Below are 230,686 nucleotides of genomic sequence, written 5' to 3' on the forward strand. Positions count from 1 at the left end.
AACCACTGTAGCGGCTGAAAGGACCTTGTTGGAAGCCAACATCAGCCGTAAACGCCGTCGCCAGGTGGTAGACGCTTTGGCAGCCACCCTTTTGCTGCAACAATATCTAGATTTTCGGTCAAGAAACGTTTAGTACGTTTTGTAGAAGGTTTTGCAACCTTCCAGAACTGACCTCTGGTAAGGAGAGTATGTAGTGAAAAAGAATCTGTCGTCCCGACTGCAACTGCCGGATATGAAGAAAAACCGACGACGTGCGGGGATGATTTTCTTGTTGCTTTTCGTCTTATTGCTGGCAGGCTATATTTGGATGCGTGAACAATTAGCCCCCGTCACGGTGACAAGCTCGCAGAAAAGAGTGCTTTTTCAGGTGAAACAGGGTGAGAGCCTGTCTCAAGTTGCCTTGCAACTTGAAAAATTGCATTTGATTCGCAATGCTTCCGCCTTGCTTTGGTATGTACGGCTATTTCAGCGAGATATGAATATTCAAGCAGGACAATATGCACTGGCTCCTTCTATGGGGAGTTTGCGCATTTTGACCCTATTGGAACAAGGCCAAATTACGTTGCAGGTAGTCAAAGTTACTTTTCCAGAAGGGTTTACGGCTCGCCAGATGGCTGAACGACTCCAGGAAGATGGGATATGTTCGGCAAAAGCATTCATGCAGGCAGCCAATTCAAGTCAATATTCCGAATGGTTTGTGCGCTATATACCGAATAACCCGGAAGTTCATACACACTTAGAAGGATATCTGTATCCGAATACTTATGATTTTTATAAAGGTGAGCCCGCGCATCAAATTGTCAATGAATTGCTGCAGGAGTTTGGACGCGTGGTTACACCTGCCATGTATCAAGAAATCATTAAAGAAGGACAGACGTTGCCAGCGATTATTACAGAAGCATCATTAATTGAGAAAGAAGCCTATTTGGAATCGGATAAGCCTTTAATAGCCAGCGTGATCGACAACCGACTCAAACGAGGCATGCCACTGCAAATTGACGCTACACTGGAATATGTTCTTGGTTATCGACAGCAGCTTACGGTAACTGATGAAAATGCACCTAGTCCTTACAATACTTATCTTCATAAAGGGTTACCACCTGGTCCCATTGCCAATCCAGGTATTGAATCCATTGAGGCTGCCATACATCCGGCGCATACCAATTATTATTATTATGTCGCAAAATTTAATGGTACAGGTGGTTCTTATTTTGCTAGCACATATGCTCAGCAATTAGCTAACGAGAAAAAAAGTCAAGAAAATTATCAGAAGTATATGGAGCATCATCAGTAGTCTACAAGGATTCATTGCATGAAAAGCTTGACGCTAGTTAGGACAATGCCAGCAGGCAGGTTTATTGTCCATTTCGCATAAGCTTGCACTGTGAGCGAATGCGGAGGTGACCATATGCCGGGAGTCATTGCTTTGCTGGCATTTCTTTTAAAAGATGTCTCACTGTTTGTTTCTCATGTCAAGAATCATACATTTCCCCAGCCCCTTTCTGCAGAGCAAGAGGCAGAGTTCATTAGGCGTATGGAAAATGGTGACGGAGAAGCAAGGAATCTGTTAATTGAACACAATTTGCGTTTGGTTGCCCATGTCGCAAAAAAATTTACAACGCGCCAAGAAGACGCGGATGATTTTATTTCCATAGGCACAATTGGTTTGATTAAAGCAGTGGAAAGTTACCATTCGGGTAAAGGAACCAAACTAGCCACGTATGCTGCTCGATGTATTGAAAATGAGATACTTATGCATTTACGTTCTGTCAAACGGCACAGAAAGGATGCTTATCTCTCGGATCCAATCGGAACAGACAAAGATGGTAATGAATTGACCATTGCAGATTTGCTTGGCTCAGATCCAGATGCAGTGGTCGACCACGTTGATCTCACTTGGGAGAAACAAAAAATGTTCGAATTAATGCCAACCTTGCCCGAGCGTGAACGTGAAGTGCTTTGCAAGCGCTATGGTTTGCCGTATGGAGAAGAGAGGACTCAGAGAGAGATTGCACAAGAATTAGGAATCTCCCGTTCGTACGTGTCTCGAATTGAACATCGAGCTTTGACCAAATTGCATGAACGGATGCGGGGGAGCAAGACGAGGATCGAATAAACTCTGTTCTCATAAAGGAGGTTTTTCTCCTGTTAGAAAGTTTCAAGCCGGACGAATGGATTTCGTCCGTCTATGAATTAAATTTGGACAAACTACGAAAAAATGGGCGTCGACTTTTATTGTTTGATCTCGATAACACGCTTGTGCCTTGGAATCATCCTGATCTTCCAGAACCATTGATGCAGTGGCTTGAGTTAGCACGGAAACATGGTTTTGAGATTTGTATTCTCTCAAATAATAGCGGACCCAGGGTGAGGGAATTTGCAAAACGGGCTGGTGTGGCTTACATTGCAGATGCGGGAAAGCCGCAGACTGCTGCCTACTATGAAGCTATGAACAAGTTTTCCGCTTCGCCTGAGGAGACTGTGATGGTTGGCGATCAGTTGCTGACGGATATTCATGGTGGTAGAAAAGCTGGCGTCTATACCGTTCTCGTGTTGCCTATAGCTAAAAGTGAGTGGTGGGGAACACGGATCAATCGTCAAGTGGAAAAACTGATTCTCTACATGCTACACCGAAAATTTCGATTTTCATCACCTGTACAAAAAAAGGAGTTTCATGAATGAAAATATGCAGTGGCTGTGGGGCAGAATTGCAAATTCAGGATGAAAATGCGCCCGGTTACGTTACTTCATCTGCCTTTACGCGTGAGAATCCACTTTGTCGACGCTGTTTTCGCCTTCGGCATTACGGTGAATTTATTCGTGTTCAGTTGGGGGCAGACGATTATCGACAAGAAGTTTCGCGTATTCGGGAAGTTCCTGGACGAGTTTTGTATGTGTTGGATGTATTCGATCTGTCGGGTTCTATGATACCTGGTGCTGCAGATATTTTACGTTCATGCGAGGTTGATCTCGTTGTGAATAAAATCGATCTTTTGCCTCGTGAAGTAGTACCTGCACGTTTAGAGCACTGGATTCGCAGAGAAGTTGAAAAAACGGGAGTACAAGTGAACGGCGTCTTTTTTGTTTCAGCAGAAACTGGCAAAGGAATGAAAGAGATAAAAGAACATTTGGCACGAGTCCCAGAATCTATTATTTATGCTTTAGGGACAGCCAATGTAGGCAAATCAACTTTGCTCAATCGACTGATTCGAAATTCAAGAGAAGAATCCGTATTTACTACATCACGTGTACCAGGAACTACTTTGCGAATGGTAGGCCAAAAAGTTGAGATCGAAGGAAATACAAAACAAATTATGGATACGCCAGGACTTTTGCAAGGAACAAGAATCAGCGAATGGCTGTGTCCGAAATGTTTGAAGATTGCTGTGCCGCGTGCGCAACTGCGGCCCAGAATTTATCAATTAAGGCCAGCTCAGACGATTTTTCTTGGTGGGTTAGTACGGTTTGATTTTGTATCGGGTGCGCCGCAGTCCGTGGTGTTTTATGTCAGTAATGAGTTGCCCGTTCATCGTACCAAGTTGGAAAGAGCCCCAGAGATTCAAGAACATCGGCATCAGGAAATTTTGAAAATTCCTTGTCGGGATTGTCAGGAGAATTATCCTTCGCTTCTCCCCCACAAGTTGGCTACACGTCGTATAGTTTCTGCGCTTTCATCCAATGTTCAAGTTTTGGATGTGCATGGAGTTGATTTGGTGTTGCCTGGGCTGGGATGGATTACTCTTTTTGGATCCCGCTTTGAAGGTACTCTCTGGTTGCCGGAAGGTGTGCCGCTCACGATTCGTCGCCGTTTCATTGGTGATATTAGCCGATTGCCCATTGAGAGGCGGAGCCAGCTTTCTCTACATCGTCAAAAAACCTTTACGTCGGCAACAGAAACTACTTTTCGCTCAGAAAGGATTCAAACACAAAGAAGAGATACGAGGAACAAGGCAGAGATTCGAAACAGATCGTTGAAACGAGGGAGAGACCACTGAACAAAAATCAAGAATATGCTTCAGCAGCTCGACTATTTGGCCTCATCGGTTATCCAGTAGCACACTCTGTTTCTCCACAAATGATGTCAGCTGCTTTTACCGCTATGAGTATAAAGGCGTATTATGTTCCGTATCCAGTTCATCCGGAGCGACTTGAAGATGCACTAAAAGGTTTGGCGGCTGCAGGATGCTTGGGACTCAATGTTACCATTCCGCATAAAGAAAGTGTTTTTGCCAGGGTTTCTGAAAGAACTGAAATTGCTCAAAAAGCTGGAGCAGTCAATACACTTCTTTGGGATGGTATGCAATGGATAGGTCATAACACGGATGTCGACGGTTGGTGGTCTTCGGTAAAGTCTGATTTTTCTATACAGGAAACGAAACGTGTGCTTTTACTTGGAGCAGGCGGTGCTGCGCGTGCGATTGTAACAGCTTTAGCGAAATATGCACCTGGAACGCGTGTGCAAATTACTTCTCCTTCTGGAAAAGCTGTAAACTGGATACACCCATTTTCTCGTCATTTAGAAGTAAACTTCGTTTCGTGGGCCAATCGCCATCAAGATTTAGACAGTTACGAATGGATTATTAATGCTACGCCTGTTGGGATGTGGCCCAATATAGATGAAAGCCCACTCGAACAGATAGATGGACTTCATGCTGGACAAATCGTGCAAGATATTGTCTATCGTCCGTTGCAAACGAAGTTTTTGCTGGACGCCAAGAAGCAAGGAGCCAAAGTTCTTGATGGCGTAACTATGTTGGCTGGTCAAGGGGCGGAGTCTTTGCAGTTTTGGCTGAGTGCTCCTGCACCATTATTGGAAATGGAAACAGCAGCGCGGCAAGCACTTTTATCAGACAATAGTCGTTCATCTAAATGATGATTTTTTGCGTATGTTATACTGAAGCGGAAAGAGGAGAGTCTTGTCAATGCTTGAAAAAAATCAGATAAAGTTTTTAAGAACGCTTGCGCAATCCTACAAACCAGTGGTTCAAGTAGGGAAAGGTGGAGTTACCACAGGTGTGCTAGAACAAGTGGAAATGGCTTTGGAGGCACACGAATTGGTCAAAGTCACGTTGTTAGAAACAAGTCCTATTGAGCGGAACGAGGCGGCAGATGCTATAGCGGAAGCGACCGGATCGGAAAAAGTGCAAGTCATTGGCAGAACGTTTGTCTTGTATCGGAAATCTGACAAAGAACGTATTCTGTTGCCAAAGAACTAATGTCAAAGCGGATTGTTTTATTTGGTGGTACATTTGATCCGCCCCACATTGGACATCTGCTGATGGCTACGCTTGCTGCCGAGCAGACAGAGGCAGACGTTTGGTTTATGCCCGCTCCAGTTCCTCCGCATAAACAGGGGCAGGTTATGGCGTCTTTGGCGGATCGAAAAGATATGATTCGTCAATTGATTTCTCGATCGACAGGCTTATCTATCTGTGATATAGAGGAGTCATTGCGCGCTCCTTCTTATACAGTGGATACTTTACGCGTTCTGAGAGACAAGTATCCTGCGTATTCGTTCAGCTTTTTGATGGGAGCCGATAGTCTGGAGAATATACAGACTTGGAAAGAATGGGAAACCGTTTTGGCGATGACAGACTTTCTGGTGGCTGCTCGGGAAGGACATGATTTAACGCCTGTTTTTTCTGAATTAAGACGAGCTAGCTCTCATTTTCAATATTCGTTGCTGCGAATGCCTTTGGTGGATGTTTCTTCCACGTGGATTAGACAGCGTGTGATTGAAAAACTGCCGCTTTGTGGTTTGGTACCCTTCGCACTTGAAGAAAAGCTAAGAGAAATATATGTAAAATGATAAATTGGGATTTTATCTTTTGATGTGTTTACGCAAAGAGGCAAGAAGAAATGAGGGACGAAATATGACAGAGTTGGCGTTGCAACTCCAGCGCGCAGCACGGAAAGCGTTGAGCGATAGGCGCTTTCGTCATGTGCAAGGTGTGGTGGAGACGGCTGTCACTCTGGCAAGGCACTATCATTTGCCTGAAGAGAAGGCAGAATTAGCGGGTTGGCTGCATGATTTGGCAAGAGAATGGCCAGCTGAGAGACTTGCCCAAGAAGCAGAACAAATTGAAGTACCAAGTGGATTTGCAACAATTCCCATGTTGTTGCACGGACCTGTGGCTGCACATATGGGAAGGGTAGAATATGGAATTTTGGATGAAGATGTTTTGAATGCTGTCATCTATCATACGAGTGGTCGCATGGCGATGAGTGAATTGGAGAAAATTTTATTCATTGCCGATGCTGTCGAACCTGGTCGTTCTTATCCGGGAGTAGATTCTATTCGACAGTTAGCTTTTTCCGATCTCGATAGCGCTGTTCTGCGCTGCTTGGAGAGTTCCATTTTATATCTCTTGGAGCGTGGGGAACCTATTTTTCCTCTAACTGTCATGGCACGCAATGAGTATCTCATGTACACAAATAGTAAACCAAAAACTACAGCCGCAATGCCAAAACAGGGTGCTGTGGAGTGAAAATGAATGAAGGGAGATCATCCATGACCCATATGATGTTGTCCGAATTGGCTATGCAAGCTGCTCAAGCTGCGTCTGATAAAAAAGCGAAAGATGTTCTAATTCTTGATATTCACGAATTAACTCCTATGGCAGATTATTTTGTTATCTGTTCGGCCAATTCGGGAACGCAAATTCAAGCGGTCTCTAAAGCAATCAAAGATAAAATGGGTGAAAACGGTGTTTATTGTAAGGGTATGGAAGGGCTCGAAGATGCACGCTGGGTTTTAATGGATTTTGGGGATATTGTAGTTCATATCTTTCGTCCAGAAGATCGCGAGTTTTACCACTTGGAAAGATTGTGGGGCGATGCACCTGTTCTGAGCCTGGAAACAGAAGCGGAGTGATCGTCTTGGACGACAAAAGATTTTCTGTAGATTCCAGTCCATACACAGGGCTAGCTAATGTGTATGATGAGTTAACCGAAGATGATTTACCTGACAAATGGATAGGCTTTTTGGCACAGCAGCAACTTCTGCCAAATCCACCTGTCAGTTTGGGTGACTTAGGATGTGGTACGGGTGTTCTGGCTGTGCGGTTAGCTCAGCGAGGTTACCATGTAGTGGGTGTCGATAACTCATCTTCGATGCTTACATTCGCTCACCAACGAGCTATGGAAGAAAAAGTAAAAGTGCGGTGGTTGAATCAGGATATGCGTTATTTGCGTTGGCCACAAGGCCTTCCTGCCCCTGCTGGATTTCTGTGCACGCGCGATGCGTTGAATTATATGCCTAGTTGTGAAGATTTGCTTAAGCTATGTCATTGTGTGTATGGTTTGCTGGATAAGAATGGATGGTTTGCCTTTGATGTCCTTGGACCGATGCGTATCCAACAGCTGCAATCAGGAGCATGGCATGTGGTTGATGATGAAATGGCCATTATTCATGCTACAGAAGTGGATGTAACTGGGAAAATATATCATGATGTTACAGGATTTCAAAGACTTCAAGGCAATAACTATCAGCGTTTTGATGAGCATCATATACAAATGTTTTATCCACAAAACGATATTGAAGGACTTCTTAAAGAAGCTGGATTCGCCAAAATTCTTGCTTTTGGAGATTTTGGTGAGTCTGAAATATCATTATCCGATCGTATGACGTTTGTTGCGATTAAAAAATAAGCGGATTATTTACAAAATTAATACCAATTCATACAAAACGAAACAGGAGCCACTGTTAACTCCTCGAATTCTAAACATGTAGTTTGTTCGGTATTTTTACGAAACCAGCGAACTACTAAAGAGATGGATAGTGGGGATAGCATGACAGCATCCTCACAGCGAGGAGGACAAACAGTGAGCAATCCATATGATTCATGGAATCAGGAAGATTCTCAATTCGATTGGCAAGTGTTGAAAAATCAATTATATCCAAATGAAGATTTATCTTTTACGCAAACAGAAACAGAATCCTCCGCAGTTCCTCTGCAGACTTCTTTGATTAAAAATTCTTATCCATCCCAAAAACATATTTGGTTGAAAAGAATATTTTGGATAGGTTTTCCGGTTGTTCTACTTTTTTTGGGATTCTGTATTTTACTGTCCAAACATTTAAATCAATATGGGGCTTTAGATGAATCATCAGCAATGAGTACAGCCGAGTCGTCTCCTACGAGTGCCATGATGGCTCGTCCAGACGAAGTAAATCCGCTGATGAAAATTGATGTCACAGGAGATGTCCGTCATCCAGGTGTTTATTCATTGCCATCCAGTGCCAGAGTAGAGGATGCTGTGAAGGCTGCGGGTGGATTTCTCCATCCGCAGGATTCGTCAATGCTCAATCTTGCAGAACAGTTAAGTGATGGTGAAGAAGTATTCGTACCTGCACCAAATGGACAGGGATTCGCTGGACAGCCATCCACTGCCTTTGTTGGAAACGCCCAAGTCCGTGTGCAGTCGATGGATAACTCAACGGTTGCTAGTCATACTTCTCACAAAAAAGTAGCTTTACCTGAGAATCCAGTTGATTTAAATACTGCAAGTGCAGCCTCACTGGAAACTGTTCCGGGTATTGGACCTACTCGAGCGCAAAGAATCATTGCATATAGACAGTTACATGGTGGTTTTAAAAATGTTTCCGATTTAAAAAATATAAAAGGAATTGGTGAAAAAACTTATGAAAAAATTGCTGAGTTCTTTAGTGTTCAATAATCATGTCTTTACGAATGATTCTCATGGATTGGCGATTAAGATCAGGTTGGTTCGCTTTGATAAGTTCAGTTCTAGGAAGCGTCCTTGGGATACTTCATATCGTTCCTCTCCTTTATAGGTCTCTATTTGTCATCATGGCGTGCTTGTTGTTGATTATGATTCTGGCGTGGAAGTCAGGCTGGATGAATTCATTACCATGGTTGGCCTTAGCTTTCCTTTCTCTGTTCTTTTTTTCTGCAGGCGATTGGAGAGCGGAGCAAGTTTACTTACGATTTCCTACTACTTTATATGGAGAAAAAATAAGTTTCTTGGCTACTGTTCATCAACTCGAGGTTAAACGAAATTGGGAAATCATACATTTAATAGTTACGAATATTTCTAATTCAAATCGTGTTCAACGCGCATATTTTCAAGCAGTTTGGATTCCGAATCGAGAGGATAGACAACCTTATCAGATAGGTGAACAATTGCAGTTAGAGGGTACATGCTTTCCTGATAGAATAAGTTCAAAAGTAAAGTCAACCTTTCCTTCCAACGTGCTTGTCCAATTTTTGTATCCGCAATATGAACTACAGGCCACATTGGTACAATCACTAAGTATGAACCCTAAGCGTAACTTAGGTGTATCAATATTACAAAAATTGCAAAGTCTTTTCTATAACAATAGTCCACCCGCTATGCGTCCACAAGCTCGTATTTTGTTGGCGATGTTGGTCGGTTCACAAAATCTGTCCAAAAGTGAAAAAAATATATTTTTAACAGCAGGAATACCACATGTTGTATCAGCAAACGGCATGAACGTGAAATTTTTAGTTCAAGTTTTATCGTTATTGGAGAAATGGCTACTTCGCTTCATTCTTGTTCCTGTTTCTATCCGAATTATCGCGTTACTCTGCAGCGTTTGGATTTATACGATTATTTGCGGCAGCACAGCTTCTATGGTTCGATATTCCTTGATGGAAACTTATCGATTAAGTGGTGTTTGGGTTCATCGACAACCTTCTTCTACAGTGTCTTTTGTGCTTTCCTCCTGTTTTTTGATATGGATTTGCCCCAGTGTGGCATTTTCAAGCTCCTCGCTATTGTCATTTGCAGCATCTTATGGGATTCAAAAAGCTGTTCTGTTTTTCCCGAAACGTTATTCTAAAAAGAGAATTGGGCGTTTTAGAATCATGCATTATATTTATTGCAGCTTTTTGCTCGATCTTTTTGCTGAATTATATATTGACCCGCTCTGCTTAGAATTGTTTGGACAGTGGACACCTTACGCATTATTGAGTAATTTGCTGCTCGTTCCCGTACTCCTCTGGTTTTTGCCCGTTTTGTATGCATGGATAGGAGTTTGTCTTTTAGCCTCCATCATGCCATTCTTTCATTCGGTTGCCTATGGTATGGGCTGTATACTCACTAAAGGTACACAGCAAATCTTACAAGTCATCAGCGTTTTTGGAAATGCACCTCATGCCATGATGCAGTTGCCAAGTTGGCCATTTTATGATTTATGTGCCTATTACCTGGCTCTTGAATGGTTGTTTATCATTTTGAGAAAAATTTTTCTGTCACCTCGTTAAGTTCATATCATTCTTGCCGGTTTTTATGTAGACGGTTGCGTCATGCATCTTCTGAGAAGCTCATGCCCTTAGGTATGGGGAGTGGTCACAAAATTGTAATGGTTTACAAACAACAGAGCATACTGCAAATGAAAGATGTATGCATTGTCGTATCGTCATCATTGCTCTTCACAGAATGAATTGTGATATAGTAGCTAATGGAGCATAACATAACTTTCTTTAATAAAGGGTAAGTTGGATATCCAGAATGGAGTTGTCTGAAGAATTATTGCTTCAAGGGTGAGTCTGACTTTGAGGAATTTGCTTTTTAGGCAGTGTCCTTTGGAGAAAAAATCATTTTTCAGATGACTCAACTCGGCAATCGAGATATCCTAGTTTTTGGTGTGCCAAAGAAGCGCACGCAGTCGGATGGAGGAGACAGAATGGCCAAAATTGTAATTTTGGGCGGCGGTTACGCAGGAATGATGGCAGCAACACATTTGGAACAATTAGGTGAGAGTTTCACTCTAGTGAATGCTCATGAATACCACTATCTCACCACGCTTTTACATGAAGCAGCGGGTGGGCGTAGCGACGTCCATAACTATTGCATCCCAATTCGTGATATTCTTACGAAACGTACTTCTGAACTTGTAGTTGACAAAGTGAAAACTATCAATCGAGAAAATCGCACTGTTACACTGGAAAACGGCGAATTATCCTATGATTACCTTGTGTATGCGATAGGTTGGGTGCCTGAGTTTTTTGGAATTCCTGGGTTAGCAGAATATAGTTTGGGTATTCGTGACTTGGAAAGTGCTAAAGAAATTCGTCAACACATCGAAGAACGTTTCAAGAAATACAAAGAAACTCAAGATAGTCGAGATCTGCGAATTGTTGTTGGCGGAGCTGGATTGACAGGAATAGAATTACTTGGAGAATTGATGGAATTTCTGCCACAACTATGCCAACAGCTAGATATTGACTTCAGCTTAGTGGATGTTCAATGTATTGAGGCCATGCCTTCCATTTTGCCGCAAGTTGCACCGCCGTTACGTGATGTCGCAGCCAAAACGCTGACGGATAAAGGAGCTAAATTGCGCATTGGTATCAAAATTTTAAAAGTAGAGCCGAATAAAGTCATACTTGAAGGGGCCGATCCAGTAGAAGCTTCGACGATTATCTGGACAGGTGGAGTTCGTGCTAACCCGCTTCTTCAGGAACTTGGTTTTACCTGTGATCGCAGAGGCCGCGCTAAAGTGACGCCGTATTTACAATCAGTGGATGACGAGCGTATTTTTATCGGCGGTGACAGTGCTTGGTGTGACGATGAGCAAGGTCGCCCGCTGCCTCCGACAGCTCAAGTAGCGACACAAATGGGAACGACGATTGCCAAGAATTTACACGCTCTTGTTCATGGGCACAAAGAGGAAATGAAATCATTCCGTCCATCCCTCAAAGGGACACTGGCGTCTTTAGGTCGAGAAGTTGGCGTAGGTGACATGGGTGGTATTCCTGTTCGCGGAATGGTTGCTAGTTTGGCGAAAGAAGCTACAAAGGTGAAATATTTGTGGGAACTGGGTGGTATGCGACTTACTGCTGAGAAAACGCAGCAGGTTGTACAATTGTAAGTTATCAAGTCTTCGTTAATTATGAAGGAGTGACTGGTCTTGGCCGAGTAGCTGACCAGTCACTTTTCTATTCGTGGAGGGTGACCGGGTATGCGCTTCGGACAGGCTTATCTAGCTTTGGAAAAAGGAGAACTCTCTCCAGTTTATACGCTTTTGGGTCAGGATGGAGCGCTGGTTGATGCTTGGATCGAAAGAGTATATCAAAAATTAACAGAAAAGAATCAAGTTATGCGTTTGGATATCCAATTTGACGAGCAGGGAATCGATGAGATTTTAATGGCTGTTGATTCACCATCGCTTTTTGGAGATAGGACGTTGGCTGTGATTCGCCATTTCACCGGAATGCAGAGCGGGGGGAAAAGCAAGTGGGATTTTACAGAGCTAGAAACCTATCTCGAATCTCCCTCACATCATGCTCATTTAATTTTGTGTGTAGATGCTGATAAATTGGATGAACGTCGCAAATTAAGCAAATTGCTCAAGCGCTATCCCATGATTCAATGTTATACGGAGAAAAGTTCGGAAAGGATAGAACTAGCGCGTATACTTGATGAACGGGCCAGACAGCTTGATCATCAAGTTGCACAAGATTTAGCTGAACGCGTGGAATCAGTAGGACAATTTATTCGAGAATTAGATAAGATCTTTACTTTTTCTCATCATCATCCCATCACAATGGAAATATTGGCTGAATTAGCTGTTCCTCGCCTAGAAGACAACCTATTTGCTTTTGTTTCTGCAGTATGGAGCGGGCATTTATCCAAAGCTTGGGCTATTCGTCAAGAACTCGCACAACGCGGAATCGACGAATTTTCTCTGTTGGGTATACTGGCTCGACAGATACGATTAATGTGGTATGCCAAAGTCGTGGGAACAAGCAAGAAGGCTGCAACAGAATTGGGTGTTCACCCTTTTGCACTGAGCAAAGCGGGGGAAGAGGCCGTCTATTGGGATCGTAAAAAATTAGAATCTTGCCTTGTCTCTATTGCTGATGCGGAATATTTTGTTAAGTCAGGTCGATGGGAGGCGGAGGGGGCTCTTCTTTGGGTTGTTTCCAGTCTTACTGTAAGTGTTGGGCAGATTAAACAGCCATACAATCGGGCACAGTAAGCATGGAAGGGGGTCTCAAGCATGGCTCGCCGACGTCGTAAACTATTGGTTCCCGGTGCTCGTGAAGGATTGGAACGTTGGTTGCAGCAAATGCAAGAACAACAACCCAATGATTTGCCATCTCACGATCACCATTTATCGGGGGCATCGACCAGACCGTCCAAGATTGGACATTCCACAAGAAGAACCACCATTTCAAGTGATAGTATGTTAGAACGGCTCGTTCAAGCGGCCAAAGAAGAGACCAGATTGACCGCAAGTGAAAATTTTGGACGGATGGATTAAAAATGAAAACGACCCTCTGCAGGGTCGCCTTTGCGTTGTTTGCTCTTATTACGCCATGTTCTTTTCATAAGTGTTGAAGCGGCGGGTCAATCGCGACTTTTTGCGGCTCGCCGTATTGCGGTGAATAATCCCCTTGGTCGCCGCTTTATCCAGAGCTCGTGTGGCAATGCGCAAAGCTTGACGAGCTTGTTCCACATCGTTTTGCGAGAGTGTCACATCGAACTTTTTCAAAGTCGTGCGAAGGGCGGAACGCAGCGAGGCATTGCGCAAAGTGCGCCGCTTGGTGACGTGCACGCGTTTTTCAGCGGACTTGATGTTCGGCACAATCTCACCTCCTTCGCAACATGCATGCTTACAGACAGTCGTCAGCATACCATAGCCTTTACACTCGCGCAACTGAAGGAGAGAGATTTATGACAAAATCTATCCATAAACGCTTAGGAAGGCCGATATCCATATTGCCCACCAAACAGCGTTTAGCCTATAGTCCAAGGACCGATTTGGCTATTGAGGCACGCGAGATGATGGTTGGTAAACCCGCACCTATTGAAGGACTGGACGAATCAGAAGAACATTTAGAAGGAATAACGATTACGCGTGTACATGTGAAAACCAAAGTTGCTGAACGAAAAATCGGCAAAAAAAAGGGTCGATATATTACACTCGAAGCTCCAGGGCTTCGTCGTCGAGATCCAGACTTACAGGAACGGGTAACAGAAGCTTTTGCAAATGAGTTAAAATCTCTCATTCAACTTCCCGAACGAGCTTCCATTCTTGTCATAGGTCTCGGTAACCGCGATGTAACGCCTGATGCACTAGGGCCACAGGTGGTGCAAAAGCTTTTTGTAACTCGGCATTTATTTCACTATATGCCACAAATACTCGGGGATGGCAAAGGATATCGTTCGGTCTCTGCGGTTGCGCCTGGCGTTCTTGGCATTACAGGAATTGAGACGAGCGAAATTGTTCAGGGGCTTGTAGAAAATATGCGCCCGGACGCAGTCATAGTCATTGACGCTCTTGCTGCCCGCTCCTTGTCTCGTGTTAATTCAACCATTCAGATTGCCGATTCTGGTATCCAACCTGGAGCTGGTGTGGGTAATCATCGCAAACCGATTAATCAAGAGACACTGGGAATTCCAGTATTGGCTATTGGCATTCCTACAGTTGTGGAAGCGGCAACGATTGCTGGAGATACGATAGAATTGGTTTTGGAAGAGTTGCGTAGAAAAGTTCCAGGTAATGCGGCTAACGCCATTTTTGATAGATTTAACACTCGAGAGAAAGTAGATTTAGTTCGAGAAGTTTTAACCCCCGTTGGACACAATTTAGTAGTCACGCCCAAAGAAATTGATGAATTTCTCACAGATATGGCTAAAGTTGTAGCCCAAGGTTTGAACGTTGCCTTGCATCCAGCCATGACGCTTGAGGATGCTGCCCTCTTCATGCATTAATCCTAACTTAAGAAAGTTTTTCAAACCATCTTCATTAAAAACGGCTCTGAGTGACAGCTGTCGACGCAGCCTTTCAGAGCCGTAGGGATAGAAGGTTGGATGATTACAGTTTTTGAAGAATATTAGCAACATAATTTTGTGTCTCTGGAAAGGGTGGGATTCCCCCATAAGAATCAACCGCACCTGGACCTGCATTATAAGCTGCTAGTGCGAGTGCCGTATTCCCATGATATTGTTGCAATAATTGGGACAAGTATTTTGTTCCACCGAATATGTTTTGTTGAGGATTCAGTGGATTTTCTACACCCATTGCAGCAGCAGTGGAGGGCATTAACTGCATCAATCCCAAGGCACCCGCACTGGAAACAGCTGTTGGGTTCATTCCCGACTCCTGTTCAATGACTGCCTGAATCAAATTTGCAGGTACATTGTACATATCTGCAGCAGCTTGAATCGCCTTTTGAATGGATGCAACCGACACTGATGAATCCAGCGAATCGTTGGCTGGGATAGGGTTGGATGAATTGAGTAAATTGGATATCGCTGCTCCATTGGAAGGAATCGCGGTAGACGCTGTATGACCTGTAGATTCATTCGCCAGCAAAGATTCTTCTATGTCTGCCCATAGATTTTCATTGCTTATTTCAGATAACGGATTAGATGCCATCTCTAGGTTATCTATTGAATTGCTCAGTGGATCCAGATTTGTCGACATGACTGAAGTGTCAAGTCCGTACAGGCTGCTGTCTTCTGTGGCAGCATTCAGGGAGTCTTCAGCATTGAGTAGTCCGGGCAACGCATTGAGGTAGGCTTGAATGCTGTCCGTCAAATTGGTGAAAGAGTTTCCGCCGCCATTTTCGTTCATAGGTTGACTCGCATCCAACAACAAGGCTGCCGTATTAAGGCCACTCGAAAGATTGTCTGTAGAATAGCCGTTTTCCTCCATGCTGAGCAGTTCAGAGAGCAGGAGACTGGCAAAATCATTCTTAGCATTGGCAGCAGAATCAGAATTTGTTGGATAGGTATGGAATGAAGACGAATTGATTTTTGGCCTTGGCCGATCTACTGACAAAGGCAAACTGATATTTGACATTCTTTTCCTTCTTTCATTACCTCATAAATGCTTTTCCTACAATGAGTCAAATTTCGCTATTGGGTTCAGGTTTCCTTCTTACTTTTCCATGACATCAGAAAATCTATGAATCTCGCAAACAGCTTGTCATAACTTTATAGATGTCCGCATACCTTTTTGACAAATGCAAGAGTATCAGGAGGAATCGTAAATGGTATCGGATCCGTCGTGGATAGCTATAAAACGCAAGTTAAAAACGTTAGTGGCAGGCGTTATTTTTACCACAATGTTTGTTGGTGCGGCAACTGCCGCTTTTGCTGGGCTTGCGGCTAGCGTATCTGCGCTCGGCGGCGCTGTATCCCAACCGAGCACCTCTGTGACAGCTATGGCTAACCCTGTGCCAGAAACCAGTCCATCGTATGGCGCAAATTCAGGAAGCGATTCATGGGTAACACCTGATTTTTCTTCTTCTGCTCCTGCTTCGGTCAATATCACGCCCAGCAATGGTTCGACGAACTATGGACAAGGCGGTATAGGGTCTGTTGATGGACCTATCAGTCAGGCACTTGACCGCATGCAAAGCCCGCTTGGCAATGCGGTGGACAGTGGCGGAGCCTTTCTTGGCAATCGCGTACAGAACGGATTTGGTCAGATGCTGGCGAGTATTATCAAAACCCTCTTTTTAGAACAACCAGATCCAAGCAGTACACAAATGGGAGGCTGAAATATGGGCAATCATCTACTCCACGAACGCGGTCGCTGGCTGTTGCATGCAGTGCAAATTGAACTACTATCGGTTGGCTGGATAGCCGCAGAAGCAGCTTTATCTGCTGTGGCTGCTCATCAGAGCGGCAGTTTGTCTCTGTCAGCCATCAGTATGGACAGCGCCATTGAACTCATATCCGGTATGATTTTGGTTGTGCGTTTGTGGATAGAACTGCAGACTGGTCAAGTGCGCATCTCCAAGCGTGCGGAGCAAGTGGCCAGCGCTTTAGTCAGTGGTCTACTTTTTTTATTAGCCGCTTATATTGCGATTCGCGCTGGAGAAGATTTACGCACACACGCTAGCATTGAATTTACACCGCTTGGCCTTGCGATTACTGCAGCCTCTTCTGTCATCACACCTTGGTTTGCTGTTCAAAAACGTCGAATGGGCAGAGTGTTATGCAGTACATCACTGATGGGCGATGCAGCTTGTAACGTCGTCTGTACGTATATGAGCTGGATCGTTCTGGCCGATCTCGGTTTGCACTATCTTTTCGGGTGGTGGTTTGTCGATCCGATAGCTGCACTATTTCTTCTCTACTTTATTGTACGCGAGGGATTGCATGCCGCTGAAGGTATCAAAACGGGTCAGCACGTTCATCATCATTAAATTGCAATCGGATCGGCCAAAACTGCAGGGTGATTGATTGCCATTTGTGCTATACTGTGCCGAGAGACGATGTGCCGCGCGTTGTACGCGGCCTATTTCATGCGGCGCCAAGGGAGGCAATGAATTTCCCATGCACGAACGCCAGTCGCGCATCAGGAATTTTTCGATAATAGCTCATATCGATCACGGTAAATCGACACTTGCCGATCGGATTTTGGAATATACCGGAACTGTTGCTGAACGAGAAATGCAAGATCAATTGCTCGACCAAATGGATCTGGAACGTGAACGCGGTATTACGATTAAGCTTCAGGCGGTTCGCATTGAATATCAGGCGGAAGATGGCAACACTTACGAATTGAACCTGATTGATACGCCAGGTCACGTAGATTTCACTTATGAAGTCTCGCGTTCGCTTGCAGCTTGCGAAGGTGCTCTGTTAGTAGTGGATGCGGCGCAGGGAATTGAGGCGCAGACTTTAGCCAATGTCTATTTGGCGCTCGAAAATAATCTGGAAATCCTCCCTGTGATTAATAAAATTGACTTGCCCAGTGCGGAACCTGAACGAGTTAAGCAGGAAATTGAAGATATTATTGGTTTGGATGCTTCTGAGGCCGTTTTGGCGTCAGCAAAAGCAGGGATTGGTATCCGTGAAATTTTGGAGCAGGTTGTCCAGAAGGTTCCTGCCCCAGCAGGAGATGACAGCCAACCTCTGCAAGCGCTCATATTTGACTCGCATTACGACTCCTACCGCGGTGTGATCGTCTATTTGCGGGTAGTTAACGGTGCGTTGCGAAAAGGGATGCGGGTACGAATGATGGCGACTGGAGCCACTTTTGAAGTCGATGAAGTAGGTGTTTTTCGACCTCGCATGACTCCTGTGGACGAGCTTTTAGCTGGAGAAGTTGGATATTTTGCGGCCAGCATTAAAAATGTTCGCGATACACGTGTAGGCGATACGGTGACGGAGGCTGACCGTCCGGCTAAAGAGCCGTTGCCTGGTTATCGCAAGTCCAATCCCATGGTCTTCTGTGGACTTTATCCTGTCGATTCTGCAGAGTACCAAGATTTGCGTGAAGCGCTAGAGAAATTGGAACTGAATGACGCGGCGCTGACTTATGAACCAGAAACTTCAAGTGCTCTTGGATTTGGTTTTCGTTGCGGGTTTTTAGGGATGTTGCATATGGAGATTGTGCAAGAACGTCTGGAGCGAGAGTACGGACTCACGCTGATTACGACCGCGCCTTCGGTGGTTTATCACGTCTATACTACGGATGGAAATCGCTTGGAAATTGACAATCCGAGTGAAATGCCAACTCCAGATCGGATCGAACGGATTGAAGAACCGTATGTGAAAGCTTCTATAATTGTCCCTAAAGATCATGTCGGGTCGGTTATGGAGTTGTGCCAGGAGAAACGTGGACATTTCAAAGACATGCAATATCTGGATGCTACACGTACTACGTTAATTTATGAACTGCCATTATCTGAAATTGTTTATGATTTTTTTGATCGCCTTAAATCGTCCACCCGGGGCTATGCGTCTTTTGACTATGAACTGAGTGGGTATCAAGCGTCCAATTTGGTGAAAATGGACGTGCTTTTAAATGGTGAAGCCATTGACGCGCTTTCCTTCATTGTTCATCGCGATAAAGCTTATCAGCGGGGGCGTGTGCTCTGCGAGAAATTAAAAGAACTGATTCCGCGTCAAATGTTTGAAGTGCCCATTCAAGCGGCGATCGGTCAGCGTGTGATTGCTAGGGAAACCATTCGCGCCATGAGAAAAAATGTATTGGCGAAATGCTATGGCGGCGATATTACGCGTAAACGCAAATTGCTTGAAAAGCAAAAAGAAGGTAAAAAACGCATGAAACAGGTAGGGAATGTGGAGGTGCCACAAGAGGCATTTATGGCCGTGCTGAAAATGGAGTGATGAACGTGTTTGCCAAGCAGGGACAAAAACGGCGGGATGCGATGTGGAGTGTCTGTCCCACATCTTTATATGTGCACATTCCTTTTTGTCAAAGCCGCTGTTTTTACTGCGACTTCAACACCTATGTAGCGCCACTCTCACTTATGGAAAGTTATACGGAAGCGCTCGTTCAGGAATTGGCATGGCTGGGTAAAGAAGCTCAGCAACCGTTGCAAACGGTCTTTTTTGGAGGTGGAACGCCTACACGTCTGCCGATACCTTTGCTTAAGAAAGTGCTAGCGGCAGTCCGAGCCTATTTCCCGCTTGCGCCAGACGTTGAGTGGACCGTGGAAGCGAATCCCGGTTCGGCGGATGTGGGAAAATTAGAAACATTATTGGAAGCTGGAGTCAATCGCATTTCGTTTGGTGCACAGACTTTCTCCGAACGGTTATTGATGTCGATTGGTCGCATTCATAATGTGGATGATATTGCTTCTAGTGTAGAACGAGCTCAATCTCTGGGCTTCCAACGCATCAATTTGGATTTAATGTTTGGGTTGCCAGAGCAAAGTAAAGCGGACGTTGAAGAATCGGTCAAATGCGCCTTATCACTTCATGTACGACATATTTCTGCATATTGGCTGAAAGTTGAAGAAGGCACGCCTTTTTTTCAATGGCAAGCTGCCGATCAACTTCCCTTGCCGGGAGAAGATGCTGAAGCTGATATGTATGGACAGGTACGCGAACTATTAGAGTCAGCGTATCTGCGCCAATACGAAATTAGCAATTTTGCTGAACGAGGAGCAGAGGCGCGGCACAACCTGGTCTATTGGCGTAATGAACCTTTTTTTGCTGCAGGCGCGGGCGCGCATGGCAACGTGAATGGTACTCGCTATGAGAATGTTTCATCTCTGCTGGAATATTGCCAAATGGTTGCAAATGGACGTCTCCCGCATGCAAGCGCCATTTCAGAAACTTATGCCGAAGCTGCTGAGACGACGATGATTCTTGGTTTGCGATTGCGTGATGGAATTTCTTTGCGGCGGTTTGAAGAACGGTTTTCTGCAGTTCCACAACAGTTGTTTGGAGAAGTATGGGAATCTCTGTTCCAGCAAGGTTATCTGCAGCAAAAAGGCGATTTTGTTTCTCTACCTCTTCAGTATTGGGCGGTATCTAATGAAATTTTTGAGAAGTTTGTGGCGACGGTCACGGAAGATTGACAGAAGGCATTTACGTTGCTATTGTCAAAGAGTAACTTAGCACTCGAATAAATGGAGTGCTAACAAAGGAGGGTTGGCCATGTTATCACATCGACAGCGTTTAATTTTGCATGCCATTGTCGATGACTACGTGCGGTCGGCTGAACCTGTAGGTTCGCGGACACTCTCCAAACATCATGACATTCAATTTAGTGCTGCCACAATTCGCAACGAAATGGCGGATTTGGAAGAGTTGGGATATTTGGATCAACCGCATACATCGGCAGGCCGCGTGCCATCACAAAAAGGCTATCGTTTTTATGTGGACAATTTGATGGATGAACCGTCTGTTGACAGAAAAACTGTAGCCACATTGCGTTCATTGTTCGAGCAAAAGTTAAGTGAAATGGAACGTTTGATACAGCAGACAGCGCAGGTTGTTTCCCACATTACACAACAGACATCTGTCGTGCTTGGGCCACGTACTCATCAGGAACGTGTGCGAAAAATTGAAATGATACCGATTGCGCCAAGCCGAGCCGTGGTCATACTGGTAACGGACACGGGCCACGTTCAAGACCGACAAGTGCAACTGTCAGATGATGTAGCAGGTGAAGATATCGCTTCGCTTGTCAAGTTACTGAATGACAAGTTGGTTGGCGTACCCATTTCCCGTTTGCGATCTCGATTGCATCGTGTAGCTTCTGCGGAACTGTCCACACTTTTGGCGAGTTATGAGGACGCCTTGGCTTTTCTTGATGAATTGTCTGAAGCTAGCCAACGTTCGCATCAAGTATACATTGGTGGGGCTGCAAACATTCTGGCACAGCCGGAATTTCGCGATGTTGATAAAGTTCGCCCACTGTTTGAACTGTTTGAGCGAACAGAGGAATTGGGGAACTTGTTACCCAACGCGGAGCGTGGCAGTATTGGTGTGCGGATTGGCTCGGAAAACGTTGCGCTGCCTTTACAGGATTGTGCAGTGATTGGCGCTGAGTATAGAATTGGCAACGAGGTAGTCGGCCGTCTGGGTGTGATTGGACCAACGCGAATGGACTATGCAAGAATTGTCAAAGTACTCGATTACGCCGCCAGAGCATTGTCCAAACTGCTTACCGAACGAAATGATTTTGGAGGATAATCTGCGCCAATCGTTCACTTGGCTAGCGTATTAAAATAGCAAGGTTGTGGAGGGAAGAGCGTGTCAGAAGAACAACAGCAAAATGACTTCGACGCTAGCGAGGAAAACTCGAATGATGAAAGAGTCGAAACCGCTGATGCTGTCCAATCTTCTTTGGAAGAACCGATAGAGGCGGGAAACGCATCCGGATTGGAAGAGGATTTACGGATAGCAGAAGAACCGGATATGTTGGGGAAATTGCAGTCAGAATTGGAGGAAACTCGCCAGCAGTTACTTCGCACCATGGCGGACTTTGATAATTTTCGTCGACGAGTTCGTCAAGAGCGGGAAGAATTAGTCAAATCAGCAGCCCGCACTTTACTGGCTGAACTCTTGCCAGTGCTTGATAATTTTGACCGCGCGCTTCCTGCTCTTGAGCAGGAAGGAGTTTCAGAGCAGGTTTCCACTGGCATTGGCATGGTTCATCGCCAATTGCAGACACTTTTGCAAAAGCAGGGTGTTGAACGAATGGAACCGTTGCACCAACCATTCAATCCAGAATTTCACGACGCCGTGTTGCAAGAAGCTGCTTCAGAGGAGTATCCGTCCGGAACGGTCGTCGAAGTTCTTCAGGCAGGTTATTTACTAAACGGCAAAGTATTGCGGCCGGCAATGGTTAAAGTAACCATGTAGTTAGACTCTCGACCGCCGCTTTTCTGCCGTTACATACATCAAATATAGTTGTTTATCTACCTTAGAAGAAGTTTAGGGTCATCAGGAGGGGTTTACGAATGGCAAAAGTAATAGGAATAGACTTAGGCACCACCAACTCGTGTGTCGCTGTTATGGAAGGCGGAGAAGCAGTGGTCATTCCGAATGCCGAAGGCAATCGGACAACGCCTTCAGTAGTCAGCTTCACGAAAGAAGGAGAACGCCTGGTTGGAGATGTGGCGAAACGTCAAGCCATCACCAATCCAGATCGAACGATTATCTCTATTAAGCGCCATATGGGTACAGATCACCGTACTGAAATTGACGGCAAATCCTATACACCACAAGAAATTTCAGCCATGATTCTGCAAAAACTGAAAGCAGATGCAGAAGCCTTTTTAGGCGAGAAAGTGAGCCAGGCCGTCATTACGGTGCCTGCCTATTTCAGTGACGCGCAACGTCAGGCAACGCGCGATGCAGGTAAGATTGCTGGTTTGGAAGTTTTGCGTATCGTCAACGAACCGACCGCCGCTGCTCTTGCTTATGGTCTTGATAAAGAAGGCGAACAAACCATTTTGGTTTACGATCTCGGTGGTGGAACGTTTGACGTTTCCATCCTCGAATTGGGGGATGGAGTATTTGAAGTCAAAGCAACCAGTGGTAACAATCGTTTGGGTGGCGATGACTTTGATGAACGGATCATCCAATATCTAGCGGATAGTTTCAAAAAAGAGTACGGCATCGATCTGCGTCAAGACAAGATGGCTTTGCAGCGACTGAAAGATGCAGCTGAAAAAGCCAAAAAAGAGTTGTCTTCGACGCTTACAACAACGATTTCTTTGCCGTTTATCTCAGCGGACGCTACAGGTCCCAAACATTTGGAAGTCAATTTGACACGTGCCAAATTTGAAGAAATAACGGCAGATTTAGTGGAGTCCACGCTCGGCCCAACACGCCAAGCTCTTTCGGATGCGGGTCTTTCGGCAAATGATGTTGATCGTGTGATTTTAGTAGGTGGCTCAACACGTATACCTGCAGTGCAGGAAGCCATCAAAAAATTGATTGGTAAAGAGCCGTCAAAAGGCGTTAATCCTGACGAGGTAGTAGCCGTGGGTGCTGCCATTCAAGCGGGTGTATTAACGGGTGAAGTAAAAGATGTCGTCTTGCTTGATGTAACCCCGCTATCTCTTGGCATTGAAACGCTGGGTGGCGTGTTCACGAGATTGATTGATAGAAACACCACCATCCCGACTTCGAAGAGTCAAATTTTCTCCACTGCGGCTGACAATCAGACATCTGTGGAGATTCATGTGCTCCAGGGTGAGCGGGAAATGGCGCGCGACAACAAGACATTGGGTCGCTTTACATTAACGGATATTCCCCCGGCACCGCGTGGTATTCCGCAAATTGAGGTCACTTTCGATATTGATGCTAATGGCATTGTCCATGTGTCAGCTAAAGACTTGGGAACAGGCAAGAGTCAGCGTATCACCATTACAGCTTCCAGCGGCTTGTCGAAAGACGAGATCGATCGCATGGTGCGTGAAGCGGAAGCCAATGCTGAAGCAGACCGTAAACGCCGTGAGGGAATTGAGAAACGAAACCAAGCGGATAGTTTGCTTTATCAAACCGAAAAGACCCTGAAAGACTTGGGTGACAAAGTTGACAGCGAGTTGAAGTCAGAAGCGGAAAGCAAACTGCAAGCTTTGCGGGATGCGTTACAGGGAGAAGACGATGCTGCAGTGGATAAAGCTTCTCAGGAACTGACAGATGTTTTGCATAAACTGTCCACCAAACTCTATGAGCAAGCTGCTCAGTCGCAACAACAGAGTGGACAGGAAGCTGGAGACACTGACAAGAAAGATGACAATGTGGTTGATGCTGAGTACAATGAGGTAGATAACAACAAATAAACTTGTTCACAAATTCGCGTCTTCGCGCGGCCGTGCCTGCCACGCCGCGCGTTTACTTGTGGTTAGGAGAGGGGTAGGTAGCCAGTGGATAAGCGCGATTATTACGAAGTCTTGGGCGTCTCAAAAACCGCGACAGTTGACGAGATCAAGCGCGCCTACCGCAAATTGGCCCGCCAGAACCACCCTGATGTCAATAAAAATGATCCAAACGCTGCCGAAAAGTTTAAAGAGTTGACGGAGGCTTATCAGGTTTTGTCCGATCCCGATAAAAGGGCGCGTTACGACCAGTTTGGTCATCAGGCTACTTCGGGAAATGGCGGTATGGGAGGATTTTCAGGTGCTGAAAATCCGTTTGGCGATTTTTCGGGTTTTGGCGATATTTTTGACATGTTTTTTGGTGGGCGGACTGCTCGCGGTCCACAGCGCGGAGAAGACTTGGAATATGAATTGGTGATTGATTTCGAGGATGCTGCCTTTGGCGTGGAAGAGGAAATCCAGGTGCCGCGCACAGAGACTTGCGATAACTGCGGAGGTACGGGTGCAAAGCCCGGAACAGAGACGCGGCGCTGCACAGCTTGTAACGGATCGGGCGAACAGCAAAACGTCGTCAATACGCCTTTTGGTCGCATGGTGAATCGTCGACCTTGTCCAGTATGCCACGGACGTGGCGTAATCATTGAACAACTCTGTCGTGAATGTGCGGGGCAGGGACGGAAAAGAGTTCGTCGAGCCATCCATATCAAGGTACCGCCTGGTGTCGACAACGGCACGCGGTTGCGTATGCCGGGTGCTGGTGAAACGAGTCCGAGTGGCGGACAGCCAGGTGATTTGCATATTGTGATTCGAGTTCGACCTCACGAAGTGTTTGAACGCGATGGAACCAATGTCTATGTAGATGTGCCATTGACTTTTGTTCAAGCGGCGTTGGGCGATGAAATTGAAGTACCGACGCTGGATGGCAAAGTTAAATTGCGTATTCCAGAAGGCACGCAGAATGGTACGTCGTTCAGGCTTCGTGGCAAGGGAATTCCCAAACTGGGTTCACAGACCCAACGCGGTGATGAGCATGTGCGAGTTCATGTGATTACGCCTACAGGACTGAGTGAACGAGGCAAAGAGTTGCTCCGCGAACTGGGGCGAGAATTGGGAGAGTCGCCATCAGAGCAAACTCGCACGTTTGTCGATCGGATGAAAAGTTTTTTGGGTAATTCCTGATTCAATTTTGATGGATGCTCGCTGGGTCAAAGACTGCTAAAGACAGCCCTTGGCTGTTGGCGGGCAGTCTTTTTCTTCACTGATGATAGAGTGGGTGCAGACCTGGGGAAACGAGGGATAAAAATTGAAATGGTGGGAAATCAAGCAAACTGTCTCGCGCAACCAGGCGGATGTCATCAGTGCTCTCTGGTTAGAGATGCAGGATGTTCAAGGTGTGGCGGTAGAAGGTCGAACGGAAGACGAACCGCCCCATCCGGAGTTTGGTGAATGGTTTGATGAATCACTGTTGGAAACCGATCAACAGGTGGTTCGTGTTTATTTTCCGGAAACTTATAAAGAAGCCGATATTGCTGCGCTTGTTGCAGATGTTGAGCGTTCAGTTTTTCAGATTCTTTCTGAAGAAAGAAATGTGTTGAGTGAATGGTCGTTGGTAGATGAAGAAGAGTGGGCCGACGGGTGGAAGCATGAATATGTTCCTGTACCGGTCGGGCGTCGTCTGCTCGTTATTCCGAATTGGGATCAACATGTAGATACACAACGTGTCTCTGTTCGCCTTGAACCGGGAATGGCGTTTGGAACAGGCACACATGAAACCACTCAGCTTGCTATGGAAGCTCTGGAGCGAATTACACTTGCGGACAAGCGAGTGCTTGATGTAGGGTGCGGTACAGCGATATTGGCGATTACAGCTGCGAAGCTTGGCGCGAAAGAAGTTCAAGCTCTGGATGTCGATCCGGTGGCAGTCTCTGTAGCCAAGGAAAACGTGCGATTGAACGAAGTTCATGTAGAGGTTTCGCAAGGCGATTTACTAAAGGGTTTTTCAAAAGAAGTCCGCTATGATGTCATTGTGGCCAACATTTTGCGTGATATTGTCATTGAACTGATACCTGAAGCGCGTTCAAGATTGATGCCAGGCGGTTTGCTGCTTGTCTCGGGATTCGTCGAACAGCATGCTCCACAAGTCGAAGAAGCGCTTCTTCAAAGTGGTTTTCAAACTATCCATCGCTATCAAAAAAATGATTGGATACTGCTGGAGGCTTCTTACACGTGATGCCGCGTATTTTTATGCCTGAACAAGAATTGAAAATGGGACAAGTTTGGATGGTAGATGAGGCTCAAGCTCATCATTTTGTGCGTGTTCTTCGTGTGCGAAATGGCGAGCGTTTAGTTGCGGTTGTCCAAGGGGAGCCGTGGTTGTGCGAAATTGACGAGGCGCAACAGTCGCCGTTGCGATTGACGCTGCGCCCAATCTCCCGTTATCCTGGCCATGAGCCGCACATACGTTTGACTTTAGTACAAGGTGCGGCCAAAGGCGAAAAAATGGATGATATTTTTCAGCACATGACAGAACTGGGTGTCAGTCACTTCATAGCTTATCAAACAGAGCGTTCTGTGATACAACTGACGAAGAAAAGGCAAGAAAAAAGGGACAGATGGCAAAAAATAGTCAATGAAGCGGCTGCTCAGTCGCAAAGAGACATCCAGCCACTAGTAACAGTTGCCTGCTCGCGCAATGAACTGGAGCAACAGTTGCCGGATCGGGCAGAGGCGACATGCTTAGTGTGTGACGAGTTGCCACAGGGAAACAGCTTGGGAAAGGCAGTGGAGCATGAACTGAAATCTGGCAAACGTCATTTTGTCTTGTTTATTGGCCCGGAAGGTGGATTTTCTGACGCTGAACGGCAATGGTTTTACCATCAACTCGGTGCCATTGGTGTGCAGTTAGGACCGAGACAACTTCGCACGGAAACTGCTGGACTGGTAGCTGCGAGCATAGTCCTGCAACTTTCCGGTGACTTGGAGGGAAATTTGTGACAACGGTTGCGTTCCATACCCTCGGGTGCAAAGTGAACTTTTATGATACAGAAGGAATTTGGCATCGTTTTCAACAAGCAGGTTATCAACAAGTTCCGTTTACGGAACCAGCAGATGTGTATGTGATCAACACTTGCACAGTGACTCATCTGGGGGATCGCAAGTCTCGTCAAGCCATTCGCCGAGCGGTGCGCACCAATCCAGATGCTCTTGTGGTTGTGACAGGCTGTTATGCACAGATGGCGGCGAAGGAAATTGCGCAAATTCACGGTGTGGATTTAGTTGTAGGTAATGACCGCAAAATGTCTATTGTTGATCTCGTTGAACAAGTTCGCGCAGGAGATCAGCCGCTGATTGATGTTGGCAATATTTTGAAATCTAAAGAGTTTGAAGAAATGGATGTACCTTTTTTCCACGATCGAACTCGCGCCAATTTAAAGATCCAGGATGGCTGTAATCACTTCTGCACATTTTGTATCATTCCGCATGCTCGTGGGCTCATTCGCAGCCGTCAGCCAGAATCGGTTCTGGCTCAAGCGCGTAAACTGGCTCGTGCGGGGTATCGAGAAATTGTGTTGACGGGCATTCATACAGGCGGCTATGGAGAAGATTTGGACAACTATCGTTTAGCGGACTTATTGCGGGATTTGGAATGTGAAGAGGATCTTTATCGCCTGCGTATTTCTTCCATTGAGGCCAGCGAGATTGATGATGCTTTGATTGAAGTTTTACAATCGTCGAAAAAAATCTGCAACCATTTGCATATCCCTCTACAGTCAGCAAGTGACACAGTATTGAAGCGTATGAATCGCCACTACCGTATGGCGGAGTATTTGGAGAAACTTGGTCATTTACGCACAGCACTTCCCGACTTGGCTGTTACGACGGACATTATTGTTGGTTTTCCGGGTGAAACCGATGAAGAATTTCAAGAAACCGTCGACTTTTTAACGCACCAGTCGTTCGCCCAGATACATGTTTTTCCTTATTCGCAGCGCAAAGGCACACCTGCAGCAAAATTTGCGCAGCAGGTTAATGAAGATGTGAAAGAAGAGAGAGTGCAGCGTTTAATTCAGCTTTCACGGGAGCTTACACAGAAATACGCGCAGGGTTTGTTAGGTGACTCCTTCGAAGTCATTCCCGAAGAACCGTGGTTGGAAAGCGGTTTGAATGAGAAGGAATTAACGCGCAAGGAAGACGGTCCTATGCTGGTGGGTCATGCAGCGAATTATTTGCGTATGGCCTTTACTGTTCCAGAGGGTATTCGAGCGGAATCGCTCATCGGTGAGGTTTGTCGCGTGCGGCTTAGTGAAGCGAGATCGGACATCCAAATGGGACAATTTGAGGCGCAGGTGACTTTTGCGGCCTTGGATAGCGATGAAGAAGGGAGCTGTTCCGCGTGAAGCGTCTTCAACTAATTGAGCGGGCTGCTGGTGGGCTGGTGATTCGCAGAAAGAACGGTGAACGCGAGGTATTGCTGATTGACGACGCCTATGGGCACGTTGCTTTACCTAAGGGGCATTTGGAACCAGGGGAATCCTGGGAGGCGGCTGCGGTTAGAGAGATTGAGGAAGAGACGGGGATTCGCTCCAGACTAGTAGCTAGCCTTGGCCGTGTAGAATATCCAGTGATGCGTCATGGAACGACTATCCATAAAGAAGTGCGAATGTTTCTTTTGGAAGCGGATGATGCGCTTCAGGAACCGAGGCATCAGGCAGAGGAGATTCAATCCGCCTATTATTTGCCATGGGAAGACGCGAAGCAACTTCACGCAGAAAAAGGTTACATGAATTGGCATTGGATCTTTGACAAGGCTAAAGTGTTTCTGGATGGAGGGCAAATGCTTCGTCAGACATGGGACGACATCGAGCCAGACACGCAGTTGCGCGTCCATAAAGTGCGGCCGCTTGTAATTTCGTTGCTTGATTCTGTTGTAGAAGAAATTTCTGCGACTCATCCTGCCATCATGTCTGCTTATCTTCAGCGTGTCGGTCAATCGGTGAGCACTGAGACACCTCAGGATGCGCTGGCCAAAGTTCACCATGTTCTACAATCGTTACCTTATCCTACCGTTTCACGCGATGCGTTAAACACGATGATAGATCACACGTTGCTTCGTCCAGACGCTGGGTTGCTTGATGTACTCACCCTTTGTGAAGAGGCCAAAGAGCATCAGTTTGCTGCTGTTTGTGTTCAGCCCCGCTACGTTCGCGATGCAGTCGAAGCTCTAGCCGGATCGACCGTATCTGTTTGCACAGTGCTTGGATTCCCTCATGGTGCTGTGACTCCCGAGCAACTGGTATTTGAAACGTCACTTGCTTTAGCTTCTGGAGCGGAGGAATTGGATGTAGTTATTCCGTTTGGGGCTATGGTAGAAGATGATGTGCAAGCAGTGATGACTTCTGTCTCTGCCGTTGTCGAGACGGTGAATCGTTTAGCACCGCAGGCGATGGTCAAGGCCATTTTGGAGACGAGCGCTCTGACGGTCGATCGCGTTATGAAAGCTTCTATTGCGGCACTTGCGGCTGGGGTTGATTATATTAAAACATCTACCGGATTTCATACAGCAGGCGCTCATGGTCTTGATGTCTATATCATGCAAGCGTTAGCGTCGCCGGCAGGAGCGCACGTAAAAGCGTCGGGAGGCGTGCGTACCATGGAGGTAGCCAGTATGATGCTCAGTTTAGGTGTCGAACGGATTGGCACTTCTTCAGGAGTTCATTTGGTTCGGCAATAATCGTTCAATGAAACGGGCGTAAGTACGTGTGAATGGCCAAACCAACAGGGTGCTGAAGACATTAAACAGGGTATGGGCATTTGCTACCACTTGTTCCGGATGATGATCTAAACGCACAAGCCAACGGCTGAAGGGATGAATCCAAGGCCAAATTGCCAATACGCCAAATATGTTGAGCAAAACGTGAAACAGCGCAACCTGCACAGCAGCTCGTGACTGCCCAATCGAGGCTATGACCGATGTGAGACAAGTACCAATATTGGCGCCTAGAACAATAGCGATGGCTGATGTAAGTGATATGCTGGAATCGTGGACCAACGCCATGGTGACTAGGGTTGTAGCTGTACTGGATTGAAGTAATGTGCTGGCCAGTATGCCGCAAAGAATAGCACCTTCAAGATGGAAAGTGCTATTACGTAAAAGTTCGGCAAAATATGGGCTTTTACTGAGGGGTGCTAGTGCGTTTTCCAACGTTTCCAGACCAAGATAGACGGCTGAAAAACCAACGGCGGCTAGAGCCGAGAATCGCCATTTGCGCTCACGCGAGAGTAAACCAAGCAGTCCAACCACGAGAGTAGGGTAGACCAACCAGCGCAGGTTTAACTGCATCATTTGTGGTGTTACTGTCGAGCCGACGTTGGCGCCAAGCACGATACCAAGAGCTGAGCGAAAGGTTAAGCTTCCACTGGAAACTAATCCCACGGCTATGGCTGTGACAGCCGCGCTGCTTTGCATGAGAGCAGTGACTATAGTTCCTGTAAAAATACCACGTGTAGGGGTGCGGACGAGCTTTTCTAATAGATCTTCAACACGTTTACTTGCTAATTGGCGCAATCCATATCGCAAAGCCCAAAGGCCGGAGAGAAAGGCGCTAAGAGAAAAAAAGGCCAGCAAGAGATGAGAGATCATTTCTGATGGAGCCACCTCGCTTTTTAGGTCGATGGGCTTGTACCGCACGAGTTGCAGTTGCCGAAGAGACCTATTTTTGGTATCGGTATCAGGGTGGACAAAACGTTCTCTAAGAGAATTATGCTGGCAGATAAACTGTCATGTATTGAATTCGTGTTTGACACTCAAAAAAGCGCTATACTATAATACGCCTGATACGTCATTGCTTCGTGCCGGAGGGAGGGAGAAAGATGTCCGAAGTAAAGGTTCGTAAAAACGAATCGTTGGACAGCGCGCTTCGTCGCTTTAAAAAGGCGACGGCCCGGGACGGTGTCTTGGCGGAAATCCGCAAGCGGAAGCACTATGAAAAGCCGAGTGTGGCCCGCAAAAAGAAGTCTGAAGCCGCTCGTAAGAATCGTCGCAAATCTTATTGAGGAAGTGAAGACGTTCCATGGACTTGTCGGCTCGTCTAGCAGAAGATATGAAACAGGCGATGAAAGACAAGGACAAGGTGCGCCTGTCCGTCATCCGAATGATTCGCTCTGCTGTCAAAAATCGTGAAATTGAGCTGGGCAAAACGCTTGAGGAAAGTGAAGTCCAGGCAGTTATTTCACGTGAATTAAAGCAGCGTAAGGACTCCCTCCAAGCTTTTGAATCAGCTGGTCGAAGCGATTTAGTCGCTGAAGCCGAAGCTGAAATTGCTATTCTGACTGAGTATTTACCTAAACAGCTTTCAGAAGCTGAGATTCGTGAGATAGCAACCCAAGTGATGAACGAAGTTGGTGCCACTGGGAAAGCGGACACGGGTAAAGTGATGGGGCCATTGATGTCCAGGTTGCGTGGTCAGGCGGATGGGAAACTGGTGCAGAGCGTTGTCGCAGAATTGCTTAGTGGCAAAGAAGCCTAAGCTTCTCAAGACGCAGATATTCATCAGCGCCTGAAATTTGAAGAAATACCATAAAAGAAATCTCTCTATTTTAAACCCGGATGTGTCTATCCGGGTTTTTGTTTTGTCTGTACCACAATAAACACAAGGGCAAGAACTTCTATTTTCTCTCGTCTCTCTGATATTCAAAAGGTGATAGTTAAGTGGACTCGGACATACTTTAAAGAATAGCGTTGCCGAGAAAGGGTGGTACGGTTGTCGCGTTGGACGCAAAAAATGAAGGGTGCTGCAACGGAATGGCTGTCTTTACCACAAGACGTTCTACTCGACGCAAGTAGAGTGACGTGCATCAACGCCTCTGAGATTGTCATTGAACGCCTAGAGTCGCTCCTTCATGTGTCAGCCAACGAGGTATGGTGTGATGTGGGAGATTACCAACTTAAGATTATAGGCAACGATTTCGAAGTGATTTTGCTTACAGCCAGCGAGATTCATATTCGAGGCGATGTTCAGGAAATGAAGTATATCAAAGGTGGCAAAGCAAGATGAAGAAGCCATGGCTAAAATGGTTCCCAGCAGGAAGTGTCATCCTGGAGTTGCGAGGCGAACGTCGTCAAGAAGTCTTGACGCTTCTCCATCGTGCAGGTGTGAAAGTTCGTTCTATTCAATTTTCTACCCATACGTTACGTCTACATCTGGACGTTCGGGAGATTGGTCTTTTATATACATTTTGCAGACGAACACAAGTGAAATTTCGAGTCCTTGAACGTCGTGGGGGAATTTTTATACTGCGCCGTCTTTGGCAAAGACGCGTATTTGCTGGTGGAGCAATTCTCTTTGTCTGCTTGCTCTATGGATTGTCACAAATGGTTTGGCGTGTAGACATTCAGGCTCCGAATGAAGCTATCTATGAATCGGTCCAAGAGGCTGCCCAAGATTCTGGGCTGTATGTAGGCGCATTTCAGCATCATTTGCCGCCACTTCTGCAATTACAGGAAGAGATTCGCCAACAGTCTAAAGATGTAGTGTGGGTTGGAGTGCGAATGGAAGGTTCTGTGGCTAAAATACAGGTCATTCCTAAAATTGAAGCCCCAAAGGCACTGAATCAGACACCTGTGAATATTGTGATTAGTAAACCAGCCGTCATTCTTCATGTATACGCCACACGCGGGCTAACGATGGTGAGGGATGGACAGACTGTTATGCCAGGCCAAGTGGCCATCAGCGGAACCCTGGCCGATGGAGCTGCGCAAGTATCCGCATCTGGAGATGTTCTGGGTGAAGTTTGGTACACCTCAATTGTTCAAGTACCTCTTAAAGTGTCTCAGGGCCGTCTGACAGGAGAATATGTTACTCGCTACTATTTACGGTCCGGTCAGTTTTTGCTGCGTGTATGGGGATTTAGAGAGCCAGACTATCATCATGTGCTCGATGTGCCGAGTCAGACAGATTGGCGCTTGGGTCAATATGTTTTGCCGATTCAATGGGAAACGGTACGTCGTTATGAAGTCTCTCCTAGCCTTCTCCTTAAATCACAGCAGAAAGCAGAAGCTGAAGCATTACAGTTAGCGCGATCGGACGTCGCCACACAAATTGGAGAAGAAGGGCATATTCTTGGTCAGACCGTTTTACACCGAAGAGTCGAGCGTGGTACTCTATATGAGACCATTCTTACAAGAACTGAGGAAAACGTCGGCGTTCCGGCTCCTATACCGCCAGTAACGTCAGGAGAGAATGGTTCTTCACCGTCAACTTCGAGTCATACATAAAGCAAATTGAGGGAGTGGCTCATCGATTGACCTCAGAGACGTCCATACGCAAATGGACATTTGCGAACAATGAAGAAGCTGTTATTGTGCTCGGACCTAATGATTTATTATTGGAACTTATGGCGCAAGCGTTCAAGGCACGAGTGACTACGCGTGGTACGGATATAACCTTTAGCGGCACATCAGAGGAAACAGAACGCATGATTGCCCTGATGCGTACGTTAACTCAACTTTCACATTTAGGAGTTCACTTGACGGACGCTGATTATCGGTATGCTATTGAACTCGCGTTACAGGATGAATTGGAAGAATTGATTCCCATTTACACGACTGAAGTAGCGGTCACTCATAAAGGGAAACCGGTACGTGTGAAGACGCTCGGACAACGGCGTTATGTTGAATATATGAAGCAGCAAGAAATTGTCTTCGGCATAGGACCGGCTGGTACGGGAAAAACCTATCTCGCGGTAGCTATGGCTGTCATGGCATTAAAAAAAGGTGAGGTCAAACGGATTATTCTCACCCGTCCAGCGGTTGAGGCGGGCGAAAAACTCGGATTTTTACCTGGAGATTTGCAGGAAAAGGTCGATCCGTATCTTCGCCCTCTGTACGATGCATTAAATGATGTCTACGGACTTGAACAAGTGCAAAGGGCTATGGAACGAGGTTTAATAGAGGTAGCTCCTCTGGCGTATATGCGAGGTCGGACGCTTGACGACTCGTTTGTCATATTGGATGAAGCACAGAATACGACTGTAGAGCAAATGAAGATGTTTTTGACCCGACTAGGTTTTGGCAGTCGAATGGTGATTACAGGGGATATTACCCAGATTGACTTAGCTGCAGGACGAGAGTCAGGTTTGGTTCAAGCCATTCGTGTTCTATCAGAGGTCAAGGGCATTGCATTTCACTTTTTTAGTCCGTCAGACGTTGTGCGTCACCATTTGGTTCAAAAGATTATTGAAGCCTATGATGCACATGCCAATCTATTGACGAAGACGCAAGGTGTGTAGAATATCTTGCCGATAATGACTGACTGTTTCAAGATGTACTATAGTAGTCTTTGCGTAACAAGGAGATTGAGTGCATGACCACGTCCAAGTGGTATATGGTTTTGCGACGTATATTGGACAATCCAGATTTTCGAGCGTCCAAACGGATTCGCCTGGCCATTTATATGCTGATGGTCATTTTGGTGTACGCCATTCTTCTCTCTTCAGTGCTGCCTCCTAAATATCATCTCGCTGTGGGACAGGTGAGCCCGGTCACCATTCGTTCTCCCATTACCACAGTCAATACTCAGGCAACAGAAGAGGCGCGCCAAGAAGCTATGGCACACGTGCCCAAACAATATGTACAATCGCCTGCAGTATTAGAACAGGCTTTACAACAGATAGACGAGCTATATAATGCAGCGATTTCTGAATCCACAGATAAATCGCTCAGCCAGGCTCAACGTATCGAGTCGCTTCAATCTATTGCCCCTAAAGGGGTGTCGATGGCTACTTTACAGGCGCTTTCAACATTGTCCTCTCAAGATGTAGGCATCTTGCAGAGTGTTTCGGAACGCATTGTCAAAGAACTACTCGGGGTGCCTTTTTATTCTGACTCGCTTCAGCAGGCCAGTTTGTTGGTTGATCGGCAGATGCTCAATTACGACCTGAATCGTGTATCCCGTTTGATCGTGCAAAATGTAGTGAGCAGTGTGCTTAAACCTAACATGATTTATCAAAAGCAGGCTACCGAAGCTGCGCGTGAGGCAGCTGCCAAAAGTGTGGCCAATATAATGATTCATCAAGGCGATGTCATTGTAGCGAAAAATGGTATAGTCACCAACAGTGTCCAAAGTGAACTGATGGATGTAGGTCTTTACAGTGGTCATCCTAATTACGGCATTGTATTTGGTTTTGCTCTCTACGTTATCCTTTCTGTGGGTTTGCTTGCTGCTTACGTGGAAAGGCGAGATCCGCGTCGCAGGCTGGATAATTTAATGCTTTTGGTTTTACTGATTGTTTTTGTTCTCGTGTCCATTCTGATAGCTTTAACCAAGTCTGTCGTGGACAGCGGTCCTTCAGCAGCTCCTTTTTTGATGCCGATCTCGCTCGGTGCGATGCTGGTATCGGTTATGATGGACGGTTCATTAGCGGGGGTCACGTCATTTTATTTTTCTTTTTTGGTAGCGGCTGCTTTTGGATTTCAATTTGAATATGTGCTGTACAGCTTTATCGGTTCATTGGTAGGAGCCTATAGTGTGGGCCGTGTGACGAGCCGCAGTACGTTTATGCGTGCAGGATTTTTAGTTTCTGGTGTGAATGTGATAAGTGTATTGGCGACTCATTTTATGCAAATGGACAATGGTGCTTCTTTCCATGATTTATCTGTTCATTTGGGGTTGGCGCTTTTAAATGGCGTCTTAAGCGCAGTACTGGTTATGGGGATTTTACCGTTTTTTGAAACGACGTTCGGTTTGTTGACAGCGATTCGTTTGTTGGAACTATCAAATCCTAATCATCCCCTTTTGCGAAAAGTGTTATTGGAAGCGCCAGGCACATATCATCACAGTCTCATTGTCGGCAATTTGGCTGAAGCAGCAGCTGAATTGGTAGGAGCCGATCCACTTATTTGCCGCGTTGGTGCGTATTATCACGATGTCGGCAAGACGAGACGGCCTATGTTTTTTGTAGAAAATCAGATGACCAAAGAAAATCCACACGAAAAGATTGCGCCAAGCCTTTCCCATCTCATCATCACTTCCCATGTGACGGATGGATTGGTCATGTTGCAGCGGGCAGGATTGCCGAAGCCAATTCAAGATATCTGTGCAACTCACCACGGAACGACGATTCTTTGGTATTTTTATAATAAGGCTAAAGAGATGGATAAAAACGGAACAGTACGGGTAGACGATTTTCGCTATCCCGGACCTAAACCTAAAACGCGTGAATGTGCAATTGTCATGATTTGTGATGCGATTGAAGCGGCTGTGCGCAGTATGGCGCGTCCTACGCCCAATCGCGTAGAAGGCGTTATTCGGAAAATAATCAAAGATCGTTTACAGGATGGTCAATTGGATGAATGCGACTTAACCCTGCAGGATTTGGATGTTATGGTCTCGGCGTTTATGAAAACACTGAAAGGGATCTATCATTCGCGAATTGAGTATCCGGATATCGATAAATTGCGTAAGGAAGTGGGAAAATGAGTGAGACTTCACTATCGGTCATTCTAGATGCAGAAGTTACCGTTCCAGATGAGTTAATGCCGATTGAAGAGTATGTGGAGACTGTACTCATGGCTGCGGCCAAGCATTTGCATTGTTCGGGCGAGGTTTCGGTACTGTTGGTCGACAACAAGACCATTCATCAGTTAAATTTACAGTATCGTAATGTGGACAGGCCAACAGATGTCCTATCTTTTCCTCAGTTAGAGGGGGAGGATATCGGTGGTTTGCCTAACGAACCGATTTTACTGGGTGATATCGTCGTTTCTTTACCCATGGCTATTCAACAAGCAAAGGATTATAATCATTCGTTACGCCGTGAGTTTGGTTTTTTGCTTGTACACGGATTTTTGCATTTGTTAGGTTTTGATCACGGTTCAGAAGAAGAAGAAAAAGAGATGTTTGGCCTGCAGGAAGAGATTTTGCAAAGTCTCCAGCTGACCAGATGATACGAATGCCCATGTCATTGCATACACAGTTCAAAAACCGATCTTTCTTACATTCGTTAGAGATGGCCTATCAGGGCATCCTTAGCAATTTACGAAGAGAACGCAATATGCGCATTCATTTTTTTATTTTTCAGTTACTTTTGGTGTTTGATTTACTTATCCAGCCGACTTGGTGGCAAATCATTTTAGGGCTAATGGCGGCTGGTGGAGTTTTTGCTTTAGAATTGATCAACTGTTCTTTGGAGGCTGTGGTTGACTTACTGGTACAGCATCAATGGAATACTCTGGCCAAAGCTGCGAAAGATGCAGCGGCTGGTGCTGTGTTGGTCTTTGCTTTTATGGCGGCAATGCTGGCTATTGCCTTAGCTTTTGTGAATTGGCCATGGCGTTTAAATCTTATTTTTCATCCGCGCTTTTTATCTACCGGGCTTGTGCTGTTGACTGCTGTACTGAGTTGGATAACTTGGTTTGCCGCCGACAAGCAAAACCTAAAAAACGATGAAGTATGGACAGGAGAGTAATGTAAATGGCTCAAGAGCACCCTGCTTTTCGTTCCGGATTTGTGGCGATTGTTGGTCGTCCGAATGTCGGAAAGTCGACTTTACTCAATCAACTGGTCGGCAGAAAAGTAGCAATTATGTCCAATCGTCCCCAGACAACGCGCCATCAAATTCGCGGTGTAGTGACAACGGATAGTGGACAAATGATTTTTATAGATACTCCAGGTATCCATAAACCCAAACATCGACTTGGAGAAGCGATGGTAGAGACTGCCTTGGCAGCTCTTAGGGAAGTCGATGTTGTGCTCTTTGTAGCCGATATCACCAGTTCGCAAATCGACCAGGATAGACAGATTTTACAGCGTATGAAAGATTTGACAACACCTGTAATTTTAGTATTAAATAAAATCGATGCCGAAGAAAAAGGCAAAATTTTAAGCAAAATTGAGCAATATCAGTCGCTCTATCCTTTTGCCGAGCATATCCCTGTGTCGGCTAAACGTGGCACTCAATTAAATGTACTGACCGAGCAAATCATGTTCGTTTTGCCGGAAGGTCCAAAGTACTATCCTGATCATATGGTCACCGACCATCCAGAAAGTTTCCTCATTGAGGAGATGATTCGTGAAAAAGTAATCCATTTGACTCGTGAAGAAATCCCTCATTCAGTCGCAGTCGTTTTAGAACAAATGGAACAGCGTCCGAGAGGGACTTTATATGTTCAGGCAGTCATTTACACTGAGCGGGACAGCCAAAAAGGTATTTTGATTGGTAAACAGGGGGCTATGTTAAAAAAAGTAGGGGAGTTAGCCCGGGCTGAATTGGAAAGATTGCTTGGCAACAAGATGTATTTGGAATTGTGGGTCAAGGTCAAAAAAGATTGGCGTAATGATGATTCTGTCTTGCGCAGATTTGGTTTTGAGAATCTTTCTTGAATGTCCATCGGGATCGACAAATGGGCATTTATATAGAATCTGTGGTAATTGAGGACAGTTTTGTTTATCAGCCTTCACCAGTTTACCAATGGATTCATAGTATATCCACACCCGTCCTCCACACCCTAACAACAGAAGCGTGTCACGTTTCCGACACCATCCCAATTTCATCAGAGGAGTTGAGTTCGGTTGCGGGATTTTACGTGGCAAATCTTCACGTTGACAGGTGATATTGACGCCTATTTGCTGTACAGGGATTTTACGCAAATACGGGATGTCAAAGATCAGGTTGAAGAAATAGGCTCAGAGTCCGAAGAGTAAAACTCTTGATTTCAAAACACATTGGAAAGCAGAGGGTGGTTCATTGTGCAACTACAATTGCCGGCAAGAGTGTTGCGCAGCCAACCTTATGGGGAGTCTCATGCTATTTTACAATTGCTTTCCGAAAGTGGCACGCTTTCTGCAATAGCTCGTGGCGCTAAAAAACCTCACAGCAAGCTTCGCGCTACTACGCATCTAGGGTCAAAATCCATCTATCAAATGCGTTTGGGTTCGGGGATGGCCACCATTTTGCAGGCAGAATTATTGGAGTCTCCCAAGGGACCACAAGTAAGTGTCGAAAAGGCAGCGTATGCTGCCTACTTTTCTGATCTCGTTCGTCTCTCTGTTCCTGAATACCCTAATGGCAACAAAGAACCTTTTCAGGTGCTCGATCGCATTTATGACCTGATGGAAAATTTAGACGAATCGGATATAAGCATGCTTGCCATGCTTTTGGAAGCTCGGGTCTTGCGCTGGTCAGGCGTCGCTCCTGATGTGGAATATTGCGGGATTTGTGGGAATTATTTAAATGAAGATAAGGTTGATGCTACTCACGGGTATGCAGAACGATTGGGGCAATTTCTCTGTCAGCGATGTTGGAATTCCAGGAATCCACTTTCTGGTGAGCGGGCTATACCTTTGTCTGAAAAAGAGTTAAAAATTTTGCGCGCTCTAATGTGGGTCCCTATTCAAAGACTGGGCCATTTGTATCTATCCGCGCCTATTGTGCAAAATTTGCGGCGCATTCTCCGTTATCACCTTTCAGAATTTGCAGGAATTCGACCGAGATCGGCCAAAATACTTGAAGAAATTCTACTGCCTCTAGCTGAGGGTGATTTAGATAGATTAACTTCTAGCTTTAATTCTTCTCCATTGAGGAAAGAGGACAAGCCTTCTGGTGACTGAATTTTTTGCTGACAGTTTGCTGATTCGTCTGTAAACTTGTGAATAATTCGTTATACTTGCATTGATCAAGTAGTGTGTCAATCAAAACGGCGAGAAAAGAACGGGTTGTGATGGACTTGGAATTGACAAAGAGACAGTCTGCCATTGTTCGTTTGGTGAAGGAACGTGGACCTATTACTGGTGACCAGATTGCCGAAGCACTCTCTGTGGCCAAGGCCACTTTACGGCCTGATTTGTCTGTCTTGACCATGGCAGGCTATCTACAGGCGCGGCCCAGAGTTGGATACACATACACTGGGATGCCTGAACACAGCGAATTGGTCACGGTGCTTCACTCATTGCAGGTCAAGGATTATAAGTCGATTCCGGTTGTCCTTAGTGATAAGAATACGGTCTACGATGCAATTGTTACCATGTTTATGGAGGACGTTGGAACCTTAATAGTTGTTCGCGATGGTCTTTTGCAAGGCGTGGTCTCTCGCAAGGATTTACTGAAGGTCGCCATTAATGGTGGAGAAATGCAGAAAATTCCAATCCATTTGGTGATGACTCGAGTACCTCATGTTGTTACCATTTCACAAGAAGCGACCCTTTATGAAGCAGCCCATTTGATGGTTCATCACGAGATTGACTCGCTTCCTGTTGTCAGGACTGTGGAAGCTAACCAGTTAGAGGTTGTGGGTAGAGTTTCAAAAACCACAATTACCAAAGCGTTTGTAGAACTTGGAGAACCGTCCTCCCGTCAGAACCGTCATTCTGGCGCTCTCGCGGTAAGTCGCGTAGATGAGGAGGAGGAGTCTTAATGTCTGACAAGAATCCGGTTGTCTATCTGGTCTCAGATTCGGTTGGAGAGACGGCAGAGACAGTTGTCCGTGCGGCTGCTAGCCAATTTGACGGTGCTCATATTCAATTGAGGCGATTTGCGCATATTGATAGTGTGGGCTCTGTAGAAGAAATTGTCCGACGAGCTGAATTAGAAGGAGCGATTATTGCTTTTACGCTCATTTTGCCCGAATTGCGTACAGCGTTGAGAGAACAGGCAGCCCAGTACCGTGTTGAAGTTGTAGACATTATGGGGCCTATGGTTGAGGCGCTGGAAAAAGTATATGGATTTGCACCACATCTAAAAGCGGGTTTGGTCCATCAATTGGATGCAGATTATTTTCGTCGTGTGGATGCTATTGAGTTTGCAGTTAAGTATGACGATGGGCGAGATCCGCGCGGTCTGGAAAAAGCTGACATCATTATTGTGGGTGTTTCAAGGACTTCTAAAACGCCGTTGAGCATGTATTTAGCACATAAACGAATGCGTGTTGCCAATGTGCCGCTCGTTCCGGAAATTGCACCACCGGAAGAATTGTTTCGATTGGAAAATCCACACCGTATTGTAGGCTTGACGATACGTCCAGAGGAATTGAATCGCATACGTCAAGCACGATTACAGGCACTTGGCCTGACACCGGATGCAAGTTATGCCAGTCCAGAGAGAATTGAGTTGGAATTGAAATATGCGGACGAAGTGATGAAGAGACTGGGTTGTCCCATTATAGATGTCAGTGATCGAGCTGTAGAAGAAACGGCGCTTTTGGTTTTGGATTTGGTTCATCGTCAGGGACAATTATGATGGATTGTCCTTGCTCTTTGTTGTAATTTTGCTGATTCCGAAGGAGAAGGAATCTGAGCGGATTGACCCCCTTATGTTGGACATGGCTCCCGTTTCGACTTACCTAAAGCTGCACCTGAAATTAAGTTGTTTTGGCTCCGAATTCATCGGAATTTACAAGTATATTGGATACTTGATGAAGAACAAAGTTAAAAGGAATCCATGAGATGAGCAAAGAAAGTATACTCGCGCAGGATGAATCGGACTTATCCAAGAAGCAAACCAAACTCTTTGGGCAGAATGCTAAAAAGCGATTGCTACGAATCTCAAGATAGAATTTAGATATAAATTCACAGGACTTTCAATACACTTGTATAAGGTTTTGTCAAGAGAATTTTGAAAAAAATTTTTAAGGTTGGGCATAGTTGTTAAATATCCTGCCCATGCTAAACGATGAGTACTAAAATTGCATGTTCAGCGGAAGTTTTCGAGCGGTCGAACTCGCCAAAAACTGACAAAGTTGATTTTTATGTCGAAGGAGGAAAATTATCGTCCTTTGTAGAATAGTCTTAAATGAGTACATCGTGGTATATTGCCGCGCAAAACTCGCGCAGCGTTCGGTAAAATGGCACGCCGCGGAGTGGGTGATGGTTGATGCAAAAGTTGCCGAACGAGTTTCTTGAAGAACTGCGGCAGCGAATAGACATAGTCGACATCATCTCAGAGCATGTAGAGCTGCGTAAGACAGGACATTCTTTTACTGGTCTGTGTCCATTTCATAATGAACGCACACCTTCTTTCTCTGTTTCACCCGATAGACAAATGTTTCATTGCTTCGGATGCGGTGCCGGGGGGACTGTTATTCGTTTTGTCATGGAACATGATGGTCTGTCGTTTATGGAAGCAGTTGAAGTGTTGGCAACTCGCGCTGGCATGAGTCTGCCTGCTGGTTTTGTTGTTGAACCAACTATTAACCAACAAAAAACCCAAATTAGAGAACGCCTTCTTCAGGCTAACGAATTAGCAGCTAAATACTATACCCATATTTTAATGAATTCAGATGCCGGAGTGCAAGCCCTTAAGTATTTGAATGAGCGAATGATTCAGAGAACAACGGCTGTAGAATTCCAGCTTGGGTATTCGCCAAATCAAGCCAATATGCTGATGCGCTTTCTCAGCAGGCGCGGATATTCCCCGGAAGAATTGGAGTTAGCAGGTTTGATTGTGCGGGTTGGAGGCGAATGGATCGATCGCTTTCGACATCGTCTCATGATTCCAATTTTTGATATTCGCGGTCAAGTTGTTGGTTTTGGCGGTCGTGCGCTTGAGCCTGGTGTAAAGCCCAAGTATCTCAATACACCGGAAACGCTGATTTTTCACAAAGGTCATTTGTTATTTCAACATGGGAAAGTTCGAAAACAAATCCGCAGCAAGCGTCATGCCTATTTATTTGAAGGCTATATGGATGTCATGGCGGCTTGGCAAGCGGGAATTGATACGGGAGTCGCCAGTCTGGGAACTTCTTTGACACCAGAGCAAGCTAGATTGCTCAAGCGAGATTGTCATTTGGTAACGGTTGTCTATGACGGTGATGCTGCTGGTATCAGTGCTGCCAAAAGAGCTGTTGAAGTTTTTGAGACGGAAGGTTTGGAAGTAAGGATTGTGCAATTGCCGGATGGACGCGACCCTGATGAATTCATTCGTGAATTTGGCACAAAGGCATTTCATCACCAATTGCAGGTTAATGCTTTAACGCCATTGCAGTTTCTTACCCATTCATTGCGTACAACTGCTGATTTGCTCTCTTCCGCTGGCAGGCAGCAATATATGCGCCATGTAATGCAACTTTTGGCAGCGCGTGCTTCTCCCATCGAAAAAGAAGCAGAGTTGCGAAATTTGTCACAGGAATTCAATTTTTCTTTGGATTCTCTAAAGGAAGAAATGCGCATTATCGAGAAAAAAACGCATAGACAACATCGTAGGATTGAGAATAAGGAGACACTGCAGGTTAAACCTCTGGAAAAAGGGTTTATAGAGGCGGGACAACGAATTTTACAGTGGATGATGTTGGATAACGATGCGTTTGCGGAAATAGAATCGCATGCTGTAGATGAGCTTGCCACCCCGGAACAGACAGCTTTGTTAGCTCTTCTCTATCATTGGCGATTGACTTCTGAGACATCGATTGAGACGTTTGTCGATGAATTGGAAGAAGAAGATTTGCGCAAGTTGGCCTCTGCACTATTGATAGACAATTCGGTGCCGTTCGATAAACGTATCTTGGAGGATTATTTGCGTACCATACGAAGCCATATACTGGAACGTTCTTATAAAGAAGCAATCGCTGAAGTTGTGCAGGCGCAACTTGCTGGAAATTCGGCGTTGGCTTTAGAGATAAAGAGTCGGGTCGATGCGCTCATGCGTGAGATGGAGGCTCTAAAGTCCACCCGCTTTTCGGTTGCTGTGAAAGGCGGGGACGAGGAGGCCAGGATGAGATGAAAGGAACGGAAGGAAAACTTCGTGATGAAGAATCTACCCAACTGTTGCAGTCCACAAAAGCAACATTGGTTGATGTCGGGAAAAAACGCGGTTGGTTGACATATGACGAAATTGGCAATCGTCTGGCGGAATTTGCTCTCTCTGCAGACGACATGGATGAGTTTTTTGATCAACTGGCTGAACATGGAATTGAAGTGGTGAATGAGCGTCAGACTGATGATGCTCGTGAATTGGGAGACGAATCAGACGACGATGAAGGTCCCAATCGTTCGGAATTAGAAGAAGAAGCGGACGAATCTTTTGATTTGAATGATTTGTCCATGCCACCGGGGATTAAAATTAGCGATCCGGTTCGTATGTACTTGAAAGAAATTGGGCGTGTTCCTTTGCTCTCTGCTGCTGAAGAAATTGAATTAGCTAAACGGATCGAGCAAGGAGACGAAGAAGCCAAGAGACGTCTTGCAGAAGCTAATTTGCGTTTGGTAGTTTCTATCGCCAAACGTTACGTAGGACGTGGCATGTTATTTTTGGATTTGATACAAGAAGGTAATTTGGGCTTGATTAAGGCTGTGGAGAAATTTGACTACAGCAAGGGCTATAAATTTAGTACGTACGCCACTTGGTGGATTCGCCAAGCCATCACGCGCGCTATTGCTGATCAAGCGAGAACGATTCGCATACCTGTGCATATGGTGGAAACAATTAACAAGTTGATTCGCATTTCTCGCCAACTGCTTCAAGAACTTGGTCGGGAGCCAACTGCTGAAGAAATAGCTGCAGAGATGGATATGACACCTGAAAAGGTGCGAGAAATCCAAAAAATTGCCCAAGAACCTGTTTCGCTTGAGACACCGATAGGTGAAGAGGACGATTCCCATCTGGGAGACTTTATTCCTGATGATGAAGCGCCTGCTCCTGCGGATGCAGCAGCATATGAGTTATTAAAAGAGCAATTGGAAGATGTGCTGGATACCTTAACAGAGCGAGAGGAGAATGTATTGCGCTTGCGTTTTGGTCTCGATGATGGGCGTACTCGCACTTTGGAAGAAGTTGGTAAGGTGTTTGGTGTCACGCGCGAGCGTATTCGGCAAATTGAAGCTAAAGCGTTGCGTAAATTGCGCCATCCTAGCCGCAGCAAACGTTTGAAAGATTTTCTTGAATAAACCATGAGCATGTCAGTGACTGTAAGAAAATGTCTCCTCAGATACTCAAGATGTCTGAGGGACTTTTTTGTTTATCATTGTGATTGTCATAAAAAGCGGATTGCCTATAGTCAGCAGGCAGTTTTAGGGTGAACTTGTCACGCAGTTATCAACCTATCATCCTACAAAATGCAATCTTCAGTATTCTCCGACTTTATACCAACCTATTGCAAGCGCTTTCGTTTGATCGCTATAATTTCTAAGACAGAGTTTGGGAGGGATAGGAGTGGATTTTGACTTTACGCCAGAACAGAAAATGATTCGGGAAACCGTTCGTGATTTTGCGCAGAGAGAAATCAAACCGATTGCAGCGGAATTAGATCGTACCGAACGTTTTCCGATAGAAATTTTCGAAAAGATGGGTAAACTAGGCTTACTTGGCTTGCCCATTCCTGAAGAGTATGGAGGATCGGGAGCTGATTTTATCAGTTACTGCTTGGCGCTTGAAGAACTTGGTCAAGCTTGTGCGGGAACAGCATTGAGTTATGAGGCACATATCTCTCTTGCATCGATGCCGATTTTACATTTTGGAACTGAAGAACAAAAGAAAAAATATCTTGTTCCTTTAGCGAAAGGCGAAGCACTGGGTTCCTTTGGTCTGACAGAGAATGGTGCAGGTTCCGATGCGGGTGGTACTAAAACGACAGCTCGCTTGGAAGGCGACGAATGGGTCATCAACGGTACAAAAATATATAATACCAATGGTGGATATGCCAAATATGTAGTGCTTACAGCATTGACAGACAAAGAAAATCGGGGAATTAGTGCCTTTATCGTTCCTACAGATGCTCCAGGTTTTTCTGTAAGCAAAGCTTATGAAAAAATGGGAATGCGAGCTTCTAATACGGTTGAGTTGATCTTGGAAGATGTACGAATTCCTAAAGAAAATTTATTGGGGCCCTTGCATCGTGGTTTTCGCCAATTTTTATCCACATTGGACAACGGACGAGTTGCAATTGCCGCATTGGCCATTGGTATAGCCCAAGCCGCTTTTGATACGGCTTTGGAGTATAGTAAAAGTCGCGAACAGTTTGGTAAACCTATATCGAAATTTCAATCGGTTTCCAATAAATTGGCGGATATGGCCATGCATCTTGATTTGGCTCGCAATGCAGTATACAAAGCAGCTTGGTTGCATGATCAAAATCGTCCATACACCAAAGAAGCCGCATTTGCCAAACTTTTTGCTTCTGAAACCTGTACCCAAACTTGTCTTGATGCCATTCAAGTTCTTGGTGGTAATGGATATATGCGCGAATACCCCGTCGAGCGGCATTTGCGTGACGCCAAACTCATTGAAATTGGTGAGGGAACGTCTGAAGTACAGCGTCTTGTCATTGCACGCCAACTTGGGTGCTAATCTGTTGTCTTAAAAAGTAAGATAAAGAGTGGACATTCTTTTGGACCGATTCTTTTTATTGAATCGGTCTATTTCTCGATTGTAGAGAATAACGTCTTAGCGTGTACAAAGAGATCGAAAAAAGGGGCTAAAAAGAAGGTGTAAGAATGTGGAAAACCATTCTATTCTTGTTGCTTCTATTCCTATGTGCTCCTTTACTGATTTATCGACTCCTAGCGATTATGGCAGAACAGTTATCGGCACAGGGGCGTAATATTCGGCCTGTTCCAGCAGATGTGGCTATTGTTTTAGGGGCTTTTACAGATGGTTATCGGCCATCTCCACCCTTGATTCGTCGATTGCATGCGGCTATAGACTTATATCGAATGGGGTATATGCAAGCTATTATAGTGAGCGGTGGGCGTGGTCAGGATGAAAAAGTCACAGAGTCACATTCCATGAAACGATTTCTTGTAATGAACGGCGTAGCGCCGCATGTTATTTTCGAAGAACACAAATCTTCCGATACCTGGGAAAATCTTCGCAATTCTTTGTTACTGATGAACAGCTTGGGATTTGCAGACGCCATTATTGTAACAAGTGATTATCATCTGCCACGGGCCCTTGCGGTTGCTAAAAAACTTTCTATTCCTGCCAGCGGGTATGCAGCGAAATCAGGCAAACAGGAGAGACGTTACGCTGTGCGGGAAATTTTTGCTCGTATTCAGTACACTCTCCTTCGAAAATCCTCCTGGACTTAATGTGCATTGCGGTTTTGATTGTCTTTCTTTCCTGAGTTACAATGCGCGTATGATGAATGAAGAACATAAACCTACGATTTCAATTTCTTATCGTCTTTCATGGCTATTGTCACGTATCCCATCTGAAGCAAGCTTGGTGGATGTAGGTACCGATCACGCTTTATTGCCGATTGCAGCTGTACAAATGGGTAGAATTCATACAGCTATTGCCTCTGATGTTGCGGTAGGGCCGGTCGAACGCGCTAGTAAGCAGATTTCACAGGCAGGCCTTACAGATCTCATTGACGTCCGTTTAGGAGATGGTCTCTCGACTGTACAACCTGGAGAAGTGGACACAGTGGTGATTGCCGGTATGGGAGGCTCGACAATAACAGAAATTCTCATGCAATCGCCCTCAGTTGTTGAACACACTCGAATGTTGCTGTTGCAGCCAATGAATGCATATTCTAAGCTCAGACAGTGGCTCTATCAGCATCATTTTTTTCTACAAGATGAGTCAATACTTAAAGAAGATGGCAGGTTTTATCAATGTATACAGGCTATACGCAATGAGTATGCATTTGATGTTGCTTATCAGTTATTTCCAGATGAGTGGGATAAACGGATGGCCTATCAATACGGACCTTTGAATTTACAGCGGCCAACCATAGACGTAGAACAATATTTGCAGGTTGAAATACAGAAATACCAGAACATTCTCCAACAAATGCCACACCCTAACTATAACATTTCGTATCTTCCTCGTTTCGAAACGGACAAGCGTCGTCAAGAATTGCTGGGTGATATTGAGTGGATCAAAAATTGGCAGGCAAAATTATCGAGTGAAAGAGGGGGATGATGCTTGGAAGTTCAAGATGTAATCCATGCTATGGAAGAAATCGCGCATCCAAACTGGGCATTGCCTAAAGATGTTATTGGTTTACAAATCGGCTCTCCTAAAGCAAAAGTGCAAAAAATTTGGATTGCTTTAGAAGCCCAACCATCCATCATTGTTGCTGCGGTTGAGGCTAAAGTGGATATGTTAATTACACACCACGCTCTTTTTTATCATCCGTTGCGAAAAATTTTGACTCATACGACTACTGGTCAAGCACTGGCAATTGCACTGTCAGCAAATTTGTCTATTTATGCAGCCCATACCAATTGGGATGTAGCTCCTGGTGGAGTTAATGACATTTTGGCAGAACATCTTGAACTACAGGATGTAGAGATTCTTGTTCCAACTGGCGTTACGGCTGAGGACAGAACTATCGGTCTTGGACGGATTGGTCAACTTTTGCAACCCATGACACTTCAACAGTTCGCTCAACGAGTGAAAGACAGAATGGGGCAAAGCGGCATTCGATTTAGTGGTTTGCCCGATCGAAAAATCGCTCGTGTAGCAGTACTGGGTGGTAGTGGTCGAGATTTTATGGATGTAGCTCTGGAAAAATCGGCTGACGTATTAGTGACGGCTGATATCAATCATCATGCAGCTGTAGATGCTACAGATGCTGGACTGGCGGTTGTCGATTGTACGCACGCAGCTATGGAACAGCTATCGCTTCCTGTGCTTGCCCAACGTTTGCAGGAATTAGTAAACCATATTGGCGAAGTAAAAATTGAAGTTCCTGTAATTTCGGCCGATCCGTTTTATTGGATCTAAGTGTTTCCTCTGGAGGAATATTCGATGTATTGCGATGATCTGTTTTAATCTTTATACTTAATCATCTAGGCTGTAGAAGTAAGCTGGGCAATCGCCGATGCAGTGCCGAAAGGCCGCATGGGAGGAAAGTCCGAGCTCCATAGGGCAGGGTGCCGGATAACGTCCGGCGGGAGCGATCCTAGGGATAGTGCCACAGAAATGTAGACCGCCGATGGCTCTCTTAAGGGTACAGGCAAGGTTGCAACGGTGCGGTAAGAGCGCACCAGCAGCTTGGAGACAAGCTGGCTAGGTAAACCCCACCTGGAGCAAGACCGCATAGGAGTGCAAATGTGGCTGCCCGTCACGCACTCGGGTAGGTTGCTTGAGCTGGCTGGCAACAGTCGGCCTAGATAGATGATTGCTGCTCCACACGTGCGAGGCATTTCTTTGATTGTTTTGCACTTGACGAGAGTGCCGTTTGTAGCACCGGAGTACAGAACTCGGCTTACAGGCTTGCTTCTTGCAGTCTTCCAAACCCACAGGGCGAATGTCTTGTGGGTTTTTGGTATCTCTAAATAGAGTTTCAAATGGTTGTATGTTAATTTTTGTTTGTATGATGGGATGGGAGGATTATTGAATGAATGATCATTTGAAAATAAAGATTTTTTCACCAAACGAAGAAGAGGATCTGCGCTGGCTCAATCAACTGTGGCAGGTAGAATGGGGAGGTGAAGCCATGGTGAGTAGAGGTCATGTATTTTATCTTCATGACCTCCACTCGGTGATGGCTAAAGATGAAAACGGATATGTTGGTGCTGCTACATACCGTTTTGATATGGAGAATAATTGTGAACTTATGAGCATTAATGCTCTTTCTCCAGCAAGCGGTGTTGGCACTCGATTACTTGCTGCTGTAGAACAAGAGGCTTCGCGCAGAGGGTGTCGGAGAGTATGGCTTATTACAAGCAATGATAACCTGGATGCACTGCGTTTTTATCAAAAGCGGGGGTATAGAATAACCGCTGTGTATCCTGGAGCCATTGACGAAGCAAGGAGCATCAAACCAACCATACCTTTAAAAGGCGATCACGATATTGAGATACACGATGAGATTGAATTGGAAAAGAGATTACTTTAAGGTCTGAGAGTTACATTTTCATTTTCGACTACCTCACTAACGTAATGGCTGGAATTTTACGTTTAATTTAATAAATTAACCCAAAATCTTTCAATCCTATATGGATTTCTTTCCTGAAAATAAAGCAAGTAGTTCTGTTACCTTTTTGCGTTTTTTTCCATCACAACTAATAAATCTTTGTACGTCAAAACTTGAAATTTCAGCTAAGGAATAGGCCTTTAGTGTAAAATCACTAAAATGGTTAGAGATGAGTACAGGAATTCCTTTTTTAGAAAGTTCTTCTGCAACTTTCGCTAAACGCAATTGCTCTTCTGGACCGAATCCATTAGCATGGTAACTGGTAAAGTTGGCTGTTTGGGAAATTGGTACATACGGTGGATCACAATAAATGACATCTCCCAATTCTGCTTGGTTCATTACTGATTCAAAGTCTTCTGAAATAAAATGAGCTGTCTGTGCTTTTTGATAAAATATGACCATTTCTTTGTATGGAAAATATGGTTTTTTATATCTTCCAAACGGGACATTATAATGACCGAATGAGTTATATCTGCACAAACCGTTATAACCGTGTCGATTTAAATAAAGAAACAATGCTGCTTTACGGATGAGGTCAGTTGTTTGATTAAATTCTTCCCTTAATTGATAATAAGCTTGGGGTGTATTATTTTCGTCGATAAATAACTGTTTGCATTCGTCGATAAAAGACAATCCATATTCTTTAAGTGTCATAAACAAGTGGATAAGGTCGGAATTCATATCATTAAGTATATTTTCTTTATAATCTGTATTAAGAAATACGGCAGCTGAACCCGCAAAAGGTTCAATTAAGCGTCGACCAGGCGGTAGAAGTTCTCGAATTTTATCCATGATGCGATGTTTATTTCCAGCCCACTTCAAAAAAGGTTTCATATACTCACTCCGCTCAGCCAAGCTGAATTACTATTTTCGAAAAAACCAGTGATTCATGGCTTGTTCAACAAGTTAACCCTAAGATGAAATTTTACCATTTTAGCAATAGCGATGATCATGTAAACAATTTAAACTAAATTTTAGACGATGAAAAAGCGTGTCACAATTTTCTTAGAGAACGTCAAAACCATTTTGTGTAATACTTAAAATGAGCTTAAAAAATCTTTTGGCAACGAATTATTGAGGTTGGAGAGAAGGGGTATGGGTGAATTGGAATTGGATTTACCGTGATTTTATGGATAGTATTTCTCGTTTATCTCATAATTCTCGGACTCTAAACAAAGAGGCTATCTTTTTTCAAGATTATCTTCAAAAGAACTGGGATATACTCAATAAAATTCATTTTCAGCCAAAAAATTTTATGTCTTTATCTCAAATAAAACAACAGGTTCAACAAATTGATTGGGAAAAATATCTATCCTTATATCATTCAATGACAGATATGATGTCTTTTGAGAAAAGCATTGTGGAAATTACGGAACGTTTGTGTCAGTTACTTGAATATCCCCTAAATGAACAGGATATTTATGTGATAGTCGGGCTAGATTGTACCACTATTTATTCCACTATATACAAAAATCGCTCTATTACTGTTCTTTGTTTAGAGTCTACAGGTGGAGATTTAAGAGAGATTGAGTTGCTGCTTGCTCATGAAGCCCATCATTGGAAACGACAAACAATGCTTCAACGTGATATTTTTAACACTAACGTTTGGGATCGCTGTATGATAGAGGGGCTATCCATATGTTTTTCAGAGAGCATTCAGCCTGATCGTCCGGTCTATGAATATTGTTTTGTGCCGCCAGAAACTTTCCTTTGGACTCAGGCGAATGATGAAAAATTGCATGATATGATGCAGAGTGAGGATCAGTTGGATGATTTAAAGATGCAAATACTTTTTACCCGCCATCCCTCATTCCTCCCATTTTCGGGAATGCCTCCACGCTCTGGCTATGTATTCGCTTATCTAACTGTGAAGTCATATCTTACAAATATAAATATGGATGCAATTCATGCAGCAGCATTGGAAGCAGAATTCTATAGGAGTTTTTGTTCTTTGCTGAAGAAAATCAATTAAATGAATACGCAAGACATATTCATTCGTATCTTTTACCGATTCCAAGCTATTCTATATATGAAAAATATTCTAATAATTTAGTTGATTTTTTTCTGTGGCTGTTATACAATATTTTCGAAAGCGCTTTCGAAAATGTCATCAGACATAAGTTCCACATTATAAGATTGGAGGATGTTGTTGTGCCTAAGTTAAGACAAATGTTTTTAAGTGTAGGTGCAGCTATGACTTTATGTGTAGCTATCGCACCTTCAGTCATGGCTGATAAGAATAGTGATCATTCAAGTAACAGCTCGCCTAATACAGCTGCCAACTCGAGTAATTCTGTTCTGGTTACCGTAAATACAAAAGATCCTTTAGCGACAATATCACCCTCAGCTATTGGTGTGAATACAGCTGCTTGGGATCAAAATTTACTGGATAAATCCATCCCCAAAATGCTTAAAACGATAGGTGTCGAAGCTTTACGCTTTCCGGGTGGTTCTACGGCAGATAACTATAATTGGGAAACTGGCACAACCATTGATGCAAATGCTGGAGGAGCTGATCCAAACGTTAATTTTAACGCTTTCATGAATGTTGCCAAAAAAACAGGCGCTTCTCCTATTATTACTGTTAACTATGGTTCCAATTTTTCTGGTACTGGTGGTGGTGAACCACAGGAAGCAGCAGCTTGGGTAAAGTATGCCAATATCCTACATCACGACCATGTTGAATATTGGGAAATAGGTAATGAAGTTTATGGAAATGGATTTTACGGAGCCCAATGGGAAATTGATTTACACCATTCAAAAAGTCCTCAAACTTATGCCCAGAATGTTATTCAATTTTCTAAAGCTATGAAAGCAGTAGATCCTAAAATTCAAATTGGAGTTGTTTTAACCTGTCCATTTAATTGGCCATGGGGAGTAAAAACACCAGCAGATTGGAACAAGACAGTTTTAAATACTTTAAAGCAGGATCCGGACGCAGTAAACTTTGTGATTGTTCATTGGTATGCTCAGAATCCTGGAAATGAATCAGATAGTGGACTGCTGTCTTCTACAAGCCAGATTCCTCTCATGATGTCCGAATTGCGTCAAGAGATTTCGAATGACCTGAGTCCAGCGGCAGCAAAGCGATTAAAAGTATTCGTAACTGAAACAAATTCTGTCTCATATAATCCAGGCAAACAGACAACAAGTTTAGTTAACGCACTCTTTCTGGATGATGATATGTTAAGTTGGCTACAGTCTGGAGCAGCTAATGTAGATTGGTGGGATTTGCATAACGGGGCGTTTGCAGGAAATACCTCTTCTTCGCTCTATGGAAATACTACGTACGGCGACTATGGGCTCTTGTCTAATGGTAGCTCAGTTACAACCAGTTCTGGAAATACTGTTACTGAGCCACCCGTAAATACGCCATTTCCAACTTATTATGGTTTTGAGTTAGCTGGAGACCTTGTAAAGCCGGGGGCCACTATTGTTGGCTCTACTGCTTCTGTATCCGATATTGCTGTACATGCAACGCAATTAAGAGACGGTAAATTGGCTGTCATGATTATCAACAAGAATCCAAATAAAGTTTACCAGGTCTCGTTGGATTTAAAAGGTTTTCGGCCCAATGGAACGGGTATAGAATATACGTATGGAGAAAAAAGTAGTGGTATTACCTATCAACATTTTCATCAATTGGGTAAAACTATTTCTGTTCAACCATATTCAGTGACAGATTTCATATTCAATGGTTCTTCTCTCGGGAAAAACCAGACAAACTAGTTGCTGACTGAATTTTGAATGGTTTATCTTTAACAAATATCTGAAAGTTAACTTTTGTCTATTAAGATCGAAACCGGTTACAGAAATCAAGATTATAAATAGTCAAGTAAAAAATCATAGAGTACTACTGCATGATTGATTAACTCATTCTTGGCTCCGTAAACGAGTGTTACGGGGCTTTCTGTCACCCATTTTTTAATTTTATTTAGGGCTTCTTGGTGACTTAGACTAGTTGTTAATTCTTGATTATAGAGAATACGAAATTCAGAAAACCGTTGTGCAGGATTTTCATGAAACCATTTCCGTAATCTATCTGTTGGTGCAATTTCCTTTAGCCAAATGTCAACGTAAGCCTCCTCTTTTCGAATTCCTCGCGGCCATAATCGATCGATTAATATACGTGTACCGTCAGAAGGATCAGTTGGTATATAAATACGTTTTAAGTACAAGTTTTTATGTTTCATACCAGGCATAATCCTTTCAATTCATAGTTCATTACTGAAAAGATGATTCATAAAAAGGTAACACAACATATACAAAATTTCTGTTGTGAAGTAACCTATGGTCTCAAAGGAGCTTGCGTCAACATGTTACAATTTTTTGTGAGCGGATCGTCCAAATCGGTGACGAGCGAGGGAGTGAGTGGGAGTGTATATCCCAAAATCGTTTCAATGGCAAGATGAAGATGAAATTTCAGAGTTTATAACTCGTCATTCCTTTGCCTTACTTATAACTTCAGAGGACAATCATCCTCTTTGCACACATCTACCCATGTACTATGACAAAGATAAACAAATGCTGCTTGCGCATATGGCCAAAGCCAACTCTCAATGGAGAGCAATGGATGGTAGCCCTTGTTTATGTATCTTTTCTGGCCCGCATGCATTCATTTCACCGGAATGGTATGATCTTCCTCAATCGGTACCAACTTGGAACTATGTGGCTGTACATATTCAAGGAACCTGTCGGTTGGTTAAAGACGAAATTGAGTTAGAAGAAATTCTTGAAAAACTGATATATGCATATGAACCACATTCAAAACTTCCTATGGATTCTAAGCAGCATTATTATCAACAAATGATGAAAGCTATTGTAGGTTTTAAAGTTGAGATTGATTTAGTTGAAGGTTGTAAAAAATTGAGTCAGAATAAACCTTTAGCTGTTCAACAACGTGTAATTGAACAATTACAGGCGAAAAATGATTGGAATGACGTCCAAGTTGCTCGCTGGATGCAGAAAAATATTGTTCACAAATAAAATCAATCTTCTTCAAATGACAGTGGGCAGGAATATCCTTATTATACGCGAAAGCCTATCCGTGTGTATGGATAGGCTCGCTAAGAATTATTTTCTAAACCAAAGGTTTTCCTTGCTTACTTCATTTGGCCGGATAATTGACTTTCTGCATATGCGACCAAACGCTTGGTGATTTCCCCACCTACGGAGCCGTTTTGACGTGAAGTCGTTTCTGCTCCGAGATTAACACCAAACTCATTTGCAATCTCCCATTTCATCTGATCCAGGGCACGGCTTGGTACGAGTTTTTCGTTGTTGTTTGCCATTTTCAGTTCCCCTTTCAAAAATGATTTTGGACTGCAAAGTTATTATGTGAGAAGTTTAGTTTTCTATACACAGATTAAAAAATCGAAGGGTGACAGATTTGATTCAATTGCGCGGACATCATCTTTTATGTATGCTTGGCTTTCGAGGAATGGGTTATTCAAAAGAATTCGTGGAGCATATGAAGAATGTTTATAACCAATTGAGAATAGAGCCACAAACAGAAGTACTTATTGTCACGGGACCAGATGAATTGTGTCATTATTTTCCTGATAATCAATGTTATCATTGTGAAGATAAAAATGTTGCAGATCGCGATCAACAGATTCTAGTTAAATTAGGATTACACTCTGGTCAAAAACTGGCTTGGCAGTCAGTTGAAAGTAGAATTCGTCAGCATATGCATCCTTCGGATATAGCCGTACTTTGTAGTACATGCAGTTGGCGCTCCTATGGAGTTTGTGAAGAAGGAGTTCAAAGAATTAAGGAAGGTTATTCATTATTACCACTCCCGAAAAAGTCAGTTTGAAATCTGATTTTTTCATTTTTTAAGCATTCCAATCTTCAACGATTAATCATATGTTGAGCCGTTAATCGAAGTCGTTCTAACATAAATTCCTGAACAGAATGGTCTATCCCAATTTGATTGAGTGACTCTTCCATACAACGTATCCATTCGCTCGCATGAGCTTGAGTAATAGGATGTGCAAGATGTTTGGCTCTTAACATTGGATGACCATACATATTTGTATAAAGCGAAGGCCCTCCAAAAAATTGAGTCAAAAACATCAATTGCTTATCACGCACAGGTTTTATGTCTTCTGGAAATAGAGGACGTAGGAGTTCATTTTTTTGGACTTTTGTATAAAATATGTCAACCAGATTGGCTATTGTATTTTGACCGCCAATCGCTTCATAAATAGATTTAACTTCCATACTCCAATAAGCCTCCTGCTTTTTCATTCAACCGTATATAATTTTGCTGCAGTATGCAAATTATTGGTGAAACAAGACATAAAGCAATCCATTGATGTGCGAATTTTGATCCAGTCAGTATTCCTACAAAAATGAAAAGAGAGATTGAGAAAATACTGGTCAAGTTTAGGGGTTTTTTCGTATAATGGGTCTACATGATGAGAAAGATTGGTTAAAACTGGGGGAGACGGGAGGCAATCCATGCAATTGTGTGATTTAAGCTTGAGATATGTGGCTGGATTACTTACCGAACTTGAAAATAAACGTTTTGAGCGCCATTTACAGAATTGTGAAAAATGTCGGCAAGAAGTTGAAGAATATGTATCTTACCGTAATCTCATGATTCAAGAAAACAAGAATCAGCAAATTACAGAAACAGACACGCTACTTACTCATGCTAAAGTGTATGTATTTCCTCAACGGCACTTACAAAATCAATCTCGAATGGGTAAAATATTTGGTTTAAAAGCTCGTTCCTTTTTTATAAAAGTACCCCAATCTATTGCGGCTTTAATGGTAATTGCTGTTGCTTTCTTTTCATTTTGGGCACATCTGCCAGCCCATCAAGTGGTCGTCAAAGCTGAGGGAATTGTAACTCGAGAAGTACCTCATTCCGTATCGGTGAAATTTGATTCAGTTTTGAGTAAAGCTCATGAATTAGAAAATCGTTTGGAAAACTATAGACTTCTTTCTAACTATTTTGCAATGAAATTATGACAAAGTGTTTGTTAGCATAAAGTCCGAACCAAAAAACAGCCGAATCCCATTTAGGGTACGGGGGATACAATTTGGGGTGAATGCGCCAACGCGCATGGGCGACCTCCGTCCTAACCCGTCAACTAACCTCGGAGGCAAGGGGAGGACTTTATGAAAATAAAAGCAGCCTTATTGGCTTTAACATCCATTGCAGTATTTTTGCCTGCTACCAGTCAAATTGCAATGGCAAAAACTTATCATCGTACACCCATTTATTCGTTTTCCAGCAATAGCTACGTCAAATCTCAATTGGCGTATAACGGTCAACTACCTCCAGGAGTCACTTATCAGCCATCTGTTCAACCGTTAGCTGGAATCCACGCGACACCAGAAGAGAAGTTTCAAGCTATATTGACAGTAGCAGAAAGTAAGTTAGGCACTCCCTATCGATGGGGGCATAACGAAGATAGAGGTCAGTATGGTTTTGACTGCTCTAATTTTACAGCCTATGTTTATCATCATGCGCTCGGCTATGTTATGAGTGGAGCTTCGCAAGTACAATATCACGATGTAGGTTGGCAGGTACCTATTTCGGATATGCAACCTGGGGATTTGGTTATTTTTAACCATGGTGGTCATGTTGCGATTTATATTGGAAATGGTCAGATGATTGAAGAAGGCGGCGGTTTGGGTAAAGTAGGTATTGCACCTTTACATCCTGGAACGTATTGGTACAATCACATCACTACTGTCAAACGTATGTTTTAAAAGTGAAACTTTCTATAGGGCTTGTCCCTCTCGTCATCTTTAGATGACGAGAGGGACAAGCCCTTTTTTTTATTCATGACTCCACAAGTTCTTCATAACCATCGGACAAATACTTCAACACCTAGAAGGCCACTTTTATTAATCTATGACGGAGAATAGGAATCGGGTGAAAGTGGTGTTTATCGATTGCTCAAAACTACTCAATCCAAATGGTTAACATTATCTACAGCCGCTGTAGGAGCTATCTATGCTGCAGGTTTTTTCTATACGGAACCGACAGTTCAGGCATTAAATCCACAGATCTTAGATCAAAAAAATGCAAGTGAGTCCAACAAGGTATTCCATCAAATGGGAAAAGAACATCACGAGACTAGGTCATTCCACAAAGCATTATCATCAACAACAACTCCTGCAAATCATCAAACATCAAATTCAGACAAGTCTCAACATAAGAGCGATAGCAGTTCTCTTTATAAGGACGGTATTTACCAAGGAGTGGGCACGAACGCTTATGGTAGCGTCGGTGTTTCTGTAACGATACAGAATGGAAAAATCACTCAAGTGCAGATCACTCAATGTACCACTCATTATCCACAATCCGTTATTGATCCGGTTTTACCAAACGAAGTTGAAGCTAAGCAGACGTGGCAAATTGATATTGTCTCTGGAGCCACAGCAAGTACTCAAGATTTTGCTATGGCTGTCTATCAGGCTTTGCAAGCTGCAAAGGCTTAAATGGAGGAATTTATCCTGAGCAAAGAACTTCAACTCTATCATCATCAAGTGCTTGCTTTAGGTACAAAAGTTGATTTTTGGGTTTCCATAGAGGGTAATTCATCTGAAGATGTTAGAAAAAATTTGCAACAAGCAATTTCAGTTTTCAACCTCGTAGAGGAAACCTGCAGTCGTTTTCTTGAACACAGTGCGTTACGACGTCTTTCACAACAAATTGGTGAGGATGTTCAAGTACCTGTTCTATTATTCGAGGTTATCCAATTCAGTTTAGAATTGGCCAAGATGACTCATGGACGATTTGACCCGACCATAGGTGGATGGCTAGAGAAAGGTGGTTTTGTCACAAATTATTTGACTGGAAACAAATTGGATTTATGCGAAAAAATAGATTTTAATGCTTCCTATCGTGATGTAAAGCTTGATGTGGAGAAAAAAACCGTTCGCTTAATGAAACCGCTCCTCTTGGATGTGGGAGCTACCGCAAAAGGGCTAGCACTTGATTTGGTAGTTCATTGTTTTTCTGAATATCCAGGATTTTGTATCAATGCTGGTGGAGATGTGATCGCCAGAGGTATACAACCTAATGGTGAGCCGTGGAAGATTTCTATTCGCAATCCGTTTTCTCCAGAAAAGAAAATAGGATATTTACTTTTTTCCGATGCTATGTCTGTATGCACTTCTGGAGGCTATGAACGTCTTAGTCCCGTTATTAAGGGAGAACATCACATCATCTCTGGAGTAGATAAACAATCTCCTCACCATGTAGCAAGCGCTACAGTTATGGCTCCATATGCTATGTTGGCAGATGGTTTTTCCACGGTGATGATGCTCCTGTCCCCTCAAGAAGGATTCCTTCGTCTGGAAGAGGCAGGTATTGAGGGATTACTTGTTTTATCTGACGGAAGTGTGCAAATGTCTAAAAAAATGGAGGACTATTGGCATTGCGAAAAAACAAACGTGTTCCAAAACGAAAACAACAAGTAAATTTGCATTCATTAAAAAAATATATGTCTACTCCTAAAGGGACTTTAATGGTCATTCTACTCCTGTTATCTGTTAGTAACTTTTTAGCGAGTGGCTCATTGACGGGAATTTTTCATATACTGATTGCTATCGTTTTTGCAGTTTTTATCGATGCCATTGTAGCCATATGGCGTGCCTATCCGCGAAAATTTTCCGATGGAGCATGTATCAGTGGGTGGATTATTGGGTTGATTTTAGGAGTTCAAGAATCAATTTGGATTATTTTTGCAACTGTGATACTGGCTATGGTGTCAAAACATCTTTTAAGCCATGGTCGAAAACCTGTTTTCAATCCAGCAGCTTTTGCTCTATTATTGGCGGTTTGGTTTTGGGGGGCTCAGGAAAGTTGGTGGGGGGCGTTTTCAGTTCAATCATCCTGGTGGATGATCATTCTTATAATTACAGGTTTTTGGATGACCAATCGTGTTCGGAAATTTCCACAGGTCCTATCTTTTCTTGCTACTTTTTTTTCAGGAATGCTCATTCTTGCTATATTTCATTGGGGTTCTGTATCATTTACGCCTGCAGATGCTTTGCGACCGCCGTTTATTAACATGACGCTCTTTTTTACTTTTTTCATGCTGACAGATCCACCGACAACTCCGGGACGTAAAAAGTTACAAATTGTTTTTGGTTGCCTTTCCGCTACGTTAAGTATTTTAAGTATGTCCTTGTGGGGCGGGCAAATTTATTTACTGCTAGCTTTGTGTTCAGCGAATACCATTAAATTTCTCTTTGATCGAATACAAAAAAGAAGAAAAAACCATGTATTGCCTACTAAGAGTTTAGGTCTTTCTGAATAAGATTATCCTACTTTCTTTGTAAAGGTGGAGGGAATCATGGATGGATAACCTTCCTTTTTGGGTTTGGAGATTGTAAACATCAAGGCACCTCCTAGCAGAAAAATAAAACTTAGGATATAGAACCAAAATGCAAGCAATTCTATAAAACTCAGTGCTCCATAAATCAATTCATATTGACCCATATGAGCTGCATAGAGTAGAAACAAATCTCTAGCTATATAGATAATCACGGTGCTGAATAAGGCTCCTGCGCTCGCAGAGAGCCAAGGAGGGGGAATCGAAGGTAAAAGTCTGTAACATAGCAATGACGTTACAAATAAGAGTATCGGGAACAGGAAGAATGAGAACCAACGTAACCAAGAAAATGGAGCGGGAAGTGTGTGACCCACGACTTGAAATATTTGTACAGCGATACCAGATAATAAGGTAAGAAATAAAAGAACAAACATCATAACAAAGCCTATCAAATATTGCTTGATAAAAGAACGACGTCTACGAATGCCAGCCATCATGTCAAACGTTTGTTGCAAGGAAAGAAAACCACCTACGGATGTCCAAAACAATCCAATTATACTAAACCAACGTACCTCTTTATTAAGACGGTAGAGACGTTCAGAATTTAAATTAATGAGTTGTCTTAAATCAGGAATATTGGGGATATAGTTGGATAAAGTAGAGCCAATATTAGAAGCCACGTGTGGATCGGGAACTAACCAGATAGCTAACATGACAAGTAGCAAGAGAATAGGAATGAGTGAAGAAAATGCAAAAAATGCAAGTACAGCTGCAAAGGCAGGTACATTACCACGATTCATTATGGATAAGAGCTGTTTTAACCATTGCCAAATAGAATGCCACATAACTTCATCTCCCCATCATAGTATGAGTGGGAAGAGTAATTTTATTCAAAAAAATGAAAGGGGCTGTCCCAAAAGTCATCGTAGATGACTGAGGGACAGCCCCTTTCATTTTTTTATGAAGAAAAAGAATAACGCATTGAGAACTGACTTGGATTTAGGATTGAACTGTACTGGAGTTCACACTGGTAATTGTTACTCCATCAGAGGAATTTCCATAAGTCGTACTAGATGTACTTTCTGATTGCATTTCAATAATCAGTTTTGTATAACTGATTTCTGTTTTTTGCAAATGAAGAATGGTAGCTTGCAGTTGTGGGATAGCATCGTTCAAGGGCTGCTTAAAATTCCCAAGATCATCATGCTTGAGTTCAGCAATCTTTTCGTCAATTTTCCATAGTTGTTTCTGTGTCTGGTTATGCTCTTGGATAGCCAATTTCAACAGATTATAAGCGCTCATATTGCCCCATCCAGTCGAAAATGTATCCGTAAATTGATTTCGAGCTTGAATGAATTGTTGGAGCGGTGCAGCAATGGGGCCATGAGGACCTTTGGGACCGCGGGGCGGCATAGGTGGATGGAAGTTTATAAAATTTCTTCCTACCACATGCATGGCCTGCCAATACGCTACAACAAGTTTCCAGGCGCTATCAGATTTGATTAGAATTTTCATGCGTTGTTCATTTAATTGTTTTAATTCTTGTTGTTGCTGAGGCAAAGAAAAATGAAAACTATCTAAAGTGGATTTGTCATTTTCTAAGTTTTGCTCGGTATTATATAAAGTATTGATTTGTGTATTTAAATCAGAAACCGTCGAAATAAGTTGGTTTACAGAAGTATTCGAGGAATTGCTTTGTACTTGACTCCATAGGGAAGCTTCTGTTTTACTGTTTGCTTCATATTGGGATTGAAAATGATTACTTCCATCAGCATAAGCGGTAATTCCAGAAAATGCAAGCGTTGCAACTGCTGCAGCCAAACCAATTGTTTTCTTTTTCATCATCTGCTAATCCTCCTAAATCATGTAATTCGATGATAAACTACTCTATCAATTCAACAGTATCTGTGTTCAATTAAAGGTTGCGTTGGTAGTCTTCTCTTTTTGAGGGTCGAGCAAAAAAAATGTCAAAAAAATCCCCGCTGTCTCCAACGAGGATTTTTTTGACATCTTAAGAAGTAAATCACTTATCTTATGTTAAACCTTCTATGAGAACAACTCTAGCGGGAGCAGCCTCAATTCCTTCAATATAAAGTGGAGCAGCAACCATAAAATATTCACCTGGTACAATGTGTGCTAGGCGCAAGCCTTCAATAATGACGATGTTGGCATCAAATAAAATTTTATGTGTTGGATGACCAGGCTGGCTTCGTTCAATCCCTAATCCATCTATTCCTACTCCAGCAATCTGTTTTTCGACCAAATATTGAGCACCCTGTTCGCTTAAGTATACAAATTCAGGATTAAATATCTCATCATTGGAATTAGCCGTATGAAACAGTAAAAAATCATCTTTTTCTGGTGAAATCGCTTGTAAATCGGAAACCTCAATCACTTTGTCCACATGTGTAAAATCTATCACACGAACTTTTCGTATTACTTGTTCTAAAGGCAAAGTGTCTATGCTATTCTGTCCAGCTAACATGTGAAGTTTAGCATCTACATGTGTACCTGTATGAGCATCCATATGTAATCTGGTTTCACGAACACCTTCACCATTGATAAAATTAGATGTAATTTCAAATTGAGGCCTTTTCTCATCTTTATTTTTGTATACAGCCATATCAGGGTAAATTCTCATAGAAATATCATGGATTTTCATGATTTTTTCCCTCCCGTAGTGTAGCCGTTTCTTTTTCTAAGCGAGCTTCCACAGATGCTGTTTCCTGTCCATAAACAGGCCACCAACGATGTCCCTCTTTTGCTAGCAAGTTATCTGCAGCTTCAGGGCCATGACTTCCCGCTGTATAATGATGAAGCGGCAAACGCTTTTCTGTGAAGGCTTCGGCAATCGGATCGACAAATTTCCAAGCAAGTGATACTTCATCCCAACGTGTAAAGAAAGTAGAATCTCCGCGCATGGCGTCATAAAAAAGACGCTCGTAAGCTTCTTGGGATGCATCAAGTGGCTGACTGAATTCCATGGCTACTGGCACGACCATTTCATCTGTACCAGGTCTTTTGGCGTTGAGTTGTATATACATACCTTCTACAGGATTGACACGAATGACAAGCAAGTTGGGGCCAAGATTGCCATCTTGATTAAAATATAAATGTTTTGGCATATCTCGAAACTGAATCACAATCTCAGTTGATTTGACAGAAAGACGCTTGCCTGTCCGAATATAAAAAGGTACGCCAGCCCAGCGAAAGTTATCTACATACAATTTGGCTGCTACGTAGGTTTCTGTCTCTGAAGAAGGATTTACATTTTTTTCTTGAACATAAGCAGGTACTTGTTGCCCATTCATGGTTCCAACGCCATATTGTCCACGTATCACATGATCTTTTACTTCTTCAGGTGAGAAACGACGTAGCGAGCGTAAAACTTTTACTTTTTCATCTCGAATGGCCTCATTTTTCAAACGGCTTGGTGGTTCCATGGCAATCATCATAACCATTTGCAACATATGGTTTTGAACCATGTCGCGTAACGCACCAGCATGTTCATAATAGGAAGCCCGGTCTTCTACGCCCACAGTCTCACTGGAAGTAATTTGGATATTGGAAATGGAACGGTTATTCCATACCGGTTCAAAAATGGAATTCGCAAAGCGAATGACTTCAATGTTTTGTACCATTTCTTTGCCTAGATAGTGGTCGATGCGGTAAATTTCGTCTTCTTCAAAAACGCTGCGCAATTCATTGTTTAGCGCTTCAGCAGAGGCGAAGTCGTGACCGAAAGGTTTTTCAATAATAAGTCTTCTCCAACCTTCAGTATGGGACAATCCACTTTCTTGTAAATTTTGTGTTACGGTTGCGAAGAAATCAGGTGCCATAGCCAGATAAAACAGACGATTTTTTGTATTCGAATGCGCTTCAATCTCCTCAACCATATTAACAAGCTTCTTATAATGGTCAAGATTGGAAGCATCTAGTTGGCAATAAAACATTTTTTTTGCAAAATCGTTCCAGGTGTCTTCCTTGGTTATGGATTTTGGAGCAAACTCACGCATAGCCTCTCTTGCTAGGGTGCGATATCCATGATCGTCGTAAGCTGAACGAGCCACATTTACAATTCTGGTGTCTGCAGGGATTTGTCCACGAAGATACATGTTGTAAAGGGCTGGAATTAATTTTCTCCTGGCTAAATCTCCTGTTGCTCCGAATAAAATAAACGTATGCGGTTCAATTTTGGATTCCTCAATCATCATTTGCAGCTTCACCTCTAGTCTTTCCATTCCTGATATACCATGCTATTGTACAGCAAGCATGGTTTTAATCCTATTCTGTAAGGTTGTAAAGGAGTTATTGTTTATTCAACGCAAGCTATAGGCAAGGTTATGGCCAGCGAACTTATATTTTCCATCCATGAACCGTGTGTAGATGTAACCATACGAACAGAATACCAACTACCAATAGCCCTCCTAAGATGGTTGCGTATAGCCATTTTAACGCAGTTTTCATCGGCAGCTCATCTCCTAAGAAAGTATTTCTATAGATAGAGGGGGATATACGCAAGTGCAAATTGAATCAGAAGCCACACAAACCATGATCGATGTAGAGCCACAAAAAAGCCAGACTTGGATAGGAACCAGTGCCGTATTGACAGCAGCTATTTTTTGGGGGCTGTCGGGAACAGCTGCGCAAGTGTTATTTCAAACTTATCATGAGTCTCCTTTTACACTTGCAGTCATTCGAATGCTCGGCTCCGGCATTGTATTGCTTATCATGACCGCTTTTCAAAAAGGGATGCGCTTTGTATTTCTGCCATTCTTTCAACGCAATACTACAGTTTCTTTATTGATATTTGCTATTGTTGGAATGTTGGGTGTGCAGTTTTCCTATCTTTCGTCCATTCGCTACGGAAATGCGCCTACAGCTACGTTTCTGCAATATTTATGTCCAGCTATGGTCAGTGCCTATCTTTGGATCAGAGGTTCTAATAAGATGAACAAGATTCAATGGGCAGCTGTTGGATTGGCTCTGCTAGGTACGTATTTTTTGGTAAGAAACGGTCATCCTTACGCGTTTGCAGTTCCTTTAGATTGTATCGTGTGGGGCGTTATCTCAGCACTGACTTTGGCTTTTTATACAATCTATCCAGTTCAGTTGCTTCATCGATTTGGTTCATTGCTTGTAACTGGTTGGTCCATGTTACTTGGTGGCTTCTGTTTGCTTATCATTCTGCCTTTTTTGTCTCTTTCTATACGCGTGGTGTGGCGACCCTTACCGCTCATGTTGCTTGGATTTGTAGTCTTTGCCGGCACTTTACTAGCTTTTTGGCTCTATATATTCAGCCTCACCCATCTGCAGCCACAAGTAGCCAGTGTTCTGGCATCTGCCGAACCGCTTTCTTCCGCATTAGCAGGTGTTTTCTTTTTGCAGTTACATTTTGCATTCACAGGTTGGTTGGGAGCATTCTGTATTTTAACTGCTGTATTCATTCTGCAAGTCTATCCATTTAGGAAAAATATGAAGAGAAAGGTAAATTTTTAAGGTTTTACTCATTTTACGCCCAAATTGTATGTCATATGGGCTTTCACCATTTCATTTAGCGGTTGTTTGTTCATAGTGTGTAATAGCTCTGTCATGAAGGGAGGCCGCATGATGTACGGCGTATTTGGTGGATATACAAGTTGGGCGGTCGTATTTCTCATCATCTTTGTGCTGTTCTTCCTGCTCATCCCTGCTTACGGCGCTGCGGCGACGTATTAAAATTGTGGTGAAACAAAGATTAGTCTATCAACAGTGCATCCCCAATTCATCAAGATGATTTCATTTGTCCCCCGGAAGGAGTTTGATACTCTATTAAATCCTGACGGGGGTTTTATAGATTCCAATCTTTTTTAACCAATCTTAGGACAAGGTCCTAAATTGATAACCATCTTTCTTCCATTCATGTATTAATTTAGGTAGTATTTCCGCCGTATAGCGGCTTCCGGATACTCCATCGTGAAACAGGATAATTGAACCAGGATAGACATGACCATGTAAGGCGTGCCAAATATCCTCTTGGCTTGTAGCTTTCCAATCTTGAGAATCCACGTTCCATAACCTTACGGGATGACCCATTTTTTGTAGAAAATGAATTTCATTTTGTTCGATGTGTCCTCCTGGTGGTCGATAAAGAATTGGACGGATTCCCGATGCTTGATAAATAATTTGATCGGTTTTATGGACATCTGATTTTAATTCATCCAACGCCAATTGTACGATATCCTGGTGTCGATAACTATGATTGCCAATGGTATGTCCATCCCTGGCCATTTGCTTGACTAATTCGGGGTAGCGTTCGCATCGATAACCGACAACAAAGAAAGTGGCGTGAATATGTTCGGCTTTTAACTCACGAAGGATGATGGGAGTATAACGTTCACTAGGACCATCATCAAAGGTTAAGTAAATGACAGGAGAAACTTTTTTTATTGAAGTTGCAGCCATTTCGGTAGGTATAGGGAACCAGCATATGGTTAGCACTGCTGCTAAACTAAAGCCGATAAGAGTATATGGCTTCTTCTTGGGAAGAAATTTTAAAATTTTTTGGATAAACGCACCCATAACCTTCATATTGCAATTTTCCTCACTTTAATTATCCATACAGATTATTTTAAAAAAGACTGTTCCTTACCATTTGTAAAAATTCAGTGATTCATGCAAAGGTCGTTATCCGTTTTGTGTTTGATTTAGTTTTTTTCTTTCTCGTGCTTTGTATGAGAAATCTTTGAATGATTCAATCTAATAAGTGTAACAAAATTCTTGTTTAGGCTCAGTTTAGTCAAGAAAAGGAGTGCATTTTAATGGAAAATCATCGAGATCGTTCATATCCTGAGATGGTTCCCAGACCCTCTTCATGGTTTCCTAATTTGTGGGATGATAATTGGTTTAGCGGCTGGTCTTTTCACCATCCACGTCTGGATGTAACGGAGACAAGCAGAGAAGTAAAAGTTACAGCAGAAATTCCCGGGCTTGCTTCTAAAGATGATATTTCAATTGTGGTCCATCCTCGTGAATTGCAGCTTTCAGGAAAAGTACAGAGAGAGAGCAGCACTGAGTCAGATCGGACTCATCGTATAGAACGTTTTTACGGGACTTTTCAGCGTACCATTCCGCTACCTGCAGAAGTAGATGAATCCAGTGCAAAAGCAACTTATAAAAATGGTCTGTTGATGGTCACCATGACGAAACGTACTCCATCTTCAGGTCAACATAAAATTGATATCGAGTTTCACTAGTTCAAAAATTTTTGTGAATCATCCCGTTTGTTGTACCCTGTGAGAAAGTACAGCTTGTCTTATGAGGCTAAAATAAGTGAGGGAAGCACAAACGGGATGAAGGAATTGGGTAAATTATTGATGATGGCAGGAAACTTTAAAAGAGAAGATTGTCTGGTGATTGGTGGCGGACATGTCGCAACACGCAGGATTGGTAAAATTTTGGATGTTGTCCGCCATATTACTGTAATTGCCCCAAACGTTACAGATACCATTGCAAAATGGGCTCAAAATGGCAGGTTAGTCTGGTTGGAAAGAGATTATTCTCCTGGTGATGAGGAGGGTTATTCTTTTATTATAGTAGCAACGAATGAATCTTCCGTGAATCTTGAGGTCGTTCATCGATTGCGTCATCACCATGTTTTTTTAAATGTGGCCGATCATCCAGAGGAGAGCAATCTTTGGTTTGTCAGCGAAGTGGACGTTTCGCCTGTTCGTATTGGCATTTCTTCCTCTGGATGCAATCCAAGTCTCTCTAAAAAATTACGAATAGCTCTAGAAGCTGATTTAGAAGATGGTGGAAATCGTTTTGTTCAATATTTACAATCAATTTACAACAAATCGAAGGATTAGACGCCGCGTGCTTCAGGATCCCATATCCATTTGTGAAGTTGCAGACTGACGCGCACTTGCTTTAAGTTAGTTTTCAGAAGTTTTTCTACGAGTCGTTTGGCAGACATAGAAGAAAACACAGGCGAGAAGAGCACTTTTCCATCGCCGATCTCGTTTTCAACGATATCTACGGCTCTTTCAAAATCGCGATCGTCAGCAATGACAAATTTTATTTCATCTCGTTCAGTTAGATATTGAAAATTACTCGTAAGCATTCGATGTTCCTCACCAGATCCTGGCAACTTATAATCCATAATGAAACGGATTTTTTGACCCAAAGGTTGAATTTCCTGACGAAGTTGAGCAAAAGGTGAGAGATCGATAGCTCCATTGGTTTCAATGTGCACATCTGTTACATGAGGTATTTTAGCTAAAGCTTCGACCAAGGCGATAGATTTACGCCCATGCATCAATGGTTCACCACCGGTCAGGCAGAGCCAGCGGTTTTCAAAGGATGCTGCTTTATGGCAGATTTCTTTAATGGATGCAAAAAACACAGGTTTTTCAGGAGCGTAGCTATATTTGGTGTCACACCATTGGCAGCGTAAATTACAGTTATAAACACGCACAAAAGTTGTTCGTTCACCTGCTGCTGTACCTTCACCTTGAATCGTCTCGAAAATTTCTACCATCGGCAGTTGTAAATCGTTTAAGTCGCTATTTCTCAACTGTTCATCCGATTGATGATCGATTGTCAATTGATTATTCATTTATCATCCACTCTCTCCGCAGCTTTGCGCAACTTGTGGGAGTTTCATAGAGAACCAGCGATTCAAGTCTTAATCCTCTATCCCCAAACTGAACGTTCAAAGCATCTTCTAATTCTTCCCAGATCCACACAATCATATTTTCAGCTGTAGTGTTCATGGGTGGTAGTACTTCGTTAAGATATTGGTGATCAAGACGATTTTTGATGCGATTTTCAAAAAGCTCCTTTAATTCAGCAAAATCCATGACAATTCCACGCGGGTCTGGGATGCCGCTCATTTCGATTTGAAGAAGATAGGTATGTCCGTGCAGATTGTGGCATTTACCCATATACTCATGCAAATGATGAGCCGCATCAAAAGTAAAATGTTTTTCAATCGATACGCGTCGCTGATGATATCGTAATTGCTCTGGAAATATATCTTCATGCAAGGTTTGAATTTTTGGAGGTAAATGATAGTGAGTCATAAAAATTCTCTCCGTTTCGATCCGATTCAAATAGGATTCATAAAAAAGCAATGATAAAACTTATAGATCATTGAGCAGGAAACAGTCACACCATACAAGAATACAACAGATAGATGTTTTGAGCCATGCGAAGCGGGGGTTATCATCCTTGCCAATTTATCATAAATTTTTAAGAAAACTGGTTCAAAATTATTTAGCCGGCTCTTTAATTGCAGTCTTGGGCGTGGGCGGTATTTTGATTTTTAGTACGCTGCGGATCTCTCTGTATGATGCCAAATGGATTGCGCTTACTCTATTTGTCAGTTTGCCGTTTATGTTTGGTGCGGAGTTCTTTGTTTTTCGCAAACATATGCGTCCGATTCGTAACATTTATAATTCAAAAGAAACCAACACCAAAGAACAATTTGAGCTGGCATTTATGCAACTGCATAAATTGCCAGCTTTGGCGGTTCGAAGAATAGCGGGTCCTCATTGGATGGGCATGGCTATACCTTCTGTCATTCTCACATTACTAGAAATCCGTTACTTTCACCTTACCTTGCCAGTTTCCTATGTCTTGCTCGCATTTATTGGCTCTATGTTGGTAGCGAGCATGCACGCTATTATTGAATTTTTTCTGACCGCAGAAGCAATAACACCGATGCTGTCCGATTTACAAACTCGTGCTCAACATCAATTTGGGTTGAGTCTGTCTCTCGAGGGAAAAGTTCTGATAAGTGTGAAAACAAAGTATCGAAGTAGTGCTGTCTTAATTGGTGTATTTCCACTTTTTCTTTTCTCTTTAGCTACCCAGGTGCGCCTTGTCAATTCTACTTCTAATGGATCGCATGCTTACTGGCAGTGGGCTGTGGTGATTTTGGCAGTGGGAGTCGCTTTCTCCGTCTATAGTGCTTCCTTGCTTTCAAGAGTCGTACAAAATCCAATTGATGAATTACAGCAGAAAATGTCTGAAGTTCAATTGGGAAATTTAAAGATTCGCGCTATGGAGGCATACTCTGATGAATTTTCTCGTTTAGTAAAAGGTTTCAATCAGATGGTAGAAGATCTAGAGGCTAGAGAAATTCAAAATACTCTTCTGACGCAAAGTCTATTAACAACTTTAGCTGCTGCATTAGATGCGAGGGATCCTTACACTGCTGGTCATTCTCTGAGGGTTGCGGAATATTCGGTTGAAATTGGTAAGCGGATTGGTTTGTCGGAAACAGCATTGAAAGATCTACGGGAGTCCGGACTTCTTCATGATATTGGTAAAATAGGAATTCCTGATAGAATTCTCTTGAAAGATGGAAAATTAACTGATGAAGAATATGAAATCATGAAATCCCATCCAGTACTCGGCGAGACCATTTTAGCACAGGTTCAACCTCCGAATGCTATGGCCAAACTGTTGCCAGGTGTTCGCTCACATCACGAACGATTTGACGGAAAAGGGTATCCAGATGGCTTAGCGGGACATGATATTCCCCAATTTGGCCGAATTATGGCTATTGCGGACGCATTTGATGCCATGACCTCTAATCGCCCTTATCGTAAAGGCATGCCCATACAAAAAGCTTTGCAGATTTTACAACAAGGATCTGGCACACAATGGGATCCTGAATATGTGTCAGTTTTTTTAGAGTGGGCAGTAGCCCAAGAAATAGAGAAAGTAAGAGAAACAGTTGCAAGCTCTGTTCAATAATCTTGGTGGGCAGGAATATTTACCCATGTTTCCCCCCAAGTTTGCACGGCTTTCATGACAGGTTCAAGCGCACGTCCTTTTTCGGTTAATTCATATTCTATTCGGACGGGAGTTTCAGGATATACATGGCGCACCAATATGCCTTCTGCTTCTAGTTCCTTGAATCTCTCCGCCAGCATACGATCACTCATGTTAGGAATCATGACGGAAATATCTTTGAAACGTTTTGGGCCGTCTAAAAGTACATTTATAATTAAACCTGTCCAACGTTTTCCGAGCAAAGAGAACGCATGTTCGAATTTTGGACACAAATTATGAGTCGTTTGCATAAATCATCATCTCCCAAGTTCTATTTTAACATATGCATTGTCTGAAATAGCAGTTCCTATGAACATAGACTCATTTGATTTTGGTTTATCGTAAAATTGAACTGTTATTCGTTTTGACTCAAAAAGATAACGTTTAGAATGGTGTTAAGCTATTTTCGAAAGTGAGGGACTCTAGCATGCGCATTTATACACGTGGTGGAGATTTAGGGAAAACAGCTTTAATAGGTGGAGAACGACGTTTTAAAGATGATGTGCGAATCGAAGCGTACGGTTCTGTCGATGAATTAGGGGCAAATTTAGCTTTTGCTGAATCTCTTTTGGATAGTCATTTGTTTAGTGATATCAAATCATTGATAGCTGAAATTCAGCAACGTCTGTGGGATGTAGGTGCTGACTTGGCAGCTCCGGAGAGTGCAAAAGATTATCAATTTCGTACACCTGATGGTGCTGCAGCAGAATTGGAACCTTCCATTGACAAGTATCAACAGGAAGCTGATAAATTGAGCAAATTTGTCATTCGCGGCGGAACGGCAGAAGCTTCGGCTATGCATGTGGCATGCACCGTAGCAAGGAGAGCAGAAAGAAGAATTGTGGCACTGATGCATGTTGAAGAGATTCATCCTCCTACACTCAGATACGTCAATCGACTCTCTGATTTATTATTTGTGTTGGCGCGAGCTATTAACGTAAGGTTAGGAGAAAATGACGTTCAATATAAGAATTCAAAGATTGTTTTCCGAGAACCGAATTCTCGTGGAAAGATATCCAATAACGAAAAAGAGAGTCAAAATCAAGGATTACAGGAAGACGAACGGTCTTAAATTTGTCAACATTCTGGGCAAGCAGTTAAGATAGACAAGCGTCAATGTAGTCTATTCAGTTGCATAGGGAAAGGTGATCAATTTGCATAGTAAAAAAGTGGTTATGGTTACAGGTGGAACACGGGGAGTAGGGAAAGCGATTGCGAAGAGATTTGCACAAGAAGGCTGCGATTTGGTGCTAAATTTTCTGCGTAGTCGTAGTCAAGCAGAAGTCACTAAAAAAGAAATTGAGTCTCAGTATGGAGTAAACGTTCACTTGGTGAAATGTAATATTGGTGATATAGAGAATGTAAGAAATTTATTTTTAGAAATTGATGAAACGTATGGTAGGTTGGATGTTTTTATTAATAACGCTGCTTCTGGAGTTTTACGTCCTCTTATGGAAATTGAAGAATCTCACTGGGATTGGACTCTTGATATTAATTCCAAAGCGTACTTGTTTGCTGCTCAAGAGGCTGCTAAACGTATGTCAGTCAACAATGGTGGACATATCGTTGCTATATCGAGTCTGGGTTCCACGCGAGTTTTGCCTAATTATGTGGCAGTAGGTGTTTCAAAAGCAGCGCTTGAAGCAATCACGAGATATTTGGCTGTTGAATTAGCTCCTATGGGCATTTCAGTAAATGCCGTCTCTGGTGGCGTGATTGATACCGATGCGCTTAAACATTTCCCCAATCGTGAGGAAATGCTTGCTTCAGGCGCACAAAATCCAGCTGGTGTTATGGTTGAAACGACAGATATTGCAGAAGTTGTGTATTTTTTATGTACTCCTGCGGCTAAAATGATACGTGGGCAAACCATTGTGGTGGATGGCGGCATGTCATTGCTTGTTTAGGATTGGGGTTTGGCTGCCAATCGCATAGGGTAAGAATGCCTTCCATAAAAGGAAGGCATTCTCTGTTGAGGAATGAGTGGGTTTCTTAAATACTTCTTAGTTCATGACTATTCTTTACTGTGCGCGATTTCATCTTTAATTTCTTCTCTCATGCCATGAATGGCACGCTGACGACGGTCATTTTTAGCCTGTATGTCTTTGATGTCCTCAGTATGCATTTCCTCCTCATGAGCTTTTAAGAAGTCTTCTGCTTCCCGCATATTTTCTTGCGTGTTACGGATAGCTTTTTGAAGGTGGAGGACATTGTCTGAGCGATTGTCAGGATGGGGATGTGTCAAATTCATTACGCTCCTTTCTTCATAAGCAGTAAAAGATTTTAAAAAGATTGCTGTCTGGTGCAATCGACTGTAGGATGGATTAAAAAAGCGGATTTATACTTCTTCTGTAAAACAGACATTCATAAAGAGGAGCGAATGATCATTGAAGCGTGATGCTGTTGAATCGGAAAGAAACAATAACGAAGAAGTTTCCTCGGTAGGTAATCGTTGGGTATTTGTGGTGATGTTTGGTGTACCGGGTTTGCTCTTTATTTTTATTGCTGTTCCAGTCATTATGGACGTATATAACATACATTCTTCACTTGCTAAGAACATCGTCGTATTTACCTTATTTGTCATTTTAATGTCTGTTTTGGTTACGGTTATCGTTAGAGGATATCGCAAAAGACGCAGTATGTAACTCAAGCATGTTCTGCATTTAATGCGGGATCCAATGAGGTTGGTGAATAAAACCAACAACTCGCCAGCCTAAAAAAAGAATAATAAATAAGCCAATAATGTAATAAAGAACACGTAAATTTCTTTGATGTTCTTTCTCTTTGTTTTTAGAAGGTTGCATGGAATTTCCTCCATTTCGCTAGCCCAATCGGTAACTATTCTCTGTAAATAAGAGTTTGTAACAAGACAAAGTGAATTATGTATGAAATTGAGATTGATAAAGAAAAACAGAGTACAATTCATCCAAATACATTTGGAAAAGTGTACTCTGTATTTTTATATTTTATCTTTCATTTTTATTATTTGGTTCAAAAAGATTGACGTCCATACTTTTGAGAGAGATTTCTTGTATCCGTCTTTCTTATAAGTGAAGATTTGCTACCAACATTCCAGCGAACATAAGAACACCAAATCGAAATAATAGGTTTGCCGTACCTTTTACGGCGGCATGAAGTTTGGCGGGTTCGGTAAACTTAAAATATAACCTTGTTACAGCGTAAGCTGAAGGTACAGTCAGCAGAACTACAAGTGTCCAAGGTGTAAGTTGGTTTAATATGACTAACAGCAAGACCAACAAATAGGTTACCAAGAAAACACTCCCAAACAATAACCGACCGCGTTCTCGACCAAGCAAAATGGCAATGGTTTTCCGTCCGCCTACTTTGTCTTGATCCATGTCACGAATATTATTGGCCAATAAAATGGCGCCAATTAATAAACCAATGGGAATAGAAGCTACACTGGCTCTCCATGAAATACTGCTGGTTTGGATATAATAAGCAATGAGTACGATTGTGGGGCCCATGGCGATTGCAGCTGCAATTTCTCCAAACGGAGTATAGGAAAGTGGTTTAGGACCGCCTGAATAAAAATATCCTACTGCTATACACAGAATACCTACAATTGCCAGCCACCATGAGGTGCTAGCGCAAATATAGACGCCAAGCAGGAGTGCCAAAAGAATGGAACCCCATCCACAAGCCAAGACAATACGTGCGTCAATACCATCTCTTACAATCGTTCCTGCAATACCAACCATATGTTCGTCATCCAGTCCGCGCTTGTAGTCAAAATATTCATTGAACATATTGGTTGCCGACTGAATGAGCATAGAAGCAATAAGCATGGCAAAGAATAAACCCAAATGGGCAGAATGATGAGTCCAGGCTAAACCGCTGCCAACAATAACTGGAACAATAGAAGCAGTCAGTGTGAAAGGGCGAAATAATCTCCACCACACACCTAGACGCTCTCGAGTAAGCACGCTTACCCCCTCACTTTCATGTATCTTTACAACTTTTAAGTGTCTAGAAATCTTCGCGTGAAAAGATTACAGGCACTTTGTATGCGTTTCTATCCTAACAAATTCTATACCATTTCGACAGCCCTCTATATTCTTCAAGATAGATGCAACTTATTTTTTTGATTCTCCTATAGACAAGTTCTATAATAATCAATGAATATGAATAGCAGTTCGATTGATTATGAAAAAAATGGAATTCAAATGGAGGGTATAATCCAATGGTTTTGTCGAATTGGCAAACTGTACATAAATACCAGGACATTTTGTTTGAAAAAGCAGAAGGAATTGCCAAAATCACCATCAATCGTCCAGAAGTACACAATTCTTTTCGTCCTGAAACAGTATCTGAATTAATCGATGCTTTTACACGCGCTCGTGATGATGCGGAAATTGGAGTTATTTTATTTACTGGAAAAGGCGAAAAAGCGTTTTGCGCAGGTGGTGACCAAAGAGTTCGTGGGCATGGTGGTTATGTGGGCGACGATAATGTACCACGTCTAAATGTGCTTGAATTGCAGAGGCTTATTCGTTCTATTCCTAAAGCGGTAATTGCGGTTGTGGCAGGTTACGCCATTGGTGGGGGCATGTTCTTCACTTGGTTTGCGATTTAACGATTGCTGCCGATAATGCCCGTTTTGGTCAAACCGGGCCAAAAGTAGGTTCATTTGATGCTGGTTATGGCGCCACTTTGCTTGCTAGAACGATTGGTACAAAAAAAGCTAAAGAAATCTGGTATCTATGCCGTCAATATTCCGCCCAGGAAGCTCTCGACATGGGTTTGGTCAACACGGTCGTGCCGCTCGATCAACTGGAAGAGACGGCGATACAATGGGCGAAAGAAATTTTGGAGAAGAGTCCCATAGCTATTCGCTTTTTGAAGATGGCGTTTAATGCAGATACAGATGGTTTAGCAGGATTGCAAATGTTAGCGGGTGACGCCACGATGCTGTACTATATGACTGAAGAAGCAAGAGAAGGGAAAAATGCGTTTTTAGAAAAACGCAAGCCGGATTTCTCTAAATTTCCTCGTCTACCATAAAGTTTCAAAAGTTGATTTTCTTTTGCTTTTTTCTTTGACAATGTTTAAAAAGACGTCCTGGTGAGGGCGTTTTTTTATCTAAGGAAGTGATGAGGATGTATTCTTCTATGCCAGATTGGCTGTCTAGACAAGCGCAGACGCAGCCTCACAAACAGGCGCTTATTGCCGATGATGTATCCTGGACTTATCATCAATTATTACATCATTCTTTGTCGGTTAAAACGATGCTGGTTAAAGCGGGTGTCGTTCCTCAAGATAGAGTCGCAGTGTATTGTCGCAAGGCTTCGAGCTTTGTACTCGCTGTTCATGCACTGATGCAGTCATCTGCAATTTTGGTGCCACTGAATCGCAAATTGCCATTGTCTGAACTCGCATTTCAAATTCAAGATGCCCAACCCTCGGCAATATTGGTTGATGCAGAGCAAAAGGAACAAGCAGAGCAACTGATGGAAGCAGCAGGACTCCAACTACCAGTTCTCTTAATTGAAAACAGATTGAACGAAGAAGCGCATGTAGCTCGCCAATCCTTTCTTTTGACTGATAAACAAGCTATCATTTACACCTCAGGTACGACAGGTTTACCAAAAGGGGCAGTGCTGACATACCGTTCACAGTGGTTTAGCGCTGTTTCATCTGCACTTCATTTTGGCTTGCAAAAAAATGATATTTGGTTGATGCCTATGCCACTATTTCATGTGGGAGGCCTTGCTTCCATCTTGCGAGCTGTTATTTATGGTAGTACGCTTTGGGCGCAAGATCGTTTTGTAGCTGCCGATGTGCTGGTTGCAATGGAGAATGAAAATGTGACCTTGCTTTCTCTTGTCCCCACTATGTTACAGGCTGTTCTTCAGGAAGCAGCAGGTCGTCCCATTGTCCATCATCTTCGCGCATTGTTGGTAGGCGGCAGTGGAGCACCGCCAGCCTTGCTTCAAAAAGCGTTGGAAGCGGGATTGCCCGTATGTCAAAGTTTTGGCATGTCAGAAGCTAATTCTACCGTAACGGTGACGCGTGACGAGCAGTCTCTGCTTTTACCTGGTTGTGCGGGACAGCCGCTCTCTTGTGTACAAGTTGCTATCTTTGATGAACAGGGAGAACAACTCCCACCCAATGCTTCAGGAGAAATCAGGCTTGCCGGTCCCACAATGTCAGAAGGTTATTGGAATCGACCGGAAGCGACTGATCAGGCGTTTCAAGACGGATTTTTTTGTACAGGCGATCTCGGTTGGATAGACGAAGAGGGACGACTTTTTGTTCTTGATCGGCGTAGCGATCTGATATTAGTGGGTGGCGAAAATGTCTATCCTGCAGAAATTGAACGCGTGCTTCGCGGGTGTGAGAAAATTGTAGACGTTGGCGTCATTGGAATCTCGGATGAAAAATATGGACAAGTACCCGCGGCTTTTATTGTTGTCAATGGACCGTGGACAGAAGCAGAATTTTATGAGTATGCAAAGCCACGATTGGCAACCTATCAATGTCCCAAAGTTGTTCGCTTTGTGGATGAGTTGCCAAGAAACGCTTCTGGGAAATTATTACGAAGGAAGTTGCGCGAACAATGGCAGATGTCAGAAGTACGTTAAATCTTTTACGGATTCTGGAACAGTTGAGCCATTTAGTTCTTCAATTACAGACGTCGTTGCCTGATGAGGCGCGTAGCAAGCGATGGTTGGCTGTATCACTTGATAGCAGCGAACCGGATTGGCGTGAGTGGATACTTCAGTTAGAACAATCCGCAATAGAGTATCGTTATTTTTACGATCCAGTATTGAAACGTCATTTTTTGTCTGTTGGTTCGTTGAAAGAGTTTGCAATATGTGGAGAGAATCGTTTTCATGCTGTAGAACAAGAGTGGCAACGTTGGTTGCGGGATATTTGGCGTCCCAGTAACTGTCCGCTTTTTGTATTACCAGGCTTCTCGTTTGCGCCTCGTCATGAAAGCAAGGGATGGGTGGGGTGGCCTGATGCGCAATTGGTGCTACCCCAATTGTTGCTCATGGGAAACGAAACATCTTTTACTGCAGTTGGCCTCTTTGAACAACAGCAACCTAATTTTGTGCTAAGCGGTTACTGGCATAAGAAACCTGTAGAAGAACAACGTCTTACTGTAGATGCTTTGTTAGAAGAATTTCGCAACTCCGTAGAAAGTAAGAATGCCTGGGAGCGTCGAGTGCTCCATGCAACAGAAATTTTAAAGTCTCATGGTGACTTGGAAAAGGTGGTATTGGCTCGACTTTCTTTGCATGCCACTGAAACATTACCATCTACAGCATGGAAACTATTGCAAAAAGAATATCCAGACAACTTTCATTTTATCTTTCAACATCAAGGTATGACTTGGCTGGGAGCTTCGCCAGAGCGATTGTTGACAGTGATGGGGAATCGTTTTTATGCGGATGCTTTAGCTGGTACGGAACGCAGGGGCAGGACTGACAAGGAAGATAAAGCCATGGGTCAAGCTTTGTTGAAAAGCCGTAAAAATCGCCAAGAACATGTAGCGGTTGTTCACTATCTGCAGGAGAAAATCCAGCATATATGCCATCATATTCAAATTCCAGATCTTCCTATATTAAAAAAACTGGCTAATGTACAGCATTTATACACTCCTGTAACAGCGGAGTTGTTAGATGGTGTTTCTCTAGCAGACGCTCTCAAAACCCTTCATCCTACTCCCGCAGTGGCGGGATTGCCCGTTTCAGATGCGCTTGCTTACATTCGTCAAGAAGAGCCATGGGCTCGAGGTTGGTATGCAGGTACTTTGGGATGGATGGATAGTGAAGGAAACGGTTCCTTCGCTGTAGCGCTACGTTCAGGGTTGTACCTTCATCGTTTTATTGCCGTGTTTGCTGGTGCCGGTATCATGTCGGATTCACTTCCTGAAGAGGAATGGAAAGAGACAGAGATGAAAATGTTGCCTATTCGTCGTGCGTTTGGCATATTTTGATGAGGTTAATGGAATGAGGAATGCTTCATGTCGACACAATATCTTGCTCTTGCCGCGTTCATTGATACATTGGCAGGACAAGGTGTAGAGCAAATAGTTATCTCTCCAGGATCACGTTCAGCTCCGTTGGCCATCCTTTTTGCAAGGAGCGGTCAATTTCGAATATGGACACATCTCGATGAACGTTCGGCAGGATTTTTTGCGCTTGGGCTAGCTCGTGCTTCTGGGAAACCGGTAGCTTTGCTCTGTACGTCAGGTACTGCTGTAGCCAATTATCATCCTGCCGTAGTCGAAGCGAAATATGGACAAGTTCCACTGCTTGTGCTTACAGCGGATCGACCTTCTGAATTGTGGCAGTCAGGAGCAAATCAAACGATTGATCAAGTAAAAATCTTTTCCTCAGATGCTAAATGGTTTGCCCAAGCTCCGCTTCCCGAAGATAGTGAATCGATGCAACTTGCTTTCCGCCATTTAGCCATGCGAGCTGTACAACATGCGAAAAGACTGCCTGAAGGGCCGGTGCATCTGAATTTTCCTTTTCGCGAACCGCTTCTGCCTCTAAAAGACGCTTTCTCTCATATCGAACCGTTTGATGCGCGTAAAGTATCCACAGGCTTTATCGTGCCTGCCGATGAGGAGATAGAATATTTTTCTCAGCTTCTTAAGCAATCTGAGCGTCCGCTGATCATCACAGGACCTATGTACAACGGGGAAGATGCCCGTGCTTTGGCAATTTTTGCCGACCAAGCTGGAATACCTGTTTTGGCCGATGTTCTTTCCCAAGTAAGAAACTATGCTCATCAGGCTCCAATTCTTACCTATGGAGATTGGTTGGCTCGTTTTTGGAATTCCTCTCATTTACCGGCACCTGATTTAATCATTCGCGTTGGAGCGCCGCCTACCAGCAAAGCGATTGGACAGACGTTTTTGGCCAATCATCGAGTGACTCAGGTGATACTTGATCCAACTGAGACCTATGCTGATCCGTTTTGGACAAGCTCGGTCTGGTTACCTGTTCGAATGTCGCAATGGATTGGCCATAGTGCTCTACAAGACGTGCAAAAGAGTGTTGTCCGTCAACATTGGCTTCATCAGTGGCTTGCTGCAGAAGAGCGGCTGGGCCGTATCTTGACAGATGTGATGTTGAATATGGCTGACGAAGCCAATAGTTTGTATGAGCCATTGATTGCTCGAACGGCGGCTGAAGTATGGAAGTCTGCCATTTTTCTGGGCAATAGCACAGTTGTACGAGATTGGAACACATTCTCTGGAATTCTTCAATCTTCTTGTGTTTATGGAAATCGAGGGGCAAGTGGAATCGATGGCTTGGTCTCGAGCGCCCTGGGGATAGCTGCTATAAAAGGGCGAACATTATTAGCCCTCGGGGATATTTCGCTTTATCACGATCTGAATGGTTTACTGATGGCAAAATTGGAAGCTTTGCCGTTAACTATACTTCTCACTCATAATAATGGCGGTGGTATATTCCATGGTTTGCCACAGGCTGCTGAAGAGGATGTTTTTCCGCTTTTTGAAACACCGCATGGTCTTGATTATCAATCCATTCTTCAAACTTATGGCGGGAGCCATCAAGTTGTCTCTAATTTGCGAGAGCTAAGACAAGTCCTGATGTCGGACCATCAGAATCATTATCTCAATCTCATCGTGACGCATTCGGATGCTTCTGCCAGTCAGAAATGGCGTAATGAGCTATTTGCGCAGGCGCAGCAATTACTAGAAGAGGTGAGAGAGAAATGGTAAATTGTCATAAGGAAAGAAAACGACTGAAAGTGCGCGGATGTACCTACAGGGTAGATGTGTTTAAAGTAGCAGAGGATTCTGATCGAGTTCCGCTTGTTTTATTACATGGTTTCTCACTTTCTGGAAGAATATTTTCCTTTTTGGCTGAAAAGTTAAGCAAGAAAGGTCAAGTAATCACCATTGATTTGTTGGGGCACGGAGATACGGAAGCGCCATTACAAATTGAACGGTATCAAATGTCGGAGCAGGTAAAAGATTTGACGGAAATTTTTTACCAATTGCAGCTTACTCATCCAGTTTTGCATGGTTACTCGATGGGAGCTCGAGTCGCACTTTGCACAGCTGTTATGTCAGAACGTCATTTAAGTGGACTGGTGTTAGAAAGCGGATCACCCGGATTGTTCAATGCGGAAGAACGGGCAACGCGAAGAGAGAGTGATGAACAATTGGCTGTGCGGATTGAGCGTGAAGGTGTGGATTCTTTTTCTGGACAGTGGATTACGTTGCCGCTTTTCGCGACACAATCAAGAGCTGACCGTCAGCAGTTGGCTATTCAGGATAGCATTCGGCGTAACCAGAATGCTCTTGGCCTGGCGCATTCGTTGCGAGGCATAGGTACAGGCGCCCAGCCATCCATGTGGGATGAAATTTCTCGAATTTCCTGTCAAACATTGCTGCTAACAGGAAATGAAGATCAGAAATTTACGCATATAGCTGGTGAAATGCTCAAAAAAATACCGCAGGCAACACACCATGTTATTGAACAGTGTGGCCATGCAGTATATCTTGAGCAGCCTGAACAATGGCTGAAACAAATTGAAAACTTTTGGGCGGCCTGTTCCCAAGAGGGTAGAAATCTATGAATTTAAATCAAGCGTCAGGCTTGCTGATTTTTTTTATGTCGATCACGCTTATTTTATTTGCGGTTGCTAAGTTATCCAGATGGACTAAAATTCCTGATATAGTTTTTTTTCTAGTAGCGGGCATATTGATGGGCCCTGTATGGCATTGGCTTCAACCCACTCAAAATTCACTTTTCGTTTCAACCCTTTTTCAATTAGGGGCGGCTATCATTCTTTTTATAGGGGGTACAGAAATTCGTCTGAAAGTACTCCAAGGCATTTGGCCAAGTATAGTTTCTTCGGCTACACTCGGTGTAGTTGTGACAATGCTGGTCCTGGGGTTTGTCATACACTGCCTATTTCACATGCCGTGGATTCTGGCTATGTTAATTTCTTCCCTGCTTGCACCAACAGATCCGGCTACCATCATCCCAGTTTTTGAACAGATACCTATTCGGGAACGTCTTCGTTCAATGTTAGAGTCTGAGTCAGCATTCAATGATGCAACTGGAGCAGTGCTCTTTAGCATCTTGTTGACTTCTGCTTTATCAAAGAGTCATTTCTCTATAGGGCTTGCGGTATTTCAATTTATATGGCAGGCTTTCCTAGGAATTGCCATAGGTTTTTTCACATCAGGATTAGGGCGGTTTTTTCAGTTTCGCTTTCTGAGAAAGTCAAATGATGGTCGATCCGGTATAGATCACACTTGGCTCTCACTTTCCGTTTTTTTAGTGTCCTATTTGCTTGGTCAATGGATCAGTGGGACTGGGTTTATGGCTGTTTTTGTATCTGGAATTATTTGGTCAGACAAAGAAGTGTTGCCTTGGCGAGCTTCTGAAGATCGCGTTCAAACCACACACTCACATCTGCGTTTTCTGAGTCAAATTTTGCGGGCTTTTATCTTTGTTTTATTGGGAAGTGAGATATCATGGAGTGCTTTTTCCAGATATTTAAACGTCTCGATTATAATTGCTGTCACCTTAATCGTACTCGCTCGACCGCTTACGGTATGGTTCACAATCAGTTGGGATCCGTTAAGTCGTTGGCAGATGAAAGAACAGTTGTTTATGATGTGGGTAAGAGAAACGGGTGTGGTTCCTGTTGTTTTGAGTGGGATTCTGACGGAACATTCCCTTTATCCTAAAGACTGGGTATCGGCTGTGGTCTCTGTGGTTGTTCTTTTGACAGTCTTGTTACAAGCAACAACTACCTCCTTGGCTGCTCGAAAATTAAACGTATTAGATGATCGCCGTTCGATGGCATGATGTCAGGTGATTTGGGAAAGTTGTATATGAAGTGACTGGAGAATTACAATACAAAGAGAAAGGTTTTTGATTGGGTGGAGGCGTCCTGCATGAAGGTTTTGCTCTTTACGGCCTCGTTTGGCGATGGACATAACCAAGCTGCTCGTGCAGTCCAGGAAGGACTTGAGCAAGAGGGTATCGCTGTTCATTGGGTGGATTATGTAGATTGGTTGCATCCTGCAGTACGCTCTTTTGCGAAATTTAGTTTGGTTCAAAGTGTACAAAAGATGCCAAGTCTTTACGGCTTATTTTATCATTCCATGTCCAGAATACCGCCATCGTCTACATTCCAACGCCGACTACATCATTTGGGTATTCGCAAGATGAGGCAGTGTTTGCGTCATGTAAAACCGGACGTAGTGGTCAGTACATTTCCGACCCCTATGGGTGTTCTTTCTGAATTGAAAGCAGCTAGAGTCGCTCAAGTCCCTTCGGTTGGCATTTTGACAGATTACACAGCGCATGGACAATGGGTCCAGGAGTATACGGACGTTTATTTTGTGCCAACAGAGGAAGTAGCGAATGAGTTGGAGCAACTCGGAGTGGATAGGGATAAAATCAAAGTATCTGGCATTCCGTTGCGCCGAAGGTTCTCCTCCGCTAATGTACAGAATTTATTAAAGCGCCGTATGGAATTAAGAGAGAAATTTGGTTTTTCACCCAATTTACCGCTGATTCTTTTATCCGGTGGTGGTGAAGGACTATTAGGTGATAGCGCGGAGTGGGAAGAAGCGATTCGCCAATCAGGATTGCAGTTTGCCATATTGTGTGCACATAATGAGCGTTTATTGCGCCGATATGGTGGTTGGCAAGATCAACGTGTTCAAGCGCTGGAATTTCGCAGTGATATAGAGGATTGGATGGCTGCTTCTGATTTGTTAATCACGAAAGCGGGTGGGCTAACCATTTCTGAAGCATTGGCCATGGAGTTACCTATGCTTATAGTTAAGCCAATTCCCGGTCAGGAGATTAAAAATACAGCATATGCTGAACAAATAGGCGCAGCAGTTCGTGTGGACTCAGTGGCTGAGGCAGTACGCTTTATTCAACATGTCGAGTTGCATCCTGAAAAATTATCTAACATGCGGCTTGCAGCACGCTCAAGGCCTCAGTATGGGGGAGTAGAACAGATTGTCTCAGTGATTCGAGATTTAGGAGAAAGTCAGGGGAAATGGGATAAGCAAGCTTATCCTGGGATTTCTTAATTTACTCCAGTTAAGGAGAATCTGTTTCTGAACATGATAGGTTGGCTCATTTTAGGTCTTATTTTGCTCTTTCTATTTCTATATTCTGTCATGCCCAATCTAATGACACGGGTTTGGAAGATAGGGTGTATATACAGAGGATTTGCCGAACCAGTGGTCTATTTAACGTTTGACGATGGCCCACATCCTGAATATACACCGCAATTGTTAGATATTTTGCGCGAAAAGCATGTCCGGGCAACTTTTTTTGTCATAGCAGAGGCGGCCGACAGGTATCCAGATATTATTCGTCGAATGGTGTCGGAAGGGCATGATGTTGAAGTCCACGGGGACAGACATTGGTTTGTGCCTCTCTTACCGCCATCGTTGGCCAATCGGCAATGGCGTGGTGCTAGTCAAAAATTACAGCGCAAATTTTCCTTACAGACATCTTTTTATCGCCCAACATGGGGTTTGTGCAATCTTGCATCTTTCGTATCAATTCGCAAGAGTCATCATAAACTTGTCACATGGTCCATTATGGTAGGAGATTGGCGAAAGACTCCAGCTCAAACATTGGTTGAGCGAGTGGTAAGCCGCCTGCACAAGGGTGCCATTATCGTTTTGCATGACAACGATATAACGTTTGGTGCCGAGTTAGGAGCTCCTGTATCTGTCCTCGAAGCTATACCCAAAATTATTGAACAAACGGAGGACAAAGGATATCAGTTCAGGCCCATGCGGAGTTTATTGAAAGAAGAGGGCAAGCCATTGAGTTTGCTATAAATGTTATCCCATCATTCATAGATGGATTCTTGATTACGTATTGCAGAGTATGAGGTTTGGGCAAGGAGGGGTAATCATGAAGAACCGCATATACCGTTCCATTTGGTGCGGCTGGGAAAAATTATTTCATATCGCTTTTCGGCTTAAAGAAATATCTCCAGATCAAGAATATTTATTTTACTACGCGAAACGGAGATATCTGGGGCGACGCTTTGAAGTGGACGGTATTACGGTTAAACCGTTTGATAAAGTAATCGAGCTTCACATCAATAATGATCGAATCAGTGAGATTCTATCTTCTGATAAAGATATGATGCCTATTGTACTGAGGCTTTTAAAGGAAGCGCATCGGTCTTTCCCTGCTCTTGCAGAACTGGTAAGTAGACCTGAATTTGATGACGCTGTTGCTCTTTATGGAATAACCTTTATCCATCGTGGTATTTCTCGGTTGGGCTTTAGTAATTATCCTATGCGTCCAGGATTGCCAAAGTGGATCACCAAATGGCATTTACGCAATGTATTTCGTATGGTAAATCCGCATGCGGATGAAATTCTAAGCAATCATGCCCAGGTTTTTGAACCCAAAATCGTCGCAGTTTCTAGGCAACATTTCGTTGCTTTGCATGGTATACAATCTAAATCCAACTCTGCTTCTGCGCCTGTAGCAGATCAGTGTTTAACTTGAAGCATTGGCAAAAATTCTCTTGTTGTACGCATCATTTGGAGACGGTCATAGACAAGTGGCTGAATCTCTCCAGGAAGCATTTTTAGAATCTGGGCATGAAGTAGCCATGATGGATGGCTGGCGTTCAAGTAATCAGCTTTTGGCAAGCTGGAATGAACGCTTATATGAGTTTCTTACCAGCCATCTGCCATTCGTATATGGATGGTCATACGACTGGACTGAGAAATTATCCAAAGACAGTACGCTTTGGCGCTGGCTTTCCTATTTTTCTAAAGGTGCTGTTGTGGAGCTGATGCAAGAATGGCATCCGGATGCTGTAATTCAGCTGTTTTCGGATCAATCTCTCCGATATGTAAAACAATTAAATCCGCAGGTATTGGCATCCGTTTTGTTGACCGATTTTGCTTTGCATAGTCGCTGGTTTGTAAATGAAGCGGATTTCTTTTTAGTCGCTACACAAGAATTGGCGAATCGTGCTAAAAAAATTTATCGTCTACATCATGAGGTTATTCCGACGGGTATTCCAATTCGTCAGGCTTTTCAGCAGCATGCCAGCGGGTTTCCGTTTCCTGAACTTCTGGATAAACCTTATCTAGCGGTATTGACAGGTGGTCGTGGTGTCTTTCCACAGATTCTTCAGGTGGTACAAACTTTACATCGACAGTTTCCGCAGCATCGAGTGGTTGTGTGTTGTGGACGTAACGAGATCATGAGAAAAAAAATAGAAAATCACTTTTCTAACAATCCGCTTATCTTGAGCTACGGTTATTTACAAGAAATAAATAAACTCATGGAAAAAGCGGATTTTATTGTTACCAAAGCAGGTGGTGTGACGATTGCCGAATGTCTGGCTTGTGGCACTCCGATGTTATTTTATAAACCGTTACCTGGTCAAGAACGGAAAAATGCTATTTATATTGAAAAGGCTGGGGGAGGCTGGATAGCAGAAAATCTTCAGACTTTAGCTGAGTCTTGCACGCTTTTGACGGAAAAAAAATTACAAGCTGCTCGATCCGTTTTAAAGGAGCTTCAAGTATCCGATTCGGCTAAGCGGGTCGTTTACGAAGTGGAAGAACGTCTTCAAGGTAGACAAGCAGATGGAGGCTATGCTGCTAAAAATATCAAACGTGTTTAAATTGAAGTATACATCCTGTTTTCATCTCTATATCTTACTACATCTATTCAAAGTTCTGGGAACTTGGAATGAATTTTAGACAATCTTGTACTGTGAGATCAATGATGCTTAAGGGTTGGGTGACACTTTGGCGGTACCATTTGACCAAGTAATATCCTAAAGAGTACCCAGCCCAAAGTGGTAAATGAGTATTTCCTCCGCCAAATAGAAGTGAGTCTGTATGCTCTCCAATTTCTGTGGTATGTAGTGAGTACAACGTGTGCCATAGATTTTTCGCGTTATCTTCTGCAAGAGTATTTACCCACGGTCCATGGAATTCTTTACCCAGGACTTCCTCAACAAAGTGTTCTGCTAAACCTTCACGAATTATTTTTTCTAGCAGTGTTATATGGGCATGCCCGTTTTGCATGGCAGTTATTCGATAAAGATGATTGTATTCATGAACCAGCGTTGATTTTAGAGCACGTAGAGTTTCTTTTGCTGGAAACACGACTAAATGAATGGTGTCTCCTTCCCAATTGGTCCAAGCCGAAACGCCCCCGAGTCGTTCCCGTCCAAACGTGTCATGTTCATTCATAGGAAACAATTGCACAAATATAGGTTTCCCCAAAGGATACTTATGGATGACTTCGATGAGCGTTTTTTGAATGAATGATTCGACACTATGAATCTTCATTTGGTGTAAAGCGTGACGAAAAGTTTCAAGAGAGGATTCCAACGGAATAAGGCCAAAATAGAGTAACTCGTCTACTTCTTCTTCAGTGAATTCGAAAATGGACATAAATGTGCTTTTTCGCTTTGAGATGGGTGCGATTTCACACGCATCAATCCATTGATGGATTTGCTGTAGACGAGGAACAAACTCTATGAGATCCATATTCCGTGTTCCTTCTTTCTTAACATGCAGGAATGATCATAATTTTCCGATTCACCCCTCTTGAGGGGTATGAGGTTAGACTTTCGGTGTAAATGTACCGTATTGTCCAGAGTAATATAGTAATGGTCGTTTTTCTTCTTCAACGGTGGAAGACTCGATTTGTCCAAGAAAGATAACGTGATCGCCCCCGGCATATTCATGAACAACCTTACATTCCATCCGAACCAGAGCATCATTTAATAGTGGTACGCCTAGTTGCCCAGTATAATGAGAAACGTTGTTCAATTTATCAGTATGTTTGCTGGCAAAATGCGCAGATAAATAAGCTTGATCTTCAGCCAAAATATTGACACCAAATACACCGCTTGTGCGAATAAGCTGGATGTTGTGCGATGTATGGTCTAGGCAGATGAGAATATAAGGTGGATTCAATGAAACAGAACAAAAAGCTGAAACGGTCATGCCGTTTCTCTCTTGGTCAGTAGCCATGGTTACAACAGTAACACCGCTTGCAAAACGACTTAATGATTGACGAAATAGAGCCGCATCAATCGGCACTATGCATCTTCCTTCCTCTCTATAAGCCAAATGTATCTCCTAGAGAGTGTAACAGATAAAGCGGCAGGATGACCAGCAAGCATACACTCCTGGTCAACTTACCGCAAATTTGCTTTGCAGATTAAATTACGATGGTTTGGCATCCTTCGCTAGGCAGGTGTAATTTAGCACCCGTTAGTTTTTGAACTTCCTCAACTGTATGGCCAGGAGCTAATTCCCGTAAAATCAATCCTTCTGTGCCCACATCGATGACTGCGTAATCCGTAATGATACGTTCAACCACTTGTTTTCCAGTAAGTGGAAGGGTACAATTTTCAACAATTTTAAAATCACCGTTTTTGTTGACATGTTCCATAGTGACAATAACACGTTTAGCACCATGCACTAAATCCATGGCACCACCCATGCCTTTCACCATCTTGCCTGGTATCATCCAATTTGCCAGATCTCCGCGTTCAGATACTTCCATAGCACCTAAAATGGCTACGTCAATATGACCGCCGCGAATCATGGCAAAAGATTCAGCACTATCAAAAAAACATGCTCCAGGTACAGTGGTAACTGTTTCTTTGCCTGCATTAATTAATTCCGGGTCGATCTCGTTCTCCAGTGGATAGGCGCCTGTACCCAGTAAGCCGTTTTCTGAATGCAGTAGAATCTGAATGCCGGAAGGGATATAATTGGCCACCAAGGTAGGCATTCCAATGCCCAGATTCACATAATCCCCATCATGGATTTCTTTTGCTGCCCGTTGGACAATTTGATCACGAGTTAAAGCCATGTGTGAATCCTCCTATTTACAGGAACAATTTAATTTTAGATTAAAAAGAGAGTCAGTAGGATCCGTCAGTTAAGCTTGTCGAACCGTTCTCTTTTCAATTCGTTTTTGATAAGATTTTCCAAGAACAATTCGTTGTACATAAATGGAGGGAGTATGAATTTCATCCGGATCGAGCATGCCTGGTTCAACAATTTCTTCTACTTCCACAATAGTGACTTTACCGGCTGCAGCCATCATGGGATTGAAATTTCGAGCTGTTTTTCTATAGACGACATTTCCATATAAATCAGCTTTCCAGCCTTTAATGAGAGCAAAGTCTCCACGTATCGGCATTTCTAGAACATATTCTCGGCCATCGAAGACGCGAATCTCTTTACCTTCTGCTACTGTGGTACCCACGCCTGTTGGAGTATAGAAACCGCCAATTCCTGCGCCGCCTGCACGAATCCTTTCAGCGAGCGTACCTTGAGGAACCAATTCGACTTCCAATTCACCACTTAAAAATTGCTTTTCAAATGTCTTGTTTTCACCAACATAGGAAGAAATCATTTTGCGGATTTGTCGTTGCTGCAATAACAAACCAAGTCCCCAATCATCTACTCCGCAGTTATTGCTTACACAAGTCAAATGGCGTACTTGTTTCTTCCTTAAGGCTTCAATGAGGTTTTCTGGTATGCCTACGAGTCCAAATCCACCAACCAAGAGCGTTGCCCCATCGGAAATATCTGCAACCGCTTCTTCAGGGCTGGAAAAAATTTTATTCATGCAGAATGCTCCTTTCTGGAAAACAAAGCTTGTAAATCTGTCAAGCTATGTAAATTGAAAACAACGCCAATGAGAGCGCTTTCTAGATTGTAGCATAGAAATTTGTGCTTCTGGTATAGTGTTCTAGGTAGTACCAAGTTGAGGAGAAATAGAAGTACAGGAATAAAAAAGAAGATATGAATTAGGAAACGACAGCGGTATTTTGCGCTGTCGTTTCCTATTATAAATACATCTGAAACATTGCAAGGAGACACAAGTGCCACTTTTGGCGTCTATTTCGCATCTTTAGGATTCAGGATAAACTTGAAAGGTGAATCAACAAGTACTAGAGATTCATATGCAAATGGAAGGATAACCATCCTATGGTTCCAAGTACCAACATTGCACTTCCTGTCACTGCGACGCGTTCACATAATGTAAAAAATTTTTCTAAAGATGCCAATGGGTTTTTGGAAATCGGTTGATTTGAGCGTAACTTCATACGTTCCACTCCTTCTCTTACCTTGTTCCTAGTGTAACAGGTTTCTAAGTAATTTCCATTATCTATTGAATAGAAAATGTGACGGCTGTATGACGAGTTGCTTGAAAATACATTGAAATTTTCTGCTTGGAAGGTAATGGATGGGTAAGAACTTTTGAATTGTTGCTTTAGTTTAGGTCAGATCGTTCACCGTAAACAATATAGATAACCCCTTCAGCAATATTTGTAGCGTGATCGCCCACTCTCTCTAAATAACGACCACAAAATGCAAGTGTCATAGCCTGTGAAGTCAATTCCGGAGTAAGGGAGCTAACATGAAACAAGCGCTCTACAACTTGTCGATATAAGTGATCTACCCGATCATCTTCAACGGCTAAACTTTTGGCACGTTCAGGATCATTATCGACATAAGCTTGTAAGGCTTCAGAAATCATAAAGTCAACAATTTGTCCCATCTCAGCGATTTCAGATGGGGGAGACGAGAGCTGTTGACCACTGAGACGAATGGTTGATTTGGATATATCCACAGCGAGATCGCCCATACGTTCTAAGTCAGATGCGATTCGCATGCCGGCCACAATGCGACGCAAATCGGTTGCAACTGGTTGTTGAGTAGCAATCAGTCGAATGCAGAGATCTTCAATTTCATGTTCCTGTCGATTGACTCGTTTATCTTCTTGAATAATTTCTTCGGCTAATTGTAAATTTCCATTTCTTAAGCTGCGCAAGCTACGTCTCAAGGCTTCCTGTACGTCTCCGCCCATGCGCAGCAATTTAAGTTTTAATTCTTTGAGTGCAATGTCGAATGCTTGACGCTGTTGCATAAATCGTCCTCCAGTAAAAATTCGCATGCCTGGCTAATAAGATTATTCACTTCTAGAGTGTATCACATGAAGAAATGTATCTAGCCACGCCTGTAAATATTTAGAATATATAAGGCTGATAAAATTCAAATTTTCATAACGCGAATTTCGACAGCTTCCGACTTTAAATCATGATATTCTCGAAAATGTGATTTTTAAAAGAGGAGTCGAATAACGTTTGCTCGATTTTCGTCACAGTCCCCAAACCAGTCCAATATTTTGGTGCCCTCATTGTCAGGCGCTTGTACCTGCAGAGTTTTCGGTTAAAATTATGAAAACTGTATATCGAGTGGAGAGAGAAGGAATTTTTCCTTTTGGAGTTTGTTACCATCATACCAATGCAGATCAAATTCCCCTAAAACCTGCGCCAGAGGAGCGTGAAGAACGCGTGGTGGCACATGTCTGACAAAATAATGGAAGAAGATAAAGCACTTACAGCTATTCCTGCATATCGTCCGACTGGTCGATTTCGAAAAGCTGGAACATTGCTGGTTTTGCGCAATTCCTCGAGTGGACTACAAGTGTTAATGGAGAAACGTTCGCAAACCATGCGTTTTCTTCCAGGTTATCTAGCTTTTCCAGGTGGAACGGAAGATGAGCAGGATAAAATCATTGCTGAACAATATGCTATAGGCAGTCCCAGTGGTTATGAGGGTGGACGACTTTGGGCAATTACTGCCGTTCGTGAAACTTTTGAGGAAATTGGCTTGCTGACGGCTTTATCTATGAAAGGATCAACAGGTCGAATAGATTCTTGTCCAGAGCAATATGCGTCAGTCGAGAAGAATTCTTATTCATTGCTAGAATGGCTAAGATTCAATGAATATCAGTTGAATCTTACTCAATTGCGCTGTGTGGGACGTTGGATTGGACCACACGGCCAGCCGGCACAGTTTGATACCTGGTTTTTTGCCATACACCACCAAGTTGATGAAGAATCATTTTCATATAATGAAGAAGTTGCAGAAGTTGGCTGGCAGACTGTAGAGCCATTAGTGAAAGAAATACACCCTGGTTTGGTGAAGGTAGTTCCTCCCACTCGTGTTATGCTAGAGAATTTATCTCAGTTTGAAACGGCTGAATCAGCCATGTCACAATTGACAGCGCACGATCCGACTTTATCAATGCTTGATTGGCTTGAGGATATGAAATAGTAAGGCTGGAGCAATCCAGTCTTGCTTTATGGATAATCTAGATTTACTCAGGATTTTTTTATATTGGGAATTTGAATAGGATAGTGAGTACCTGGCAAACCTAAAATATATTTTGGAGGTTGAAGTCCTGAATAGCCTTTTAATTTGACAATCTGTTTTGTGTGAGTCATCAAATGACCATTCATCAAATTAATAGCCATGTATGCACCAGCTGAAGGTGACCCCAAAAGAATACTATCCCCAACAAAATGGAGTATATCAAATACTGGAGAAGGTCCCCAACCAAAATATACCGGTTGATGATTGTAACTGACTCCTACCGCTATGCCGTTCGGGATACTGTTGTAAAAATCCAAGATAAAAGTTTTGTGATGAAGTGTTCCAGTAAATGATTCAATTTTTTGGAATTTATTTCTATAGTAAGTAAGTTGAGTATGTTGATCTGTGTACCCATTCGGTATAGCGTTGGGCATGCCTGAGTTAGTTATGAATTGAACATTTTTTCCTAAAAAAATATTTGTTTTTGTTGAGTTTATTGTAGATGATGAATTTTGATTGGCGGAATGACTGCTCTTGACTTGAGAAGAAACTGTTGTAGATTTTTGAGGATTTTTCACTTCATCTGTTTGGTTTTGCTGTTGAGGATTTGTCGATTTTGTTTGTGATGTTCCTATAGAATTAGCAGAAAGTGAAGAATCGCTGTGAATTGTCCCACACCCAGTCACAGCCAAACATGTCAGCGCAAGCGTGATTGCGCTGATTCCCCTTATTGCTCTACGCAAAACAACCACTCCCTGTTTTGATTTTCACTTTTTAGACGATCCTGATCCCGATTTTGTTACAGATGTATTCCAAATATTAACTATACACCTCCTTGGCAAGAGGGTTAAACGTATCGTGATCGGGCTGTTTGTTAAGATGACTATATTGCACACTTGACGCAGTTGTTCAGGCTAAAAAACATCTAATTTACATAGCTTAGCAACAACAAATATCGGAAGTTGAAGATTTCACTTACCTCCAAGTGATCTGCAATCTGCTGTGCATCCTCCGTTGCTCTCTCCAAATCAATTGGTAACACGAATAAAACACCATCAAATTTGTTTTTGACATAGAAACAAGACAATGAACATGAATAATCTGTAATTTTTATCTAAAAAAGCTAGAATTGAGGTGGTTTCAACCTGCTTCAGGAACTATGCAGTTACTGCATGAGATTGGATTGTGAATATGATGTGGAATATTCGTAAAACCACTGATTTTTTAAAAACACCCTAACTATCTCCGATGAGGCACCTAACTGCATATCTCTCAGCGATACGGGTGTGAAGCCTGGCTCGTCTTCAGCAAGACTCGGATACGGCCCTGGCAGGCGGAGATATTCTTGCGCTTGACGATACGCACGCGCCACATCCATATGCCAAGGGAATCCCAATTCTTTATTGGCTCTACGACAGTTCAAGCAAAGTTTAGACATGGGCGCGATAAACATTGTGGCGTTGCACGTCGTGCGCAGCAACGGGATGGAATACCTATGGCCGTACGCCATCTGGACGAAGCCCAACCGGAACACGCAGCTATTCCGCAACTTGATTGAGCCTAGCCCCCGATGTGAACGCTTTGTCCCGATAACCTGATTCGGGAAGTCTATCCGCTACTTATGGCGCACTCATAAGTAATCGTCAAGCTGCTCGAACAAAAGATCCAAACTTGAGCGTGATTGTTTTTGAACAGAGGCAAGGCATTACGCATTCTCATCGACGAGTTTTGGCCAACACGATTGGAACTGGGGTGGTTTGATTCTGACAAAACTCAGTTATTGAGAGTAACTGCAAAACGTCTAAGGCTTAAATTACTATTCAAAGCGTTGAGATTGGAAGATAATGTTTCTTTTTGGGATTTAGGACTAGGCGTAGAAAATAATTTTGTTGAGATGAACAGGCAACATGAATCGTTCCACATTCCATCTTGGTCATACATATCCAAACAAGCGTAATGGTTATTCGTATTTACACGACATTACCTGTGTTTTTGAATTTATTTTCCACTTGTTTAGACAATCTCGATAGGAATTTTTTACAAATACATTCTCCATCCATGATTAGCCCTGCCGACTTGGTCATGACATGCATACGATATTCTGTGAAAAAGGAAAGGTAGGCTGATAGAATGGCAAGTTATATTGAAATCGCTGTACTTCCAGGATCTATTCAAAATGATGCGTTTTATTTTACTTTAAATGTTAACGGTATGGATGTTCCTCATATGATTATGGATACAGGAGCGTTTGAGTTAACTTTCAATCAACAAATAGCAAATCAGTTAGGACTCCCCAATTTAGGATCCCTTCAAATTGGAGGTATAGGAGGCAATGCCAGTGCATATCAGTCAGAATGTAATCTAAACATAGGAGGCCAGAGTTTTTCTAATGTTCCTTGTATTGTTGATCCTACTTTCACAGACTCTGGTCTTTTTGGTTTAAGGTTTTTTGTGGATAATCAACTCGCACTTGCTTTAGATACGGTTAATCAATTACTACTCATCTTGTCACCTGCGGCATCTTATTAGTAGTACAAGGCTTAAACTGACTGATAAATCTTTCAAGCGCAATTCAATCTTTATGCGTTATAACCATCTTGTGACTCGAAAGAGCCTCATCCTAACCCCCTAAACATGGCTTAGCCCCGCGCTTGCGGGGCGTTTTTTTGCGAGTGTAGAGTATTGAATAATTTAACATATCATATTAATTATACTAGGAGTGATATAGTGATTTGTTTTAGAAGAGATCATAATTGACCCATCGTCATGATCTCCAAAATTTACCCAAAGATAAAAAGGCTGGTGTTAAACATAAAACAAATAAACCATAACGAGCCGTAATAAGTGAAAGCAATATACTTGCTATCGGAATCCCAACAGCAAGTATTCTTCTCCAGCTCATTTTCATGCTCAATCTTCCCTTTTATTTATTCATTACAGAAATGATGACAAGCGCTATAGCAAATAGTACAACAAAGATAATAGCACCTATGACTACAGGTTTATATGCATCGCCATCTTCAATTTTTCTGGGGGTTTATTTTCATTTTCATATGAATTTTTATCTTTCGGCATTTGATGTCCTCCTGTGTAAAACGTATACAAAGTTATCATTGTTATCTAAATATATCTTTCTAATTCAATATGGCTCTATCCTGCAGCATTTTTTTCTTCAATATTTTTTATATAGAAATTCATGAAGAAAAGGCTCCCGGATATTTACTACCGGCAGCCTATTCTTTAATTGGCGTCTCAGGAGGGATTCGAACCCCCGACCCACAGCTTAGAAGGCTGTTGCTCTATCCAACTGAGCTACTGAGACAAACATACGCTAAGCATTATACACTCAAAAGATGAAAAATAGCAAGGTTGCGCGATCACTCAGCTAAAATCTTACCGAAAGGGTATCGGCTCACTCAAACAGAAATCTTACCGAAGGGATCGATGTGCGGATGTCCATGCAGAGTCGGCAAGAGTACCTGAGTACGATGCGCGTGCGTTACCTTAAGGCACGCAATAGGCAAGAGAAATCGCAGATTTTGGATGAGTTGGAGCGGACCCTGGGATACGCGCGGAAGTACGCGATTGCCACTATGAAACCCAAACCGGAGCACGATAAACCGCCCGCTAAGCGTACTCGCTCTCTTCGGTATAGGGATGTGATGCCCATCGTTCAAATCGTTTGGGAAGCACTCGACTATCCTTGTGCAGAGCGCTTGCATCCCGTGCTGATGCGTACTGCCGCACAGTTAGCCAATCACGGTGAGGTCAAGCTGACTCAAGAGGCAATCCGTGACTTGCAGCAAATGAGCCGTGCGACGCTGGCCCGTCGTATCGCCCAATGGAAGCGTCCCGGTCCCAAGCACATCCCTGCCGACAGACGCCCGTCCGCACATCTGCGCTCGGAAATTCCAGTGGAACGCTATGACTGGGACGAGGACAGACCTGGTGCGTTGGAAATCGACCTCGTCGAGCACAACGGCGGATCGTCCTTGGGACACTTCGCTTACACCCTCTCCGTCGTCGACGTCGTGACGGGATACAGTAGACGCGTTGCGGTACTTGGCAGGGGCCAGCTTGGTGTCATGGCAGCGCTGGAACGCATACTAACGGAATGGCCATATCCGGTGTGGGGAATCCACAGCGACAACGGCAGCGAGTTCATCAATGCTCACCTGGTTCGTTTCACGAAGGCGAATGGGCTGTCGCTCACCAGAAGCCGACCTTACAAGAAGAACGACAACGCTCACGTGGAGCAAAAGAATCGATTCTTGGTCCGCGAAATCGTAGGTTACGAGCGTTTCGACACTCCAGAGCATGTTCAATGGCTCAACACGGTTTATGCGTGGCTTGACGTATATGCCAATGCCTGTCTGCCCATGCGCAAGGTCATTGAGAAAAAACGTAACGGCAGTCACATGCAAAAGAAATACGACTCAGCAAAAACTCCTTTGCAACGGGCGTTCGATGCTAGTGCCATCCCAACGAACAGCCAAAAGTACTGGAGTGAGTGGGCACAGTCCCTCAATCCACTACAGCTACACCGACAACTGGTGACACTGCTGGCACAGGGACTAGGCGGGGCGAACCTTGCTCCTGCTCCGCTGCCCGCACCGGTTTCCAGGGGGATCGACAACGACAAACGAAACGGCACTCGGGACTCCTATTGAGGCCAAAACATTCGGTCTGTGGATTTGATGGACAACTCTTCAAGTTGCCCACAAGCTCCACAGACACAAAAAAAGGGGAAGCCGCTTCGCTCCTCCCCTCTGGCCTACGGCCATTCACCCCTCCCACTTCAACGGAATCGGGAATGGGTTAGATTTTTAAATGAGTTAGCCATCTCTCTTCGGTAAGATTTTTACGTGAGTTGACACGGGTTGCGCGTTCTTTCAACCAAGTTGCATGAGTGGGAAGTGTATCATGTATCTCAAAACGTGATCGAGATTATGATTTTTATATTTTAATTTTTAGATTTATTTTGCCTTGATTCATAAGATGTTTGCGGGATATTCAGTCCATATGAAGTTGTGTGATAAAAAACTCTATTTAATTTAATTTTAATACTTATATTGGTCAAATTTAGTTTTAGTGTAGTTATTATTTTGTGTAATGGATTTATTTACAAAAAAGCAATATACGTGCGTGATTGGGAGTGATAATTTTGAGTTGATCAAATGAATTCAGAAAAGAGGAATCATCTTGAAACATGATTGTCATCAAACTGAAAGTCCAAAGAATGAATCTTGGAAAACAGAATTAAGACAATCATTTCGAACCAAATTAAGCCCTGAAATTGCTAAACTTGCTAAACAATCCGAAGCTATCGCAAGACAGATGTTACCTAGTATTCATGAATTGGATTTTAGTGGACTGCGTGAACCTTTTGAAGCAGGTAAAAATAATCAAGGAATTTATGGAATGGAAAGAATTTATGAAGATAGGGTGGTTTTAACACCTTATTTTGAATGTGCCGCGTATTGTCGCTATTGTTTTAAGAAAACTCGCACATTAGGTGGAGAAGCGAAAAGAATGACAGAGGCGGATATTGATCAAGCCATTCGTTATATATCCACAGATACTCGCATAAATACGGTACTTATCACGGGTGGTGACCCGTTTTTGGATTTTGATATGCTTGAAGAACTATTGAATCGTATAGAAGTTATTCCTCATATTCGAAATATTAGAATAGGTACCAGAAATATTCTTTTCACTCCCGAAAGTATTACTGATAACAGAATTGAGAGAATTGCTCGTTTTCAACGATTTCATTTAATGAATCCCAAAATGTCGAGATGTGTATCTGTTGGATTTTCATTAAATCATCCAGATGAACTAACTCCATCTGTTATAGAAGCTTTAAGCATTTTTCACAGACACTCAGTCAGTATTAAAGGCCAGGTGGTGTTACTAAAGGGTGTCAACGCAGAAACCAGAATTATTCAAGAATTATCTAATCTCATGATTGCCAATCAGATTTCTCCATACTATGTATTCCATTGTATGCCAGTCATTGGAGCAAACCATTTTCGCACCTCAGTTCAAAAAGGGATTGATATTCTTCGTGATTTAGCGCGATTTTCGGGAACAACTGCTTTTCAATACGTATATGTAACACCTGTTGGCAAGCATCGTCTAAATATTGATTCAAAACTAAACTATGTTTTTCGAGAAAATCAACGTTTGATTCGTAACCATACAGTCTATAAAGCAGCTGATTTTTTACAATTTTCCGGACAAAATTCTCTTCCTGTTGATCACGAAGTAGACAGTCAAGGATATATCATTTCTCATTATTTAGATGGAGATGATATGGAGGATGCTTGGTCATGAATAAAGCTATCGTTTTTATTGAAGTCGGTTCAATACTTAATCTCTTAAGCCGGGCAGATGCTGCACATAGGATGGGTTACCATACTATATGCGTGGTAGAGGTATATGAATACGAAAAATTTTGTCGCGAATATCATGTTGATAAGCATTCATATTTTGATGTTATCATACCAATAAATAATTTTTCCTATGAGAATTTGCTAAATATACTCTACAAATTGCAAAAAAATTGGGAGATAATCGCTGTTCACAATGTGGCTTCCTTATGCCATTCACAAGGGTATATAGCAGCAACTGTAGCATTATTGGCAAATGATTTAGGATTGCCCAATAAAAATCATTCGTCTATTATAGAATGTTCTAATAAATATTTAATGCGTGAAAAATTATATCAAATAGGTTTACAGGACAAGGACTATGCGTTGGTTACAAGTTTATCGGATTGTCTCATAGCTGCGGACTTCATTGGCTATCCGTTGATTTTAAAACCAGTTAATGGCTCAGCATCACATCTCATATTAAAAGCAGATAATAAAAGTGAATTGGTAGAAAATTACCAATATATGTGTCGTCGGATTGAAGAAGGAGGAAATCCTGGCCAATATAATTTTGCTCATAATTTCCAGTTGCCACGTAATCGCTCAATTTTTATGGATCCTAGAAATATGTTTTTAGTGGAGAAATATTTGGAGGGTCCTGAAGTGAGTATCGAAATGATAGTCTTTCAAAATCAAGTGGTTCCACTTCTTATCCATGACAAAGTTATTTTAACAGAAGAGAGAAGCAAAGTATTAGAACATTTTTTAGTCACACCGCCTGATAGATTAAATCATGAGCAAATCGACGAGCTCTTAAATTATGCAGAGACGGCGATTGATAAAATTAAATTAAATCAATCATTTGTACATCTTGAAATGAGATATGATAAAAACAGTGGTCCTAGAATAATTGAAATAAATCCCCGTATAGGTGGGATGTTAGTACCTCAAAGTCTAAAAACTTATTATGGAATGGACGTTTCTGAATGGGAAATTCTTCTATGTACAGGTTCCTTAATCTCTATACCCGCCAAGATCGAACAGAAAAATAAATACGCTATGTTTACAATTTATCCAAATCAAGAAGGTGTACTGTTATCCATAGAAGGATTGGAGGAGTGCAGAACCAAGCAGGGGGTGGTGTACATTCATCAAGTTTACCCAAATGGAACACATGTTTATTGTCAAGATGAAGAAATGTTTCTTGTGGTAGGTTGGTTGCAAGGAAATTCAGTAGAGTTTTTAAAAGATTTATATCATGAGATCAATCAGAGGGTAAATATACGTATCGAAACAAATAGCTTGCATGAAATGATCTAGTAGACAAATTTAGGAGAAAGAAAAATTCAACATTCTCTTACTTGAGTGTTTTGCAGAATTATAAAGATTTATAAGACAAGGAATTTGAAGGCATGAAAAAGCACTTCACCCCAATCTTCGAGAAGATTTCAAGTGACGAAATCAGAAATTTCCGAGGAGGGAAGTCCCATATGTATCTTCTTCAACCATCGCCTGCTTCTGTTTTTGGGGGGCTTGGAACTCCAACCGTATGTTCGAAGTTAAGAAAGCCGTCAACCCAAATGCACGAGATCTATCCATCGTGAAGTGATTCTACTTGCACTTCTGGTGGCTTCGCTTGAAGGAATAACATCGGGATGGGACGTCGCGTTGCTCGATGGGCTATGACATGGATTATTGGGTGTGTGTTGGCATGAGCGAACCGCTGTAGAACGTTGTAACGCAAGGTTTCAGACGAATTTGACGGCGAATGATGTCCATGTCCGAGACATCCGCAAAGTAAAGACACACATGCTTATCAACGCGATCGCGATACTCGCATCAGCACTAGCCGTAAACCAGATGGAACAACACAAGAAGTCTGCGTAAGCTAAAACAAGTTCATCTGATGAGAACAACATCGATTACCGGTATATGGAATATGCTTGCTGCCCTGGTCTCGTTCTTTTTTTCGCCTCTACCTAAACGACCATTCAGCAAAACGATCATATTGTCCACTATTTCAGCCTAACACTATCGATCTTTGACGTAAGAATCGTGATATAGTAATCGCAATGCTAGGTCGTTAGAGACTGATTGTTAAGTCTACAGAAGATAGCAGGGACATCCGGCTTATCCTAGTAGAAAGGGGAAAACCATGCCGTACGAAAAGGCTGAGGCTTATATAAAAAAACACCAGAACAGGATGCTTCAGGACTTGTTTAATTTTTTATCAATACCTAGCCTTAGTAAGGATAGTAAAGAGCGGAATGGTTTGTATGAAGCAGCTGAATTTTTATCGACTTATTTAAACTCAATAGGGATACCGATGGTGCGGTGGATTACGTTTGAGGATGCTGCCCCGATTATCTACGCAGAAAGACATCAAGGTTCACACTTGCCAACGATACTGATCTATGGACATTACGATGTTCAGCCGCCGGGAAAACTGGAGGAGTGGTGCAGTCCGCCTTTTGCACCGGAGATTCGTGGCAACTGTTTGTACGCACGAGGAGCTAGCGATGACAAAGGGCAACTGCTGACACATCTTCAAGCTCTGGAAGCCGTCATACAAACGGGTAGGGAATTACCCTTTAATATCAAGTTTTTGTTCGAAGGCGAAGAGGAAATAGGAAGTCCTGGTCTTCTTGCTTTGCTATCCCGCGTTCGTGAAGCACGATTTGTGGAAATTATCGATGAGCAGGGACGAGAACATACGTTAGATTTGCAGGCGGACGTAGTCGCCATTTCGGATACTCCATTTTTGTTTGAAAACCAACCTGCTCTGTGCATTGGTACGCGCGGGCTATGCGGAATTGAAATAACTGTACATGGTCCTGCACAGGATTTGCATTCAGGTGGATACGGTGGACTGGTGGAAAATCCTCTACATGCCTTATCAGCGATGATTCACAGCTTGCACAATGTCGATGGAAGCATAGCGGTTAATGGTTTTTACAACGATATTGCATCAATCCCAAATGAGATCAGAAGTATCATACAACAAACGTCTCCGTCAGAAGAACTTTTGCTACAACAACTGGGAGTTCCAGCATTATACGGAGAAGCTGGGTATACTCCGCTGGAGAGAATATGGATACGACCTTCACTGGAGGTTAATCGCATGTATGGTGGAGATATTGGCTCCTCTCCCCGTACCATAATTCCAAGTGTCGCCCATGCTACAGTCACGGTACGTCTAGCGTTAGGACAAAATCCGGCTCACATTGCTGATATCATTCAAAAGCACTTAATGAGTAAAGCTCCTTCGACGGTTCGAGTAAACACAAAGCTACTCGATCAATGCTGGGCATGGATGGCAGATGTTTCCCATACGGCCTACGCACACGCCTTACAAGCCTTAGCATATGGATTCGGCAAAGAAGCAACATTCATTCAAATGGGTGGCTCTATTCCAGTTTTAGCTCATTTTTCTGAGCACCTTCAGGCGCAGGTGGTTTTGCTGGGTTTTGGCTTACCCTCAGATAATATTCACTCTGCAAACGAGAACTTTTCTCTATCCCAGAGAGAACAGGGGCTGCGGACGCTTGTTGCTTATTATCAAACGCCTTGGCCGCCTGTAGAGAAAGGATCATGCCTGTGACCAGCTCATCTTCGGAAGGAATCCGCCAATTGGGGTTACGCGAGGGAAGTATCAGTTTTTGGGGAGCTTTAGCGATTTCCTTTGGTAATATGGCTCCCGCCGCTAGTGTACTGTTTTTACCTCAAGCCATGGCGCAGTTTACAGGAAGTGCGGTTCCTCTCGCGTTTGTCTTTGCTATGGTGGCTTCATTTTTGACCGCCGCATCGATTTTGCACTTTGCCAGACGCTTTGCCTCGGCTGGCGCAGCGTATGCATTCAATAGCTTGGCTTTCGGCAAGGTGTTAGGTTTTCTATCGGGATGGATGCTTGCATTGGCCTATGGGCTTGCTTTGCCGTCCAATTTACTCGTATTTGGCTATTTTGCTCAGGGTTTTACCCAACAAGTCTTCGGGGAACAGATTAGTTGGCTGATATTCTCTCTATGTGGCATCGTGGCTGTTACGTATCTGGTGATACGTGGGATACGCACCTCGGCGAGAGTAGACCTGTTCCTCATTATTGTCGAAACCGCTATTGTTCTAGGACTGGCTATAGCCATCATTGTTCAAGGCGGAGCAAATGGGAACACATGGGCAGTTTTCTCTCCATATCAGTCGCCTTCATCTTGGACAGGCATTATCTTCGGAATGTTGTATGGAGTCGGGGCATTTGCAGGATTCGAGGCATCCGCGACTGTGGCTGAGGAAACGAAAAATCGTTTTAAAGCAATTCCTGCGGCGATATTTGCGGCTCTCATTTTAGGCGGATTGCTATATATCGTTGTTTCCTATGCGATCGCGATAGGATATGGGGTCCACGGTGGAGGTCGGTTAGCGCATGCGACACTCCCCCTCAGTTCGTTAGCAATTCATTTTGTAGGGCAATGGATGGCACTCGTAGTTGACTTCGCAGGTATGATCTCTGCCCTTGGCATCTCGCTGGCGAGTGCAAACGCCAGTGCGCGTGTGTTATTTACCATGGGCCGTGACGGTGTGATACCCCGGTGGTTTTCTCATTTGCATCAGCGTTTCGGAACGCCGCACCATGCCGCCCTTATGTTAACCGGTGTATCTACCCTTTTACTGTTTGTCGTAAGCTTCGCTAAAAGTCCTTATCCGGCTGGATTCAGCTATTTGGTGGAAGCGTCCGACATTCTCGGACTTTCGCTGTATGTCCTGATTAATATTGCCTGGATTCGATTATGGAAAAAAGACCAGCATCATTTTCACATGGGTTGGTTGGTAGGGACTCTCCCATCTGCACTGGGGGCCATTGTTATGTTTATTCCACTTGTATCCACCATCTATCCCATTCCGGCTTGGCCACTCAATCTTGTACTTTATTTGACAGCGCTCTTTGTCTTGACTGGAGTCATCGTAGCCCTTTGGTTGAAGAAGAACAGGCCAGAAACGTTGACCCAAGCGGGGCAAGCTTCCGTATCCAGTGAATATTTATAAGACTAGCATTGGACAGTCGTATTTCTAAAGGCCATCGTTCAGGTAAGAGATGAATTTTGTAGTTTAGAGGCGATGTCCCCCAAAGTAATTTTGGCATCGGCTCTTAGGAATTGATCGAGGGATTATGGAGTTATACGGTATACCAATCACTGGTTTTTTAGCATGGATATTAAGAATTCTGTTCTTGTACTTTATGCCTTTGAAACGAAATGCTGTGCGTGTTGTTCTAGAGTTTTTTAGCACATTCATAACAGGTAGATTTCTCGTACCAGTATGGTCGAGTCGATTTCCAGAAAATCATACCATCTCAACGGTTTTGGACACCATATCATCCTAAAAAAGGATAAAGAATGAGGTTTCAACAGCCTGGGAGGGTGGAATACCTTCCTTTTGGTAGACTTCTGTGTAGAGTTGCTACATCAGTAATTCAAGGTTCACAGCCTGCATACGGTCAGAGTCGGTCGGAGAGGAATGGGAGTTCCCTGGCACGAGCAAAAGCAGCGTCAGCCACCGGTTCATGTCTGCCACGAAAAAGAAGTTGAAGTTTCTGCTGCCAACGGCGCTACGCTAAATGGGATGCTCTCGGTGCAAAACGCATGCCTGCAGACAAGAGACCATCGTCACGCCTTCGCTTGGAGATTCCGATGGAAGAGCTATCGCTAGAACGTGGCTAAATCTGACGCACTTTAAAACGGGGGTGGTAAAGCACAATGGAGGCTTTTCATCATGCGATTGATGAAGCGCAGAAATTGAAATCGACATTTCCTGAAAAGGGGTACTGAGACATACCCATCCACAATAAGCTTGAACTTGAAAAGTTGTTTTGAGCACTGGTTATTTTGCGATCCGTTTTTAAACCATGGACTACCTAGCCTGTTTTCTATTCAAGCTAGGTAGTCCATGGTCGTTATGCTGACCGAGAGAATCTTCTATGTTTGCGCAATTTTCGCTGTTTACAGATTCTTTATCAAACGTTCACCTTGCCTTCATGGTTTCTTCACGGCGGTTTAACGAAATGGCAGTATTGTGTGCGTGAATTAGGAGCATGTCTTTGGCTTCCATATTCAGAGATTTAGTTTTGTGAAGATTGGGAGGGGATTATTCGGATGGATGGCACGGGACTCTTTGAAAGGTTGGATCGGGCCAAGTTCAACAAGTTTCATCTCAAGTCCATTTTCACGACAGGTATGGGTGTGTTCACGGACGGTTATGACTTATCCTCTATCGGAATTGTGCTACCCTTGGTACTATTATCTTTTAACGTCAAAAGTCTGACTGGACTTGAAAGCTCTCTGCTGGCGGGTAGCGCTCTTATCGGTGCTGCATTAGGTGCGATTGTCTTTGGACTGCTCGCGAACAAGGGTCGAAAGACATTTTATGGACTTGACGTGTTAGTGCTTGCCTTAGCATCCTTGGCACAAGCGTTTGTCAGCAACGTACCCGAATTGATTGCCGTGCGGTTCATTTTAGGGATAGGGATTGGTGCGGATTATGTACTATCTCCTTTAATTATGGGTGAAAATGCGAATTCTCGAGATCGTGGAAAAAGTATCGCCATTGGATTTGGACTGACGTGGGGAATTGGCGCTACATTTGCCGCCATTCTATACATGGTTTTACAGGTGTTTCATGTGCCGAATGCGCTCATTTGGCGCATTGTTTTAGGCTTTGGCGCGGTGCCTGCAGCTTCGGTCATTTACTTACGCCGAAAATTGCCAGAGACTCCTCGGTTCTTGGCGAGGATGAAAGGGGATTTTGCGGGGCTACAAGAGGTAATCTTGCAAGTTACTGGCGTAGTGGCGAACAATGTTGTCAGTCGAGACAAGTTAGAAGATCGACAAGCAGCAAGATTCTATTGGGCTAAAAACCGTAAAAATATCTTTGCAGCGTGCGTGCTATGGTTTCTCTTCGACATTGTCGCGTATTCTGGAATTCTCTTTGGTCCTTCGCTTATCGCGAAGGGGATTGGCCTGACCGCCGGGAGTTTTCAACTGGTTATGGAGCTTGCATTTACCGTTCCAGGGGCCATTGTTGCCATTTTACTGATTGACCGTTGGGGGCGGAAACCACTCCAAGTTTTTGGGTTTATCGGTATGGCTGCCGCTTTAGGCTTGTTTAGTATGTTGAAGGGTGAGGCAACTGCCGTACCTTTAATCGGTTTGTTGCTGTATGGCGGACAAAACTTGATGTCTCAAGCTGGACCGGGTTCTGTCTCCGCTTCCGGTATGCTCGGGGTTGAGTTGGCGCCAACAAAGATTCGAAGCGTTGTTCAAGCAATTACGGTTGCTTCTGGTCGACTAGGGGCATCCTTAACAGCCTTTGTCTTCCCTGCTCTATTTCGAATCTGGGGTGAAGCAGTGGCAATTGGATTTTTAGCAACCTTGGCTGTTATTGCTGCAATCCTCACATTGATACTGCTGCCCGAAACCAAGCGGCGGACGCTCGAAGAAACTTCGAGAGAGGTGGATGACAATACAACATCGTTAACAGTTTCCATATCGACGGGCACCTAATTTGTGCACTGAGAAACTAATTCTGTTGATAGCAGACTGTGCCGTCTTTTCTCCCTGAGAGAAAATAGTTGTCTAACGGACGGCGCCGTGCTTTGAGGCGAAAAAAAGGACTGATTAGACCGATGTGAATTAGAAGAGGTGAAGCCAAATGAGCCGTACAATACGCCTTGCTGTCATGGGAGATGCGCATTATTGCAATGAAATTCCGAATGAGCATGCTTTCATACGCGATGCCTACTATCGACAGCTGTTTCGCGAATTTTTCACGCTGGATGCGGATGTACACATTCTTCTCGGAGATATCACCCATTGGGGCCACCCACTAGAATGGGATTTTGTCCTGAGAACGACCTCTGAATTATCCAAACAATACGACCGCCAATTCCGTTTCATTCTGGGGAACCATGACACACTTCGCCAATCGAAAGAGGACGTTTTAAGGCAGACGGACAGCCCTCGCTATGCAGTGGATGAATTCCCGAATCTGCGCATTGTATATCTGGATACAACAAAAGAATCATCCTACGATAACTGGGGCGGCTTGGTAGACGAAGAACAACTCGATTGGTTAGATGAGATGAGCCGCTCCAAAAATCAATACACCATCGTCTGCGGGCATCATCCCATTGTACAGACTACGGCGGGATCTGACCACGAGATGATGTCCATTGACAACAGTCGAGAAGTGCTTCAAAAATTAGCCAAACTGTCCCCAGAGGGGCTTTATCTGAATGGACACAATCATATCCACAGTGCTGTAAATGGAACGGACACCTTGCCCGGATGGACATTTGTGCAACATTCCGCAGTTTTGTCTGCTCCCGTATTTCGACGATACTCAGTATCTGACGAGGCGGTTCATGTAAGCAGTTATCATGCGGATCACGACTTATTGCGGCAGAGTGAGTTGTTTCGAGGATTGATACTTGGCTATGGCCACACGGACAAAGCGTATGGGACTTCGGAGATGATTTTAACAACTTTACCAAGAGCCAAGGATTAAACACGAAGCAAAGTTGATGATGTGACGGATAAGTGAACTGGCATTGACGAGTTTGCCAGTAGTTTGACTATCCAGTCTACCATGCTGCTAGGAAATAGCTCACGTTCCATTGAAATTTGTAAATCTACCAATGGGACAAAAATACCGATTAAAATCCAGACAAATTATGCATGTATTTTCACAATCGAACGAAACCGTATTGTATTTCAATTACGGTGGACAATGGCTTATTTTTGCTTCTCAAATGAACAAGAAACAAATAATAGAATTCGCAAACAGTATCAAGATATATCGTTACTTTGAACTGAAAATTGAAGCAAAAATTTTAGACTGTCGAAAAAGACCACTCATAGCGCTCATTTTTCGACAGCCTTGGCGAAGGTTCATCACCTTCGCTTTTTCATATTCGCTGTTGGACAGTTCGGTATTAAGTCAATATAGCAGAAACTCCAGATTGTAAATATCTTCTTTCGTATTCAACTGGCGTTAGATAGACGATGGATGAGTGTACCCGCTCCAGGTCTCGTAAAATCTTCGCTTCCGTCTTAAGGTTCCCGCTCCTGACGAACGGGGTAGAAGGATCCTTCTTGTATTTCGACATCCATCCATACAACTTCTTTTGCGATATGTCCAGATCCCGAGTTACCTGGCTCGCCGGCTTCCTACTCTCGAAAGCCAATTGAACTGCATGACGTTTGAATTCCTTGTCGTACTTCTGTGTCATGTGGCTAACCTCGAACCTCCTTATTCTTACATTCTTGATTCGTTGTGTCCACACTTTCAACCTAGCACCATTATCTCTTCAAAAAGTCCTGATGCTAGAGGCGTAATCATTCAATGGGATTTCAATCAATGTGGCCCATACTGTGTTGGTGGAAGCGGGGTGGTAGATAAGACGTCTCGTTTCGCGTCAATCAATCGCAGTCGTCTAGGACGCATCATTTGAATGGAGGATACGTAAAAGATGAGGATTAGAATGTCTAAGAAAACTCTTATAGGTTCTGCCGCTGTAGTGGCTACGATGGGTCTGGGAACTTCGATGGTGTTGGCTGCTACGAATGCTGGACATACCGCATCTTCCTCGGCAAAAGTGTCCATGGTGGCGGGTAGCATGCAGTCCTCCACGGGCACTCAGAGCCAGGCATCTCTTTCTTTTGCACCGCATTGGCGCATGGGCCCCATAGGGACGGGGATGCAGGGGATAGCTAAGGATTTAAATCTCAGTCCATCTACTCTGCAGACGGATTTGAAGTCTGGGAAAACGTTGGCGCAAATCGCGGAGAGTCAAGGTGTCACTTCTGCCCAACTGATTTCTGAATTGGAGAGTGCTGCGAAAGCGAAATTGGATGACCAGGTCTCGAGTGGAAAGATGACCAGTGCCAGAGAAAGTGACATCTTGTCCCGAATGGACAAGAGGATTAGCAACTTCGTGAATAGCAAAATGCCCACTTGGGGCGATCCGGCGCATGGACGAGGCATGGGCCCCATAGGGACGGGGATGCAGGGGATAGCTAAGGATTTAAATCTCAGTCCATCTACTCTGCAGACGGATTTGAAGTCTGGGAAAACGTTGGCGCAAATCGCGGAGAGTCAAGGTGTCACTTCTGCCCAACTGATTTCTGAATTGGAGAGTGCTGCGAAAGCGAAATTGGATGGCCAGGTCTCGAGTGGAAAGATGACCAGTGCCAGAGAAAGTGACATCTTGTCCCGGATGGACAAGAGGATTAGCAACTTCGTGAATGGCAAAATGCCCACTTGGGGCGATCCGGCGCATGAACGAGGCATGGGCCCCATAGGGACGGGGATGCTGGGTATAGCTAAAGATTTAAATCTCAGTCCATCTACTTTGCAGACGGACTTGAAGTCTGGGAAAACGTTGGCGCAAATCGCGGAGAGTCAAGGTGTCACTTCTGCCCAACTGATTTCTGAATTGGAGAGTGCTGCGAAAGCGAAATTGGATGGCCAGGTCTCGAGTGGAAAGATGACCAGTGCCAGAGAAAGTGACATCTTGTCCCGGATGGACAAGAGGATTAGCAACCTCGTGAATGGCAAAATGCCCACTTGGGGCTCACATGCCACACATGCTTGGGGCGCTCGGTCCTAAAGCTGGACCGGATCGGCCCAGTCATACATGAAACAATAGTGCATGGCGCGAGACCATCGCGACTCTTTGACCGTCATCGTCTGTCGATGCGATTTAATGGATAGAAGAATGGAACAAGGCTCCAGCCGTTGTGGGCTGGGGCATTGTTACGAAGCGCGTAAAAGGGGAGCCATTCAGGAATGTTTTGTATATCGAACGCCCTTAGCCTGCTTGGCAGGGATTTTGATTGGAGCGATTGGACAAAAAATAGACGATGGACACCAATATAAACGCAAACTTCGATAGCAATGGCGATGTCCCGAGAACATGTGTGAGCAACAAGTGTAAATTTCCCTTTATCATGATATACCCCCCAATCTGGATTTCTTCTTCCTTTTTTATCATTCTTTCCAGAATTACGAGTTTATTGAATCATCTAGAATGATACTGCTCCATTAACCTGGCTTACGGCCAACTGGAAGTGTCGCTGCCGCTTCTGGTTCACCATGATTGGCGCTGGATTGCCTATGGACTCCCTCGTCGCTGGTTGCATATTGCAGCTTATGAAGCCGTCTGCGTAGATTGGCGTTAGAGGCGAAGGAATTCTGTTCATGGCGATGGTCATTATGGCGGTTCTACCATTTTGCACGATACGGTAGACTGAACGTTGGGTAGGTCGGTGGCCCATCCCATGTCTCAGCTTCACACGTTTACAAAGGGAGTGTCTGCTCATGTAAGGACGAGGAGGGACAACCGGTTTGGTGTACAGACGCTCGGGGTAGGTATAGGACCGACGGTGTATGGATTGGGCAGGCGTACGAGCGTACGCCTCTTCCAGAGGTGACGGCCATGAGTGGTTATCACATCCGAGAAGGAAGTTCAAGGAAGAGAGGGGACGGACAATGAGCAAGTGGATCTGCGTGACCTGCGGAACACAATATCCAGAACGTGATACTCCGCCCGAACACTGTTCCATCTGCGAGGATGAGCGGCAGTATATTGGACTCGGAGGGCAAAGATGGACGACATTGGAAGAGATGAAGGCAACCGGATACCGGAATGCTTTTTACGAGCACGAACCGCACTTGTGGGGTCTTGAAACGGTCTCCGAGTTCGCGATTGGCCAGCATGCCAAACTGATCCGTACACCGCACGGGAACATCTTGTGGGACTGCATCTCATACATCGATGACGTGACGGTTGATCTCATTCGGGGTATTGGCGGCATTCAAGCCATCGCCATTTCACACCCCCACTTCTACTCTTCCATGGTGGAGTGGGCAGAGCGATTCGATGCACGGATCTATCTCCATACTCGTGACAGACGGTGGGTGATGCATCCGAGCGACCGAATCGAATTTTGGGATGGTACGCAAGTTGAGTTGAACCCGGAGGTAACATTGGTTCACGTGGGTGGACATTTTGCCGGATCGACGGTGCTGCTCTGGAAGTCTGGTGCGAATGGCAAAGGCGTTCTCTTAACAGGCGACACGGTTTCTGTGTCGGCAGATCGCCGCTGGGTGTCGTTTATGTATAGCTTCCCGAATCGGATCCCGTTGTCTGCGGTGATCATGAAGGGTGTCCGGAGCAGGCTGGAACCACTGTCGTTTGACAGGCTGTATGGGACGCAGGCTGATTCGGTGGTTGAATATGACGCCAAGGGTGTCGTGATACGGTCAGTAGAGCGGTATCTTGATGCGTTGAGAAGAACAGAGGAGCGCTGAAACATTGGATTTGAACGTTGAGTTCCGTGGCCTAGACGGTAGTAGGACCAACAACGGATCAGAGAATACACCACTTTGCCGATGGTTCAATCTCGGTGTGGTCGTACGCTGGTTACTGAAGAAGGCGAGCAACATGATGACCGTGTACGCCGCTTATTTGTTGGTACAGTGGCGAATTCAGCAGACGTAGGTCCGATGCACGTTCGCTTAGGAATACCGCAAAAAGAGAGAGTGATAGAACATGAAAATTACGCCACAGGAAGGTGACGAAGCGTGATCGAGATCAAGAAAGCACGGCAAGAGCATGTGGAAGGCATTTGTCGTGTCTGTACGCTCGCATACTGGGATACGTACGGAGAGATGCACCCCGCGTCATACACCCAAAGAATCGTGGAATATTTTTACAATCTCGAGCGGGTAGCACAGGAAATGCGGAACGGTGAGTATTGGTTTGCTGTTGACGGAGGTATGGTCGTTGGTGCAGGTGGAGTGGGTGTCCGTCGCAAAGGGAAATAAGAAGGGTATTCCGTTCTACGAATCTCGAGGTTTCAAGCTGCAAGGCGAGCGAAAGGCTTACGCCTCATTGGAAGAAGAGAATTATGTCTTGTTGCGATATTGCCGACGGATCTAATTATAAAGATTGTTTCGAAGGAGGCGTGAATGTGATAAAGGGATTGTACGAAGCGCACTTGCCGGTGATCGACATGGAGAAGTCTATAGAGTTTTACCATGGGCTTGATTTGGAACTAGCATATCAAGGTCCACGAGTCACATTCTTTTGGATTGAGAAGGGCAAGAGTTGGCTCGGGCTCTGGCTATCGGAACATGCTAAAACACCATACCATCCATCCATTCGACATGTGGCTTTCTACGTGGAGTTAGAAGACCTGAAACGTGTGCAGAAATGGTTGAGAACTCGGGGAATTCAAGCCCGTGAGGCCTTCGGTGTATCCGGGGAAGATCAACCCCTAATCCTCTGCAATGATACTCATTACCATGCTGCCATTTACTTTGATGATCCGGACGGGAACTCATTGGAGTTCATCACGCCGCTCAAACTGGACGCCGAGGATGTGGTTTATCATGATGGTATGACACTCAAACAGTGGCTAAATGCCAACCATTTGTAAAGCGGGTGGCTAGGTATGATGCAGATGGGAACATTCTACGAGGCACATCTAGTGGTTCGAAACTTGGAGAGAGCTCACAAGGATAGTCGAGTGCTTCCCAAACGATTTGAACGATGGGCATCACATCCCTATACCGAAGAGAGCGAGTACGCTTAGCGGGCGGTTTATCGTGCTCCAGTTTGGGTTTCATAGTGGCAATCGCGTACTTCCGCGCGTATCCCAGGGTTCGCTCCAACTCATCCAAAATCTGCGATTTCTCTTGCCTTTTGCGTGCCTTAAGGTAACGCACGCGCATCGTACTCAGGTACTCTTGCCGACTCTGCATGGACATCCGCACATCGATCCCTTCGGTAAGATTTCTGTTTGAGTGAGCCGATACCCTTTCGGTAAGATTTTAGCTGAGTGATCGCGTAGTATTGACTTTTTTCTTGTAATCATATAATCTAGAAGTAGAGGCATATCATACCATATCAAGGCTTGCGAGGTTGCTATGATAAGGCAGCAGGCCGCAAAGCACTGACCCGCATTCCAATGAATGCGGGTCATCTACGTTTACGGAGATATTTAACTCGGGGGGATATTGATGCTGTATCGACTAGGACTGGACATTGGCATTACATCCGTTGGTTGGGCCGTTGTCGCTCTTGAGAAAGATGAAAGCGGATTAAAACCCATTCGCATCCAAGACCTCGGGGTGCGTATTTTTGATAAGGCAGAAGACAGCAAGACAGGTGCGTCATTGGCTCTTCCACGTCGTGAAGCGCGCAGTGCACGACGTCGTGTGCGACGCCGTCGGCATCGTCTATGGCGTGTAAAGCGATTGTTAGAACAGCAGGGGATTATTTCGGTAGAACAAATTGAAGCCCTTTATACGCAACGAACACCCTCTCCTGATGTGTATGCACTTCGTGTTTCCGGTCTTGATAGACGTCTTACAGCAGAAGAAATAGCGAGAGTGCTGATTCATATCGCGCATCGTCGCGGATTTCAGTCCAATCGGAAATCAGAATTAAAGGATTCGGATGCCGGGAAATTGCTAAAAGCTTTGCAGGAAAATGAAGCCCGGATGGAAACCAAGGGATACCGAACGGTCGCAGAAATGCTTGTTTCTGAAGCAACTATAACAAATTCGGAGGGGAAATTCATTCACGGTCGGAGTCACAGTTATGTATCGAATGTGAGGAATAAGGCTGGTGAGTATCGGCATACGGTCTCCCGACAAGCAATTGTGGAAGAGGTTCGTGCGATTTTCACCGCCCAACGTGCACTGGGAAACAATTTGATGAGCGAAGCGCTAGAAGATGCATATCTGCAAATTCTTTGTTCGCAACGTAACTTTGACGACGGTCCTGGTGGGAATAGTCCGTACGGACAGGGTTTGGTCTCTGCGAGCGGAGTGAGGCAAAGCATCTATGAAAGAATGGTAGGTATTTGCACGTTTGAACGCGAGCAACGTGAAAAGCGGGCTCCCCGTAGTTCGTATTCCTTTGAACGATTTCAACTCCTTACTAAAGTTTTAAATCTTAGAATCTACCGACAGAATGACGATGGCGGAAGGTATCTGAGTGAGCTTACAGAGGATGAGAGATCTCGCATAATTCAGTGCGCGTATGAACAAACAAAAATTACGTATTCAAAGCTTCGCAAATTGTTGGGCATGCAGGACGTTGACACTTTCTCTGGTCTGACATATGGAACGAATCGTGCACGTGAAAAGACAGAGGACGCAGTGTTTGTCGAACTCAAGTTTTATCATGATGTGAGAAAGGCATTGCAACATGCGGATATGTCAATTCAGGATATTCCACATGAAACACTCGACCAAATAGGTTGGATCTTATCCGTCTGGAAAAGCGACGACAATCGAAGAATTGAGCTTTCGAAACTCGGATTGTCTGACAATGTAATTAAGGAATTATTGGCATTGAATGGCGTGAAATTTGGTCATTTATCTTTCAAAGCAATTCGTAAGATCCTTCCCTTTTTGGAGAATGGCTATGGTTACGATGAAGCATGTAAGCTAGCAGGCTACCAGTTTCAAGGGCAAGAGGAGCTGCAGAAACAGAAGCTTATACCGCCTATGGATGAAGGGGAAGTTACGAACCCTGTTGTCCGGCGAGGTATTTCCCAAGCGATTAAGGTTATCAATGCGGTGATCCGTAAATATGGTTCACCTGAATCGATTCACATTGAGTTGGCGCGGGAGATGTCCAAGAATCTGGATGAAAGACGTAAGCTTGAAAAAGCTCAGAAGGAGAATCAAAAAAACAACGAGCAGATTAAGGCGGAGATTCGTGAGAACCTAGGCATCATACACGTGACTGGACGTGACATTGTGAAATATAAGCTGTTTAAACAACAACAAGGCCTTTGCATGTATTCGGGAGAAACATTGGAACTGAGCCGCTTATTTGAACCAGGATACGCTGAGGTTGATCATATAATACCGTATGGCGTTTCATTTGATGACAGTTACGATAACAAAGTTCTTGTCAAGGCCGAACAAAATCGAAAAAAAGGAAATCGAACGCCGTTGGAGTACCTGCAAGATAAGCCGGACCAGAAAGCCAAGTTGATAGCGTTGGTTCATACCCTCCATCTGCCGCTGAAAAAGAAGAATTTCCTGTTAATGGACAAGCGTGCGGTCGATTTGGAACAGGAGGAATTTCGTGAGAGAAACCTTACGGACACTCGGTACATCACGCGAGCTCTGATGAATCATATACAAAAGTGGCTGCTGTTCGATGAAACAGCCTCTAAACGGTCGAAGCGTGTGATCTGTGTCAATGGTGCCGTTACAGCATATATGCGGGCGCGGTGGGGGCTGACTAAGGATCGGGAGGCCGGAGATAAACATCATGCAGCCGACGCAGTCATTGTTGCGTGCATTGGGGATTCGCTCATTCAACGTGTCACGAAATATGACAAATTTAAGCGTAACGCGCTCGCTGACCGCAACCGTTATATGAAGCAGACCAACGAAAATCAGAACACCTCGCAATACATAGACGTGGAGACGGGGGAAAAGTTTACCTGGGAGTCCTTTGATGAACATAAGTTTCTTCCACATGAAAGATTGGAACCATGGCCATGTTTCCGAGACGAGTTGTTGGCCAGGCTCAGTGACGATCCGGCTAAAAACATTCGCGCAATTGGCCTTTTAACGTATTTGGAAAGTGAATCGATTCATCCTATTTTCGTCTCGAGGATGCCGACGAGAAAGATCACAGGCCCTGCGCACAAAGAAACCGTCCGTAGTCCGCGAAAGGTTCGTCTAGACAACAAGAAGGGAATAGAAATTCAGGTTATCATCTCTAAAGTTAATCTCTCAGAACTAAAACTCACGGAAGACAAAGAAATTAAAAACTATTTTCGTCCTGAAGATGATCGGCAACTTTATGAAACTCTTCGCTCACGACTTGTACAATTTAGCGGCGATGCAAGGGAAGCTTTCAAAGAACCTGTGTATAAGATTTCTAAGGATGGAAATGTTCAAACGCCAGTCAGAAAGGTCAAGGTACAAGAACCTTTGACGATTGGTGTTCCGGTTCACGGTGGTCGAGGCATTGCCGAAAATGGCAGAATGGTGAGAATTGATATCTTCGAAAAGGGTGGAAAACACTATTATGTGCCGGTGTATGTATCGGACGTCCTGAAACAAGAGCTCCCGAATCTTTTAGCCACTGCGCACAAACCATATTCGGAATGGCGGGTTTTGGATGAAACGTATCGATTCAAGTTTAGTTTATATCCAAACGACCCGGTAATGATTAAACCTATCAAGGAAGTGGATATAACTTATAAGGATGGTTCAAAAGAACCGATAGGGTGCCGCCTTATGTACTACGCAGGCGCAAATATCTCGAACGCGAATATTACATTGAAAACACATGATGATTTGGGTGAAATCACTCTCGGTGTACAAAAATTAGAAATTTTTGACAAATACGTAGTCGATGTTCTTGGCGGCACCTATCCAGTTCATAAGGAACAGCGTATGCCATTTTGTGTTAGAAGGAAGGGGAAATGATTGTCTCATAGACATGTGATGGTGACACGCTCTGCCAAGCTAAGTTGTCGAAATAGCCAGCTTGTCATACATCAGGAGGACGAGATCACTGGAGAAATGTGTAAATATACCATTCCTTTGGAGGATATTCGCACTCTTATGTTGGAGGATCGACAGAGTATCATTACGTCGGCCCTCCTAGCAAGACTGGCTGAGTTTCGGATTGCTGTATTTACTTGCGACGATAAGCATTTACCAAATGGCGTACTTTTGCCTTATGGTCAGCATTCGCGAGGACCAAAAATTATGCGCTCGCAGCTTGACATGAAGCGTCCTCTTGTCAAACGTCTCTGGCAGGCTATTGTGCGCCGTAAAATTGAGAATCAAGCTGCTTGCTTATCCCTGTGTGGTTGTAGTGGTGAAGAGGGGTTACTTGCATTTGCAAACAGGGTTTCCTCTGGGGATAAGGGATCCATGGAGTCCCAAGCAGCTAGGATGTACTTCAAACACTTATTCGGTAAAACATTTAAGCGAGGGTCTGATGATTTTATAAACTCAGCGATAAACTACGGGTATGCGCTGGTGCGGGGGCAGGTCGCTCGAAGCTTGTGTGCCTTTGGATTCCAACCTTCCATTGGCCTGCAACATCACAGTGAACTCAACAATTTTAACCTTGCAGATGATCTCATGGAACCATATCGCCCTATCGTCGATTACATAGTGGTAACAGAGCTCGATGTTGACTCGCCGGTACTTTCAAAATTGCATAAAAGACGTTTAATGCAGATTCTTACGCAAATGGTTTGGCTGGAAAATGAACGATACGATCTGACTGCAAGCATTGAAGCTATGGTTTCCAGCTTTTCGAATGCTATATCGACGGAAGACCCAAATGCTTTGCAATTGCCAAGGTTGACGGAGGTACAGATGGGGGTTTATGAGTAGGATTATGCGGCTTATAGTACTTTTTGATTTGCCAGTGACTACAAAAGCTGAACGAAAGGCAGCAACCCAGTTTCGACAGTTTTTGCTTCATGATGGGTACTATATGATGCAGTATTCCTGTTATTGCCGTATCTGCGGTAGTTATGAGATGGCCGAAAAACACGAGCGACGCCTTCAAGCTCATTTACCTGAGAAAGGTTCAATTCGAACACTATTGGTCACGGAGAAGCAGTTCATGAGAATGAAAATTCTTGTCGGCAACTATGTGCCAAATGAACGGAAAATGCAAAGTGAACAGTTGCTACTTTTTTGAAAAGTGTATGACAAGCGATGAAAAACAGCGTGGATATTTCTTTTAAAAAAAAAAAGAATCGTCCAATCCCTTATACCACAGGAGATTGGACGATAACGCATCATACCATATCGAGGCTTGCGAGGGAACTATGACAATGATGCCTTTTTAGCGATGGCGCTCACGATCATACCATATCGAGGCTTGCGAGGGAACTATGACGTGTCATCGGTGAAAAATTCTGCAAGCGTTATCATACCATATCGAGGCTTGCGAGGGAACTATGACTCTCGCTGGCAAACACCGAGCAGTGCAACGATCATACCATATCGAGGCTTGCGAGGGAACTATGACAATAGTTTAGGTAACCTTGCGAAATCCTTTATCATACCATATCGAGGCTTGCGAGGGAACTATGACATCCACTTCGACCACCGTCTTTTTTGCGTTATCATACCATATCGAGGCTTGCGAGGGAACTATGACCTTTCAATTAGCCCCTAAAAACTCCTCGATATCATACCATATCGAGGCTTGCGAGGGAACTATGACTCTTCTGCTTGATGCGGAGCAGCATCCTGCATCATACCATATCGAGGCTTGCGAGGGAACTATGACACTTTCGATGCGATATTGCGTTGTTAGAGCATCATACCATATCGAGGCTTGCGAGGGAACTATGACTGTTGGGCAACAAAAGCTTGAGTCCAACCTATCATACCATATCGAGGCTTGCGAGGGAACTATGACTCCACCAGAGCTATGATCAGGTTTTCCATAATCATACCATATCGAGGCTTGCGAGGGAACTATGACCCTTGGTTGGCCGATGGAGGCCATGTAGTGATCATACCATATCGAGGCTTGCGAGGGAACTATGACCGCGGAGAAACATTCACATGCGATTGTGGTATCATACCATATCGAGGCTTGCGAGGGAACTATGACGCCTTAGGGAAGCATCCGTGGCAGGTGCAAATCATACCATATCGAGGCTTGCGAGGGAACTATGACACCGTATTGCCTCGTTGATAGACCCACTCGATCATACCATATCGAGGCTTGCGAGGGAACTATGACAGTAGAGAATCGGCTAGTGCGATGGGTGCTATCATACCATATCGAGGCTTGCGAGGGAACTATGACGTAGTTTTGCGCTTCAAGTGCCGACAGGTCATCATACCATATCGAGGCTTGCGAGGGAACTATGACGTACGCCGATAGCGGTATCCGTTCCCGCATATCATACCATATCGAGGCTTGCGAGGGAACTATGACCAAGTCGTTACACCATCAGGAGGGATACCTATCATACCATATCGAGGCTTGCGAGGGAACTATGACAAGACATCTGGGCTATTGCATTCTAGTAGCATCATACCATATCGAGGCTTGCGAGGGAACTATGACTCGGGAACTTGCCAAACGATAGAGTTTTCAATCATACCATATCGAGGCTTGCGAGGGAACTATGACTTGGTCGACATTTTCGCCACTTTGGTCGACATCATACCATATCGAGGCTTGCGAGGGAACTATGACTGTTTAATGCTTCGAATGCTCAATCGGCTAATCATACCATATCGAGGCTTGCGAGGGAACTATGACAGCGGAACATCGCGGCATGCTTTTAGCCGTATCATACCATATCGAGGCTTGCGAGGGAACTATGACGTCGCGCAAGTGACTTCGCTTGCGCTCATTATCATACCATATCGAGGCTTGCGAGGGAACTATGACCTGCTTCCCACGCCGGTTGCGGGCGTGTAAATCATACCATATCGAGGCTTGCGAGGGAACTATGACCTTTGAGACCATTATACACCAAAAGAGGTGATCATACCATATCGAGGCTTGCGAGGGAACTATGACGTATTCAGCGTGGCGGTTAATCCTGTCGGAATCATACCATATCGAGGCTTGCGAGGGAACTATGACATGTCACGCCTCGACCGATAATCTGTGTAGATCATACCATATCGAGGCTTGCGAGGGAACTATGACCAAAAAGGCGGGGTTTTTATTTGCAATTCCATCATACCATATCGAGGCTTGCGAGGGAACTATGACTGGAAAATTTGCACAGGAAGATATTCCTTTATCATACCATATCGAGGCTTGCGAGGGAACTATGACCCGCCGTTTACATTTACGCTAATCGGGCTGATCATACCATATCGAGGCTTGCGAGGGAACTATGACGTCTGGAGCGGACGTTTCATAGCCGCCTGCATCATACCATATCGAGGCTTGCGAGGGAACTATGACACGAAAGATGGAGAAACCACACAAGAGTTTATCATACCATATCGAGGCTTGCGAGGGAACTATGACTCATGTTTGAAAGGTTGAAAGTGTTCATAAATCATACCATATCGAGGCTTGCGAGGGAACTATGACTGCGTAGGTATCCAAGGTGTAGCTGCGACTTATCATACCATATCGAGGCTTGCGAGGGAACTATGACCCATAGGGGACGGGAAACTGTATCATCACAATCATACCATATCGAGGCTTGCGAGGGAACTATGACTGTTTAATACTTCAAACGTACTCAAGTGGGATCACACCATATCGAGGCTTGCGAGGGAACTATGACGTGAAGTGTGGTCATTCGCTGAAATATTGAATCATACCATATCGAGGCTTGCGAGGGAACTATGACGTTGGGTCGGAGCAATCGCAGGTCTCATCGATCATACCATATCGAGGCTTGCGAGGGAACTATGACCACGATGGTCCGCTTCGATACGTGGAGAAGATCATACCATATCGAGGCTTGCGAGGGAACTATGACTATCAGTATGTTTTGGATTTATCGGCTTCGATCATACCATATCGAGGCTTGCGAGGGAACTATGACAGTGGTGGTTGAATGGATATAAAGTGTTGCATCATACCATATCGAGGCTTGCGAGTAAACTATGATAGATATGAGTAGGTTTGCTACGGGTTTGTCAATAATTTTGTGTAAACTTTTTTGAACAATTTTAGTTAATTTAGCCTTCTATACCATCAAAAAGTATATCATAAACGGACTGAGAATCTGACCCCAGTTTTGTACCCGCATGATCCAGCGCTTCGTAACCTCCATCGTGGCAAGGTATAGCATCTTAGTGAGAGAATCATTCGTCGGGAAGATGACTTTCCCTTGGTTACCTTACGAAGTTGCCTTTGGTAGCCCTCAATCAGATTAGACGTATAGATAACCGGCGCATCTCTGGCGGATAGCGGAAGAAAGTGGCGAGTTCATCCCAGTTGCTGCGCCAGGACCGCACGACAAGTGGATATTTGATGCCCCAGGTCTGCTCGAATTTATCCAGTTCTTCCAGGGATGCACTTCCTCAGTACTGGCTTTGTAAAAGGGCTTTAGCGCCGCTGTTACGGGCTTGTAGTCCTTATACGACACATACTTGAGCGAATGTCGAATCTGGTGAACCACGCATTTCTGGATATCGGACTTGGGATAACAGGCTGCGATCGCTTCACTGAACCCAGTCAGGTTGTCGACGCAAGTGATGAGAATATCTTCGAAGCCTCGGCTCTTCAGTTCGTTGAGAACGGTTAGCCAAAACTTCGCAGATTCATTTTCACCGATCCAGATGCCAAGCACGTCCTTTTGTTCTTCAAGGTCAATACCTACAACCATGTAGGCGGCTTTGTTTAACACTTGGTCATCCTGCTTCACTTTGTAGTGGATAGCATCCAGAAACACCACAGCATACACGGTTTGCAGCGGCCGGCTTTGCCATTCTTTATTCATCGGAAGAAGTTTGTCCGTGAGGTTGGAGATGAGTGTGGGCGATACGTCTAGTCCGTACAATTGGTGAAGATGGGCCTGAATGTCTATGGTGCTCATACCCCGTGCATACAAGGCAATAACCTGCTCCTCGATGCCGAAAGTGTTGGTCTGATTCTATTTAATGATTTTAGGCTCAAATTCGCCCTTGCGGTCTCTGGGGACTGAAATCTCTACGTCGCCGTATTCGGCGGTAAGGGTCTTACGGCTATGTCCGTTGCGGCTGTTGTCCGTCGTCTTGTTTTTGGTGTCGTGCTTAGCGTAAAACCCAAGTGAGTATCCAGCTCGGCCTCGAGCATTCCTTGCATCGTGCTGGCGAACCGGATTGACACCCGTAAGTTGGACATAGCTCTCTTTTTCTAGCGTTTTCTTAGACTTTCACATTTTCTTTCGGTTTTAATCCGGTATTACAATGCTTTTTGTGAAACTCGACCGGCGATAAGTAGTGCAGGCTGGAATGCATCCTTCTTTCATTGTAATATTCCATGAATGAAACCACTTCCCGATATGCCTGTGTATAACTCTCAAATTCAAAGCGAGAAAAACAGTCATCTTCCAGTATCCTGTGAAAAGATTCGATATGAGCATTCATATTTGGTGTCTTTGGCGGTATCCGCTCATGCTCCAGCCCAAGTTGTTCACATGTGGATTCAAACAGGTGACTGACAAACTGTGGCCCATTGTCGGAACGAATTACAGGCAACTCGGATTTCCCGTATAATTTTCGTTTCCAGAGCGCACTTTTCAGTGTATTTGCAGCATCTGTAGCCTCGCAGCGCAACCCAATATGGTAGTCCACAATTTGTCTGTCATACACATCAATATACGACAGCACGAAGAAGAATCGATCTTCACCCGTAATATAGCCATACTTAATATCCACTTCGAACAATTGATTCGGACCCGTGATATCTCGGTTTCTAGCCAATTTCCGAGGATGCTTTTCCTTCAATTTGCGTTGTGGCTTAAGGATCTTCAATTCCTTGCAAAGCCGATATACCTTTTTCTTGTTGATAACCAACTGGTACTTTCTCTTTAATAAATAGGTTAACTTGAGATATCCATAGGCAAAACCATCTCCTTCTATTTCATTCATAATCCATTCCTTGGCCTGCTCGTCACTTACCTTGCTGCCATCTTGTGTATAGGTATATTCGGTTACAGGACGCCCTCCAGCAGTCGTTCTCGGCTGTGGTTCATGTGTCTGCTGATAGTAATAGGTGGACCTAGAAACCCCCACGATGCGCAGCACGATGGTGACTGAATACCCGGCTGTGATCCACTTGTGTGCAATAGCTATTTTATCCGCAAACATTCCTGTAGAAGCTAAGAAATAGAGTTTGTAGAAATAATAACGCCCCGATACGATAAGTGTGTACTGGGTCGTAGCCCTCAATAACCCATCGTAGGAGGCGTTAATATGAAGTCTAGACTGGTTAAAGTGCAGAATCAACGCGTGGAACGAATTTCCACTACAACCCTTGTCATTGGTATCGACATCGCCAAGGAGAGACACGCTGCACAAGCTATTAACTTTAGAGGAATCGTCCTCAGCAACAAGCCTATTATATTCTCAAATGACCGCTCCGGTTTTGAGTATCTGGAACGAACAATTCGCAAGCTACAGACAACCCATGGCATGGACGACGTCATCATAGGTATGGAGAGCACCGGACATTACTGGTTTAACCTTGCTAACTGGCTTGTTAAACAAGGTATCGACGTTGTACTCGTGAATCCACTGACCACCAAAAGAAACAAGGAAAACAGAGATAATTCGCCTTCCAAAAATGACCCCAAGGATGCACTGGTCATTGCAGATGCCGTCAGTCGTGGATACTACGCCTCCTTTTCCCCAAAAGACGAAGCATTCCGGCGGATCCGAGTCGTCGTCACAAACAGGGAGCACTGGGTGATCGAACGTGGACGGATCGAAAACCGTATCCATCGTTGGCTGGATATTCGTTTCCCTGAGTATGGACAAGCATTTGAGGATATTTTCAGTGCTCGTTCCCTAGCGACATTGCGCCGGTTCTCGACGCCGTCTGACTTGCTACAGCTTACTCCAGAACGAATGATAGAAATCTGGGGAGAGTACATGTCGAGACCTGGTGGTTTGCGTGGAAAACGTAAGGCGATTGAACTTCTTGAGTTAGCCAGACACAGTGTTGGAGACACTTTCGCCCTGGAGGAAGACAAATGGGAACTAACACATTTGGTGGATGAGTACGAACGAATTCAGAGGATTGTTGAGGAAGCTGACGAGATGATTAAGAAGATGCTGCCCGAGATTCCTGGTTCAGAACTCGTTCTGTCCGTCGGGGTATCTGCTCCTGCAACGGCTGCCATTTTAGCCTTTGGCGGTGATTTAAGTAAGCTGTCTCATGGAAACCAGTTGCTGCGAAAAGCCGGTTTGAACCTCGCTGAGAAGAGTTCTGGTAAATACAAGGGGAAAATAAAGCTCACAAAGCGAGGCAATTCGCTACTACGCAAGCACCTCTACTTCACTGTGTTTCGCCTGCTGTCCCACAATTCTGCGTTTCAAGCCCTGCATACACACAACATTGAAGTGAAACGGATGACCAAGATGCAATCCATCATGAAATTAATCGGTAAACTGGCTCGAATGCTCGTCGCTATGGCCAGACAAGGGGAAGAATTCAGTTTAGATAAAGCCCAACTTACGTTAGCAGCTTAAGAAACCTGAGGGTCTCGACACGTAGATTGGCTCATTCGCAGGATTTCACAAAGAAAGCACGGAGTACCAAGAAACCCTCACTTTAGGGCAAAGCAGACCCGTTCCGCAAACGTTGATTGGACTCCACACCTTGGATAGATAGGACGAAGGAATGTAAGGGCGTAGACCCGTCGAGATTTGGGAGAGTGAATCCCAGGGACCTTGTGGAGAGAAGCGTGCAGCAAAGGACCTATATGGAAGATGCTGTTAAAACGCACTGCACCTTCTGTTCCCGCACGCGCTCGAACGGTTCTGCCTTACGAGGTATCTCCTCATTCCCAATCCATCTTATAACTAGGTTAATGAAATCCTGCGAATGAGCGAGCATTCGTGAGAAAAGGCTAATCATCTGAGGGAGTGAGGGTTGGCTTTTTTTAACAGGTCACGCAAAATGTGATTTTCGAGTGCCTGATCAGCTAATGCCTTTCGTAATTTATCATTCTCAGAAGCCAACTCTGAACGCTCTTCAACGACCTGTTGGTAATCATCTGAAGTGACATGTGTTGGTATACCTTTTGATTTTCCAGGCGTTATACCTGTCTTCTTAAACTCACGAGTCCATCTACCAACCATATTGGCATTTAGATCGTGCTTCCTTGCCACAATAGTAGGACTACCAGTTTCCAGACATTCCTGGACGATCTGTTGCTTGAACTGTGATGAAAATTTCCGTCGTTCCATATAGACAACCTCCTGTTGCTTCTAGTCTCCTATACTTTAGAGAGGTTGTCCAACCTGATTTCGGGGCTTAAGAGGAACAAATCTCGCAGTGCGGCTTGCACATCTTCCGTGGGCTTCAGGTCATTCTTCTTGATAAACTGCTTTGAGAATCCCTTTGAAACCTTCGCCATTTTAATACCGTCCCAATCTGTTACTCCCATTAAGGAATTGGGAGTTTACACAAAATTATTGACAGACCCGATTCAACATTCTTTTACCTATTACCTATTACCTATCTTCTATCTTCCTATTTATGTTTTTGGTTCTCCATGGTAATCTTAAAATAGATTGGCATTCTAGTAGATGAAAATTTATACTGGCAGATCGAATTAAGCAAAAACGGAGCGTGAATGAATGGAAAGTTCTTTTCGTCAAAAAATATTATTTGGTATTCGTACAAAATTAATTTTATTAACAGTCATTTCATTGCTGATTAGTGCACCTATTTCTACATTTATTGAGCATGAACTGCGTTATGGACTGGGATTGCATGTCAGCGCACAAGCTGGGACTCTCATCAATACGGCCATCAGTATTATTGTGACAACCATTTTAATTGCTATCTCTTTTCAATTTATCGTAATTCGCAATATACATAAAATTATAGAAGTGGTTAGTCGTTGGGCAAAAGGGGATTTTCGGCATAGAGTCGCCATTCGTTCAAAAGATGAGTTGGGAAGATTGTCCGTACATATGAATGAAATGGCCGATGAGATTAGTCGTTTGTTACAAGCTGTACAATCGGCGTCTAACCAAGTGGAGAGTGAAGCGCAAAGCGTTCAGTCAGTTGCTTCTGAAAACGCTAAAGCGGCTGAGCAAGTTGCTTTAGTGATCCAGGAGGCATCCGTAGACGCAGAGCAACAATATCAAACTATGGCAATTACAGAAAAAAGTGTTCAAAAAATGATTGAAGGTTGTAAGCAGATTGAACTAGCTATGAACCGTGTAAACGAAGTTGTCGATCGCACTGTGGAAGCGACTGGACAAGGGCGCTCTAATACGGAATCTGCTGTTTTAGAAGTGCATAAAGTTGCGGAAGATATTAAACAGTTAGGTGTTGAAATTTCTCGCTTATCGAATGATGTTTCAGAGATCCATCGCATTACCGAAATGATTTCCAATATTTCAAAACAAACAAATCTACTATCATTAAATGCTGCTATCGAAGCATCACGTGCTGGTGAATTAGGGAGAGGCTTTGCTGTAGTAGCTACAGAAGTAAGAAAATTAGCAGATGATACTTCCGGCGCTACCGAAAAAATCAGACAGATGGTGGAAGCATTATTAGAAGCTGTACAGCGCGTAGTTCAAGTTGCTGCTAATTCAGCCAATAAAGTCGTAGAAAGTGTACAAGTTGTAGAACATTCATTGAACGTATACGGTGAAATCGAAAATGTTGTACATTCTCTAGAATCTGTTGTTGATGATGTATCGGAAGAGACAGTCCTACTAGTCAACAGAGCAGAAGAAACACAAAAACAAATCGAGTCTATGGGGATATCAGTAAAAGAAACGACGGAACGTTTGCAAGCCATTGCTGCAACTACTCAGGAACAACTTGCCAGTACAGAAGAGGTATCTGCATCATCTGCTTCGCTGACCGATACATCTCAGGTGCTGGCTAATCAAGCGAGATTGTTTATTGTTTAAAAAATATGATTTGTCGAAAGTTCTTGAATCCATATTAATTATGATAAATGAGCAGAGCACTGTTTGTTAAGAATAGGAATTCTTGCCTTTTGCCTGTTTTACATGGTAGAATGTCAATCGTATCTTGAGTGAATCATGTTCTGATTTCTAGGAAATGTCAGTTCAACTTGACTGAACTGCATAGGTTGTTAGGAGGACTATTTTTTATGACCGCAAAATGGGAAAAAACCGGCACAAATGTCGGTGTTCTTGAAGTGGAATTGCCGAGCGAAGAATTTGGAGCGGCTTTAGATGTTGCTTTTAAATCAGTGGTTAAACGAGTAAACGTTCCAGGTTTCCGCAAAGGCAAAGTGCCAAGAAAAATTTTTGAAATGAAATTTGGAGTGGAATCGCTCTATCAAGATGCGGTTGATTACTTGTTGCCACGCGCCTATGACGTTGCAGTCAAAGAGACTGGTATTTTTCCCGTAGATAGACCATCAGTAGATTATTTACAAGCTGAACAAGGTAAACCTTTTGTATTCAAAGCGACTGTAGTGGTTAAGCCGGAAGTTACTCTTGGCGAGTATAAAGGGCTTGAAATTGAAGATAAAAAGTTTGAGGTTACAGATGAATCACTTCAAGAAGAGCTTGATAATATTCGCTCTAGCCATGCTCAGATTGAGGTGGTAGAAGACGGTGAAGTCGAAAAGGGCGACACAGTCAGTATTGATTTTCGAGGAACAGTCGACGGTGAACCCTTTGAAGGTGGGGAAGCTGAAAACTTTCAGTTAGAGATAGGTTCGGGCATGTTTATTGCTGGTTTTGAAGATCAGTTGATAGGCATGAAACCAGGTGAGACTCGGACTATTCAAGTCACATTTCCTGAAGAATATCATGTCAAATCGTTGGCTTCGAAGCCTGCCGAATTTGAAGTTGTATTACATGATATTAAACGCAAAGTACTTCGAGAATTAAACGATGAGTTTGTTCAGGAAATTAGTGATTTTCAAACAGTGGATGAATTCGTGGCAGATTTGAAAGAGTCTTTGGAAAAACGTGCTGAAGCTGACAGGGAACGCTATCTGGAGGATGAAGCAGTAACTAAAGCCACTGAAAATGCTGTCATTGATTTACCAGAAGTGATGGTTGAACATGAAATTGACCATCAGGTTGACAATTTTGCTCGTCAGTTACAGTATCAACAAATTCCGCTAGATGCTTACCTTGAATTTACAGGTACGAGCATGGAAGAGTTGCGTGCTCAGTTTAAAGAAGGCGCTGAAAAACGAGTTCGTATTGAACTTGTTTTAGAGGAAATTGCCAAGCAGGAGAGTTTAGAACCGACTCCTGAAGATTTGCAGTCTGAGCTAGCCAAAATTGCAGAACAAGCTAACATGGAGATAGAGCGAGTTCAACAATTGATGAATCTTCGCGATCCTGGGTTGCAAAATATGCGCCATGATTTAAGAAACAGCAGGGTGGCTAAGTTTCTTGTGGAAAATAGCAAATTGGTTTGATGTTGGGTATAATATGGAATACGAAGTTAGATGTTGAGATAAGGTATAGTTCGGACAAGGCACGTTAACGTGCCTTGTCTTGTCAAAAACAGAGGTTTTCTTTTTTGGAGAAGGAGGGGTATACATGAGTTTAACACCCATCGTTATTGAACAAACCAGTCGAGGAGAACGTTCTTACGATATATATTCCAGGCTTTTGCGAGATCGAATTATCTTGCTGGGTACACCGATTGATGACTATGTTGCAAATTCCGTAGTTGCTCAGTTACTGTTCTTAGCTGCAGACGATCCTGATCGAGATATTCAATTGTACATTAACAGTCCTGGTGGTTCGGTTACAGCGGGTCTTGCTATATATGATACAATGCAACACATAAAACCTGCAGTATCCACAATGTGCATTGGCATGGCCGCCAGTATGGGTGCATTTCTTTTGGCGGCTGGCGAAAAAGGTAAGCGATTTGCGTTACCGAATGCAGAGATTATGATCCACCAACCGTTGGGAGGAGTTCAAGGTCAGGCATCAGATATAAAAATTCATGCCGATTGGATACTCAAAACCAAGGATAAGCTGAATAGTATATTGGCAGAAAGAACAGGACAGCCCATTGAAAAAGTTGAACAAGATACAGACCGCGACAATTTTCTGTCTGCTCAAGAAGCCAAGGCGTACGGTTTAATCGACGATGTCATTCAACATGGCAATGTGTAAGTGAAAAAGTTGGTCGATTTGCCGTAAAGGAGGGAACGCGCCGTGTTTAAGTTTAACGAAGAAAAAGGACAACTGAAATGTTCGTTTTGTGGAAAAACACAGGAACAAGTAAGGAAACTAGTGGCAGGACCAGGAGTATACATTTGCGACGAATGTATTGAACTTTGTAATGAAATTGTTGAAGAACAGTTAGGTGAAGATGAAGAATTCGAATTAAAAGACGTTCCCAAACCGACTGAAATTAAAGCGATTCTTGATCAATACGTTATTGGTCAAGAGAGTGCTAAACGATCTTTGTCTGTGGCGGTTTACAATCACTATAAACGCATAAATATGTCGAATGGTAAGTCGGATGATGTGGAACTTTCTAAATCTAATATTATGTTGCTTGGTCCGACTGGTAGTGGTAAAACTTTATTGGCTCAAACTTTGGCGCGAATCCTGAATGTTCCCTTTGCAATTGCGGATGCGACATCCCTAACTGAAGCTGGATATGTTGGTGAAGATGTAGAAAATATCCTACTTAAACTGATTCAAGCGGCTGACTATGATGTTGAAAAGGCTGAGCGGGGCATTATTTATATTGATGAAATTGACAAAATTGCCCGCAAGTCTGAAAATCCATCGATTACTAGAGATGTTTCTGGTGAAGGTGTACAACAAGCTTTGTTAAAAATTCTTGAAGGTACAGTGGCAAGCGTTCCACCACAAGGTGGTCGCAAACATCCTCATCAAGAGTTTATCCAAATTGATACAACTAACATTCTCTTTATTTGCGGTGGAGCATTTGATGGCATAGAGCCAATCATTAAACGCCGTCTTGGTCGTAAGGTCATTGGTTTTGGCTCTGTAGAATCTGCTAACCGTCATCTTGACAATGAAGATATACTGACCAAAGTTTTGCCAGAAGATCTTTTAAAGTTTGGTCTGATTCCAGAGTTTATCGGTCGTCTTCCCGTCGTCACAACATTGGAGGCGTTGGATGAAGAAGCGCTTAAGCGGATTTTGACCGAGCCGAAAAATGCCTTGGTCAGACAGTTCCAGAAGCTTCTTGAATTAGATGGAGTAACTTTGGAATTCCAAGATGACGCGTTATCTGTTATTGCTAAAGAAGCAATTAAACGCGGTACGGGCGCTCGTGGTCTTAGAGCCATTATTGAATCCATAATGTTGGATGTCATGTATGAGTTGCCTTCACGTGAAGATGTCCAAAAATGTGTCATCACTCGCGAGGCAGCACTTCACGAACAACGTCCTCTGCTCATTGGTAAGGATGGAAAAACCATAAAAGTTTTTCGCAAATCAGAAGAAACAGCTTAAATCAATAATTTTGATTAACAAGTTTTGGGAAGAATTTTTGCTTTGGCATTTGTTGCAAGTATCTTTTGCAGCAAATGCTTTTTTGCGTTTATTGGCAATTTCTCCAGGCAATAATGCTCATATTGCTTCATGAGTGTTTGCTGCCATGGGAGGATGCGAGATGAACATGACGATTTTGGCTGGTATTCAAATTTTTTTCGCTATTGTGATAGGACTATATTTCTGGAATTTACTCAAAAGTCAAAATCAAAATCGACATGCGGTAGAGCGAGAGTCAAAAAAAGAGTTAGCTCGATTAAAATCGATGCGAGAAATTTCTCTCTCTGAACCACTTTCGGAGCGGACGCGACCTTCATCGATTCAAGATATTATAGGTCAAGAGGAAGGATTAAAAGCATTACGGGCAGCTTTATGTGGACCTAATCCCCAGCATGTGATTATCTATGGCCCTCCTGGCGTTGGCAAGACAGCTGCTGCACGAGTCATTTTGGAAGAAGCCAAGAAACGAGCCGAATCTCCATTTGCTGAAGATGCAAAATTTATTGAACTCGACGCAACCACAGCTCGTTTTGATGAAAGAGGAATTGCTGATCCGTTGATTGGCTCCGTTCATGATCCGATTTACCAAGGTGCAGGTGCCATGGGTATAGCAGGCATTCCTCAGCCAAAAGCTGGCGCAGTAACCAAAGCTCATGGTGGCATGCTTTTTATTGATGAAATTGGAGAGTTACATCCAATTCAAATGAACAAATTATTAAAAGTTTTGGAAGATCGTAAGGTTTATTTGGAGAGTGCGTACTACAGTAGTGAAGATCACAATATTCCTGCACACATTCATGATATTTTTCAAAATGGGTTACCAGCGGATTTTCGCTTGGTTGGAGCAACAACGAGATCGCCCGAAGAAATTCCTCCTGCCATTCGTTCTCGCTGTATGGAAATATTTTTTCGCTCTCTGAGTCGGCAAGAAATTGCTGAAGTAGTTTCGCGAGGATTTGAAAAACTGAATATGATTGCAGAAAAGCCTGTAATCGATGAAATTTCCAATTATGCCACAAATGGCCGTGATGCTGTAAATATTGTTCAGATTGCAGGAGGAATGGCATTAACAGAAAATCGCACGCAAATTACCTTGGAAGACGTTCAATGGGTTATTCGTTTTACACATATGTCTCCTCGGCCTGAGAGAAAAATTAACCCACATCCGCAAGTAGGGGTTGCTCATGGTTTGGCAGTGTATGGGCCTTCTTCAGGCATGTTGCTTGAAGTGGAAGTCGTAGCTGAAAAAAATAGGGTTGGACATGGTAAAGTGACAGTGGGAGGTTTGGTGGAAGAAGAAACCATTCGTTCACGGAGCGGTAGCATGCGACGTAAATCAATGGCTATTGGTTCGATGGAAAATGTATTGACAGTTTTGCAGAGAATCTCTGGACTCCATCCGTTTTCTTACGATTTGCACATTAATTTTCCTGGTGGAGCGCCGGTAGACGGACCAAGTGCTGGAATTACTATGGCTGTAGCTGTATGTTCTGCGATTACCCGTATTCCTGTTTTGAATACGGTGGCAATGACTGGGGAACTCTCTATTCGAGGATTGGTTCGTCCGGTCGGTGGTGTGCCTGCCAAAATTGAAGCAGCGAAGGAAGCGGGAGCAGAAGTCGTGCTTATTCCAAAAGAGAATTGGCAAGAGACATTTCATAATATGAATGGCATTAAAATTGTGCCAGTCGAGAAACTGACGGATGTGCTCAAGCTTTCACTGGTTGGTGGAGTGGAAATGGATTGGGAAAAACGAATTCTTACGGAATCAAGTTCTAACCCATCCGTATCCATAAATCACTCCTCTGTGTCGTTCTAATTTGGATTGCTAAGCTAAGCAGAGTACAATACTAGTAGGTTAGTGGGAGAGCAACTCGGGGGTGACTCAGTGGCAACAAAATCAGAAAAAAAACAACTCGTTTATCCATTGCTCCCATTGCGTGGATTACTCGTTTTTCCAACCATGGTTTTACATTTTGATGTAGGGCGAGAAAAATCCATCAAAGCTCTGGAAAAATGCGCCATGACGAGTAACCAATTGCTGTTGTCTTCACAGGAAGACGGTCAAGTCGATGATCCGACAGAGGAAGATCTGTTTCATATAGGTACTTTGGCCAAAGTAAAGCAGATGATGAAACTGCCTAATGGTACAATTCGTGTTTTGGTAGAAGGCATCGCTCGGGCACGAATTCATCGTTTCACCAAAACGGATGAATGGTTTGAAGTTGAGGTTGCTGTTCAAGAAGAACAGGATTTTTCTAAATCCAATGCTGAATATCAGGCTCTCATGCGCTCTGTTTTGCAGCAGTTTGAACAATATTTGAAATTATCCAAAAAGGTCGACCAGGAAGCTTATTCAAGCGTTGTAGATATTTCCGATCCTAGTCATTTCGCTGATGCCGTGGCTGCTCATCTGCCTCTTAAAATTCGTGAGAAACAGCAGCTATTAGAAGAACTTGATGTAATGAAAAGACTGGAAAAACTGTTGCAGATCCTTTCGGATGAGAGAGAAATTCTGGAATTGGAAAGAAATATTCACCAACGTGTTCGCAAACAGATGGAAAGAACACAAAAAGAGTACTATTTACGCGAACAAATGAAGGCCATCCAAAAAGAATTGGGTGATCGTGACAGCCGTTCTGCAGAAGTTGAGGAATTACGCCAACAGTTGGAGCAAAAAGAGATGCCGTTGTTGGTAAAAGAAAAAGTGGAGAAAGAACTCGAACGTTTAGAAAGAATTCCTCAGGCATCAGCAGAAGGTACGGTCGTCCGTACTTATCTGGACTGGCTGCTTGCCTTACCGTGGATAGAGACGGCTCAACAGCGTGTTGATTTGCGTCGTGCTGAAAAAGTTCTTAACGAAGAGCATTATGGGTTGGAAAAAATTAAGGAGCGTATTTTGGAGTTCTTAGCCGTACAAAGATTATCCGGAAAAATGACAGGACCGATTATATGTTTGGCTGGACCACCTGGTGTAGGCAAAACTTCTTTGGCGCGGTCTATAGCCACAGCCTTAAAACGTCCATTTGTTAGAGCCTCTCTTGGCGGTGTACGAGACGAGGCGGAGATTCGCGGTCATCGTAGAACCTATATTGGCGCCATGCCGGGAAGAATTATTCAGGGCATGAAATCTGCAGGCGTTAAGAACCCTGTGTTTCTACTTGACGAGATCGACAAAATGGCAAATGATTTTCGTGGAGATCCTAGTTCGGCGTTGCTTGAAGTACTTGATCCGGAGCAAAATCAAACATTCTCCGATCATTACATCGAGATACCTTTTGATTTGTCCGACGTCATGTTTATCACAACAGCCAACAATGTATACCAAATTCCTGGTCCACTCCGCGACCGTATGGAAATTATTCAATTAAGTGGCTATACAGAATTGGAAAAATTAAATATTGTCAAACAACACCTTTTGCCTCGCCAAAAGGAAAAACATGCCCTTAAAGCCGATCAGATGCGAATTTCAGAAGATGTACTTTTAATGCTGATACGACACTACACGCGGGAAGCTGGTGTCCGTCAGTTGGAGAGGGTAGTGGCGGCTGTTTGCAGAAAGGTTGCTCGTAGAATAGCTTCAGGTGAAAAAAAACGAATAACAGTGCAAACGAAAACGATAGAGGATTTTCTTGGTCCCCCGATATACCGATATGGAGCACAGGAAGAAGAAGACCAAATTGGCGTTGTCAATGGACTCGCATGGACAGAAACAGGTGGAGATTTGCTTTCTGTAGAAGTGTCTGTTGTACCGGGCAAAGGCAAGCTGGTCTTAACAGGCCATTTAGGTGATGTGATGCGCGAAAGCGCACAGACTGCCTTTTCTTATGTGCGTTCGCGAGCTGGTCAGTTTGGCTTACAACATGATTTTTATGAAAATGTCGATTTGCATGTGCATGTTCCGGAAGGGGCGATTCCGAAGGACGGACCTTCTGCTGGTATCACCATGGCTACCTGTCTCATCTCAGCTTTAACAGGCAGACGTGTACGTCGGGATGTTGCTATGACAGGAGAAATTACTTTGCGAGGTAGAGTTTTGCCGATTGGTGGATTGCGTGAAAAATCTTTAGCCGCGCACCGTGCGGGTATTCGTCATGTCATTCATCCGTTGGACAATGTTAAAGATTTACGCGATATACCACAAGTGGTTCGTGATGAGATGGAATTTCATGCTGTTAAACATATGGACGAAGTTGTGGCTTTAGCTTTTGTTGAACCTTTTCCTCTTGAGGAGTTTGAAGGGTTTTACCCGACCGACAAAATGCCCGATATTTTAAGAAATACGTTCTCTGGAGAAGGAGCTCACCAATGAAAATTCGTAAGGTGCAATTTGAAATCAGTGCAGTCCGTCCCGAGCAGTGGCCTCAGGACGGACTTCCTGAGTTTGCTTTCATTGGGCGTAGCAATGTTGGCAAGTCTTCTTTGCTCAACCGTTTGCTCAATCGAAAATCGCTGGCACGAGTATCTCAACATCCCGGCAAAACTCAACAGATTAACTTCTATAATATTAACGATACTTTGCGTTTTGCCGATTTACCTGGCTACGGTTATGCCCAGGTTTCCAAAACACAACGGGCTGCGTTTCGTAAATGGATAGTTCAATATTTAGAAAAAAGAGAACCTATAACCAGAGTGTTGCATCTGGTAGATATTCGACATGAACCCAGTGTGGATGATCGCGATTTTCACCGTTTGTTACTGGAGTTACAACACCCAGTTTTAGTGGTTGCTACAAAGTTGGATAAAATCTCCAAGAGGGATATAGCCAAGCACATTCAGCAAATTCGCACGGGCTTGCAAACTCCTAATCCTATACTTTCTATATCGAGTGAAAAGAACATGTATATTGATGAACTCTGGTCTGTTTTGGAAACTGATTTGACTGCTCATGAAAGTGAATTAAGTGATAATGAATAAAACATTGAAATGTAAAGATGATAGATAGGAAATTGACGGATCGCCATGAAGATGACACATTTATTGCGCCAATGATTATCCATAGGTTGCTATAATTATCTTATAAAAAGCCAATGCGGGAGGTGACCACCTGCATGCAGATTGTTGTGATTGGTTTAAATCATCGTACGGCTCCTGTCTCCCTTCGAGAGAAAGTGAGTTTTGATAAAGATGCCCAAAAAACTGCGTTGTTGCGGATGAAAGATACCCGTTCCTTGTTTGAAACGGTGCTTGTCTCCACCTGTAACCGCACAGAAATATATACATTGACAACGTCAACGAAAGCAGCACGTGATTTTGTCATTCGTCTTTTGGCTCAACATTCGGGTCTTGCGACGGAAGAAATAAAAGACACACTATATACTTTCGAAGGTCCGCAAGCAGTACAACATGCAATGGAGGTAGCTTGCGGTTTGGATTCTATTGTACTGGGTGAAACACAGATATTAGGACAGGTCAAAGAGGCTGTGGCGCTTGCTGCAGAAATTGGTACGATTGGTTCGTTCTTGAAGCAGATGTTCCGTTATGTTGTAGAAGTAGGAAAACGAGCACAATCGGAAACCATGATTGGACAAGCGCCTGTTTCTGTTGCTTCAGCGGCCATTCAACTGGCTGAAAAGATTTATGGTTCATTACGTGGACGGAGTGCCTTGATTCTTGGCGCTGGTACCATGGCTCGCATAGCCGCTGAGCATCTGTCGGCTCATGGTGTCAGTCAGCTGTATATTGCTAATCGGACCCTTACCAACGCGGAAGAATTGGTTCGTCGTGTACAAGCTAAAATTGTTCCATGGGAACAATTGCAACACTTTGTTGGACGGGTAGATGTAGTGGTGGCAGCAACTGGCGCAGGAAGGCCAATTATTACTGAAAATATGTGGACCTCCATTCGTACAGGGCGCCACAGTCGGCAAACGCTCTTGCTCGATTTAGCGATTCCGCGTAATATTGATTCGTCACTTTCTGGGCATTCGGATGTTTTTTTGTATGACGTAGACGATTTACAACAAGTTGTGGATGTGAATATGGAGGAGCGACGGCGTCAAACGCGCGTGGTGCGTGAAATGATCGATTCCAGTTTATTAGAGTTTGACGAATGGATTTCGTCTCTATCCGTCGTACCCGTGATTACCGCCATTCGTGAAAAAGGTGTGCAAATTCAAAGCGATGTTATGGAAAGTTTAAAGCGAAAACTGCCGCATTTGAGTGAGAAAGAAATTCAAATTTTGCAGAAGCACACCATGAGTATTGTCAATCAACTATTGCGCGATCCGATTCATGCTATGAAGGATATGGCTGTTCAGAGTGATCCTGCTTTTTCGCCGGAGGCACTGGCTCAACTGTTTGGTATTGAATTTATCAGTCAGCCGCATCCGGAGAGGGAGATGCTGATGTCGTACAAAATGTCGGAGTTTATGGGCAAATGGCGATCTCTCATGGCTGAAAAAATGTCTGGCTCAACCGTAGGCAGTTCAGTTTATAGGAGCTAATCGTGAATGGCTACCCGCGCTGTAATCGACAGCACGATGTTTTTTTATGCACTTAGTTTATTTTTTTACTTCATGGATGTTCTTGAATCTAAAAGGATTTTCAATCGACTGGCTGTCGTCTTGTTGTTTATGGTTTTTATTGGAGAAACATCTCTGTTGATAGCGCGTTTTATTCAACTCCAATCTGCACCAGTATATAGTCGGTTTGACAATCTGTTGCTTATTTCTTGGTTGATTTTAGTGGTTGCTCTGGTGGTCGACACATTTTATCGTGTCGGCTTATTCATTTTTTTTGCAAATTTGGTTGCTTTTTCGTTTGTTATTTTTGCGAGTTTTGGTCCTTTCAGTCCGGGTATCATACCTCATGGCCGTCCGGACTTGCTTATTTTCCACATCTCTCTTGCACTTGTCAGTTACGTTTTTTTTTCAGTCGCCTTTGTGTTTTCTGTCATGTACCTTGTCCAGTATCATCTTTTGCGAAAGAAAAGTTTTAACCACTGGTTTTTAAGATTGCCGGGATTAGAGCACTCATCACGTACAGCGAGATGGTGCAATCGTGTTGGCTTTACTCTTTTGCTTATCTCCTCGTTGTTGGGTTTCTTGTGGGGGAAAATTGTACTCAATCTTTGGATATGGGACTCTCCAACACCTATGGCTACTCTCGTGTTGTTACTTTTCTATGCATTGACGTTTTGGCTGGAAATTCGTCGTTCATTACCCTTGCATGTGCTACATCGATTGTATGTAGTTTGCTTTATGGTTTTACTTATCAATTTTTTGCTGATTGGTCGTTTTGGGGGTTATCATTAGACCGTGATGAAAAAGGATGTGTGTTTAATTGCGAATGATTCGAGTGGCTTCAAGAAAAAGTTTATTGGCAATGACGCAGACGAGACAAGTTATTCAACAGCTTCAATCTTTTTTTCCAGACACTGAATTTCAAATCATACCTGTCGTTACGCAAGGAGATAGAATTCTTGATGTTTCACTTTCTAAAATTGGTGGCAAGGGATTGTTTGTTTCTGAAGTAGAGCAGCAATTGCTCCAAGAACAAGCGGATATGGCTGTGCACAGTTTAAAAGATGTACCAGCAGAATTGGCAGATGGTTTAGTCATTGCTGCTTATCCGAACAGGGTGGATGCCCGGGATGCCTTAATTACTAAAAAAGCCAAAGCTATTCATAATCTTCCCCAAGGTTCTGTCATAGGTACATCCTCGTTACGCCGTATGGCTCAACTTAAACATTTGCGAAATGATTTACAAATCAAATTGCTGCGCGGCAATATTGATACGCGGCTTAACAAATTAGAAAGCGGAGAATACGACGCTATTCTGTTGGCAGCAGCCGGACTGATTCGAATGGGGTGGGAAGACCGTATCACGGAACGTATCGACCCTATGCATATACTTCCAGCAATAGGGCAGGGAATTCTGGCTGTGGAATGTCGAGATCAGGATAGTTCACTAAAAGAAATGTTGCAGTCTCTCCACTGTCGACAAACGGAACAGGTAGCGCTTGCAGAAAGAGCCTTGCTTCACTCACTTAACGGTGGATGCCAGGTACCTATCGCAGGATATGCGGAATGGCAAAATGGAACCTTGGTCTTGACGGGTCTTGTGGCTTCTGAAGATGGGGAAGTAATTTATCAGGTCAAGGAATCATTATCTAGCAGAATGTCTCCGGTCGATCTCGGTCAAATGGTGGCAAAGAAATTGCTTGAGAAAGGGGCAGATCAGATTTTGCAAAAGTATTCCTGAAGGTGGAGTGGGGGAGGTGGCGATGTTGACCACAGAGCGAGTGGCAGTTCTGACCAGAAGTTCTCCAGGACTTGAGAAAACAGCTCGTCAGCTTGTAAACTATGGCATTCATAGTATTTTACTCCCCCTGACTCAAACTGTGTCGGTCGATGACGAGTCGCAAAACTCATGGATTCGAAATGAGTCAGAAATTCAAGGAGTATGCCTCACATCAGTAACTGCGGCTCGCCTTTTCAAAGCATGGTTACATAAGCATTCTGCCCTTTTCCCATCCTTGCCTGCTTGTTACTGTATTGGTCAAACCACTTGGAAAACGGCTCTTGACTGTGGACTTGTAGCTTACTGGCGAGAGAATATCCATACTGGATATCAACTGGCGGAATGGCTTGATAAACTGACTTCACCATCCAAGGGGATATGGCTTTATCCCTGTGCTCGACAAACTGCAGGTACTCTTGAACGAGAATGTGAACGCCGTGGTATACGGCTGGCGAAATTGGTTCTATATGAAACAGTCCCGCGAATCCCCAATAAAGCAGAGTTGCAAGAAATTGCCCGCTTTCATCGACCAGTTTGGGTGTTTCACAGTCCTTCTGCAGTTAAAGTGTATATAAATCATGTCCAGCCGCTACTCAAACAATGGCAAATGGAAGAGATTCAGGCTGTTGCGATCGGCACTACTACAGCTGATGCTATAAGGAAAACGGGGATTCAACTGGCAGCAATAGCTTCAGAGCCCAATGACGAATCATTGGTGTCGGCCATAGGTTCAGTCCAAGATCTGAATTCTTCATAAATTTTTTCATGTATAAAATGGCTATTTTTCAGTGTGTCGCAATCTATAAAAGAGGTGAATTTGGATGAACAATTTTCAGAGACATCGTCGTCTACGGACTAGTGCTCAAATGCGTCGCTTGATTCGAGAAACAACGGTCAGTATCAATGATTTTATTTTGCCAGTCTTTGTTCAAGAAAATTTGACAGGTAAGGAAGAAATCACGGCAATGCCTGGCGTCTACCATTATGGACTGGATGAATTCAGGAGATTGGTTGTGGAAATCGCAGAAAAGAACATTCCTGGCATCATTCTGTTTGGCTTGCCAGCCGAGAAAGACGAACAGAGCTCGAGTGCTTACCATCCTAAAGGTATTGTTCAGGAAGCTATTCGCGCTGCGAAAATGGAAGTTCCTGAATTGCTTGTGATGACAGATGTTTGTCTTTGCCAATATAATCCGGCAGGTCATTGCGGTTTCATTCGCAATGGAAAGATTGTCAATGACGAAAGCCTGCAGTTGATTGCTCAAACTGCTCTATCCCACGCAGAAGCTGGTGCTGATGTGGTTGCCCCGTCAGATATGATGGACGGTCGTGTACAGGCTATTCGCTCGCTTTTAGAAGAAAATGGTTTCCAAGATACAGCAATTCTATCTTACGCTGTCAAATATGCTTCCGCTTTTTACGGTCCATTTCGTGAAGCTGCCCATTCTGCTCCATCGTTTGGTGATCGTAAAACGTACCAGATGGATCCTGCTAATGTTCGTGAGGCTATGCGTGAAGCCGAGTCTGATCTTCGTGAAGGTGCTGATATGCTTATGGTAAAACCAGCTCTGTCTTATTTGGATGTCACCGCTAAATTGCGCTCGTCCACTCAAGTCCCTATAGCGACTTACAATGTTTCGGCTGAGTACAGTATGGTGAAAGCTGCGGCGCAACAAGGTTGGATTGATGAACGTGCCACTGTAATGGAAATGTTCACATCTTTTAAGCGAGCTGGTGCTGATTTTATTTTGTCCTATTTTGCACTATCGGCTGCTGATTGGTTAAAAGAAGAATAGAAAAGAGGGAATCGAGTGGATAATGATGGGATCCTTCAAATTGAAAAATCAGAAAAAGCGTTTCAAGAGGCTGTCAAATGGCTACCTGGTGGGGTAAATTCACCCGTTCGAGCTTTTTTGGCTGTTGGTGGAAACCCAATCTATATTCGTCAAGGAAGCGGACCGCATATTGAGAGTTTGGATGGTCATTCGTATATTGATTACCTATTGTCTTGGGGGCCTTTGCTATTTGGACATGCTCATCCGCGCATTAAGGCAGCTGTAACTGAGGCTTTGGAAAAAGGCACCTCCTTCGGCCTGCCAACGATTGCCGAAACTGTAATGGCGCAAAAAGTAAATCAACTGATGCCCGCAGTGGAAGTTGTACGCATGGTCAACAGCGGAACAGAGGCGACGATGAGCGCACTGCGTTTAGCGCGTGCGTTTACGAAAAGAAATATCATTGTTAAATTTGAAGGATGTTATCACGGTCACTCGGATGCACTTTTGGTTAAAGCCGGATCGGGCGTGGCTACTCTGGGTTTGCCAGATAGCCCTGGTGTACCGGAGGGAATCGCTCACTATACCGCTACAGTACCCTATAACCAAGTGGAAGCCTTACAGGAGCTTTTTGCTCAAATGGGTGAACAGATTGCTGCAGTTATTGTGGAGCCTGTGGCTGGCAATATGGGGTGCATCCTGCCCCAACCTGGGTATCTGGAAGAATTGCGGCGATTGACTGAAAAATACGGTACTCTACTTATTTTTGATGAGGTGATGACGGGATTTCGCGTAGCTGCTGGAGGCGGCCAAGAACGGTTTGGTATCCGTCCAGATTTGGTAACACTGGGGAAAGTAATTGGTGGCGGTCTTCCGGTAGGCGCCTATGGTGGTAGACGGGATATCATGGAATGGGTAGCGCCCAATGGCCCTGTTTATCAGGCGGGTACTTTATCTGGTAATCCTCTTGCGATGGCTGCAGGCATTGCGGCACTTACCATGATTGAGGAAGAAGCGCCCAATGGTTTGTATAGCAAGATGGAACAATACGGGAAGCAAATCGTTTCAGTTTTTTTACAGGCTTGTCAAGACAAAGGCATTCCTGCATACGGCCACGCCATTGGAGGAATGTTTGGATTGTTTTTCAATGAAGGAGCAGTGGTAGACTATCAGTCTGCAGCTCAGTCCGACAAAAAAATGTTTGCACAATTTTTCCATGCATTACTCAAACGAGGTGTACTTTTACCACCGTCACAACTGGAGTCTTGTTTTCTTTCCGCAGTTCACGGTCAAGAAGAGCTATCAAGAACTTGCGAGGCTGTTGATAGCGCAATTCGTTCGTTTTAACTGCAGAACGTCCTTCGCTTATCCATGTGTGTGAACGCTGCTGTAAGGACATAAAAGCATATCCCACTTCATAAACATGCAGGGAGAGACCTGCTGTTTAAGGAGGGGTATTAGGCGATGCAGAATCAGCAAACACCCATGATTTCCGTAGCCATAGACCAAGAAGTGTTTATGGATAGTGTTCGCGAAGGAGACAGAGTGGAGGACGCTACTGTCGCAACGGAAGTTATTTCTTTCGATCGCGTTGAAGATACTTATGTGCTCGAAGGCGCTATCGTTTTTGCGGGGTACTTGGCGTCCCAAGAAAAGGGCAAGTCATCAGAGGGAAAGAACACTCAAATTGTGATGGATGACGATCCGGTCATTCATGTCCATCATCGTTTGCCCTTTATTTTAAAAGTTCCAGTTCATGCTCAACCGAATGGTGTTCTGAATGTAAAAAGCAGACTTGCTGGTTGGAAATTAGATGTATCGGGAGATTCTTGGCTTCGTGTACAAGGGAATTTACAAATTGCCGGTCTTGTGGATAAAGGTGGATATCATTTCCAATGTGGTGCACAAGAGATTGGCGATTTATGGGTATCTTTGCCGGATCGGCCTCAATCGACACATGTAAACGAACTGTCAAGTCAAGGTATGAAAGAGACGAATGCATGGGTTGGAGAGTTTCGGGGAGAAACGGAAGCCTCTGAGTCCGAGAGTTTGATGTCAGACACAGTAAGCAATGTTGAATCTGACACATTCGCGGAGCAATCCTTCAACGCGCAGGACCAGGGTCAGGACACACCATTTCCTGTACGCGGTATGGAGGATCCTGAGGAAGAGGGGGACAGTGCTGAACGGTTGAATAGAGTCACCCTTGAGACGGAGCAATTGAGTGAAGCGCGTGCAGGGCATGGCTTGCAAATACAAGAAGATGTCAATGAGTCCAAAGAAAGCAGGGGCAATAAGGAAAATCAAACACCAAGTGATATAAACAGCTCTGCTGATTCTACGGTTCTTGGTGCTGCCGCAGAGTTAGAAGCGCTTGACCGTTTTGTGGTGAGTGATACGGAAGAACAAAAGCCGCTGGCCGAGTATTCGTTTGAGAATCAGTTGAGTGAAAAACAAGAAGCTCAATTCGAGGAAAAAGAAGCTATTTCCTTCTCTGCTTCGCGGGCCTTTTCTGATTCTGGTTTTCACGCCAATCTTGCCTTCAGTAAAGATGCAGGGCGTATCCAACAGACTCGCACGGAGCCGGTAGTTGAGCCTTCCCCTTCCAATGGAGCTTTTCAGGAACCGGAGACGTCTTTTGAACGTTCTATGGATAATAAAAGTCTTTGGTCGTTTGTCGATTTCAATGCTCCCGAAAGGTTTTATACCTTACGCTATGTTGTAGTCGAGGAAGGCGAGACGCTGCAAATGGTGGCCGATCGCGTTGGCGTCTTGAAAAGTGAAATGATTCGTGTCAATCGTTTGGAAACAGAAGATATTTGGGTGGGTCAAACCCTTCTTATACCGGACACCCCGATACGTTTGGCAAACGTGCAAAATTTTTAAGAATGATGCTCTGAAAAGAATAACTTCGATAGCGAACATCAGCATAGTGATTTCTCCTATGCCTGATGTTTTTTTGCCAACAAAGTTAAATATCTATTCAACCTGGCTATGGTGCCCCAATAAAAGTAACTGCAAAGACAATAAAGAGAAGCATAAGAATCAAAAGGTCCAGTGTATTGGGCCAAATTAAAGCGCGAAAGAAAAGTAGCATGATGGCTGCTGCCAACATTAATTTGACAAAACGTGCCAGCATGATAAACAGACCCATGCCAACCACCTCCTGGCGAAATCTTATCTGGATAGCTCGTCTTAGCTCGTCGAATATATACTTTGCGTATGATATATATGCAAATAGGTGAGCATGTACCCCTTTTTTTCGCATAAAATTGGACATGCAGAACAATATTCGCTAGACTTGCCTTTCTGAGCTTTGCTAGAATGGGCGACAGGATTGAGAGGAGAGATGGGGTAATGGCGAATTCGTGGATGGATGGAGGCACTTGGAGAGGCTTCCATATTCGATATCTTGCCATCTTATCTGTGTCGTTTGCTGTTTTACAGGCAGTCGCTTATTATACAGTTCATTATCCGCTCATGTTTAGTTCAGAGTTTGCCATGATTCTCATGATGTGGCTCATTATTCCGCGTTTGACAGAACGTCGATTGGCCAATACGTTTGCGGGTGTCACAACTACGTTTCTGCTTGGATTGATTTTGCAGTTTACAATTGGTCTGGAAATTACGGAAAAAGGTGGTATATGGTATACTTTAGGGCAAAATTTGCTGATTTTCGTCGTCGCCTTGGCACTCAGTTATCTCTATTTACGCGTTTCCATATGGAGCGACAGAAAAAAAGCAGAGTTAGAGAAACGCCGGGCAGAAAAATCATCAAGCGCTCAGACAACTGTAGCACCCGTCCGTGTTCATCGAATTAAGAAACGCCGCCATCCTGGACGGCGCAAAAAGTAAAGTCATACAAAAAGATGCCATGAAGGTTTGACAAAGTCTTGTTTGTTCTCGTATGATAGAGCAACCAAATTCAATTTCGGATAAAAAGCGTTGATGAGAAGGAGTAAAAACGTGTAACCGTTCAGAGAGAGAACCATTAGCTGGAAGGTTCTTCGGTAGCCGTTTTGAACGTCGTCTCTGAGCTGCTATAGCCGGGTCATACCCGTTATCAATGTCGAGTGTCCTAAGATTGCGTTTTTCTTTCTTGGGAAATTCAGGTGGTAACGCGGAAGAAGCCTTTCGTCCTGAAGGACGAAAGGCTTCTTTGTGTCCAGAGCAGCGACGAAAGAAATGAGTCATCCTATAACATGAACGGAGGGTTTCTTATGCAAAATTCATCATCCACAGAAAAGTTCTCACAAGAAATGAACAAGCATTTTCAACCACAGGAAGTCGAGCGTGAAATTTACGCTGAGTGGGAAAAGTCAGGAACTTTCCAAGCGGATAGTAGCTCACCTCATCCTGCGTTTTCCATGGTGATTCCACCTCCCAATGTCACAGGAGTGCTCCATCTAGGTCATGCCTGGAACCATACATTGCAAGATATTCTGGCTCGCTATCATCGTATGCGAGGTAAAGATGTGCTTTGGTTGCCTGGAACTGACCATGCGGGCATTGCTACGCAGACACGTGTGGAAAAAATGTTGATGCAAGAGAATGGGCAGTCTCGTCACGATATTGGCAGAACGGCGTTTGTAGAAAAAGTTTGGGAATGGAAAGACAAGTACGGATCGGCCATTACTGAACAAATTCGCCGTCTTGGGGATTCGGTAGACTGGAGTCGAGAACGCTTCACGATGGATGAAGGTCTGTCTCAAGCGGTGCGCACCGTTTTTGTGGAACTTTATCAGAAAGGTTTAATATACCGCGGTAACCGCATCATCAACTGGTGCTCCAGATGCGGCACAGCACTTTCTGACATTGAAGTAGAGCATATTGAATTACCGGGAAAACTTTATCATATCCGCTACCCCTTGAAAGACGGTTCAGGTGAAGTGGTGATTGCTACAACACGTCCTGAAACATTTTTTGCGGATGTAGCTGTTGCTGTCCATCCAAATGATGAACGGTATAGTTCCTTAATTGGCAAAACGGTTATTCTGCCTTTGAGTGGTCGTGAGATTCCTATTTTGGCCGATCCGATTGTCGATCGAGAGTATGGTACAGGCTGTGTGAAAATTACACCAGCGCATGATCCAAACGATTTTGAAGTGGGACTCCGTCATCAATTGCCCCAGTTGCAATGTATCGGATCGGATGGAAAATTGAATGAACTGGCTATGGAGTTTGCTGGACGTAATGCATTAGAAGCACGCCAAGATGTTGTGGATGTACTGCGCAAGCAGGGCTATCTGCTTCACGTGACTGATATTGTGCATGCTGTGGGTCACTGCAGTCGTTGTTCTACAGTGGTCGATCCGCTTCTTTCTTTGCAGTGGTTTGTGCGTATGCAAAACTTAGCCGATCCAGCGTTGCAGTTTGTCCATCGTGGAGAATTACAATTTGTCCCGGCTCGATTTGAAAAAGTTTTTGTGCATTGGTTGGAAAATGTTAAAGATTGGTGTATCTCCCGGCAACTTTGGTGGGGGCATAGAATTCCTGCTTGGTATTGTGACGACTGTGGCGGTACGACAGTTCAACTGGAAGATGCTACATGTTGCGGGCATTGCAAGAGTACCCATATCCATCAGGATGAAGATGTATTGGATACGTGGTTTTCTTCAGCACTCTGGCCTTTTTCTACTTTAGGCTGGCCAGATACAGATACGCCGGATTATCAGAAATATTATCCGACTAGTGTTTTGGTGACCGCCTATGACATTATCTTTTTCTGGGTAGCACGGATGGTATTTATGGGATTAGAATTCACCGGCCAGATGCCGTTTCAAACCGTTGTTCTTCACGGTCTGATTCGCGACTCTGAAGGTCGAAAGATGTCGAAAAGTCTTGGCAATGGTGTCGATCCGATAGAAATTATAGAGCAGTATGGAGCAGATACGTTGCGCTTTTGTCTAGCTACTGGCACGTCACCGGGCAACGATCAGCGTTTTAGTATGGAGAAAATTGAAGGCAGCCGCAATTTTATGAATAAGTTATGGAATGCTGCTCGATTCGTGCGCATGAATTTATCCGATAGTTTTCAAGCAAGAACCATCGACTGGGATAAAATGGATATTGCCGATCGATGGATATTGCATCGTCTGGCCAAAGCGAATAAAAGTGCTCAAAGATTACTGGAAGAGTTTGAGTTTGGCGAAGCAGCACGAGTACTCTACGATTTTGCTTGGGATGATTTTTGTGATTGGTATATAGAAATGGCTAAAATCTCGCTTTATGGAGAGTCCATTGTCGATAAGGAACGAGTACAGACAGTTCTGTACGAAGTCCTGCAACAACTGTTACAAATGCTTCATCCTTTTATTCCATTTATTACAGAGGAAATTTGGTCTTACTTGCCACAAAGAAACGGTCAGTTGCTTGTTGCGTCCGATTGGCCGCAAATACAGCAGGCGTGGATCGATGATACTTGCGATACATTGATGGGTTCCATTCAAGAAGCGATTCGCAGCGTGCGAAATATTCGCAGTGAACGCAATATTCCGCCGAGCAGGGAGATTTCCCTTCTTATCCGGCCGCTTTCGGTTGAAGCAATGGAACGCTTTCAGCAGGGCCAATACTATATCCAAAAGCTTTGTCATGCGTCACAATTAGAAAACAAAATGGATATAGAGCCGCCTTCGCAGGCTATTGCACTGGCAGTATCGGGTGCAGAAATATTTATTCCTCTGGCTGGATTGATTGATTTGGCGGCGGAAAAAAATCGACTTGAACAAGAGAAGCGTCGTTGGCAACAGGAAATAGAGCGGATCGACAAAAAATTTAGCAATCCTAATTTTCTTGCTCGTGCACCTCAAGAAGTTGTAGAAGCTGAGAAAATCAAAAGAGAGGATTATGAGGCTCGATTGTCAGCAGTGGAAGAGCGATTGCGTGCAGTGGCTGCAATGGAGCAGTAGAAAGGAGAACGATTCTTGGCAGAAGTAAGTATAGAAGCGTGGCTTAAAGGCAGGCAACGCTTTGGCGTTCGGCCTGGTTTGGAGCGAATGCAAAAACTGCTAGAAGAATTGCATCATCCTGAGCAAGGACTGCAGTTTTTGCATATCGCTGGAACAAACGGAAAAGGTTCAGTTGCAGCAATGCTGACTTCGTTGCTCATGGCCAATCCTACCCATCTTGTGGGTACATTTACTTCGCCTTCTTTTGATGGTTATCGGGGAAGGTTTACGCTACAAAAGCAGCCTGTAGACGAAAAGAATTTTTTTCGATTGGCTCAGCGTGTCCGCACGGCTTGTGAACGGGTAGATGGGGACGATCCGTTAACAGAGTTTGAGGTTCTGACGGGCATGGCTTTACTTTATTTTGCAGAGCAACAAGTTTCACATGTCGTATGGGAAACAGGTCTCGGTGGACGTTATGACTCCACAAATGTAGTGAAACCGCTGGTTACCTGTATAACAAATGTAGGCATGGATCATGTGGAAATACTGGGTCCCACTCTGCGGCATATTGCCTATGATAAAGCTGGCATTATAAAATCGAACGTCCCGATAGTCACCGCTGCGCAGGATGTTGCGTACCGTGTGATAGAAGCGATTGCGCAGCAACAAACAGCCCCATTAATTCGTGTAGGACGTGATGTGGCTGCCATATTGGAAAAGATGGAACTGCTGGGACAGCGGCTATTTTACAGGGGATTGCATTGCGATATAGGGGGCATTTTTTTGCCGTTACACGGCGCCCATCAAGTTGAAAATGCAGCAGTAGCGCTGGCTATGCTGGAGTCCATCGGGTTGCTGCCTGATGCGCATGCACTGCGTGAAGCTATGAGCCGTGTCTCGTGGCCAATGCGCTTTGAGGTGCTCCAATGGCAGAATCGAACTTTTATTTTAGATGGAGCACATAATCCAGAAGGAGCAGCGGCCAGCTTGAAAACCATGCTTGCTTGGTTAGCGAGGTGTGGTAGAGAGAATGTTGAATGGACATTGGTCTTAGGAATTCTTTCGGATAAAGAAATTGATCGAATGATTGATATTTTGGTGCCGGATGCTGCAAACGTGATAGTGACTGCACCGCAAACCAGCCGAGCTTTTGCAAAAGAACATCTAGCTGATAAGATTCGTGAAAGGTATCCGTCGAAATCTGTCGAAGTAGCTATATCAATTCCTGCAGCGATGCAGCGAGCTGTCAACCTAGGCGAGTTTGCGTTGGTTTGCGGCTCCTTGTATACGGTTCATGAAGCGAGGCATGCTATTTTTAACTAACTGGATAGTGTTGGGCAATTTCTGCAGATGGGATGGTGATGCGCGTGAAATCGTTCAAGCACGTGCATTTTGTGGGCATTGGCGGCTATGGAATGAGTGCGATTGCGCGAGTATTAATGGATATGGGATTTGAAGTGTCCGGTTCAGATGTTTCCAGACAGGAATTGGCTGTACGCTTAGAGGAGCGGGGAGCCACAGTTTTTTATGGCCATCGTGCAGAGCAGGTGGCGGGTGCAGACGTCGTAGTTTACAATACCATGATTGCACCAGATAATGTGGAACTAATGGAAGCCAAAAGGCGGGATATTCCGGTCTTGCATCGGTCGGAAATGCTCGCGCGGCTGATGGAAGACCGGATGGGGATCGCAGTCACTGGAGCACATGGGAAAACAACAACTTCCTCTATGATTGCTTATATGATGGAACGGTGCGAGTGTGAACCTACATTTGTCATTGGTGGGGTTGTAAGCAACCTGGGAGAAAACGCACGTGCTGGCTGTGGAAACTATGTGGTAGCAGAGGCTGATGAAAGTGATGGCTCTTTTCTTCATTACCATCCCCATATTGCAGTCGTTACTAACGTAGAGCCAGATCATCTGGAACACTATGGCGGGGATTTTTCAAATCTCTTGAATGCGTATCAACAGTTTGTGTCGCAAATCCAGCCAAATGGTTTACTGGTTACTTCGGCGGAAGACCCGCATATGCAGAAGTTCGCGGCAAGCGCGCCCTGCCGAGTGGTTACTTTTTCAGCTAATCCAGATTCACAAGCAAATATTACTGCTCATTCGATTCATCTGATCGATCGCGGTAGTATTTCAGAAATCAGATTAAATGGAGAAGTGCTGGGTACACTGAGGTTACAATTGCCTGGTATTCATAATATTATGAATGCCATGGCTTGCCTAGCGGTTGGGTTGGAAGCTGGTTTAACGTTTGAAAAAATGGCGCAAGCCCTCTCTGAGTTTCATGGTGCCAAACGTCGATTTCAAGTTATTGGGGATGTACAAAATATTCTTATTATTGACGACTATGCTCACCATCCAACAGAAATACGTGCTACCATTGCAGCGGCTCAAGCAACCAAGCGTCGAATTGTAGCCGTTTTTCAACCGCAAAGATATACAAGAACGTATTTCCTCTTTGATGCATTTTCGCAAGCGTTTAGTGGTGCGGATGAGGTGGTCATAGCAGATATTTATTCTCCGGCCGGTGAGAGGAGAATAGAAGGTGTCACGGCTGAACGCTTGGTAGAACAGATTCGAGTCAAAAGTAATCCATCTGTCCGTTTTTTAAAAACAAAAAATGAAGTACTCCAGTATTTGTTAAGTACGGTGCAACCCGGAGACTTAGTTTTAACCATGGGGGCAGGTGATATATGGCAAGTTGCCCATCGACTGAGCGAAGCACTAAAAAGCAATCCAAGTGAAGCAAGAGCATTGGTTTAGTTTTTATACAGAAACAGTCTGTCCATTTAGACTTTGTTAGAACAAGCTTTAGTGCATAAGCAAAGAGAGTCGCTTTCATCAAACGGCTCTCTTTTTATTGTTTCTTAAATTATTTCGCAAAAATGTATTTCATTATTTAATGTCGCCAATTTTTTCTCTGTTTACGATAATAAACTGCTTTGGAAAACCAGTAATATGCAAATGCAATCAAAGCCAGCAAGATAGCTATTTTAATAAAGAAAGCCAAAAATATAGATAGAACGCCAATGGCCAGTATAGCGATTAATCCCCAGACCAGATAATAAAAAAACGGCATTCTTTCATCCCCTTTTTAATGCTCTGACTCTATTCTACCATAGTTTGTCCAATCCATCGTTTTGAAAACAGGTGGAAAAGTCGAATTTGACGAAAATGTGTTGAGATATGTTTTTTCGGGGGTGGTTTGGCTGCATTGTAAACTCGTATTTTTTCTGTATTTTAAATCTTTTGTTATTTTTATACTGGGATCTTTGATAGGTTTGTTTTGTATAGCAGTTGGAGAAAAACTGGTTCAACATTCTGCGGCATCTCTTGTGGATAGCTCTAAACATGTCATTCATCAATTGAAAAGTTCATTCTATTATCCTATGTGGATATTGGCATATGCTACTCTGGTTGAAGCTTTATGGATAGAAATTTCCACCACAAAAGTTTATATCATCAAATTTTTGATTTATTTCATCTTAATTGCATTTTTATTCGTTTTGGCAAGCGGTGATAGAATCAATTATTCTATTTCTGCTCCACTTTCTATACTCGCGTTTCTAGTATTTTTTGTTTTGATGATTTTTTTACTTCATATTTCGTTTTTGCTGGAAATTATCTCTGCCTTTTTTGGTTTTTTTCTGATTCTTATTTTAATTTTATTGAGCCGAAGAAAAATGGGATTTGGCGATGCGTTGATATTTCTCAATATAGGGACGGTATGTGGGATAACAGGTTGTTTATGGATATTATCTCTTGCCTCCTTCTTTGGTTGCATTATCTGTATTCCTTTGTTGTTTATAAAAAAATTGAATGCCAAAACAGCTATACCTTTTGTTCCTTTTATCACTGCAGCGACAGCTTTTTGGATGCTCTTGGGACAACAAATCACTCATTGGTATATTTCAATTCTTTGAAATAGAGGTGTGTTATTTGAATATCCTTGAGTTATTGGAGAAGGCTGTCCTGCACAACGCATCCGATATTCATTTAAGTGTAGGTTCTCCGCCGATATTACGCATTCAAGGCGTGCTGGTTGCCATTGAACGTGAGTTAGAGTCGGACGACATCCGTTCTTTTGCTAAGTTGATTATGACAGAAGAGCAGTTAGCTAAGTTGCAAAAGGAAAAAAATATCGACATGCTTTATAGCCTTCATGATAAGTTTCGATATCGTATAAATGCCTATATACAACGAGAACAACTTTCACTTGCCATCCGTATTGTACCTAGTCAAATACCGAGCTTGTCCGAGATGAATATGCCTAAAATTTTTTTACATCTTTGTCAACTTAGTCATGGTCTTGTTATTGTTACGGGTCCTACAGGATCGGGTAAATCGACGACACTCGCTGCAATGATCCAGCATATTAACCAAACCCAGAAGAAAAAAATTATCACTTTGGAAGATCCTATCGAATTTCTCTATTCACATATGGGATGTCTCATTGAACAGCGAGAAATAGGAAGAGACACGAACAGTTACGCGGATGGACTAAGGTCAGCTTTGCGCCAAGATCCAGACATTTTGTTGCTGGGTGAAATGCGTGATATCGAAACTATGGCTACAGCTATCACTGCAGCAGAGACTGGCCATTTGGTTTTCACTACTTTGCATACTCCAGATGCGACGAGTGCTATTGAAAGAATCATTGACGTGTTTCCCGCTATACAGCAACAACAAATAAGAGTTCAATTAGCTAATATTCTGCAAGCAGTGATTGCGCAAAAACTATTTCGTGGACCAGACAAGCAACGTGTCGCTGCCTATGAAATTCTCATCGGTAATACGGCTGTTGCCAACTTGATTCGACAAGAAAAAGTTCATCAAATACGGTCGATTATGCAAACTTCTCGTGAAGAAGGAATGCAAACCATGGAAATGCATATTCGTGAATTACTAGAAAAGCAACAAATTTTTTTCGAGGCTGATAGGGTTGCTATGACAACTTTCGGCAAACTTTTTAAAGACCGTTCGTTATGATGAATAGCAATCAAGCTGTTTGTACAACCGAGTTGAGGGATTGCTTACTAAGAGATAGTAACCTTTATCTGGTTTGCACTTTGTCCCTGATATAGGTATACTAACACCCAATGTGGCTCTGAATATCACCCTTTTCTCGGTATATCCATGAGAAGAGGTGGTGGAGTGCGTATTCCAAAGTCTAAAGTACTGTACTCATTCCTCGGCGCTACAGCAATGTTGGTTTCGCTTGGCACAGTGGCGAGCGCAAAAGTTCCGGGAAAAGTTACAGTGGATGACAATGGGCAACGCATTGTGTTTCAAACAGAACATCAAGAATCAGTTGCTTCTTTTTTAAGAGAACATGGTTATCAATTGAATCATCATGATTGGGTTCAGCCTGGATTGAGTACCCCTGTACAACCAGGCATGGTTATTCAAATTGAAACTCCGGCTATGGTGAAAATTGATAATCAAGGGCATTGGCAAACTGTATGGACTTTTGGGCAAAATGTTGACGAAGTTTTGGAAATGGATCATATCCATCTTCAGCCTGGTGATAAAGTATCTCTACCTTTGTCACAACCCATCGTCAACCACAGTGAAATTGTTATACAAAAAGACCAGCAGAAAATATATACAAAATTACAAGAGATACCATTTCAGACCATACAACGGCGAACACAAAAATTATTTGTTGGGCAAACGCAGGTGCTGTCGTACGGTGTGAAAGGGTTGCTTCAAGTGAAGACAATCCGTAATTTTGTAAATAATAAGCTGGTCAGTGAACATGTTGAACGTAAATGGATTCGTCAACCCCAATCAAAAATTGTTTTGGTTGGAACTTCTCCTCAAACCTATGAAGTGTCGAGCAGAAGTTATTCTCCTGGCATGTTTAGTGGTGAAATTACCGTTTTAGCCACGGCATATGTAGAAGGAGGGGTCACCTCAACTGGGTGGCTCGCTAGACCGGGTGTGATTGCGGTCGATCCGAATGTCATACCCTATGGCACGACACTTTATATCCCGGGAATTGGGGTTGTGCATGCAGAGGATACAGGTAGTGCTATTGTTGGCTATCATATAGACATTTGTATGGCCAATGCCGCCTTGGCGGACGCGTGGGGGCGCGGACAGTAACTGCCTATATTCTTAACTAAAGATTTTTTGAGATTGGGTGAGCGGAGTCACGTAAAACTGAACCAGATGAAAAAGTAGCCTTTCAAGGCTACTTTTTCATTCTATTTTTAGATGGTTTTTCATAGAATGTCCTATCTTTCAAAATAGATACCAGTCAATTTGGATAGGTAAAAAAAGGGGATGGACATCTATGGAGAAGCCTTCCTATCAAAAATCGAATTACGCATACGGCACTTTAGTCCGAGTGGGCGGAGAAGAATGGGTTGTAGCTCAACAAAATGGGCTTCCAATTGAAGAAAATGAAATCGAATCGGATAAGAAAGACAAAAAAATCGACCAAGTCAATGCAAACCAGCCACCTGTCTTAAAACCAATTCATATATTCCGCGCAGCTAATCCAGTAGAGTATATGCATCATAAATCTTTTCATCAAACGTTTCATTCTCATAAAAATAGTAAATTCGGAGATTGGCTAAAGCAATTATTAAATCGTCAAATTCATTTTTTTTTATCCTCAAAAGAAAAATTTCAGCTTGGAATGATTACAGGTCTCATTTTTGGATGTATGATTCTCATCTGGAGTCATATCATCCAGTATCATTCTATAAATCGCGTTGAGACAGAACCTGCTGCATCACAAGAAGTGCCAGTTTTACAAACAGGTCATCATTCATTATTGCAATTTCCTGGTTTTACAGTATGGGCAATGGAATATACTGGTCAACATCAAAAACAAGTGAAGGGCATCGGTTTATCCACAGAAATACACTTTACAGATGGCAGCAGACAATATCATATATTGGACATGGCTTTGGAGCCAACAGCACTGTTGTCCGAAGAACAAAAATTAGAAAAATCTGATATTCCGGTTAAAATTGAATTATTAACTGTACCTATTCGTACAATTCCCATACTTCCACAATCCAGTTTATCTTTAAATAAACAAGCAGAAAAAGATATAAATATGGAGAATAGTCTAATTCTTTCCTTGTTGGCGCATGTAGAGGATGGAGAAAATATGAACATTGTCGATACAACGTATAATCATTGGCTTACCGAACGTTTAAATAATTATCAAATTCAAACTACAGGTTTGCCCATACAAATCATAAAAGTTAATCAATATCTAGAATTGGCATATCGAGCTAGTTTGGAGAATGAACGTATAGCAGCTCAAAAAGACTTAATGAAAGCATTTCAAATCTGGATCCCTATTAACTCCTACAAATAAAATTGCATAGAAAGATAGTTTTAAATAAAGTTCATAAAGTTGCATATATCAATTAAAATAATGAAGAATCATGTTACCTTTCTTTATTGTGGACCTAGTATGATTTCTCTACTCTGTGTTTACCAGTTGATCAGAAGGCGAGGAATCAGGGTGGAAGGTCCCAAAAAAATGAATTTCCCAAGTAAAGATCAACCACGTGAAAGACTTATCCTACATGGTCCAGAATCATTAAGATCAGATGAATTGTTAGCCATTATTCTACAGGTTGGTCATCGTGATTGTTCTGTGTTCGACTTGGCTAAACAAATTTTAGAAGCCGTGGGTGGTATTCAAGGTCTTATTGATGTTAGACTTGAAGAATTGACGAAGCTTCATGGAGTTGGAAGGAATAAAGCTTTGCAAATTTGTGCTGCTGTAGAATTAGGGCGAAGAGTCATTGCTCCACCTTCTGAAGTGTATCCTATTATTCGCAGTGCGGAAGATGCTGCCAATTTAGTTATGGAGGAATTGCGATACCTAAAGCGAGAACATTTTGTTACACTTTATTTAGATACGAAGCACAGACTCATGGCTAAGGAAGTTTCGTCTATTGGAAGTCTGGATGCCTCCATTGTTCATCCTCGAGAAATTTTTATGCCTGCTGTAAGGAGAAGTGCTTCAGCAATTTTATGCATGCATAATCACCCAAGTGGAGATCCTACACCAAGTAAGGAAGATATATGCGTTACACAGCGCTTGGATGAGGTCGGCAGAATATTAGGTATTGAATTGCTCGATCACATTATTATTGGCGATGGTCGATTTTGCAGCTTGAAAGCAAAGCATCTAATATGATTTATTAAAATGTATGTGATTTGGGTATGATGGGCTGGGAATTGTTGAGAGGGGTTTGTTGACCGATGTTTTCAGTGCGAGATATGGGCGTTGATTTGGGTACAGCCAATACGTTGGTTTATGTAAAAGGTAAAGGAATTGTACTAAGAGAACCTTCTGTTGTTGCTATGAGAACGGATACTGGTGCGATTGAAGCTGTAGGTACTGAAGCCAAGCAGATGATAGGCAGAACGCCGGGAAATATAGTCGCTGTTCGGCCATTAAAAGATGGTGTCATTGCTGATTTTCAGACTACATCAACCATGTTGCGTCATTTTATTAGACAGGCCATGAAGACAAAGTCCAATTGGTCAGGAAAGCCGCGTGTAATGATTAGTGTGCCATCTGGGATTACAGCTGTTGAAAAGCGTGCAGTAGAAGACGCAGCTCTGGAGGCGGGAGCAAAAGATGCGCAAACGATTGAAGAACCCATGGCAGCAGCTATTGGGGCGGGATTGCCTGTGGGTGAACCGACCGGTTCGATGGTTGTGGATATAGGCGGTGGAACAACCGAGGTTGCCATTATATCACTGGGCGGAATAGTAACAAGCCGTTCTATACGCGTTGCTGGCGATGAATTGGATGAGGCTATCATACAGTATATTAAAAAGTCTTATAATTTAATGATTGGCGAGCGTACTGCTGAAGAGCTAAAGATTCAAATTGGCACGGCTATACCCGGACTGGAAGAAGGTCAAATGGATATTCGCGGTCGTGATTTGCTCACAGGTTTGCCAAAGAATTTTACTGTTAATGCAAAAGAAATTGGCGAAGCACTTTCGGATACCGTTTCTTCAATTATTGAGGCGGTTAAGGTTACTTTGGAAAAATCACCTCCTGAATTAGCGGCGGATATTATGGATCGCGGAATCGTTCTTACTGGTGGAGGGGCGCTCTTACGCCATTTGGATAAACGACTTTCAGATGAGACGGGAATGCCGGTTGTCGTTGCAGAAAACCCATTAGATTGCGTTGCTGTTGGAACAGGAAAAGCGCTTGACAATTATGATGTTTATCGGAGAAGAAGCGCAATGATGCGAAAGGCTCAGGGTAGGGCATAATTCCAAGTTTAAGGCGCAATAGATAGGATGTGGGATTCGGGTGTCCCGGTTATTTTCCAGCAGAAGATTATTCGTTTTATTGGTGAGCATCATTTTGCTAATTGTTCTGGCTGGTATTACTCTGGGTGGAACGGGAAGAATAGCCAATTTTCCTGAACAAATTATTATGAATACGGAGAGTGCTGTATCCGGGTTAATTTATCAACCTGTAAGTCAGGTGACTTCCTTTTTTTCTGGGTTAAGTAATTTACAACAACTATATCAGCAGAACGCACAGTTGAAGAGCGAGCTACAAAATTATGAAAGCATTCAATCACAACTGGTGGATTCTAAAGCTCAAATTCAACAATTAGAGAAAATGTTAGGTTATAAACAGACGGTAAATCAGTCTATGTCACTTGTTCCTGCTGATGTAACGGGTCGAGATCCTTCAACATGGAATTCTGAGTTGTTGATAGATGCTGGTCTTAATCAAGGGGTAAAACCTGATATGTCCGTAGTATCTCCAGATGGTAGCTTGGTAGGTCGTGTATCTGTCGTTTCGAGTAATAGTGCCAAGGTAGTTCTCATTACCGATACACAATTGGGGGATGGAGTTTCTGCATTTGTACAAACTTCTTCTGGTCAACAACCTTTTGGGATCGTAGTTGGTTCGACTCGAATTGCTGGTCAATTACAGATGAGCTTTTGGGCTCCATTGATTCAGGTGTCAGTTGGAGAGAAAGTGGTAACGTCTGGACTCAGTGATATATATCCTAAAGGCATATTGATAGGTACGATTTCAAGCGTACAGACAGGACCTCAAGGTTCAGCCCAAAGTGCAACGATTATTCCTGCGGCTAATTTAAATTATCTACAGCACGTTTTTGTTGTTACAAAAACAAAAACGATTGGGGAAACATTAAAATGAAAATTTTTGTAACTTTTATCGCGTTATGGATAGGATTGATACTTCAGTCCACTGTTTTTCAAATCCCGCCTTACAACGCGATTCAGCCCGACTTTGTTCTTGTCGGGCTTGTTCTTGTAGCGCTTATGAGGGGAACGAAACCCGCACTGTTTTTAGGGTTGCTTTTAGGTTTGATTCAAGACGTAGTATTTGGTTCATTTATTGGCCTTAATGCTTTTGCTCTCGCAGTCATAGCTTATTTTGCTGCTGCTGCATTTGCACAATTTATGCACAAGAATATAACCATAACTTTTTTGGTCACCCTATGTTGCAGCTTTATTGATGTTTGGTTAACTTTTGGGTTTACACGCATGTTCGGTGTAACAGCTTATAGTTGGATTACTGTAATATACCAATCTCTTGAACAAATGTTAATAAATGGTATATTGGTTCTTTTGCTTTATCCATTAGCAATAAAATTTTTGGCGATTTCTGCTGACAATCACTATGGCAAAGTTCCTGATGGAGAATGATAAGTTCTATTTCTATGATTTTATTTTGGCAATATTCCATTTGGAGCAGGAGTTAATTTTTTAATAGCGAATTCTTTTCGCCGGGCTATTGTAAAAATGGGGGAGTGTATTTGCTGCTGGAAAGCGAAAGACTTTCAAACGGCGAACGGGCTACAGTAACACTTAAAGGAACTAAGGAAGGTTTATTGTTGCTTTTAGACGATCAAGCTGAACTTAGTCGTTTGCTCGAAGATTTGGATAGTTTACTTAATGGTGAAAAAAAATCGTTTTTTTCTGGGCCGGGTGTAGCCATCTCTATTGATTATGGCAATAGGCAATTATCTTCTGAACATGATTATGAATTAATTAAAATATTACATTTGTTAATGGAGAAAGACAATTTATTCATAAAAGAATGGGGACCATCCACTTTAGCCAAACGCTCTCTTTTTGAAAATCAGAAAACGAATGTTCGTCAGACACTTTGGAAAGGAACGATACGTGCAGGACAAAAAATGGTTTTTGATGGTGATGTAGTTATTATTGGGGATGTGAATCCTGGCGGTGAAGTGCAGGCTACGGGTGATATATACTGTTTGGGACGTTTGAGAGGAATTGCTCATGCAGGAATCTTGGGCGATTGGTCAACTATTATTGCAGCTGCAGAATTTTCTCCTATGCAAATTCGTATTGCGGACATGATGAGCAGCGCCCCAGAGAGCCCGAAAAGAGCTTTAAAAACGACTATGGAATTTGCTTATCTCAGTGAAGAGGGAATCGCTATTGATAAACTCGATACTTTGCATAATTGGACGATGAAAGTTCGGTTAGAGAAAGAACACTCTCAGTAATTTCAGGAGGTTTGAATTTTTTGGGTACTTCAATCGTTGTAACTTCCGGAAAAGGTGGCGTTGGAAAGACCACAACTACCGCCAATATTGGTTCGGCGTTGGCGTTGCTTGGCAAAAGTGTTGTGTTGATAGATGCAGACATAGGTTTGCGAAATTTAGATGTTGTACTAGGTTTAGAAAATCGAATTGTTTACGACATTGTGGACGTTGCTACGGGAGACTGTCGGTTAGATCAGGCTCTCATTCGTGATAAACGTTTTGACCATCTGTCCCTGTTACCCGCTGCTCAAACGAAAGACAAGTCTGCTTTAACCGTCGATATGATGAAAAGTTTAGTCATGAAACTAAAGGAAGACTTTGATTTTGTCATTATAGATTGTCCTGCAGGTATTGAATTAGGATTTAGGGTAGCCGTATCTGGAGCTGATCGGGCTATTGTTGTCACGACTCCCGAAACCCCGGCAGTACGCGATGCTGATAGAGTTATTGGTCTGCTAGAAAATGAAGGAGTCTTGACGCCAAAATTGGTTGTCAACCGTATTCGTCCGCAAATGGTTAAACGTGGAGAAATGCTTGATATTGATGAAATCGTTCAAGTACTAGCTATTGATTTGCTGGGAATTGTTCCGGATGATGAAGCCATTATCAGCAATGCCAATAAAGGTGAACCAACCGTTATAAAACCGGATTCCAAAGCATCTATGGCCTATCGCAATATTGCTCGGCGCATGCTTGGTGATTCCGTACCACTGATGGTTTTGGAAGAGCAACGTGGGTTATGGGGTAAATTTAAAAAAGTATTTGGTAGTAAATCATAAAGTTATACATAGATTTACCTCTAGCATCATACTTTTGTCTTGAAAACAAAAGGAGATGCTGCATGATGTTAAAATCCAGTAACTCATTTTTCAAAGATCGTCTGAATCGTTTGATATCGAAAAAAAACAAAACTGAAGATTTCTATGAAGAAAATCCATTTGCCATTTCACCTCATGAAAATTCTAATGTCGAATCGAGTTCGCCAAGCCAGTTACCGAAACGTTGGGTGGACGAGTCATTGTCTCCTTATGGATTTGCGGACGATCACGGTGGTTTGCAACAAATGGATTCTCCTACATGGAGAAAAGTAAGTCGAGGTTTTGGAAAACAAAATCGTTTTATCCCCAAATCTGTGAGTTCAAATCCTTCTTTGAAGAAGAAAGATGCTCGAGGTTTAAATCATCCTCTGTTTATATGGAAAATATTCGGATCGCTTGCGCTTGTTTTAGCAGGTATCTATTCCTTACAAATGCACAATACCACCTCCAATCGTTTACATCTAGGTTATCAATGGGCAATGAGTACTGATGAAACAAGTAAAGTTATACCGTTTTTGGATAAATTGGCTCAACAATTACGCATTCAATTGCCAAGCTTTGGTGTACAAGCTGCAGAAAAATTGCATGACCCCGTTTCTGGCGTCCTTGTTGCTGACTATTCGAATGCTCATCCTGAAATTTGGATACAGACGGTACCGGGAGCTGTAGTTGATGCAGCGGGTTCGGGTAATGTGGTTGCAATTTCTAAAGATGGTAAGGATGAATTGGTGGAAATTAATAACGGAAGCTTTGGGTATTCTCTTTATGCGGGTTTAGCAAATGTGACTGTAAAAATTCATCAGTATGTCTATGCAGGACAAATTATAGGTCATATGCCTGCAAATAGTAGTCAACCTGTATTAAGGTTTTCAATGTTCAAAAACGGACAATTTGAAAATCCGCATCAATGGATAAAATTTTAATGAATCGAACAAATTATCGAGGTCTTTCTATGCTGACAAGATTGAACTGTATCATGCGAAAAAAAAATATCATTCATATTCACCCTCTTTTTGCCATTATGATTTTGTTGGCCATTCCAAGTGGATTTGTTATACAAGCATTGATGCTTTTTGGGATTGTTTTATTGCATGAGTTTGGTCATGTCATTGTGGCTAAAAAGTATGGATATGAGATTGATAAAATTACTTTGCTACCCTTTGGTGGAATGGCAGAGCTAAAAGATCAATCTATTGGATTTCATCCCAGGCGCGAATCTTCAATTGCTATTGCAGGCCCCGCTGTAAATATTCTGCTCATTCCAATCGGATATATATTCACCCGATCTCCGCTATTCTCTAGTTATTGGAATTCGTTTTTTTTAATCAATTTTTGGATATTCATGTTCAATATGTTACCTGCTTTACCGCTTGATGGAGGGAGAATTATCCGAGCAATCCGGGCGAGAGAAATAGGATATGAACATGCGACAAGGGAGGCATATCAAATGGCGATTATCTTGTCGGTTCTCCTGTTCTGTTTCTCCGTGATTACTTTTGTAGTTGGTAAACCTCATCTGGGAGCGTTTATGCTGGCAATTTTTCTGTTTGTCGGGGCACTTACAGGGCGAAAAAAAGTGCGCCTAGAAACTATGCAATTTTTAAGAAATAAACATCAAAATTATCCAGTTACCAATTCTATTACCTCATTAGCAGTATCTGCATCCGCAAGTGTTAGAGATGCAGCACTGCGCTGTAGCCCCGATCGTTATATGTTATTTTACGTTCTTGGAGATACTGGAGAAATCATGGGTATGATAGATGAAAGTGAAATCGCTACTGCAGTATTTCGCGGAGATTGGATGAAATCAATGGAAGAATTATTAAAAGAATTAGTTCGTTAGATGAGTGTACAAATACCATACAGTATGTGCAATTGCATTGTTTTTTGATTTTTGTTATTCTATAAAGAGTGCTTGCTATACGCACATGCCGCTTGTGAAAGGTTAAAATGCATTTAGGCAACCTTAGCAGCGAGTTCTGAAAACAGAGGTGCTTTATGTACGCAATCGTGGAATCTGGAGGAAAACAGTTTAAAGTTGAGGAAGGGCAAACTATAACGGTTGAAAAATTACCAGTTGAAGTTGGCCAAACGGTACTTTTGGATAAGGTGTTTTTAATTCAAAACAATGGACAGCTTAAAATTGGCACACCTTATGTGGAAGGCGCAGTTGTTAAAGCTGTTGTGGAATCTCACGGTAAAGATAAAAAAATCATTGTTTTTAAATATAAAGCTAAAAAGAACTATCACAAAAAACAAGGTCATCGTCAGCCCTTCACGAAATTGAAAATTGAAACCATCCAGGGTTGAGTCTTTGTGATTAAAGTTTTCGTTCGTACTTCCAATCAACAAGTAGTGAGTTTTGAAATCCATGGACATGCAGGATTTGATGTAAATGGCAAGGATATTGTATGTGCTGCAGTTTCTGTTTTAGCCTATAATTGCATTAACTCTTGTGAAGTCTTAGCAGGAACAGCATTACATGTAACAGATACTGGACAGAAGATGTCAGTTTCTATTCCTCAAAATGTGAGTAAAGAAGTTTGTCTTCTTATATCTTCGTTTGTCTTGGGTATTGAACAAATTTGTCAGCAATATCCAGAATATGTTCAAATCTATTCAATTGAATCCTAGTATTGTAGGATGGGAGTGTTTTTGTGATGTTGTTAATGAATTTGCAAAGATTTGCTCATAAAAAAGGTGTTTCAAGTACCCGTAACGGTCGAGATAGTGAATCGAAGCGTCTGGGTGTTAAACGGGCAGACGGTCAATTGGTGACGGCTGGGAGTATTTTAGTTCGTCAACGTGGTACTAAAATTCATCCTGGCACGAATGTTGGTATTGGTAAAGATGATACCTTATTTGCAAAATTAGAGGGCAAAGTTAAGTTTGAGCCATTTGGCCGAGGGAAAAAGAAAGTAAGTGTATATCCTGTTTTAGAAACAGTGTCGGCTCAAAACTAACCTATAATTCAATAGGTAGAGTAGACAGTATCAGATGAGGAATCGAGCTTGGCCTTTAAAGGCCAGGCTTTTTTTGGAGGAGCCCGCTTTGCAGGACAAACTATCTTGGTTTCGTGGTCATCGCCATGAAGTGCTCAATAAACTTCAATTGATTCGCGCTTATATGCAAATGAACCGTTTAGAATCTGCTTTGGAGCATATCGATCAATTGTCGATTTGGTTGCGTTCTTTATCAGAGTTACAAAATTCTCAAATTCCCGATCCTGTTATAGAAGTTTTTGCAGAATGTTCCTACCTTCAATGTGAATTTATTTCACAAATTAATGAAGTGACTCATCTTTTTGGATTGGATACCTTGATCTGCACGCTTATAGAATTAAATAATTTTGCAAATCAATATTTGCATAAACCTCTTACGATAAAAACAAAAAAGAGCCTGGATACACTTCAACTATTCTTTATATTACCTATGAAGTTACAATACGAATATTTAGAGTGGATAAAAGAAATGGAAATTAAATTATCGAAATTAATGCAACCGTTGTTTCATGTTCAATTTGAATGAAAGGGTGTAACTGATGTTTATTGATCAAGCTAAAATTTATGTAAAAGGTGGAGACGGTGGTGATGGTATCGTCAGTTATAGAAGAGAGAAATACGTACCTTTAGGGGGCCAGCAGGTGGAGATGGGGGACGTGGTGGAGATGTTGTATTTATAGTTGATGAAGGATTAAGGACATTGATTGATTTTAAATATCAAAAACATTTTAAAGCTAAATCAGGTGAGCGAGGTAAGCCGAAAAATCAACATGGAGCTTCAGCAGATGATTTTATAGTTAAAGTTCCACCGGGAACAGTTATCAGAGATTTAGATACCAACGAATTTCTTGGCGATCTTGTTCATCATGGCCAAAAACTAGTTGTTGCTAAGGGAGGCAGAGGGGGTAGAGGCAATACACGATTTGCTTCCGAGAGTAATAAAGCACCTGATATGGCCGAAAAAGGAGAGCCGGGACAAGAAAGATGGATTGAATTAGAATTGAAAGTACTTGCAGATGTAGGATTGATAGGTTTTCCGAGTGTGGGGAAAAGTACATTGTTAAGTAAAGTCTCTGCAGCTCGTCCTAAAGTTGCGGCATATCCATTTACTACGTTAACCCCAGAATTGGGTGTCGTTCGTTTAGATGAGGGAAGAAGCTTTGTTATGGCCGATTTACCTGGTCTAATCGAAGGGGCGCATGAAGGACATGGATTAGGTTTGGATTTTTTACGCCATATTGAACGTACTCTTCTTCTGATTCATGTGATCGATATGGCTGCAATGGAAGGAAGAGATCCGATCTCTGACTATGAGATTATTCAACATGAATTAAAATATTATCATAAGCACCTTGAAGACAAACCACAAATTGTGGTTGCTAACAAAATGGATGTACCAGATGCTCAGGAACATCTTCAAAAATTCCTTCATCGTTATCCTGAACTTCAGGTTTTGACGGTTTCTACATTAACTGGTGAGGGATTAGACAAGCTGCTAAATATGACTTATGAAAATCTTCAAGTGATTCTTAATCAACGTAAAGAAGAAGAGAAACTTCAAGAGAATCAACCTTCTGAAGAGAAAAAAATCTATCGTTTTGAAGAGAACAAAAAATTTGAAATTCGTAAAGAAGGTAACCGATATATTGTCATAAGCTCTCAACTGGAAAAAATGATAAAAATGACAAATTTTTCACAACAAGATGCTGTTTTTCGCTTTCAAAGAATAATGAAACTACAGGGTGTAGATGAAGCTTTACGCCAAAAAGGTGCACAAGATGGTGACACAGTCCAAATTGGAGATATGGAATTTGATTTTGTGGAATAATGTTGCTGAGCCTAATTGGTGGAAATATATTTCTTCAAATGTATTATATTACTTGTGCTCGAATTTCCCGAGGGAATCGGCTGGTTTTCTTGTTCGGGATTTGAATGGCGAAGTATGTTTTTTTCCTATTCCTGTATTTTCAAGTTCCGATCATTTCTATTGGGATGTTGAAAAATTTGTACCTTTACTTTATTTTTTTCATAAAGAAAAATATGAGATTATGGCAACAGTACATTCACACATTGGTGACAAGGCTCCTGCACAAATGTCCACTGCAGATCATCTTCTGCATGAGTGGGCATCTTTTCATGTCCTCGTTTCTATTTTCCACTCACGATCTACGGAATATTTTGTGAAATTCTATAGTTCTCAAGAATTTATATTTAATAATAAATTGTAAAAAGGAAATTAAATGAGATGGACGAATTATACCAGCGTTAGGATTGAATGAGACTGGTCAGGTGAAGAAAATGAGGCAGGACGTCCAATCTGTTATAGCTGTACAATCCATACTCGACACCGCTTTACTATGGAATGTCAGTGATGTTCATCTGTATTTAGAAAATGAAGTACTTAAAGTTTCATTTCGGATGAGGGGAACAATCCATCCATTTCAAAGCTGGTTACAGGAAGGTTCTTTAATGGTACGCAGAATTAAAGCTTTAGCCAAAATGGATTTGACGGATCTTAGAATTCCTCAAGATGGAGTTTTTGAGTGGGATGATGGTATTAGAAAATGTTCTGTCAGAGTATCCAGTATACCAACAGTATCTGGAGAATCTATAGTATTAAGGTTATTTCAATCCAGTTATCACCCTTCTTCCTTTGAGAATCTTGGCATGTCTCCAAAGATCTCGGAATCATTGAAAAAAATACTAAATAAGGAAGATGGGCTTATTTTAATAGTGGGACCCACCAATTCTGGGAAAACCACTTCCCTCTATACAATGACGCATTATTTATCACAATTAGGTAGAAGTGTTGTCAGTCTTGAACATCCTGTCGAATACCGAATGAATGACTTGAAGCAAATCGAAGTCAGAGAAAGATCAGGAATGACTTTTGAAATGGGAATCACTTCATTATTAAGGCAAGATCCTGATGTTTTAATGATAGGTGAAATTAGGGATCCATTGACTGCGAATATGGCTATCAGAGCTGCTTTAAGTGGGAGAATGGTTTTATCGACTACTCATGCGCGGGATGAAATAGGTGCAATTGCACGATTACATGAGTTGGGCATCTCTAAATCGTTTATTTCTGAATTATTAATTGCTATTTTAATTCAAAAATTAGTTTCTATAGAATGCCGAGAATGCAAAGGCAGTGGTTGTACTATTTGTCAGTATAGCGGTATTGAGAGAGAGCGAAAAGCAATTTTTCAACTTTCTGAGATCAATGCTATGCAAAGATCATTGATTTTAGATAATGAAATGTGGACGGAGTTGCGTCGACAATGGAACAACCCATAGAAACATTCTTTAGATTTAAAAAGAAACAAGGCAAACGACTGAATGATCATCAATTAAAAGATTGGGCGCAATTGCTTGACTCAGGAATTTCAGTGACTGAATTAATAGAACTATTTTCAGCTACAAATAACTCTCCGTACGTAGCCAGCCTTTATAAGGGAAATAAATTGTCTGATTTTTTGAGAGATAAAATTCCTTCTCTTCAACTTTCAGTTATCGAAATCGCTGAAAATACAGGAAATTTATCTTCTGTATTAAAGTCAATTTCTGAACGGATGCAAGAAAAACGCGAGTTAAAAAATGAGATTATTAAAAAGTTAATTTATCCACTGATTTTATGGTTAATGGTTGTTGTTTTTTCAATCATCGTAAAAAAATTCATTTTACCTTCTTTTTTATCACTTTATATGCAATATACACGTCATTCAATCATTCGGTGGGAGTACATTGTCCTGGATTTTCCAAGTATCTGTTTGTTTGCTGCTGTAATTGGATTTCTATTGTCTTTCATCTGTTTTTTGATAAATCGATATCTACAGTTGGATTGGTTGCAAATGTCCATTCCAATACCATGTCGTTTCTGGCTGATTTTAAATCAAAATATATTTTTAGTAGAGAGTATCACCGAATTAATTTCAGCTGGAGTACCCTTTGTCGATTCTCTTGAAAAATTATCATTTATGTCTAATATACCTTTTTGGTGTAGAAATCGTTGTAAATATATGCTTAAGCATATTCTGCTTGGCAATTCAATTGGAGAAATATTTAGTAACCATAATTATTTTGATCCTTTTCTTCAATACAGTATTAAATTGGGAGAGAAAACAGGTGACCTGGTCTTTTCGTTATTAAATTACAAAAATCAAAGTAATTTGAAAAGAAAAAAGATTTTAAATAAAATTCTTCACTCTATTGAACCCGCAATGACTCTTTGGATGGGATGCAATTTAGGATTAGTTGTCTATTCTACATTTATGCCTATGTATAAATTGATAAATCAAATGAGTATGCATTTTCCTATTCATTAAAACAGGGGTTGGTGATTTAGAAAATGAAAAATCTAAAAAGCGTCGTATTTTGGGAATTTCGTGGTTTTACGTTGCTTGAGTTAATGGTTTCAGTATTTATTATGGCTGTTATGATTGCTGTCGCAGCTCCTCAATTATTAGAAGCCGGGAAAAAAGCAGAATATACTGCACTACTTCAAGATGAACAGGTAATTCAATCTGCACTGTCTGAGTATCAATTGATGAATTATTCATTTCCTACAGGAAATACTCAACAACAATTACAAACCCTTGTAAGTGCTGGATTGCTCAATAGCGTGCCTGTCGATCCTTGTGGAGGTCAGTTTATTATTAATGACGGCAATGGAAACTCTGTCACAGTAACTTCAACAGATTCTCTATCGAATTCCTGACAAAGGAGATTGATAGTATTGATGTATGACGTAAACATTCAAAAACGCCTTATTTTTCATGGTTTTACATTGCTTGAAATCATGGTTTGGCTTTGTATAGTTTCACTATTCTCATTCTTAGCCATACCAAAGATGCTCAATACTTTTAACCACGTTTTGTTAGAAAATAATCTTTTTAAGCTGTCAGATATTTTATCCGAGTCACAACTACTTGCCACGGAAAATAAAAAACCAGTAATTTTTACTTTTGCTCCATTTTCAGCTGAATATTGGATATATCAAAATGGACCTATACAAGGTTGGACTCCATTAGATCCAGGAGTAAGCTATCGAGATGGAATTCTCTCGCTTTATTCAAATCGAATTATATATAAGGCAGATGGAAGTTCTACTATAGCGGGTGTAATTCGGTTGAAGGCAGGAAACTCAACGGGAAATGTAAATCTTTATATGGGAAGCGGATTAGCTGTTAATCCAGATGGCGCATTATGACTTTTCTAGAATCGATTTTAATTTGGATATTAACTTCATGCAGTGCTTTCATATCTTTGTTCAGTTTAAATTATACATTACAAGCTGAGCGAACAGATCATGACCAAATTCAGTTGATGACCTCCTCCATTCAACTTATTTCTAAATTCGAAAAATCAATGACTCTATCAACTGTAAAGAGCTATAACTCTTGTCAATCTATAAATACCAGTTCAACTGTAAAATGGGTTTTTGAAGCATGTCATATTTGTGATGGGGTTTCATGTGAAACTTTTGATTTCCCGACTTAAACAAATTCAAAATTTTATGCAATTAGAGTCAGTAGGGTTTGTACTATGGGAGACAATGACTTCCATTTTTATCAATACAGTGCTGTTTATTTCCATTGTTTCTGTAATTTTAGCACTTCTACCGGGATGGAAAAATATTCAGAAAATAGATACGGATACTATTGATAGTTTATCTATACAAAGAATTTTCGGTCTTGATATGGAAGAAGCGAGTCAAGTAATTTTAGGTCAAAATGAACTACTGCTTAGTTTAGAAAATGGCTCAGTCGTTCGATATAGATTAAATGATAAAAACGAGCTGATTAGAATTAGCAACTATGGTGGTGTTGAGGTTGTTGCGCTTGGATTACGGAGCTTTACAGCAGAAATCGAAGGTAACAAAATTATTCTGGGATATAGCTTCGACTGTCAAAATCACCATCTTGAATTTCTTGATTGGAATAAAATATTTAATCAGGAATAATTCCAAATCAACTCATTGCTTCATGGGGTTCAATTCATTTATTGTCATGTTATTTTGTTTTCTTGCATCGGTACTTTCTGCTGGAATGGTTTCAAGTGCACTTTTTATCATCAAGAGGAATCAGATGTTTATGAATACTTTTGCTGTTGAGACAGAAGCTCATCTATTAACAAACAAAATTCTTCAAGATATACGTGCAGGAGATACTCGTTTTCCAACTGAATTTGAAGTTGGGAAGTATAATTTTCAGATTCGAGTTATCAAAGGAAATTCTACTCAAATCATAACCATGGTTAGGTCTCCTTTTGCCAATACTGCGGTAGGAGTAGTGTATAATCAAAATGGGTATGTACAGCCTTTGCCGTATTCATGCAGTTGGCAAGAAAATTGTTAAAAGGGAGTTCACGTCGTGAGTACATTGCCTATCGCATTGGTGGGGATGATGGGGTCTGGAAAATCTACAATTGCCAAAAAAATTTCATATAAACTGAATGTTCCTTTTCAAGATTTGGATGATCTTATTACTTCCGAAATTGGCTGTTCCATTCAAGTTTTTTTTCAGAAATATGGTGAAAGAACTTTTCGACAGATTGAAGCCAGGTTATTTCAACAAATTTCCAAACAAACTGACTCTCCATTGATTTTGGCAACAGGCGGGGGGGTCATAATTGATGAAGAAAATCGAAAATATCTTAAACGTAATTGGTGGAGTGTGTATCTACAGACTTCTCCATACATTCTCGTCAAACGTTTAAAAAAAGAAGTAGATTCTCGGCCTCTTTTAAATGAAAATATCCATGATACGTTAGAACAAAAAATACATGACATTTTAGAAACCAGACACCCCTTGTATTTAGAAGTGGCCTCCTTTATAGTGGATACCTCTTCTCTGAGTGTAGAAGAGGTTTGTTCGTCAATAGTTGCTGAATATCAAACTTAAGGGAGATTTTTGGGTATGAGCGGGTTTAAATCTTTTGGTGATTCTGTTCCTGAAAAATGGAAAAAAGCTTCCAAACAAAAGGGAAAAACTCTGAATGTAAATTTGATTAGAAAACATATTCCAGAATTGGATAATTGGGCGTTGACAGACCAAGAGATCATTCATGAATCCATTATTTTATTGGAGCATATTAAACAACAAAAGATTTGTCAGAACTGTACAGGATACACTCAATGTCAGAAGGAAGGAGATATGAAAGGTTTTATACACAAATTACGTCGCTATGGAGGACAAATTGTTTCTGTTGCTGAAAGATGTGAACCCTATCAAGAGCATGAAAAAGCTCGAATTGTTCAAGAATGGAGTTCAATCATAGGCATCCATATTCAAGACAAAGAATACACTTTGGATAATTTTCCTTTAGAGCAAAAAAATCGATACTTAAAATTATTCCAATATTGTATTCGTTTTGCTAATGAGTATCATGTGAAAAATTCTTATCTTCAGGGAGTATATGTTTTTGGTTCTCCTGGTGTAGGTAAAACACACTTGGTGTTGGGTGTATTTAATCGATTGCAAGAGCGCGGAATACCTTGTCTTTTCTTAAGATCAGACTCTATTTTTGATAGAATGCGTCATCTCATCTCTGAAGATAAAGATCTCGAGCCATTTATAGAGGCTTGTTGTAATGTGCCTGTTTTAGCTATTGATGAATTTGCTCAAGAAAGAGCTAATGATTTTACTATGGAAAAACTGTTTAGAATTATAAATTATAGATTTCATGCCAAACTGCCTACTTGGTTTACTTCTAATTTTTCTCCCCCAGACATTTATAAGCGTGGTGGAGCCGATATACAGGAGTCTGTAGCTGCTTTGAGAAGCAGAATCTTACAAATGTCTCGCTTGGCTAAAATAGAAGGAGAAGACTATCGCCAAAAGAATTTGAAATCATTAACATAATCTTAAGATGATGGGAGACCTATGAGTGCCATTTGTTCAATTATAATATCAATTGTTGGATAATACAGTTCGCTTAAGGATTTCAATTTTCTTTCATGTTCTATCTTAATTGAATCTAGTTTTTCTAAATCGGCATCTTCTAGTAAACTGTTATAATATAAATTGATATGTGCTTGTTCTTGTTCAAGGCGTGCAAGAGATTTTTCCGCCCAATCAGTTGGTTGTTGTTTGACTAGAAATTCTAAGTAAGTTTGCAGTGCTTGAAATCCATCGATTAACGACATACGCAATCGATAAAGTAATTTTTGTGGGCTTATAGGGTTCATTTCAATATGACGAATCTTGTTATAAAATTCATCTACAATTTGACCATTTTCTAGGCAAATTGCTACAGAACACAATTTTTGTTCCGACATATCACAACGAAATGTGAATATTCCATTCATCATTAACCAGGGAATTAAGATTTTGCTCCCTGACAAATTTTTGGGTGCAACAATAGCAAATGCTCCTCTTTTTTTAACACTGGCCAAAATTTTATCTAATAAAAAAGAACCGTAATCCACTAATTGTGCTTTAGGTGCCTGGTACATCCATCGTTCTGCAGGGCTTATAGAAAGTGAGGCTATTTTTTCGTCGTGTTCGACCTTCATGCGTTGATTTTCTTTTTCTAAAGTAGGTTGATCAAAGGCCATACGCAGAACTGTTGGTTCTGGTTTTTGGCCAGTTGTTTCTATCCACATCCAATAAAAAGGTCTAGGATTCAACTCTTTGTCTACATCAGTAGGTAATTGTACCTCTCGATAGGAATCTTTTTTTAAGAGTGTTGTTGCATGGACAGCTTGAAAATAACGGTCGACAAAATCTAAACGTATTTTTGCATTTTTTAGGTCTTGTAAAGAGGCAACCACTATTTTCAACTCTCTTTCGTTGGGATACTTGAATTCATAAGCTGAAGTTGCTCTTGCATCTCTCTGTCATTTTGGGAAGTCATTGCAATTTCTAATAATTTTTTCTCCCACTGAGGATTTTTACTTAAAATGGTATCTGTTTGCCCAATTACAGTTTGAAACATATGAATCTTCTCATGCAATAATTTAACGATGTGTTCTTCTAAGGTGCCATAAGTTGTGAGATGATGAATATAGCAGGGTTTTGTTTGTCCAAGTCTATGAATGCGGCCGATCCTTTGTTCTAAACGCATTGGATTCCATGGCAAATCGAGATTAATCATATAGTTGCAAAATTGCAGATTTATCCCTTCTCCTCCTGTTTCTGTTGCAACTAAAATTTGCGCACGATGCGCAAATAGGTCCTGCATCCAATCTTTTTTGCTTTTTTTGAAACCCCCGCGAAACGAAACTGCAGGAATTCCTTCTTTTTTAAGACGATAGAGCAAATAATCCTGTGTTGCTCGGTATTCTGTAAAAATGACGCATTTACTATTTTGCATGGTACGCAAAAGACTAAGCACCTTTTCAGCTTTGGTATAGGTTTGAATACGACCACCTAATTCCAGAAGATGCATGGCCTCTTCTTGGCTCATGAAAGTATTTGAGCGTTTCATCATTTTTTCAATCGATATCATGGCAGCGTAGGGAGAACTGCAAATTTCTCTTAATAAAGTTAGAATTGGCAAAGTTGAAATATGTTTTTCTGTCCTGTACTGGTATTCTCTTTTCATATAATCTTGTACAGCTTGATAAAAGTCTCGTTCTTGAGGATTTAAATCCAACGACCAGATTTTTACATGACGTGGAGGGAGTTGTGTATTTCCGTCCTCTCTACGGTTTCTAATCATCACTTCTTTGACTGAATTTTTTAATTCAGCGGGATTCTTGGCAATTCTCTTTTGACTTACATGTTGTTTGAAAAAATCTTCTTTTTTTCCTAATTGTCCAGGACGAAGCAAAGTGATGAGAGCATGCAGTTCATCCAATTGGTTTTGAATAGGTGTTGCAGTGAGCAGAAGCATGTATTTCGAAGTAATACGGTTAATAGTATCCCAATTTTTAGTTTTTCTATTTTTTAATTTATGAGCCTCATCAATGATAATCATGTCCCATGTTTCTGCGAGAATCAGGCTACGATGAGGTTCTCGCTTTGCGGTATCAAGAGAGGCTACGATAATATCTGCCTGCCAGTCATCTACTCTACGTTGAGCTACGGCTTGAATTCTGAATTTTTCAGCCAGTTCTCTCGTCCATTGAAGAACTAGTGAAGTCGGCACGAGAAGAAGAACTTTTTTTGCCAATCCTCGTAACAAATATTCTTTTAAGATGAGTCCAGCTTCTATTGTTTTTCCAAGTCCTACTTCATCAGCCAAGATGGCTCGTCCACGCAGTTCAGACACGACACGTTGTGCTGTTTTAAGTTGATGAGGAAGTGGTTGAAACCCAAACGTATGGTCAATCGCTAATAGTTTTTCAAAGGCAGGGACTAGGGAATTTTGTGTGGCTTCATAAGCCAGTTGAAAAATGTCCCATGAACGACTTTCAATATTGCCAAGAGCAGAGGTTTGTATGTATGCTGTAAACGCGTCAAATTTCTCTTTGTTCTTCCATGCCAATTGATATTTGTTAGACGAACATGCAGACGTTTCTACGGGTTTCTGAGAAGCGTTAAACATACATTGCCTCCTGATAGGTAATGGCCAAGTATGGTCTTATGATGTGCTAAAACTTGGATCTTCATGCATGTTCAATCGAGAGAAGTATAGGGTTTTTTATTGGATTTGGAGGTGGTAACTTGTCGTTAAAAAAAACGCCCTTATATCCGCTGTATTCTCAACTTGGTGCTCGTACCATTGAGTTTGGTGGATGGGACATGCCTGTGCAATTCGTTGGTATTCTGGATGAGCATGAAGCTGTTCGGAATAAAGCTGGATTATTTGATGTATCCCATATGGGAGAATTTGAAGTTGTGGGACCAGATGCACGAGCTGCCATTCAATATTGGGTCACCAATGATATTTCTAATTTGTCAACAGGTCATGCAATCTATACTCCTATGGTTTATCCGGATGGTGGAACTGTCGATGATTTGCTTGTCTACTGCTTAGAAGAGAACAAATTTTGGCTGGTTGTTAATGCTGGAAACCGCGAGAAAGATTTTTCATGGATCGAGCAGAATAAACAATCCTTTCAAGTTGAAATTCGTGATATTTCTGATCAGATTGCTTTACTTGCCTTACAAGGACCAGCTTCACATGATATTTTGGCTCATTTCAACAGTGAACTGATTCACCTTAAACCTTTTGAATTTGTAGAAACGAATTTAGGTGGTTTTCCCTGTCTGGTATCAGCTACAGGATATACTGGCGAACTGGGTTTTGAAATTTATGTTCAGGAAAACTATGCTACAAGCCTTTTTGCGGAAATTCTGAAAATTGGCCAACCTTACGGACTTATACCGGCAGGTTTAGGTGCGCGAGATACATTGCGATTAGAAGCTCGCTTGCCACTTTACGGACATGAGTTAAGTCAGGATATAACCCCTATAGAAGCTGGATTAAAAGCTTTTGTTAAATTTGATAAGGGCGACTTTATTGGTAAGGAAGCTTTGTATAAACAATGGGAAAGCGGTCTGAGTAGAAAAATTGTTGGATTGCGGATGATTGGCCGTGGAATACCGAGACAAGGTTACTCTGTTTATGCTAAGGATAGTCAGGAAGTGATTGGTTTTCTTACTTCAGGAACACAATCACCTACATTAAAAACGCCTATTGGTTTAGCCATGCTTGATATGGCATACACAGCTATCGGGACACAGGTTGAGGTGGAAATTCGCGGCCGTAAAGTTCTCGCTGAGGTTATTAAAACGCCTTTTTATCGTCGACCGTCGACACAGACTAGCGTAAAGTGAGGTTGTCTATTTTGGAAAAAACATTCAGTTATCTTCCGCATACTGTGGAAGATAAAAGAAAGATGTTAGATTTTTTAAACTTACAAAGTACTGACGATTTATTTAATGATATACCTCGCGAAATTTTACTGAATCGATCGTTAGATCTACCAGATGCGATGTCGGAACTTTCCTTAGAACGTCATATGTCACGATTGGCTGGTAAAAATCAAGATACCAGTAAATTGGTCTCGTTTCTTGGGGCAGGCAGTTATGAACATTATATTCCGAGCGTTGTAGACAGTTTGGTAAGTCGTTCTGAGTTTTACACTTCTTACACACCTTATCAACCAGAAATAAGCCAAGGAATGTTGCAGGCTATTTTCGAGTACCAAACCATGGTTTCTGAAATTATGGGAACTGAAATTGCGAATGCCTCCATGTATGATGGTCCGACAGCTTTGGCGGAAACTGGAATTGTAGCGTGTTCCCATACTCGTCGAAATCGACTTCTTGTAGCCCGTTCGGTGAATCCAGAATATCGAAAAGTACTTGCAACATATGCGGCCGGACAATCTATTGAAATTGTTGAAATTCCTGAAAATCAGGGAAATATCCAAATAGAGACTTTGAAAAATTTGCTTGACTCGTCAGTTGCGGGGGTCATATTACAATATCCCAACTATTTTGGCACGTTGGATGACATTCGTTCGATTGCTGAAATGGCACACTCTCAAGAAGCATTGTTGATTGTAGTGACCTATCCTATAGCGATGGGGTTATTGACTCCGCCAGGTCAACTTGGTGCAGATATGGTGATCGCAGAAGGGCAATCACTGGGCAATGCGATGCAATATGGTGGACCTTATTTGGGGATTTTAACGGCTCGCAAAGATTTGATGAGAAAGCTGCCAGGAAGAATGGTGGGCCAGACCAAAGACACAGACGGTAGAAGAGGCTTTGTGTTGACATTGCAGGCGCGTGAGCAACACATTCGACGTGATAAAGCATCAAGTAACATTTGTTCTAATCAAGCTCTAAACGCTTTGGCCGCTACAATTTATCTCTCCTATATGGGACCGCAAGGGTTGCGAGACGTGGCTTACCAATGTCATCAAAAAGCAGCTTATTTGCGAAGTCGTTTAAAGAGTTTGTCAGGTGTTGAGGTATTGACCGGTGAAAAGTTCTTCCACGAATTTGTCATTCGATTGAACCGATCAGCTGACGAAGTAGAAAAGGCAATGTTAGAAAAAGGGTTCCTTCCTGGGGTTAGGCTTGAAAATGAATATGAAGATATGAAAAATTGTTGGCTCATTGCTGTTACAGAAATGCGCACAAAAGATGAATTAGATGGATATATCATCGCGTTGCAGGAGGTACTTGACTGATGGAATACAAAAATGAACAAATCCCGCTTGTTTTTGAACTTGGTCAAGCGGGAAGAAAGGCTTATACGCTACCTGAGTTAGATGTTCCAATTACTGAGGATGATGCGCTGGTCGATTGTATTCGTCAGCATCCGCCGCGCCTGCCTGAATTAAGTGAAGTTGATGTGGTTCGACATTTTACAGCTTTATCCAAACGAAATCATGGGGTTGATTCGGGCTTTTATCCATTGGGTTCTTGTACAATGAAATATAATCCGAAGCGCAATGAACGATATGCGCGTTTTCCAGGCTTTTCCCAGATTCACCCTTTTCAGCCTGCTTCAACAGTCCAGGGAGCCTTGCAACTAATGTATGAACTTCAACACGATCTCGCTGAAATTACCGGAATGGATAGTGTATCGTTGCAACCGGCAGCAGGGGCTCAAGGTGAATGGACGGGGCTCATGATGATTAAGGCTTATCATGAATCTCGTGGTGAGAAGCGAGATAAAGTCATTGTTCCTGATTCTTCACACGGGACCAATCCTGCCTCTGTTACTATGGCAGGTCTGAAGACCATTACAATTCCATCCAATGATGATGGAAGTGTCAATTTAGAAATTTTACGTGAAGTTGTGGGTAGTGATACAGCAGCTTTAATGTTGACCAATCCAAGTACACTCGGTCTCTTTGAAACCCAAATTTTAGAAATCTCTAAAATTGTTCATGATGCAGGTGGACTTCTCTATTACGACGGAGCAAATATGAATGCTATTTTAGGCTATGCCCGTCCTGGGGATATGGGATTTGACGTAGTGCATCTCAACCTTCATAAAACCTTCTCTACGCCACATGGCGGAGGTGGACCAGGTGCTGGACCGGTAGGGGTTAAGAAAAAACTGGAGCCCTATTTACCTAAGCCGGTTCTTGAAAAAAATGAAGAAAATGGGGATTATTTCTGGAATTGGGAGAGGCCTGAATCGATTGGTAAAGTCAAAGGCTTCTACGGTAATTTTGGCATTCTTGTTAGAGCTTATGCTTATATCCGAACGATGGGCCCTGATGGATTAAAAAAAGTTTCAGAATCTGCAGTGCTCTCAGCCAATTACCTGCTTAAGCGGTTGTCTGAAGCTTATGAAGTGCCCTTTCAACAAACTTGCAAACATGAATTTGTACTGTCAGGTTCCAAGCAGAAAGAGCATGGTGTCAGAACACTTGATATTGCTAAACGTATTCTTGATTTCGGTATGCACCCACCAACCATATATTTCCCACTCATTGTAGACGAGTGTCTGATGATCGAACCAACGGAAACCGAATCCTTAGAAACGCTTGATGATTTTGCCAATGTTCTCTTACAAATTGCAAAAGAAGCAGAAGAAAATCCTGAATTGGTCAAGCATGCTCCCTATACTACAGTAGTGAGTCGACTGGATGAAGTCACCGCCGCACGCAATCCTATTTTGCGGTATGAATTTACGGCATCTACAGAAGGTAGAGAATCATTGCTATGATTAGATCGCTAACCATTACCAGATGAATTATTATTCTGCCGCCATGATCTGGCGGCAGAACTCATCAAGGGTTTGGAAATTCTTCATTCAATACATATTCAGCAGTTGTGTTCATATTTAAAATATTCCAGTTTCCATTCGATCCTGAAATGCGTGAAATGCTGGTATTCAGAATGTATGGAAGATCTTTTGCTCCTAGACTTTCCAATACCATACGTATGGCTCCACCATGGGTAACAAACCAGATGATCGATTCATCAGGAAATTGTTTAGCTATGGCATCTATAGCTTGAAAAAGTCTCTCTTGCAGTTGTTGGTCTGTTTCTTCATCAGGTACTCCCTGTGGAAATCGATTTGGAATTTCGTCAAAAGGGATGCCTTCAGCTGAGCCTTTACATCTTTCGCGCAGACGTTCATCTACTTGAACAGGCAATCCGTGCGGTTCAGCCAATATTTCGGCAGTTCGTTTTGCTCTTTGCAAATCACTGCTGTAAATCGCTTTAGGTGAGATAGATTTAAGATAGTCTGCTAATTTTTCAGCTTGCTTTAAGCCATTTTCATTTAAGGGAATGTCGGCCCAACCTTGTACACGTTGGTGAATGTTCCAATCAGTTTCTCCATGGCGAATCAACCAGATTTCCATGCAATGACTCCTTTATGATTTTGTTTTTTGTCATCTGCAAAGCACTGTTCTGAGAATTTGTGTTCAAGTAGTTTCAGTATATCAGTTGATTGTGCTACAATATCAGCGATTTTGTCGACGACAGATTGATACGGATTGAAGGTGATTTCGCGATGCATCCACAGGTCTTGTTATTGAATGGACCTAATTTAAATCGACTCGGACAAAGAGAACCGCATATTTATGGTACAACTACCTTGTCTGATGTGGAAAATCGCGTTCGAGCCATAGTAGAGCGCCACGGGCTACATTTGGTTTCAAAGCAGTCTAATCATGAAGGCGATCTGGTCGATATACTCCAAGAAGAAGCGCCAGACTCTGTTGGTGCTATTATCAATCCTGGAGCTTTGGCTCATTACGGATATGCATTGCGAGATGCCGTGGTCGACGCTGCAATTCCGGTCATTGAGGTGCACATTTCCAATGTCCACAAGAGGGAGCCGTTTCGACACCATCTGGTATTGGCAGATGTAGTCGTTGGACAAATTGTGGGTCTTGGCATTCAGGGGTATCTCTTGGCTGCAGAATTTCTCTGCGCCGAGTGGTCTCGCAAGTCAGCGTCCAAATCATTTTAAATGAGTCCATTTCGATTTTATAGAACGGAGGAACAATGAATGATTTCAAGTAATGATTTTCGTCCTGGCACGACTATTGAATACGATGGAGATATTTATCGAGTCATAGAATTTTTGCACGTTAAGCCTGGTAAAGGTGCAGCGTTTGTTCGAACTAAGCTGAAAAATGTCAAGACTGGCGCTGTGAAAGAACAGACCTTCCGGGCTGGTGAGAAAGTGCCGCGTGCCCGCATTGAAACACGCGAAATGCAGTATTTATACAATGACGGTGACTTGTATACGTTTATGGATACGGAATCATACGAGCAAATTACAATTCCTAAGTCACAGTTAGAATATGAGTTAAACTTTTTGAAAGAAAATATGAATTGCTATGTTGTTCTGCATGAAGGGCAATCCATCGGTATTGACCTGCCTAATACTGTGGAACTGGAAGTTGTGGAAACAGAACCTGGTATTCGTGGCGATACAGCTACGGGTGGTAGTAAGCCGGCCAAAATGGAGACAGGCTATGTATTACAGGTTCCCTTCTTCATTAATCAGGGTGACAAGTTAATCATCGATACACGTTCTGGACAATACGTATCCCGCGCTTAAATTCTCCCTTCAATGTTCAATCTTTGTTTGGTATGACACAAGGTACCCATGATGGTTGCATGGGTTACCTTGATGTTTTACCAATAGTCATCCATTCGCTTTTCTCTTGATTAAGCTGAATACGAGCATCATGCATAATAAAAAAATAATTAAAAATACAACAATCCACCGAACGAGTACGGATACCTCCAAGGTATGTCCTCCTTTCCTGAAGGTCTCACGCTCTTTCTATACAATGCAAATTGAAAAGAGATTGTGCCGGATTTAGAGCTGTCAGTCATAGCTGCCTAGACGTGTCCATATATATGGACACATCAGGGAGGCTGTCTTTGTGAATGCAGGTAATTCTTCCGAAAAAGTAGTGGATTGTCTCAATGTTTTGCGTATCCTGTGTCCACCGCCACTCTACCAACTTTTCTGTCAGATTCCTGAGACGGTGCTTCAACAGTTAGAAGAAGTACGCTTTCGTCAACATGCCCCCTTGCAACTTTGCCTAGCTCAAGAAGACTGTTTTCTGAACGAGCGTGGAAAGGTTGTGAAAGATTGGCGAGAGGGATTGGTGGTTTCGGAAGATTGGTTACAACGTATGGTTCAGTCGGCTACCCAGTCATCCCTGTACGCTATGGAAGAAGACATCAAAAGAGGATTTTTGACGTTGCCTGGGGGACATCGCCTAGGAATTGCAGGTCGGGCTGTGCTATCGGAAACAGGTTCACTTCGCTCCATTCGTAACATTACTTCATTGGCGCTGCGTATTGCTAAAAGTCACATTGGAGCAAGCCGTGTATTGGCTCCGTATATTTCAATATCCAAACACAGGGTCCCTAGCTTGCTTCTTATCTCACCACCGCAGTGTGGCAAAACAACATTGCTTCGAGATTTGGCTCGTGCCTGTTCGCAAGGAGAATATCAACTTCCTGCTCAAAAAGTTGTCGTGGTGGATGAACGTTCAGAATTAGCAGGAATCGTCGAAGGGATGCGTACGTTCGATCTCGGTCCACGGACAGATGTATTGGATGGCTGTCCAAAAGCTGAGGGAATGATGCTTGCCATTCGTTCACTTTCACCTCAAGTACTGGTGACTGATGAAATTGGTCGTATGGAAGATGGTCAAGCGATTCTAGAAGCTGCCTACGCTGGAGTTACTGTCTTTGCTACCGCCCATGCTGCTTCATTGGAAGAGTGGCGAATGCGTCCAAGTATGCGTCCGCTATTTGAGCAGCAAGCATTTTCCCGCTATGCAGTCATTAGTCGTCGTCGTGGTCCAGGTACTCTGGAAGCCGTCTACGATGCAAACGGAAAAACGCTCATCGTACCACGCTGAACCTAGGGGGTGGTGCAGATAGGAATCCAGATGATTGGTTCTATTTTGACACTGACAGCCACCTCGGGTATTGGCTTTAGTGTAGCGCGTTCCTATCGTGATCGACCTAAGCAAATTGCGCTCTTGGCGCAGGGATTGCGTCTGTTGCGTCAAGAAGTTGAATTTGCTCAAGTACCTTTGCCTTTGGCGTTGTCACATGTTGCTGATTTGCTGCCCAAACCTGTTAATCTTCTTTTTCGGCAAATGGCAACCAATTTAGAGGAACAGAAGAATGCTGGCGAGGCCATCGATGAGGCTATTGTCAGTTTCGAGAAAAAACTGGCCATGCAAAAAGAGGATTATGAACCTTTACGGACACTTGGGGCAGTGGTAGCCACAGCCCATCGCACTCACCTTGCCAGAGAATTGGACACAGCACTGATTCGCTTGCAATCGCTCGAAGAGATAGCAGAAACAGATCGGCGAAAAAACGAAAAAGTTTGGCGATATTTGGGAGTTTTGGTTGGGGTAATGATTGTCATCATGATGTCCTAATTTTTGTAACGGCAAATCGGGAGAGGGGTAGTGGGATGTCCCCTGAAATGAGAGCAGTATTTCAAATATTTGGTGTTGGCTTTGTGGTCGCTTTGATGAATACGATTTTGCGCCATGCAGATAAAGAGGAATTTGCGCAATGGACCACTTTGGCTGGTGTGGTAGCCGTACTTGTGGTGGTTGTGGGATATGTCGATCATCTCTATCAGGAAATTACTCGTGTTTTTTTGAACACCCAGTAGGTGGTGCGAACGCGTGCACATCATGCAACTAGTCGGATTTGGGCTCTCAGCTACCATTCTAGCCACTGTGCTGCGTTCTTACGCTCCGCAGTTTGCCATGTTCGTAGCTCTTTTAGCGGGCATTTTGCTGTTTACGAGCGTGATTCAGAATATCTCGGTTGTCCTTGATATGCTACGTGGGTTGTCGAGTAGTGCGCATATCGATTCTGGTTTTTTTTCAACGGTTTTAAAAATTATTGGCATCGCTTATATCGTGGAGTTTGCTGGACAAGTTGCTCGAGACGCTGGAGAAGGTGCATTGGCTAGTAAAATTGAATTGGCTGGGAAAATAAGTATTGTCATTTTGGCTATCCCAATCGTCAATGATGTAGTTCAGTCGCTCATGCACCTGTTGCCACAGTGAACTATCCCAACCTCCCATCTCTATCGCATCCAGCTTGCCAGGCGAGGAGGTATTGTCCATGTCAGTGTCTTCTCTACGCCGAATATCACTGCTTGGCCTTTCTATCCTCATCTGTATTGGGTTGCAGGCTTTAGGTTACAAGGTCATGGCCGATCCGCTTACAGAGACTGCAGCGCAAACTATTCATCAAGCAGCTCTTGCCCAAATAGATAAATTGCCTACGGATAGTCTGGATCAATTTTGGCGGAATCTGATGAGCCAATATAACGGATATCTTCCTGATATCCGGGGAACATCGTTGCTTCGAGCTGTGTTTGACGGTGGATTTCATCCCAGCCATTTGCTGGCGGGACTGTCGAAATATTTCTTGGATGCTGTGCTCGATCACGCTCGACTGGTGGGTGGAATTCTTATTTTGGCGGTACTCGCTTCAGTATTAGAAACAATGCAGACAGCGTTTGAGCAGAAAGCGGTCAGCCAAATTGCCTATGCAGTGATCTTTTTGGTGCTTCTTGTCCTCGCCATCGGTTCATTTACTGAAGCAGTGGGTACAGCTAAACACGCGATAGAAACGATGGACCATTTCATGCTTGCAACTATTCCTTTGGCAGTAGCGTTGCTTGCAGCATCAGGTTCAGTAGCCACGGCTGCCTTTTTCCAGCCTATGATGCTTTTTGTTGTTCATTTGATAACGAATGTTGTTTTTTTTCTTATTTTTCCACTTATTTTCTTCAGCGCGATTCTGGATGTAACAAGTTCGTTGTCCACTCGTTATTCATTAACGCGATTAGCCGCTCTTCTACGTATGACTGGGTTAGCTATGCTCAGCCTTTGTATGACGACGTTTCTCGGGGTTGTGACGGTTCGTGGCATTGGCAAAGGGATTGTGGACGGCGTCACGCTACGAGCTGTGAAGTATTCGGTCGGGACTTTTGTTCCAGTCATTGGTAAAGCAGTGGCGGATGCCTCGGAAACCGTTCTTAGTGCCTCGCTTTTAGTCAAAAATGCTGTAGGAATGACAGGACTTTTACTGATCGCTTTGATTGCGATTTTCCCCGCACTCAAATTGCTTGCTATGGCTTTTATCTATAGCGGTAGTGCGGCCTTAATGCAACCGCTTGGCGAATCAGCTATTTTAGATTGTCTTGCGACATTGGCGAAGTCGTTGTTGCTTGTATTTGGATGTGTACTTGCAGTAGCCTTGATGTTCTTTTTGGCAATTTGTATCTTACTGGCATCAGCCAATGTGGCGGTGATGATGGCGTGACACTGCTTGGAGCCTGGCTGCGCAGTCTGGTTTCTATAGTTTTGTTGGCTGTTTTTACAGAACTTTTGTTACCAGAAGGATCCATGCATCGATATGTGCGCATGGTTTTCGGCTTGGCGATTATTGCTGCCATGCTGCAGCCGATAGTGCCTATGTTGCAGGGCCACTGGAGTCAGGATTTTGAACGCTCAGCCATTCGGTTATTGAGCGGATCGGATTCATCTTCAGAAAATACCGCGTGGACAACTCTGCAGACCCATGAAGTGAAAAATGAACTCTCTACACAGACTGAGGAAGATGCCAATCAACTTTTAGCTGGTGAATTACATCAAGCTATCCAATCTCATTTTCAAATAGATGATTTGCAAGTCGGGATCAGTGGGGCTACTGGTGGTCAACCGACGGTCAATATTGTTGGTTGGCCTCCTTCAATTTCTAAATCTGCCTTGAAAGCTTTTATTATCCATTGGATGGGTCAGCCGAATGTAACAATTCATTTTGCGGATTGAAGGAGCGGGGGAGAACATATGGATTTCAAGCCCATTCAAAATCAAAAGATTTTGCTGGCTATTGGTGCGTTGGGAGCCCTGCTGCTTGTGATGGGTAACTTTTGGCATCATCAGTCCAGCAACGCTGCGAATGCAACCGGGACAGCCGCTCAGTCAGCGAATGTAACGCAAAATCCACTACAACCAACTTCTTCGCAAAATAACAATCTGTTTACTGAAGAGCAACAGCTCGACAGTACTTTAACGAATATTTTGGGGCAAATTTCCGGGGTCTATGGTGTTCATGTCATGGTGAACCTTCAAGCTTCCGATCAAGTCCAGTTTGCAGAGAATACTCAATCCAGTTCTTCAACAACGCATCAAGGGCAAAGTGTCACGAGTACGCAAACCAAAAACGACCAGATTTTTACCACCCATAATAGCGATGGTTCGGAGACACCTGTTGAAGTGACGGAAAGTGCGCCTCAGGTTGAAGGTGTATTAGTTACCGTAGCAGCACAAGATTTTATTCTAGCAAAATCAGAAATCATTAACGCAATTACGAATGTGTTGGACGTGCCTGCATATAAGATAAGTGTGGAGCCTCAAAAGCTTGGCTAGTGATAAAATTGGGAGGTATGAATGAATGGTAAAAAGACAGACAGTATGGCTGTCCACAATGATGGTCCTATCCCTGATGTTGATTGGCTACTACACGATGAATAATCCAACAGAAACAACGAATGCCTCATCTCCTTCAGTGACAACTACTGTAGGAACACCTGATAGTGCAAGTTCATCCACCAGTCCTTCTCTCAATGCAAGCAGCAGTCAAAGCACTTCTGAGTCTAGCGTTGATTTCTTTGTGGCAACCCAGACCCAAGTAGATAAAAACATGTCTGAGACGTTGGACAATCTTCGCTCAGTCATAGCCAACAGCAACGCCTCTACAGAACAAATCGGATCTGCCGAAGACCAAATCAAACAGTTAATGGACCTAAAAGGACAGATGGCCAACGCGGTTGATGCCGTCGAAGGTGCAGGTTATAAAGAGTGTGTAGTGGTACCCGATGCAAATGATAAGTTTACCGTCTATGTATCAGCCAAGAAACTTTCTGCTGACGATGCGGTGCAAGTGATGAATCTGGTTGCTCAGCAACTTGGAGTGCCAATGACCAATATCATTGTGACTCCGCATGCGTAATCAGTTATTATGCAGTTATCTATCGTTCCAGTGGGTCAGAAAATTCCCGGAGTCATGGTTCCGGGAATTTTTTCTGTGCACAGGATTTAATATAGTCTTTCGCTAGTTGATGAGTCTGATAACAACCTTGTGCTATACTAGGAAAAGTGCACAATGAGGGATGAAGGAGTGAACGTTTGGGTGTTAAAAATTGGTGAAATCCGCGAGTTGATTCGACTCTTGGATGAGACAAGCATTCATGAACTTAAAATTGAAACAGATACAATGAAAGTGTTAATGAAGAAAGCGGATGCAACGACGGTAGCAGTTCCTGCAAGTGTAGAGAATAGTTCTACGCGATCGACCGTTGTATACGCAGAACCTAAAACACCAGAAAGCCAGCCAGTACCATCTGCTCCAGTTCCAGTTTCTCAATCAGATACCAAACCAACGCAAGAGAATGCTGGAGAACAGGAGGGTCATTTCATTCGTTCGCCAATGGTAGGTACTTTTTATAGAGCACCTGCGCCCGAATCTCCACCGTTTGTTGAAAAAGGGAGTAAGGTAGATCCTAAAACGGTTGTTTGTATTGTGGAAGCGATGAAACTCATGAATGAAATTGAAGCCGATGTAAAAGGTGAAATTATTGAAATATTAGCTGAGAATGGACAACTTGTAGAATATGGACAACCACTCTTTCGAGTACGTCTAGTCTAAGGGGTGGCGTGATGTTTAAGCGAGTGTTGATAGCCAATCGTGGAGAAATTGCAGTGCGCATCATCCGTGCATGTCAGGAATTGGGGATCGAGACAGTAGCCGTCTATTCTGAGGCTGATCGCAATGCAATGCATGTGATGCTCGCTGATGAAGCTTATTGCATTGGACCTGCACCTTCAAAATCGAGCTATTTACATATACCCAGTCTGATTTCTGTCGCTACATTGACGGGTGTCGACGCTATTCACCCGGGTTATGGATTTCTTTCTGAGAATAGCGATTTTGCCGAAGCTTGTGAGGCGTGTGGAATAACTTTTATAGGGCCAAGCGCGTCTGCTATCGAAGCGATGGGAGACAAATCGATTGCCAAAACGACTATGAAACGTGCTGGTGTACCCACTGTTCCGGGGAGCGACGGATTGATTCAAAGTGAAGAAGAAGCCATTGAGATTGCTAGACAAATTGGCTATCCAGTCATTATTAAAGCAACGGCTGGTGGTGGCGGTAAAGGAATTCGCATTGTAAAAGATGAAGCTTCTTTACGCCAAGCCGTGCTCACATCGCAGCGTGAAGCGGAAGCCAACTTTGGCAATGGTGGTATTTACCTGGAAAAGTATATAGAACGGATGCGTCATGTGGAAATTCAAATTATGGCGGATCGACATGGGAATGTCATTCATTTGGGTGAACGAGATTGTTCTGTGCAGCGCCGATTGCAAAAATTGGTAGAAGAAGCACCTTGTCCCGTACTTACAGAAGAGAAACGAGAAGCGATGGGGAAAGCTGCTGTAGCGGCTGCTAAAGCGGTTCAATATGTAGGTGCTGGTACCATAGAATTTATTTATGCCGACAATGGTGAATTCTATTTCATGGAAATGAACACGCGGATTCAAGTAGAGCACCCTGTTACAGAATGGGTTACAGGGGTCGATCTCGTTCGTGAAATGATTTTGGCGGCAGCAGGAGAGCCGCTGAGTGTCAAACAAGAAGACATTCAATTAAAAGGTCATGCGATTGAATGTCGGATTAACGCAGAAGATGCATATCGTAATTTTATGCCTTCTCCTGGAACGATAACAGAGTACTGGCCGCCTGGTAGTATTGGTGTTCGAGTTGACAGTGCGGTGTATCCGGGTATACGGTACCCCCTAATTATGATTCAATGATTGCTAAATTGATTGTCTGGGCGCCTACTCGTGAACAAGCGATTATGCGTATGCGAAGAGCTCTTTCGGAATATCGCATTGAAGGTATCAAGACGACTTTACCTTTCCATGCAGCACTTATGGAAAATGAAAAATTTGTGCAAGGTGATGTAACCACAAGGTTTTTGGAAGAAAACGACATTCTTCCGAAACCGATGGATTGAAGAAAGATGACAATCTCTCTTTTCCGCATTCATCATCATAATGGGTAATAGGGTTGAAAATCCTGCTTTTCAATGATGAGTGACTTCGGTAGAATGGGCATAAGTTATATGAGGCTCGTCATACAATCTAGGCGAACTGACGAAGGGGGAGTGGCGAGAATGCAAGATATGAGTTATTCAGCGTCAGAACTTGGGAAAATTCAAATTGCGGATGAGGTATTGCAGATTATAGCTGGATTGGCAGCGAGTGAAGTTCCGGGTGTTGCAGGCATGAGCGGCTCGTTTGCAGGTGGATTGACGGAGTCGTTGCTTGGTCGGAAAAATTTGAGTAAAGGTGTAAAAGTACAGTTTTTACAGGAAGATAGAGCATGTGCTATAGACGTTTCGGTTGCGCTACAATTTGGAGTTAGTATTCCTGATGTAAGCTATCAAGTTCAGGAGCGAGTTAAGCAAGCGGTAGAAAGTATGACGGGCTTACAAGTAGAGTCAGTGCACGTCCATGTTGTGGGTGTGGTTTTCCCGAACGATAAAGAACGCGAAGGGGAAAACGCGGCGACAAATGAGAAACGTGCTTTGCGTAGCATGTAATTCAGTCATGCGGCTCAACGGGGGGATACTGTGAGTATTTTGGATAGAATCTTGCTGGTATTATTGTCGATCGGTTCGGCATTGGCAGCAATCGCCATCGGTGTATATGTCTTAGGATATGGTATGGGAGCAAACGGTTGGTTTTCGTTGGCCACTTTGTACCCGGCGGATATCTATATCATTGTTGCCGCAGTTCTCCTCTTGTTGCTTGCCATACGCTTTTTATTCTACAAGACTCTTCATACGACGCAAGAATATCTTGAATTGTCTGGTCAGCATGGGATTATTCGCATATCTTATGAAACTATTGAACAGTTGGCCAATCGGACGGGCAAATCTATCCGTGGCGTGCAAGAGTTTGAAACACGTGTGCGTCAAACAGGAGATGGCGTAGCGCTTTTTACACGCGTTAAAGCGTTGCCAGACACAGAATTGCAGACACTGTCCGAACAAATTCAGTTGGCAGTCAAAGAGTATGTAGAGCGTATAGCGGGCGTCCATGTTGCCAATGTAGGAGTTAACGTTGTCCATATTGCTGGACAAGGTGTCAAAGGTGCGAAAGCGTGGGTGGAGTGAGCCATGCCCGTATGGAAACAGTGGCTAATTAAAATTTGGACAATGCAGCGTAGATGGCTAGGTTTTTGGGCTGGCTGTCTATTGTGGTTTCTTTGGATGATTTTTGGTTTTTGGTCTATGATACTGTTGCTCGTGTTAGCAGCATTAGGTTTTGCGGTGGGGCGTATTCTGGAAGAGCGGCAATCATGGAGGAAGATTTTAGATAAGCTACTATCGGATCGTTATATGGAGTGAAGACGTTGACTAGACATGAAGCGCGAGTCATTGCTTTACAGTCTTTGTATCAAATTGAAATTGGCCAGGCGCAAACCATGCAGGCAATAGCTTATGCGGTTGGCGAGACAAAAGTGTCAGATGAAGAAATGCAATTTATTCAACAATTAGTGTTTGGGGTCGTCAATCATCAACAAGAATTGGACGAGTTGTTGGTGCGCTCCTTGGAAAATTGGTCTCTAGACCGAGTGGGTAAGGTTGAATTATGTATTCTTCGTCTCTCAGGATACGAATTGGTGTTTGACAATACTACAGAAGTTCGCATTGTCATCAATGAGGCGGTCGAACTGGGAAAAGAATTTGGTGCAGAAAACTCCGGTAAGTTTATTAACGGTGTGTTGGCAAAACTCGTACCAGCTGCCGAGGCGATGCGCAGTTGAACGAAGCTTGGTACCTTGGGATTGACACGAGTAACTATACAACTTCCATATTGGCTCTGTCCGAAGCGGGTGAAATTTTAGCGGAAAGTCGCAAGATTCTTCCAGTGGAATCGGGCAAGGTAGGTCTGCGCCAAAGTGAGGCGCATTTTCATCATCTGCAGCAATTTCCTACTTTATTTCAGCATCTTACCTATCAACTCAGTTCATCAGTGTCTCTTTCGGCATGTCGTGGTATTGGTGTTTCTATACGACCGCGTCCATTGGCTGTCTCTTATATGCCGGTTTTTCAAGCGGGCTGGTCGATTGCCTGCACTCTAGCTGCTGCTTGGGGGAATCTTCCGGTTGTTAGAACTTCCCATCAAGAGAATCATCTTGCCGCAGCTGAGTATTTTATTTCTAGAAAATCTAATGACTCGCCTTATATTGCCGTACATTTATCTGGTGGGACATCAGATGTTCTTCTGGTCAAAAAAAATCGATTTGGCTACCGGATTGAAACTCTGGGGGAAGGTGCAGATTTGCATGCAGGGCAATATGTCGATCGCGTTGGCACAGCTATGGGTCTACCTTTTCCCGCTGGCCCTCATATAGAAGCGCTGGCTAAGTCTTCTGCTTTGTCCAATGAAAACTCTCTTTTTTCTATACCCTCTTCTGTTCGTGGATCAAGTATGAGTTTTTCTGGTCCGTGTGCGGCAGCTTTGCGAGCTCTTGACAACGGTGTGGAGACAGGGATAGTAGCACGTGCTGTCGAATTGTCGATAGCCAATGCGGTCATTAAAGCAGTCAGTCACGGCATACAACTTCATCCTGAAGTGGAAGAGGTTGTTATAGCGGGAGGGGTTGCTGCCAATCAAACCATTCGACAGCGTATCGAGTATCGTCTTAACAAACAGTTTAAAAACTTTCATGTGTATTATGCGCCTGTATCGTATAGCTCTGATAACGCACTTGGTACAGCAATGATTGCCAGGAATTTTATACAAAAGAGATAATCCGTCTTTCCGTCATATTTATAAAGACCTGTATTGGATGCGTGGAGGGAATCGAATGAATCATTCACTGGAAGGAAATCAAGAAATTACGGATATTCTGATTGTAGGTGGCGGCCCAACTGGTTTGTTTGCAGCCTTTTACTGTGGCATGAGGGAGGCTACCTGCAAAATTATCGATAGTTTGCCGGAACTGGGGGGTCAATTAGCCACTCTTTATCCTGAAAAATATATCTATGATGTTCCCGGTTTTCCAAAAGTATTGGCCAGAGATCTTGTTAATCAATTAAAAGAACAAGCGTTACAATTTCAACCGGGTATCCATTTGGATGAACGAGTAGAAGATTTAACAAAAAATGAAGATGGTGTCTTTGAACTTAAAACGAATAAAACTGTGCACCTGGGTAAAGCTGTTATTCTTTGCGCAGGCATAGGTGCATTTACACCGCGTCCGTTACCCGGTGAACGGGCGCAAGTGTTTGAAGGGAAAGGTGTGTATTATTACATCGATCACCTGGAACGATTCCGTGAGCAAACTGTACTGGTAGTTGGCGGTGGAGACACAGCGCTCGATTTTGCTCTCATGCTGGAAGGCGTAGCGAAAAAAGTCTATTTAATTCATCGACGTGGAGAATTTCGTGCCCACGAAGAGAGTGTCAAACAGTTACAGGCATCTGGAATAGAAGTGATGACTTTTTGTGAACTGTCTGCTCTCTATGGATTGGAACGTCTGGAACGTGTTGATGTTGTGAATAATCAATCCAAACAGATTTATCAATTAGAAGTCGATGCTGTAGTCAGTGGTTTGGGATTTTCTGCATCATTGGGACCTATTGCCAATTGGGGATTGGACATTGAAAAGAACGAGATCAGAGTAAATACAAAAATGGAGACGAATATACCCGGTGTTTACGCGGCTGGCGATATTGTTACTTACCCAGGTAAAGTCAAGTTGATTGCCACCGGATTTGGCGAGGCGCCAACAGCGGTCAACAATGCTAAGACTTATATTGATCCAAAATCAAAACTAAGCCCGGGACACAGCAGTAATCGTAAAGAATAGTGTTTCTCTGGTTTGAAAGGTGGCTCTTATGGCAATTATCCTGGATGGCAAGACGATAGCGAAGAAACTGGAAGCTGAATTAGCAGCATATTCCCGAATCCGTGAAATCCGTTTAGATGTCATTTTAGTAGGTGACAACTTAGCTTCGGCAACCTATGTTAGAAATAAACATCGAGCGGCAGAACGTGTTGGTATGCAGAGTGTTATCCATACTTTGCCTGTGCACACAAAATCTGAAGAAATTGAGCAACTGATTGAAGAGTTAAACAGTAATGAGGAAGTGGATGGGATATTGCTGCAATTGCCACTTCCTGAGCAGTTGAATAGTGAAAAGTTACTGGATAGTATTCATCCAATGAAAGATGTGGATGTGTTTCATCCGGAAAATGCTGGACTAGCCTATCTGGGTCGACCGCGCATCTGGCCATGTACTCCATCGGGCATCCTGCGACTCTTGCATGAATATGAAATTGACATTGTCGGTAAACATGCCGTTGTGGTTGGTAGAAGCAATATTGTGGGTAAACCTATGGCTGCTCTTCTGCAACATGCGAATGCCACTGTGACTGTGTGTCATCGTATGACGAAAAGGTTGCAAGATTTCACACGGCAGGCAGATATTCTCGTTGTAGCTGCTGGTTCTCCCGGTTTGATAGGTAAGGACGATATTAAACCTGGCGCTGTTGTGATTGATGTTGGCAGTGAGTTTGTCAACGGGAAATTGACAGGAGATGTAAGGTTTGCTGAAGTTGAGCCCATAGCCTCTGCGATTACGCCAGTTCCTGGTGGTGTAGGTCCGTTAACCATTGCCTCACTTTTGTCCAATACGGTGCGCCTGGCTTCGTTGCGAAGAGGGTGGGCGAATTGAGTCAACAGGTGGCACAATCTATTTTGACGGTTGCTCAATTAAACCGCTTCATTAAATTCCAAATAGAATCGGATCCTAAATTTAAATCGTGTTTGGTTTCAGGTGAGATTTCTAATTTTAAATATCATACCAGCGGTCATATGTATTTTACTTTAAAAGATGAAACAAGTCGTATTCGGGCTGTAATGTTTCAGGGAAGAAATCGCTTTTTGAAATTTCGCCCAGAAGATGGGATGAAAGTAATATGTCAGGGCAGTGTAGGAGTATTTGAACGAGATGGACAATATCAACTCTATATAGATACGATGCAACCGGATGGATTGGGAGATTTGTATATCGCCTTTGAACAACTTCGTGATCGGTTGCAGAGCGAAGGTTTGTTTGCTGAAGGTCGAAAAAAATCTCTTCCTTCGTATCCGAAACGAATTGGTGTGGTCACTTCTCCTACCGGTGCGGTAATTCGAGATATTTGTACAACTATACAGAGGCGTTTTCCTTTAGCTCAAGTTATTCTATCGCCTGCTTTGGTACAAGGCCCAGAAGCTGCTCCTACACTTGTTTCTGCTCTTTCTCGACTGGAAACTATGAATCCAGCCGTAGATGTCATAATTATCGGCCGTGGTGGAGGTTCTCTGGAAGAACTGTGGCCTTTTAATGAAGAAAGCGTTGTTCGAGCGGTAGCCAATTGTCCTATACCTATTATTTCTGCTGTGGGACATGAAACTGATGTCACGCTCTGCGACTTTGCCGCAGACATTCGTGCGGCTACACCAACAGCTGCCGCTGAATTGGCCGTACCTGATAAACAGGAGTTGCAAGAATGGCTTGATGAAGTTTTGTTCCGATCGCGACAAATTGTCAGACGTAAAGTGGTGGATTCTCGTCGTACCCTGTTGCAATTAGCTACACGTCCAGTATTATCACGTCCAGAGAGTCTGGTTGACCGAAGACGTCAAGCTGTAGACTATCTTGAAAATCTTCTTTCTCGAAATATATCTCGTCCCTTACAACGGGCAGACAAGCAATGGCAGATTTTGCGTGATCGCTTGCAAAAGGTAATGCCCCAAAAGAGGATTGCAGATGAAAAAACAGAATTGTTGCATTTGGAACAAAAAGTGGGTCAATTAGCAGAAAGAAAATTACACCGTTTGAATATAGAAATTGAAAGATTAACCTCTTCCTTAGTTGCTTTAAATCCAATGGCTGTTCTTCAAAGAGGTTATTCTATTCTGAGACGAGAGGATGGCAAGGTCATTACCAAAAAAGATGATTTGCCAATCGGAAGTTACGCTCAGGTGCAATTGGCGGATGGGAGTATTAGGGTTCGTAGAGAGGATGACTGGGTAGATGAACAAATCAGACTTGACATTTGAGTCAGCTATGAAGCAACTCGAAGAAACCGTTAGGCATTTGGAATCAGGAGAATTGTCCTTGGCAGATTCCATTCAGCGTTATAAGGACGCAATGGATTTGGTCAAGTATTGCCGTGAACAATTGAATGAAGCTGAATTTCAAATTGAACAATTAAATCCTTCCGGTGAAGCAGCGAATTCTGAAGATTAGAGGGATGGTCGTGACCCAAGGTTGGGTGAATACTTGGATTGAAGCCATACAAATACACTTGCAAAGAATAGTTCCCGATTCATCTCATGTGCTGCATCATTCCATGCGTTATAGTCTACTTGCGGATGGGAAACGCATTCGGCCCTTGCTTGCTCTTGCCACTGGCAGGGCATTTGGCGTCGCAGAAGAAAAAATGCTTGACGCTGCTTGTGCATTAGAGTGTATTCATGCGTATTCATTAATTCATGATGATTTGCCATGTATGGATAATGACGATTTACGCCGTGGAAAACCTACGAATCACAAGGTTTTTGGTGATGCTATGGCGCTTTTGGCTGGCGATGCGCTACAAACTGCAGCATTTTCTTGTATCAGTCGTTCTACAAGTTTTTCTGCCGAAATTCGTATACGCATGATCTCGCTTTTAGCTGAAGCGGCTGGCCATCAAGGCATGGTACTTGGACAAGCAGCTGATATGGAAGCTGAGCAGCAGCTTGGCGAAATGACAATGGAAAAGTTGCGTTTTATTCATACTAATAAAACTGGTAAATTGTTGCAAGCTGCGATTGAAATGGGAGCCATTGCCGCTGAAGTCTCTGATTCTCAATATCATTCTTTACATCATTTTGCTTGCCATTTAGGGTTGGTTTTTCAAATGGTAGACGATTGGTTAGATGTTGTTGGGGATACTGCCGTTATGGGAAAAATGGCAGGAAGTGACCAAGAACATGGCAAATTGACCTATCCTGCGCTGATTGGCATTGAAGCAACCAAACAGGCGATAGAAACTGAAGAACAGCTTGCTCTTCAATCGTTACATGCAATAGATGCTGATACTTCTTTACTTGAGAATTTGCTGTTTTTAGTCACACGAAGGAATCGATAGTTTCACTGAATTCTATAATGCGAGTAATGATTATTATATTATCCAGGAACAGGATATCTGTGATGTTCTATGATTGCATTGCCAATTGCCCACTGAATTGGTGAGGAATTAAAAAAAACAAAAGATACTACAAAAACTGTGGTATACTAATCACACGAACGGGTGGCGCAGTATTCTAGTCAACCGCCCACTCTTGAAGACGGGGCTAAAAATCCGTCAAAGGGCACATCGATGAAGTTCCTGGTGTTGGCTTGAGGCGCCCAGCCTTGGGCTGATGCTGGGAGTTAAGAAAGTTGGGAGACCCGCAATGGCATGCGGACGTTAGCCCAGCTTTCGCGGAGGCCTAAGTGCGTGGCTCGCAATTAAAGGGGTTACGGCTTGGGGTATGAACCTGCATGCGGAGGCAATCTGTGTGCAGTGTAGCCTGCCTTGAGTGGTATTGAAGGATTCTGGGAAACAAGCTGTTATCCTCGGCCAAGGAATAACAGCCCGTGCCAGATGAAATCCATACTGCAAAAGAGGCTAGAGAGTGGCCTTCCGGTTGTTGCGGAAAACGCCTAGACTGTTCGCTTGGCGTGGCACCTTGAGGATTATAGTGTGGACTAAGTGGTAATCTAGTCTGGCCTTCGGCGACGCGGCCAATGCGCGTTGAAAGGGAAACCGTCATGGCGGCGACGCTGTGATACGTGCATGGGAAAACCAACTGGACCTAAGCCACAGCGTTTACTCAAGGTGCTGCCACCCGCTGTATGTTTCTTAGGGTGGGAAACAGTCTTTGAAAAAAAAATCGCGGCGTGTACCTTTGCGCTTTGCACTTACTATAGCAGCTATTACATTGCCGCTTGGCGCCTTATTTGACACTTCTACCATAGCTTTAAATCGTATGCCCTGGTACATAGGACTTATTGTAGTTCTAATTATTGTGTTAATCGGGGTTTTTTTTGATATGCTGGGGTTAGCTGCTGCCGCAGCTCGAGAGACGCCTTTTCATGCAATGGCTTCCAAAAAAATCTTTGGAGCTCGTAAGGCAATTGTGATTGTGCGCAATGCTGAAAAAGTTGCCAGCATATGTTCCGATGTCATTGGCGATATTGCTGGAGTTTTAAGCGGTGCTGGAGCGTTGGCTGTCAGTGTGCAACTAATGAAAGAAATTTATGCATATGGTTGGTATAAAGAGGCGATTTCCATCGTCATTACCGCCCTGGTCACCGCGTTGACAGTAGGCTGGAAAGCAATTGGAAAAACCATTGCCATTCAGTCACCAACGCCGATTGTATTATTGGCGGCAAGAAGTTGGGAGACGGTCTCCTTTTTGTTTGAAAAATCAGGTAAACTTAAATCTCGCAAGTCATTAAGGTCCAAAATGGACAAGAAACGGGGGCAGCACTAGATGTTGGAAAACATCAATAGCCCGGAAGATCTCAAAAGACTGGATGACGAGCAACTCAATCAATTGGCTATTGAGATTCGACAATTCTTGGTTGACACAGTCTCCAAAACAGGAGGTCACTTTGGTGCAAATCTGGGAGTTGTTGAATTGACTCTGGCTTTGCATAAAGTCTTCAATAGTCCAAAAGACAGATTGGTATGGGATGTTGGTCATCAGGCTTATGTGCATAAAATCCTTACTGGCCGCAAAGAAGGTTTTGCAAAGTTACGCAAACTTGGTGGGATGGCAGGTTTTCCTAAACGAGAAGAAAGTGAGCATGACGCTTTTGGAGTAGGGCATGCAAGCACATCGATTTCTGCAGCTCTTGGTATGGCTATTGCCCGTGATTTGGATGGTGCTGCTTATCATGTTGTTTCCATTATTGGCGACGGTGCCTTGACGGGCGGCATGGCTATGGAAGCATTAAATCACGCTGGTCATTTAGGAACTAATTTACTGGTTATCTTGAATGATAATGAAATGTCAATTGCAGAAAATGTGGGTGCTGTTTCTAAATACTTAACTCGTTTGCGCAGTGATCCGACATACTCTAAAGCAAAGGCAGAGATTGAGCAATCCTTGCTTAGATTACCTGCTATTGGAGCGAAATTGACAAAGACATTGGAAAAAATTAAAGATTCAATGCGCTATTTGATGGTGCCGGGGCATTGGTTTGAGGAATTTGGATTTAAGTACTTAGGACCTATTGATGGACATCATATAGGCGAATTGGTCCATACTTTGGAAGATGCTAAAAAAATGAACGGACCAGTGCTTATACATGTCATTACGGAAAAGGGTAAAGGCTATGCTTCGGCTGAGAACGCTCCGGACAAATGGCATGCTTGGCCTTCTTCGGCGAAAGTTAGTGGTGCGCCATCTTATACAAGCGTATTTAGTCAAACTTTAATCGAATTAGCCAAACAAGACGAACAAATTGTAGCTGTTACAGCAGCTATGCCTAGTGGGACGGGGTTAGATAAATTTTCTGCTGTTTTTCCCAAGCGTTGTTTCGATGTAGGAATTGCTGAACAACATGCCGCCACGTTTTGTGCGGGCTTAGCAACAAGTGGGAAAAAACCGGTTTTTGCTGTATATTCCACATTTCTGCAACGTGCTTATGACCAAGTCATTCATGATATTGCCATTCAAAATCTTCATGTTGTTTTTGCTATCGACCGTGCCGGTTTGGTTGGGCCTGATGGAGAAACACATCAAGGAGCTTTTGATCTCAGTTATTTGCGGGCTATACCTCATTTAACTGTGATGATGCCTAAAGATGAAAATGAACTTCGACATATGTTATATACGGCGCTCCAGCTTAACGGACCTGTAGCTGTGCGCTTCCCGCGTGCAGATGGTCTTGGCGTACCGTTTGATCCACAGTTTCAACTGATACCAGTAGGTGCATCGGAAATCCTTCGTGAAGGCAGAGAATTAGTGATTTATGCGCTTGGCCCGATGGTTGCAGTTGCCATGCAGGCTGCTGATCGGTTGTATGCTCAACATGGTATCTCTGCAAAAGTGGTTAATATGCGTTTTGTCAAACCACTCGATGCAGAGGAAGTAGTAAAAAATGCTCGTCTGGGGATTCCTGCTCTCACAGTCGAAGAAGCTGCATTAGCAGGCGGAATGGGTAGCGCTATACTTGAAGTATTGGCAGATGAACATCTCGAAGTTCCTTTAACCAGAGTTGGCTTGCCAGATCGTTTTATTGAGCATGGCAGTCGAGAAGAGTTACTTAAGCAAGTGGGCCTAGATGTAGATACATTGGTCGATCACGCTCTTCTCCTTGTGAAGGATGCAAAACGCTCTCGTCATCTGGCAAGGGGTTGAAAGATTGACTGAATCAAAACAAAGACTGGATATATGGCTTTATCAAAATCAGCTATTTCCAAGCCGTGAGGCGGCGCGGCGAGCTATTATGGCTGGTTGGATATTTGTAAATGGAGAACGTGCAGAAAAAGCAGGTACTCTCGTTCGAGAAGGTATGCAAGTAGAAGTTCGCGGTCAGCATAATCGATATGTGAGTCGGGGCGGACTGAAATTAGAAAAAGCACTGCGCGTTTTTGACATTTCTTGCGAAAAAATTACAGCGCTGGATATAGGTGCATCCACTGGCGGATTTACAGATTGTTTGCTTCAACATGGAGCGGACAGAGTCTATGCTCTTGATGTAGGTTATGGTCAATTGGATTGGAAATTGCGTCAAAATCCCAAAGTGGTTGTCCTTGAACGTACCAATTTCCGCCATGTTGATAAAAAATTATTCGATCCTTTGCCCCAAATGGTCGTTATGGATGTTTCTTTTATATCAACACGCCTGCTTTTTCAAAAAATCAACGAGATCGTTCAAAAACCGGGCATTATAATTTCGCTAATTAAGCCTCAATTTGAGGCCGGTCGTGAATTTGTGGGCAAGGGAGGAATTATTCGTCAGCCGGATGTTCACCGACGAGTTTTATTGGACATGCTGGAAAGTGTCAATCAAATGGGTTGGTCCTGTCGGGGGCTGGATGTTTCTCCAATCACTGGAGGGGACGGTAATATAGAATTCCTTGCCTATTGGTATACAGAACCGGGTTTTCAAATTCCCCTTCATGTAGACGATGTGGTTCATAGAGCTTGGCATGAACTAAAACCAGCCCTGTCGGACAATATACGCCCGGAAAGTTGAGGCTTTCTTTGACTTGTCCAGTTCAGACAGTGCTTTGCGTGGTCACCCATCCATCGTGAGGAATTATTTACTTTCGAACGGTTATACAATTTTGTATACTCGGCCCATGGCTCGTCTTAAGGGGTATTGGGATAGAGTTTTTTTTGAAGAACAATATGAAGTGGATTTCATTGTTCGTAAGAACGGTAAAGTATATGCTGTTCATGTAACGGCAAATGAGTTATCCAATCAACCCAACCAACAGGATTTGATGCAGCAATGGTTCCCGATTTTTGTAATTTTTCACGTTCAAAGTATTCTCCTGATGAATCTTCATGACGAAAGTGTTATAGAGATTGATTTTGAAATAAGAAAACCTATATACGTGCGTCAAAAGCAACTTTTACTCAATGCGGGGATATTATTTACAGGTATTTTGATAGGAATCATGCTGGGTTTTCATAGTCTGTAAACCATGAATTTCATGTGAAAGAGTTTGTGTGGGGCTGTCTGGAGGTCAATCTGTATGCGAACAGCGCTATTGCTATACAATCCACAAAAACGCCAGGCTTGTACAATTCAGGAACGCTTGCATCAACAGTTGGAGATGAATGGTTTTCAAGTTTGTTCCTTTCAGTCAGACGATTCACAAACTATTTTGCAGACCATCTCCGAAATCTCTGCCATTGAGGTTGCTTTTGTACTTGGAGGAGATGGAACTCTTTTATCAGTTGCAAGGATGCTAGCCCCAGCCAATATACCTATTTTGGGCATTAATGTGGGTCATTTAGGTTTCCTGACGGAATCTGATCCGGACGGAATTGAAGAAGCTGTGCGACGTATTCGTGATCGGGAGTATGACTTGGAAGCACGTATGATGCTTTCTGCTGCAGTTTTACGTGAAGAAAAAATGGTTCAGGAGCTATTGGCTTTGAATGATGCCGGGGTGGCAAAGGGCTCCTACGGTAGAATGGTCACGATACATACATATGTGGACGGTGTTTATGTGGACACCATTCGCGGTGATGGCATGATTGTATCTACACCTACAGGTTCGACTGCTTATTCTCTTTCTTGTGGAGGTCCTATTGTTACACCACATCTTGAGGTATTTTTATTGACGCCCATTTGTCCTCATACTTTGTTTTCCCGCCCGTGCGTGATGGATAGCCAACAGGAAATTTTGCTGGAAGTTGAAGCATCGCACAGTGACTTTGAGTTGACAGTGGATGGACAGGTCAGTGTTCGATTACATTCAGGAGATTGTGTTCGCATTCGTAAGGCAGTCTGCTCAACGACACTCATCAAATGGCGAGATCGAGAATTCTTTACGGTTTTGCGCAAAAAATTGCGAGAACCCCATTCTCACTTGGACCGAAAGGATGACTAAGCGGTGCTGGTGTCACTCACAGTCGAACATTTGGCGTTAATTGAGAAAATGGAATTGTCTTTTCAGGAAGGCATGACTGTGATTACAGGTGAAACGGGAGCTGGAAAATCAATTCTGCTTTCTGCCATTGCGCTCGTATTGGGAGGAAGAGCTTCTTCTGACTGGGTTGCCAAAGACTCTCCAGAAGCTTATGTAGAAGCGGTATTTCATCTTGATCCATCCCATAGGGATTGGACGGGCATTCTGGAAGAATGGGATATTCCTATTGAAGATGAATTGATTCTGACCAGGCGACTCTTTCATAACGGGAGAAGTGTATGCCGCTGTAATGGACGAAATATCACGGTATCTGCCCTGCGAGAAATCGGTTCTCAACTTGTATTGCAGAATAGTCAGCATGAACAACAGGCGTTGATGGAAGCACAACATCAGTTAACGCTTCTTACCCGTTTTGCTCATTTAGAAGAAGATCTGACGCGTTTGAAAAACGCGTTTAATCGCTGGAAAGAAGTGCGTGACAAGCGCTTAGAGTTATCACAAAACAGTTTGGAGCGTTTGAGCCGATTAGATTTGTTGCAGTTTCAGATGCAGGAGATCGATGCTGTTTCCCCAATTTCAGGAGAAGAAGAATCTTTATTCGAAGAAAGAATGAAATTACAATCTTTGGACAAATTAAAGTCGCTATCTGAAGAAGTGGATTCTCTCCTCAAGGGAAAAGAAGGATATTCAACAGGTGTTTTAACAGATCTCGCTAAAGCAGTGCAACGTTTGGAAAACGGCTTACGGATGGACGGGCAATTGCAAGAGACTCTGGATTTTTTACAAACAGCCCTTATTCATGTAGAAGAAGCTGGACATGCTTTGGATGCCTATCAAAATTCACTTGAATTTCAACCAAATCGTTTAGCAGACGTGGAAGATCGCTTGATTCAATTACGTGGATTGATGCGTAAATACGGTACTTCGATTGATGAAATATGGGCTTATCGTAATCGGATTGAAGAAGAAGTTAAACAATTAGAAAACTTTGATGAGAATTTGGCAAGTTTGGAACGAGAAGAGGAACAGGCATGGCATGATTTAAAAATAGAAGCTGATTTGTTGAGCAACAAACGTAAGCAGGCTGCCGACAAACTAGCGTCTGAAGTTACAGTCATTCTGAAGGAATTAGACATGCCAAGCGCTCAATTTATAGTAAATATTAGAAAAAAAGAGATCGTAGGAGCTGATGGACAGGATGAGGTTTCCATTCTTTTTTCAGCAAACTCGGGTGAAGATCTCAAACCTCTCGTGAAGGTAGCTTCGGGTGGGGAATTATCGAGGGTTTTGCTGGCTTTGCAAACCGTATTTGCGGAGGTTGAGCCTGCAGAACTGTTGATTTTTGATGAGATTGATACAGGTGTGAGCGGATATGCCGTAGATAAAATGGCTCGCCAACTTCAGGAACTGGCGAGACACAAACAAGTGATTTGCGTAACTCATTCTCCTCAAATAGCTGCTTCCTCTGGACAACATCTTTTGATTGAAAAAAGGCAATTTGAAAACCGTACCATTTCTGTAGCGTCGATCCTTTCTATAGAAGGTCGTATTCAAGAACTGGCACGTTTACTCGGTTCCTCATTGGCAGATAATACTGCTCAAGAACATGCCAAGGCTCTTCTGCAAAGTTATGACAAAGTATAGACAAGTCTCGCCGACTTTGGAGCAATTTTTACATCATATTGCCCACTCTTCAGGGAAAATTACTTATCGAGCGATACATCGGAGGTGTTGTTAGAAAAGGGGGAACTGAGATGCCGTACCGCACAATTGCCAAATGGGTTGTCGTAGCAGGTGCAAGCATCATAGGTGTGAGCAGTATGTTAGCCCACCGTTCATATCCTATCGATGTGCTTCATCATCAAGACGATTCAAAGCTTTATACTGTGCAAAATCATCAAACCACTTTTCAAAGCGAGCCAAGCCAAGTGCTGCCCTCTCAATCTACAGGTATTGTGGCCGCTGAACTTACCTCCAGTGGTAATAAAAATCATATTGAGCGATCAGCAACAGATTCTCCATGGCAGAAGTGGACCAACTGGTTACCTTGGAAAAAACAAGAGGTTCACTTTGGACCGCGATCGTACGTAGAAGTTGGAGGGGAATCAATAGGTATACGATTGCAGTCAGATGGAGTATTGGTCATCGGGTTTCAAGATTATGGTTCACGAAAATCTCCAGCACGTTTTACAGATTTGGAGATTGGAGATGTCATACAGTCTATCAATGGACATCCAGTTCACTCCACACAGGATTTAACATCACAGTTAATCAGGCCTATGTTTGATATAAAACTTGGTATCATTCATCAAAAGAAGTCAAAAACGATTCATATCCATCCTTATTTAGACAATCATCAGCGTCCTCATTTAGGTATTTTCGTACGTGACAAAGCCAGTGGTGTTGGAACATTGACTTACTATAATCCGGCAGAACACAGACTGGGTGCGCTTGGACATACCATTACAGATGTGGATACTGGACAGCCTATTGAGGGACGTGGATTGGTATTTGCTGCAAGAATTACTGGGATTGTAAAAGGGCAAATCGGTCATCCTGGTCAAAAGCGTGGGGAATTCTCCACCCATTCTCATCCAATTGGCAAAATAGATCAAAATAATGGTTATGGTGTATTTGGTGAATGTCAGCCCAATGGAGCAATTGGACCGTTGTTACCGGTAGCTTATCCAAACGAGGTTCACACAGGTGAAGCAACTTTATGGACGGTGCTTGAGGGAAACAAGATTGAGAAATTTAAAGTGGAAGTTGAAAAGGTATCCGCTTGGCAAACCATGCAAACCAAGAGTCTGGTTTTACATGTGGTTGATCCGCGACTTTTACAGGCTACAGGCGGTATTGTACAAGGAATGAGCGGAAGTCCGCTAACCCAAGATGGAAAACTAATTGGCGCTGTAACTCACGTATTTGTCTCAGATCCGACTCGTGGCTATGGTGTTTTAGCAACTTGGATGATGCATGCAGATGGAGAAGATCTACAGTCAAAGCTAACGGGATAAATTTGAATTTGTCATGTCGGAAGATGTCGATTTGAATGGAATTCTCACGAAAAGTATTACGCAAGAATTGGCAGGAACCTTTCCCTGTTTGTCGAAAAAGTTTCACAGCGAACGCAGGGGGGTTTTCTGGTGGCAATTAGTGTATTGATTGCGGACGATAATAGGGAATTTGCAGATTTGCTAGCTGAGTTCTTATCTACTCAAAGCGATATGAATGTAACTGGTGTCGCCTATAACGGCACAGATGTTTTAGAATTGGTCCGAGAACAGGCGCCTGATGTCATTGTTTTAGATATTATCATGCCTGTGCTTGACGGTATTTCCACAATTGAACGGCTTTCTGAACAAAACCATCAAAAAATGCCCAAGATTATTATGCTGACTGCATTTGGACAAGAACATGTGACCAGACGAGCAGCAGAATTAGGTGTCTCGTACTTTATCCTTAAGCCATTTGATATGGCGACGCTTGCAGAACGGATACGTCAAATCGTTTACTCCTCGAATGCACCTGTGGCAGCTACAGTTTCATTTGCTCCCATGTCGGCTACTCCGTCAATTAGCGGATCGACTGTTGCGAAAAAATCTGTAGATGCCCAAATCACGCAGATCATTCACGAAATTGGTGTTCCTGCTCATATCAAAGGTTATCATTATCTTCGTGAAGCAATTGGTATTGTCTATGATGATGTTGATATCCTCGGTTCTATTACAAAAATTTTGTATCCAAGAATTGCCGAGCGCTATAAAACGACACCTTCTCGAGTAGAACGAGCTATCCGTCATTCTATTGAAGTTGCATGGGGGCGCGGGAATATGGATGCCATTCGCACGGTTTTTGGCTATACCGTAAGCGCTTCGAAAACAAAGCCGACAAATTCGGAGTTTATTGCCATGATAGCTGATAAATTAAGGATGGAGCATAGAGTAGGGTAAAAGTTTGTCTTCATTCATAATGACTCGAAGATTACAAATTTAAAGCCAATCGCTTTTTGGTAAGATGGAAGTGTGAAAATCTTTACCAAAAGGCGATTTTTGTATTTGTATAGTTGGAGTGGTTGTAATGTTATTCGAAAAAGACTTGCTGTCTGTAAGATTATTAACAATGCAAGATTACCCTCTGCTAGTCAAATGGCTTTCTCAACCACAAGTTCTCGAATTTTACGAAGGTAGAGATCAATCCTATAATATGGCTAAAATTTCCAGGTTATATGGGTCAAAAAACTTCCGTGGAATAACAGCTTGCATAGTTGAATATAGAGGAGAAAATATTGGCTATGTCCAGTTTTACGCTTTACCCGATCAACAAAAAAATGAATATGGCTTACGTAAGGAAGAGTTGATTTATGGTATAGATCTATTCATCGGTGAGATTTCTTTTTGGAATCGGGGCATAGGTACTTTATTAGTGACATCATTGGTGCAATATCTAGAATGGGATTGCAAAGTTCATCGAATTGTGGCTGATCCGTTTGAATGGAATGTAAGAGCTATCCGCTGTTATGAAAAAGCGGGTTTTCGTAAATGGAAGTATTTACAACATCATGAAATTCATGAAGGAACCTGGCAAAACAGTTGGTTATTGATGTATTCTTCTGCAAAGTGATCTGCAAAGAATAGAGAAAAAGCATCTCAGGAGGCAGACTAATGGAGGATATTCGCTATCCAATCGGAAAATTTGTATTCGTTGAAAATGTAACAGAATTGGGTAGGGGGAAGTGGATTCAAGATATTGTTGAAGCACCTTCCAAACTGAATCATGCTGTTGAAGGATTATCAGGAGAACAGTTGGACATACCCTATCGTGATGGAGGCTGGACGATTCGACAAATTGTCCATCATTTGGCTGAAAACGATATGTTAGTGTATGCAAGATTTAAGAGCGCTTTAACCGAAGATAATCCACAAATCATGGCGGTCAAAGAAAACTTATGGGCAGAACTTCCTGATATTCATGTGCCCATTGCTTCATCGTTGCAGTTGTTTACATTGATTCATGAACGTTGGTCCATTTTACTCAAAAATATGTCTGATAAAGATTTTACACGTACTTTTGTCCATCCTGTAAGTGGGGTGTGGGACCTAAATAAAGCGCTCGGTGTTTATTCTTGGCATAACAGACACCATATAGCACAAATTATTAATTTGCGGGAAAGAATGGGTTGGTAAATTGTTTCTCTCGTTGCTGGGGTGGAATGAATTTTAGATCAATAGCACATTTGACATGATGGATGACACAATTTATCTATAAATATGCCAAGTTCCGCTCGTCCATGTGGACGAATATCGTGATGTCCAAATCCTTCCTTCGCGTAGAGTGTAGATGACCACAAACCAGTTTTGTGGAAATTCACTCTATAGGAGGAGAGTAGACATGGTGACTCGTGCGCATGTCACACCATATGTGGGGCAGCGTGTAGTTGTTCGCACTCATAATGGAGCCATCCATCACGGTATCCTGCATTCCGTCACTAACGATGGAATCTACCTGCGCCCTTTGCGTGGTCAATGGCAGCCAGCCAATTGTCAAGAGCAAGCACAATACGAAGTCTTAACCCGCAAGAACGGATCGCAGGAAGACGTTGAAGAAGCATGGTGGCCATTCTTTTTCTTGCCCTGGCTTGCTATAGCTGCATTTTGGCCATGGGCTTGGTGGTGGTAAGTTCTGTTTTTTGTATGAAGCATCAACTTTTCCTCATGGTAGCCGGCTCCCTGCGAGCCGGCGTTACTCATATATCATCTGCTAAATTTACGGTGAGGGATTTGAACTTAGGATGCTGAACCAGGCTTCAGCACGTACAGTGTGAGTGTCCTTCTACCAAAATCCAACGCCTCTTGTTCGGTAGCCATACAGATGTCTATTCGATCTCCCTGAATAGCGCCTCCCGTATCGGCAGCAATTAAGTCTCCAAATCCAGGGATATAGACCACCGAACCGAGGGGGATGACAGACGGATCGACCGCGATAACGCCTGGTTCAGCAGGTCTTCCTGTTGCAGTAATTCCGCCTGCAACGTATGCCGTAGCAACCACCGTTAAAGTTTCGGCACTTTGCAAATTATTGCTGCTTCTCGCACTGAGCGTACTTTCAGGATTAGATTGATTGTAAGTTTGGGATTGAATAGGTGGTAAAACTGGAGCAATCCCTTCTAAGAGAACACGGGGAGTTGGGGGGCGGATGGTTTGAACGTGTTCGGCCTGTTGCAACATACGACCATCTAAAAAAACGCGCACCTGTTTAATCTCAGCAATGCCTTCTTCGCCAGAGTGCAAGACGTGGTATTGACCTACTGGCAAACGAGTTGTTTTTTCTATAAAGGTTTCAAATGGTAATCTTCGCTTGCTGATGGTGGTTACCACATGTTTTTGCATAAACCGATGGTCTGTATGAAGACTTGTCATGAACGATTTTTTAGAGTTTTCTTTTTTTTGTAATCTAATTTTTAGCCATTGTGATTTATTTTGCGCCTGTAAACTAGAATTTTCATTATTGATATAAATTGAATTCGCTTTCGGAAACAGGGTAGTAGTTTCCTGATGAGAAGAAGGAACCAATGTAGTAGCTCCATCGGCAATCAGCGAGGCAATCAGAGCTGAAATGGTTACCGGCATCATACCTGGCTTAAGCAATTGCTCACCCCTATCGAAAAATAATGAATTGGATTGGCTGGTTTGTCATTCAGACTATGCACCAGCCTCTCTTTTCATGACAGAGTTTTTACCGTATCTTTAGGTTTGCAGTTCTCGTTTGGGAAAAGAGGCACAATACATATGAATAAACCTATAGCTTTGATTTCTTTAATCCTAGTTACATTGGTTTGGGGAGTAACATTTACTTTAACGAAATCAGCACTTTCGGATGTACCTGCCCTGCCATTTTTGGCGATCCGCTTTCTATTAGCTAGTTTTTGTATGCTGCCCTTCGTGTTTTGGAAACGTGACCTGCGAAAACAAATGAATTGGCAATCGACGTGGATAGGTGCAGGAATTGGTCTGGTATTAATGCTTGGTTATGCCTTGCAAACTTTTGGACTAGAGACCACTTCACCCGCAACAAGTGGCTTTTTGACAGGACTTTCAGTGGTCATGGTACCGTTTATCAGTTCGGTTATTCAGAAAAAAAAGAGAATGGGTGTCCGTGTCTGGGTGGGAACATGGTTCGCAGCAGGCGGTTTATATCTACTTTGTGGACCAGGATTAATTCATATGCAACCTGGCATCCTGGAAGGTTTATTTTGTGCGTTGTTTATGGCGTTACAAATCGTCATGGTAGAAAAGGCAGCCCCTTTCATCTCACCTCTCTATCTGGCTTTTGTTGAAATTGCAACCATGTCAATTTGTTTTTCAATATACTCCTTTTTGGTCTACCCTCATTCAGTATGGAATCTGGCAAATTGGTTGCAGCCCAAAGTGGTTATTTCTCTGCTTGTCAACGGCATTATGGGTACCTCTATTGCTTATTGGATTCAAAATGTTGCTCAACGTTATTTGAGCGCTTCTCAATCTGCAGTTATTTTTACGTTAGAACCGGTATTCGCTGCTCTTGTGGCTTGGCTTTTAGATCAGCAGAAGTTAGGTTTCTTCACATGGTTCGGAGCTTTTTTCATTTTGCTAGGCATGTGGTTGAGCGATACTTCCATTCGATGGAAACTAACATGGAAAAATCATGATGAAATCAGTCAATGAGGTAGAAAAATGATAATGTTTATATAAAAAATGGTAATCAAGTAAATTATTTTAGAATGAATTCAATAATTTTTTATGTTAGCTTGTTAGTAATCTTCTGCTTCAAGCCGAATCGCTAATAGCAGCGTACGGGGGATTTTCAGTATGAAGGTGCGGGAATGATGCAATTGCCCGATCGCCTTCTAGGGGTGAATCCAAATTTGGACAGGCGTACTCGATCGCCTGAACCCGACAGCTAACCTCGGAGGCAATTCTCGAGAGGGAGTCGTTTACACATTATGTTGAAAAAACAATTTTTAAAGAAGCGAACTTTGCAAATCGCTGCTCCGGTCGTAGCAGTATCTTTTTTTGCGGCCACACATATGACGGTTGCCCATGCAGATACGATGTCAACGTACACCGTACAAGCAGGCGATACATTATGGAAAATTTCTCAAGCCTACCATATCTCTCTAGCTTCATTGGAAGCAGCTAATCCTCAGGTCACTCCGCGCGATATGTTGATTGGCACAGTACTGAATTTGCCAGTCTCAAGCCGTACATCTTCTTCTATTGTGGCCAACACCAACCAAATAAATTCAAGTTCATCTCCAACCGCAAATGCTGATTATTCAGAGGCTACTTACAATAGTAATCTATATTGGTTAGCCCATTTAATTTCTGCTGAAGCTCAGGGTACCCCGCTCAATGCTCAAATTGCAGTGGGGGATGTTGTCTGGAATCGTATGCAAAATCCAGATTACCCAAACACTGCTTATGGGGTAATATTCCAGAAAACGAACGGTTATGCGCAGTTTACTTGTACCACGAACGGTTTTATCTATCAGACTCCTGTGGCTAGCGCTTGGACTGCTGCCGAAGATGTGTTGGACAACCATGAAAATCTAGTACCTAATGCGTATGTTTTTTATAATCCATCCAAAACCGCTTCTAACAGTTGGGTCTGGGATCAACCAACCATTGAACAAATTGGGCCGTTTATTTTTGCACAGTGATGGTTTTGTAGAAAGCCATTACTGGTTAGATTTTTAAAAAGTTTATATTTTATTTACTAAACTTATATAACAGAAAATTTTAAATAATAAAACAAAAAAGAGGTGCATTTTGTGAAAAACAACAGATTTGCCAAATGGTTTTGGCAAGGCGCTGGCGTCTTGGCAGCTGCATCAACAGTTCTCGCCTTTGTTCAGCCAAACGAAGTTTGGGCTGCAAATCTGTCGTCCAATTCCAGCGAATATGTAGAGACGAATCACGGTTGGGTAGACATGTTTCGCTCACCATCTATCTATTCTCCTGTGGTAGGTAAATTAGAATTATCGGAGCAAGCACCGTTGGTAAAAAAATATAACAACTACTGGTATGAGGTTGATTGGCAAGGTCAAGATGTTTTTTTGACCACGAGTAGCAGGTTTGTCCATCTGGTAACAACCGATAGTACTCAAACAGTTGCTCCTTCTTCAACAAACACTGCATCATCGGATCTTTCAGCAAATACGACTGTAAACACAAATGGATTGAGTTCTGCAACCTCTCCTTCGTCATCTTTGCCAGAGTGGAAAATAGAGGCTAACAAAGTGATTGCTGTAGCCCGTACCCAACTGGGTGTCCCTTATTGGTGGGGGCATCAGGTTCCTGGTGTAGGTTTTGACTGCTCAAATTTTACGGCTTGGGTTTATCGGACTGCTCTTGGCATCCGCTTTTCATCGTCGTCCGTATATCAACGTTATCATGTAGGAACACCTGTTCCACTGTCGCAAATTCGTGAAGGAGATTTGCTTTTCTTCCGAACAGCCAATAACCCGACAGGTGGAGGACATGTGGGGATTTATGAAGGTAACGGAATGCTCATTGAAGAAGGTGGGGGATACGGAAAAGTAGTCCAAGTTTCACTGTATTCGACTTGGTTTGGGCATGCTTTAGTTTTTGCTCGCCAGGTCATTCCTAACTCCTAACCAGATGTTTGTCAATCGGGCGAATGTCCATGGCATAAATCTGGACTGCTACGTACTGTAAGAGCAGAAACCGCTCAAGGGAGGTGCTCTTAGATGTACGGAGTATTTGGAGGATATACTCGCTGGGCTGTAGTATTTCTCATCATCTTTGTGCTCTTTATCCTGCTCGTGCCCTATTCGGTAACTACCTGCACCACAACACCGGTTGCGTAATTTAACAATTTTTACAAATTCAGAACAAAAAAGCTGTCCCTGCAGGGGCAGTTTTTTGTTTCAAAACAGGAAGGACAATGAGAGGATTTGCTGAACAGTTTGGAATTCCTTAATCTATTGATGAGACGTTTCTCAACACTTCCGTCTGAAAAGGAGATCCGTTCATGATTTTTCTTGTTGATCTTCCCCAACCGTTTGATTGGGACGCTACCATAGAGCGGTTTGCCGTTCGAGAAGATATTACAGTCCATGTTCAGGACCATACGCTCATTCGTACTTTTTGGACGGGAAATAAACCCATTGTTTACCGTGCTTCCGCAGTCAAAAGCCGCTGTATGGATAGTGTGTTGAAGATAGAGACCAATCGCAACCTTTCTTATCAAGAACAAACAGAATTGAAGGCACATTTGGCACTCACACTTAGTTTTACAGACGACGTAGAAGCGATGTATGAGACATTGCAACATACACCTGCAGCCATACTTTTTGAACGCTTTCGCGGGTTGCGTCCAGTACACGATCCAACGCTTTTCGAATCGCTCATCCGTACCATCATCGGGCAACAGTTAAACACTAAATTTGCTGCCACTCTTGTGAATAGGCTGGTTCGATTAGCGGGTGATCACGTTGAAAATCCATTTGTAGAAGAAATTTTCACTTTTCCAGCCGCAGAATCCTTATTGCGATTTTCTGTGGATGATTTACGGCAAATACAATTGAACAATCGCAAGGCCGAGACAATACTCAGCATTGCTCGAAGTGTGGTTGAAGAACAACTGCCGCTTGAAAAATGGCGTGGTATTTCTCGCGAGGAGTGGTTTGAGCGTTTACTGCCGGTGAAGGGAGTGGGTTTCTGGACAGTGGAGTGTCTGCTGCTTTTTGGGGTGGGAATGCTTGATGAATGGCCAAGCGCAGATGTGGGATTGCAGAAGGGTCTTGCCAATCTTCTTATTTTGCCGGATCGTCCCAATCTTGATGAAACCAAGCGACTCGGTGAGATGTTTGCTCCTTTTCGCAGTTATGTCACTTATTATGTATGGCACAGTTTACGTCATCCATTACCAGGCCATACGTCAAATAGATAAATGGGTGTTTAAGTTAGGAATATTTTAGAAATCCATTCAAGGAGGAGACCACCTATAATCGAAACAATAAAAGAGACAACTGCTCGTAATATCGTATAGGGAACTCCAAGAAAAGGAAATTCAGCAGGTATGCGTGGTAAAGAAACAAGCTGCCAAGATGTAAGAAAACTGAAAACCGCCCCTGGAGCTGCTTTGGCGTTTAAAAGTCCAGCGGCTAAAGGATAAACTGCCCAGCGCGATCCGGTTCCCATCAATCCAAAAAGTGCTCCTATGATGATTCCAGACAATCCACTTTGTGGTCCAAGAAATCGGGCAATGACTTTTGTATCTATAACCTGAGAAATGAGACCTGCGATAAACATGGATACAAGCATCCATGGCATCGCTTGAATCAACATGGATAAACTGGATTCTACACCATCATGAGCCAATTCAGGTTTGTAGAACATAAGAATAGTGTAAGTGCCAATAGTACACAGACCTACTGTCAGCAGGATTCTGTCCAAATTTTATCGCCCCCTCCTACCCTACCCTTAAGTTACCACTTTCTGTAAATTATTGATCATGCTTGTCCATATTGAAGGTTGTGAAAATGGCAATGACCAAACAGCTACTCCAGCTAAACCGTCGTTATTGACAAGTTGAAGCTTGTCGGAAAATGTCTGTTGATTGGCATACCATACTTCTTCGGTTCCACCATTGACTGGATATTGAGCATACATAAGATCGAGACTTGGCTGATATTCGGATTTGGCTTGATGTTCAGCAAGAATCGAAGCAACACTGTCAAGTCCAACGGCTTCGCTGTTCACTGCCTGTCCATTGACCACTGTCCAGAAACGTGTGTACATGGGTATACCAAGCAAGAGCTTATCCGCAGGAACTCCTGTATCCAGTAAATCATTGACACAGCTTTTCACCCAGGGCATGTCTGCTACAGGACCAGGTGTTGGATCGGCTGCCCAATGTTCATCATAGGCCATGAGAATCAGTTGATCGCTCACATCTGCCAAGCCGGCATGAAAGTAAGCGGAATTGTCAACTAGCGGTACAATATCTGCCGTCACATCAACTGATAAATCAACATGAATGGCTTGAAGATTTTTGTGTAAGCGAGCTACAAATGTTGTGTAAGCAGATTGATCGGAGTCATCCAAGTTTTCAAAATCAAGATTAATGCCATTTAGTTGATTTTGTTTGGCAATTTGGACAAGTTGCTGTATACATCTCATTTCACTGGCTTTACTAGATAAAAATTGATGAGTCATATTGGCAAGAAATTGATTGTCAAAAAGCGCCCAAACTTGTACATGATGCTGATGCGCATACTGAATTACGGCGGGATTCACTTGACTGCTCACCTGGCCGGAAGCGTTTTGAAGTTCCAGCCAGCTTGGAGATACAACATTCATTCCTGGATTATCTTTAATGAGCATGTCACTTTCATAGGTGGATTCAGCGGGCATCCAACCTAAAGCAATTTTGTGAGAGACCGATTGCCAGTTTGCTATAGAAGATAGTAGTGGTGACTGTGTTCCACCTCCTGATTCTTGAAATGTGGAAGGAGTCGAAAAGTAGGCGTCTTCCAATTCAACTTCCGGATGAAGAAACGGCATATGTGTTGTTTCTGCTAACCAAGTTGGAAATGTTTTTAGAAAGTTCCCCAGCGGCATGTTCTCCGTATTATTTTCTGTATCGGTTGTTCCAATCCATTCATTGAGTAACGCGTCTCCAAGGGTTGTGGTACTCCAGTTTGAACCTGGATTGTCAAAGCTTTGGTTCAATGCACCGTCTAAAGCAACCATGCCCCATAGAAAACTGCCTGCGGCAATTGCAGCAAGCAACGCACGGCGTGCTTTTTTTCGCCGCTTTTTTAACTTGCGCATCCGCCATTCTCCTATCTATTGAACTCTTTATCTCTTGTCTATCTGCTGTATTCTATGAGACGAGTTTTGTAATTAGAAGATTTATAGAAAAGTTTTTTCGATATTTGCCTCATTGAATAGAATGCTTTGCTGGCGTATCATAAAAAAGAGCAGAATATACCCATCTTTACATTTCATCATTATCCGCTCGTACAAAACGAGCGAGAGGAGGGGCGGCAATGGCAACTGTTCAATCTTCACAGGCTTTGGAAGTTCACTGTTTGCCTGTGCCAACCGGATTTGCTGTTGGTGATATGAATGCCTATCTTCTACAGCGCGCAGACGTATATGTGTTGGTGGATAACGGACCACGGCGTCAAGAATCACTGACGGCATTGGAAAAAGGGCTTAGAGAGCACGGTATCTCATCTTTTTCGGAATTGTCCGCACTGGTGTTGACACACGGTCATGTCGATCACGTTGGATTAACTCGGAAAATTGCCGAAGCTGGCGTTCCCGTCTATGCGCATCACGGTGTGTCCAGCTGGTTGGATGGCTGGGAAGGAGGGCATATTTACCGTACGCGGTTTTACGAAGCACTTTATCAACGCTGTGGGATGCCACAAAATTATCAAGAAATGGCTCAAAAAGAATTTTTTTTATTACAAAAATTGAACGACCGGTCGGTAGTTAATGTCCCGGTTCATGACGGAATGACTTTTGAGTGGCTTCCGGAGTTTCAGTTTATAGAGGTTCCAGGTCATGCTCAGGCTGCTATTGCGCTCTACCATCCAGAAGAAGAAATGATGATCATTGGCGACCAACTTATTGCCCGAATATCATCCAATGCCTTGGTTGAGCCTTTACCGGGAGAAGCAGACGGCTTTCTAGCAAAGCGTAGTAAGTCTTTGCTTGATTACAGAAACAATTTGAAATGCATACAAGGAATGAAACTTCGTACTGTTTATCCAGGCCATGGAAACGTGATTGACAATCCACGCGATCTGATTGTCAAAAGACTTGAGGAACAGGAGAGTCGAAGAGATAAGGTTCTGCAAATGGTTCGAACCAAGCCGATGCAAACAGCTTGGGATTACGCTGCTGCTTATTTTCCACATCGGCTTGATCAACCTAGCTTAATTCTCTCCGAAATACTAGGTTATCTGGATTGGTTAGTCGTGGATGGGGAGATTCACATCGTTGAAAAGCAGGGTGTTGAGTATTTTTATTGCTCGCGTACCTGAATTTTGCAGACTTTATTCTGGATTCTCTTTCCACTCGGTTTGTCCATCCGAAAAAAATTCTTTTTTCCATATAGGAACTTCTTTTTTTAATCGATCAATCAGCGTCTTGCACACTGTGAAAGCAATATCACGGTGGGCGGACGCTGCGGCACATATCACGGCTGTTTCTGTGGGTACAAGTGTTCCCACGCGATGCCAAGCCAGGGTTTTAACACCAGGATAGGTGGTTTCCAACTCTTCACCAAGTCGATGCATTTGTAAAAGAGCCATATCCTTGTATGCCTCGTATTCTAATTTCTCCGTTCGTCTATCTCCAGTCCACTCTCTTACTGTGCCAGAAAACAGTACAATTCCTCCGAATCTAGGATCCTCAAGTAATTGATAGGCTTTTGACAAGTCAAGCGGTTCATCTGTCACCTGATAGTAAGGTGAAATTATTTCTATTTTTCCTGATCCCCCGCCAACTGGTGGAATCCATGCTATTTCATCCCCGTCTTTCAATAAAGTGCTATCTTCTGCGTACGACTCATGGAGAGCCGCAACTGCTCTATGTAAATCCTGCTGGAGTTGAGGGAAAATTTTCGTGAGTTCAGAACGGACATCAAGAATTTGGGCATTTTCAGGCAACTCGATCCAGCACTCGTTGGTTTGAGCTAGTTCACGTAATCGGGCGAAAAATAGAACTTTGATTCGCAATGAGAGGTCACTCCTTATATGGAACGGTTTTACCGGTTCCCATCCTGTCAATTTTTCATGTATGCTTAACGGAGACTCTATGAAGCTGATTCATAAGAAACAGTGTAAAGTTTAACTGTTGAATTGCCAACTAGACAAATCAAATAATATCCATAGCATAATGGAGAGATTAGAGTGACCAAAGAAACTCAAACGGATCGTCCCATTCAATTGACTCATTTTGACGCTGAAGGTCATGCACATATGGTCAACATCAGCAGTAAATCTACTACTGCAAGGCGTGCAGTTGCGCGTGTTGAAATTTTCATGCAAGCAGAGACGCAGAAACTCATAGAAGAGGGAGGCTTAAAAAAAGGGAATGTCCTTTCAGTGGCAGAAATTGCAGCTGTGATGGGTGCCAAACAGACGGCACAGATGATTCCTCTTTGCCATCCAGTGCCTCTTGAGCATGTTTCGGTACGACATGAGTTTTTAGAACCGCTAGAAGGTCAATCACGCCTGCAAATTGAGGTGGAAGTGGCAGCAACCTATCGAACAGGGATTGAAATGGAAGCTTTGCATGCTTGTTCAGTGGCAGCCTTGACCGTTTATGATATGTGTAAAGCAGTCGATCGCGCTATGACCATTGAACGGCTTCGGGTTGTATATAAATCAGGTGGGAAAAGTGGCACGTTTGAAGCAGAATAACCTCACAAACGATAAAGAATCACAAGTTTTCAGAGTAGAGTATAGGCAACGAGGTTCTTACTGTTAGAAGTTTCTTTTTTAATAGAACAATTTTCTCAAACTGAGTTTTTGAAAGATGGGGGTACACACATTGAATCTGATTGTGCTAGGAGCAGGCCAAGGAGGAGAAAAGGTTTTAAAAACTTTGGCTGAATATCGAGATTTACAGATTCTCTGTGTTGTGGACAAACGTCCAGAGGCGCCTGGCATGTTACTTGCCGAGCAACTTCGTATTCCAACTGCGCCCGATGTTGATAGTGCTTTACAACAGGTGCAAGGACAAATAGACGTTATTTTGGAAGTTACAGGTCATACCGAAGTGTACATGCGTCTTCTGGAACGTTTTCCAGAACGACCCATTGTAGTTCCTGCTTCTGCTTTGCAGTTTTTTATGCTCATCATGTCAGAAAAGGAACGATTGATTGCTTCTGCACGTACTCGGCAACGAGATCTGCAGAGAATTCTCAATGCTACGCAAGATGGCATGATCGGTATTGATGCAGGAGGAAGAGTAACTCTTTGCAACGCAGCTGCAGAACGCATGCTGGGTGTTTCTAGTGCTACTATGCGCGGCAGAAAGGCACATACCTGGATACCCCTTGAAGTGTATGAACCTATTCTCCAAGGTAAGGATAGCCCAGTCACTCAGATGCGTTCTCAAGCTGGTACAGATCTCGTTGTTCATGCCTTGCCAATGGATGATGAGACTCTTCAACGTGCTGGAGCCTTAGTTGTATTGCGGGATGTGACGGAAGTACACCGTTTGGCCGCAGAAGTCACTAATTTGCGAGAAGTGCAGCAGTTGCTTGAGGCCATTATACAAAGTACTCAGGACGCTATTTCGGTTGTCGATCAAAACGGCATTGGATGGATGATTAACCCAGCCTATACGCGTTTGACAGGCCTTCCGCCAGAACGTGTGATTGGCCAGCCTGCCGAAGTAGATATTGCCGAAGGTGAAAGTATGCACATGCAAGTGTTGAGAACAGGGCAAGCTGTCCGCAACGTGCCACTGAAAGTCGGTCCTCTGCGCAAAGAAGTGATTGTTGATGTTGCTCCGATTTGGGTAGGGAATGAATTGCGCGGTTCGGTCGGTGTCATTCACGATGTATCGGAAATCAAGCAATTGACAGATGAGTTACAACGGGCTAATCGACTTATTCGTTCCTTATCTGCTAAATATCGTTTCGAAGATATTGTCGGTTCGAGTCAGGCGGTTATTCATGCTATCGACCAGGCGCGAAAAGCGGCGGCTACTTCTGCCCCAGTTTTATTGCGCGGCGAACCAGGGACGGGCAAAGAATTGTTTGCACACGCTATACATCAAGAAAGTCAGCGTGCGAAAGGTCCTTTTGTGCGTGTCAATTGTGCTCTCTTTTCTGAAGAAATGTTGGAGATTGAGTTGTTTGGACTGGAAGAAGGAGCATCTTCCAGTTTGTTGCGGGGAGAATCGGCCTTTTAGAAGAAGCTTCTGGTGGGACCTTGTTTCTTGACGAGATCGGCGAAATGAGTGTTTCTACTCAAGCCAAACTGTTGCGTGTGCTGCAGGAGAAAGAACTGGTTCGCGTGGGAGGGACGCGACCGATTGCGGTTGATGTGCGCTTGATTTCTGCTACTCATCTGCATCTAGAACAGGCAGTTGCAGCTGGACGTTTTCGTGAGGATTTGTATTACCGAATCAATGTTATTCCTATTTTTATTCCACCCTTAAGATATCGTAAGGAAGACATAGAGGAGTTGGCTAAAGCTATATTACAACGACAAAATCAAGCTTTCGGTCGGAATGTGGACGCAATTTCGAAAGATGCTTTGCAAGCGCTTATACGCTGGGATTGGCCTGGGAACGTAAGGGAACTCGAAAATGTTTTAGGTCGAGCTATGATGTCCGTAGGATACAGTGAAACGACACTATCAGCGCATCATTTGCCGCCTCTCGGGTTTTCTGTTCAAGAATTGGCAGGAGAAACAGGCGAGAGTGGCTATTTGCCACGCCAAGGAACACTGAATGAACGTATGCAAATGGTTGAGCAGGCAATTTTGCGTGAAACACTTGCAGCAACAGGTGGCAATAAGACAGAAGCAGCTAGGCGTCTCGGTATTTCCGTGCGTACTCTGTATTACAAATTGGAAACGAGCGAAAAGAGATAATTCTATTTGCATTTCGTGAAAACGCTTGCTTGCGTGTTTTTGCAGACTGTGCAATTTATTTCATGTTTTTAGCTTCTATGGATTGCTCAAAAAAAACAAACTCCCAGCATCAAAATGAATCGACTATACTCATGAATGTCATAGAGTCGCTGGGATGAGCAAGCGATTCTTGTAAAGGATGGAGAGACTTTCATTACAGGAGGACTTATACAGGATGGAAATTTTTCAATATCTGCAAACTTACGATTATGAACAGGTTGTATTCTGTCACGATGAAGCTTCAGGGTTAAAAGCAATTATTGCGATACACGATACTACCCTTGGTCCAGCGCTTGGTGGTTGCCGTATGTGGCCTTATGCTACAGAGGAGGAGGCTATTCTTGATGCGTTGCGTTTGGCGCGAGGCATGACTTACAAGGCTGCCGCCGCCGGGCTGAATCTGGGCGGAGGCAAGACGGTTATTATTGGTGATGCCAAAAAGGATAAGAGTGAGGCGCTTTTTCGCGCATTAGGAAGATACATTCAGAGCCTGAATGGCCGTTATATTACTGCAGAAGATGTCGGCACAACAGAAGCAGATATGAATTTGATTCATATGGAAACCAAGTATGTAACGGGCATTTCAAAAACTTATGGTTCGAGCGGGAACCCGAGTCCTATGACTGCGCTCGGAGTCTTCCGTGGCATGCAGGCGACAGCCAAATTGGCCCTTGGTAGCGACGATTTGGCAGGTAAGACAGTCGCCATTCAAGGATTGGGTAGCGTTGGTTATGCTTTGGCCGAAATGGTCAAAGAGGCAGGTGGTCATCTGGTAGTTACAGACATAAACGAGGATGCGCTAAAACGTGCTCAAAACGAGTTGGGTGCAAAGGTAGTTGGCATTCAGGAAATTTTTGAAGCAGATTGTGACATTTTGGCGCCCTGTGCACTCGGAGCGGTATTGAATGACCATACTCTACCGCTTCTAAAATGCAAAGCTATTGCCGGATCGGCCAACAATCAGCTAGCTGAGACTCGTCACGGTGATTGGCTTCATGAACGCGGTATTCTTTATGCGCCGGATTATGTTATTAATTCAGGCGGCGTGATTAATGTGGCAGATGAACTGGAAGGTTATTCTGAAGAACGTGCGAAGAAACGCGTGGAAGGGATTTACAATATCATGCTTGAGCTTTATGAAGTCTCTCGTCGTGAGCATATCCCATCCTATCAGGCTGCAGACCGCATGGCAGAAGCTAGAATTGAACAGATGCGTCGCGTGAGAAGCACATTCCTGCCTCATCAAAGTACAGTCTTGCACAAGTAACAGCAGTGGAAGGAGAAAAAAGCATTGGCTGAGCAGTCTTTTGACTTAGTAGTATTGGGAGGCGGTACGGGAGGTTATGTGGCGGCTATTCGTGCCGCCCAGTTAGGCCTTTCAGTAGCCATTGTTGAGAAAGATAAACTTGGAGGTACATGCCTGCATCGCGGTTGTATTCCAAGCAAAGCACTATTGCGTAGCGCAGAATTGTTTGCGGATGTAAAAAACGGAGAAAATTACGGCGTTAGTGCAGAAAAAGTTTCGTTTCATTTAGAACATGCGATGGCACGTAAACAGTCTATTGTAGAAAAGTTGCATCGCGGCGTGGAATTCTTAATGAAAAAAAATCGAGTGGAAGTCATACGCGGGTATGGTCGATTAATGGGACCTTCCATATTCTCTCCGCAGGCTGGTGCTGTACGTGTGGAAAATGGTGAAGAGTCACAGATTTTGACGCCTCGCTTCACCCTCATTGCTACGGGCTCAAGTCCAAGAGCTTTACCTGGCCTTCCTTTTGACGGGAAACTTGTGCTTTCTTCGGATGATGCCTTGCAGTTTGAACGACTACCTAACTCGATTCTGATTGTCGGTGGCGGAGCTATAGGCGTAGAATGGGCATCTATGCTTTCGGATTTTGGGGTTCAAGTGACATTGTTGGAATTTTTGCCGCGGCTTTTGCCTCAAGAGGATGAAGAAGTCAGTCGCGAGGTGGAGAAAATTTTGAAAAAACGCGGCGTTGCTGTTCAAACGGGTGCAAAAGTGATTCCTGATTCTTTTCGCAAGCAAAATGATGGAATGGAAATTCAGTACGATCTCGATGGTCAACAAATTTCTATTCAAGCGGATTGTATGATGGTGGCTGTAGGTCGTTCTGCCAATGTTGACAATCTTGGTATTGAGGCAACAGAAATCGAGATTCAACGCGGTGTCATTCAAGTAGACGAGCACTATCGTACACGTGAACACAATATTTTCGCTATTGGCGATGTGATTGGTGGCTTGCAACTTGCGCATGTAGCAGCTCACGAAGGTATTCATGCTGTAGAAACTATGGCAGGATTGCACACGCACCCTCTGGTCTACCGCAACATTGCGCGTTGTACATACAGTAGGCCGGAAGTAGCTTCAGTTGGCTGGACTGAGAGTGAGGCCAAAGAAGCTGGCTATCAGTTGAAAATTGGTAAGTTTCCTTTCTCGTCGATTGGAAAAGCGCTGGTTCACGGTGAAGCTGAAGGATTTGTCAAAATGATAGCTGACCGTGAAACCGATGATTTGTTAGGTGTGCATATTGTTGGACCTCATGCCACTGATTTGATTTCCGAAGCAGGTCTAGCTCTTTTTGTCAACGCGTCTGCATGGGAAATAGGGAATATGATACATCCGCATCCAACACTCTCTGAAACTTTAGGTGAAGCTGCATTGGCTGTGGATGGATTGGCGTTGCATATGTGATCAAAATGACCAAAACCAGCGCTTAGCATGCTGGCTTGCGTTAAATACGATCACTTCTTTGGGTCATCAATCTAATAATCGAGATGCATAGGGAAGGAGCTACTCTCATGGCAACGCTTACAAACCATCGGGAAGTAGGCTTGAGCGATGAACAAGTTTTATTGATGTATGAAAAAATGCTCACAGCAAGAATGCTGGATGAAAGACTTTGGTTGTTAAACCGAGCAGGGAAAATTCCGTTTGTGATTTCATGCCAAGGTCAAGAAGGCGCACAAGCAGGAGCAGGTTTTGCCTTGCGCCCTGGAGTGGATTTTATAGCGCCTTATTATCGAGATCTCTGTCTGGTCTTGATTTTTGGTCATACGCCGCAAGACGAGTTACTCGCGGCATTCGCCAAAGCCGGTGATCCGAACAGCGGCGGACGCCAAATGCCAGGTCATTATGGGGATCATAAATTAAATATTTTTACTGGCAGCAGTCCGGTCGGTACACAGATTCCTCATGCTGTAGGAGCGGCGTTAGCTGCTAAAATGAGAGGCCATGACCAAGTAGCGTTTACTTCTTTTGGAGAGGGAACGAGCAACCAAGGAGATTTTCACGAAGCAGCAAACTTTGCTGGTGTACATCGACTACCCGTGATTTTCTTCTGTGAAAACAATCAATATGCCATCTCTGTTCCTTTGAATCGACAGGTGGCTTGTGAGAATGTAGCAGATAGGGCTGGCAGTTACGGGTTTCCGGGGGTCACGGTAGATGGTATGGACCCAATCGCTGTTTATCAAGTCACCAAAGAAGCGGTGGAACGCGCCAGGAAAGGCGAAGGTCCTACGCTGATTGAAGCGAAAACATACCGTCTGGTTCCCCATTCTAGTGACGACGACGATCGCTCATATCGTACGCGAGAAGAAGTGGCGAAAGCCAAAGAAGGAGATTCGCTAGAGCGTATGCGGAGCTATTTAGAAGAGATGGGATTATTGACTGCCGAGCAGCATGAGATGTTGACAGAACGCATCAGCAAAGAGATCAATGCGGCTACAGAATATGCGGAAGCTGCGCCTGCTCCAGAAGTTTCCACGCTCTTTGCGCACATTTATGCCGAGGAGGGGAAATAAATGGCTGTCAAACAATTTATTGAAGCTATTCATGATGCGCTGCAAGAAGAAATGTCTCGTGATGAGCGAGTATTTGTGTTAGGCGAAGATGTAGGGTTGCGTGGTGGTGTTTTTCGAGTTACGGCCGGTTTGATTGAACAATTTGGTGAACAGCGTGTACTCGATACTCCCCTTGCAGAGAGCGCTATTGTTGGTGTCTCGATTGGTGCGGCGGCCAATGGGTTGCGTCCGGTAGCAGAAATTCAGTTTGCAGATTTTATTATGCCTGCAGTCAATCAGATTCTATCGGAAGCGGCTCGCATTCGCTATCGTTCCAATGGCGATTGGGATTGTCCAATAGTTATTCGCGCTCCATTTGGTGGCGGGGTGCATGGTGCATTATATCACTCGCAAAGCGTAGAGGCTTTGTTTACTCATACGCCAGGTTTAAAAGTGGTTATTCCCTCAACACCTTCAGATGCTAAAGGATTGTTGATCAGTGCTATTCGCGATCCAGATCCTGTCCTTTTCTTCGAACACAAACGATTGTATCGACTTGTCAAAGAAGAAGTGCCTGAGGAAGCTTATACTACTCCGATTGGAAAGGCAGCAGTACGTCGCGAGGGTGACGATATCACCGTCATTTCATACGGTCTTGCCTTGCATTTTGCATTACAGGCAGCGGAACAACTTGCTGCAGAAGGCATATCTGCACATGTCCTTGATTTACGGACATTGCGCCCTCTGGATGAGGAGGCTATTTTAGAGGCTGCTTCGCGGACAGGAAAAGTTTTGATTGTACATGAAGACAACAAAGTTTGCGGTGTGGGCGCGGAAGTATCTGCTCTCATTGCCGAACATTGTCTTTTCGAACTGGATGCGCCTATTGCACGCCTGTGCGGACCAGAAGTGCCAGCTATGCCTTTCAATGGTAATTTGGAACGGGAATACATGCTCTCACCAGCTAAAATTGCTGATGCTATGCGTAAGCTGGCTAAATTTTAGGTTGTTGAAACGAGGAGGTTTTAGGATTGGATGTAAAAATGCCGCAACTGGGGGAGAGTGTGACAGAAGGTACCCTGGGACGTTGGTTAAAACAGGTGGGCGATCCGGTTCGAAAATACGAACCCATTGCTGAAGTCATTACTGATAAAGTCACTGCTGAGGTTCCTTCTGATGTAGATGGAAGGATGGCTGAACATTATATAGCTGAAGGAACAACTGTAGCTGTCGGAACGCTGATCTGTAGAATTGAGACGTTGAATGAGGAGGAGACTGGCAGTCAACCTACCAGTTCTTCTGTTCCAGCGGATTCACCTTCGAAAGCTTCTTTGACAAGTACCTTGAATGAAGATCGGCATCAAGTAGAAAAGAAAGCTAATAGCCGTTCGTTGGGAAGATACTCACCAGCCGTTTTGCGGTTAGCTGAAGAACATCAAGTCGATTTACGGCAAGTCATGGGCAGCGGTGAAGGTGGAAGAATCACACGAAAAGATGTTCTCGCTTTTATTGAACAGGGAAGTCAACCGTCCATGGCTATTCCTGAAATCAAACAGACAGAACTCTCTTCTGCTGTTCCGTCTTCAGCTAAAGCTCCAGAGCACAGTCAACCCGCAGCAGCGCAGGCAAGAGCAACAGAAAATGGTGACTACACCGTTTTACCTGCAACTCCCATTCGCCGTACGATTGCTCGGAGAATGTTGGAAAGTAAGCGCACTGCACCACATGCTTGGACGATGGTGGAAGTGGATGCAACCTCCTTGGTACGTTATCGAGATCGGCAGAAAAAGGGGTTTGTTGAACGGGAAGGTGTGTCTCTAACGTATTTACCGTTCTTTATTAAAGCTGTGGCAAATGCGCTTCGCCAGTATCCAATGCTCAATGCTGCATGGGTAGATGATGAGATAAGGCTGATGAAAAATATTCATATTTCCATAGCGATTGCTACCGATGATGCTCTTGTGGTTCCTGTTATTCATCATGCGGATAGACTGAGTGTAACAGGAATTGCACATGCACTAAACGACTTGGCAACGCGAGCTCGAAATGGCAAGTTGACGATGGCCGATATGGAAGGCGGCACGTTTACGGTCAATAACACCGGAGCATTCGGTTCCATCTTGTCGCAACCGATTATCAATCAGCCTCAAGCTGCGATTCTATCCGTTGAATCGATTGTCAAGCGGCCCATGGTGATGGATGACGATATGATTGCCATTCGCCATATGGTGAATCTTTGTTTGTCACTCGATCATCGTTTGTTGGACGGATGGGTAGCCGGTCAATTCTTGAAAGCGGTCAAAGAACAAGTTGAACAGGCAGGCGAACATTTGACGCTTGGATGAGTTGCCAGGATTGGCCCCAAAGCCGCTTGCGGCGAGTTGGGGCTTTCTTTGCATTTGATGCAGTTTGGTCTACACTTAAAGTAGTTCCAAGCTAAGAAATTTCGCGTTCCGCTTTCGAAAGAAAGTTGTGACGTTGCCAAAAGAAAGAGGGAGTGGCCCATATGCAGTCAAAACTGGCAGAAAAACAAGCTGAAAAAGAACGTATCATGCGCGAACAAGCCATGTCCCGGCCAGAGTGGCTTAAAATTAAGCTCAATACGGGAGAAGAGTATCAAGAGCTGAAGCGACTGATGCGTTCCAAATCGTTGCACACAGTTTGTGAAGAAGCCCGTTGTCCCAATATTTATGAATGTTGGACGCATCGTACGGCTACCTTTATGATTCTCGGTGAGACTTGTACACGTGCTTGTCGATTTTGCGCTGTGCACAGCGGTAAACCGACAGAACTCGACTTACAAGAACCTGAACGGGTAGCTGAAGCTTGTGTGCAAATGGATTTGCAGCATGCCGTGGTAACATCAGTTGCTAGAGACGATTTAGCTGACGGTGGAGCTTCTATCTTTGCCGAAACGATTCGCGCCATCCGTAGACGTTTGCCCACATGCGGTGTGGAAGTATTGATTCCAGATTTTCTAGGGAATTGGGATGCGCTGGCTACCGTTTTAGACGCTTCGCCTGACATTCTCAACCACAATATAGAGACGGTTCGCAGATTATCAGATAAGGTACGCTCCAAGGCGAAATATGACAGAACTTTGGAACTGTTGCAGCGTTCTAAAGAACTTCGTCCGGATATTCGAACCAAGTCAAGCATAATGGTAGGTCTTGGAGAGACAGTGGATGAAATTTTAGAAACGCTGGACGATTTACGTGCAGTTCAAGTTGATATTGTTACGATTGGCCAGTATTTGCAACCGACAAAAAAACACTTATTGGTGGAAAAATTCTATACTCCCACTGAATTTTTACGTTTGCGCGGCGAAGGTTTGGCACGCGGTTTTGCTCATGTGGAATCTGGGCCTATGGTGCGCAGTTCTTACCACGCTCATGAGCAGGTATTACGTGCGGATGGAATGCCTATTCAATCCCTCAAAGAATCAGCTTCCTCGCAACTTTAATTTGTAGGAGGGGTGAGGATGAGTCAACCGACGACAGTAAATTGGATTTCATTAGGACGTATGGATTATGATGAGGCGCTGGCAATTCAGATGAGTCAACGGGATGCGCTGCTTGCCATGGAAGGCGGCGCGCAGACCGTTTTTACTGTGGAACATCCACCCACAATTACGATTGGTCGAAACGGATCGGCCGCAAATATTGTTGCTTCCGAAGCAGAACTACAGCGTCAAGGGTTTACGATTCGAGAAGTAGACCGGGGCGGTGATGTTACCTATCATGGTCCAGGCCAACTGGTGGTTTATCCTGTTTTGCACCTAAGTCCATTTGGTAACGATGTGTCACTGTTTGTACGACGGTTAGAGGAAATGGTCATACAAGCCCTCGCTGAAGAAGGGATGACGGCAACACGACTGGAAGCCTATCCAGGTGTTTGGCTGGGAGATAAAAAAATCTGTGCTGTAGGCGCAAGAGTGAAGCGACGCGCCAATGGTGAGTTTGTCACTTCTCACGGCATCGCACTCAATGTGGCTACCAATTTGGCTCACTTTCAAACCATCATCCCTTGTGGCATTCAGGATAAAGGAGTAACTTCAGTCGCTGAAGAATTGCAACAGGAAGCTTCTGTAGAAATATGGGAAGAAAAACTGCGCCGCCATTTTGAACAACAGTTTTCTGCACGAACAGAGACGGTTGATTGGTCTCGCGAAAGGGAGAGTCGGGCATGAACTTCCAAGAATCCAAAAACGCCTGGGAGAAAAAAGTAGAAACCGAGATAGGAAAGCGACCTGAGCGTCGCAAAGAATTCCATACTTCTTCCGATATCCCTGTGGAACGACTGTACACTCCCAACAGTGAAGAACCTACCCCTGATGCTTATTTAGAGAAACTTGGCTTTCCGGGTGAATTTCCGTATACGCGCGGAATCCAGCCAACGATGTACCGTGGAAAATTTTGGACAATGCGCCAATATGCAGGGTTTGGTTCTGCTGAAGAAACTAACCTGCGGTTTCGTTATTTGCTGGAACAAGGGCAGACAGGATTAAGCACCGCTTTCGATTTGCCTACACAAATTGGTTATGATGCTGACGATCCGTTTGCGCGCGGTGAAGTGGGTAAAGTAGGAGTCTCGATTTCCTCGCTGCTCGATATGCAGACCCTGTTTGCCGAAATTCCGTTAGATGCAGTGAGTACATCCATGACCATTAATGCTCCTGCTTCAGTGCTGTTGGCCATGTATCTTGTGGTTGCTGAACAGCAAGGCGTTGCGTGGAATAAAGTGTCAGGGACCATTCAGAATGATATTTTAAAAGAGTATGTGGCGCGGGGCACCTATATTTTTCCTCCCAAGCCATCTATGCGTCTAATTACCGATATTTTTTCTTTCTGTTCCAAGGAAGTGCCAAACTGGAATACCATTTCTATCTCTGGCTATCATATTCGAGAAGCCGGATCGACAGCTGTTCAAGAAATTGCTTTTACATTGGCGAACGCGATTGCTTACGTTGAGGCAGCCTTGGCTGCTGGTTTGCAAATTGACGAATTTGCTCCTCGTCTTTCATTTTTCTTTAATGCACACAATAATTTTTTTGAAGAAATTGCGAAATTCAGAGCTGCACGGCGCATGTGGGCTCATATTATGAGGGATCGTTTTTCTGCTAAGAACTCTAAATCTATGCAATTACGTTTTCATACCCAGACAGGTGGAAGTACGCTAACTGCTCAACAGCCGGATAACAATATTGTTCGGGTTACCGTGCAAGCGCTTGCCGCAGTACTTGGGGGAACACAGAGTTTGCACACCAACAGCCGCGACGAAGCATTGGCGTTGCCGACGGAAGAATCAGCTCGTATAGCTCTTCGTACTCAGCAAATTCTTGCCTATGAAAGCCATGTGGGAGACACGGTTGATCCGCTCGGTGGGAGCTACTACATAGAAGAACTGACGGATGAGTTAGAGAGAAGGGCTACACAATATTTGGATTATATTGAGCAGATGGGTGGAGCAGTTTCTGCCATTGAGCAGGGATATATGCAAAAAGAGATTCATCACGCCGCTTATTTGACGCAGCGGGAGATTGAACAGGGAGAACAAGTGGTGGTTGGTGTCAATCGATTTACTGTGGAAAACGAATCCACTCCTGAACTGTTGCGTGTGGACTCCAAACTGGGTGCCATACAGGCTGAGCGTCTGGCCAAATTGCGCCAAGAAAGAGCTCAAGAACCTTGGGCGAAGGCGCTGGCGGATTTACGTAGCGGAGCTGAAGGGGATGCCAATTTAATGCCGCTTATTCTTCAGGCTGTACGCTCATATGCAACGATTGGTGAAATTTGCAACACTTTACGAGATGTTTTTGGAGAGTATCGTCCCCCTATTTATTGATTCTGAAGAGAAAATGGAGGCGAGAACAGCTTGGATGGTTTGGAACGACCGATTCGTGTTTTAATTGCCAAGCCCGGTCTGGATGGTCATGATCGCGGTGCGTTGGTGGTAGCTCAAGGGCTGAGAGATGAGGGAATGGAAGTTATCTACACAGGCTTGCGGCAAACTCCAGAAGCCATTGCTGCTGCAGCCGTACAGGAAGATGTGGCTTGTGTGGGACTTTCTTCGTTGTCTGGAGCCCATTTGGAACTGTTTCCAGAAGTGGTTCAAGCGCTTCGTGCACGTGGAGCAGACGATATTCTGGTGATTGGCGGCGGAATCATTCCTGATGAGGATATCAATGCTCTAAAAAATGCTGGCATTGCTGAAATTTTCACTCCAGGTTCCAGCATCAAACAAATGGCGGATTATATTCGTCAACATGCGCGAACCGCTCAGTTGCCAGCTTTAGCTTCTTTTGTTGAAGGACTCGATCATATAGGTATTGCCGTCAATTCGCTGACTATAGCTCAGAAGTTGTATAAAGATCAGCTTGGAGCCAAAGAAATTCATCATGAGGAAGTTGTGGAACAGGGAGTGCGGGTCAGTATTCTTCGTATGGGCCAGACCGAGATCGAACTGCTTGAACCCTTACATGAAGAGAGTCCTGTAGCACGCTTTCTGGCCAAACGCGGTTCTGGGGTTCACCATCTTGCCTATCGAGTAAAGGATATTCAAGCTGCTTTGCAAGCGGCGAAAACGGCAGGTTTTCGTTTGATTGATGACCAACCTCGTCGTGGTGCGCATGGCAAGTGGGTAGCCTTTTTGCATCCGTCTTCTATGCAAGGTGTTCTCACAGAACTATGTCAGCCAAGGGAGGATAGGCAGTCATGATGGAACGAAGATTGAGTGAATTGACCGATCGTCGCCGCAAACTGGAGCTCGGTGGGGGCGATCAGCGCATCTTGCAACAACATGAAAAAGGAAAGTACACCGCTCGTGAACGAATAGAATTATTGTTGGATAAAGGTTCCTTTCGCGAGATTTATCTGTTTGCCCATACGCGTTCGTCCTATTTAGGTATGGATAATATTGAAGCTCCAGGGGAAGGTGTTGTGACCGGGTATGGAACGATAGACGGACGTACAGTCTATGTGTTTGCCCAAGATTTCACTGTCTTTGGCGGAGCCCTTGGTGAAGTGCATGCTAAAAAAATTGCGAATCTCATGGATTTAGCTGCTCAAAATGGAGCTCCTATGATAGGGTTAAACGATTCAGGAGGGGCACGCATACAAGAAGGCGTGGTTTCACTGGACGGGTATGGTCATGTGTTCTATCGAAATGCCTGTTATTCTGGTGTTATTCCACAAATTTCCGTAATTATGGGGCCTTGTGCTGGCGGTGCTGTCTATTCCCCGGCCATTACCGATTTTATTTTTATGGTCGAAGGGACAAGTCAGATGTTTATTACGGGACCTAAAGTCATTCAGACTGTGACCGGAGAACAGATTTCTGCTGAAGAACTTGGTGGAGCCAAAGCCCAGGAAGCTTACAGTGGTGTCGCTCACTTTTCTTGTCCGACTGAAGAAGAAACGCTTTCGCAAGTGCGTAAGTTGCTGAGTTTTTTGCCAGCTTCTTATCGAGAGAAGCCTCCTCGGAAACCTTTTCATGGAAGTTTGGAGATGGATGACTCCATTCTGGAGATTGTTCCTACCGAGGGTATGAAAGTATATGATGTCAAAGATGTGATTGAACGTTTAGTGGATGACGGAGATTTTTTTGAAGTGCAAAAATTGTTTGCCAAAAATGCAGTGATTGGTTTTGGGCGGATTGGCGGCAGTGTAGTAGGAATCATTGCGAATCAGCCTAAACATATGGCAGGCGGTTTAGATATTGATTCATCAGATAAGATTTCTCGTTTTATACGATTTTGTGATGCCTTTCAAATTCCCCTTATTACACTTGAAGATGTAACAGGCTACATTCCAGGTGTCAAACAGGAGCATGGTGGAATTATTCGGCACGGCGCGAAAATTCTATACGCCTATTCTGAGGCAACTGTTCCCAAAATTACAATTATTCTGCGTAAAGCATATGGCGGTGCGTATGTTGCTATGAACAGTAAAGCTATTGGGGCCGATCTCGTTTATGCTTGGCCAGCCTCTGAAATTGCTGTCATGGGTCCAGAAGGTGCTGCCAACATTATCTATGCTAAAGAAATTGCTGCCTCAGACAATCCGGCAGAGACAAAGGCACGACGTATTCAAGAATATCGCGATCACGTTGCAAATCCTTATGTGGCGGCTGGTGCAGGTATGGTTGATGATGTTATAGATCCCCGCGACACCCGTCGATTGCTTTATGAGGCGCTTGTTCTTTTGGAAAATAAACAAGTACAACGTCCTTTGCGCAAACATGGCAACATACCGCTTTAAGCTCATACGTACAATAGGAGGCGTTGTCTATGTCGACTCATACACATAAAGATGCTGTTTTGCATACATTTTTAGATCTTGTGCAGATTGCTAGTCATTCACTTCAAGAACAAGCAGTATTTGCATATTGCAAAGAGAGACTGGAAAAAATGGGATTATCCGTTCGAGAAGATAGTGCGGGTGAAAAATTAGGGGGCAATGTGGTAATCTCATTGCCACTTTGCCTGCCAACGATTCTACTCGACCTAAAATTTTATTGATGGCGCATATGGATACGGTACAACCAGGGCAGAACGTGAAACCTGTCGTTCGTGATGAGGTTATATACAGTGACGGATCTACCGTGCTTGGAGCGGATGATAAAGCGGGCATCACCGCTATCTTGACAGCGCTTGAGCGGATTATACAAGAGAATTTACCGCATGGCCAGATTCAGGTGTTATTGACCATTGCTGAAGAAATAGGACTGCAAGGTGCTAAAAACCTGGACTTTTCTCTGATTGACGCTGATTGGGGTCTTTCTCTTGACACAGGAGGAGCACTAGGAACGCTGCCTGTAGCTGGTCCTGCACAAGCTAAATTTGAAGCCCAGTTTATAGGCCGCAGCGCTCATGCAGGAGTAGCTCCAGAACGGGGAATATCAGCCATTCAGGTAGCTGCAAAAGCAGTGGCGAATATGCCTCATGGGCGTATTGATGATGAAACAACAGCCAATATCGGTTCTTTTGAAGGCATTAGTCCGACGAATGTTGTCGCGGAGAGAGCCAGATTATTGGGTGAAGTTCGAAGTCGAAACAAGGAAAAATTACAGCGTATGCTCCAGCAGATTGAGGAAATTTTTGATACCGTTGCTAAAGAGCATGGGGCCAAGTTGGAATTTGAACAGCGTCTGATGTATGAAGGATTTCGTTATCCTCCAGAACATCCTGCTCGCCAGAGAGTGGAGCGTGCTCTACGTCTGGCCGGATTTGAACCCAATCCAGTAGAGGTTGGCGGAGGCAGTGATGCAAACATTCTTTCCATGCATAAGTTGCCCGTGCTAAACATTGGTATTGGCTATGAAGATATTCATACAACTCAGGAACATATTCAATTATCCGATATCATGTCAGCTTCCGAAGTGGCCGTTGTTTTTTGCACAATGGAGTAAACTGATTCAGGTTAATTGGAGGGAGAACCATCGTTGGATGACTGGACAGACTCTCCGCAACATCAGGATAGCAGTTTGGTGGAGACAACGGTTGATGAAACTACCCTTTATAGCGGGCGTATTCTTCAACTACAAAAACGCAAAGTACGCTTGGCCAATGGACGGGAAGCGTCTCGGGAAGTTGTTATACATCCAGGTGCAGTAGCAATTGTTGCCGAACCAGAAACTAATTATCTTATTCTGGTTCGACAATTTCGCAACGCTCCTCATGAATTGCTTTGGGAACTGCCAGCAGGGAAATTGGATGCTGGAGAAGAGCCTTCTATAGCAGCTTGTCGAGAATTACGCGAAGAAACGGGATACACAGCAAAATCGATTGAATTATGGCATTCTTTTTACACATCTCCCGGCTTTGCGAATGAGAAAATATGGTTATATTTTTCTCGTGATTTAGTCAAGTCTCAACAACAACTGGACGAAGATGAATTGCTCCATATGCATTTCTTTTCTCGTGATGAAGTTGCTGAAATGTTAAAAACAGGCGCACTAACGGACGCTAAAACGCTCATTGGAGTTTATCGATGGTTGATGCAAGGTTCTAGTAAAAAGTCATAGAGTCGCCTTTATCCACATAGAGTGAAGCAGGACATAACTTTGCTCACTGCTTCTCTCTAGCGTGGAATGGGGGCAATTCGAGATGAACGGGAATCTTCTTTTACGAAGAAAAGGAAGAGTTGATTGGCTCCAAGAAAGCATTCAACTTTTGCAAAAATTACAGAGAAAGCATGGCTCTGCCTTATTATTTCTACTGGCCATTGCTGTAACGGGTCTATTCTTTGGCGGTGTGGTTGCAGGACAAATTCCGCATCCTGAGCAAATGATTCTTGACAATCGGCTACAAAATCTCATTTCAGATGTCACAAATCATCAGTTGGCGAGCAGCAAGGAACTGTTATGGCAACGTTTAAGTGCGGATGGACGTCTGTTGGCGTTACTCTGGTTGCTTGGATTATCCATCATTGGTATACCTATTATTATTCTTTT

Annotated in this window: 232 protein-coding genes, 1 tRNA gene, 1 other RNA gene, 5 pseudogenes, 1 CRISPR repeat array, 2 riboswitches and 1 other annotated feature (2 of these 243 only partly in view); of the genes and pseudogenes, 200 read left to right on the forward strand and 39 right to left on the reverse strand. The window is 43.3% G+C overall.

What is annotated here, in order from left to right; genetic code table 11:
• The 16 genes from ruvX to FY534_RS05015 all read left to right on the forward strand — a co-directional run.
• Nucleotides 1-133, forward strand: partial view of a Holliday junction resolvase RuvX gene (gene ruvX, locus FY534_RS04940; RefSeq protein ID WP_072872619.1) — the 3' portion only. It extends 287 nt beyond the left edge of the window; only the last 133 of its 420 coding nucleotides appear in the window; the start codon falls outside the window, past its left edge; the stop codon is at nt 131-133.
• A gap of 60 nt (nt 134-193) precedes the next feature.
• Nucleotides 194-1,294, forward strand: a complete 1,101-nt coding sequence (gene mltG / locus FY534_RS04945) for an endolytic transglycosylase MltG (protein ID WP_203115349.1) — start codon at nt 194-196, stop codon at nt 1,292-1,294.
• A 114-nt stretch (nt 1,295-1,408) separates the two neighbouring features.
• On the forward strand, nt 1,409-2,116 hold the full coding sequence (gene sigK, locus FY534_RS04950) for an RNA polymerase sporulation sigma factor SigK (RefSeq protein ID WP_072872618.1): 708 nt from the start codon (nt 1,409-1,411) through the stop codon (nt 2,114-2,116).
• A gap of 29 nt (nt 2,117-2,145) precedes the next feature.
• On the forward strand, nt 2,146-2,682 hold the full coding sequence (locus FY534_RS04955) for a YqeG family HAD IIIA-type phosphatase (RefSeq protein ID WP_072872617.1): 537 nt from the start codon (nt 2,146-2,148) through the stop codon (nt 2,680-2,682).
• Nucleotides 2,679-3,995 (forward strand): ribosome biogenesis GTPase YqeH, encoded by a 1,317-nt coding sequence (gene yqeH / locus FY534_RS04960; protein ID WP_072872616.1) that lies wholly within the window; start codon nt 2,679-2,681, stop codon nt 3,993-3,995. Before FY534_RS04955 ends, yqeH begins: the two co-directional genes overlap by 4 nt.
• Nucleotides 3,996-4,039: 44 nt before the next feature.
• A complete protein-coding gene (gene aroE, locus FY534_RS04965; protein WP_255567426.1) occupies nt 4,040-4,873 on the forward strand; it encodes a shikimate dehydrogenase in 834 nt (277 codons plus the stop codon).
• 49 nt (nt 4,874-4,922) lie between these two features.
• Nucleotides 4,923-5,216: a ribosome assembly RNA-binding protein YhbY gene (gene yhbY, locus FY534_RS04970; protein WP_203115350.1), complete on the forward strand. Its 294-nt coding sequence runs from the start codon at nt 4,923-4,925 to the stop codon at nt 5,214-5,216.
• Complete coding sequence (gene nadD / locus FY534_RS04975; RefSeq protein ID WP_072872613.1) at nt 5,216-5,809, forward strand: nicotinate (nicotinamide) nucleotide adenylyltransferase; 594 nt, start codon at nt 5,216-5,218, stop codon at nt 5,807-5,809. The genes yhbY and nadD overlap by 1 nt, the downstream gene beginning before the upstream one ends.
• A gap of 64 nt (nt 5,810-5,873) precedes the next feature.
• Nucleotides 5,874-6,488: a bis(5'-nucleosyl)-tetraphosphatase (symmetrical) YqeK gene (gene yqeK / locus FY534_RS04980; protein ID WP_072872612.1), complete on the forward strand. Its 615-nt coding sequence runs from the start codon at nt 5,874-5,876 to the stop codon at nt 6,486-6,488.
• A 32-nt stretch (nt 6,489-6,520) separates the two neighbouring features.
• Nucleotides 6,521-6,874 carry a ribosome silencing factor gene (rsfS, locus tag FY534_RS04985; protein WP_072872749.1) on the forward strand — a complete coding sequence of 118 codons (354 nt, stop codon included), beginning with the start codon at nt 6,521-6,523 and terminating at the stop codon, nt 6,872-6,874.
• Between the two features lie 5 nt (nt 6,875-6,879).
• On the forward strand, nt 6,880-7,650 hold the full coding sequence (locus FY534_RS04990) for a class I SAM-dependent DNA methyltransferase (RefSeq protein ID WP_072872611.1): 771 nt from the start codon (nt 6,880-6,882) through the stop codon (nt 7,648-7,650).
• A 174-nt stretch (nt 7,651-7,824) separates the two neighbouring features.
• The gene (locus FY534_RS04995) at nt 7,825-8,679 is read left to right on the forward strand and encodes a ComEA family DNA-binding protein (RefSeq protein WP_072872610.1); all 855 of its coding nucleotides are present in this window, start codon (nt 7,825-7,827) and stop codon (nt 8,677-8,679) included.
• A gap of 182 nt (nt 8,680-8,861) precedes the next feature.
• Complete coding sequence (locus FY534_RS05000) at nt 8,862-10,250, forward strand: ComEC/Rec2 family competence protein (protein WP_072872609.1); 1,389 nt, start codon at nt 8,862-8,864, stop codon at nt 10,248-10,250.
• 422 nt (nt 10,251-10,672) lie between these two features.
• On the forward strand, nt 10,673-11,860 hold the full coding sequence (locus FY534_RS05005; RefSeq protein ID WP_072872748.1) for an NAD(P)/FAD-dependent oxidoreductase: 1,188 nt from the start codon (nt 10,673-10,675) through the stop codon (nt 11,858-11,860).
• A gap of 90 nt (nt 11,861-11,950) precedes the next feature.
• A complete protein-coding gene (holA, locus tag FY534_RS05010) occupies nt 11,951-12,970 on the forward strand; it encodes a DNA polymerase III subunit delta (protein ID WP_203115352.1) in 1,020 nt (339 codons plus the stop codon).
• A 21-nt stretch (nt 12,971-12,991) separates the two neighbouring features.
• Complete coding sequence (locus FY534_RS05015) at nt 12,992-13,255, forward strand: hypothetical protein (protein WP_072872607.1); 264 nt, start codon at nt 12,992-12,994, stop codon at nt 13,253-13,255.
• Nucleotides 13,256-13,303: 48 nt separating this feature from the next.
• Here FY534_RS05015 and rpsT read toward each other — a convergent pair whose 3' ends face one another.
• Nucleotides 13,304-13,579: a 30S ribosomal protein S20 gene (gene rpsT / locus FY534_RS05020; RefSeq protein ID WP_072872606.1), complete on the reverse strand. Its 276-nt coding sequence runs from the start codon at nt 13,577-13,579 to the stop codon at nt 13,304-13,306.
• A gap of 89 nt (nt 13,580-13,668) precedes the next feature.
• Here rpsT and gpr point away from each other — a divergent pair, with 89 nt between their 5' ends.
• A complete protein-coding gene (gpr, locus tag FY534_RS05025; protein ID WP_203115353.1) occupies nt 13,669-14,709 on the forward strand; it encodes a GPR endopeptidase in 1,041 nt (346 codons plus the stop codon).
• 103 nt (nt 14,710-14,812) lie between these two features.
• Here the strand turns inward: gpr and FY534_RS14985 are convergent.
• Nucleotides 14,813-15,178: pseudogene (locus FY534_RS14985) on the reverse strand (lytic transglycosylase domain-containing protein); the annotation flags it as partial.
• Between the two features lie 814 nt (nt 15,179-15,992).
• Here FY534_RS14985 and FY534_RS05035 point away from each other — a divergent pair.
• The 12 genes from FY534_RS05035 to deoC all read left to right on the forward strand — a co-directional run bounded on the left by FY534_RS05035 (nt 15,993) and on the right by deoC (nt 29,778).
• Nucleotides 15,993-16,505, forward strand: a complete 513-nt coding sequence (locus FY534_RS05035; protein WP_072872605.1) for a hypothetical protein — start codon at nt 15,993-15,995, stop codon at nt 16,503-16,505.
• A 3-nt stretch (nt 16,506-16,508) separates the two neighbouring features.
• Nucleotides 16,509-17,156: a cation efflux transmembrane domain-containing protein gene (locus tag FY534_RS05040; RefSeq protein ID WP_072872604.1), complete on the forward strand. Its 648-nt coding sequence runs from the start codon at nt 16,509-16,511 to the stop codon at nt 17,154-17,156.
• 130 nt (nt 17,157-17,286) lie between these two features.
• A complete protein-coding gene (gene lepA / locus FY534_RS05045) occupies nt 17,287-19,089 on the forward strand; it encodes a translation elongation factor 4 (protein ID WP_072872603.1) in 1,803 nt (600 codons plus the stop codon).
• Nucleotides 19,090-19,094: 5 nt separating this feature from the next.
• Nucleotides 19,095-20,288 carry a radical SAM family heme chaperone HemW gene (hemW, locus tag FY534_RS05050; protein ID WP_238413674.1) on the forward strand — a complete coding sequence of 398 codons (1,194 nt, stop codon included), beginning with the start codon at nt 19,095-19,097 and terminating at the stop codon, nt 20,286-20,288.
• Between the two features lie 79 nt (nt 20,289-20,367).
• Nucleotides 20,368-21,408 (forward strand): heat-inducible transcriptional repressor HrcA, encoded by a 1,041-nt coding sequence (hrcA, locus tag FY534_RS05055; protein WP_072872602.1) that lies wholly within the window; start codon nt 20,368-20,370, stop codon nt 21,406-21,408.
• 60 nt (nt 21,409-21,468) lie between these two features.
• Complete coding sequence (gene grpE / locus FY534_RS05060; RefSeq protein WP_072872601.1) at nt 21,469-22,080, forward strand: nucleotide exchange factor GrpE; 612 nt, start codon at nt 21,469-21,471, stop codon at nt 22,078-22,080.
• 98 nt (nt 22,081-22,178) lie between these two features.
• Nucleotides 22,179-24,011 (forward strand): molecular chaperone DnaK, encoded by a 1,833-nt coding sequence (dnaK, locus tag FY534_RS05065; RefSeq protein WP_203115354.1) that lies wholly within the window; start codon nt 22,179-22,181, stop codon nt 24,009-24,011.
• An 84-nt stretch (nt 24,012-24,095) separates the two neighbouring features.
• Nucleotides 24,096-25,226, forward strand: a complete 1,131-nt coding sequence (dnaJ, locus tag FY534_RS05070) for a molecular chaperone DnaJ (protein WP_072872599.1) — start codon at nt 24,096-24,098, stop codon at nt 25,224-25,226.
• 124 nt (nt 25,227-25,350) lie between these two features.
• A complete protein-coding gene (prmA, locus tag FY534_RS05075; protein ID WP_203115355.1) occupies nt 25,351-26,277 on the forward strand; it encodes a 50S ribosomal protein L11 methyltransferase in 927 nt (308 codons plus the stop codon).
• A complete protein-coding gene (locus tag FY534_RS05080; RefSeq protein ID WP_238413726.1) occupies nt 26,277-27,041 on the forward strand; it encodes an RsmE family RNA methyltransferase in 765 nt (254 codons plus the stop codon). Before prmA ends, FY534_RS05080 begins: the two co-directional genes overlap by 1 nt.
• Nucleotides 27,038-28,444 carry a tRNA (N(6)-L-threonylcarbamoyladenosine(37)-C(2))-methylthiotransferase MtaB gene (gene mtaB / locus FY534_RS05085; RefSeq protein WP_072872596.1) on the forward strand — a complete coding sequence of 469 codons (1,407 nt, stop codon included), beginning with the start codon at nt 27,038-27,040 and terminating at the stop codon, nt 28,442-28,444. Before FY534_RS05080 ends, mtaB begins: the two co-directional genes overlap by 4 nt.
• Nucleotides 28,441-29,778, forward strand: a complete 1,338-nt coding sequence (gene deoC / locus FY534_RS14915) for a deoxyribose-phosphate aldolase (protein WP_304503228.1) — start codon at nt 28,441-28,443, stop codon at nt 29,776-29,778. The genes mtaB and deoC overlap by 4 nt, the downstream gene beginning before the upstream one ends.
• Here deoC and FY534_RS05100 read toward each other — a convergent pair.
• Nucleotides 29,752-30,687 (reverse strand): Na/Pi cotransporter family protein, encoded by a 936-nt coding sequence (locus tag FY534_RS05100; RefSeq protein WP_072872594.1) that lies wholly within the window; start codon nt 30,685-30,687, stop codon nt 29,752-29,754. The genes deoC and FY534_RS05100 overlap by 27 nt on opposite strands.
• Before the next feature lie 230 nt (nt 30,688-30,917).
• Between FY534_RS05100 and rpsU the strand changes: the two genes are divergently transcribed.
• The 21 genes from rpsU (at nt 30,918) to FY534_RS05205 (ending at nt 49,818) form a co-directional block, all read left to right on the forward strand.
• Nucleotides 30,918-31,100, forward strand: a complete 183-nt coding sequence (gene rpsU, locus FY534_RS05105) for a 30S ribosomal protein S21 (protein ID WP_072872593.1) — start codon at nt 30,918-30,920, stop codon at nt 31,098-31,100.
• Nucleotides 31,101-31,117: 17 nt separating this feature from the next.
• Nucleotides 31,118-31,573: a GatB/YqeY domain-containing protein gene (locus tag FY534_RS05110; RefSeq protein ID WP_072872592.1), complete on the forward strand. Its 456-nt coding sequence runs from the start codon at nt 31,118-31,120 to the stop codon at nt 31,571-31,573.
• Between the two features lie 234 nt (nt 31,574-31,807).
• The gene (locus FY534_RS05115) at nt 31,808-32,101 is read left to right on the forward strand and encodes a YabP/YqfC family sporulation protein (RefSeq protein WP_072872591.1); all 294 of its coding nucleotides are present in this window, start codon (nt 31,808-31,810) and stop codon (nt 32,099-32,101) included.
• Entirely contained in the window at nt 32,098-33,321 is a 1,224-nt protein-coding gene (locus tag FY534_RS05120) for a sporulation protein YqfD (protein ID WP_203115356.1), read from the forward strand. Before FY534_RS05115 ends, FY534_RS05120 begins: the two co-directional genes overlap by 4 nt.
• Nucleotides 33,322-33,347: 26 nt before the next feature.
• A complete protein-coding gene (locus FY534_RS05125) occupies nt 33,348-34,334 on the forward strand; it encodes a PhoH family protein (protein ID WP_238413675.1) in 987 nt (328 codons plus the stop codon).
• A gap of 74 nt (nt 34,335-34,408) precedes the next feature.
• Nucleotides 34,409-36,523, forward strand: coding sequence for an HD family phosphohydrolase (locus FY534_RS05130; protein ID WP_203115357.1), 2,115 nt, complete (start codon nt 34,409-34,411; stop codon nt 36,521-36,523).
• Nucleotides 36,520-36,990: an rRNA maturation RNase YbeY gene (ybeY, locus tag FY534_RS05135; protein ID WP_306952847.1), complete on the forward strand. Its 471-nt coding sequence runs from the start codon at nt 36,520-36,522 to the stop codon at nt 36,988-36,990. The genes FY534_RS05130 and ybeY overlap by 4 nt, the downstream gene beginning before the upstream one ends.
• Before the next feature lie 62 nt (nt 36,991-37,052).
• Entirely contained in the window at nt 37,053-37,511 is a 459-nt protein-coding gene (locus FY534_RS05140) for a diacylglycerol kinase (protein ID WP_083573982.1), read from the forward strand.
• Between the two features lie 5 nt (nt 37,512-37,516).
• The gene (gene era, locus FY534_RS05145) at nt 37,517-38,425 is read left to right on the forward strand and encodes a GTPase Era (protein ID WP_203115359.1); all 909 of its coding nucleotides are present in this window, start codon (nt 37,517-37,519) and stop codon (nt 38,423-38,425) included.
• 189 nt (nt 38,426-38,614) lie between these two features.
• Nucleotides 38,615-38,746 (forward strand): YqzL family protein, encoded by a 132-nt coding sequence (locus tag FY534_RS05150; protein WP_072872585.1) that lies wholly within the window; start codon nt 38,615-38,617, stop codon nt 38,744-38,746.
• A gap of 45 nt (nt 38,747-38,791) precedes the next feature.
• Nucleotides 38,792-39,652, forward strand: a complete 861-nt coding sequence (gene recO, locus FY534_RS05155; RefSeq protein WP_072872584.1) for a DNA repair protein RecO — start codon at nt 38,792-38,794, stop codon at nt 39,650-39,652.
• A 110-nt stretch (nt 39,653-39,762) separates the two neighbouring features.
• Complete coding sequence (locus FY534_RS05160; RefSeq protein ID WP_278247820.1) at nt 39,763-40,455, forward strand: transcriptional regulator CcpN; 693 nt, start codon at nt 39,763-39,765, stop codon at nt 40,453-40,455.
• Entirely contained in the window at nt 40,455-41,276 is an 822-nt protein-coding gene (locus FY534_RS05165; RefSeq protein WP_072872582.1) for a pyruvate, water dikinase regulatory protein, read from the forward strand. Before FY534_RS05160 ends, FY534_RS05165 begins: the two co-directional genes overlap by 1 nt.
• Nucleotides 41,277-41,909: 633 nt before the next feature.
• A complete protein-coding gene (gene dnaG, locus FY534_RS05170; protein ID WP_203115360.1) occupies nt 41,910-43,754 on the forward strand; it encodes a DNA primase in 1,845 nt (614 codons plus the stop codon).
• Nucleotides 43,751-44,917 carry an RNA polymerase sigma factor RpoD gene (gene rpoD / locus FY534_RS05175; protein ID WP_072872579.1) on the forward strand — a complete coding sequence of 389 codons (1,167 nt, stop codon included), beginning with the start codon at nt 43,751-43,753 and terminating at the stop codon, nt 44,915-44,917. The genes dnaG and rpoD overlap by 4 nt, the downstream gene beginning before the upstream one ends.
• A gap of 265 nt (nt 44,918-45,182) precedes the next feature.
• On the forward strand, nt 45,183-46,316 hold the full coding sequence (locus FY534_RS05180; protein ID WP_203115361.1) for an acyl-CoA dehydrogenase family protein: 1,134 nt from the start codon (nt 45,183-45,185) through the stop codon (nt 46,314-46,316).
• Between the two features lie 146 nt (nt 46,317-46,462).
• Nucleotides 46,463-47,056, forward strand: a complete 594-nt coding sequence (locus FY534_RS05185) for a YdcF family protein (protein ID WP_072872577.1) — start codon at nt 46,463-46,465, stop codon at nt 47,054-47,056.
• A 52-nt stretch (nt 47,057-47,108) separates the two neighbouring features.
• Nucleotides 47,109-47,894, forward strand: coding sequence for a tRNA (adenine(22)-N(1))-methyltransferase (locus FY534_RS05190; RefSeq protein WP_165611910.1), 786 nt, complete (start codon nt 47,109-47,111; stop codon nt 47,892-47,894).
• Between the two features lie 3 nt (nt 47,895-47,897).
• On the forward strand, nt 47,898-48,701 hold the full coding sequence (locus tag FY534_RS05195) for a Nif3-like dinuclear metal center hexameric protein (RefSeq protein ID WP_083573948.1): 804 nt from the start codon (nt 47,898-47,900) through the stop codon (nt 48,699-48,701).
• A gap of 75 nt (nt 48,702-48,776) precedes the next feature.
• Nucleotides 48,777-49,204: RNase P RNA component class A (gene rnpB / locus FY534_RS05200), an RNA gene on the forward strand.
• 113 nt (nt 49,205-49,317) lie between these two features.
• Entirely contained in the window at nt 49,318-49,818 is a 501-nt protein-coding gene (locus tag FY534_RS05205; RefSeq protein ID WP_203115363.1) for a GNAT family N-acetyltransferase, read from the forward strand.
• Between the two features lie 96 nt (nt 49,819-49,914).
• Here the strand turns inward: FY534_RS05205 and FY534_RS05210 are convergent, their stop codons facing one another.
• On the reverse strand, nt 49,915-50,730 hold the full coding sequence (locus FY534_RS05210) for a Dam family site-specific DNA-(adenine-N6)-methyltransferase (RefSeq protein ID WP_203115540.1): 816 nt from the start codon (nt 50,728-50,730) through the stop codon (nt 49,915-49,917).
• Between the two features lie 265 nt (nt 50,731-50,995).
• Between FY534_RS05210 and FY534_RS05215 the strand changes: the two genes are divergently transcribed.
• Nucleotides 50,996-51,868: a DUF2268 domain-containing putative Zn-dependent protease gene (locus FY534_RS05215; protein ID WP_203115364.1), complete on the forward strand. Its 873-nt coding sequence runs from the start codon at nt 50,996-50,998 to the stop codon at nt 51,866-51,868.
• Nucleotides 51,841-53,625: a hypothetical protein gene (locus FY534_RS05220; protein WP_203115365.1), complete on the forward strand. Its 1,785-nt coding sequence runs from the start codon at nt 51,841-51,843 to the stop codon at nt 53,623-53,625. Before FY534_RS05215 ends, FY534_RS05220 begins: the two co-directional genes overlap by 28 nt.
• Nucleotides 53,626-53,717: 92 nt before the next feature.
• Here FY534_RS05220 and FY534_RS05225 read toward each other — a convergent pair whose 3' ends face one another.
• Entirely contained in the window at nt 53,718-54,089 is a 372-nt protein-coding gene (locus FY534_RS05225; RefSeq protein WP_203115366.1) for a DUF488 domain-containing protein, read from the reverse strand.
• A 184-nt stretch (nt 54,090-54,273) separates the two neighbouring features.
• Between FY534_RS05225 and FY534_RS05230 the strand changes: the two genes are divergently transcribed.
• Nucleotides 54,274-54,882, forward strand: coding sequence for an FMN-binding negative transcriptional regulator (locus FY534_RS05230; RefSeq protein ID WP_203115367.1), 609 nt, complete (start codon nt 54,274-54,276; stop codon nt 54,880-54,882).
• Between the two features lie 116 nt (nt 54,883-54,998).
• Here the strand turns inward: FY534_RS05230 and FY534_RS05235 are convergent, their stop codons facing one another.
• Nucleotides 54,999-55,187: an alpha/beta-type small acid-soluble spore protein gene (locus tag FY534_RS05235; protein ID WP_072872568.1), complete on the reverse strand. Its 189-nt coding sequence runs from the start codon at nt 55,185-55,187 to the stop codon at nt 54,999-55,001.
• 98 nt (nt 55,188-55,285) lie between these two features.
• Between FY534_RS05235 and FY534_RS05240 the strand changes: the two genes are divergently transcribed.
• The gene (locus FY534_RS05240; RefSeq protein ID WP_072872567.1) at nt 55,286-55,714 is read left to right on the forward strand and encodes a DUF1284 domain-containing protein; all 429 of its coding nucleotides are present in this window, start codon (nt 55,286-55,288) and stop codon (nt 55,712-55,714) included.
• A 35-nt stretch (nt 55,715-55,749) separates the two neighbouring features.
• Here the strand turns inward: FY534_RS05240 and FY534_RS05245 are convergent, their stop codons facing one another.
• On the reverse strand, nt 55,750-56,121 hold the full coding sequence (locus FY534_RS05245; RefSeq protein ID WP_072872566.1) for a globin domain-containing protein: 372 nt from the start codon (nt 56,119-56,121) through the stop codon (nt 55,750-55,752).
• A gap of 240 nt (nt 56,122-56,361) precedes the next feature.
• On the opposite strand from FY534_RS05245, the gene FY534_RS05250 reads away from it, so the two are divergent.
• The 5 genes from FY534_RS05250 to FY534_RS05270 all read left to right on the forward strand — a co-directional run bounded on the left by FY534_RS05250 (nt 56,362) and on the right by FY534_RS05270 (nt 60,185).
• The gene (locus tag FY534_RS05250) at nt 56,362-56,877 is read left to right on the forward strand and encodes an anti-sigma factor family protein (protein ID WP_072872565.1); all 516 of its coding nucleotides are present in this window, start codon (nt 56,362-56,364) and stop codon (nt 56,875-56,877) included.
• A gap of 27 nt (nt 56,878-56,904) precedes the next feature.
• A riboswitch (cyclic di-AMP (ydaO/yuaA leader) is annotated at nt 56,905-57,026 on the forward strand.
• A 1-nt stretch (nt 57,027) separates the two neighbouring features.
• Nucleotides 57,028-57,624 carry a C40 family peptidase gene (locus FY534_RS05255; protein WP_072872564.1) on the forward strand — a complete coding sequence of 199 codons (597 nt, stop codon included), beginning with the start codon at nt 57,028-57,030 and terminating at the stop codon, nt 57,622-57,624.
• A gap of 186 nt (nt 57,625-57,810) precedes the next feature.
• The gene (locus FY534_RS05260; protein ID WP_203115368.1) at nt 57,811-58,359 is read left to right on the forward strand and encodes an FMN-binding protein; all 549 of its coding nucleotides are present in this window, start codon (nt 57,811-57,813) and stop codon (nt 58,357-58,359) included.
• A complete protein-coding gene (locus FY534_RS05265) occupies nt 58,360-59,343 on the forward strand; it encodes an FAD:protein FMN transferase (protein WP_203115369.1) in 984 nt (327 codons plus the stop codon).
• On the forward strand, nt 59,301-60,185 hold the full coding sequence (locus FY534_RS05270; protein ID WP_238413677.1) for an RnfABCDGE type electron transport complex subunit D: 885 nt from the start codon (nt 59,301-59,303) through the stop codon (nt 60,183-60,185). Before FY534_RS05265 ends, FY534_RS05270 begins: the two co-directional genes overlap by 43 nt.
• A 2-nt stretch (nt 60,186-60,187) precedes the next feature.
• Here FY534_RS05270 and FY534_RS05275 read toward each other — a convergent pair whose 3' ends face one another.
• The 4 genes from FY534_RS05275 to zwf form a co-directional block, all read right to left on the reverse strand.
• Complete coding sequence (locus FY534_RS05275) at nt 60,188-61,045, reverse strand: YihY/virulence factor BrkB family protein (RefSeq protein WP_072872560.1); 858 nt, start codon at nt 61,043-61,045, stop codon at nt 60,188-60,190.
• Nucleotides 61,046-61,199: 154 nt separating this feature from the next.
• A complete protein-coding gene (locus FY534_RS05280; RefSeq protein ID WP_072872559.1) occupies nt 61,200-62,045 on the reverse strand; it encodes a hypothetical protein in 846 nt (281 codons plus the stop codon).
• 187 nt (nt 62,046-62,232) lie between these two features.
• The gene (locus FY534_RS05285; protein ID WP_072872558.1) at nt 62,233-62,862 is read right to left on the reverse strand and encodes a cyclase family protein; all 630 of its coding nucleotides are present in this window, start codon (nt 62,860-62,862) and stop codon (nt 62,233-62,235) included.
• Nucleotides 62,849-64,414 carry a glucose-6-phosphate dehydrogenase gene (zwf, locus tag FY534_RS05290; protein WP_203115371.1) on the reverse strand — a complete coding sequence of 522 codons (1,566 nt, stop codon included), beginning with the start codon at nt 64,412-64,414 and terminating at the stop codon, nt 62,849-62,851. The genes FY534_RS05285 and zwf overlap by 14 nt, the downstream gene beginning before the upstream one ends.
• 307 nt (nt 64,415-64,721) lie before the next feature.
• Here zwf and FY534_RS05295 point away from each other — a divergent pair, with 307 nt between their 5' ends.
• The gene (locus FY534_RS05295; protein ID WP_083573946.1) at nt 64,722-65,699 is read left to right on the forward strand and encodes a DMT family transporter; all 978 of its coding nucleotides are present in this window, start codon (nt 64,722-64,724) and stop codon (nt 65,697-65,699) included.
• Between the two features lie 360 nt (nt 65,700-66,059).
• Here FY534_RS05295 and FY534_RS05300 read toward each other — a convergent pair whose 3' ends face one another.
• Nucleotides 66,060-66,770, reverse strand: a complete 711-nt coding sequence (locus FY534_RS05300) for a polysaccharide deacetylase family protein (RefSeq protein ID WP_083573945.1) — start codon at nt 66,768-66,770, stop codon at nt 66,060-66,062.
• Nucleotides 66,771-67,000: 230 nt separating this feature from the next.
• Here FY534_RS05300 and FY534_RS05305 point away from each other — a divergent pair, with 230 nt between their 5' ends.
• Entirely contained in the window at nt 67,001-67,435 is a 435-nt protein-coding gene (locus FY534_RS05305; protein ID WP_072872556.1) for an Hsp20/alpha crystallin family protein, read from the forward strand.
• A gap of 96 nt (nt 67,436-67,531) precedes the next feature.
• Nucleotides 67,532-68,047 (forward strand): precorrin-2 dehydrogenase/sirohydrochlorin ferrochelatase family protein, encoded by a 516-nt coding sequence (locus FY534_RS05310; protein ID WP_072872555.1) that lies wholly within the window; start codon nt 67,532-67,534, stop codon nt 68,045-68,047.
• Here FY534_RS05310 and FY534_RS05315 read toward each other — a convergent pair.
• Both FY534_RS05315 and queD read right to left on the reverse strand, forming a co-directional pair.
• Entirely contained in the window at nt 68,044-68,796 is a 753-nt protein-coding gene (locus tag FY534_RS05315; protein WP_072872554.1) for a 7-carboxy-7-deazaguanine synthase QueE, read from the reverse strand. The two genes, FY534_RS05310 and FY534_RS05315, sit on opposite strands and share 4 nt — an antisense overlap.
• The gene (gene queD / locus FY534_RS05320; protein ID WP_072872553.1) at nt 68,789-69,262 is read right to left on the reverse strand and encodes a 6-carboxytetrahydropterin synthase QueD; all 474 of its coding nucleotides are present in this window, start codon (nt 69,260-69,262) and stop codon (nt 68,789-68,791) included. Before queD ends, FY534_RS05315 begins: the two co-directional genes overlap by 8 nt.
• A 148-nt stretch (nt 69,263-69,410) precedes the next feature.
• On the opposite strand from queD, the gene FY534_RS05325 reads away from it, so the two are divergent.
• Nucleotides 69,411-70,943: an HD domain-containing phosphohydrolase gene (locus FY534_RS05325; RefSeq protein WP_072872552.1), complete on the forward strand. Its 1,533-nt coding sequence runs from the start codon at nt 69,411-69,413 to the stop codon at nt 70,941-70,943.
• Here FY534_RS05325 and FY534_RS05330 read toward each other — a convergent pair.
• A complete protein-coding gene (locus FY534_RS05330) occupies nt 70,937-71,272 on the reverse strand; it encodes a winged helix-turn-helix transcriptional regulator (protein WP_072872551.1) in 336 nt (111 codons plus the stop codon). The two genes, FY534_RS05325 and FY534_RS05330, sit on opposite strands and share 7 nt — an antisense overlap.
• Before the next feature lie 176 nt (nt 71,273-71,448).
• Here FY534_RS05330 and FY534_RS05335 point away from each other — a divergent pair, with 176 nt between their 5' ends.
• Together FY534_RS05335 and fabL are read left to right on the forward strand one after the other, a co-directional pair.
• Nucleotides 71,449-72,093, forward strand: a complete 645-nt coding sequence (locus FY534_RS05335) for a cob(I)yrinic acid a,c-diamide adenosyltransferase (RefSeq protein ID WP_203115372.1) — start codon at nt 71,449-71,451, stop codon at nt 72,091-72,093.
• 82 nt (nt 72,094-72,175) lie between these two features.
• Nucleotides 72,176-72,928: an enoyl-[acyl-carrier-protein] reductase FabL gene (fabL, locus tag FY534_RS05340; RefSeq protein ID WP_370541546.1), complete on the forward strand. Its 753-nt coding sequence runs from the start codon at nt 72,176-72,178 to the stop codon at nt 72,926-72,928.
• 107 nt (nt 72,929-73,035) lie between these two features.
• Here fabL and tlp read toward each other — a convergent pair whose 3' ends face one another.
• Nucleotides 73,036-73,272, reverse strand: coding sequence for a small acid-soluble spore protein Tlp (gene tlp / locus FY534_RS05345; protein ID WP_072872549.1), 237 nt, complete (start codon nt 73,270-73,272; stop codon nt 73,036-73,038).
• Between the two features lie 136 nt (nt 73,273-73,408).
• On the opposite strand from tlp, the gene FY534_RS05350 reads away from it, so the two are divergent.
• Nucleotides 73,409-73,666, forward strand: a complete 258-nt coding sequence (locus tag FY534_RS05350) for a hypothetical protein (RefSeq protein ID WP_072872548.1) — start codon at nt 73,409-73,411, stop codon at nt 73,664-73,666.
• Between the two features lie 18 nt (nt 73,667-73,684).
• Here FY534_RS05350 and FY534_RS05355 read toward each other — a convergent pair whose 3' ends face one another.
• Nucleotides 73,685-73,825: a hypothetical protein gene (locus FY534_RS05355; protein ID WP_165611909.1), complete on the reverse strand. Its 141-nt coding sequence runs from the start codon at nt 73,823-73,825 to the stop codon at nt 73,685-73,687.
• A 240-nt stretch (nt 73,826-74,065) separates the two neighbouring features.
• Entirely contained in the window at nt 74,066-74,968 is a 903-nt protein-coding gene (locus FY534_RS05360) for a 1,4-dihydroxy-2-naphthoate polyprenyltransferase (RefSeq protein ID WP_083573944.1), read from the reverse strand.
• Between the two features lie 257 nt (nt 74,969-75,225).
• Between FY534_RS05360 and menB the strand changes: the two are divergent.
• The 10 genes and pseudogenes from menB (at nt 75,226) to FY534_RS05410 (ending at nt 86,684) form a co-directional block, all read left to right on the forward strand.
• A pseudogene (menB, locus tag FY534_RS05365) lies at nt 75,226-76,046 on the forward strand (1,4-dihydroxy-2-naphthoyl-CoA synthase).
• 107 nt (nt 76,047-76,153) lie between these two features.
• The gene (gene menE, locus FY534_RS05370) at nt 76,154-77,626 is read left to right on the forward strand and encodes an o-succinylbenzoate--CoA ligase (protein WP_203115373.1); all 1,473 of its coding nucleotides are present in this window, start codon (nt 76,154-76,156) and stop codon (nt 77,624-77,626) included.
• Nucleotides 77,602-78,987 carry an isochorismate synthase gene (locus tag FY534_RS05375; RefSeq protein ID WP_072872544.1) on the forward strand — a complete coding sequence of 462 codons (1,386 nt, stop codon included), beginning with the start codon at nt 77,602-77,604 and terminating at the stop codon, nt 78,985-78,987. The genes menE and FY534_RS05375 overlap by 25 nt, the downstream gene beginning before the upstream one ends.
• A 27-nt stretch (nt 78,988-79,014) precedes the next feature.
• Entirely contained in the window at nt 79,015-80,748 is a 1,734-nt protein-coding gene (gene menD / locus FY534_RS05380; protein WP_072872543.1) for a 2-succinyl-5-enolpyruvyl-6-hydroxy-3-cyclohexene-1-carboxylic-acid synthase, read from the forward strand.
• Nucleotides 80,742-81,611 (forward strand): 2-succinyl-6-hydroxy-2,4-cyclohexadiene-1-carboxylate synthase, encoded by an 870-nt coding sequence (menH, locus tag FY534_RS05385; protein ID WP_072872542.1) that lies wholly within the window; start codon nt 80,742-80,744, stop codon nt 81,609-81,611. Before menD ends, menH begins: the two co-directional genes overlap by 7 nt.
• Nucleotides 81,608-82,855, forward strand: coding sequence for a cation:proton antiporter (locus FY534_RS05390; RefSeq protein WP_072872541.1), 1,248 nt, complete (start codon nt 81,608-81,610; stop codon nt 82,853-82,855). The genes menH and FY534_RS05390 overlap by 4 nt, the downstream gene beginning before the upstream one ends.
• A gap of 89 nt (nt 82,856-82,944) precedes the next feature.
• Nucleotides 82,945-84,099, forward strand: a complete 1,155-nt coding sequence (locus tag FY534_RS05395; protein ID WP_203115375.1) for an MGDG synthase family glycosyltransferase — start codon at nt 82,945-82,947, stop codon at nt 84,097-84,099.
• A gap of 33 nt (nt 84,100-84,132) precedes the next feature.
• Nucleotides 84,133-84,864 carry a polysaccharide deacetylase family protein gene (locus tag FY534_RS05400; protein ID WP_072872539.1) on the forward strand — a complete coding sequence of 244 codons (732 nt, stop codon included), beginning with the start codon at nt 84,133-84,135 and terminating at the stop codon, nt 84,862-84,864.
• A gap of 76 nt (nt 84,865-84,940) precedes the next feature.
• Entirely contained in the window at nt 84,941-85,549 is a 609-nt protein-coding gene (locus FY534_RS05405; RefSeq protein ID WP_072872538.1) for a YkoP family protein, read from the forward strand.
• Nucleotides 85,550-85,604: 55 nt separating this feature from the next.
• Complete coding sequence (locus FY534_RS05410; RefSeq protein ID WP_238413678.1) at nt 85,605-86,684, forward strand: MGDG synthase family glycosyltransferase; 1,080 nt, start codon at nt 85,605-85,607, stop codon at nt 86,682-86,684.
• A 43-nt stretch (nt 86,685-86,727) separates the two neighbouring features.
• Here FY534_RS05410 and FY534_RS05415 read toward each other — a convergent pair whose 3' ends face one another.
• The 6 genes from FY534_RS05415 to phoU all read right to left on the reverse strand — a co-directional run bounded on the left by FY534_RS05415 (nt 86,728) and on the right by phoU (nt 90,970).
• Complete coding sequence (locus FY534_RS05415; RefSeq protein WP_072872536.1) at nt 86,728-87,561, reverse strand: DUF2268 domain-containing putative Zn-dependent protease; 834 nt, start codon at nt 87,559-87,561, stop codon at nt 86,728-86,730.
• A 75-nt stretch (nt 87,562-87,636) separates the two neighbouring features.
• The gene (locus tag FY534_RS05420) at nt 87,637-88,119 is read right to left on the reverse strand and encodes a flavin reductase family protein (protein WP_072872535.1); all 483 of its coding nucleotides are present in this window, start codon (nt 88,117-88,119) and stop codon (nt 87,637-87,639) included.
• A 121-nt stretch (nt 88,120-88,240) separates the two neighbouring features.
• A complete protein-coding gene (locus tag FY534_RS05425; protein WP_072872534.1) occupies nt 88,241-88,900 on the reverse strand; it encodes a CoA transferase subunit B in 660 nt (219 codons plus the stop codon).
• 69 nt (nt 88,901-88,969) lie between these two features.
• Nucleotides 88,970-89,665 carry a CoA transferase subunit A gene (locus FY534_RS05430; protein WP_072872533.1) on the reverse strand — a complete coding sequence of 232 codons (696 nt, stop codon included), beginning with the start codon at nt 89,663-89,665 and terminating at the stop codon, nt 88,970-88,972.
• Nucleotides 89,666-89,990: 325 nt separating this feature from the next.
• A complete protein-coding gene (locus FY534_RS05435) occupies nt 89,991-90,146 on the reverse strand; it encodes a hypothetical protein (RefSeq protein WP_165611907.1) in 156 nt (51 codons plus the stop codon).
• Between the two features lie 167 nt (nt 90,147-90,313).
• Nucleotides 90,314-90,970 carry a phosphate signaling complex protein PhoU gene (gene phoU / locus FY534_RS05440; protein WP_072872532.1) on the reverse strand — a complete coding sequence of 219 codons (657 nt, stop codon included), beginning with the start codon at nt 90,968-90,970 and terminating at the stop codon, nt 90,314-90,316.
• A gap of 217 nt (nt 90,971-91,187) precedes the next feature.
• On the opposite strand from phoU, the gene FY534_RS05445 reads away from it, so the two are divergent.
• Both FY534_RS05445 and FY534_RS05450 read left to right on the forward strand, forming a co-directional pair.
• Nucleotides 91,188-91,415 carry a hypothetical protein gene (locus tag FY534_RS05445; RefSeq protein WP_072872531.1) on the forward strand — a complete coding sequence of 76 codons (228 nt, stop codon included), beginning with the start codon at nt 91,188-91,190 and terminating at the stop codon, nt 91,413-91,415.
• Nucleotides 91,408-92,163 (forward strand): NUDIX hydrolase, encoded by a 756-nt coding sequence (locus FY534_RS05450; protein ID WP_072872530.1) that lies wholly within the window; start codon nt 91,408-91,410, stop codon nt 92,161-92,163. The genes FY534_RS05445 and FY534_RS05450 overlap by 8 nt, the downstream gene beginning before the upstream one ends.
• 47 nt (nt 92,164-92,210) lie before the next feature.
• Here FY534_RS05450 and FY534_RS05455 read toward each other — a convergent pair whose 3' ends face one another.
• Nucleotides 92,211-92,945: a hypothetical protein gene (locus tag FY534_RS05455; protein WP_083573941.1), complete on the reverse strand. Its 735-nt coding sequence runs from the start codon at nt 92,943-92,945 to the stop codon at nt 92,211-92,213.
• A 602-nt stretch (nt 92,946-93,547) separates the two neighbouring features.
• Here FY534_RS05455 and FY534_RS05460 point away from each other — a divergent pair.
• The 3 genes from FY534_RS05460 (at nt 93,548) to FY534_RS05470 (ending at nt 94,731) form a co-directional block, all read left to right on the forward strand.
• Nucleotides 93,548-93,760, forward strand: coding sequence for a hypothetical protein (locus tag FY534_RS05460; protein ID WP_072872529.1), 213 nt, complete (start codon nt 93,548-93,550; stop codon nt 93,758-93,760).
• A gap of 129 nt (nt 93,761-93,889) precedes the next feature.
• Nucleotides 93,890-94,159, forward strand: a complete 270-nt coding sequence (locus FY534_RS05465) for a hypothetical protein (RefSeq protein WP_129583462.1) — start codon at nt 93,890-93,892, stop codon at nt 94,157-94,159.
• A gap of 173 nt (nt 94,160-94,332) precedes the next feature.
• Nucleotides 94,333-94,731 (forward strand): retroviral-like aspartic protease family protein, encoded by a 399-nt coding sequence (locus FY534_RS05470; RefSeq protein ID WP_072872528.1) that lies wholly within the window; start codon nt 94,333-94,335, stop codon nt 94,729-94,731.
• 716 nt (nt 94,732-95,447) lie between these two features.
• Here FY534_RS05470 and FY534_RS05475 read toward each other — a convergent pair.
• Nucleotides 95,448-95,524 (reverse strand) — tRNA-Arg (locus FY534_RS05475).
• A gap of 166 nt (nt 95,525-95,690) precedes the next feature.
• Here FY534_RS05475 and FY534_RS05480 point away from each other — a divergent pair.
• The 7 genes from FY534_RS05480 to FY534_RS05510 all read left to right on the forward strand — a co-directional run bounded on the left by FY534_RS05480 (nt 95,691) and on the right by FY534_RS05510 (nt 107,129).
• A complete protein-coding gene (locus FY534_RS05480) occupies nt 95,691-96,872 on the forward strand; it encodes a transposase (protein WP_238413679.1) in 1,182 nt (393 codons plus the stop codon).
• 532 nt (nt 96,873-97,404) lie between these two features.
• Nucleotides 97,405-98,538: a KamA family radical SAM protein gene (locus FY534_RS05485; protein WP_072875182.1), complete on the forward strand. Its 1,134-nt coding sequence runs from the start codon at nt 97,405-97,407 to the stop codon at nt 98,536-98,538.
• Nucleotides 98,535-99,896: an ATP-grasp domain-containing protein gene (locus FY534_RS05490; RefSeq protein WP_072875183.1), complete on the forward strand. Its 1,362-nt coding sequence runs from the start codon at nt 98,535-98,537 to the stop codon at nt 99,894-99,896. Before FY534_RS05485 ends, FY534_RS05490 begins: the two co-directional genes overlap by 4 nt.
• A gap of 835 nt (nt 99,897-100,731) precedes the next feature.
• Nucleotides 100,732-102,177, forward strand: a complete 1,446-nt coding sequence (locus tag FY534_RS05495) for a dipeptidase (protein WP_072875184.1) — start codon at nt 100,732-100,734, stop codon at nt 102,175-102,177.
• Nucleotides 102,168-103,613: an APC family permease gene (locus FY534_RS05500; RefSeq protein ID WP_072875185.1), complete on the forward strand. Its 1,446-nt coding sequence runs from the start codon at nt 102,168-102,170 to the stop codon at nt 103,611-103,613. Before FY534_RS05495 ends, FY534_RS05500 begins: the two co-directional genes overlap by 10 nt.
• Before the next feature lie 1,106 nt (nt 103,614-104,719).
• Nucleotides 104,720-106,126 (forward strand): MFS transporter, encoded by a 1,407-nt coding sequence (locus FY534_RS05505; protein WP_203115378.1) that lies wholly within the window; start codon nt 104,720-104,722, stop codon nt 106,124-106,126.
• 148 nt (nt 106,127-106,274) lie between these two features.
• Nucleotides 106,275-107,129, forward strand: a complete 855-nt coding sequence (locus tag FY534_RS05510; protein ID WP_072875187.1) for a metallophosphoesterase family protein — start codon at nt 106,275-106,277, stop codon at nt 107,127-107,129.
• Between the two features lie 427 nt (nt 107,130-107,556).
• Here the strand turns inward: FY534_RS05510 and FY534_RS14990 are convergent, their stop codons facing one another.
• Complete coding sequence (locus tag FY534_RS14990) at nt 107,557-107,853, reverse strand: transposase (protein WP_370541547.1); 297 nt, start codon at nt 107,851-107,853, stop codon at nt 107,557-107,559.
• A gap of 252 nt (nt 107,854-108,105) precedes the next feature.
• Here FY534_RS14990 and FY534_RS05520 point away from each other — a divergent pair, with 252 nt between their 5' ends.
• The 9 genes from FY534_RS05520 to cas2 all read left to right on the forward strand — a co-directional run bounded on the left by FY534_RS05520 (nt 108,106) and on the right by cas2 (nt 117,333).
• Nucleotides 108,106-109,233: a hypothetical protein gene (locus tag FY534_RS05520; RefSeq protein WP_203115380.1), complete on the forward strand. Its 1,128-nt coding sequence runs from the start codon at nt 108,106-108,108 to the stop codon at nt 109,231-109,233.
• A gap of 42 nt (nt 109,234-109,275) precedes the next feature.
• Entirely contained in the window at nt 109,276-109,518 is a 243-nt protein-coding gene (locus FY534_RS05525) for a hypothetical protein (protein ID WP_203115381.1), read from the forward strand.
• A 596-nt stretch (nt 109,519-110,114) separates the two neighbouring features.
• Entirely contained in the window at nt 110,115-110,936 is an 822-nt protein-coding gene (locus tag FY534_RS05530; RefSeq protein WP_203115382.1) for an MBL fold metallo-hydrolase, read from the forward strand.
• 4 nt (nt 110,937-110,940) lie between these two features.
• A complete protein-coding gene (locus FY534_RS14600) occupies nt 110,941-111,126 on the forward strand; it encodes a hypothetical protein (RefSeq protein ID WP_238413681.1) in 186 nt (61 codons plus the stop codon).
• An 83-nt stretch (nt 111,127-111,209) separates the two neighbouring features.
• The gene (locus tag FY534_RS05540; RefSeq protein ID WP_238413682.1) at nt 111,210-111,452 is read left to right on the forward strand and encodes a hypothetical protein; all 243 of its coding nucleotides are present in this window, start codon (nt 111,210-111,212) and stop codon (nt 111,450-111,452) included.
• 146 nt (nt 111,453-111,598) lie between these two features.
• Complete coding sequence (locus FY534_RS05545) at nt 111,599-112,066, forward strand: VOC family protein (RefSeq protein WP_203115384.1); 468 nt, start codon at nt 111,599-111,601, stop codon at nt 112,064-112,066.
• Between the two features lie 583 nt (nt 112,067-112,649).
• Nucleotides 112,650-116,096 (forward strand): type II CRISPR RNA-guided endonuclease Cas9, encoded by a 3,447-nt coding sequence (cas9, locus tag FY534_RS05550; RefSeq protein ID WP_203115385.1) that lies wholly within the window; start codon nt 112,650-112,652, stop codon nt 116,094-116,096.
• Nucleotides 116,097-117,020, forward strand: a complete 924-nt coding sequence (gene cas1 / locus FY534_RS05555; protein WP_238413683.1) for a type II CRISPR-associated endonuclease Cas1 — start codon at nt 116,097-116,099, stop codon at nt 117,018-117,020.
• Nucleotides 117,021-117,024: 4 nt separating this feature from the next.
• On the forward strand, nt 117,025-117,333 hold the full coding sequence (gene cas2 / locus FY534_RS05560; protein WP_203115542.1) for a CRISPR-associated endonuclease Cas2: 309 nt from the start codon (nt 117,025-117,027) through the stop codon (nt 117,331-117,333).
• A gap of 99 nt (nt 117,334-117,432) precedes the next feature.
• Nucleotides 117,433-120,241: direct repeats of the CRISPR family, unit length 36 nt; unit sequence ATCATACCATATCGAGGCTTGCGAGGGAACTATGAC.
• 78 nt (nt 120,242-120,319) lie between these two features.
• On the opposite strand, the pseudogene FY534_RS05565 reads toward cas2, so the two are convergent.
• Both FY534_RS05565 and FY534_RS05570 read right to left on the reverse strand, forming a co-directional pair.
• A pseudogene (locus tag FY534_RS05565) lies at nt 120,320-121,464 on the reverse strand (IS256 family transposase); the annotation flags it as partial.
• 17 nt (nt 121,465-121,481) lie between these two features.
• Nucleotides 121,482-122,507: an IS3 family transposase gene (locus FY534_RS05570; RefSeq protein ID WP_238413456.1), complete on the reverse strand. Its 1,026-nt coding sequence runs from the start codon at nt 122,505-122,507 to the stop codon at nt 121,482-121,484.
• Nucleotides 122,508-122,531: 24 nt separating this feature from the next.
• Between FY534_RS05570 and FY534_RS05575 the strand changes: the two genes are divergently transcribed.
• Nucleotides 122,532-123,809 (forward strand): IS110 family RNA-guided transposase, encoded by a 1,278-nt coding sequence (locus FY534_RS05575; protein WP_203114238.1) that lies wholly within the window; start codon nt 122,532-122,534, stop codon nt 123,807-123,809.
• Between the two features lie 384 nt (nt 123,810-124,193).
• Here the strand turns inward: FY534_RS05575 and FY534_RS05580 are convergent, their stop codons facing one another.
• Complete coding sequence (locus tag FY534_RS05580) at nt 124,194-124,529, reverse strand: transposase (RefSeq protein ID WP_072874689.1); 336 nt, start codon at nt 124,527-124,529, stop codon at nt 124,194-124,196.
• Between the two features lie 393 nt (nt 124,530-124,922).
• Between FY534_RS05580 and FY534_RS05585 the strand changes: the two genes are divergently transcribed.
• The 14 genes from FY534_RS05585 (at nt 124,923) to FY534_RS05650 (ending at nt 142,693) form a co-directional block, all read left to right on the forward strand.
• Complete coding sequence (locus FY534_RS05585) at nt 124,923-126,218, forward strand: methyl-accepting chemotaxis protein (protein ID WP_203115387.1); 1,296 nt, start codon at nt 124,923-124,925, stop codon at nt 126,216-126,218.
• Between the two features lie 206 nt (nt 126,219-126,424).
• The gene (gene tig / locus FY534_RS05590; RefSeq protein ID WP_203115388.1) at nt 126,425-127,717 is read left to right on the forward strand and encodes a trigger factor; all 1,293 of its coding nucleotides are present in this window, start codon (nt 126,425-126,427) and stop codon (nt 127,715-127,717) included.
• Nucleotides 127,718-127,841: 124 nt separating this feature from the next.
• Nucleotides 127,842-128,429, forward strand: coding sequence for an ATP-dependent Clp endopeptidase proteolytic subunit ClpP (clpP, locus tag FY534_RS05595; protein WP_072874735.1), 588 nt, complete (start codon nt 127,842-127,844; stop codon nt 128,427-128,429).
• 42 nt (nt 128,430-128,471) lie between these two features.
• A complete protein-coding gene (clpX, locus tag FY534_RS05600) occupies nt 128,472-129,749 on the forward strand; it encodes an ATP-dependent protease ATP-binding subunit ClpX (RefSeq protein WP_072874736.1) in 1,278 nt (425 codons plus the stop codon).
• 160 nt (nt 129,750-129,909) lie between these two features.
• Nucleotides 129,910-131,607, forward strand: coding sequence for an ATP-dependent protease LonB (gene lonB, locus FY534_RS05605; RefSeq protein WP_203115389.1), 1,698 nt, complete (start codon nt 129,910-129,912; stop codon nt 131,605-131,607).
• 69 nt (nt 131,608-131,676) lie between these two features.
• The gene (lon, locus tag FY534_RS05610) at nt 131,677-134,100 is read left to right on the forward strand and encodes an endopeptidase La (protein ID WP_203115390.1); all 2,424 of its coding nucleotides are present in this window, start codon (nt 131,677-131,679) and stop codon (nt 134,098-134,100) included.
• Nucleotides 134,097-134,705, forward strand: a complete 609-nt coding sequence (gene yihA, locus FY534_RS05615; protein ID WP_203115391.1) for a ribosome biogenesis GTP-binding protein YihA/YsxC — start codon at nt 134,097-134,099, stop codon at nt 134,703-134,705. The genes lon and yihA overlap by 4 nt, the downstream gene beginning before the upstream one ends.
• A 134-nt stretch (nt 134,706-134,839) precedes the next feature.
• Nucleotides 134,840-136,234, forward strand: a complete 1,395-nt coding sequence (gene hemA, locus FY534_RS05620) for a glutamyl-tRNA reductase (RefSeq protein ID WP_203115392.1) — start codon at nt 134,840-134,842, stop codon at nt 136,232-136,234.
• Between the two features lie 6 nt (nt 136,235-136,240).
• Nucleotides 136,241-137,044, forward strand: coding sequence for a cytochrome c biogenesis protein CcsA (gene ccsA, locus FY534_RS05625; protein WP_083574308.1), 804 nt, complete (start codon nt 136,241-136,243; stop codon nt 137,042-137,044).
• A 28-nt stretch (nt 137,045-137,072) separates the two neighbouring features.
• Complete coding sequence (hemC, locus tag FY534_RS05630) at nt 137,073-137,993, forward strand: hydroxymethylbilane synthase (protein ID WP_203115393.1); 921 nt, start codon at nt 137,073-137,075, stop codon at nt 137,991-137,993.
• Between the two features lie 25 nt (nt 137,994-138,018).
• On the forward strand, nt 138,019-138,789 hold the full coding sequence (locus tag FY534_RS05635; RefSeq protein WP_165612007.1) for a uroporphyrinogen-III synthase: 771 nt from the start codon (nt 138,019-138,021) through the stop codon (nt 138,787-138,789).
• Between the two features lie 64 nt (nt 138,790-138,853).
• Nucleotides 138,854-139,828 carry a porphobilinogen synthase gene (hemB, locus tag FY534_RS05640; RefSeq protein ID WP_203115394.1) on the forward strand — a complete coding sequence of 325 codons (975 nt, stop codon included), beginning with the start codon at nt 138,854-138,856 and terminating at the stop codon, nt 139,826-139,828.
• A gap of 15 nt (nt 139,829-139,843) precedes the next feature.
• Nucleotides 139,844-141,154, forward strand: a complete 1,311-nt coding sequence (hemL, locus tag FY534_RS05645) for a glutamate-1-semialdehyde 2,1-aminomutase (protein WP_238413684.1) — start codon at nt 139,844-139,846, stop codon at nt 141,152-141,154.
• Between the two features lie 117 nt (nt 141,155-141,271).
• Nucleotides 141,272-142,693, forward strand: a complete 1,422-nt coding sequence (locus FY534_RS05650) for a LysM peptidoglycan-binding domain-containing protein (RefSeq protein ID WP_203115395.1) — start codon at nt 141,272-141,274, stop codon at nt 142,691-142,693.
• 106 nt (nt 142,694-142,799) lie between these two features.
• Here FY534_RS05650 and FY534_RS05655 read toward each other — a convergent pair whose 3' ends face one another.
• Nucleotides 142,800-142,961 (reverse strand): hypothetical protein, encoded by a 162-nt coding sequence (locus FY534_RS05655; RefSeq protein WP_165612008.1) that lies wholly within the window; start codon nt 142,959-142,961, stop codon nt 142,800-142,802.
• A 203-nt stretch (nt 142,962-143,164) separates the two neighbouring features.
• Between FY534_RS05655 and FY534_RS05660 the strand changes: the two genes are divergently transcribed.
• The 4 genes from FY534_RS05660 to murC all read left to right on the forward strand — a co-directional run bounded on the left by FY534_RS05660 (nt 143,165) and on the right by murC (nt 149,468).
• Nucleotides 143,165-143,662 carry a hypothetical protein gene (locus tag FY534_RS05660; protein WP_072874745.1) on the forward strand — a complete coding sequence of 166 codons (498 nt, stop codon included), beginning with the start codon at nt 143,165-143,167 and terminating at the stop codon, nt 143,660-143,662.
• An 81-nt stretch (nt 143,663-143,743) separates the two neighbouring features.
• Nucleotides 143,744-143,952: a binding site (T-box leader), on the forward strand.
• Nucleotides 143,953-144,027: 75 nt separating this feature from the next.
• Nucleotides 144,028-146,715 carry a valine--tRNA ligase gene (locus FY534_RS05665; RefSeq protein ID WP_238413685.1) on the forward strand — a complete coding sequence of 896 codons (2,688 nt, stop codon included), beginning with the start codon at nt 144,028-144,030 and terminating at the stop codon, nt 146,713-146,715.
• Nucleotides 146,716-146,730: 15 nt separating this feature from the next.
• Nucleotides 146,731-148,020, forward strand: coding sequence for a bifunctional folylpolyglutamate synthase/dihydrofolate synthase (locus tag FY534_RS05670; protein WP_203115396.1), 1,290 nt, complete (start codon nt 146,731-146,733; stop codon nt 148,018-148,020).
• 44 nt (nt 148,021-148,064) lie between these two features.
• Entirely contained in the window at nt 148,065-149,468 is a 1,404-nt protein-coding gene (gene murC / locus FY534_RS05675) for a UDP-N-acetylmuramate--L-alanine ligase (RefSeq protein WP_203115397.1), read from the forward strand.
• Between the two features lie 136 nt (nt 149,469-149,604).
• On the opposite strand, the gene FY534_RS05680 is transcribed toward murC, so the two are convergent.
• Nucleotides 149,605-149,784: a hypothetical protein gene (locus FY534_RS05680; protein WP_072875275.1), complete on the reverse strand. Its 180-nt coding sequence runs from the start codon at nt 149,782-149,784 to the stop codon at nt 149,605-149,607.
• Between the two features lie 202 nt (nt 149,785-149,986).
• On the opposite strand from FY534_RS05680, the gene FY534_RS05685 reads away from it, so the two are divergent.
• The 26 genes and pseudogenes from FY534_RS05685 to zapE all read left to right on the forward strand — a co-directional run bounded on the left by FY534_RS05685 (nt 149,987) and on the right by zapE (nt 169,954).
• Nucleotides 149,987-150,628 (forward strand): prepilin peptidase, encoded by a 642-nt coding sequence (locus tag FY534_RS05685; protein WP_238413686.1) that lies wholly within the window; start codon nt 149,987-149,989, stop codon nt 150,626-150,628.
• Nucleotides 150,629-150,644: 16 nt separating this feature from the next.
• On the forward strand, nt 150,645-151,694 hold the full coding sequence (locus tag FY534_RS05690; RefSeq protein ID WP_238413687.1) for a type IV pilus twitching motility protein PilT: 1,050 nt from the start codon (nt 150,645-150,647) through the stop codon (nt 151,692-151,694).
• A gap of 165 nt (nt 151,695-151,859) precedes the next feature.
• Nucleotides 151,860-152,813 (forward strand): resuscitation-promoting factor, encoded by a 954-nt coding sequence (locus FY534_RS05695; RefSeq protein ID WP_203115400.1) that lies wholly within the window; start codon nt 151,860-151,862, stop codon nt 152,811-152,813.
• Nucleotides 152,814-153,003: 190 nt separating this feature from the next.
• A complete protein-coding gene (locus FY534_RS05700; protein ID WP_203115401.1) occupies nt 153,004-154,044 on the forward strand; it encodes a hypothetical protein in 1,041 nt (346 codons plus the stop codon).
• 144 nt (nt 154,045-154,188) lie between these two features.
• Entirely contained in the window at nt 154,189-154,878 is a 690-nt protein-coding gene (gene radC / locus FY534_RS05705; protein ID WP_370541562.1) for a RadC family protein, read from the forward strand.
• A gap of 65 nt (nt 154,879-154,943) precedes the next feature.
• On the forward strand, nt 154,944-155,978 hold the full coding sequence (locus FY534_RS05710; RefSeq protein WP_072875270.1) for a rod shape-determining protein: 1,035 nt from the start codon (nt 154,944-154,946) through the stop codon (nt 155,976-155,978).
• 40 nt (nt 155,979-156,018) lie between these two features.
• Entirely contained in the window at nt 156,019-156,888 is an 870-nt protein-coding gene (gene mreC, locus FY534_RS05715) for a rod shape-determining protein MreC (protein ID WP_203115402.1), read from the forward strand.
• Nucleotides 156,885-157,400: a rod shape-determining protein MreD gene (gene mreD / locus FY534_RS05720; RefSeq protein ID WP_203115403.1), complete on the forward strand. Its 516-nt coding sequence runs from the start codon at nt 156,885-156,887 to the stop codon at nt 157,398-157,400. The genes mreC and mreD overlap by 4 nt, the downstream gene beginning before the upstream one ends.
• A gap of 104 nt (nt 157,401-157,504) precedes the next feature.
• On the forward strand, nt 157,505-158,230 hold the full coding sequence (minC, locus tag FY534_RS05725; protein ID WP_083574396.1) for a septum site-determining protein MinC: 726 nt from the start codon (nt 157,505-157,507) through the stop codon (nt 158,228-158,230).
• Between the two features lie 20 nt (nt 158,231-158,250).
• Complete coding sequence (gene minD / locus FY534_RS05730) at nt 158,251-159,048, forward strand: septum site-determining protein MinD (RefSeq protein WP_072875266.1); 798 nt, start codon at nt 158,251-158,253, stop codon at nt 159,046-159,048.
• A gap of 62 nt (nt 159,049-159,110) precedes the next feature.
• On the forward strand, nt 159,111-160,010 hold the full coding sequence (locus FY534_RS05735; protein WP_203115404.1) for a M23 family metallopeptidase: 900 nt from the start codon (nt 159,111-159,113) through the stop codon (nt 160,008-160,010).
• Nucleotides 160,011-160,063: 53 nt separating this feature from the next.
• On the forward strand, nt 160,064-160,930 hold the full coding sequence (locus tag FY534_RS05740; RefSeq protein WP_165612040.1) for a M50 family metallopeptidase: 867 nt from the start codon (nt 160,064-160,066) through the stop codon (nt 160,928-160,930).
• Between the two features lie 155 nt (nt 160,931-161,085).
• The gene (gene rplU / locus FY534_RS05745; protein WP_072875263.1) at nt 161,086-161,397 is read left to right on the forward strand and encodes a 50S ribosomal protein L21; all 312 of its coding nucleotides are present in this window, start codon (nt 161,086-161,088) and stop codon (nt 161,395-161,397) included.
• Nucleotides 161,398-161,403: 6 nt separating this feature from the next.
• Nucleotides 161,404-161,721, forward strand: coding sequence for a ribosomal-processing cysteine protease Prp (locus FY534_RS05750; RefSeq protein ID WP_072875262.1), 318 nt, complete (start codon nt 161,404-161,406; stop codon nt 161,719-161,721).
• 26 nt (nt 161,722-161,747) lie between these two features.
• Nucleotides 161,748-162,050, forward strand: coding sequence for a 50S ribosomal protein L27 (gene rpmA / locus FY534_RS05755; protein ID WP_072875261.1), 303 nt, complete (start codon nt 161,748-161,750; stop codon nt 162,048-162,050).
• Between the two features lie 88 nt (nt 162,051-162,138).
• Nucleotides 162,139-162,615, forward strand: a complete 477-nt coding sequence (locus tag FY534_RS05760; protein ID WP_072875260.1) for a Spo0B domain-containing protein — start codon at nt 162,139-162,141, stop codon at nt 162,613-162,615.
• A 13-nt stretch (nt 162,616-162,628) separates the two neighbouring features.
• Nucleotides 162,629-163,917 (forward strand): annotated as a pseudogene (obgE, locus tag FY534_RS05765) (GTPase ObgE).
• Nucleotides 163,901-164,317, forward strand: coding sequence for an MPN domain-containing protein (locus FY534_RS05770; RefSeq protein WP_238413688.1), 417 nt, complete (start codon nt 163,901-163,903; stop codon nt 164,315-164,317). Before obgE ends, FY534_RS05770 begins: the two are co-directional and overlap by 17 nt.
• 70 nt (nt 164,318-164,387) lie before the next feature.
• Nucleotides 164,388-165,389 (forward strand): GspE/PulE family protein, encoded by a 1,002-nt coding sequence (locus FY534_RS05775; RefSeq protein ID WP_238413728.1) that lies wholly within the window; start codon nt 164,388-164,390, stop codon nt 165,387-165,389.
• Nucleotides 165,374-166,417 carry a type II secretion system F family protein gene (locus FY534_RS05780; protein WP_203115407.1) on the forward strand — a complete coding sequence of 348 codons (1,044 nt, stop codon included), beginning with the start codon at nt 165,374-165,376 and terminating at the stop codon, nt 166,415-166,417. The genes FY534_RS05775 and FY534_RS05780 overlap by 16 nt, the downstream gene beginning before the upstream one ends.
• Before the next feature lie 23 nt (nt 166,418-166,440).
• Entirely contained in the window at nt 166,441-166,809 is a 369-nt protein-coding gene (locus FY534_RS05785; RefSeq protein ID WP_072875255.1) for a prepilin-type N-terminal cleavage/methylation domain-containing protein, read from the forward strand.
• A gap of 18 nt (nt 166,810-166,827) precedes the next feature.
• On the forward strand, nt 166,828-167,301 hold the full coding sequence (locus FY534_RS05790; protein WP_203115408.1) for a hypothetical protein: 474 nt from the start codon (nt 166,828-166,830) through the stop codon (nt 167,299-167,301).
• Between the two features lie 264 nt (nt 167,302-167,565).
• Nucleotides 167,566-168,054, forward strand: coding sequence for a hypothetical protein (locus FY534_RS05795; RefSeq protein ID WP_203115409.1), 489 nt, complete (start codon nt 167,566-167,568; stop codon nt 168,052-168,054).
• A 124-nt stretch (nt 168,055-168,178) separates the two neighbouring features.
• A complete protein-coding gene (locus tag FY534_RS05800) occupies nt 168,179-168,448 on the forward strand; it encodes a hypothetical protein (protein WP_072874169.1) in 270 nt (89 codons plus the stop codon).
• A 15-nt stretch (nt 168,449-168,463) separates the two neighbouring features.
• Entirely contained in the window at nt 168,464-168,994 is a 531-nt protein-coding gene (locus FY534_RS05805) for a shikimate kinase (RefSeq protein ID WP_083574220.1), read from the forward strand.
• 15 nt (nt 168,995-169,009) lie between these two features.
• Nucleotides 169,010-169,954, forward strand: coding sequence for an AFG1/ZapE family ATPase (zapE, locus tag FY534_RS05810; protein ID WP_203115411.1), 945 nt, complete (start codon nt 169,010-169,012; stop codon nt 169,952-169,954).
• Nucleotides 169,955-169,956: 2 nt separating this feature from the next.
• On the opposite strand, the gene FY534_RS05815 is transcribed toward zapE, so the two are convergent.
• Together FY534_RS05815 and FY534_RS05820 are read right to left on the reverse strand one after the other, a co-directional pair.
• Nucleotides 169,957-170,865, reverse strand: coding sequence for a YqhG family protein (locus FY534_RS05815; protein WP_238413729.1), 909 nt, complete (start codon nt 170,863-170,865; stop codon nt 169,957-169,959).
• 5 nt (nt 170,866-170,870) lie between these two features.
• Nucleotides 170,871-172,523, reverse strand: coding sequence for a DEAD/DEAH box helicase (locus FY534_RS05820; RefSeq protein WP_238413730.1), 1,653 nt, complete (start codon nt 172,521-172,523; stop codon nt 170,871-170,873).
• 179 nt (nt 172,524-172,702) lie between these two features.
• Here FY534_RS05820 and gcvT point away from each other — a divergent pair, with 179 nt between their 5' ends.
• Genes gcvT through gcvPB form a run of 3 tightly spaced genes read left to right on the forward strand, consistent with a single transcriptional unit; the run spans nt 172,703 to nt 176,678 of the window.
• A complete protein-coding gene (gene gcvT / locus FY534_RS05825) occupies nt 172,703-173,818 on the forward strand; it encodes a glycine cleavage system aminomethyltransferase GcvT (protein WP_203115414.1) in 1,116 nt (371 codons plus the stop codon).
• 11 nt (nt 173,819-173,829) lie between these two features.
• A complete protein-coding gene (gcvPA, locus tag FY534_RS05830) occupies nt 173,830-175,185 on the forward strand; it encodes an aminomethyl-transferring glycine dehydrogenase subunit GcvPA (RefSeq protein WP_255567417.1) in 1,356 nt (451 codons plus the stop codon).
• Nucleotides 175,185-176,678 (forward strand): aminomethyl-transferring glycine dehydrogenase subunit GcvPB, encoded by a 1,494-nt coding sequence (gene gcvPB / locus FY534_RS05835; protein WP_203115415.1) that lies wholly within the window; start codon nt 175,185-175,187, stop codon nt 176,676-176,678. Before gcvPA ends, gcvPB begins: the two co-directional genes overlap by 1 nt.
• Nucleotides 176,679-176,742: 64 nt before the next feature.
• Here gcvPB and FY534_RS05840 read toward each other — a convergent pair whose 3' ends face one another.
• Nucleotides 176,743-177,321 (reverse strand): histidine phosphatase family protein, encoded by a 579-nt coding sequence (locus FY534_RS05840; RefSeq protein WP_072874173.1) that lies wholly within the window; start codon nt 177,319-177,321, stop codon nt 176,743-176,745.
• Nucleotides 177,322-177,473: 152 nt separating this feature from the next.
• Here FY534_RS05840 and aroQ point away from each other — a divergent pair, with 152 nt between their 5' ends.
• The 33 genes and pseudogenes from aroQ to FY534_RS06005 all read left to right on the forward strand — a co-directional run bounded on the left by aroQ (nt 177,474) and on the right by FY534_RS06005 (nt 204,438).
• Entirely contained in the window at nt 177,474-177,935 is a 462-nt protein-coding gene (gene aroQ, locus FY534_RS05845; RefSeq protein ID WP_072874174.1) for a type II 3-dehydroquinate dehydratase, read from the forward strand.
• Between the two features lie 39 nt (nt 177,936-177,974).
• The gene (efp, locus tag FY534_RS05850; RefSeq protein WP_072874175.1) at nt 177,975-178,532 is read left to right on the forward strand and encodes an elongation factor P; all 558 of its coding nucleotides are present in this window, start codon (nt 177,975-177,977) and stop codon (nt 178,530-178,532) included.
• A gap of 331 nt (nt 178,533-178,863) precedes the next feature.
• Nucleotides 178,864-179,856 (forward strand): stage III sporulation protein AA, encoded by a 993-nt coding sequence (gene spoIIIAA / locus FY534_RS05855; RefSeq protein WP_083574224.1) that lies wholly within the window; start codon nt 178,864-178,866, stop codon nt 179,854-179,856.
• Between the two features lie 12 nt (nt 179,857-179,868).
• Nucleotides 179,869-180,390 carry a hypothetical protein gene (locus FY534_RS05860; RefSeq protein ID WP_203115416.1) on the forward strand — a complete coding sequence of 174 codons (522 nt, stop codon included), beginning with the start codon at nt 179,869-179,871 and terminating at the stop codon, nt 180,388-180,390.
• A gap of 47 nt (nt 180,391-180,437) precedes the next feature.
• Nucleotides 180,438-180,632 carry a stage III sporulation protein AC gene (spoIIIAC, locus tag FY534_RS05865; protein WP_238413689.1) on the forward strand — a complete coding sequence of 65 codons (195 nt, stop codon included), beginning with the start codon at nt 180,438-180,440 and terminating at the stop codon, nt 180,630-180,632.
• A 22-nt stretch (nt 180,633-180,654) separates the two neighbouring features.
• Nucleotides 180,655-181,035: a stage III sporulation protein AD gene (spoIIIAD, locus tag FY534_RS05870; protein ID WP_238413731.1), complete on the forward strand. Its 381-nt coding sequence runs from the start codon at nt 180,655-180,657 to the stop codon at nt 181,033-181,035.
• Between the two features lie 58 nt (nt 181,036-181,093).
• Nucleotides 181,094-182,302, forward strand: coding sequence for a stage III sporulation protein AE (gene spoIIIAE, locus FY534_RS05875; RefSeq protein WP_203115418.1), 1,209 nt, complete (start codon nt 181,094-181,096; stop codon nt 182,300-182,302).
• Nucleotides 182,299-182,811, forward strand: a complete 513-nt coding sequence (spoIIIAF, locus tag FY534_RS05880; RefSeq protein WP_072874180.1) for a stage III sporulation protein AF — start codon at nt 182,299-182,301, stop codon at nt 182,809-182,811. Before spoIIIAE ends, spoIIIAF begins: the two co-directional genes overlap by 4 nt.
• 18 nt (nt 182,812-182,829) lie before the next feature.
• On the forward strand, nt 182,830-183,411 hold the full coding sequence (locus FY534_RS05885) for a hypothetical protein (protein WP_203115419.1): 582 nt from the start codon (nt 182,830-182,832) through the stop codon (nt 183,409-183,411).
• A gap of 25 nt (nt 183,412-183,436) precedes the next feature.
• Nucleotides 183,437-183,994: a SpoIIIAH-like family protein gene (locus FY534_RS05890; RefSeq protein WP_072874182.1), complete on the forward strand. Its 558-nt coding sequence runs from the start codon at nt 183,437-183,439 to the stop codon at nt 183,992-183,994.
• Nucleotides 183,995-184,162: 168 nt separating this feature from the next.
• Nucleotides 184,163-184,690 carry an acetyl-CoA carboxylase biotin carboxyl carrier protein gene (gene accB / locus FY534_RS05895; RefSeq protein ID WP_238413690.1) on the forward strand — a complete coding sequence of 176 codons (528 nt, stop codon included), beginning with the start codon at nt 184,163-184,165 and terminating at the stop codon, nt 184,688-184,690.
• Nucleotides 184,691-184,701: 11 nt separating this feature from the next.
• Nucleotides 184,702-186,059, forward strand: a pseudogene (gene accC / locus FY534_RS05900) (acetyl-CoA carboxylase biotin carboxylase subunit).
• A 159-nt stretch (nt 186,060-186,218) separates the two neighbouring features.
• Nucleotides 186,219-186,647, forward strand: coding sequence for an Asp23/Gls24 family envelope stress response protein (locus FY534_RS05905; protein ID WP_072874185.1), 429 nt, complete (start codon nt 186,219-186,221; stop codon nt 186,645-186,647).
• Between the two features lie 30 nt (nt 186,648-186,677).
• Nucleotides 186,678-187,223: an alkaline shock response membrane anchor protein AmaP gene (gene amaP, locus FY534_RS05910; RefSeq protein WP_072874186.1), complete on the forward strand. Its 546-nt coding sequence runs from the start codon at nt 186,678-186,680 to the stop codon at nt 187,221-187,223.
• A 3-nt stretch (nt 187,224-187,226) separates the two neighbouring features.
• Complete coding sequence (locus FY534_RS05915) at nt 187,227-187,457, forward strand: DUF2273 domain-containing protein (protein WP_072874187.1); 231 nt, start codon at nt 187,227-187,229, stop codon at nt 187,455-187,457.
• Between the two features lie 5 nt (nt 187,458-187,462).
• The gene (gene nusB, locus FY534_RS05920; protein WP_072874188.1) at nt 187,463-187,876 is read left to right on the forward strand and encodes a transcription antitermination factor NusB; all 414 of its coding nucleotides are present in this window, start codon (nt 187,463-187,465) and stop codon (nt 187,874-187,876) included.
• Nucleotides 187,873-188,868, forward strand: coding sequence for a Kae1-like domain-containing protein (locus FY534_RS05925; RefSeq protein WP_203115420.1), 996 nt, complete (start codon nt 187,873-187,875; stop codon nt 188,866-188,868). The genes nusB and FY534_RS05925 overlap by 4 nt, the downstream gene beginning before the upstream one ends.
• 55 nt (nt 188,869-188,923) lie before the next feature.
• Nucleotides 188,924-189,928 (forward strand): NAD(P)/FAD-dependent oxidoreductase, encoded by a 1,005-nt coding sequence (locus FY534_RS05930; protein WP_203115421.1) that lies wholly within the window; start codon nt 188,924-188,926, stop codon nt 189,926-189,928.
• Between the two features lie 28 nt (nt 189,929-189,956).
• A complete protein-coding gene (locus tag FY534_RS05935) occupies nt 189,957-190,796 on the forward strand; it encodes a bifunctional 5,10-methylenetetrahydrofolate dehydrogenase/5,10-methenyltetrahydrofolate cyclohydrolase (RefSeq protein WP_203115422.1) in 840 nt (279 codons plus the stop codon).
• Nucleotides 190,793-192,169, forward strand: coding sequence for an exodeoxyribonuclease VII large subunit (gene xseA / locus FY534_RS05940; RefSeq protein WP_238413691.1), 1,377 nt, complete (start codon nt 190,793-190,795; stop codon nt 192,167-192,169). The genes FY534_RS05935 and xseA overlap by 4 nt, the downstream gene beginning before the upstream one ends.
• Complete coding sequence (gene xseB / locus FY534_RS05945) at nt 192,144-192,359, forward strand: exodeoxyribonuclease VII small subunit (RefSeq protein ID WP_072874193.1); 216 nt, start codon at nt 192,144-192,146, stop codon at nt 192,357-192,359. The genes xseA and xseB overlap by 26 nt, the downstream gene beginning before the upstream one ends.
• 10 nt (nt 192,360-192,369) lie before the next feature.
• Entirely contained in the window at nt 192,370-193,245 is an 876-nt protein-coding gene (locus tag FY534_RS05950) for a polyprenyl synthetase family protein (protein WP_203115424.1), read from the forward strand.
• Nucleotides 193,246-194,020: 775 nt separating this feature from the next.
• The gene (locus tag FY534_RS05955; RefSeq protein ID WP_072874195.1) at nt 194,021-194,635 is read left to right on the forward strand and encodes a CNNM metal transporter family protein; all 615 of its coding nucleotides are present in this window, start codon (nt 194,021-194,023) and stop codon (nt 194,633-194,635) included.
• The gene (gene dxs, locus FY534_RS05960) at nt 194,636-196,510 is read left to right on the forward strand and encodes a 1-deoxy-D-xylulose-5-phosphate synthase (RefSeq protein ID WP_203115425.1); all 1,875 of its coding nucleotides are present in this window, start codon (nt 194,636-194,638) and stop codon (nt 196,508-196,510) included.
• A 4-nt stretch (nt 196,511-196,514) separates the two neighbouring features.
• Complete coding sequence (locus tag FY534_RS05965; protein ID WP_072874197.1) at nt 196,515-197,351, forward strand: TlyA family RNA methyltransferase; 837 nt, start codon at nt 196,515-196,517, stop codon at nt 197,349-197,351.
• A 13-nt stretch (nt 197,352-197,364) separates the two neighbouring features.
• On the forward strand, nt 197,365-197,802 hold the full coding sequence (locus FY534_RS05970; protein ID WP_203115426.1) for a hypothetical protein: 438 nt from the start codon (nt 197,365-197,367) through the stop codon (nt 197,800-197,802).
• A 54-nt stretch (nt 197,803-197,856) separates the two neighbouring features.
• Nucleotides 197,857-198,720, forward strand: a complete 864-nt coding sequence (locus tag FY534_RS05975) for an NAD(+)/NADH kinase (RefSeq protein WP_072874199.1) — start codon at nt 197,857-197,859, stop codon at nt 198,718-198,720.
• A 3-nt stretch (nt 198,721-198,723) separates the two neighbouring features.
• A complete protein-coding gene (gene recN / locus FY534_RS05980; RefSeq protein ID WP_203115427.1) occupies nt 198,724-200,403 on the forward strand; it encodes a DNA repair protein RecN in 1,680 nt (559 codons plus the stop codon).
• 110 nt (nt 200,404-200,513) lie between these two features.
• A complete protein-coding gene (gene spoIVB, locus FY534_RS05985; RefSeq protein WP_203115428.1) occupies nt 200,514-201,776 on the forward strand; it encodes a SpoIVB peptidase in 1,263 nt (420 codons plus the stop codon).
• Between the two features lie 126 nt (nt 201,777-201,902).
• On the forward strand, nt 201,903-202,712 hold the full coding sequence (gene spo0A, locus FY534_RS05990; protein WP_203115546.1) for a sporulation transcription factor Spo0A: 810 nt from the start codon (nt 201,903-201,905) through the stop codon (nt 202,710-202,712).
• Between the two features lie 127 nt (nt 202,713-202,839).
• Complete coding sequence (locus tag FY534_RS05995; RefSeq protein ID WP_203115547.1) at nt 202,840-203,382, forward strand: GNAT family N-acetyltransferase; 543 nt, start codon at nt 202,840-202,842, stop codon at nt 203,380-203,382.
• A 41-nt stretch (nt 203,383-203,423) separates the two neighbouring features.
• The gene (locus tag FY534_RS06000; RefSeq protein ID WP_203115429.1) at nt 203,424-203,945 is read left to right on the forward strand and encodes a YfiT family bacillithiol transferase; all 522 of its coding nucleotides are present in this window, start codon (nt 203,424-203,426) and stop codon (nt 203,943-203,945) included.
• 205 nt (nt 203,946-204,150) lie between these two features.
• Nucleotides 204,151-204,438: an LSm family protein gene (locus FY534_RS06005; protein ID WP_203115430.1), complete on the forward strand. Its 288-nt coding sequence runs from the start codon at nt 204,151-204,153 to the stop codon at nt 204,436-204,438.
• A gap of 107 nt (nt 204,439-204,545) precedes the next feature.
• Here FY534_RS06005 and FY534_RS06010 read toward each other — a convergent pair whose 3' ends face one another.
• Nucleotides 204,546-205,406, reverse strand: coding sequence for a G5 and 3D domain-containing protein (locus FY534_RS06010; protein ID WP_203115431.1), 861 nt, complete (start codon nt 205,404-205,406; stop codon nt 204,546-204,548).
• Nucleotides 205,407-205,547: 141 nt separating this feature from the next.
• Between FY534_RS06010 and FY534_RS06015 the strand changes: the two genes are divergently transcribed.
• The 4 genes from FY534_RS06015 to FY534_RS06030 all read left to right on the forward strand — a co-directional run bounded on the left by FY534_RS06015 (nt 205,548) and on the right by FY534_RS06030 (nt 209,712).
• A complete protein-coding gene (locus FY534_RS06015) occupies nt 205,548-206,462 on the forward strand; it encodes a DMT family transporter (RefSeq protein WP_203115432.1) in 915 nt (304 codons plus the stop codon).
• 95 nt (nt 206,463-206,557) lie between these two features.
• A riboswitch (cyclic di-AMP (ydaO/yuaA leader) is annotated at nt 206,558-206,728 on the forward strand.
• A gap of 12 nt (nt 206,729-206,740) precedes the next feature.
• Nucleotides 206,741-207,457 carry a cell wall hydrolase gene (locus FY534_RS06020; RefSeq protein ID WP_072874207.1) on the forward strand — a complete coding sequence of 239 codons (717 nt, stop codon included), beginning with the start codon at nt 206,741-206,743 and terminating at the stop codon, nt 207,455-207,457.
• Between the two features lie 111 nt (nt 207,458-207,568).
• On the forward strand, nt 207,569-208,414 hold the full coding sequence (locus FY534_RS06025) for a C40 family peptidase (RefSeq protein ID WP_203115433.1): 846 nt from the start codon (nt 207,569-207,571) through the stop codon (nt 208,412-208,414).
• A 377-nt stretch (nt 208,415-208,791) separates the two neighbouring features.
• Nucleotides 208,792-209,712, forward strand: a complete 921-nt coding sequence (locus tag FY534_RS06030; protein WP_203115434.1) for a DNA-3-methyladenine glycosylase family protein — start codon at nt 208,792-208,794, stop codon at nt 209,710-209,712.
• An 8-nt stretch (nt 209,713-209,720) separates the two neighbouring features.
• On the opposite strand, the gene FY534_RS06035 is transcribed toward FY534_RS06030, so the two are convergent.
• Nucleotides 209,721-210,218 (reverse strand): permease, encoded by a 498-nt coding sequence (locus FY534_RS06035; RefSeq protein WP_072874210.1) that lies wholly within the window; start codon nt 210,216-210,218, stop codon nt 209,721-209,723.
• A gap of 27 nt (nt 210,219-210,245) precedes the next feature.
• Nucleotides 210,246-211,598, reverse strand: coding sequence for a glycosyl hydrolase family 18 protein (locus FY534_RS06040; RefSeq protein WP_072874211.1), 1,353 nt, complete (start codon nt 211,596-211,598; stop codon nt 210,246-210,248).
• Between the two features lie 218 nt (nt 211,599-211,816).
• Here FY534_RS06040 and FY534_RS06045 point away from each other — a divergent pair, with 218 nt between their 5' ends.
• Nucleotides 211,817-212,821 carry an MBL fold metallo-hydrolase gene (locus FY534_RS06045; RefSeq protein WP_203115435.1) on the forward strand — a complete coding sequence of 335 codons (1,005 nt, stop codon included), beginning with the start codon at nt 211,817-211,819 and terminating at the stop codon, nt 212,819-212,821.
• Between the two features lie 12 nt (nt 212,822-212,833).
• On the opposite strand, the gene FY534_RS06050 is transcribed toward FY534_RS06045, so the two are convergent.
• Nucleotides 212,834-213,517: a molybdenum cofactor biosynthesis protein MoaE gene (locus FY534_RS06050; protein WP_203115436.1), complete on the reverse strand. Its 684-nt coding sequence runs from the start codon at nt 213,515-213,517 to the stop codon at nt 212,834-212,836.
• A 174-nt stretch (nt 213,518-213,691) separates the two neighbouring features.
• On the opposite strand from FY534_RS06050, the gene moaC reads away from it, so the two are divergent.
• The 17 genes from moaC to FY534_RS06130 form a co-directional block, all read left to right on the forward strand.
• The gene (gene moaC, locus FY534_RS06055; RefSeq protein WP_072874214.1) at nt 213,692-214,204 is read left to right on the forward strand and encodes a cyclic pyranopterin monophosphate synthase MoaC; all 513 of its coding nucleotides are present in this window, start codon (nt 213,692-213,694) and stop codon (nt 214,202-214,204) included.
• Nucleotides 214,205-214,334: 130 nt separating this feature from the next.
• The gene (locus tag FY534_RS06060) at nt 214,335-215,705 is read left to right on the forward strand and encodes a sigma 54-interacting transcriptional regulator (protein ID WP_370541548.1); all 1,371 of its coding nucleotides are present in this window, start codon (nt 214,335-214,337) and stop codon (nt 215,703-215,705) included.
• 20 nt (nt 215,706-215,725) lie between these two features.
• Nucleotides 215,726-216,391: a sigma 54-interacting transcriptional regulator gene (locus FY534_RS14995; protein WP_370541549.1), complete on the forward strand. Its 666-nt coding sequence runs from the start codon at nt 215,726-215,728 to the stop codon at nt 216,389-216,391.
• Nucleotides 216,392-216,605: 214 nt separating this feature from the next.
• Complete coding sequence (locus FY534_RS06065) at nt 216,606-217,697, forward strand: Glu/Leu/Phe/Val dehydrogenase dimerization domain-containing protein (RefSeq protein WP_072874216.1); 1,092 nt, start codon at nt 216,606-216,608, stop codon at nt 217,695-217,697.
• Between the two features lie 24 nt (nt 217,698-217,721).
• Nucleotides 217,722-219,143: a dihydrolipoyl dehydrogenase gene (gene lpdA, locus FY534_RS06070; protein ID WP_072874217.1), complete on the forward strand. Its 1,422-nt coding sequence runs from the start codon at nt 217,722-217,724 to the stop codon at nt 219,141-219,143.
• Between the two features lie 107 nt (nt 219,144-219,250).
• Nucleotides 219,251-220,255: a thiamine pyrophosphate-dependent dehydrogenase E1 component subunit alpha gene (locus tag FY534_RS06075; protein WP_072874218.1), complete on the forward strand. Its 1,005-nt coding sequence runs from the start codon at nt 219,251-219,253 to the stop codon at nt 220,253-220,255.
• Complete coding sequence (locus tag FY534_RS06080) at nt 220,256-221,239, forward strand: alpha-ketoacid dehydrogenase subunit beta (protein ID WP_072874219.1); 984 nt, start codon at nt 220,256-220,258, stop codon at nt 221,237-221,239.
• Between the two features lie 38 nt (nt 221,240-221,277).
• Nucleotides 221,278-222,579 (forward strand): dihydrolipoamide acetyltransferase family protein, encoded by a 1,302-nt coding sequence (locus FY534_RS06085; protein ID WP_203115548.1) that lies wholly within the window; start codon nt 221,278-221,280, stop codon nt 222,577-222,579.
• Between the two features lie 161 nt (nt 222,580-222,740).
• Complete coding sequence (gene lipA, locus FY534_RS06090; protein WP_072874220.1) at nt 222,741-223,697, forward strand: lipoyl synthase; 957 nt, start codon at nt 222,741-222,743, stop codon at nt 223,695-223,697.
• Nucleotides 223,698-223,715: 18 nt separating this feature from the next.
• On the forward strand, nt 223,716-224,423 hold the full coding sequence (lipB, locus tag FY534_RS06095; RefSeq protein WP_203115437.1) for a lipoyl(octanoyl) transferase LipB: 708 nt from the start codon (nt 223,716-223,718) through the stop codon (nt 224,421-224,423).
• Complete coding sequence (locus FY534_RS06100; RefSeq protein ID WP_203115438.1) at nt 224,420-226,078, forward strand: acyl-CoA mutase large subunit family protein; 1,659 nt, start codon at nt 224,420-224,422, stop codon at nt 226,076-226,078. The genes lipB and FY534_RS06100 overlap by 4 nt, the downstream gene beginning before the upstream one ends.
• 30 nt (nt 226,079-226,108) lie before the next feature.
• Complete coding sequence (gene mce / locus FY534_RS06105) at nt 226,109-226,951, forward strand: methylmalonyl-CoA epimerase (protein WP_370541550.1); 843 nt, start codon at nt 226,109-226,111, stop codon at nt 226,949-226,951.
• Nucleotides 226,948-228,492: an acyl-CoA carboxylase subunit beta gene (locus tag FY534_RS06110; RefSeq protein ID WP_370541551.1), complete on the forward strand. Its 1,545-nt coding sequence runs from the start codon at nt 226,948-226,950 to the stop codon at nt 228,490-228,492. Before mce ends, FY534_RS06110 begins: the two co-directional genes overlap by 4 nt.
• A gap of 29 nt (nt 228,493-228,521) precedes the next feature.
• Complete coding sequence (locus FY534_RS06115; protein ID WP_203115439.1) at nt 228,522-228,752, forward strand: hypothetical protein; 231 nt, start codon at nt 228,522-228,524, stop codon at nt 228,750-228,752.
• Nucleotides 228,752-229,642 carry a M20/M25/M40 family metallo-hydrolase gene (locus FY534_RS06120; RefSeq protein WP_238413734.1) on the forward strand — a complete coding sequence of 297 codons (891 nt, stop codon included), beginning with the start codon at nt 228,752-228,754 and terminating at the stop codon, nt 229,640-229,642. The genes FY534_RS06115 and FY534_RS06120 overlap by 1 nt, the downstream gene beginning before the upstream one ends.
• 33 nt (nt 229,643-229,675) lie before the next feature.
• Nucleotides 229,676-230,257 carry an NUDIX domain-containing protein gene (locus FY534_RS06125; protein WP_165611981.1) on the forward strand — a complete coding sequence of 194 codons (582 nt, stop codon included), beginning with the start codon at nt 229,676-229,678 and terminating at the stop codon, nt 230,255-230,257.
• An 82-nt stretch (nt 230,258-230,339) separates the two neighbouring features.
• Nucleotides 230,340-230,686 carry the 5' portion of a stage II sporulation protein M gene (locus FY534_RS06130; RefSeq protein ID WP_083574230.1) on the forward strand. Its footprint extends 313 nt past the window's final position, so 347 of the gene's 660 nt are visible here — the first part of the coding sequence; the start codon lies at nt 230,340-230,342; its stop codon lies beyond the right edge, outside the window.

It is taken from the genome of Alicyclobacillus sp. TC (genome assembly GCF_016804365.1).
In the GTDB taxonomy this organism is placed as follows: domain Bacteria; phylum Bacillota; class Bacilli; order Alicyclobacillales; family Alicyclobacillaceae; genus Alicyclobacillus_I; species Alicyclobacillus_I tolerans.

Coding starts and splice junctions, on each gene's coding strand:
- sigK (WP_072872618.1), top strand. CDS start 1,409: ATGCCGGGAGTCATTGCTTTGCTGGCATTTCTTTTAAAAGATGTCTCA.
- yqeH (WP_072872616.1), top strand. CDS start 2,679: ATGAAAATATGCAGTGGCTGTGGGGCAGAATTGCAAATTCAGGATGAA.
- yhbY (WP_203115350.1), top strand. CDS start 4,923: ATGCTTGAAAAAAATCAGATAAAGTTTTTAAGAACGCTTGCGCAATCC.
- nadD (WP_072872613.1), top strand. CDS start 5,216: ATGTCAAAGCGGATTGTTTTATTTGGTGGTACATTTGATCCGCCCCAC.
- yqeK (WP_072872612.1), top strand. CDS start 5,874: ATGACAGAGTTGGCGTTGCAACTCCAGCGCGCAGCACGGAAAGCGTTG.
- rsfS (WP_072872749.1), top strand. CDS start 6,521: ATGATGTTGTCCGAATTGGCTATGCAAGCTGCTCAAGCTGCGTCTGAT.
- FY534_RS05000 (WP_072872609.1), top strand. CDS start 8,862: ATGAATTCATTACCATGGTTGGCCTTAGCTTTCCTTTCTCTGTTCTTT.
- FY534_RS05005 (WP_072872748.1), top strand. CDS start 10,673: ATGGCCAAAATTGTAATTTTGGGCGGCGGTTACGCAGGAATGATGGCA.
- holA (WP_203115352.1), top strand. CDS start 11,951: ATGCGCTTCGGACAGGCTTATCTAGCTTTGGAAAAAGGAGAACTCTCT.
- FY534_RS05015 (WP_072872607.1), top strand. CDS start 12,992: ATGGCTCGCCGACGTCGTAAACTATTGGTTCCCGGTGCTCGTGAAGGA.
- gpr (WP_203115353.1), top strand. CDS start 13,669: ATGACAAAATCTATCCATAAACGCTTAGGAAGGCCGATATCCATATTG.
- FY534_RS05035 (WP_072872605.1), top strand. CDS start 15,993: ATGGTATCGGATCCGTCGTGGATAGCTATAAAACGCAAGTTAAAAACG.
- FY534_RS05040 (WP_072872604.1), top strand. CDS start 16,509: ATGGGCAATCATCTACTCCACGAACGCGGTCGCTGGCTGTTGCATGCA.
- lepA (WP_072872603.1), top strand. CDS start 17,287: ATGCACGAACGCCAGTCGCGCATCAGGAATTTTTCGATAATAGCTCAT.
- hrcA (WP_072872602.1), top strand. CDS start 20,368: ATGTTATCACATCGACAGCGTTTAATTTTGCATGCCATTGTCGATGAC.
- dnaK (WP_203115354.1), top strand. CDS start 22,179: ATGGCAAAAGTAATAGGAATAGACTTAGGCACCACCAACTCGTGTGTC.
- FY534_RS05080 (WP_238413726.1), top strand. CDS start 26,277: ATGCCGCGTATTTTTATGCCTGAACAAGAATTGAAAATGGGACAAGTT.
- FY534_RS05100 (WP_072872594.1), bottom strand. CDS start 30,687: ATGATCTCTCATCTCTTGCTGGCCTTTTTTTCTCTTAGCGCCTTTCTC.
- rpsU (WP_072872593.1), top strand. CDS start 30,918: ATGTCCGAAGTAAAGGTTCGTAAAAACGAATCGTTGGACAGCGCGCTT.
- FY534_RS05110 (WP_072872592.1), top strand. CDS start 31,118: ATGGACTTGTCGGCTCGTCTAGCAGAAGATATGAAACAGGCGATGAAA.
- FY534_RS05120 (WP_203115356.1), top strand. CDS start 32,098: ATGAAGAAGCCATGGCTAAAATGGTTCCCAGCAGGAAGTGTCATCCTG.
- FY534_RS05130 (WP_203115357.1), top strand. CDS start 34,409: ATGACCACGTCCAAGTGGTATATGGTTTTGCGACGTATATTGGACAAT.
- ybeY (WP_306952847.1), top strand. CDS start 36,520: ATGAGTGAGACTTCACTATCGGTCATTCTAGATGCAGAAGTTACCGTT.
- FY534_RS05140 (WP_083573982.1), top strand. CDS start 37,053: ATGGCCTATCAGGGCATCCTTAGCAATTTACGAAGAGAACGCAATATG.
- era (WP_203115359.1), top strand. CDS start 37,517: ATGGCTCAAGAGCACCCTGCTTTTCGTTCCGGATTTGTGGCGATTGTT.
- FY534_RS05160 (WP_278247820.1), top strand. CDS start 39,763: ATGGACTTGGAATTGACAAAGAGACAGTCTGCCATTGTTCGTTTGGTG.
- FY534_RS05165 (WP_072872582.1), top strand. CDS start 40,455: ATGTCTGACAAGAATCCGGTTGTCTATCTGGTCTCAGATTCGGTTGGA.
- dnaG (WP_203115360.1), top strand. CDS start 41,910: ATGCAAAAGTTGCCGAACGAGTTTCTTGAAGAACTGCGGCAGCGAATA.
- rpoD (WP_072872579.1), top strand. CDS start 43,751: ATGAAAGGAACGGAAGGAAAACTTCGTGATGAAGAATCTACCCAACTG.
- FY534_RS05185 (WP_072872577.1), top strand. CDS start 46,463: ATGTGGAAAACCATTCTATTCTTGTTGCTTCTATTCCTATGTGCTCCT.
- FY534_RS05190 (WP_165611910.1), top strand. CDS start 47,109: ATGAATGAAGAACATAAACCTACGATTTCAATTTCTTATCGTCTTTCA.
- FY534_RS05205 (WP_203115363.1), top strand. CDS start 49,318: ATGAATGATCATTTGAAAATAAAGATTTTTTCACCAAACGAAGAAGAG.
- FY534_RS05210 (WP_203115540.1), bottom strand. CDS start 50,730: ATGAAACCTTTTTTGAAGTGGGCTGGAAATAAACATCGCATCATGGAT.
- FY534_RS05225 (WP_203115366.1), bottom strand. CDS start 54,089: ATGAAACATAAAAACTTGTACTTAAAACGTATTTATATACCAACTGAT.
- FY534_RS05235 (WP_072872568.1), bottom strand. CDS start 55,187: ATGGCAAACAACAACGAAAAACTCGTACCAAGCCGTGCCCTGGATCAG.
- FY534_RS05245 (WP_072872566.1), bottom strand. CDS start 56,121: ATGGAAGTTAAATCTATTTATGAAGCGATTGGCGGTCAAAATACAATA.
- FY534_RS05250 (WP_072872565.1), top strand. CDS start 56,362: ATGCAATTGTGTGATTTAAGCTTGAGATATGTGGCTGGATTACTTACC.
- FY534_RS05255 (WP_072872564.1), top strand. CDS start 57,028: ATGAAAATAAAAGCAGCCTTATTGGCTTTAACATCCATTGCAGTATTT.
- FY534_RS05265 (WP_203115369.1), top strand. CDS start 58,360: ATGGAGGAATTTATCCTGAGCAAAGAACTTCAACTCTATCATCATCAA.
- FY534_RS05275 (WP_072872560.1), bottom strand. CDS start 61,045: ATGTGGCATTCTATTTGGCAATGGTTAAAACAGCTCTTATCCATAATG.
- FY534_RS05280 (WP_072872559.1), bottom strand. CDS start 62,045: ATGATGAAAAAGAAAACAATTGGTTTGGCTGCAGCAGTTGCAACGCTT.
- FY534_RS05285 (WP_072872558.1), bottom strand. CDS start 62,862: ATGAAAATCCATGATATTTCTATGAGAATTTACCCTGATATGGCTGTA.
- zwf (WP_203115371.1), bottom strand. CDS start 64,414: ATGATGATTGAGGAATCCAAAATTGAACCGCATACGTTTATTTTATTC.
- FY534_RS05300 (WP_083573945.1), bottom strand. CDS start 66,770: ATGAAGGTTATGGGTGCGTTTATCCAAAAAATTTTAAAATTTCTTCCC.
- FY534_RS05305 (WP_072872556.1), top strand. CDS start 67,001: ATGGAAAATCATCGAGATCGTTCATATCCTGAGATGGTTCCCAGACCC.
- FY534_RS05310 (WP_072872555.1), top strand. CDS start 67,532: ATGAAGGAATTGGGTAAATTATTGATGATGGCAGGAAACTTTAAAAGA.
- FY534_RS05315 (WP_072872554.1), bottom strand. CDS start 68,796: ATGAATAATCAATTGACAATCGATCATCAATCGGATGAACAGTTGAGA.
- queD (WP_072872553.1), bottom strand. CDS start 69,262: ATGACTCACTATCATTTACCTCCAAAAATTCAAACCTTGCATGAAGAT.
- FY534_RS05330 (WP_072872551.1), bottom strand. CDS start 71,272: ATGCAAACGACTCATAATTTGTGTCCAAAATTCGAACATGCGTTCTCT.
- FY534_RS05335 (WP_203115372.1), top strand. CDS start 71,449: ATGCGCATTTATACACGTGGTGGAGATTTAGGGAAAACAGCTTTAATA.
- tlp (WP_072872549.1), bottom strand. CDS start 73,272: ATGAATTTGACACATCCCCATCCTGACAATCGCTCAGACAATGTCCTC.
- FY534_RS05355 (WP_165611909.1), bottom strand. CDS start 73,825: ATGCAACCTTCTAAAAACAAAGAGAAAGAACATCAAAGAAATTTACGT.
- menE (WP_203115373.1), top strand. CDS start 76,154: ATGCCAGATTGGCTGTCTAGACAAGCGCAGACGCAGCCTCACAAACAG.
- FY534_RS05375 (WP_072872544.1), top strand. CDS start 77,602: ATGGCAGATGTCAGAAGTACGTTAAATCTTTTACGGATTCTGGAACAG.
- menD (WP_072872543.1), top strand. CDS start 79,015: ATGTCGACACAATATCTTGCTCTTGCCGCGTTCATTGATACATTGGCA.
- menH (WP_072872542.1), top strand. CDS start 80,742: ATGGTAAATTGTCATAAGGAAAGAAAACGACTGAAAGTGCGCGGATGT.
- FY534_RS05390 (WP_072872541.1), top strand. CDS start 81,608: ATGAATTTAAATCAAGCGTCAGGCTTGCTGATTTTTTTTATGTCGATC.
- FY534_RS05395 (WP_203115375.1), top strand. CDS start 82,945: ATGAAGGTTTTGCTCTTTACGGCCTCGTTTGGCGATGGACATAACCAA.
- FY534_RS05400 (WP_072872539.1), top strand. CDS start 84,133: ATGATAGGTTGGCTCATTTTAGGTCTTATTTTGCTCTTTCTATTTCTA.
- FY534_RS05405 (WP_072872538.1), top strand. CDS start 84,941: ATGAAGAACCGCATATACCGTTCCATTTGGTGCGGCTGGGAAAAATTA.
- FY534_RS05415 (WP_072872536.1), bottom strand. CDS start 87,561: ATGGATCTCATAGAGTTTGTTCCTCGTCTACAGCAAATCCATCAATGG.
- FY534_RS05425 (WP_072872534.1), bottom strand. CDS start 88,900: ATGGCTTTAACTCGTGATCAAATTGTCCAACGGGCAGCAAAAGAAATC.
- FY534_RS05430 (WP_072872533.1), bottom strand. CDS start 89,665: ATGAATAAAATTTTTTCCAGCCCTGAAGAAGCGGTTGCAGATATTTCC.
- FY534_RS05435 (WP_165611907.1), bottom strand. CDS start 90,146: ATGAAGTTACGCTCAAATCAACCGATTTCCAAAAACCCATTGGCATCT.
- phoU (WP_072872532.1), bottom strand. CDS start 90,970: ATGCAACAGCGTCAAGCATTCGACATTGCACTCAAAGAATTAAAACTT.
- FY534_RS05450 (WP_072872530.1), top strand. CDS start 91,408: ATGTCTGACAAAATAATGGAAGAAGATAAAGCACTTACAGCTATTCCT.
- FY534_RS05470 (WP_072872528.1), top strand. CDS start 94,333: ATGGCAAGTTATATTGAAATCGCTGTACTTCCAGGATCTATTCAAAAT.
- FY534_RS05480 (WP_238413679.1), top strand. CDS start 95,691: ATGCGCGTGCGTTACCTTAAGGCACGCAATAGGCAAGAGAAATCGCAG.
- FY534_RS05490 (WP_072875183.1), top strand. CDS start 98,535: ATGAATAAAGCTATCGTTTTTATTGAAGTCGGTTCAATACTTAATCTC.
- FY534_RS05495 (WP_072875184.1), top strand. CDS start 100,732: ATGCCGTACGAAAAGGCTGAGGCTTATATAAAAAAACACCAGAACAGG.
- FY534_RS05500 (WP_072875185.1), top strand. CDS start 102,168: ATGCCTGTGACCAGCTCATCTTCGGAAGGAATCCGCCAATTGGGGTTA.
- FY534_RS05505 (WP_203115378.1), top strand. CDS start 104,720: ATGGATGGCACGGGACTCTTTGAAAGGTTGGATCGGGCCAAGTTCAAC.
- FY534_RS05510 (WP_072875187.1), top strand. CDS start 106,275: ATGAGCCGTACAATACGCCTTGCTGTCATGGGAGATGCGCATTATTGC.
- FY534_RS14990 (WP_370541547.1), bottom strand. CDS start 107,853: ATGACACAGAAGTACGACAAGGAATTCAAACGTCATGCAGTTCAATTG.
- FY534_RS05520 (WP_203115380.1), top strand. CDS start 108,106: ATGTCTAAGAAAACTCTTATAGGTTCTGCCGCTGTAGTGGCTACGATG.
- FY534_RS05525 (WP_203115381.1), top strand. CDS start 109,276: ATGGCGCGAGACCATCGCGACTCTTTGACCGTCATCGTCTGTCGATGC.
- FY534_RS05530 (WP_203115382.1), top strand. CDS start 110,115: ATGAGCAAGTGGATCTGCGTGACCTGCGGAACACAATATCCAGAACGT.
- cas9 (WP_203115385.1), top strand. CDS start 112,650: ATGCTGTATCGACTAGGACTGGACATTGGCATTACATCCGTTGGTTGG.
- cas2 (WP_203115542.1), top strand. CDS start 117,025: ATGCGGCTTATAGTACTTTTTGATTTGCCAGTGACTACAAAAGCTGAA.
- FY534_RS05575 (WP_203114238.1), top strand. CDS start 122,532: ATGAAGTCTAGACTGGTTAAAGTGCAGAATCAACGCGTGGAACGAATT.
- FY534_RS05580 (WP_072874689.1), bottom strand. CDS start 124,529: ATGGAACGACGGAAATTTTCATCACAGTTCAAGCAACAGATCGTCCAG.
- FY534_RS05585 (WP_203115387.1), top strand. CDS start 124,923: ATGGAAAGTTCTTTTCGTCAAAAAATATTATTTGGTATTCGTACAAAA.
- tig (WP_203115388.1), top strand. CDS start 126,425: ATGACCGCAAAATGGGAAAAAACCGGCACAAATGTCGGTGTTCTTGAA.
- clpP (WP_072874735.1), top strand. CDS start 127,842: ATGAGTTTAACACCCATCGTTATTGAACAAACCAGTCGAGGAGAACGT.
- lonB (WP_203115389.1), top strand. CDS start 129,910: ATGAACATGACGATTTTGGCTGGTATTCAAATTTTTTTCGCTATTGTG.
- yihA (WP_203115391.1), top strand. CDS start 134,097: ATGAAAATTCGTAAGGTGCAATTTGAAATCAGTGCAGTCCGTCCCGAG.
- hemA (WP_203115392.1), top strand. CDS start 134,840: ATGCAGATTGTTGTGATTGGTTTAAATCATCGTACGGCTCCTGTCTCC.
- ccsA (WP_083574308.1), top strand. CDS start 136,241: ATGGCTACCCGCGCTGTAATCGACAGCACGATGTTTTTTTATGCACTT.
- hemB (WP_203115394.1), top strand. CDS start 138,854: ATGAACAATTTTCAGAGACATCGTCGTCTACGGACTAGTGCTCAAATG.
- FY534_RS05650 (WP_203115395.1), top strand. CDS start 141,272: ATGCAGAATCAGCAAACACCCATGATTTCCGTAGCCATAGACCAAGAA.
- FY534_RS05655 (WP_165612008.1), bottom strand. CDS start 142,961: ATGGGTCTGTTTATCATGCTGGCACGTTTTGTCAAATTAATGTTGGCA.
- FY534_RS05660 (WP_072874745.1), top strand. CDS start 143,165: ATGGCGAATTCGTGGATGGATGGAGGCACTTGGAGAGGCTTCCATATT.
- FY534_RS05665 (WP_238413685.1), top strand. CDS start 144,028: ATGCAAAATTCATCATCCACAGAAAAGTTCTCACAAGAAATGAACAAG.
- FY534_RS05680 (WP_072875275.1), bottom strand. CDS start 149,784: ATGCCGTTTTTTTATTATCTGGTCTGGGGATTAATCGCTATACTGGCC.
- FY534_RS05700 (WP_203115401.1), top strand. CDS start 153,004: ATGGAGAAGCCTTCCTATCAAAAATCGAATTACGCATACGGCACTTTA.
- FY534_RS05710 (WP_072875270.1), top strand. CDS start 154,944: ATGTTTTCAGTGCGAGATATGGGCGTTGATTTGGGTACAGCCAATACG.
- mreD (WP_203115403.1), top strand. CDS start 156,885: ATGAAAATTTTTGTAACTTTTATCGCGTTATGGATAGGATTGATACTT.
- FY534_RS05735 (WP_203115404.1), top strand. CDS start 159,111: ATGATGTTAAAATCCAGTAACTCATTTTTCAAAGATCGTCTGAATCGT.
- FY534_RS05740 (WP_165612040.1), top strand. CDS start 160,064: ATGCGAAAAAAAAATATCATTCATATTCACCCTCTTTTTGCCATTATG.
- rplU (WP_072875263.1), top strand. CDS start 161,086: ATGTACGCAATCGTGGAATCTGGAGGAAAACAGTTTAAAGTTGAGGAA.
- rpmA (WP_072875261.1), top strand. CDS start 161,748: ATGTTGTTAATGAATTTGCAAAGATTTGCTCATAAAAAAGGTGTTTCA.
- FY534_RS05775 (WP_238413728.1), top strand. CDS start 164,388: ATGAGGCAGGACGTCCAATCTGTTATAGCTGTACAATCCATACTCGAC.
- FY534_RS05780 (WP_203115407.1), top strand. CDS start 165,374: ATGGAACAACCCATAGAAACATTCTTTAGATTTAAAAAGAAACAAGGC.
- FY534_RS05785 (WP_072875255.1), top strand. CDS start 166,441: ATGAAAAATCTAAAAAGCGTCGTATTTTGGGAATTTCGTGGTTTTACG.
- FY534_RS05800 (WP_072874169.1), top strand. CDS start 168,179: ATGTTTATGAATACTTTTGCTGTTGAGACAGAAGCTCATCTATTAACA.
- zapE (WP_203115411.1), top strand. CDS start 169,010: ATGAGCGGGTTTAAATCTTTTGGTGATTCTGTTCCTGAAAAATGGAAA.
- gcvPB (WP_203115415.1), top strand. CDS start 175,185: ATGGAATACAAAAATGAACAAATCCCGCTTGTTTTTGAACTTGGTCAA.
- FY534_RS05840 (WP_072874173.1), bottom strand. CDS start 177,321: ATGGAAATCTGGTTGATTCGCCATGGAGAAACTGATTGGAACATTCAC.
- aroQ (WP_072874174.1), top strand. CDS start 177,474: ATGCATCCACAGGTCTTGTTATTGAATGGACCTAATTTAAATCGACTC.
- efp (WP_072874175.1), top strand. CDS start 177,975: ATGATTTCAAGTAATGATTTTCGTCCTGGCACGACTATTGAATACGAT.
- spoIIIAC (WP_238413689.1), top strand. CDS start 180,438: ATGAGAGCAGTATTTCAAATATTTGGTGTTGGCTTTGTGGTCGCTTTG.
- spoIIIAD (WP_238413731.1), top strand. CDS start 180,655: ATGCAACTAGTCGGATTTGGGCTCTCAGCTACCATTCTAGCCACTGTG.
- spoIIIAE (WP_203115418.1), top strand. CDS start 181,094: ATGTCAGTGTCTTCTCTACGCCGAATATCACTGCTTGGCCTTTCTATC.
- FY534_RS05885 (WP_203115419.1), top strand. CDS start 182,830: ATGGATTTCAAGCCCATTCAAAATCAAAAGATTTTGCTGGCTATTGGT.
- FY534_RS05890 (WP_072874182.1), top strand. CDS start 183,437: ATGGTAAAAAGACAGACAGTATGGCTGTCCACAATGATGGTCCTATCC.
- FY534_RS05905 (WP_072874185.1), top strand. CDS start 186,219: ATGCAAGATATGAGTTATTCAGCGTCAGAACTTGGGAAAATTCAAATT.
- FY534_RS05915 (WP_072874187.1), top strand. CDS start 187,227: ATGCCCGTATGGAAACAGTGGCTAATTAAAATTTGGACAATGCAGCGT.
- FY534_RS05930 (WP_203115421.1), top strand. CDS start 188,924: ATGAATCATTCACTGGAAGGAAATCAAGAAATTACGGATATTCTGATT.
- FY534_RS05935 (WP_203115422.1), top strand. CDS start 189,957: ATGGCAATTATCCTGGATGGCAAGACGATAGCGAAGAAACTGGAAGCT.
- xseB (WP_072874193.1), top strand. CDS start 192,144: ATGAACAAATCAGACTTGACATTTGAGTCAGCTATGAAGCAACTCGAA.
- dxs (WP_203115425.1), top strand. CDS start 194,636: ATGTTGGAAAACATCAATAGCCCGGAAGATCTCAAAAGACTGGATGAC.
- FY534_RS05975 (WP_072874199.1), top strand. CDS start 197,857: ATGCGAACAGCGCTATTGCTATACAATCCACAAAAACGCCAGGCTTGT.
- spoIVB (WP_203115428.1), top strand. CDS start 200,514: ATGCCGTACCGCACAATTGCCAAATGGGTTGTCGTAGCAGGTGCAAGC.
- FY534_RS05995 (WP_203115547.1), top strand. CDS start 202,840: ATGTTATTCGAAAAAGACTTGCTGTCTGTAAGATTATTAACAATGCAA.
- FY534_RS06000 (WP_203115429.1), top strand. CDS start 203,424: ATGGAGGATATTCGCTATCCAATCGGAAAATTTGTATTCGTTGAAAAT.
- FY534_RS06005 (WP_203115430.1), top strand. CDS start 204,151: ATGGTGACTCGTGCGCATGTCACACCATATGTGGGGCAGCGTGTAGTT.
- FY534_RS06015 (WP_203115432.1), top strand. CDS start 205,548: ATGAATAAACCTATAGCTTTGATTTCTTTAATCCTAGTTACATTGGTT.
- FY534_RS06020 (WP_072874207.1), top strand. CDS start 206,741: ATGTTGAAAAAACAATTTTTAAAGAAGCGAACTTTGCAAATCGCTGCT.
- FY534_RS06030 (WP_203115434.1), top strand. CDS start 208,792: ATGATTTTTCTTGTTGATCTTCCCCAACCGTTTGATTGGGACGCTACC.
- FY534_RS06040 (WP_072874211.1), bottom strand. CDS start 211,598: ATGCGCAAGTTAAAAAAGCGGCGAAAAAAAGCACGCCGTGCGTTGCTT.
- FY534_RS06045 (WP_203115435.1), top strand. CDS start 211,817: ATGGCAACTGTTCAATCTTCACAGGCTTTGGAAGTTCACTGTTTGCCT.
- FY534_RS06065 (WP_072874216.1), top strand. CDS start 216,606: ATGGAAATTTTTCAATATCTGCAAACTTACGATTATGAACAGGTTGTA.
- FY534_RS06075 (WP_072874218.1), top strand. CDS start 219,251: ATGGCAACGCTTACAAACCATCGGGAAGTAGGCTTGAGCGATGAACAA.
- FY534_RS06080 (WP_072874219.1), top strand. CDS start 220,256: ATGGCTGTCAAACAATTTATTGAAGCTATTCATGATGCGCTGCAAGAA.
- FY534_RS06085 (WP_203115548.1), top strand. CDS start 221,278: ATGCCGCAACTGGGGGAGAGTGTGACAGAAGGTACCCTGGGACGTTGG.
- lipA (WP_072874220.1), top strand. CDS start 222,741: ATGCAGTCAAAACTGGCAGAAAAACAAGCTGAAAAAGAACGTATCATG.
- lipB (WP_203115437.1), top strand. CDS start 223,716: ATGAGTCAACCGACGACAGTAAATTGGATTTCATTAGGACGTATGGAT.
- FY534_RS06100 (WP_203115438.1), top strand. CDS start 224,420: ATGAACTTCCAAGAATCCAAAAACGCCTGGGAGAAAAAAGTAGAAACC.
- FY534_RS06110 (WP_370541551.1), top strand. CDS start 226,948: ATGATGGAACGAAGATTGAGTGAATTGACCGATCGTCGCCGCAAACTG.
- FY534_RS06115 (WP_203115439.1), top strand. CDS start 228,522: ATGTCGACTCATACACATAAAGATGCTGTTTTGCATACATTTTTAGAT.
- FY534_RS06120 (WP_238413734.1), top strand. CDS start 228,752: ATGGCGCATATGGATACGGTACAACCAGGGCAGAACGTGAAACCTGTC.